Source organism: Bacillus sp. 7705b, assembly GCF_002289525.1.
GTDB lineage: Bacteria > Bacillota > Bacilli > Bacillales > Bacillaceae > Bacillus > Bacillus halotolerans.
Map to the genome: position 1 here is coordinate 57,258 of NZ_NSDH01000015.1, position 226,169 is coordinate 283,426.

Consider the following 226,169-nt stretch of genomic DNA (forward strand, 5'->3'; position numbering starts at 1 on the left):
GAAGCAAAGAGGGGGACTTTGCTTCAGTCAAATTGACTATATTCACCTACGTTTAAGAAACACTCTCTTGGACTTCGATGCTATAGTATGCGACTTTGCATACAGATGCATCCTCTCTTGCCTAAATCGGTAAAATGTTTCAGGAGATCCCAAGGCATGGGTATTCTTCTGTGTTTCGGGCTTTCGTGCAATTAGGATATGCGGATTTCTATTCCGTTGACACTTTTATTTAACTTGGTTATCAAATGTATTCACCAAGTCCTCCATCTCGTGGGTTTTCCCTCTCGCCATTAAGGATTCAACAGCGGTTTCTACCTTTTGTCCATTAAACAGAACTTGATGAAGGGCTTCTGTAATCGGCATTTGCACCTGATATTTTTCTGAAAGCTGGTAAGCCGCTTTTGTCGTGCGCACTCCCTCAACGACCATTCCCATTTCTTCGAGAACGTCCTCAAGCTTGTACCCTTTTCCGAGTAAATTGCCGGCACGCCAGTTTCTGGAGTGAACACTTGTGCACGTAACAATCAGGTCTCCGACACCTGTCAATCCGGAAAACGTTAGCGGATTCCCGCCCATTTTTGTGCCGAGTCTCGCAATTTCAGCAAGACCCCGCGTAATCAAAGCAGCTTTGGCATTATCGCCGTATCCTAAGCCGTCTGTGATGCCAGCAGCAAGGGCGATAATATTTTTCAGAGCGCCTCCGATTTCTACACCGATAACGTCAGGATTTGTGTACACCCGAAAATTGTGGTTTATAAACAGATCCTGCACCTCTTCTGCCGCCTGCATGCTCTTTGAAGAGGAAGTGACGGTTGTCGGATGCCGGAGTCCTACTTCTTCAGCATGGCTCGGCCCGGAGAGCACGACAATGTCCTTTCTGACATCACTCGGGAGCTCAAATTCCATAATTTCAGAAATACGCAGGAGCGAATCCGGCTCTATCCCCTTACTCACATGAACAAAAACTGCTTTTTTCGTCATAAAAGGCACTGCCTGTCTCAACACTTCCCGAATCGCTTTAGTCGGAACAGCAACTATGATGAAATCTGCGTCTGACACAGCTTCTTTCATATTGGTTGTCCCTTTCATAGTTGTAGGCAGCTTAACATTTGGCAAATAGTCTTTATTCTCATGCAGCTCATTGATTTGATGTATTAACTCTGCACGGTGAGCCCAAACGCATACTTCATTTCCGTTATCGGTTAAAACCAAAGCCAGCGCGGTTCCCCAGCTCCCTGCTCCAAGCATTGTTACTTTTTTCATTTTGATTCACACCTTTTTATTTTCTAGCTCTTGCAAATATTTTGATTGGTGTCCCCTCAAAACCGAACGCGTCTCTGATTCGGTTTTCTAAAAATCGTTCGTATGAAAAATGCATCAGTTCCGGATCGTTTACAAACACAACAAAACTCGGCGGCTTCACCGCAACTTGAGTCGCATAATAAATTTTCAAGCGCGACCCGTTATGAGTCGGTGTCGGATTCATTGCCACAGCATCCATAATGATGTCATTTAAGACATTCGTCTGGACACGAAGTGAGTGATTTTCACTTGCTTTAATGATTGCAGGCATGAGCGTATGAATCCGTTTTGTCGTTAATGCTGACATGAACAGAATCGGTGCATAGTCAAGAAATTGAAAGTGGTCGCGGATATTTTGCTCAAATTCTTTCATCGTACTTTCATCTTTGTCAACAGCATCCCATTTATTTACTACGATCACGACAGCCTTGCCTGCTTCATGTGCATAACCCGCGATTCGCTTGTCCTGTTCGATAATGCCTTCCTCACCGTCAAGCACCACCGCAACAACTTCAGAGCGGTCAATGGCTTTCAGCGCCCGCAGCACGCTGTACTTTTCAGTCGTTTCATACACTTTACCTTTTTTTCTCATGCCGGCAGTGTCTACAATGACAAAATCCTGCTGGTTATAAGTAAATGTTGTATCAACGGCATCTCTTGTTGTTCCTGCCACGTTACTCACAATGACACGATCTTCGCCAAGAATCGCGTTTACCAGAGAAGACTTCCCTACATTCGGACGTCCGATCAGGCAAAATTGAACGACTTCATCATCGTATTTTGTCTCAGGGATATTTTTAAAATGCTCCGCTGCGGCATCCAATAAATCACCGAGTCCCAGCCCGTGTGTTCCTGAAACCGGATACGGTTCACCAAAGCCCAGCGAATAAAAATCATAAATATTCGCTCTCATTTCTGTGTTATCCAGTTTATTTACCGCTAAAACAACAGGCTTTTTCGTGCGGTACAAAATTTTCGCTACTTCTTCATCAGCAGCAGTCACACCTTCACGGCCATTCACCATAAAAATAATGACATCCGCTTCATCCATGGCGATTTCGGCCTGCTCGCGTATCTGTGTTAGAAACGGCTCATCACCGATATCAATACCGCCTGTATCAATCAAATTAAAATCATAATTCAGCCATTCAGCCGAGCTGTATATCCGATCCCTTGTCACACCAGGGGTATCTTCTACTATTGAAATTCTTTCACCCGCAATCCGGTTAAAGATTGTGGATTTTCCTACATTCGGTCTCCCGACAATGGCTACGACAGGTTTACCCATAGTACCCTTCCTTTCGATCCAGCCGCTTTCATTTTTACATAAATTCTCAACCGGTTATTTAAATCATCTCATTCACTTTTATGAAAAGAAACCCTTCAGAGGAAGGGCTTAACTCATTTATTATATCAGTTTTTACTGGGATCACAACTATTCTTAAAAATGTTTCACGATCAAATAAACATCTTCCCCAATTCTATGGGCAATTCCGTCAAGGATTGCCTCAAGGTTTTTAGCGAAAAGCTCCATCTCTTTTTGGTCATTACAAAAAAAGATAGGTGTCCCTCCTGAAGCACGGTTCCGGTTTGTCGTGATAACAGACAAAATCACTTTCGTCAGCGATTCACTCATCCTATCACCTTATCCTGTTTTTTGATAAATTCCGTAGGCATTCTGATTGCGTTTTCCAAGGTCGGAACATTACTGATAATCTGAACAGCTGTTTCCGGGTGATGAATTTGCGGCAGGACAAAAACGCCCACTCTTCCGTCATTAAGATCCCTTTTCGCGATTGGCGTCAGGGACGGCTCTCCTGAGTCCCGATATACCCCCAGCACATTGGAGACATCAAATAAAATGGCCTGGCGCTGACCCAGGTTGGCAATGGTTGCAGCTGAATTAAAATTTTTAGGGGTTAAAATAAACCCCATTCCATGCTTTAAAATCAGCTCCTGTTTCTCCGGAAGTCCGATGTTCATCATATAAATATTATCTACAAACAGACCCGGCCCTTCGAAGTGAGGCTCTATGTACTCAATATCCACAATATCTTTCAATACACTGCCGGACATAAATTTCATTGCCAACAAAAAACAAACAACAGCGGTGATGACAGCAGTCCAGATTGAGAAAAACACGTACGCCGATGTTGTCAAAAGAGCAGTAAAAATTACGATATAATTTCTGCTTTCAAACGCAATGGCGATTCCTTCAATATATGTGCTCCCTCTTGAGACAAGTTCGTACGAATCCATTTGTGTCAGCGTATTCCGCTCCATATTTCTGACATCTCTGAATTGAGTGGCTGCAAGTGTCAAAAACGTGATGGCCGTAAACTCCTCCTGTAATAGCGCAGGCATAATAATGGCCCCTAACCCTGCCGCAATAAGCCCAAGTGCAATATGAATGACTTTTCCGTGAATATAGGTCGGATACTGACGGTAATCTGTTTTCAGCATATACAGCCTTGTGGCGACTCCTGCTACGACCCCCGCAATAATCGGATAGATGTAATCACTCATGACATTTTAGTAGCTCCTTTGTTTGATCTTTTGCCTCTCTGGCCAATTTGACTGGCGAGCTGTTCATACTTTGATATGCCAAACAGCAATATCGTTCCTGCAGAGCACGCGTTAAGCCATTGAAAACCTCCGACAGCCGTATGCCCTGCCAATTGTTGAATGACAAAAGAATACACCAGTTCACCTTGGCACATTCCTAGAACATATAAGGCAAGCTGCATCTGAAAATCCCTTTCAACAGAAGCAGTCAAAAGCACACATAATACAACAGCGGTCCACTCAGGTTTTATGATGAACCAAACCGGATCATATAATGCAAAAAGATAAACAAACGCATACCCGGAAACAAGCGTCAGGTGCACCATGATATAGCGAAATCGTTTATACATCCCTAAATATCCGGCATAGACGCACCCGCAAACGAGAAACATCACGTACGCCGCATTCAGAGAAAAATATAAAGTAAAGTGATGTATGCTTAAGATGATATTAGTCAAAATAAATACTGAGACGGCAAAGCGCCTTTTCGTCTTTCCAAGAATAAAGGTTGTCAGCACCCACAAAAACCACATTGACCAATAATAATAAAATTGTTCCATTTCGCTTCCTCCATACTCCCAGTATGGAGTCTAAACACTTTTTTTAAACAAACCGCTTCACGTAAAGGAGAATGATCATGGGAAAAGACAGACAGGAGAAAAAACTCAAGGCTTCGGGCAGAGTGGAATCAGACCGGGACCAATCGATTCACTATGACGGAGCCACCAGCCTTGAACAAAACGGCAAATTTAAAAAGCGTAAATCATAATACAAAAAGCCCAAAACTCACACCGTTTTGGGCTTTTCTTATACAGCTGTCAACGCACATTGTAATTGGAAGTATGAATGCCTCTCTCAGTCAGCCAGTGATGAGTCTCACCTTTTATGACAAGAGGAGCCCTTTGCAAATCAGAAATCGTACTGGTGCCAAGCACAGTCATAATCATTTTTAATTCCTCTAGGATCAGCTGAATCTCTTCAAGCAGCCCTTCTTCGCCTTTTTCAGTCAGCGCTTTTAAGAAGTGCCCTGCCATTCCGGTACAGGAAGCCCCAAGAGCTATCGCCTTCGCGACATCAAGCGCATTTTGAAGGCCGCCGGACGCAATCGTTGTTTTACGGGGAAACTCAGAGCGGATTTCCGCCAGGCTCGCTGCTGTTGAAATCCCCCATGAGTTGAAAAAAGTGATCTTCCGCTGTCTTCGGAGATTTTCTATTTTCGAGAAATTTGTCCCTCCGTAACCGCCGATATCAACAGCTGCCGCACCAGCTTCATACAGCTTTCTTGCTGATTCTTTGCTCATTCCGAAGCCTACTTCTTTTATTATGACAGGCACTTTGACTTCGCTGCAGATCTGTTCAATACGGGAAAGAGCGCCGCTAAAGCTTCTGTCGCCTTCGGGCATGACAATTTCCTGAATCACATTCAGATGAATCTGAAGCGCATCCGCCTCAATCATTTCGACAGCTTCCTTCGCCTGACGAGCTGTCGCCTCACTGCCCAGATTGGCAAAAATCAGCCCATTCGGATTTTCCTTTCGGACGATTTCATACGAATAGCGTTCAGACGGGTCTTTTAACGCCGACATTTGTGAGCCGACAGCGAGAGGAATATCAGCTATACGAGCTGCTCTAGCAAGCGCCTTATTAATTTCATATGTAAGTTGTCCGCCGCCGCCAGTCATTGCATTGATAAAAATCGGCGAACTGCTTGAAAGTTCGCCGATTTTTGTGGAAATATCTACTTGTTCTAATGCAAGATCGGGCAGACTGACATGAACAAACGTAATATCATCAAGACCCGTCTCCCGCTTTTGGCCGGTAGACAGGGCATGATTGATGTGTTCTCTTTTCCGTTCTGCTCGAGTCACGTTTATCACCAATTATTTTAGTTTATTAAGCTTATCTCCGATCAGATCTCCAAGCTGGAAGCCAGTGCTTGTTTCTTCCTTCGCCTGATATTGGCGGTAATCCTCTTGATCGGCTTTAGGAGCTTCTTCAAGCTCACGCATGCTTAATGAAATGCGCTCTTCATTTTCATTCACATCAAGAACCTTCACTTTTACAGTCTGTCCTTCTTCAAGGACTTCATGCGGCGTGCCGATGTGTTTATTAGAAATTTGAGAAATATGAACGAGACCTTCTACGCCAGGAAGAATTTCAACAAACGCACCGAAGCTCACGAGGCGCTGAACCTTTCCTTCAAGCACATCACCCGGCTTGACCTTCTCCCCAATTTGGCTCCAAGGCCCAGGCAGAGTTTCTTTAATAGATAAAGAAATACGCTCATTATCCCGGTCAACCGATAATACTTTCACTTTCACTTCCTGTCCCTCTTCCACAACATCAGACGGCTTTTCAACGTGGGAGTGGGAAAGCTGTGAAATGTGCACAAGCCCGTCGATACCGCCGATATCAACAAACGCGCCAAAGTCAGTCAGGCGCTGCACTTTACCATCGAGCACACTTCCAACTTCTAGAGACTGAAGAAGGTCTTGTTTTTTATTCGCCTGCTCACTTTCAACAACCGCACGGTGTGAAAGGATGACGCGGTTTTTATCACGGTCAAGCTCTACTACGAGCAGAGACAGTGTTTTTCCTTTATAGTCGGTAAAATCTTCTACAAAATGCGCTTCTACAAGTGATGCCGGAATAAAGCCTCGAACGCCGATATCAACGACTAGACCGCCTTTTACGACATCTTTCACTTCAGCTTCAAACACTTCTTTTGTTTCAAATTTTTTCTCAAGGTCTTCCCAAGCGCGGTCTGCATCAACAGCACGTTTAGATAAAATCAAAGCATCGTCTTCCACTTTTGTTACTTTCAGGTCAAGCTCGTCGTCTACTTTTACGACATCCGATGCTTTCTCTACATGAAGACTTGATAATTCACTGATTGGAATAATACCGGACTGTTTGACATTGATAATTTCAACATCCACATGCTTGTCCTCTACCTTTGTCACAATCCCTTTTACTACATCTCCAACCTCTGGTACTTGAACATCAATTTGATTCATTTCCTCTGTCATTTGAATAACCTCCTTGGTCCAAACCTACACAGCTTAATTAAAAACGGTTTGAAAGCTGAACACGTATCATGCATGTCCGCTTTTAGCCGAATATGTATTAAAGAATCATCCAAAAAAGATTTTGAATGATCAATAAAAAGTTTTATTAGTATTAACTTCTAATAAAAGGACAGGTTTGTCAAGCAATAACATTCTTTCTTTGTTGAAAAATTCAAAAAAAGTGGCCTCCGCCGGTATCAGCGGGACTTTTGCTCCACTACATCAAGGATTTTTTCAGCAACTTCCTGAATGGAGAGAGAAGTCGTGTCGATTTCAAGCGCGTCATCTGCTTTTCGAAGCGGAGAAACTTCGCGCTCTGAATCGAGTTTATCTCTTCTTGCAATTTCCTCAATTAATGTTTCGTAGTTGGCATCGTAGCCTTTTTTTACATTTTCTTCATAACGGCGTTTCGCTCTCTCTTCAACAGATGCCAAAAGAAAGATCTTCACTTCAGCATTTGGAAGCACATGAGTTCCGATATCACGTCCGTCCATGACAACGCCGCCTTTTTCTCCGAGCTGCTGCTGGCGTTTCACCATTTCTTCCCTGACGCTTCTGTGCTTGGCAGCAATTGAGACTTGATTGCTGACCTCGTCTTTTCTGATGTCCTCAGTCACATCTGTGCCGTTGACAAGCACCTTTTGTCCTTCTTTTGTTGTAATCAGCTCAATATCGGTTTGCTTTAACAGCTCAGCCAATTTTGCTTCATTTGTCAAATCAACTTTTTCTTGTAAAGCCACATATGTAATGGCCCGATACATCGCTCCCGTATCAATATATATGTACGATTTTTTCTCAGCCACAATTTTGGCAACGGTGCTTTTCCCCGCAGCAGCCGGGCCGTCGATCGCAATCGATAATTTCTTTTCCATAATTCCTCTCCTTGCTCTTTTCTCCTCTATGGATTGTATCATGAACTTTATGAAAAAGGGTGAAAAATTCATGAATAATTAATGTTTGAAGGTTTCTACCCAATCATTAACTTCCATTTTATCCACCCCTTCATATTGAATCACTTTTGAGACATAAGGTTCAATATGCTGATAGTGAAAAAGAAACTGGATACCAATTAAAATCACTGCCTGAATGAACAATAATTTGAGCAGCAGCCGTTCAAAGGTCTTCATCGGCCCACCTCCATCACAAATAGTATGGAAGTGTTTGCCGATGTTTATTCCAATCGTCCCTTTCTTCTCTTGTTTAACTGGCGGCGAAGGCAATACTGAAGAAGGAGCTGCTGATCACTGGCTGAAATCTCCGAATATTCCAAGGTCATTTTACGTTTGCCGAATTTTGAATCATTAAACACACGTCTGACAACCGTGTCAGCCTCTATTTGATGCGTTTTCTCCCCATCCTGAAGGCTGATGAACAGGCGCAGCGTATCCCCATGCTGAAAAGAATAGCCATCTGTCACAATCAAAGCAATACCGCCGGCGCTGATATTGTACGAGAGTGTATGAAACCCGTCTTTTTCATCTGCCGGCTCGACCAGCACATCCAATACCGCGTCAGTTCTTACATATTGCCGGCGCTGAATTCGCTTCATTTTTTCACGGGGAGGCACTTCAAGGCAGATCATTTGAAGCTTATCCTTCACTTTTCCCTTAATTCGGCTTGAGAAGCGGTAAGGCACTTCGTCTTTACCGACAAACTCTACCGTTACTTCAGTATCATGATGTAAAATCACGGTTCTTCCTGTGTTTACATCAACCGGATATGCGATCAGGAGCTCTCCGTTTTCTATACTCACGGCTTTGCTCTTTGCTATTTTTAAATCATTTTCTTCTATGTATTCTAAGTGTACAGTTTCCCCAATCTCTATCATTGACTTCACTCTTTCGCATTCAATATACTCACTTTTTTATTAAATCATGTAATGAAAAAAAGGAAAAGACTTTTAGCCCTTTCCTCCTAGTTTTTATAGGTCTTTATATATAGGTTCAGCATTTTTTAGTTTTTCAACTTTCTCTTCCGTTCCGTCATTAGCATTTATATACATTCTGAATGTATCATTTTCAATCGTACCAAGCATTTCATAGCATAATACTTCCTGTCCTAATTCATTTGTGATCACAGCAAGCCTTGTTTCTCTCACTTCTACACTTTTGTTTAATTTTGCTTTCGCATCTTGTTCAGAGATAGCCGGCTTTGGTATGTCTCTTTTTCTGTGGGATGTTAAGAAATCTCGTGCTGAAAAGCCGACAACCTCGCCGTCATCCAAGGCAACTTTCATACGGATGGCTTCTGGATACATCCGGACATTATTTTCTATTGGAACATATGAGAATACACCGATTTTATCGTATTGCGCACTTTCATCGATTTCCAGATCTTTTGTTTCATATCCGTTTTTCTTTAGAAAAGCAAGGGCTCGATTCGATCCGTCATTCAAGCTGATTTTCTGATCTTTCACTTCTCTGTTTTGGATTAAATAAACCGGGTGTCCGCCTTTTTTTGTAATATCCATATATATCGCTGCTTTATGATCAGGATCTTTCATACTGATACTGTAGACGTCACGGTTTGTTTTTTTTCCGCTCTTTATCACTTTGATTGCATAATTGTCATCAGGTGCAAAGCGTTGGGCAATTTGTTTGGCTTCCTGTGCAGAAATTTCTTTTCCCTTCAGATGGGCAAAACCCTTCTCTTCTTTTTTGGTGCTGGTGAAACTTGGCCCAAGATCTGTTCCTGATGCAAAGGATCCAACATTTTTTTCAACCGTTTTAAAGCTGTTGATGATCGTGTTATCACTCTGTTTTTCATCAGAGGCCAGCGCCATCTCTACATCCATCCAGCGCAAGTTCTTGCTCATGACAAGGTGCTGAACGTGGCGCAGTTCATTTTGTATATCTTCTGATTGCTGATAAAGCTTATTTAACGAAGTATACTCTTTTTCGTCGAGCGGTTTTTGATCCAAATCTCTGATTGACGTTTTATAGCTGAAATCGCCGATCTTGGATAACAGCTCTTCCGTTTTGTTAAACGGCATTAATGTAAGCGGCAGCTGACTGACACTGTTATGGGCTTCTGATGTAATTCTCCAAACATCTATCAATGCGGGGGACAGTGATTTTTTGCTGTTCATGGCAAGCGTTGCACCAATTTTATCATGCAGCTGGTCTACCTGATAGGTGAGCTCATGAAACGCCCGCTGATAGTTATTTTCAGCATGAAGAAGGACAGCGTCTTTTTCCTGGTGCTCTTTGTATCCCCAGTAACTAGTACCGACAATTGCAATACCTAGCACTGCGATTAAAATAGCTCTGATCATTTATCACACCTCATTTTTATGCTTTCTTATGTCCTGCTACTCACAGAAAATGTGTTTACCGATTCTCTTAATCTGCGGGCGCCCCCAAATCCACGCGCTGGTAGCTGTATCCGGATTAAAGTAATACAGCGCTTCCTCGGAAGGGTCCCAGCCATTAATGGCGTCTAATACTGCTTCTCTTGCTGTTTCGTTCGGCTGCATATAAATTTGTCCGTCAGCCACCGCTGTAAAGGCAAGCGGTTCAAAAATAACACCTGCTATTGAATTTGGAAATAACGGACTGTTTAAACGATTCAAGATAACTGCTGCAATAGCAACCTGTCCCTCGTACGGCTCGCCACGCGCTTCCCCGTAAACCGCTTGAGAAAGCAGCCGAATATCATTATTGGAAAAACCGCCCGGCATGTTAGCTGCAACCGCATCCTGTTTTCTGGTTTTTGCAGGCGTGTTGTTGTTTTGCTGTTTATTCGCTTGCGGCTGCTGTGTTATTTTTTCAGCAGGCTGTTTCTGGCGCGTCTCTGCTTGCTGCCTTGCTTTTTGAGTCGCTGTTTTTGACGGTTTCGTTTGGTATTTCAGCGGTATTTTTCCGTAATGCGTGAATTTATTTCCTTTTTGGAGCTGCTCCATGACATATTCACGGTAATATTTAGACTTAGATATCAAGGTCTGTTTGGTTTGGGCTCCGACCAGACCGTCTACCTCTTTTAAGCCGAATTGATCCTGAAAGTTCCGTACTGCCCAGTATGTCCCCCATCCATAAACCCCGTCAATTTTCCCATTATAATATCCGTTATATTGAAGACGCGCCTGCAGCTCGATCACATCGTCCCCTGTTGCCCCTCTTTGAATGACTTGATTAGAAAAGGCTGAAATTGTTTCAGTATTGATAAACGTCGTAATTATAAAGGAAAATAAGATGAGACATGCCATAATCGATCCTTTGGACTTCATCTTTTCAAGCCTCCTACAGCAAATTTTTGAGTGTAATCGTATTTTCTGTAACGAGGTTATTTTTATACACTCTTTCCTTCTTATCCCTCACAGCTTAAAAATTTCAGCAAATCAAAAAGCCGCACTATCGCTGTGCGGCTCTTCTATATCTGCATCATATTGACGGAACGGGCTTTTTTTGCTTTTCGCAAACCAAACCACCATAAAAATAACATAAATGGAAACATGTAATAGATCCAATTACTGAGGGCTGTCAGGATAAAGTCATACGACCCATGTAAAAGTGAAGGTACGGCCAACGAAAGGAAAAGCCATTTTACACGTGCTTTTTCAGCGGAAAAACGCGCTTTCCCTAGGTAAAACCCCATAATCACTCCAATTAAGGCATGGCATGAAACGGGCAACAGCGCTCTGACAAACGCATGCTCCACGCCATGACCGATTAAATAAAGAATATTTTCGAGTGTCGCAAAACCGAGCGATACACTTGCGCCGTATACAATTCCGTCATAATGTTCATCAAAGTGGGCGTGCGGGTAAACACTGATCATTAAAATAAACCATTTTAATGATTCCTCCAAAAAGCCTGAAGACAAAAAAGAAACAAAAAAGCTTCCGCCTCCCACATTCTCTTTTTCAAGCACATACTGGATAAACATGGTGGGAAATACAAGAACAACCCCAAGAAAAAATGACCGAAGCACCATATGTACAGGTTCATTATCATACTGATCTTTTAAATAAAAATAACTTAACAGCGCGATGCCGGGAGCAATTCCTGCAGAGATGATTGCAAACATCAGGCAACCTCTTTCCTTTATATTCCTATGTCTATCCTACCATGTTGTGTATGAATTTACATCTGTCTGCCCTTAAATAAATAAAAAGAGCATACGAATCCTTCATATGCTCTCCTCTTTTCACTTATCTTCTCTTTTTGCGATTTCATTTGCGATGTGGCCGCCGTGAAATCTTCCGTTTTCAATAAATATTTCATTTGCATTGTTTCCGGCAGCGATGACCCCGGCAATAAAAACGCCTTCCACATTGGTTTCCATCGTTTGTTCATTAAAAAACGGACGTCCTGATTCCTCATCGATTTTCACACCGATTTTTTTCAAAAATTGATGATCAGGATGATAACCCGTCATGGCAAATACAAAGTCGTTTTTAATGGTAATCAGTTCCTGCTGGCCGGAGCGGAAAACGACTTTATCTTCAGTGATTTTTTCTACACAAGCGCCAAATTCCATTCGGATTGTACCGTTTCTTACTAAAGATTCGAATTCTGGCAGAATCCATGGCTTAATGCTAGAAGAATATTCATTGCCCCTGTATAAAACGGTGACACGCGCTCCTGATTTTACGAGTTCAAGCGCAGCATCTACACTTGAATTTTTCCCGCCGATAACGACGACGTCTTTATCGAAATACGGATGTCCTTCCTTAAAATAATGGAATACTTTCGGCAAATCCTCACCGGGTACGTTCATATAGTTTGGATGATCATAATAGCCTGTGGCAATAATGCAGTATGGTGTTGAATACGTCTCTTTTGACGTTTCGATAACAAATGAATTGTTTTCTGCTTTTGTCACTTTTTGCACCATTTCAAATGCATTCACACGGATCTTTTTCCGCTTCACGACTTCCCTGTAGTACGACAAAGCCTGAATTCTGACAGGCTTTCTGTTTTCGGTAATAAATGCCACGTCACCGATTTCAAGCTTTTCACTTGAGCTGAAAAAGGTTTGATGCGTCGGATAATTGTAAATACTGTTAACGACATTGCCTTTTTCAATGACGAGGGCATCAATGCCAATTTGTTTTAGGTGAATGGCCGCAGATAACCCGCAAGGACCTCCGCCAATAATTATTGCTTTTTCTTCAATCATTTCCGTCAACTCCTGCGATTGGCATTCGATTCACATTTTTCTATTTCCAAATAAAAAAATCTCCTATTTTATCATAGGAGATTTTTATTTTTTATGCAAATCATCAACTTATATCCAGCCTCTAAAGCGCGAAGCCTCCGCCATTTTACGCACGCCTACCATATAAGCGGCAAGTCTCATGTCGATTCTTCGGTTGTTGGCCATTTCATAAATATTGTTGAATGATTTTACCATCATTTTTTCTAATTTCTCTTCTACTTCTTCCTCGCTCCAGTAGAAGCCTTGGTTATTCTGAACCCATTCAAAATAAGAAACCGTTACGCCTCCCGCGCTTGCCAGTACATCCGGAACAAGCAGAATGTCACGGTCTGAAAGAATTTTTGTTCCTTCAAGCGTAGTTGGGCCGTTTGCTGCTTCAACAACGATTTTCGCCTGAATGTTATGGGCATTTTCTTCTGTAATTTGGTTTTCAATCGCGGCAGGAACTAAAATATCACAATCCAGTTCCAGCAGCTCTTGGTTCGTAATGGTATCGTTGAAAAGCTTTGTCACTGTGCCAAAACTGTCGCGGCGGTCGAGTAAATAATCAATATCCAGGCCTTCAGGGTCATACAGTCCGCCGTATGCATCGGATATGCCGACAACCTTTGCCCCTGCATCATGCATAAATTTCGCCAAATAGCTTCCGGCGTTTCCGAAGCCTTGAACGACAACTCGCGCACCTTTAATATCGATGCCTTTTTTCTTCGCCGCTTCTTTTATGCAGATGGTTACACCTTTTGCTGTCGCTGATTCTCTCCCGTGAGATCCGCCAAGCACAAGCGGTTTGCCTGTAATGAACCCAGGCGAATTAAATTCATCAATTCTTGAATACTCATCCATCATCCAAGCCATGATTTGTGAGTTTGTAAATACATCCGGTGCCGGCACGTCTTTCGTCGGACCGACAATTTGGCTGATAGCTCTGACATAACCCCTGCTTAGACGCTCCAGCTCTCTAAACGACATATCCCTTGGATCACAAACAATTCCGCCTTTACCACCGCCATATGGAAGATCAATGATACCGCATTTTAAACTCATCCAAATGGAAAGTGCCTTCACCTCTTTTTCAGTTACGTTCGGGTGAAAACGTATCCCGCCTTTTGTCGGACCGACAGAGTCATTGTGCTGGGCACGATAACCCGTAAAAATCTTGACTGAACCGTCGTCCATACGAACTGGTATTTTTACCGTTAATAATCTCATCGGCTCTTTTAACAGTTCGTATACTTCTTCAGGATATCCCAATTTTTCCAGAGCCTTATGTATTACGGTTTGGGTTGATTTTAATACATCAAGTTTGTCCTCTTCTGTATGACCGGTGTTTCGATCGGCTGCCATTTGAGTTAACCTCCTAGAATCTTCTGTTTCTCACATGCTCCCTTTCAGAGAATAGTATACACCTTCATATGATCTATGCATAGGATAAACGTTATGTTTTTCCATGTTTTTTAACAAAAAAAACCGCTGTAAAAAACAGCAGTTTTTCTTCCATTCTTATGAAAAATGAGTTTGGATTGTCTCTACAGCATTTCCATCCATAATGAGCTTACCATACTCTTGTAAGCGATAAATCGTTAATGTTGTCGGATTGCCGTATTCAGCCAGGACCGCCACAACACCCTCGGCAGTCTGTGATCCCAAGTCTTCAAGGCTCAGAAAGTACTGTCCTTCATAGTGGTAGACAGTTCCTCCTGTGATACCGATCCGCTGTAAGCTTTCAGAAAGCTGAATGATATCTTCAAAGGAATGGAATTGATATATGATGTCCGCGCTTTCGTCAAGCTTGACTTGCATTTCGATGTAATCATCATCATACTCATCTTCTTCTGAATCCGCTTCTTGGTTCTTTGTTACGATCACAACCATCCCTTGTGCTTGGAGAGAATACACTTCCACTGCAATCGGTCCATTCGCTTCAAAGCCGAGCTCTGTATTTGCTTCATTCATCATATCTTTAAATAACTGGTGGACTTTAAATGAGTCCTTCCAGAGGTCTTCTTTTGTTAATCCACGATCAGTTAAATCATCGAGGGTCAAGAAGATTTTGATCTTATTATAATTCAGACGCTCAAGCCGCATAACGTTCCCTCCTGCCTCTACTTGCACACAAATCATATAACACATTATATGAGATGATGAGTCATAGGTTCTTAATTGTTATCAGTTTACACTGAGTTCACTAGTAAGACAAGCACAATGCAGTTTTTTATTGACACACTCTTTAGGGAAGTCATTCAGGTGCTGCAAGTGTCACGATGTGTGCCTCAGGCTCCGCCCCTAAACGAAGGGGCACTTTTGTTGTGCCGTACCCATTGCTGATGAGGTACGCAGCATTTTTAACAAAACCGGTTGTACCAAGCTCATAAGGGCCAAATTTCCCAAATCGAATCTGCCCGCCATGGGTATGCCCGCTGAATATCACATCAATACCGTCAGTTTCATTGATTTGTTGATGGATCTCAGGGTTATGGCAAACCAGAACGTTCACCTGGTTCCCGTCAATTTCTTTAATCGCTTCTTCATAATCATCCATCTCCATCCTGATGTCATCCACTCCGGCTATGGTGATGGTATGTCCGTTATACGTAAAAGGAACCGATTCATTTCGCAGCGTAATAATACGGTGCGTTTTAAATATAGCATACAGTTCCCGCTGACTGATTTCATAATCATTGTTTCCCCAGACAAACATGACAGGGACTCCCAAACCCGCAAGCCTTCTGACGTTTTCCTCAATTCTCGAGCAGGGCACCCCGCCCTCAGCTAAATCACCGCCGATTATAACCAAATCCGGCTGATGGCCCTGCGCTTCCTCCAAAAGACCGTGATCAACAATACGTTTATGAATGTCAGATATAAAAAAGATCGTAAGAGGCGGCTTCCCCTTCATTTTTGATAACGTAAATGTATGGATTTTTAGGTGATTGCCTTTTGCCACTGAATACATTTTTGCCGTCATTGCCACTGCTGCAATAGCCAATGCACCGGCAATTTTCATTGATCGCTTCATTAAAAACTCTCCATTCTTTTAGAACTTATCAATAAGACGGACAATAAAAAAAAGACGTTTCTATCGTTTGAGAAAACGCCCCATTTTATTTACTTTCAAAATATAGATTAATATCGTATTGGTGCTTCATCAATTGAAAAACAGATTCTCTCGCCTTCCATTTATCAGGCTGCGGCCAAAGATCAGTGCTTTTCTGAATAATTTCACATCTCAGTTTATGGAAATCACCCTCGGCTTTTTCTTCTTTTTTCTTAAAATAATATGAAGTGCAGTATGCAAAAGCAGTTGCCATCATCCAAAATAAATAAAAGGTATGGCTGAGCATTTCTTGAAGAATGAGCTGAGGCGCCGGACTTTTGATCATCATAAAAAGACATAATAAGCCCAGGCAAATGAGTGAGGTCCACCGCCACCTGCGGCATTGCGCAGCATAGTTTTCGTATTTTTGTTTTCGTTTCACCAACGCCTGTAGCATCTGTTTGGTCGGCGCGTCCGTAAATCGGTCCAGCTGGTTCCATAAGGATTCCATACGCTTCACACCTTGTCCCTTTTCATTGCTACAATATATGAGCCTGCGATCAAAAAGATGCCCGCTAATAAGTCAAAGGGATGTCCAAAATTTGCCCGGTATAAACGTCATTTCCGTTCAAATGGTTATAGGCACGGATCTTTTCTTCTCCTGATCTGCTTTTATAATATTTCATGGAAATGCGGTACAGCGTTTCTTTCTTTTGAACGGTGTGCTGAACGATACGTTTTGCCTCCGTATCTTGAACTGGTTCAGACTGCTGCTGTACCTGTTCCTGCTCTTTTTGGACTGTTTTTTCCGGGAAAGGGGAAGCAGCCGCGCTTTTTGCTTCCTGTTTGTTTGCTGTGTTCTCTTTTTCCGCTACAGCAGGCTGCTTCTTATCAGTTGTTGCTTCTGTTTGTTTCTCTGTCTTTTTGCCTTCAGATTTTTTTTTTGACTCTTCGCGCAGAACTGTCTCTGCCGTTTCTTTTTTGGCCTCTGGTTTTTGGACCACCTCGTATTTACTCTGGCTGCTGTTTATAAAAACATCTTCATAATCATCGGGATTTCCCGGATGGCTTTTCATTAGATAAAATAAGGTGACAAAGACGATAACCGGCACAAATACAAACAGTACTGCGAGAGTGGTAAATAACGGCGTTCTTGTTTTGCCTTGCTTTTTTTTCTTCTCTCTTTGATTTTTTACAGATTGTCTTGTCGGAAGGCTTTCTTCATCATCTTCGAAAAGGTCGTCCGCCAATGAGGTTTTATGGTCTTCATAAAGATTCTGGGCTTTTCTTCTCTCTACTCTAGACATGTTCGTCATGTGTATCCCTCCTAACATGTTCAAAACGAATCTGACAGGCAAACACGGCATCAATAATAAAATGCGCCGTTACCGGAACAAATAGATTGCCGGTCCATTCATAAATCAGTCCAAGCAAAAAGCTGATTGCCGTCACCATGATAAATAGCAGCCATTTTGTCAAATACCGAAAATGAAGAACAGCAAATACAAGACTGGCCGCCCATAAACCAATATGGGTCTGCAGCACTCCCCTGAATAACATTTCTTCAGCAAAAGAAATCAGAAGCGTTAAAAATATAATATGAGGGATTGGCCTTTTACTGAATAACTTTTTATTGATTCCGCCGTCATCATATAAATGAGGCGGACACCATTTCATGATTGCCATGTCGGCTAAAATGACAATAACCGCCAAAGAAACACCATACCAAATGATTCTTGTATCTCTAATATGCCAGAGGCTGAAAAAATCACTTATATCCTGAAAAAAGAACAAAACGGCAGCAGCGGACACCATGATGATCAGAAGCTGTGTCATGTATAGCTGCTTCAGTATATCACGGTCAGACAGATGCTGGATCAAATCCTTTTGCTGTTTCAGTTCGGCTCACCTACAGTCTCTAGACTGAATATACGGTGCAATTCCGATCTCCAGCCGTCTAATGGCGCTTTTTGGACGCGCTCCTCTTTTTGTTCATACAGCGAAAGATCAAAACCGCAATGTGAACAGCATGGCATGCTTCCTTTATCGGGCTCGTAGGTTTCATCAAAATAGGCTAACAGCGATTGTCTTAAACAGCCATCGCGATGAAGTAAAGCTGCCACGTGACGCATTTTTTCAAGTTTCAGCTCCATGCGATACGTGATTTCCCGCTTGATCAGATCAATTGATGTTTTCCCCTGCATAAAGAGATGGATGATCATGCGCGACTGCGTCTCTGTGATACCATATTGCATGAATAATTCGCGCAGTTTTCTTTCGTCCTGTTCTTCCGTTTCTTCCAGCACGCGAATAACATTGGCGATTTCTCCATCCGCAAGGCTCTCCATTTGGATAATCTGCTCCTGCAATTCGAAATCTCCAGGCGCTCTGAGCAAAATGCTGACACTCGGTTTTCCGTCACGCCCTGCTCTGCCGATTTCCTGCATAAAAGCTTCAGCCGTCTGCGGGAGATAAAAATGGATGACATATTTGATATCAGATTTATCAACACCCATGCCGAACGCATTTGTACAGCAAATGACATCAAGCTGATTATTGATAAATTGCTGCTGAATTAACATTCTGTCACCAGAATCCATGCCGCCATGGTAATAATCAACCCTGCTGCTTGTTTTATTTTTAATTTCCTCCGCTAATTCCTCTGCCCATTTCCTTGTCGGACAATAGACAATTCCCGGTCCTTGCAGGTTTTCAACCAGCTGAACGACCCTATCTATTTTTTCGGCAGTATCCGCGGTATTTTCAACTTTGAGTGCAATATTCGGCCGGTTAACCGAGTTAAGATGCTGTTCGGCATGCTGCAGATCAAGCAAATTCATGACATCATGCAGCGTATCCTTCGTCGCCGTAGCCGTCAGAGCAAGCACCGGCGGATGCCCAAGTTTTTTTCTCAGCTGTCCAAGCTTTGAATAATCAGGCCTAAAATCATGTCCCCACTCCGATATACAATGCGCTTCATCAATAACAAAAAGACTGATCGGAACGCTCTTTAATTTTTCCAGGACATATGACGACTGCAAAGCTTCGGGCGACAGATACAAAAATTTGTAGCGGTGGATATGCTCCAAAACGAAATGTCTTTCCTGCCTGCCGAGCATGCTATTCAATGCGGCAGCTCGTTTTTCTCCCCGCGCTTTCAGCTGCTGCACCTGGTCCTCCATTAAAGAAAGCAAAGGAGAAACGATTAATATCATACCGTCAAGCATATAACCGGGCAACTGGTAGCAAAGAGACTTTCCTCCCCCTGTCGGAAGCATTGCAATGGTATCCTTTCCGCTGAGTACGCTTCTGATGATGTCCTCCTGCCCTTTTTTAAAGGAATGAAAACCAAAAAACTGATATAACGCTTGCTGTAATTTAGTCATACTGTTTCACCTGCTTTGCCAATGCCAGCCTGATTTGAAAGTAGCTGAACCGCTGCTCTAGGCCTTCTCGAATTTGTTTGATCTTGTTTGTCCGCATGCGTTTGGCGAACTCAGCAATTTGGAGCTGATCTTCAGCCGAAATATATCCATCAATCACAAAAGCCGGCTCATGAAGAGAAATTTCGACGATATGGTCTTCAATTGTGGCGGTTTTCAGCTTTCTGATTTCAGCAATTCGCTGAATCGGAATCCCTTGTCTGACCATCTGCCATGTTTTTCTCGTAGACTCAGTCAGTGCGTTCTCCAAATGCACATCAGAAAGAAGATCCTTTAATATAGAATCTTCACATTGCGGCATGGAATGAATAAAATAATGTACCGCAGCCCAAAACAAGACATAAACGTACCACTCGTCTTCTTTCAGATTGTCAGCAAGCTGCCTGCTCGTATAACCGATCCTATTATATGAAGTTAATGAGTAGACAAAGATAAGAGCTGCTTTCTCGTCAAGCTTTTGCAAATGATTCTCCAGCATATCCTGCAAGCCTCTTGCCAGTTTTTCATGATCCTTTTGCTTGTGCATGTATCGCTTGACCCAGTGAAGCGTCTTATAATCTTTTGTGACGGGAATATACTGTCTGCTGCTGTGCTGCTTATTTGACAATACCTGTACGAGAAGGGAAAGTCTTTTCCAGAGCACGCTTGCGGCCTGCTGAAAATAAGCGCCGTGGCAATGGGCTGGCCAAGGCCGTTCACTCAGCGCCTGCCTCAACATGCTTTCGCCTCTAATAGTCACTCTGTATGTATCTGTTTCTGACATCGGTTCCAGAAATGACTGCTGTTCAAGCTTGCGGAGTGAGGCTGAAATGTCGCTTCTTGAACATTGCGGAGCCATTCCAAAATATCTTGCAGTCTGAAATAAGCCGGCATCTTGAATGGTTTGTGACGATCTTTTTCCTTTGAATAAGTGAAAAACGGCACTTCCTGTCCGTTCCCCGTTTATTTTAGAAAGGCAATCGAGAACCATGATATCAAAGTAATTTAATGACAACCTATCCACCCACATTCTTCCTGACAAAAATCGCTGGTTTGTTCTTTTTATTTTAACAGATTTTAAACAGAAATCGACGTTTAAAGTCATCATTAGGGGGGATGTTATGTAGATAACCCCTTATGTGATAAGCATTCTCAATCATTTTTCTGTTGAAATGTGGCATCAACATCATTACAATAAGTAAGAGGAATAGGTGTTAAATTGATTAAATATAAAGATTGATCCATTTGTTCCACCAAGAACAATCTGGGAGGTTTTATTCATGGCAAAGTACACAATCGTAGACAAAGATACATGCATTGCATGCGGCGCTTGCGGAGCGGCTGCACCAGACATTTACGATTACGATGATGAAGGCATCGCGTTCGTAACGCTTGACGAAAACAAAGGCGTTGTCGAAGTTCCTGAAGTACTGGAAGAAGATATGATTGACGCATTTGAAGGATGCCCTACTGATTCCATCAAAGTGGCGGATGAGCCGTTTGAGGGCGACCCGCTTAAATTTGAATAGAAGTAATCGAAAAAGCTCCCCTGCGGGAGCTTTTTTTATTTAATGAATATGCGCGCTTCTTTGCTGTTCAATCCACGGTTTAAGCTTGATAAAGATAAGTGTGAACACAATCGTAATGACAATGCCTTTTATGACGTTAAATGGCAGGATACCAGCGACTACCGCTGTTTTCAGCGCACTGTCGGATAATGCCGGGGAGTGTAAAAACCATGTGTAGGCCGGAAGAATCAGAACATAATTCAGAATGCTCATCAGCACCGTCATAGCTGCAGTTCCAAGCAGAAGACTTACTGCCAGGCCTTTTGCTGAGTTCAGCTTTTTAAATAAGAAAGCAGTCGGCAAAATAAAGAGTGTTCCGGCAATGAAATTTGCAATTTGTCCTACAGGCACTCCAGCCATGCTCCCCTGAATGATATATTGAAGAACGTTTTTTATCGCTTCAACGGCAATACCCGCTAAAGGTCCGTATATAAGAATCGCAATAATGGCAGGGACATCACTGAAATCAATTTTTAAATAATCAGGAAGCCCCGGAAACGGAAAATTTAACAGCATCAAAACAAATGCGATGCTGCTCAGCATGCTGATCACGACTAATTTTTTTACTTTCAATTTGCTCTCTCCTTTTCGATCACATCTTACTCGAAAAGCGGAAAGGTTCTTTTTCCAGCCAATAAAAAAACCGCTCTATGATATAAAAGCGGGGTTTCAAAAATTTGGCTTGGTAAAGAAACGTTTGAAAACCTTTCTTTCAAAACGCTGCTGAACCTCCATCTTCTCCCATCCAGACTATACTGTCGGCTTCGGAATCGCACCGAATCCTGCTGTCAAAAACAGCTCGCGGGCTTAGAGCCATTGCTCATCACCGCCGGTAGGGAATTTCACCCTGCCCCGAAGATTGATCATATGAATTTGGTTCCATTATAAACGATAAACGGTTGGTTGTATAGATAATTGCTTCAAATTAAATATAACGCCAAAAGTCTCTAAAACTGGTCAATTCCTCACTTTCCTTTTATCCTTTACTGCGTCAATACACATTGACACTCTATTGAGAATATGTTAAATTATCAGATATTTAGTTTGTCAATTTAGGAGGAAATCTTACGATGTTTCGAATATTGGTCTCAGACAAAATGAGCAACGACGGCTTACAACCACTTATTGAATCAGACTTTATTGAAATCGTCCAAAAAAACGTAGCAGATGCAGAGGATGAATTACATACCTTTGATGCTCTATTGGTGCGAAGCGCGACAAAAGTAACAGAAGACCTTTTCCAAAAAATGACTTCTTTAAAAATCGTCGGAAGAGCCGGTGTCGGTGTTGATAATATCGACATTGACGAAGCGACGAAACATGGGGTAATTGTTATTAATGCGCCAAACGGAAACACAATTTCCACAGCTGAGCACACATTCGCGATGATCTCATCTTTAATGAGACACATCCCTCAGGCCAATATCTCTGTAAAATCCAGAGAATGGAACCGCACAGCATATGTCGGTTCGGAACTTTACGGCAAAACACTTGGAATTGTAGGATTAGGCAGAATCGGAAGCGAAATTGCACAGCGTGCGAGAGCCTTCGGTATGACCGTGCACGTTTTTGATCCTTTCTTAACAGAAGAAAGAGCGAAAAAAATCGGTGTAAACAGCCGTACGTTCGAAGAAGTCTTGGAAAGCGCAGATATCATCACTGTGCATACACCGTTAACAAAAGAAACCAAAGGCTTATTAAACAAAGAAACAATTGCAAAAACGAAAAAAGGTGTTCGCTTAATTAACTGTGCACGAGGCGGCATTATCGATGAGGCAGCTCTTCTTGAAGCTTTAGAAAGCGGCCATGTTGCCGGTGCGGCACTTGACGTTTTTGAAGTTGAACCGCCAGTTGATAATAAACTCGTTGACCACCCGTTAGTGATTGCCACTCCTCACCTAGGGGCATCGACAAAAGAAGCGCAGCTGAATGTTGCAGCGCAAGTATCAGAAGAAGTTCTGCAGTTCGCAAAAGGTCTTCCTGTTATGTCAGCCATTAACCTGCCTGCCATGACAAAAGATGAATTCGCTAAGATTAAGCCGTACCACCAAATCGCAGGAAAAATCGGCAGCCTCGTATCACAATGCATGAAAGAGCCGGTACAGGATGTCGCGATTCAATATGAAGGCACAATTGCTAAACTTGAAACATCGTTTATTACAAAAAGCCTTCTGTCAGGCTTCTTAAAACCACGCGTTGACTCAACAGTTAACGAAGTAAATGCGGGCGGTGTCGCAAAAGAACGCGGCATTAGCTTTAGTGAAAAGATTTCCACTTCTGAATCTGGATACGATAATTGCATTAGCGTAAAAGTGACAGGAGACCGCAGCACCTTTACCGTTACAGCTACCTATATCCCTCATTTCGGAGAACGCATTGTCGAAATCAACGGGTTTAATATCGACTTTTATCCAACAGGCCACCTGGTTTACATCCAGCATCAGGATACGACGGGGGTCATCGGCCGAGTGGGACGTATTCTCGGAGATAACGATATTAACATTGCAACCATGCAGGTTGGCCGTAAAGAAAAAGGCGGCGAAGCCATCATGATGCTTTCTTTTGACAGACATTTAGAAGATAAAATTGTGAAAGAACTAACAGATGTTCCTGATATCGTGTCTGTGAAACTTATTGATCTTCCATAATGAAAAAAACTCAAGCTCTACAGCTTGAGTTTTTTTCTGCTTTTTAACGGTTTCCTGTTTATGTATGTTTGTGCAGTACTTCTAACACGCTTCTCAGTTCGGATACAGGTATTTGCCCAGGTGCTGAAGCCTCTTCTCCTGCGCCGAATGTGCAATCTGATCCAAATACCTCACCGCTCAGCCTGCTGACTAATCCCGTTCCCGCCATTGACATTGTGATCATCGGTCGGTCCGCATATTTTGTCTTCATCGTATACGTCGCATCAAGCAAGGTTAAAAGATCTCCTGCATCCTTCGGCATTACGGCTATTTTCGGAATATGCGCTCCTAACTCCTGCATTTTACGAAGCCGAGAAATGATCTCGTCCTTTGCAGGTGTTTTCTGAAAGTCATGATTAGACATAATCACGTAGACACCATTTTCTCCTGCTAAAGATACTAAGGCTTCAACGTTTGCCTCTCCTGAAAATAATTCAATATCGATAAAGTCTATATCTTTTGTGCGGATAGCCGTTTCCAGCAAAGCGATGTAGGAACTTACATCCATTTCTTTGCTCCCGCCTTCTTTAAGCGATCTGAATGTAAATAGAAACAGCTTGTCTCTCAAAGACTCTCGCAGCTTCGAGATCATCTTTATGACTGCTTCATTGTCGTCTGCTTTTTCAAATACATCGGCTCGCCACTCGACAATATCCGGATCCAGTAATTTCACAGCTTCTGCTTCTTTTAAAATTTGCTTTTCTGTTTTCCCCATCAGCGGAACGATGATTTTCGGCATCCCTTCACCGATGGAAACTCCTTTGATTGTTAACACGTTCACTCGTCTCAAATCCTTTCAATCTTTACCTTGTTTTATTATACACGGACAAGTTTTTTTTGAAAATTTCTATTATATGAAAAGCAACGAAAAAAGAGCCTGAAAAAAGGCTCTTTTAATGTAAGGAAATCGGATTTGGAGCAGCAGGAACCGGAATAGCTTCTGATACATCGTATCTGCCGATTTTTTTTGTTCCCGTTTCCGCAAAGGTCACTTCTGTAAAGCCAAACTCCTTTGCTGTTAAAAGAAGTCCCTCCAGCATTAAGATGCCGGCAATAGAATCCTCAACCCCCGAGTGTTTTGAGAAATGGATATATAAGTGATTCTGTTTCTCCGTTACAGATTTGACGGCACCCGCTTGAATAAGAGGTGCAGTATTTGTTTGAGTGCTCGATTCCATTTCCTTAATAGCTTCTTTTACAGTATTAAATGCTCTTTCTGTTGGAACGAGAAAGTCTTGTCCTTGTTCATTTTGGTACAAGGAGTAGGCTCTGTTCGACTGTTTAGGAATAGGAATTTCAGTAAAAGTACCATTTGAGCCAATACTGGCGCCGTCCTTTTTCTGCTCCGATGAAAAAATTTTGATTTTTTCATAAGGACTCCATTTTAAAGATTCTTTCAGCAATTTTTTTAGTATTGCGTCGTCTTTTACAGAAAAAGCCTCAATGGGCTGATCGACTTGTATATTTAATTCCTTATGATTTTGGTTTTCCTTTACTTCCACTTCATCCATGAAGGAGGGAATCGTGATGGCGTGATCAAGGATATCCAATTGATCACTTTCAAACAGCACCTCCTGTATGGTTTGGTTTGATTTCGTTTTTTTAATACTGACGGGTATAATTGTGGATGTTTCGGCATCGGCAATTGCTACAGTCGTATAATTGTTCTGCTCCTTTTTAGGAACAACTAACGATGACTGATACAGGGATAATGCAGCTTTTTTGCTGTCTGCTGTCTCAGTTTTCGTTATAGCGTTTTCTTGGGACGCTTCTTTTTGTTGAGGCTGTGCCTGATCAAAGAAATGAGGAGAAATAATGAAGGCGATATAAACCGCAACTGCAGTGGCACATGCGGGGCCAATCCACCTAACAGCGGACTTTTTTTTGCTTTTTGCCATCGAAAGCCGCTTGTATATGTCTTGCGGAGAACGATGGTCTTTAACTGCCGGCAGTTGACTTAACAACTCCTTTATCTGTTCTTCGTTCCAATCTGACTTCATCATCCATTAGCTCCTCCCTCAAAAGCTCCATATGTTTCCGAAGTACTTTGAGCCCTCTGTGTTGGGTCGTTTTCACTTTGCTTTCCGAGAAGCGCAGAGCATTGGCTGTTTCCTGTATTGAATATCCCTGAATAAACCGTAAGATAATCACAGCTCTTTGATCGATCGTACATTGATCGAGCGCAGCATAAATTTCCCGGACATTTTCATGTTGAACCGCGAGTTCGTCCGGAAGCAATTGCTGATCTCTGACATCCTGTGTGTCCCAATCAAATGTCCCGAGTACACGCTGTCTGATCGTCTGCTGCTTACGGAACCAGTCTATCGCCACATGGCGTGCAATCGACAAAAGCCATGTTTTTTCACTGCTTCTTCCTTCAAACGTATGATATGAATTTAATACACGAATATAAACCTCCTGAAGAAGGTCTTCAGCCTGGCTTTTATCCTTTACCATATAAAATAAAAATTGATATAAATCTTGATGGTAAGTTTTATATAACGCTTGAAAGGTTTCTTCCATAGGAAACCCCTCCGTTCCTTTAGTCGTAATAATAGCTTAAAAGTTACATTACAACTATATTACGAGAAACTGGAATTTGGAAGGGAATTTATATTAACATATCCTTAAATTTTATTAAGAAAAACCTTTTAAAAAACACCCGCTTAGATCAACGGGTGTTTCTTATGGAACAAGATTCTTCGGCAAATTCAGACTCGACTTGATCATTTTGTCGGAATATAAAACGTAAACGTCGTTCCTTTGTCCATCCGGCTGTGCACCGTAATGGTACCGTTGTGAGCTTCCACAATATTTTTAACAATAGCCAGTCCCAGTCCGGTTCCTGCTCTGCCTCTTGTCCTTGCTTTATCTGCTTTATAGAATCGCTCAAAAATAAACGGCAGATCCTCTTCCGGTATCCCGGAGCCAGAATCTTTGACGTCTATTTTTATTCCATCCTTAACCGTATGAACGGAGATGGAGACATTGCCGCCTGATTGAGTATGACGCAACGCGTTATCAATTAAATTGGTAAACACCTGCTCCATCTTATCTTCATCAAACATAAATTCCTCTTCAGTGAGAGAAATGTCCTGATGCAAAGAAATATTTTTTTCTTTGGCAACGCCGGAAAATTTGCGCATGATCTTTTCTATAAATTCATTAAGATTGATTTGTTCATAATGCAATCCAGTATGGCCTGATTCCATTCGCGCTAAATCAAGCAAATCGTTGACAAGGCGGCCCATTCGCAGCGACTCGTCATATATAATTTGAGCAATCTCTTTTCGGTCTTCTTCGGAGCTCGCAATGTCATCGACAATGGCTTCACTGTACCCTTGAAGCATGGAGATCGGCGTTCTTAATTCATGGCTGACATTTGCGATAAAGTCTTCGCGCAATTTATCAAGGCGGCGTTCTTCGGTCATATCTCGAAGAACGGCAACCGCGCCTCTGACATGCGATTCCGCATACAGCGGCGACATCAGCAGCACCCACGATCTGCCCTGCAGCGTCATTTCAATCATTTGTTCTTTTTCTGTGCTGACAGCATTTTGGAACAGTTCTTTTGCTTCTGGCGGAAGATTGTCGCCTTCTTTAATATTCATATTCTGCTCATAATACCAAGCCTGCAGAAAACGTTCGGCCGGCGGGTTTGTCACGAGAATCGTGCCGTCGATATTGATGGTAATCACACCGTCAGCCATACTGCTTAATATGTTTGAAAGCTGTTCTTTTTCTTGGTTGAGCGCATTGATATGAAAGTTAAGCTGCCGTCCCATTTGATTAAAGGCGGTTGCCAGCTCACCGATTTCATCCTGGGTTAAAATCGGGATTTTCGTGTCAAACTTGCCCTTCGCCAAATCCTGTGCGCCCTCTCTCATTTTTCGAAGCGGATACGTGACCCTGCTTGATAAAAAGAAAGCAAAAAATGTGGTCAGCACAATCGCAATGCCTGCGGCAAGGAATATATAACGGGTCGTGTGTTTTGTTGTGTCTTTGACGGCAAGCAGAGATTGAGATAAAAAGACCATGCCTTTTTTTCCGTCTTTTTCATACGGAACACCCACAATCAGGCGTTCATTATCCGTGTCTCTTCCACTCAGGCCCGTGCGTTTACTGACTTTTTTATGGTTGTCCAGAGCCTGATGTAAATCCTTGTCCCGCTGTATTTGCTCAAGCGTGATAGATGAGAGCCGATTTTTATCGTTCGGCGAATACCAGTATTTTTTCTCATCCTGTATGATCGCAATGCTTGTTAAGTTATCAGCGAGCTCCCAGGTGATCGACCTTGCCAGCGCCTGATCCTCGTGTTTTTCTAAGATGACTGCGACTTTATTTGCAAGCTGGGTTAAATCATTTTCGGCTTCTTCCACATGATAATTTTCGATAAACTCGAGTAAAAGCACCGTTAAAATAAATAATACGATCAGGACAAGAGAAAGGATCGTAGCCCACAGCTTGCCTACTACGCTTTTCCAAAATTTCATTCAGCGCCTACCTCGAATTTATAACCGACGCCCCATACGGTGACGATTTTTTTGGCAGCTCCCGGTGATACTTTATTGAGCTTTTCCCGGAGACGTTTGACGTGTGTGTCTACTGTACGCAGATCGCCAAAAAATTCATACTGCCACACTTCCTTGAGAAGCTTTTCCCGATCATACACTTTGTCAGGTGTTTTCGCTAAGAAGTAAAGGAGCTCATACTCTTTCGGTGTTAAGCTCACTTCAGTTCCGTCAGCAGTTACCCGATGGGCATCATGATCGATTGACAGATGAGAAAACACCAATACGTTTTTCGTCGGCGTATTCGCATTGAAATAAGAGTTTTGAGATGCCCTTCTCAGAAGCGCTTTTACCCGCAGCACAACTTCTCTCGGACTAAACGGTTTGACAATGTAATCATCTGTTCCCGATTCAAACCCCTGCACCCGGTTTGCTTCTTCTCCTTTTGCGGTCAGCATGATAATTGGTGTAGCTTTTTTTTCGCGAATTTGGCGGCAGACCTCAATTCCGTCTGTGCCAGGCATCATTAGGTCAAGCAAAATTAAGTCATAATTGGTTTCGAGGCCTTTGGCAATGGCTTCATCACCATTTTCCGCTTCTTCAATCACATAATTTTCACGTTCAAGATACATTTTTAAAAGGCGGCGAATTCTGGCTTCGTCATCAACTACTAATATTTTGGTTTCATTGGATTGGTCCATCGTTTTCCCCCTGCTTTCCTTCTGTTACTTTCATTTTATCAAATCGTGAGAAAGTTTGATAACTGTATCGCTTTGTTCTGGACTATGCATAAGAATGAAGTCCGGCAAGCACAAGATTTACGAATATTAAATTGAACATAATGATGGCAAAACCGATTACGGCCAGCCATGCTGATTTCTCACCGTGCCACCCTCTTGACAGCCTTAAATGCAAATAAGCGGCGTAAAACAAAAACGTGATCAGCGCCCATACTTCCTTCGGGTCCCAGCCCCAAAATCTCGTCCAAGCGAGCTGAGCCCAAATCATTGCAAAGATCAGCGCGCCGAGTGTAAAAATCGGAAAACCGATGGAAACGGCTCTGTAGCCAACCTCATCCACCAGATCAAGATTCACGTTTTTCACCAGAGGATGTAAACAGGCACTGATTCTTTTTCTGACGATCAGGCGAAGCGCTCCGTACAATAGGAGTCCAGCTCCAAACGACCAAATCACTGTGTTTACCTTTCTGCCTGAGAAAAGGGCCGGAAGCTCTGCAATGGGCTGCATTTTCCCCTCGGTGATAAGCTCACCCTCATGCGGACCTACAAGTGCGGGCATTTCATAGACCATCACGCTTTTTTCCTTATTCTTATCCACCCAGTTAAACTCAGCTTCATAGCCGGCAAAACGAAACACAGATGTTATCATAATAAAGGCAACTGCCGTCACCATAATAAACATGATAGCTTCAAGCCAAAAGGTTTTTTTACTTGGTTTTGTCTGGTCAACATGCTTCAAAAGAAAAATGACACCTGCGACAAAACTGATGGCGAGTATAGCTTGCCCCAGCGCGGCCGTGGTTACGTGGATATACAGCCAATTGCTCTGCAATGACGGAATTAAAGGCGAAATGTCCGTCGGAAACATGCTGGCGTATGCAATCAGCAATAAAGCGATCGATAATGTAAACAGACCTAATGAAGGCAATTGATAGATAAAATAAAGGATAATAAAAGCAAGCACAAGCATCATGCCAAAGGCCGTTGTAAATTCAAACATGTTGCTGACAGGCGCATGACCGCTGGCAGCCCACCTTGTAATAAAATAGCCCAGGTGGCAGAGAAAACCGATAATCGAAAGGGTAATCCCGATCGTCGCCCACCGGTTTGCCCTGTCTTTTTTATTTTTCCTTCCGCGTATGGCCCCGCCGAAAATCGGGACCGCAATTAAATACACGAGAAAGGCCGCATAAAGAAAATTTCCGCTCAGCTCCGCCATGACACCACTCCCTTTTCGCCTATTTCTGTGTTTTCATTAATTCTTTTTGGTCTGCTGGTTCAGTCAGCCCCGTATCGGCTAAAACAAATTTTAAATCCTGCTTTAGTCCGTACCAGTTTTTATTGGTATGGCCGGCAACCATGACTGCACCTTCCTGTGTATGCAGCCAGATTCTGCGGTGCTGCCAGTACATTCCTTGAATGACGCCAATCATAAAAATGGCTCCGCCGATGGCAAGCACCCAAAGCGTCAGATCTTTTCTGACTGTCAGACCGGTTATGTTTTTCGTTTCGACATGGTCAAATTTCAACTTGTACTTATTGCTGCCCGACCCTTCAATTGTTTCTTGAATGGCAACAAAACTTTTTTCGCCTTTTGGCTTATCTGGCGTTATGATATTAAAAACAAACGCCGGATTGTTAGGGATTTTTGTTTTTGTGCTCGGCTCTCCGTCCTGATTAAAATAGAAGTCAGGAAGGTAGCTGGCGACCTCAACTTTGTAACCGTTGCCAAGATCATAAACCGAATCTGGATCCAATAGGTTGATCTGTAGGCTCCCAAAGGATTTTTTTGATTTTTTGTCAATCAGCTGAAACACCATCTGATCGAGCTGATTCTCTTTATAATCCACCTGATAAACAGAAAACGAATCAAAGCGCAGCGGCTGATTGACACGAATATCTTCTTCTTTTACTTTTTTCAGCTTCGGCTTCTCTCCGTAGACAATTTTGCCTTCCCGTTTATAGAGAACCGCGTCTGTTTGAAAATTTTTCGCGACCTTTCCGCTTCCGACTCTGTCAATGGCATCAGCGAACACCTTTTTTTCTGTATCGCTGTTATAAGTCTCTACGCTGAATTGATTGTTTTTCAAATAATATCTTCCGTCTGTGCCTGGAATTGCCGCAGTTTCGCCTTCTCTGACCCAGAGCGTTTCATCGACGTACATGCCCGGCACAAATCTCAGCATTGCGCCAATCAGGAAAATGATTAGTCCTATGTGATTGACATACGGACCCCAGCGGGAAAAACGCCCTTTTTCCGCCAGAATGCTGCCCTCTTGTTCTCGTATTCTATAACGCTTTTTCTTTAAGAGAGTCACAATCTTTTCTTTTTCTTCAAGGTTGAGCTCGGTCTCCGTTTCACTGAACAGCCGCTGCCTTTTTAAGAAAACAGCGCTTCTCCTGACCCCCTGATTTTTCAATGCTCTGTACAGGGGAATCACACGGTCAAGGCTGCAGATGACAAGAGAAATGCCGATAGAGGCAATCAGCAGCAAATACCACCAAGATCCATATAAATGATGGAACCCGAGTAAATAATAAAGCTGGCCGAACGTGCCGTATTGTTCTTTATAATATGTATCAGCCTGAGCGCCGGGGGGCAAATAGGCTTCTTGAGGAAAAATAGTCCCGAATGCCGATGCTGCAAGGGTTATGACGATAAGCCATATTCCGACCTTAACCGAAGAAAAGAAGTTCCATATTTTATCAATGGACGTTTTGTTATAGGTTTGTGAACGTCTCGCACTTCCATCGTATCTCATATCAGCAAGCGGGGGCTGCGTTTCCTGAAGCGCCCTGCCGCACGATTCACATAAAACGGTTCCGACCGGGTTGATATGTCCGCATTCACATTTTACCTGCTTCATCCCGAAGTCGCTCCGGGTTTTATCAGATTCATATAGTCATGGATCATGCTTTCTGTCATAGTGCCGGTCACCACCTTGACAACTTTTCCTTCCGGATTGATTAAAAAGGTTGTCGGAAGCGGAGATACGCCATAGGCATCAAGCACCTGACGATCTGTATCCAGGACAACCGGAAAATTCACTCCGTAGGATTTCATAAAATTATGTACTGCTATCTTTGACTCCCCAACATTTACCGCGACAATTTCAACGCCATGGTCTTTAAAATATTTGTATTGGTTCGCCATATAAGGAAATTCTTTTTTGCACGGCTCACACCAGGTGCCCCAGAAATTCAAAAAAACACCTTTTCCTTTTAAGTCACTCAGCTCAATACGTTCCCCATTCGTATCTTCAAGGACAAAATTCGGTGCCTCGGACCCTTCGGATATGCTCTCTTTGTCGGCAAATACAGCATTGTATATTGTATAGCCCAGCGCGCAGATTAAAACGAGAAGGATGCCGGTCCGAATGAATAAACGCCTTTTTTTCTTCATTGTCCACTGCCCCCTTCCCCTATTGCAGATCCATTCAATTATATCATTTCACAATCATTTCACATTTCTAACTTTTTGAAGGTTATGTGAAACTTAGAAAGCGTTTTTACCGTGTTCCGCTAGCGCTCTGAGTCTTTTGACTTCATGCGGCGTAAGCTCTCTTGCGTCTCCCGTATTTAAGCCTCTCAGATTTAAAAATGCGTATTCTTCCCGCTTCAGCTTAATTACTTCATGTCCGATTGCTTCAAACATGCGGCGCACTTGCCTGTTCCGTCCTTCATGGATGGTCAGCTGTATAATGCTTGTTTGTTTTTTCTTATCCAATGAAAGCAGCTTCGCTTTGGCAGGCGCTGTTTTGCCTTCCTCTAGCATAATGCCGCGCTCCAGCTTTCTGATCAGCTCTTTAGACGGTATGCCTTTTACCTTTGCTACATATGTTTTGTTTATTTCATATTTAGGGTGCATCAGCTTGTTGGCAAACTCGCCGTCATTGGTTAAAAGCAAAAGACCGCTTGTATCGTAATCCAGACGTCCGACCGGATAGATGCGCTGCGGCACTTCTCTAAAAAAGTCCGTCACGACTTTGCGCCCTTTATCATCATCCGCTGCGGAGATCACGCCTCTTGGTTTATATAGCAGAAAATAAACAGGCTCTTCACGTTCCACCTTCAAGCCGTTTACTTCAATCTGATCAGAACCGGTGACTTTAACACCAAGCTCTGTTATTACTTTGCCGTTCACCTTTACTTTTCCTTCTTTAATCAGCTCTTCTGCCTTTCTGCGCGATGCAACTCCGGCGTGAGCAATTACTTTTTGCAGTCTTTCCATGTCTTTCACCTCAAGTATTATCTTACTTTTTTCAACCTGAACAAACAAGCTTTTTCAGATTTCGCATGCTTTATCTAAAAAAACGCCATTTTCAGGCGCTCCCAAATAATAACGTAACGATGATGATAGATGCAACTACACCGATTAAATCAGCAAGAAGTCCCACCTTTAACGCATCACCCATTTTTTTAATGCCGACCGCTCCGAAATACACCGTCAGCACATAAAGTGTTGTATCCGTTGATCCCTGCATCACCGATGCCAGCCTGCCAATAAAGGAATCCGGTCCATACACTGCAATTAAATCGGTGGTCATACCCAGAGCAGCCGTACCGGAGATCGGACGGATCAGCGCAAGCGGAACCACCTCAGCCGGTATGCCGATGGCGGAAAAGACCGGCTTTAAAAGATCCATAAAAAAGTCAAGCGCGCCTGATGATCTGAAAACGGTAATCGCAACAAGCATCCCTACTAAGTAGGGGATAATCGAAAATGCGATCTCAATTCCTTCTTTTCCGCCTTCAACAAAGGATTCATATGTCGGCACCTTTTTGATTGTTCCATAAAGTAGAATGCCGGCAATAATGATAGGGATCATGGCTAAAGACAGCCAGTTGATAATTTCCATCGGCTTACCTCCCCTTCTTTTTACGGCGGTAATAAAAATAACGGTCAATAATAATGGCGCCGATTCCAGAAATGAGTGTCGCCAAAATGCTCGGTCCGACGATATCTGTCGGCGTTTTGGAGGAATAGGCCATTCGCACGGCGATAACCGTTGTCGGGATGAGAGTAATGCAGGAAGTATTAACAGCTAAAAAAGTGATCATGGAACGGCTCGCTTCCGAACGGTTTCCATTCAGCTTTTTCATTTGCTCCATTGCTTTAATGCCAAGAGGTGTGGCCGCGTTCCCGAGACCGAAGAAATTCGCCATGAGATTTGATAAAATGTAGCCCATTGCGGGATGATCCGGCGGTATGTCAGGGAACAGCTTAGAAATAAAAGGCCTGCACATACGGCTGAAAATATCCAGCAATCCTGACTGTTCAGCTATTTTCATTAAACCCAGCCAAAAAACAAGCACGCTCATAAGTCCAAATGAGATTGTGACAGCTTCTTTGGCTCCTTTAAACACCGCCTCATTTACATCCTGCAGCGTTCCGTTGCACATCGCAAATACTAGCCCGATCACAGTTAAGCTGACCCAAATTATATTGACCATTTTGCCCCGCCAGCCGCATTCAGAAAAATGGATTGAAACGTTTCAAAAAACTTTTTTTTCGGTTTTTGATTTCGTTCGTTTTCGTAATAGATCGGCACTTTTGCGATGATTTCATCGTTGAACATGACTTTCATATATCCTACAATATCCGGAATTTTTGAGACATCCTTTTCCCAGGCTTTTTTTGGTTTGAGCAGGGTAGTGTTGATTTTGACATCTTCTTTTTCTTCTTCGGTAAGCAAATAGGTGATGTCCCGTTTGATGAAAGCTTTAGACTCATAAAATGTACCTTTGAGCTTCGGAATATCTCCTTTCTTTGCGATTAAATATGTTTGATAATGATCAAATACATAGTTAAACATATTCATATGATCATCCCAATCGTCGGGGTCATTAATGGTAACGGCTATCAGATCTACGCCGTCCTTTGAAGCGGTTGAAACCAGTGTGCGTTTTGCAAGCTTGGTATAGCCTGTTTTCCCCCCTGTGCTGTATGGATACAGCATCGTCAGCAATTTATTTTTGTTTTTCCATACGCTTTCCATTGTTTCTGCTTTGTATATTTTTGTGCCGGAGATGGTTTGATAGTCTTTGAGCTTCATGGCGTATTTCGTTAAAACAGCCATGTCATAAGCTGTTGAGTAGTGATTTTCATGGTCGTCCAATCCGTGCGGGTTTTGAAAACGGGTATTCTCCATACCGATTTGTTCTGCTTTTTGGTTCATCATATAGACAAATCCATCGAGGCTTCCCCCGACATACTCAGCAATCGCAACAGCAGCATCGTTCCCGGATCTCAGCATCAGGCCATACACAAGATCCTTTAATTTTACTTTTTGCCCTTCGGTTAAATAAATGGCCGAGCCCTCTGTTCTGACCGCATTTGCAGAAACAGTCACGGTTTCTTCCATTTTTCCGGATTCAATGGCGAGAACAGCGGTCATGATCTTTGTAATACTGGCAATCCGCCTTTTTTCATGCTCGTCCTTGGCAAATAACACTCTTCCTGATGTGCCGTCAATGACAATGGCGCTCTTCGCACTGACATTTATAGCTGCATGTGCTGTGTTCACATTTACATTTGCAAATAGAAAAGAAATGATGACTATTAATACAGCTTTTTTAAAAATGCGCATGTTTGTTCACGTCCTTGTGGTGGTTTGTACAAGTTTATGCGCATGTCCATCAGTTATGAATAACAATTGTGTCTTGGCCTGCAAACATAAAAAAACTCTCCCATAAAGGGAGAGTAAGTGTTATCTGATTGATGCCATGCTAGATCCGGACGCTTCGTAATGAGCCAGTTCTTCCCTCATCTTCAGAAACGCTGCGCTCAGCGGCAATAATAATTGCTCCAGAGACTGCGGAACAGCATGGTAGAACTCAATTGCGCTGACTCCGGTATATGACGCCCGGCTGTTTTCACACCAGGTGTCTTTCTTTGGCATAAAGAACTCTTCAATGCATTGATGATACACATTGTAAAGTGTTTTTTCCGCTCTGGTTTCCTGAAATGGCTCTTGCATAAGGAGACGGCGGCATGCTTCAGCGCCTCCTTCACAAAATACTGTCATTCTTCTCAGCGTGCTCAGCACATCACAGCAGTATGCCTCTTCAACAGGCAATTCAGCCTGCATAGACGCCAGTGTGGTTTGATTTAAATAATCATTAACGGTATTGACAACCATTGATAAGAATTCGCCTGTTTTTTGAGTCTGCACTCGCACAATCGAATGTCCCATTTCGTTTGGTATCTTCCCCTCATGTCTTTGTCTCTCACATTTTGCTTCTTTCATGATAGCTACTTCTTCCTTATATCTTATGTTGATGAAAAAGCGCGATTCATTAAATCTCTATTTTATGTCTTCAAAGGTTTGGTTAAAGTTTTCAAAGAATAAATCCGCTTCTTCTTGAAGAACGTCATCTTCCGCATTTTCAGGCAGCGGCGGAAGCTCGTCCAGCGTTTTTAAGCCGAATTGCTCAAGAAAAGTCGGCGTCGTGCCGTATAAAATGGCCCGTCCCGGACCGTCAGCGCGTCCGACTTCACACAGCAGCGCCTTGGCGACAAGGCTGTGTAAAATTCTTTCTGATTTCACGCCTCTGATATCTTCAATTTCCGCTCTCGTAATCGGCTGTTTATATGAAACAATCGCCAGCACCTCCAAAGATGCCTGGGAAAGGCCTTTCGACGGTACTTCGATCAGTTTTTTCAAGTACGGCGCAAAGTCCTTTTTGGTGGAAAGCATGTACGTATCTGCATATTCAATAAGTTCAATGCCTCTTGTATCATGACGGTAATCGTCTGCGACATCCGCCATAATGGTGTTCAGTTCAGGCTCTTCTATTTCAAGCACTGTTAACAGCTGTTTTTTGGTCAGTCCTTCATCGCCTGCCGCATATAGAAGGGCTTCCACTATAGCTTTCCAATTCACGATATCAAGCCCCATGAATGGATTCACTCCCCATAATGTAAATATCTGAAAAATTTTGCTCCTGCTCAATCAAAATCAGCTGATTTTTCATCAGTTCTAGAACCGCCAGGAAGGTGACAACCAAATGTTCTTTTTGCTCATATGAAAAAAGATCCATAAAATTGATTCTTTTCCCTTTTGATTTCAGGCTGTGCACGATTTCATTCATTCTGTCTTCGATTGGTATTTCCTGTCTTGTAATTGTTGTTTCCATCGGCCTTGTTATTTTTTTTCGCTTCAGCACTTTTTGAAAAGCGCCAATCATATCGTAGACTGTGACTGACAGCTTTTGCTCCGACTGTTTCACTTCTTTTGCATATTCGCTCAAGTCACTCGGCGGTTTCGTGAATGATTTTTGTCTTTCTTCTTCCCGTTCCTTTAATTCCTTCGCCGCGTCTTTATATTTTCTATACTCAATCAGCTTTTCAATCAGTTCCTCCCGCGGGTCTTCTTCCTCAAGCAATTCATCCTCAAACAGCTCTTCCTCTTGCTTCGGGAGCAGCATTCTGCTTTTAATACTGAGCAGTGTGGCAGCCATCACCAAATACTCGCTGGCGATATCAAGCTCAAGCACACGCATCGTATGTACATATAATAAATATTGTTCAGTAATCTTCGCCACAGGTATATCATATATGTCAATTTCAAGACGATTGATTAAATGAAGCAGCAGGTCCAATGGGCCTTCAAACGTATCAATTTTTACTTGATATTCTTCCATCATCTCACCATTTTCAAGTATCACTCTCATTGCCGGATAAACTGGCTACCCTTTAGTATAAGCCACCAAAAAGCTCTCGTCCAATACTATTTCATTTCCTGCATTTCAAGAGATTTGTGCTGAATATTCAAATAACAAGATATCCGCCTACACAAAAAAGGGCAGGTGTACATAGGATGCTCGCGTAGACCATAACAAAGGAGGCTGAATGTTCATGGGAGAAAAGTGCTTCAGCGGCGGTTTCGCTTTAATTGTCGTTTTGTTTATTCTGCTGATTATCGTAGGTGCCGCTTGGATTTGCTAGAACTAAAAATGAGCAGGTCCAATGCGCTGTTTTTTCCTTTTATCTGTCCTGTGTTACACTAAAGGCGGATTAAAAGGAGGAAGCATCTTGTACCCGAAAGCTTATATCGATTATCTCGTTGAATTTCACGCAACACGGGATTATTTTGAATGCCATGAAATACTAGAAGAATATTGGAAGGAAGATCCTCCGAACAAACGAAAAATACTTTGGGTCGGCTTTATCCAGCTTGCTGTTGCTTTGTATCATCACAGAAGACAGAATACAGCCGGGGCCAAAAGATTGCTGGCAAACAGCATACGGATTCTTCAAGCGAAAAAACAAGCGGTGGAAGATTTGGGGCTTGATCATACCCGTTTACTAAAGCTTATGCAGTCGGTTTACGAACAAATTGAACTGGGATCTTCCTATAAAAGCATCATGCTGCCAATTAAAGATGAGAGGCTGAAGGAAGCATGCCGCATTGAATGCAAGCGAAAAGCTTACACGTGGGGACAGCCCAGCACACTCACTGATAGATTTCTAATTCATAAACATCGTTTGCGGGATCGGACTGATGTCATCCGCGAACGCGAGAAAGAAATTGAACGAAGAAAAAAAAGCAGAGGCTGATAACAGCCTCTGCTTAATTATTGTATGAAATGTCTTGATCCTGCTGACCTTGACAGCGTTCGAAAAAGCTCTGCGTTAATTCATTCGGAACCAGTACCTGCGTTTTGAATAAATGCTTTAAAGCATCCATCATCTGTTTTCCGATTCCTTGATGGCGATGAGAAGGATTCACACTGATATGCCGGATTTCAACCTCGGAATCCTTTTTTTCAACTCCGATTGCTCCGACGATATCCTCGGCCTCTTTCCAAAGAAAGAGCTGGCGGTCTGTATCCGTTTCGTAGTCCTTAATTGTCTGCTGAAGCTGCTTAAGATCTTTTTCATTTGGCATAAATGAAAGAAGTCCCATCGCAATCTTTTCAAACGATTTTTTATAACGAATTAACATAAAAACCCCTCTATATCCTAAATGTCCAGTTCTATCAAACGGATAAGTATAGGTGATCCGTTTTCTCACATTATATCATTTTCGCCATATTTTTAAACTGTTTTCAGCAAATTATTCAAATGAACGGTTTAAATTTGCCATTTCTATGGCAGAAACAGCACAATCTACGCCCTTATTGCCCGCTTTTGTTCCAGCCCGTTCAATGGCCTGCTCAATGTTTTCCGTAGTGACAATTCCAAAGATCACAGGTACGCCTGTTGTGTTCGCTGCTTGCGCGATGCCTTTTGCAGCTTCGTTGCAGACGTAATCGTAATGAGTCGTCGCGCCTCTGATGACAGTGCCGAGTGTAATAACGGCGTCATATTTTTTTGTTTCCGCCATTTTTTTAGCAGCGAAAGGAATTTCAAATGCGCCCGGAACCCAAGCCACATCAATATCGTTTGTATCCACGCCGTGTCTGAGCAAAGCATCTTCTGCCCCGCTCAGCAGCTTGCTTGTAATAAAATCATTAAATCTTCCTACTACGATTCCGATTTTAAGACCTGTACCAACTAAATTTCCTTGTATGATATTCATATGATTCCCATCCTTTTTTGTGATTTTTGTTATTAGAAATGAAGTAAATGACCTAGTTTATTCATCTTTGTTTGCAAATATTTTTTGTTGTGCTCTTTGGCCTCCATTTGAAGTGGCACTCTTTCTGTAATGCTGAGACCATACCCTTCAAGTCCAGCAATTTTCCGCGGATTATTCGTCAAGAGCTTCATATTCCGCACGCCGAGATCGCGTAAAATTTGAGCACCAATGCCGTAATTGCGCAAATCAGGCAAAAAACCGAGCGCTTCATTAGCTTCTACGGTGTCATACCCTTCTTCCTGAAGCTTATAAGCTTTTAACTTATTGATCAGACCGATGCCCCGGCCTTCTTGGCGGAGATACAAAAGCACTCCCCGGCCTTCTGCGGCAATTTGCGTCAGTGCGGCGTGAAGCTGCGGGCCGCAGTCACAGCGATGAGACCCAAACACATCACCTGTGAGACACTCTGAATGAACCCGGACCAATACTGGTTCTTCATTAAACGGCACATCTCCCATCACAAATGCGACATGCTCTTTTCCGTCGATCTCATTTGTGTATCCGTACACCTTAAATGTTCCAAAATCAGTCGGCAAGGTAATATCGACTTCCCGCTCTACAAGTGTTGTCAAGTTGTAGCGGTACTCAATTAAATCTTTAATGGTGATCATTTTTAATTGATGCTTTTTCGCAATTTCTATCAGCTCAGGTACTCTTGCCATCGTTCCGTCTTCATTCATAATTTCGCAAATGACGCCTGCTCCCTGAGAACCGCAAGCTTCAGCAAGATCGACTGCCGCTTCTGTATGGCCCGCTCTTTTCAGAACACCTCCCTTTTTCGCAATCAGGGGAAAAATGTGCCCCGGACGCTGAAAATCTGCCGGCGCTGAACCGCTGTCCAGCAAAGCTTTGACAGTAAATGATCTTTCCTGTGCGCTGATTCCCGTTTTTGTCTTACGGTGGTCAATGCTTACTGTAAAAGCAGTGTGGTGGGAATCTGTATTGTGCTCAACCATAGGATGAAGATCGAGCCTGTCAGCGATTTCCTCACTGAGAGGCGTGCAAATCAGCCCTCTTCCGTGCGTCGCCATAAAGTTAATCACTTCAGGAGTCGCATGCTCCGCAAGAGCCACAAAGTCTCCTTCGTTTTCTCTGTCTTCATCATCCACAACAATGATGACTTCGCCTTTTTTTAAAGCGTCTAATGCCTCTTCTATCGGATGAAACATGCAAATCTTCCTCTCTAAAAGCCGTTTTCGCTTAAGAAGGCTTTTGTTATGGTTTGTTGGTTCTTATTTTCATTGGCTTTATGCAAAAATCGATACATATATTTTCCGATCATATCGCATTCGATATTCACTTTAGAGCCGATTGTTTTTTCTGAAAAAATCGTTTCGCTGATGGTGTGAGGGATTAAAGAAATCGTCACGGTATCATCTGTCAGCCCGAAGATGGTTAAACTGACGCCGTCCACGGTAATAGATCCCTTTAAAACCAACGTTTTTGTTAATGACGAATCCATTTTCAAATCATAGTAAACTGCGTTGCTTTTTTCTTCAATACGCGTGATTTCTGCGGTTCCGTCGACATGGCCTGAAACGAAATGGCCTCCAAAACGCCCGTTTGCCGCCATGGCTCTTTCCAGATTCACTTTGCTGCCTTTTGATAAATCGTTCAGCGACGTTGCTTTGACTGTTTCAGGCATGACATCAACTGTGAAGTGACTTTTCGTGAAATCAGTAACAGTCAGACAAATGCCATTTACTGCAATGCTGTCGCCCAAATGAACATCCTCTAATATTTTTGAGCATTTAATTGTTAAGGCCATAGAGGGGCCAGCTTTTTTCATGGATTCGATTGTGCCTGTTTCTTCTATAATTCCTGTAAACATGGTCACCATCCTACTCGTTTTTCGGTTTTGCCGTCAGTCTGATATCACGGCCAATTTGGGTTATATCTGTGAATTGTAATAAGGGGACATCTTTCATTGATTGAAAACCTTCACCGGAGATTAAGCTGGGAGCAAGCGTTCCTCCGATTAATTTAGGGGCAAAATAGTAGATGATCTCTTGAAAACAGCCTGCTTTGACGAAGCTTCCGTGAACAGCTGATCCGCCTTCCACATACACCGACATGATGCCTTCTTCCGCAAGGATTTTCAGTACATCGGAAATTGGTATACGATCTGTTTCCAGAGTAAATATTTTCACGCCAAAAGCAGAAAACCGTTTTTTCTTCTCCTCATCAGCACGTGTTGTTGTAAAAATCCAAGTCGGCGCTGCCTGATCGCAAATCACATTGGCGTCATCGGGAATCGAAAGTTCGGTATCAAGTATCACCCTGACCGGCTGTTTTGAAACATTCGGGAGCCTGCAGGTTAAGCTTGGATTGTCAGCCTTCACAGTGCCTGCTCCGACCAAAATGCTTTGATGTGATTTCCTGTATTGCTGAGCATCCTGTCTTGCAGCTTCTGATGTGATCCATTTGCTGTCACCTGTACTGGTCGCTGTTTTTCCGTCTAGGCTTGCGGCAGCTTTTAATGTGACGTAAGGGAGGCCTGTCCTCATGAAATGCAGAAATTTTTCATTCAGCTGTTCCGCCTGATCTGCCAGAATGCCTTCCTTTACTTCGATGCCGGCTTCTTCTATCATGCTGATTCCCCGTCCGGCCACAAGCGGGTTAGGATCTCTCATTGCGACAAATACTCTCTTTATCCCGGACTTGATAATCAGTTCGGCACAAGGCGGTGTTTTTCCGTAATGGCTGCATGGTTCAAGGGTGACATAAATATCAGCGTCTTTCACATGTGCGCCTGCCATATGAATAGCATGGACTTCCGCGTGAGCTTCACCGTATTTTAAATGGGCGCCCATCCCGACAATCTGTCCGTCCTTCACCACAACAGCGCCTACGAGCGGATTCGATTCGGTCTGTCCTTCACCCTGCTTCGCAAGACCCAACGCCAGTTTCATATAATACTCTTCCATCTGTTTTCCCCTCCCTTCTTTATTCATTTACCGTCAAAAAAGCCCCGAATTTAAGAAAAATTCGGGGCTTTAGGTATTTTACGCAATAGGAAATAACACTATGCATGTTGATACATTTTGCATAGCGGTTCTTCATCCTTCTCCCATCCAGACTTTCACTGTCGGCTTCAGCTTAAACTGAATCCACCGCGTACATATGTGCACACGGGTCACGGGCTCTAAAGCGCATGTCGCTTTACTACCGCCGGTCGGGATTTCCACCCTGCCCCGAAGGATACAATCTTTATTCATTTGTCCTTAATGGCTATTATAGCGATCCTTTCTTAAGTACGCAATGAAATAAACTTACAATTTGAGAAATCAAAAAAACACCCATCGTTCCGAAAGGTGTTTTTTCACTTAATCATTTACTTTTGCAACCTTGATTAAACCGTCGATCCGCTTTGATTTGCTGAAGTACGCCTTAATCTTATCGCCTTCTTTTATATCAGACAAATCTTGATTTAACTTTTTTCCGTTGAAGATGATCTTCGTGCCGTTTTCTGCTTCTCCATGATATTCGGTGCCGTCAATTTTTGTCACTTGATATTCCTCGATTGTATACTCTTCTTCTTCGGAGGACAAGGTTTGTCCAATCGCTGTCGGAACGTCTTTCAGTTCAACATCATTTATGTACATATACCCCCCTGCAAGTAAAACCAGTAGCACTAACAGAATGGTAATCTTGGTTTTTATTCTTCCCATTTTAAAAAACCTCCAGCCAATATGAATCTATTCATTCATATGAGTTATTCCTTTTTTTCATGAATAAAAAACCGTAAATTCTCGTAAATTATTAATATAACGATGCATAACGGGAATATGTTTCGCATTTCTGCAAAAATTTCTTTTCTATAGATATACGAATTTATGTTCTGGTTTTAGGGGATGCATGAGAAAAAGAATAAAAAAGCAGCTCCTTTTCAGGAAACTGCTTATACCTAGTTGGTTTTACGAATGTCGTTAAATGGGAAGAAAACAAACTTTGACGTACCCGCAATTTGTTTTTTCGTAAAGAGTCCAAGCCCGTTTCTGCTGTCCATTGAGTATCGGCGGTTATCACCCATAACAAAATATTTGTTATCAGGCACTTTGATCGGGCCGAAATCATCAGTTAGATGGTCATATCCATCTTCTTTTGCTTGCTTTTTATTTGCCTTCAAATAAGGCTCATCCACTTTTTTTCCATTGATATAAAGCTGGTCGTTTTTCATTTCGACTGTGTCTCCCGGCAAGCCGATCAGCCGCTTGACATAGTGGACATCATCCCCGTTTAGCACGATGATATCCCCTCTCTTAAACTCGCCTATGTACTTAACTGTCATATTGACAAATACCCTTTCATGGTCATGAAGGGTAGGCTCCATGGACTCACCGTCAACGACATACGGCGCAAAAATAAAATTGCGGATGAGTAATGCCAGAACAACTGCGATAATAATCGCTTTGGCCCATTCAAATATTGATTTTTTCTTAGAAACGGTTTCCGCTTTCAACTGAGTTCCTCCAATAAACAACGGTCTTCAATTTATGTTATCACGAATCGATAAGAAATCCCATTAGGACCATTGAAGAAAATTTTCACATCTATTTATTCTTCTGCCAGAATCAATTTGTTCCATTTCCTAATGAAATCGGGAGAAGAATCAATCAGCCTCCAAAGAACAAATCCAATATATTGCCGGCAGTTGAAGTTTCTTTATTATAAAACTCCGAATATCCGCATTTCTTACAGTAGACGACGAGAAAACGGTTATGCTGCACATCAAACAACTTTGACAATCCGGTTCCAGTTGTGGCAATTTCTTTTTGGCCAGCTTCAGTGCTTCCGCATTTTATACAGCCCTTGTTGTTCATCAAACGCAGCCCCTTTTCAAAAAAATGACATTGATATTATTTCATTTTACTACAAATGCCGTTTGGGATGAAGCATGTCAGCTTTAAAATTTGTTTAATTTTTCCCCGATGGGTGTATCTGACTTTAAGCTATTTCATACGGTCTCTAATATGTATGAAGATGAGAAGAGATAGGGATGATTTTCCCATTACGATGAATCATATTGAAGGGAACAGCGTAGGCAATGCATTTTCTATAAGCCCGCTGAACGTATCAAAAATCAGTGTTTTGGTTCCGTCGGATTGAATACAATTGTGATTGAACACTTATGATTTGAAACATAGCTATAGGATTTAACTCAAATCTCTCTATGCCTCCTCGTTCTACCTTAAAAACGTCTGTTTGTTAACTGTCACAACCAGATCAGGCTGTGAGCGAAAAGAAAAAGCTCCCTCATATCGGGGAGCTTTCTGCCTGCCTATTAGCCTTCTACGCGAACTTCTTTCATCACGTCACCGTTAGACATGTTTTTCGCGAATTCTAGACCGCTTGTTACTTTGCCAAATACAGTGTGAACACCGTTTAAATGAGGCTGCGGCTCATGGACGATGAAAAATTGGCTGCCGCCAGTATCTTTTCCTGCGTGTGCCATAGAGAGCGCGCCCGCTTCATGTGTGTGCGGGTTTCCTTCTGTTTCACATTTGATTGTGTATCCGGGACCGCCTGTGCCAGTACCGTGCGGGCATCCGCCTTGGCTGACGAAGCCTGGAATTACTCGGTGGAATGTAAGTCCGTCGTAAAATCCTTCGTTTGCAAGCTTTTCAAAGTTTGCAACTGTACCCGGTGCTGCTTCCGGATAAAGTTCAAATTCAATTTTGTTGCCGTCTTCTAATAAAAAGTAACCTGTTTTCAATTGTATGCCCACTTTCTTTATTTTAATTTTCAAAGGAGAAATTTATGTATCATCATTATGGCTTGTCTCTCCTTGTCGCGGCTATTATACCACACCTTTTTGGGGAAAACGACTCTCCCGGCTTTTCTCCAAAATAAAAATGAAACCTGAACCTCTCTATCTCCGTCTAACCTATCGGAACTGTATTTTTCATCATGATTCAGGTCCTCGCAAAGCAGCTTTAACTGCTGCTTGTGAAATGAAGGAGGTCAACTGCTTTGAAAAAAATATGGATTGGAATGCTGGCAGCGGCCGTTTTGCTGCTGACGATTCCGAAAGTCAGTCTCGCGGATGCCGCAGTCGGAGATGTCATCGTGACACTTGGTGCAAATTTGTCAGAATCAGATAAGCAAAAAGTGCTTGATGAAATGAATGTCCCTGATAATGCCACAACCGTGACCGTTACCAATAAGGAAGAACACGAATATTTAGGAAAATATATACCAAGCGCGCAAATTGGCTCAAGAGCGATTTCATCATCGTCTATTACCATTGCCAAAAAAGGCTCCGGATTAAATGTTGAGACACATAATATTAGCGGCATTACGGATGAAATGTATCTCAATGCCTTGATGACAGCCGGCGTTAAGGACGCGAAGGTTTATGTTACCGCTCCGTTTGAAGTGTCCGGTACTGCGGCTTTGACAGGCTTGATCAAAGCATATGAAGTTTCTTCTGACGAAGCGATTTCTGAAGACGTTAAGCAAGTCGCCAACCAAGAGCTTGTGACGACCTCAGAGCTTGGTGACAAAATCGGTGACGAAAATGCGGCTGCGCTGATTGCAAAAATAAAAGAAGAGTTTGCTAAAAACGGTGTGCCTGACAATAAAGCCGATATTGAGAAAAAAGTGGATGATGCGGCTTCCGATTTAAACGTCACACTGACAGACAGCCAAAAGGATCAGCTTGTATCCTTGTTCAATAAGATGAAAAATGTTGATATCGACTGGGGACAGGTCGGTGACCAGCTTGATAAAGCGAAAGATAAGATTAGTAAATTTTTAGACTCAGATGAAGGCAAGAACTTTATCCAGAAAGTCATTGATTTCTTCGTTTCCATCTGGAACGCGATTGTTTCTATATTCAAATAAAAAAGCGCCGAATTCCCGGCGCTTTTTTCATTGCTTCACACTCGTTTTAAATGGCAGATCCAGTTTTACAATATCCTCGTACGTTTCTCTTTTTACGACTAAATGAGCCTCTCCGTTTTCTACAAATACAACAGCAGGTCTTGGAATTCTATTATAATTATTGGCCATGCTGTAGCCATAAGCGCCTGTACAGAAAACAGCAAGCAGATCTCCTTCTTTTACTTCCGGCAGGTCAATATCCCAAATGAGCATATCTCCGCTTTCACAGCACTTGCCGGCAATCGATACCGTTTTATCGTGCGCTTCTCCGATACGGTTAGCTGTAGCGGCTTCATATTTTGCCTGATAGAGAGCCGGACGGATATTGTCGTTCATTCCTCCGTCAACAGCTACATACTGCCGGACACCCGGCACTTCTTTTTGGGAGCCGACTGTATAAAGTGTTGTGCCTGCGTCTCCTACAAGCGAGCGGCCCGGTTCGATCCAAATTTCAGGTATGTCAAATCCATAGCGGGCTGCATTTGTTTTTACAGCTTCGATAATTTTTTCTACATATTCAGTGGCATGAAGCGGTTCATCTTCTTCCGTATAACGAATGCCAAAACCGCCTCCAAGGTTCAGCACCTTTGAAACAAATGAGTAAGCTTCTCTCCATTCGTCAAGTTTTTTGAAGATTTTTTCTGCCGCTAGCACGAAACCGGCTGTATCAAAAATTTGCGAACCGATATGGCAATGAACACCCAGCAGCTGAATGTGTTCTGATTGTAAAACCTGTTCAATCGCCTGTTCAGTTTGTCCGTTATGAAGGTCAAAACCAAACTTTGAATCTTCCTGTCCCGTTGTAATGTAGTCATGTGTATGCGCCTCTACTCCGGGGGTAATCCGCAGGAGAACATCAATTGAGTGCCCAGTTTCTTTGCACAGGTCTTCAAGAATCGAGATTTCATAGAAATTATCAACCACAATGCAGCCGATACGGTGTTCAAGCGCCATTCGCAGCTCTTCCCTGCTTTTGTTATTTCCGTGAAAGTGAATGCGCTCCGCCGGAAATCCTGCTGCAACAGCTGTGTAAAGTTCTCCTCCAGACACGACATCTAAGGAAAGCCCTTCTTCCTCGGCAAGCTGAATCATCGCAACAGAAGAGAATGCCTTGCTCGCATAAGCGACCTGCGCTGTCAGCCCTGCAGTTATAAATGCCTGCTTAAAGCTTTTAGCACGCTCACGTATTAAAGCCACATCATATACGTAAAGAGGCGTGCCGTATGTTTCAGCTAAATAGAGAGCGTCCACACCTCCGATTTCCAAATGCCCATGTTGATTTTGTCTGCTAGTGCCGTGTAAGAACAATGTCATTCCCTCTTTCTCCGCTTATGGGTGAAAAGGACAGTTTTATGGACTGTCCTTTCATAATTAAGACATACATTATCATACTCTTCAGTCAGTTTCAATGCGATTATGAATTGGTAGGCTGTCTTAAGCGATTTCTTGGGTGAACAATGCTTGGTCTTACATTCGCACCAGGTTTCGCCGTGCGAATCAGCACCTGCCACAGCGCCTTTCCGTTAAACGGAATGAGTGGCCATAGGTATGGGGTTTGAAGGGATTTTATGCTGGCCATGGCAATAATCAGAACAGTAAATCCTATAACGAGCCCTTTTACATGAAAGAGTGCTACTAATATCATAAGTGTAAGACGGGCCATTTTATTTGCCAGGCTTAATTCATAGCTTGGCGTCGTAAAGGTTCCAATAGCGGCAAGCGAGACATACAGTATGACTTCAGGAGAGAACAGCCCCACATCAATGGCAATTTGCCCGATTAGAACCGCGGCAATTAATCCCATTGCGGTAGATAAAGCGGTCGGTGTGTGAATAGCCGCCATTCTGAGAAACTCAATTCCTAAATCAGCTAAGAAAATCTGCAGAATGATCGGGATGTGCATATCTTTATTCAACCCGATAAATTTTAGATTCTCTGGCAGCAGTTCCGGTTGAAGAACAAAGAGAAACCAGATGGGGAGAAATAAAGTAGAAGCAAGAATGCCGAAAAATCGTACCCATCTTAAAAAAGTTCCCACAGAAGGAGCCTGTCTGTATTCTTCAGCATGCTGAACATGATGGAATAAGGTTGTCGGCGTTATGATCACACTTGGCGATGTATCAACCATAATCACGACATGGCCTTCAAGTACGTGATTGGCCGCCACATCGGGCCTTTCTGTATAACGGACGAGCGGAAACGGATTGTAGCTTTGTTTGATAATAAACTCTTCGACTGTTTTGTCTGCCATTGTTAATCCGTCGACATCAATGGCAGCAATTTCTTTTTCCACGATGTCAACCAGATCCGGATCTGCAATGTCTTCGATATAACAAATGCTCAGATCCGTTTTTGAACGCTCGCCGACCTTTGTCATCTTGACGCGAAGGCGTTCGTCCCTGATCCGTCTTCTGAGAAGCGCGGTATTGACGACGATATTTTCAACAAATCCGTCTCTGGCGCCTCTGACCACCTTTTCCGTATCCGGTTCTTCCGGATTTCTTCCCGGATAGCTTCTGACATCAATGATAAAAGCAAATCCTGCATCTTCGACAATAACTGCAACTAACCCGGACAGCACCTGGTCGGTGGTTTCATCCAGCGTTTTTACTTTTTCGACCTGAGCGTTGAGCAGCCTGTTTTCAACGATATCGACCAGCTCTTCAGGGTCCTCTTTTCCTGTCCGGTTGTTAATCGCAACAAGCTCTCTCATTAAGTGAATGATAAAGGCAGTGTCACATAATCCATTCAAATAGTATAGCTGAACTTCTCTGTCTAAAATGGTAAGCTTGCGAACACCTACATCGTAGCTGATTCCCATTCCGACGCGATTTTTAAAATAAGCTTCATTTTTGTCTGGATTCCGATAAACCCGGATTTTCTCTTCCTGTTTGTCCGGCATGATACCCGCTCCTTTCTAAAATAAACTCGACCGCTTTCATGGTGATTGGCGACCCTTTCGATATATCGTCTTTCCTGCCCATTTTGCCGATATCCCCGATACCAACGATAAGCGGCAGATCAAGTTTATCAAGGCAATAGACCGTATCCCCGTTCATTCTGTGTTCATCGAATTCCCTCTCTCCGATTTTATCCACGCCGTATTCTGTTATCTCTCCATTGCGGTCAATGCTTACGTCAACCCTGGTCCATTCAGCCTGATGGGTTTTCGACGCTACCGCAATCACACCGAGCACTTCAATTGCCGGATGAGTGGCCACATAGGTCAGAGCGGTTTCTCCCGGTCCCTCTCCTTGAAGGCCGGAGTCGTCAAACATGACAAATACAGGGTCATATGGTGCTGATGTAATCAGCCTGACAAGCTCGGCGCCGCTGCGGGTGGAGGGATTTCCTTTTGATTGAGAAATACATCTCCCTCCAACTCTTCTTGCAGCGTATTCAATTGTTTTAGCAGCATACACATCTCCGTCTGTTACCAGTATGACCTTGCGTTTTGTCGTCATCTCGGCATTATCCTTTCGGTTTAAAAATAACAGCGACGATAAAGGCGAATAGAATGGCGGCTGAGATACCGGCAGATGTCAGCTCGAATATCCCCATACCGATTCCGATAAATCCGTGTATATGCGCTTGATGCATGGCACCGTGCAGAAGGCTGTGGCCAAAGCTGACAATCGGAACCGTGGCGCCTCCTCCAGCAAACTCAATAAATTTATCGTAAATGCCAAAACCATCTAAAATCGCCCCGATGACGACAAAGGATGTCATGACGTGGGCAGGCGTCAATTTAAATATGTCCAGCAGCAGCTGCCCGACAATACAAATGGCGCCTCCGCAAACAAAAGCCAAAAGATAGTCCACTTAAGATGCACCTCCTGCACGTTCAAATACAACCCCGTGTGCGATGGTCGGAATGGTTTGTTTTTGCTGGATCATAGTCGGGCTTAACAGCGCCCCGGTTGCTACTACAAACACACGGTTTAATTTTCCTTCTTTCAGCTGCTTGAAAATATGTGAGTAGGTTACAACCGCAGAACAAGCACAGCCGCTTCCTCCGGCAAATACCTGCTGATCCGGGGTGTAAATCAGAAGCCCGCAATCATCATGTTTTGTGCCGACCGGATATCCCTCTTCTTTCAAGATATCTTTGACAATAGGAGATCCGACGCCGGAAAGGTCTCCCGTCAGGATCAGATCGTAGTCGTCTGCTGTGCGGTTCATGTCTTGAAAGTGCTGTTTAATGGTATCAGCAGCAGCAGGAGCCATGGCTGATCCCATATCAAACGGGTCGGTAATTCCTAAGTCAGCCACCTTCCCTATAGTTGCACTTGTAATTTGAATATCACTCGGTGTCTGACTGATAACAACCGCACCGCTCCCAGTTACAGTAGATGTCGCAGTATCCGGTTTTTGCCCGCCGTATTCCGTCGGATAGCGGAACTGTCTTTCGGCCGTGGCATTGTGACTGCTTGTAGCAGCAATCGCCCGATTTGCAAATCCGCCGTCGACTAAGGCAGATGCAACAGCAACTGTTTCCATTGATGTTGAGCATGCGCCAAACATGCAAAGAAACGGGATTTTCAGATGCCTTGCCACATAGTTGGCTGTGACATTTTGATTCAACAGATCGCCTGCAAGCAAAAGATCAATATCATCTTTTTTCAAATTGTTTTTTTGCAGCACGGTATTGATGGCATCCTCCATTAGCTGCCTTTCAGCCATTTCCCAGCTTTTTTGATTACAGTGCATGTCGTCATAGGTTTTATCATATAAAGACCCGAGCGGACCGTCTTTTTCCTTAGGCCCTACTGCTGTTCCCGCTGCATTGACAAATAAGGGATGCTCAAACACCCAGGTTTGCTTTCCTGTTAATTTCATTTCTTTCTCCTCCTATGACATCAGTTTCTCAAAAGCAAACCGAATCATTCCGACGATGTAAGCAGCCACAACACCGAATACGATGACGTTTCCCGCCAGTTTAAACATGTTTGTCGCTACTCCCAATACTAAACCTTCGCTTTTATACTCAAGAGCCGCGCTTGCCATACTGTTGGCAAAGCCAGTGACAGGTACAGCTGATCCTGCGCCTGCAAACTGACCGATTCTGTCATAAATGCCGAATCCGGTGAGCAACGCTGACAATAGGATCAGCGTTGCCGCCGTAGGGTTTCCTGCTGTTTTTTCGTTAAAATCAAAAAAATGGATATAAAAATTCTGCAGACCTTGTCCGATCATGCAGATCAAACCGCCTACAAGAAAGGCTTTTACACAGTTCCATACGTAAGGCGGCTTTGGCTGATATGTTTTTACTTTTGATTTGTAGTTTTCTTTTATGTTTGTCATATTAAAACCTCCTTATGAATGATGAATAAAATACAGCCAATGAAATAAAGATCCCGCGATTTTTCCAATGACAATGGCCATTAATAAAATAATGATTTTACTTCTGAGGCCGATTCGTTTAGCCAAGATCGGCAGGACATTTAACACTTCTGTCAGCGCGGCTGCAAGCATCCCGACAAATACTCCGGCCAACAGCCCGACCGGCACGGCAATCCACTTTGATAAAAAGAGATGGTGCATATGAAGTGTTTCCCAGCCCCCGCAAACCGCACCGAGAATAACAGCCGCTTCATAAGCTTGAACAAATCTCATCGTTTTGGTGAGCTGCATCAGACGCGGAATGATTCCCATCACGGTTAAAAAAGCCACGAAACCTGCCCCGACTGTGATGCCTCCGCCGAGCCCGACAAAAATGATGAACAATACACTAACGATCATGCAGGTCCTTTATTGTTTCTTCATTTTCATGCATGGCCACATATTGATCGAGATCAAGCTGATAGTTAAACATTTCAACCTCCAGCGGGCTGGGCTCTTCATTAAGGCGCTTTTTAAAAATGTGGTTAAAAAACACAATCATCCCCAGTCCCAAACCGATGCTGTAAGGGATTTGAAGTAAATATGGATAGTCATTCCGCTCTCCGGTTATGATTTCATATAGCGCAATATGAACATCCCCCATGCTGACATCCTCATGGAAGTTCATGATGGCGAGGCACGATCCGATAAACAGCAGCAGCCAGACACCAATAAAAAGAACGGTTGATATGTGCCGTTTCTGATACTGAATTTCAACAATGGTTTCAGCTCCGCCCACAGTTTGAACATCAAGTGTGGGATCCTGCTGATAAATGGCTTTGAGCACTTTTATGATATCCAGAATTACGATATTTTTATCTTTTTCGCTCACCTGATACAGCGGCATAGCCGACAGTTTCTTTTTCAGCTGATGCTGCCCTTCTATTTGCGCGGCATCCCCGACCGTTATGATATCCCCCGGATGTGCCAAAACGCGGTGGCGAAGCCTGATAAATAGTCGTCGTTCCATCATTGATCACCATCTTTCGGTGGTTATATATGTAGTATGTGGTTCGATTTTGTTCTCATTCATCCGCTTGAAAAGACCATAAATTACCACACTTTTGCAAAACAAAAAGCCAGCCTGCAGTGACAGACTAGCTTTCCGTATGATCCATTTGAACCTTGATCTGTTTTAATATTTTCTTTTCAAGCCTGGATACCTGCACCTGAGATATCCCCAGTCGCTCAGCAACTTCTGACTGCGTCTGATCTTTATAATACCGAAGATAGACGATTAATTTTTCCCTTTCTTCTAAATCGCTTATGGCTTCTTTCAGCGCAATTTTATCAAACCATTTCTCTTCTGAGTTATCGGCGATTTGGTCAAGCAGGGTAATCGGATCTCCGTCATTTTCATAAACTGTCTCATGAATCGAAGACGGGGCTCTTACTGCCTCTTGGGCAAGCACGACATCCTCAGCTTCAATTTCCAAGTGTTCGGCGATTTCCTGTACGGTCGGCACCCTGCCCAGTGTTTTTGAAAGTTCATCTTTCGCTCGGCGGATTTTGTTGCCAAGCTCTTTTAATGATCTTGACACCTTGACAGTTCCGTCATCACGGATAAAACGCTGGATTTCGCCGATAATCATCGGCACTGCATATGTCGAGAAGCGCACATCATAGGTTAAATCAAATTTATCAACAGATTTTAACAGCCCGATGCAGCCAATCTGAAAGAGGTCATCAGGCTCATATCCTCTGTTTAAAAACCGCTGTACGACAGACCAAACAAGACGCATGTTTTTTTCTATGAGGAGGTCTCTTGCCTGCTGGTCGCCATCTTGGCTCTGTTTGATTAATTCTTTTACTTCATGGTCCTTCAGCTGAGCGTTCTTACCGTTTTTCTTAACCTCCACATCCATAACAAATCTCCTTAATTACAAAGCGCTTTGCTTTTTGATAAGTGCTTTGTTAAGCGAATCGTCGTTCCCATTTCGGGTGATGAATCGATACTGACATCATCCATGAAATTTTCCATAATGGTAAAGCCCATTCCAGAACGCTCCAGCTCAGGCTTTGTCGTGAATAAAGGCTGCCGGGCTTCTTCCAGATCTGTAATGCCGAGCCCTTCATCACGGATGGTCATATATACGACATGATCTTCCAGCGTCACCGAGATATATACTTTTCCGTCGCCATTTTCTTCGTACCCATGGATGATGGCATTCGTCACAGCTTCTGACACCACGGTTTTGATCTCGGTGAGTTCATCCATGGTCGGGTCAAGCTGTGCAATAAATGAAGCAACCGTCACACGCGCAAACGATTCATTTTGGCTGAGAGCGGAAAATTCAAGGTGCATTTCATTTTTCATGATGCCACCCCCAGCGTGAGCAGTGCCTGCTGCTCAGATTGTTCAAAACGAATAATTTTAAACAGGCCAGACATATCAAACAGCCGTTTCACTGCCGGAGAGATGGCGCAAACGACCATTTCCCCGCCAATTTGCTTAATTTGTTTGTATCTGCCTAAAATAACGCCAAGCCCCGAGCTGTCCATAAAGGAAAGGTCCTCCAGATTCAGCACGATATGACGAATATCATCCTTTTCCAATGATTCCGTTACTTTTTGTTTCAGCGTTTCAGCCGTATGGTGATCGAGTTCGCCTGTTAATCGAATACAAAGCACTGATTCTTTGACATGCATGTCAATTCCAAGGCTCATGCTCATTCCTCCTTGATATGATCGGATAATGAGTGTTTCGATTTCGCAGGAATGAATTCCTTCACCGTGACAAAACTAGTGATCATTCGGCATAATTACTTAAATTTTGTCCAATCTCCCATTGCCCTCTTTAAAAACGTTAAATATCCGGCTTTTTCCATATCATCTTTGGCGACGACAGGACTTTCAGCAAGCACTTTTCCGTCCTTTTTCAGCACCAGCGTGCCAAGCTCTTGGCCCTTTTGAACCGGAGCGCTTACATTGTTGTTCATTTTAATTTCTTTTTTCACATGTTTCATATCCTCGCCTTTTTTCGTCAATACAGAAATCTGCTCAGAAGTGGTGAGTTCTATCACTTTTTGTTTGCCTTTTTTGACCTTTGCTTTTGCTACCGTTTCATTTCGTTTGTATAAAGGATGTGTCTCATATTGGCTGAAAGCATAATCAAGCATCTTTGTGACTTGCGCATTTCTTTCCTTAGGTGTGCTTGCCCCGAACACAACGGCAATCGCCCGCATGTTCCCTTTTTTAGCCGAAGCGGTCAGGCAGTATTTCGCTTCTCCTGTATAGCCTGTTTTGACGCCGTCTACACCGGGATAAAATTTGATAAGCCTATTTGTATTCACTAACCAAAACTTTTTATCTGTGTTTTCACGTAAATAATCCTCATACGTACCTGTAAACTTGGTGATTGATTCATATTTCAATAATTCCTTAGCCATAATTGCCATGTCATAAGCCGAGCTGTAATGCCCTTCCTCAGTCAAGCCGGTCGGGTTTTTAAAGGATGTATCTTTTAAACCCAGCTCTTTCGCTTTTTTGTTCATTTTTTTCACAAATTCATCCTCGGAGCCTGAAATAAATTCAGCCATCGCTACGGATGCGTCATTTCCTGATGCAATCGCAATGCCCTTCAGCATTTCTGTAACTGTCATTTCCTCCCCGGGCTCAAGGAAAATCTGTGATCCGCCCATTGAAGCAGCATGTTCGCTCGTACGGACCTTATCACTCATCTTGATTTTTCCTTCGTCTAAGGCTTCCATGATTAAAAGCATCGTCATAATTTTTGTCATGCTTGCAGGCGCCAGTCTCTCACTGCTGTTCTTGTTGTAAAGCACTTTTCCAGTATCACGTTCAATCAGCACCGCAGACTTGGCTTCATGAGCAAGCTCCGATGTATGTTTTCCGTCTTGTTTTGCAAATGCGGACGGTGCAAATGTAAGCAGCATCATACCAATCAACAAAGTGGATAAAAGACGTTTCATCTCAAAAGCCCTCCATTTCATAATCCTTTTTATTTTTTCCAAGCTGAATGGTTTTATACACCACTGTTGGAAAATGTTTCGGGACTTTTTCGACATAAAAAAAGACAGCTGTTTCGATTAGAAACAGCTGTCTTCTTATTTTTTCTGAATTCCATTTTTATTCGTACTTAGCAACTACCGCTTTCACAAGCTGCAAGAATCCGGCTTTCACCTTTTCTGTCACTTCCATGACCTCATCGTGAGATAAAGGCTGATCCAAAATTCCGGCTGCTGCGTTCGAAATGCAGGAAATGCCGAGTACGCGGAGACCCGCATGGTTTGCCACAATCACTTCCGGTACGGTAGACATGCCGACTGCATCAGAACCCATTGTTCTTAAAAAGCGCACTTCCGCCGGTGTTTCGTAGGAAGGACCTGTCACAGCGGTATACACACCTTTTTGAATTGGAATGTTAAGGTCTTTCGCCATTTTTTCAGCCAGGCTGGAAAGATCTTTATCATAGGCTGAAGACATATCAGGAAATCTGGCGCCGAAATCTGCTTCGTTTGGCCCGATTAATGGGTTTGTCCCCATAAAGTTAATGTGATCTGTAATGATCATTAAGTCTCCCGCACGGAATTCAGTGTTTACGCCCCCTGCCGCATTTGTCACGATCAAAGCCTCGACTCCGAGCGCTTTCATGACGCGAACAGGAAAAGTGACTTTTTCCATTGAATAGCCTTCATAGAAATGAAAGCGGCCCTGCATGGCGATGACGGTAACTCCCTCAAGTGTGCCAAGCACAAGCTGTCCGGCGTGTCCCTCAACCGTTGATACCGGGAATTCCGGGATATCCTCATATTTCAGCTTAACAGGATTTTCGATTTCATCAGCCAAAATACCAAGACCTGAGCCTAAAATAAGGCCGATCTTTGGTGATTCAGGCAAGTTTTGTTGAATAAAAGCGGCTGCGCGTTCGATTCTGTCTTTCAAGAAACAATCCCCCTATTGTAATAAAGATAAAAAGCTTTTACCGTATTTCGGTTTTTTTGTTTGGAAGTTATCGGCGATGGTTGCGCCGATATCGGCAAATGTATCTGCGAGCGGCAGCATTTGCGCTTTCTCATGTTTTTTGCTGTATGCAAGAATCGGCACATACTCACGTGTATGGTCTGTTCCATGATGAATCGGATCATTGCCGTGATCGGCTGTAATGATTAACAGATCATCTTCTTTCATTTGTTCGAATACTTCCGGAAGACGAGCATCAAATTCTTCAAGCGCGCGTCCGTAGCCCTCCGGATCACGGCGATGGCCGTATAAGGCGTCAAAATCAACAAGGTTTGCAAAGCTCAGACCCGTAAAGTCTTCTCCGAGCGTGTCAACCACCTTGTCCATTCCATCCATATTGGATACCGTTCTGCGGGAAGACGTAATTCCTTCTCCATCATAAATATCAGAAATTTTTCCGATTGAAATGACATCTAAGCCACTGTCTTTCAATTCATTCATCACAGTGCGGTCAAACGGCTTAAGCGCATAGTCGTGGCGGTTTGGCGTCCGTTTGAAATGTCCCGGTTCGCCGACGAACGGCCGTGCGATAATACGGCCTACCATATATTTCGGATCAAGCGTCAGCTCTCTCGCCGTTTCACAAATGCGGTACAGTTCTTCAAGCGGAACAACTTCTTCGTGAGCGGCAATTTGCAGAACAGAGTCAGCTGAAGTGTACACAATTAAAGCGCCTGTCTCCATATGCTCTTTGCCGAGTTCATCCAAAATAGCTGTGCCAGAAGCCGGCTTGTTTCCAATAATTTTGCGGCCCGATCTTTTCTCAAGCTCCTGAAGCAGTTCATCAGGAAAGCCTTCAGGGAACACTTTAAACGGTTTATCAATGTATAAGCCCATGATCTCCCAATGGCCTGTCATTGTATCTTTGCCGTTTGACGCTTCTTGCATTTTTCCAAAGTACGCGAGCGGCTGTTCTGTTTTTTCAACGCCCTTGATATCACCAATAAGGCCAAGGCCGAGTTTTGCCATATTCGGCATATGTAATCCGTTCATGTGCTCGGCAATATGCCCGAGCGTATTGGCGCCTACGTCATTAAAGTCGGCGGCATCAGGCGCTTCGCCAATTCCGACTGAATCCATTACGATTAAAAACACGCGATTATATTTGTATGCAGGCATCATAAAAGCCTCCTTTTTTTCTATACGTCTATTGTATCGCCTAGAGGTCTGACAACTCAAGTATAAACCGTTTTCATTCCTGTTGACAATGCATTTGAAAATAATGAGAAACTTCATTATTTTCTGTCTGGCCTAAAGAAAAAAGCCGCAGGCTGCGGCTAGGCACGCGGATGGTACTGCTTGTACACATCCTTCAGCCTTGTTTTCGTCACATGCGTATAGATTTGCGTCGTAGATATATCCGCATGGCCGAGCATTTCCTGCACCGCTCTTAAATCAGCCCCGTTTTCAAGCAGATGCGTTGCAAAGGAATGCCTGAGTGTATGCGGGGTGAGCTCTTTTTTGATTCCGGCTTCGAGCGCGATTTTCTTCAGATTTTTCCAAAACCCCTGGCGGCTGATCTGCTTGCCGTGATGATTTAAAAAGAGTGCGTCAGACACTTTGTTCTTCAGCAGTTTCCCCCTGGCTTTCATCATATATTCTTCAATAGCAGAAGCAGCGGTTTCACCGATCGGCACAATCCGCTCTTTCCTTCCTTTTCCGAAGCAGCGGACAAATCCCATTGACAAATGGACATCTGTCGTTTTCAATTCAATCATTTCACTGACTCGGATACCTGTGGCATAGAGCAGCTCCAGCATCGCTTTATCCCGATAGCCAAAAGGACTCGTAAGCTTAGGCGTGTCCAACAGCCGCTCAACCTCGTTCAGCGCCAGCACCTTCGGAAGCGTCCGTTCTGTTTTTTGTGTTTCGATATGTACGGAAGGGTCTTTGTCCGTCACCTTTTCCCTAAGCAGAAATTGATGAAAAGAGCGAATCGATGCCAAATGCCGCGCTGATGTCTTTCCGGATTTCCCCGAGTCCTTCAAGTGCTTCAAATATTGGATAATATGTATACGGGTCACATCGTTCCAATTGTTGATATGAAGGGTTTCTGTTAAGTAAAGAGAATAGCTTTTCAAGTCACGCTCATAGGAGACCACCGTATTTTGAGAAAGCCCTCTCTCTACCATGACATAGTGGATGAAATCCTTTATTTGATCTTTCACTCTAGATCTACTCCCCATTTTGGTAAAAAAAGATTAACCGGTCAAACCATCCGCCTTTTTCTTCCGCATCCATTTCAACAACTTTTACGGCAGAGCCTTCCGGTTTATCGTACCGATGATAGTTTTCATACTCTTGATTTACCCATATCATAGCATAATAGAAGAGAGCGGTAAAACCTGTGAACAGAATAAAAACCTTCAATGTATCAACAGCCGTTTTCAGGAATCTTCCCATGTCCCAATCGATCCTTTCTCTATGGTTCCAGTTATTTAAACCATATGCCAAATCAGAAAGGAATTATACGTCGAAACAGCAAAAAACCCTTTCCCCAAGAGAAAAGGTTCGAGCCCGGCATCGTCTATTCAGTTTCTTTTCCGTTACAGCGGTGGCAAATGCCGTGAAACGTCAATCTATGATCTTTGATCTTAAATTTCCAATCACGTTCAATGACTTCTTCTACGTCTTCAAGCAAATCTTCTTCAATTTCATCAACGGCTCCGCACTCCATGCACACCAAGTGGTGATGAAAGTGAGCTGCCCCCTCCTTACGAAGATCGTAACGGGACACGCCGTCTCCAAAGTTAATTTTATCAACGACTTTTAATTCAGTTAGTAATTCAAGCGTACGGTATACTGTTGCGAGACCGATCTCAGGAGATTTCTCTTTTACGAGGAGGTATACATCTTCTGCGCTTAAATGGTCTTCTTCGTTTTCAAGCAGCACTCTTACTGTCGCTTCACGCTGAGGCGTAAGTTTGTAGCTGGATGAGTGCAGCTGTTTCTTAATTCGATCAATACGGTTTTCCATGTCTTTCCCTCCTACGCCGCATTCCATGACTCATTATAACAAAATAAGCGCGGAGTTCCAACTATAATTATTATAAACTGATAAATAAAATGATTTTCTTTTAATAATATTTTTAAAAAAGTCGCGATGTCAGCTTTTCCATCAAAACAGGCGACATGTATGCTTCAAAGAGAGACGAGATCAGCGCTAAAAATAAAATGATCAGGAGAACAACAGCATATCGCCCGAACCACTGGATCGGCGCATCATGCAGACTTCGTTTGACGAACAGCTGCCTGATCAGCTTTAAAGAAAATGCAATCGCACACGTGCCCATAATGAGGTAAGCCGGAATAAGCAGCACATTTTGCGGCAAAACCGAGACAAAGGATAAGAAAAAACCGCTGATTCCCATCTGGTTGACGAGAAATCCCACAGTAAATCCGACAACAATTCCTTTTAGAAAAATCATAATGAAAATGATCGGCATACCAATCACAGAAATGCCTAAAATCCACATCAGCCCTAAATACTTTACATTATGAAAAATGCTTTGCCAAAACATATCGGATGAGCTGGCCTGCTTTCCGTCTGATAGCTGTCCGAAAAATTGGCTTAAATAATAATATAAATCTTCTTTCTGACTGATCGTCATGCTGTTGACAATAATAGCGCCAAAAATCACACCCATGAAAAACAGGACAGACACAAATATATAAAGAGAGAGATGATCCTTTACATGCCCGAGAAACATGTCCTTATAAGAAATTTTCCGCATATCGTTTCCTCCCGCCCGCTCTATTGATTTGATTTAATAGATTGTATGAAAGAAACGAAAAAACATGCTCTTTTTCAAAAAGAAACGATAGAGATTGCTAGGCGGCTGTTTCGGGCATAAAAAAATCCCTATCATCAAAGGCATTATAATCATAAGGATTTTTGTGTATATGCTTTCTTTTATTCAATATGTCTTTTTTGCTTTTTGTCATTCTTTCATGGGTGCTGAAGGATGGAGAACTGCCTCTTGATAATAAGGCGTCCCGTCCGCTGTTTCTAAGCAGATGCTCCCGTTTTCTTTTCGCTCGGCTTTTTGCCATGCTGATCACTCCTTGTTTCATTTTGATTCATGATAGCAAATGGAACTTGTTATTAAAATGTTTTGAACCCGTCAGAAAAACCAGCACCTGTCGTGCCAGGTGCTGGTTTCATTTTAATGTTTGACCGCTGTAAGAGCTGCGCGTTCAACGGCGGCTGTCACTTCGTGATGGACCTTTGAATCCAGCGGCTGCGGAACCACATCGCCTGGCTTTGTGCAGGCTGCAATGGCCTCTGCTGCCGCCACAAGCATATCGTGATTGATCTCCTTGCTTTTGGCATTCAGTGCTCCTCTGAATATACCCGGGAAGCCAAGCACATTATTCACAGACCGCCCGTCAGCTGCATACGCTGCGCCGGCCTGCAAAGCAGCCTCAGGCTCAATTTCCGGCTTCGGATTGGATAATGCCAATATGACCTGGCCAGATCGTACGAATTCAGGTTTAATTAAACCAGGAACTCCTGTTGTGGCAATGACAATATCACATGTTCCCATTAACTCTTCGATGCTGTCAGCTGTCTGTCCGCCGTATTGCTCAAGACGACTCATCGCCGCCTCTGATTTGTCTGTACCGCATACAGCTTTGACGCCGTAAGCCATAAACATCCGGCAGATGGCTACGCCCGCTGCGCCGAGGCCGATCTGCCCCACTTTTGCTTCTTTCAAGTCAACGCCCGCGCTTTCACATGCCGAAATGGCAGCTGCCAGCGTGACGACAGCTGTCCCATGCTGATCATCGTGCATGACAGGGATATTGAGCTCCTCTTTTAGGCGATCTTCAATTTCGAAGCAATGCGGTGACCCGATATCCTCAAGCAGGATGCCGTTAAATCCTGGTGAAATATGTTTTACTGTATTGATGATTTCTTCAGGATCACTTGTATCCAGCAAAATCGGGATACCGCTGATCCCTGCCAGCTGATCAAACAACGCTGCCTTTCCTTCCATAACAGGCATTCCCGCCACAGAGCCGATGTTACCAAGGCCGAGAATCGCTGTTCCATCGGTTACAATTGCGACCGAGTTGCTGATTGTTGTGTAGATATCAGCCTTCTGAGGTTCTTTCTCGATCAGTCTGCAGACGTCTGCTACACCTGGGGTATAGACACGCCCGAGCTCTGCCAGCGAACGGATTGGCATTTTGCTTTTCATTTGGATTTTTCCGCCTTCATGAGCAGACAGGACTTCATCAGATACCGTGTGAAGCCTGATCCCTTCGCCAAGAGCCTGAACAGCCATGATCACTTCCTGAAGCTGTTCTTCATTTTCCACTTGTACAGTAATATTGCGCATCGTGTAATTGGGTCCGACTTTTACCGTCTCCACATCACCAATGTCTCCGCCCAGAAGGCCGATTGCTGTAGCCACTCTTCCGAGATTTCCGGGAACCGAAGGCGTTTCTATCATCAGTGTCCGAATCATGTGTTTCGCTATCATTCAGTGATCCTCCCCTTAGCCTAGTTTTTCAGCTTGAGCTGTATCGTTTTTCGTATACCATATACATTTTCCTGTATAACCATAGATAATGGCAAGACCTATTGCGACAAAACTGAGCCACATAAATGGCAGATAGGAGAAGGTAGAAACTCCTAAAATCCCGGCCATGTAAATGCCGTTATCAGACCAAGGGACCATACCTGAAGTCAAAGTTCCCCCGACCTCTGAATTACGGGATAGAACTCTTCTGTCCAGATGCAAACGGTCATAGCTGTCTTCCATAATCTTCGGTGTCAAAATAAGAGATACATACATGGCACACCCGAAGATGTTCGCCAAAAATGCTACAATCAGCGTAGATAATGTCACATTGCCTGCTGATGTTAATTTCTTTTCAAAAGTAGAGACAATCACTTTTAATACACCGAGTTTTTCAAGCAATCCGCCAAAGCCGAGACCAAAGATAATCACGACGAGAGAGTCAAGCATACCGACGATGCCTCCGCGGTTTAAGAGGCCGTTTAAAAACTCAACATCTGTTTTAATAGAGAAGCCGTTGTACGCAGTTGCAATCGCATCGGCGATATTCATGCCTTGGAAAATAGCAGCCCAAGCAGCCCCAAGCAATGCACCAATTACGATAACCGGCATAGAGGGCTTTTTCATCGCTAATAAGACGATTACGACAACAGCCGGAATCAGCATCCAAATATGAATGTCAAATGTATTCTGCAATGAAGATTTCAAAAATTCAACTTTGTCGAGATCAATATTTTTCCCGCCGTACATAAATCCAACAGCTGTAAAGAGAATAGCCGTAATCACATATGCTGGTATTGATAAATAAAGCATCGCTCTGACGTGAGCCAATACATCCACTTTTGATAATGAAGAAGCCAGGACTGTACTGTCAGACAGAGGAGACAGCTTGTCCCCGAAGTAAGCTCCGGAAAGAATGGCTCCAGCTACAAGAGGAAGCGGGATTCCGAGGCCTTCACCAATTGCGATCATGGCGATGCCGGCTGTTCCTACTGTTCCCCATGACGTTCCTGTTGCCACAGACATAATAGAACAAATAATTAATGTTGCGAGTAAAAAGATACTAGGATGAATAAATTCTAATCCATAATAAATCAAGGTCGGCACGACGCCTCCGGCAATCCATGTTCCAATGAGCGCTCCGACTGAAACGAGAATCAGAACAGCTTCAAGACCATTAGATATCCCATGAACAATCGCGTTTTGCAGATCTTTATATGAATAACCCAGTCTGATTCCGAGAATCATTGCAATAAACCAAGAAACAAAAAGCGCTAGCTGTATTGGCAAGTCTAAAAAGACTGTAAACGACAGAACAAGTGCTAAAAATGCTCCTAGTACGATAATAATTTCAAATAGTGTTGGCAATCTTACATCCTTCAAAAGAAGTCCCCCTTAATGAAAAAGCTAAAACGCTTTCAATAAATAGTGCAACACGTATACTATACTTCCTCATCCCTATGCTTGTAAACAGCTTATTCACCGGCTATCCAGAGGTGAATAAGCTGTATTTTGTTTAAATTTTATTTTTCTAATAGCTCTTTTCCAGCAATCCCTGGCTTTGTCATCTCGTATGGATTTAAAATGATATCCAATTCTTCTTCTGTCAGCACATCATGCTGAAGGCAAAGATCACGGACGGATTGGCCTGTCATAATCGCTTCCCTGGCGATTCGGGCAGCCGCTTCATAACCAAGATGCGGATTCACAGCGGTAATAACGCCAGCGCTTTTTTCTACGTATTGTTTCAAGCGTTTTTCATTAGCTTCGATGCCTTTTAAGCAATAGTCAGTGAAGGAACGGAAACCATTGTTCATAATGCTGATTGATTGCAGCAGATTAAAGACGAGCACTGGCTCCATAACGTTTAACTCAAGCTGACCTGCTTCTGAAGCTAGGCAGATGGTATTATCGTTTCCAATCACCTGGAACGCAATTTGGTTAATGAGCTCCGCCATAACCGGATTGACTTTACCCGGCATGATGGAAGATCCCGGCTGGCGGGCAGGCAGAGAAATCTCCGCAAGTCCGGCGCGCGGTCCCGATGCCATTAAACGAAGGTCGTTTGCGATCTTCGACATGTTCATCATGCAGACTTTTAATGATGCAGAAACTTCTGTGTAAGCGTCTGTATTTTGCGTTGCATCAACAAGATGGTCAGCGCCGACAAGAGGCAGTCCGCTAATATCAGCAAGGTGTTTAACGACTTGTTTGATATATTCCGGATCGGCGTTCAGGCCAGTGCCGACTGCTGTAGCGCCCATGTTGACTTCATACAGGTGCTGCCGGGATTGTTTAATGCGTTTAATGTCACGCTCAAGAACACGGCTGTATGCTTCAAATTCCTGGCCGAGACGAATCGGAACAGCGTCTTGAAGGTGAGTCCGTCCCATTTTAATGACAGAATCAAATTCCTGTGCTTTTTGTTTAAACACACCATGCATGTCTTCCATCGTCTTAAGCAGTTTTTCCAGCAGATTCAGTGTGGAAATATGAATGGCTGTCGGAAATACATCGTTTGTTGACTGAGACATATTAACGTGTGTGTTAGGACTTAAGTGGATGTATTCTCCCTTTTTATGACCCATGATTTCGAGCGCGCGGTTTCCGATGACCTCGTTCGCATTCATGTTCATGGATGTACCAGCGCCGCCTTGAATCGGATCGACGATAAACTGGTCGTGCCACTTGCCTTCCAGAATCTCGTCAGCGGCTTGTACGATAGCTTGGCCAATTCCTTCATACAGCCGTTTTACATCCATGTTTGCAAGAGCGGCAGCTTTTTTTACAATCGCCAGCGCGTTAATCATTTCTTCATGGATTTTATATCCCGTAATCGGAAAGTTTTCTGAAGCACGCAGCGTTTGGATGCCGTAATAGACATCTGCTTCAATTTGTTTTTCTCCAAGGAAATCTTTTTCCACGCGGTATTCTTTTTGGCCGTTTAACATAATCTTTAACCTACTTTCTCTATAATGGTTATAGTTTTAGCTTTTTTACAGGACAACGTCATCGGCAATCGGTGTTTCCATAATTCTTTTTACGACCGGCAGATCTGAGGATTGGCCGAGTGCCCACATTAATTTAGGAACGATTGCTTCAGTGTTCATGTTTCTTGAGCGGATAATCAAGTCCTGATTGACTCTGCGGCCGACTTCGTAAATACTCATATCTTCGCCTTCTTCCAAGCATTGAGTCGTAATGACGACAACGATGCCGCTTTCAATCAGCTCATTTACTTTGGACAAAATGTCTCTGCCTTCAAACGGAACGCCTCCGCTGCCATAACTTTCGATGACAATTCCTTTGTACATGCTTTTCAGAGCGTCCAGCATTTCCGGCTTTAAGCCCGGATGCAGCTTAAGCAGACAAACATCTGTGCATAGTGAAGTGTCAACCGTGAAGGAGTCGTTCTCAGGTTCCGTTACTTGTTTGTTGTATTCAATCCCGTCTTCTGTAATAAAAGCGATATATGGATAATTGATGCTTTCAAACGCGTCATAGCTTTTCGTTCTTAACTTGATCGCACGTGTTCCTTGAATGACTCTGCCGTCAAACACAACATAAACCCCACCTACGCCTTCACAGGCAAAGCGAATGGCATCTGTAATATTTTTTTTGGCATCTGTCTTTTGAAAGGTAATCGGAATTTGCGAGCCTGTAATCACAATCGGCTTTTTAGCATGCTGCAGCATATAAGATAATGCGGCAGATGTATAGGCCATTGTATCTGTACCATGGGTAATAACAAACCCGTCATAGGCATCATAATTTTCCTTAACGGCTTCCGCTATCTCTACCCAGTATTCAGGCTGCATATTGGTGCTGTCTATATTCATAAGCGATTGGGTTTCCATCGTGTAATCGTTATCAAGTTTTGATACGTAACTTAACAACTCGTCAGCCTTCACCCCCGGGGCAAGCCCGTTTTCCCCTTCAACTGAAGCGATCGTTCCCCCAGTTGTCAACATCAATAATTTTTTCATACCATACACCTCTTCACTATATCTAAAGATGGGTTTGCGAGAAGGCATTCGCTTTTCGCATACTTTTAATGCAATTATAGACACGGAAAATAAAATACGCAAGACATTATTATTCAATTCGCGTACACTTCCGAATACCTATATGATATAATCAGCTCAAGTTGAAAAAGGAGCGGAAGTCCATGAATTTAGATCGTTTAACTGAATTGAGAAAAAAGAAAAATTGGTCGCTTCAATATACGGCTGACCTCCTGGGCATTGCAAAAAGCACATACGCGGGATACGAGTCCGGCTACCGCCGCCCTTCACTTGAGGCGCTGGCAATGCTGGCAGACCTTTTTGACACAACCTGCGATGACCTCTTAGGCCGCCCAAAGCAAAAGCAGACTGCTCCTCAGACCATTGAATTGACCACGTGGAGCAGCCTTGACATTGATATTGCTGTTGACGGCAAGCCGCTGTCTGAAGACGAAATTATACAGTTGATCACCTTTATCCGGACAAAGAGAAAAGTCCAGGAGGAACTGAGTTAATTTTCACTCACGACTTAACTTTCCCGTAGGTTCCTCCTCCTCCGGCTTTCAGTTCAAGCTTTCCTGATCTCGCTTTCACAATAAGAGCGGCGGTTTTCGGCGGAACAACCCGCGCCAGATCCTCCTCTGAAGTCTCATGGAGAACAGCCATTTCTGTGCCAAAGGCAGTCTTCAGCTTGTCAAGGGTTTTCGGTCCGACACCCGGAACAAATTGCAGCGGTATCTGATGGACATATCTAGGACGCGTTATGCCTTTTCCAGACTGATCACTCAGTTCGCGCAGTCTCTCGCTGACACCCTTTGTCAATCTGGCACTTCCGCATTCCGCGCACGCCGTTGCCCCGCTCACTGTACGCTCCCCGCATACTTCACAAGCCGTTTGATAATACTTCCCCAACAGCGGATCTAATCCGTAATTTGCAGTAATTTTCCTGTTGTCCTGCCCCTTTAATGCAAGAGCAAACTCAGAAAAATCAGCTGACTGCACATATATTTCATTATATTCTCTGCCAATCTTCCCTAAGGAATGCGCATCAGAATTTGTTAAAAATGAATATTTATTTAATTCGGAAACCCGTGAAGCCATAGGTGTGTCACAGCTTAAACCAAGCTCGACCGCATCTATCATAGAAGAATCAAAAACTTCAGTTAAACTTGACTTAACCCCTTTTCCGTACAAGCTTTTGTGGGGCGTGAAAATATGGGCGGGGATAAACAATCCGCCCATTTCCTTTACTTTTTTTTGAAGGTTCAAGCCTGTTTCGTATATCCGCTGCGAGCTTAAGTGAATATTTTTCATCCGCGCTGAAAGCCAGGCTGAAAATTGTTTCATATCAGCGAGTGTCGGCATAAAAGCGAGCACATGAATCGGCCCGCTGCAGGCTTCATCGTAAATCTCCAGCTCGCTTCCCAATAAAAGAGTTGTGCTGCGATAACGGATTCCGCCGCCCTCAAGCTCGTGATACCTGCCTGAAGCAATGCCTTCCTCAAGCTCTATTATGACTTCCGGGGAATGGCAGTCAATAATCCCGAGAAGTTCAATCCCTTTATATTCACTGGCCTCAACCAAAATCCGGTCCAGCGTCAGGGTTTTTGCACCTGTTATTTTGACAGCCCTTCCTGTATAGGTCCGGCCGATATGAATGTGTAAATCCGCGTAAATCTTTTTCATTTTTATGCTTGCAGCGCTTCTTTCAGCTGAAGATATTGAATCGCATAGGCTGTTTTTGCATCATATACCTCACGCGACTCAACCAGCTTCAGTGCGTCTTCAAGCGTCACCTCCATCACTTCAACAAACTCGTCCTCATCAAGCTCCCGTTTTTCTTCAAGCACAGACAGCTCTTCCGCAAGAAAAACGTGGACAATTTCATCGGCAAAACCGGGCGATGTATAGAATGCTGTGATTTTAGTCAGCTTTTTCGCTGTGTAGCCTGTTTCTTCTTCCAGCTCCCGAAGCGCCGTATACTCCGGCTCTTCTCCTTTTTCCAGCTTTCCGGCCGGTATTTCAACGATCGTCCGCTCCAGCGGCTTCCGGAATTGTTTCACCATTATGATTTTCCCTTCGTCTGTGACAGCCAGCACCGCTACCGCACCCGGGTGTTTTACAATTTCGCGTTTACTCGTTTTTCCGTTTGGGAGCTCGACGTCCTCTACATAAAGATCAATAACTTTACCCGAAAAAATCTGTTCTTTAGCAATTGTTTTTTCTTCTAAGTGTTTCATTTCTTCATCTCCCGTTCTGTCTCTATATCATGCCCCATACATTTTATCATACTAGAGAAAAGGGGGCTTCTTTATGAAAGTGTACCGTATGCAAAAGGGCGTCGTTTTAGTGGGAAAAGCGTGGGAGGTGCGGGCGAAGCTCAAGGAATACGGGCGCACATTCCGGTATGTGAAAGATTGGATTTCCGAGCCGTAAAAGTTGAAAACTCCGCTCCTTTATATTACGGTCATTACAAAGCCTAAAAAAGGAGTGTGCACATGAAAAAGCGCAAACTAGGTTCATCTGATATAGAAATAAGCGAAGTCGGACTTGGCTGTATGTCCCTTGGAACCGAAAAAAATAAAGCGCTGTCGATCCTTGATGAAGCCATTGAGCTTGGCATCAACTATCTGGACACAGCTGATTTGTATGACCGCGGCCGCAATGAAGAAATCGTCGGCGAAGCGATTCAAAACAGACGCCAGGATATTATTTTGGCCACAAAAGCCGGAAACCGCTGGAGTGACGAAAGTGAAGGCTGGTATTGGGACCCTTCAAAAGCTTACATAAAAGAAGCTGTGAAAAAGAGCTTGACACGTCTGAAAACGGATTATATCGACCTGTATCAGCTTCACGGCGGCACAATAGAAGATAACATTGATGAAACGATTGAAGCATTTGAAGAATTAAAACAAGAAGGTGTCATTCGTTATTATGGAATTTCTTCTATTCGCCCGAACGTCATTAAAGAATATGTGAAAAAGTCAAACATCGTCAGCATTATGATGCAATTCAGCCTGTTTGACAGACGGCCGGAGGAATGGCTCCCGCTTTTAGAGGAACATCAGATCAGTGTCGTTGCCAGGGGCCCGGTCGCTAAAGGGCTGTTGACTGAGAAACCACTTGAACAATCGGCTGACAGTATCAAACAAAACGGGTACTTATCCTATTCGTTCGAGACACTGACAAATGCCCGCAAAGCGATGGAGAATGTCGCGCCAGATCTGTCTATGACAGAAAAGTCGCTGCAGTATCTGTTAGCACAGCCTGCTGTCGCCTCAGTGATTACAGGCGCCAGTAAGATTGAGCAGTTACGGGAAAACGTTCATGCTGCAAACGCACGGCGTTTAAGTGAAGAGGAAATCAAAGCGCTCCAATCTCACACGAAACAAGACGTTTACGAAGCGCACCGTTCATAAAGAAAACCAGCACCTGACCGGGTGCTGGTTTATTTATATTGATGCCAATCGAGCTGGCTTTCATCGAGGAGCTGTTCAAAGCTTTTGTTTTTTTCGATCTCCTTTTTCTTTCTGATCTGTTCCGCTTTTTCTCTTTTCTGTCTCTCCTGATCCTCTTCCTTCAATTGGCTTTTCATCTGCATCAGCTTTTCTTTTATATCGGATTGAAGATCGTCTTTTAACTGGTGTTTGTCAGCGGATCTTTGTTTTTTCATGCTCGCTTCCCCCGTGTTTTGTTTTGAAGCCAGTTTATCATGGAGATTCAGGCTGAACAAGCAGACTCTCTTCTGAAAAACGCTGTCATATTTTTCTGCCGGCTCAGCAGCGTTTAGGTATAATGGTTTTAGAAGGTTATCCATAATAGAGTTGAAAGGTGCTGTGTCTTTTGAAAAGATTCCTTTTAGCCGTCGGCGCTGTCTTGGCAGCTGTAGCTGCTATCGGTATTTGTTTCACAAATATCATTATGTTCATAAAGAAAAAAACCGACGAAGAGATTATGAAAAGAGAAACAGATGACGGGCATGATGTATTTGAATCGTTTGAACGCATGGAGAAAACGACTTTTGTGATTCCATCGGCTTACGGATATGATATAAAAGGCTACTATGCTGCACCGCACGATACATCAAATACAATGATCATCTGCCACGGTGTGACTGTAAATGTATTGAATTCTCTCAAATATATGGATTTATTTCTTGATCTCGGCTGGAATGTACTGATTTACGATCATCGCCGGCACGGACAAAGCGGCGGAAAGACTACAAGCTATGGTTTTTATGAAAAGGATGATTTAAACGAGGTCGTCAAATGGGTCAAAGACAAAACCTGCAACCGCGGATTGGTCGGAATTCATGGTGAATCAATGGGAGCAGTGACTGCTCTGCTGTATGCAGGCGCACATCCTGACGATGGCGCTGATTTTTATATTGCCGATTGCCCGTTTGCAAGCTTCGAGGAACAGCTTGCGTATCGTCTGAAAGCGGAATACCGGCTGCCTTCCTGGCCGATTCTTCCCATTGCCGACTCCTTTTTGCGGTTCAGGGACGGCTACCGCGCACGCGATGTATCTCCGCTTGCCGTCATCGAAACGATCGAAAAGCCGGTCCTCTTTATTCACAGCAGGCACGATGATTATATTCCTGTTTCTGCAACCGAGCGGCTTTATAAAAAAAAGCCCGGTCCAAAGGAACTCTATATTGCTGAAGCTGGAGAACACGCCATGTCGTATACAAAAAATCGGGACACGTATCGAAAAACCGTGCAAGCCTTTTTAGACAAAATAACGTAAAAAGCGAAAGGCCCCTTTCGGCCTTTCGCTTTTCCATCATAAAACGTCGGTGATGCCATCCATATTTTCACTGATCCATTCAATCGCAAGGTCTATCGTAGTAAACTCCTGCGCTTCAAATGTCATTTCATCCTGCAAAAGCCAAACATCCTTCTCGACGGATTGCGCTCCTCCGATTGACCAATGCAGCAGGGTGTAGGGATGGTTTTTGTTCAGAAAGGATACCCACGTTTTATTCTGTACTGTATTCTTAATTGACTTCAGCTTTTGTTCCACGTTTCGTGTCTCCCTACTTTACTAATATGCTCATTCTTGGACTGAGCATTTGAGCCGGACTTTTCAGCGCCAGCGTTTTGGCTTTTTCATTGTAATCGATTGTCATTTGATCGTCAAAAAACACTTTTTGCGACGACTGGATATATAGCGGAATGCCGTTCGTTTCCAGCTGCTCACACTGTCCCGCTAATTCCTCTGTCACCCAGATGGTCGGTACACCGCTTACTGTGCAGCCGCATCCTTCAGCGTCATAACGGAGCTGTGCCTTTTTTCCCGGGTTGGCGTCAAGCGCCTGCTGCAGTGCCTGTTTTGCTGCATCTGTCACATGAATGTTCATAAGGTGAAACCCCCGTTTTTTTCATTTTCGCTATTGTAGCACACCACGCGTCCGTTCGCATTGTTTCTGCCTTTTTTCCACCGCTTCGCTTTTTCTTCTGCAGCCTTGATCCAATCGGTTTTTCCCTGTATGTACGGCTTGATATTGTCCGGGTACTGGGCCGCCAGCTGTTTTTTGAGCGCGGCGTATTCATTCGCTATTTCCGGATGAGCTGTGAGATAATCTCTGAACACCAAATGCCTTTCAATAGCAGGATGCCCTCCCTCATAAATATGGACATGATGGGTACGCTTATTTCCGCCCTTTTGAAAATAGCGTCTGCCAATCATGCCGTTTTCTCCTTTCGGCATATAGCCGAGCTCCGCCATTTTCGAATCATATTGGTTCACGGCCGCGATATCCTTTACTGCAATCAGGATATCAATGACCGGCTTTGCCGCCATATTTGGTATCGATGTGCTTCCGACATGATGCACGTCAATGATCTCCGGGCCGAGCACAAGCTTCAGACGATCTTTTTCCTCACTGAACAGCCTTACCCATTCTTCATTGTAGTGAACGACTTCAACCTTTCTTTTCGGATAGAGATGAAAGACTGACAGCAAAAGCCCCTCTGACGCTTTGACGGTTTTCGTCTTTACAAATCCTGCCTGCGTATACAGCGATACGGCAGGGTTGTTTTTCTCGGCTGTTACTACCTCGATTTTCTCAGCGTCTTCGTTCTGATCAATAACAAATTGCACGAGTGCTCGTCCGATGCCTTTTCTGAAACCGTCGGGATGCACAACAAGCCTGCAAATGGTCAGCTCATGCATAAACTTCTCGTATGAAATGACACCGAGCAGTTTCCCGTCTTCCCGGTATCCCGCAAATCGCTCCTGAGAGGCTCTGATATCCTCAGCTTTTTCGTGTAAAGCAGGGATTCCGTCAAAACCGATAAGCTCCGCTTCTTTTACATAAGCTGGCTTTTGAACGTCAATAATCTCACGCGATACATCCTCTTCCTTATGCTGAAGAAATGCAATCATTTGTTTTCTCCTGAAAACAGCCGCTGCTTCTCGACTTTGGCGACGCGGACCGCATACGATTCATACCATACGCTTTTTCCTTTTTCTTTCGCTGCCTGGTGTTCGGTGTGATGCTTCCAATGATTGATTGCGTTCATACTCTCCCAATAGGAAACTGTGATGCCAGTTCCATCCGCTTCGCGAACGCTTTCCACACCTAAAAATCCGGGCTGGCTCGCCGCAAGCGAAACCATCCGCTCTGCTGTTTCTCCATATGCTTCGTCATTTTCACTTTTGACAGAAGAAAAGATAACAGCATAATAAGGAGGCTCAGGTGTTTTTGACAAAAAATCCATAGCGGTTCCTCCTCATATGTTTTTCACAAAAAGAACCCTGTCCTGGCCCGTTCCATCGTAATTTGCAAATACTGAGATGCCATTCACTGTTTTGCTGCCTTTTTCAATTTCAAAACCCAGTCTTGTATGATACGCGATTGACACCTTATTTACCGGGGACGTGACGCACTTTACCCGGGTGCATCCCCTCTTCTTAACTGCTTCAATAAACACATCGTATAATTGTTTTCCAATTTGCATTTTTCTGAAATCCGGATGCACACCGGAAAAATGGATGTATGCCGTTACAGGATCTGATTGCGATTGAAATCCGATTAAAAATCCAGTCATGCTGTTATGTTCATGTGTGATAAAGCTGGTGTCCTGAAAATGTTCAAAAAATAATCGCGGGAGCTTTTCTTTCAGCTGCCTGCCGCCCCACCATTCATTCATTACAGACGTTACCATTTCATAATCTGAAGACGTGATTGTTCGAATATCCATTACGATTTGATCTCCCTCCGTCTGGCAAAACGAATGTCTCTTTTTTCTCACAATATAAAAATTATATTTTGCCTGACTGGAATTGTAAATGCCTTCTTTTCTGTATCATACGTTTCCAGACTGCTGACGGAACAATGTTTGCTATTTTCACATCTAGTTCTCCCCCTCCAGGAGGGGGAACATTTACAGAAAAATATCAAGCACCTGATCAAGTCTCAGCTTACAGAGCTTGCCGGCGTCCCCTTTTATCCACACTGTTTTTTCAAATTCTTCATAGCGGCAGATTTTCCCGCTGCAGGTGACAATTTCGCCATCTTGAAAGCAGCTGACAGTAATATCCTGAGCAAATTCCATTGCCATGCAAAACGTTTGGTTCATCTCCTCCAGCTTATCCGAATCAAGGATTGGCCTTTGCAGCTTCTGTTTATGGTGTTTTCTCTCAAGCAGGCTTTGTTTATGTTCAGGCAGAAACATTCGGCTTCCTTCCCACAGCAGATTGCCTCTTTTTAAATGCTCATTCATTTATAATGCCCTCCTATTTTAGCCGCTCGTTCAAACGCCTGGCCTGCCGCTGTCAGTGAGGCCGCCCTGATGATCGCCGTGTCGCCGAACCGGTTTTTAATCCCGTCCATCACATAGCCGAGGCTCATCTTCTTTGCATAATCCTGAAATAAATTAAGCTGCCATACTTCATCAGATGAGAGCTGAGAGAGATTGACCCCGAGGCGGCGGACAGGCTTCCCGTCCCAAAACTTGAGAAACAGTCTGCATACAGCCTGGTACACATCCTGCGTAGAATTGGTCGGTTCCGCCAGCTTCACTTGCCGGTTGAAGCCGGTCGGCAAATCAAAGTCAGCCCCCCTGCAGCTCACCGAAACCGTCTGCCCCATCATCCCGGCGTTTCGGCTTCGCCTGCATACCTCTTCACTCAGCTCCAGCAGAACGACCTTTATTTCTTTGTCAAAGTGTTCATAGTCTTTCGGGAGTGTCATTCCGTGGCCAATCGCTTTTTGTCCGTCCAGCGATGCCGTTGACACAGGAGAATAGTCGATTCCGTTCGCCGTCATCCACAGCACGTGTCCGTTAATGCCCCATTTCTTTTTTAAAAGCTCGAGCGGAAAAACCGCAAGCCCGCCGATCGTGCTGATGCCCATTCGATTTAAATGATGTTTCATCCGGCTCCCGACGCCAAACATACTCCCCACCGGAAGCGGCCACATCTCGGTTTTCATATTTTCTTTCGTTAACGTGAAAATACCGTTCTTATTCTTTTTGGCAAAATTGTCACACGCAATTTTGGCAAGCGCTTTATTAGGGCCGATTCCGACCCGGGCATAAATGCCGACCTCCCGCATGATTCTGTCCTGAATGCTTTTAGCAATCTCCTCGGGCGCCCCAAACAGCTTCTGGCTGCCTGTGATATCCATGAACTGCTCGTCAATGGAATAGGGTTCCACAAGATCTGTATATTCCTCTAAAATGGCGGTGATTTGCAGCGATACATCAATATACCGCTGCATACGAGGCCGGAGCACAACAGCTTCAGGGCACTTTTCCTGCGCTTCCCACAGGCGTGAGGCATTGGCTACCCCTTTTCGTTTCGCCAGCGGGCATGCAGCCAATACGACTCCGCCCCGCCTTTCCGGATCACCCGAAACAATCACCGGCTGATTTTTTAAATGTGGATTTTCCGCTTTCTCTACAGATGCATAAAACGATTGCATGTCAACGAGAAAAATCACTTTTTCTTTCATCATACACACCTCTAAAAAGAACTTATGTTCGCTTTCACTATTATATGCGAAAATATGTTCGATTTATACTGGTAAATGATTCTTGTCTGACAGAAAATATGATGCAAGGGTTTGAGAGAAGGAAAACATTTAGTAGAATGAAAGCGAACCATAAAGATAGGAGAGTCAAAATGGAGAAATTTGTCGAAAAAATGCTGGGACAGGCATTGCGCCAATACGGCCGAAATGTTGCCATTGATCCGTTAAGCCCGTATGAAAAACAAAGCCTGAAAGCTGCTTTAGAGGAAAGACAAAATGAAGATCCAGACGAGGACCTGCATGCGCATATAGAGGATATCATTTATGACTACGTCACAAACCAAGGGCTGTTTTCTTAGTGACATGCACCTTCATTGTTGGAGAAATTTCGTATATCTGTTTTCGTATGGCCAGAAGGGACGCGGCTGATATCGACGGGAAGCGCCCCTTCTCATATACGGGCGCTCAAGCCCGTCAGCATAAACTTTAATCTGATGCCCGGTCTCACTCAGCATTTCAGGAACCCCGCCGATATGATCTACAGCCTGATGGGTCAACGTCTTCGAACGGAAATCCGTTTGCTTCTCCCGCCTTCCTAATGTCTTTAAACTGACCGGGCATTTCCTGCTCAATGAGAATTGCACTTTCATGATATAAGCGCCGAACAAAAATCCGTGTACTTCACCCTCCACTTCAACGGCGTAAACGCCATCGTCAACGTGAAACATGAACCATTCAAAAAACAAAGGTCATCCTGCGCACACATAGTGTAATACAATCCCATATAAACCAGTAAGTAAAAAAATTTAATCCCCCGTTGGATAAGGAAATTTTTTCATGTATGATAGAAAAAGATCTTACTAACAGGAGAGAACAATAGATGAAGACATGGAAAGATATCCACCCAATCAGCTGGACAATTATTATCGGAACCATTTTTGGCAGGATGGCAACATCGATGAGCATTCCGTTTTTAGCGATTTATTTAACAGCTGTCCAAGGCGCATCAGCGTCCTACGCGGGGCTTGTCATTGCGGCGAGCTCATCAGTCGGTATCATTGCAAGCTTTTATGGCGGATATATCTCGGACAAATTCGGCAGAAAGAACATGATGCTTGTATCCATTTTCGGCTGGATGCTGGTGTTTGCAGGGTTTGCAGCCGCTTCTCACCTCTGGGTATTTTTTGTGGTAAATGCGTTAAACGGACTTTGTAAATCACTGTTTGAACCTGCTTCAAAAGCTTTGCTGTCAGATATGACAGAAGAAAAAACAAGATTGCTGGTTTTTAATTTACGGTATGCAGCCATTAATATCGGCGTTGTCTTCGGCCCTGTGCTCGGTCTGTACTTTGGTTCATCACAATCTACCGCTCCTTTTTTGGTGCCCGCGGTGATTTATGGGATGTACGGTGTCATCCTTGCCATCCAATTTAAAAAGCATCCACCCGCGACATTAGAACAATCCAGAAATCTGAACGTTCGGGAAGCGTTTATGGTAACGCAAAAGGATCGTCTTTTTACAGTTGCTCTTATCGGCATTACACTATGCAGCTTCGGCTATTCACAGTTCAGCTCTACATTCCCGCAATATATGGCGCAAAATCCTTTTATCGAAAATGGGACAAAATTGTACGGCTTGATGCTGACATTAAACGCAATTGTTGTTTTGGCAACACAGTTTCCCATCGTCCACCTTGGTAAACGGTTTTCGCCGCTTTGCTCCCTGATGCTCGGCAATATCATGATCAGCGCCAGCATGATGATTCTTACCATGTCACACGGGGTTTCTTCACTTGTTATCATTGTGATTGCATTTACAATTGGAGAAGTGCTCTTATTCTGTATGATGGATTTGTTTGTAGACCAGATTGCAAAACCCGGATTAAAAGGAACGTATTTCGGAGCGATCGGCTTTTCGCAGTTTGGGAATGTGATTGGCCCTTGGGCCGGCGGCTTATGTATAGATGCATTTGGTGCCGGGCATCCAAGTTCCATTTTTTCTGTCCTTAGCGGCATCACCCTGCTTGGCCTGCCGTTTTTAGTGTTTGCCTATCGGAGGATGAAAGCGGGAATCACTGAGCAGCAACCCGGACTGGGGAAGCCGCTTTAACACAAGAAGACGGGAGAGAATCGCTCTCTCCCGCAAAAACGAGGTGATGAAATATGAATATAGGTGATATCATGTTTCAGCTGATCGTATTTTTTATGTTTGCCGCTGTTATCTCGGCGGCTGTGATCGGCTCTACATATGCGAAAAACCGTAAAGCACAGCTGGACCGAATCGAAAAAAAGCTTAACAGCATGTCCGAAGACCAAAACGATTAACCGCTTGGGGCAACGAGCTCTACCTTAATCCGGTCAGGGTCCTCACAATAGACTGCATAATGCCCGTCTCCTCCGGCAAAAGGATGCCGGTCTCGGTACAGCACACGATAGCCTTTCGCCATCAATTTTTCAGTCATCAGGTCGACTTGAAGCTTGGATTCAGCATGAAACGCGAGATGATTCAGCCCGACACGGCACCTGTGATATTTCGGCTCTAGACATTCTTCTTTTGCCTGAACAATCACAAGGTAAAAGTGATCTTTCTTCCAGCTGATGCCGGAACTCCATTTTTGACACTCTTTATAGCCAATTTCTGCTAAAAACCATCCCCAAAACCGCTTAGACGCTTCCAAATCGGAGACATACAGTTCAATATGATGCACAATGGTCACACCCTTCTGACTAACACTTCTTCTACCTTATGCCGGTCTCCCTTTCGCAATATTAAATCTGACCTGAATTTAGTCGGCAAAATATTTTCATATAAATTAGGGCGGTTGACACTCTCCCAAATCGAGGTTGCCATCTCGTCAGCCTCCTGGTCAGACAGGTCTTTAAACTTATGAAAATACGAGTCCGGATTTTGAAAGGCTGTTTCCCGAAGAAGGCGGAAACGCTCTAAATACCAGGTAAGAATCCGGCTTTCGTCCGCATCGACGTAAATTGAAAAATCAAAGAAATCGGAAACAAAGATGCGGGGATTTTCCCGGTCATCCTCCAAGGTCGGCGATTGAAGAACATTAATCCCTTCGATGATCACGATATCAGCCTGTTCTACAACCTCGAACACACCTTCCTCGCGGTCATAGGTTAAATGAGAATATACAGGGGCCTTCACTCTTTCTTTTCCTGACTTTACGTCATTCAAAAATTCAAGGAGCGCTTTCACATCATAGCTTTCAGGAAATCCTTTTCTTGACAGCAAGTTTTTCTTCTTCAGCTCAGCTGTAGGAAATAAAAAACCGTCTGTCGTGATCAGGCTGACCTTGGGGCGATCCGGCAAACGCGAAAGCAGCTTCTGCAAAATCCGCGCTGTCGTGCTTTTCCCGACTGCGACACTGCCGGCAATGCCGATGATAAACGGAATTTTGGCTGAATGAGGGTGCTTCAAAAAAACATTCACATGCTTATTTCGTTCGGCAGCCGACTTGACATGCAAATGAAGCAGGCGAACAAGCGGAATATAGATCGTCTCCACTTCCTCTACGGATAGATGATCATTAAGCCCTTCAACAGCTTTTGCCTCTTCTTCAGAAACAGCAATCGACAAATGGCCCCCAAATCCTGACCAAGACTGCCGGCTGTGCTGTGTATATAAAGTATGTAAATTAAGCTCTTTATTTTTCACTGTTTACACCTGACTCTCTGTAGCTTTAAACAAACGCTTACAAAGATTGTAACGGAAAACATTCCTACTGTCTGCTTATTTTTTCAATTTACCTTTTTAACAAGTCAGCACCGATTCGGTTATATGCAGCCATTTCTTCTTTCGGAACCATACTGCCTCCCGTTCCCCAGACAACATGTACGGCATTTTTCATGCTGTGACGCAGATCATTTTCAGACATGTCGTGTTTCCCGGTATCCGATAAAAACAGCTGAACAGGCCCGAACATGCCGGCAAGCGCAGACGGCTCTAAATGCTTATTTTCAGATAAAGCCAGCAAATGAAGCAATGTATACAGCGTTTCGTCTTCAATTGTATAACAGCCGCTCAGCAAAGGTTCTATCAGATTGCCGACAAATCCTGACGGACGCCCTACGGCAAGCCCGTCAGCAGCCGTTATATTATCCAAGCCGATATCCTGCACAGAGATCTGGTCATGCAAGCCGGAATATAGACCTAAGAGCATAGACGGTGAATGGGTAGGCTCCCCGAAAAATACATGGACATGGTTTCCGTACAATAGCTTCAGTCCAAATGCCACACCGCCCGGCCCTCCGCCGACTCCGCAAGGCAAATACACAAACAGCGGTGTTTCAGGACCAGGCTCGATATCCATAAAGCTGAGCTGTGTTTTTAAACGACTGGCCGCTACCGCATATCCTAGGAACAGCTGGCGGGAATGTTCATCATCAATAAAATAACAGAATGGATCTTGTTCCGCCTGCCGCCGTCCTTCTTTAACCGCTTCACTGTAATCTGATTCGTACTCGATTACGGTGACACCCTTTTTGCGAAGTAAATCCTTCTTCCACTGTTTAGCGTCGGAGGACATATGCACCGTCACTAGAAAACCTAGTTTGGCGCCAATGATGCCGATGCTTAAACCAAGATTGCCTGTTGAGCCGACAGCAATGGAATAGCGTGAAAAAAATGAAGTGAACCGCTCTTCGTGCAAGATGCTGTAATCATCTGTTTCCTTAAGCATTCCTTCTTGAAGCGCAAGCTCCTCCGCATGTTTCAGCACTTCATAAATACCGCCGCGTGCTTTAATCGATCCCGAAATCGGAAGCTCATGATCGCACTTTAAAAGCCATCTCCCCGGAAACGTTTCGCCATACACTTCCTCCAGCTTCTTTTTCATATGGCGTATTTCAAAAAGCGGCGATTCAATCATCCCTTCGGCAGCTTTTGTTTCCGGAAACGCCTCGGCAATATAAGGAGCAAACCGCCGAAGTCTTTTGTCCGCCTCGGCTATCTCGCTTTCCCACTCAGCCGCTTGTAATACCATCCCCTCTTTCTTGCCGGGATTAGCCCAGAATACCGGTCGTGCATCAATCAATTTCTGAATAAATGGATCTTTTATCAGATTACGCAAAGTTTCTTGATTTATCGACATCAGCCATTTCTCCTTCCTTTAACAAATGTATATCTTTATAAAAAACTGCCTGCAAACACACCAAAAGGCGCCTCACACAGGCAGTTCCATGCTTATTTTTTCATGAACACCCGTCCAGCCAGCTTTTCCACAAGGGCTGGAAACAGCTGATATAGCTTTGTGCCGGCATTCATCAAACGAGGAAGGTTGATTTCACGTTTGTTCGTCATAATGGCAGACGCGATTTGTGCTGCCACATCATCTGGGTCAAGCATCCAGCGTTCGACATTTTTGGCATAGTCTCCGCCTTTATCAGCAATAGAAAAAAAGTCAGTCTGAATCGGCCCTGGATTGACTGTCGTCACATAGACGCCTGTGCCCGCCAGCTCCATACGCAAAGCGTTTGAATAGCCGAGCACAGCGTGTTTTGTCGCTGAATAAAGGCTGGATTTCGGTGTGGCAATTTTCCCTGCTTGAGAGGCAATATTGATGATATGGCCGCTTTTTTGCTCAAGCATATGCGGAAGAACAGCTTTTGTACAGGCAATCAGACCGAAAACATTGACATCAAACATTGATTTCATCTCATCAAGTGTAGAGTCTAAAACCGTTTCAAAAATACCGAAACCTGCATTATTGATCAGCACATCAACCGGACCGATCTGATCACGGACGAGGGTGATATCTTCAAGACGGGAGACATCCAGAGGGAAAATATCACATTGTCCGCTCCATTCCTCGGTCATTTTTCTTTTGATTTCCTTCAAACGATCCTCACGTCTTGCCGACAGCAAAACATGGGCTCCTTCAGCCGCACATAAATAAGCGATTCTTTCACCAAGCCCTCCTGAAGCACCTGTAATCCAAATACGCTTGCCAGCTATATTTTTCAACCTGTTCACCTCTCTATTGCTCTAAAGTATGCGGTATTTCCATCCCAATATGACGTGATGCCTGCTTCGGCTGCCAATATATCAAGATGCCCAACCGTTTCTGACATCGTTAAAAACAACTCTTTTTCATAAACGGCAGGAAAGAGCTGCTGACAGACCTGAAAAGCGGTAAGCGGTTTTTCCGACAGCATATGACGCACATCCTCGGTTCGGCTGCTCTGCTTGTCAAACCGCTTCTTGATCAGTGCTCGTACATTGCCAATCGTCTCGCCATGACCGGGAAACACTGTGTTCGGGGCAAGTTCAGACAGCCTCCGCAACGACCGCTGATAATCCAGTAAAGGCTCCGATCTTTTTTCTCCCGTTTTTGGCGCTTCAAGAATCGGGTTAGACGAGCTGTTCGCCAGCAGCAAATCACCGCCAAGCATTCTTCCGGTCTTTTCATGAAAGAGAACAATATGCGACTCTGCATGTCCGGGCATTTCCAGAACAGTCCAGTCACCCATCCCGTCAATTTTCATCCCTTCCGTAACCGTTTGGGTCAAGGATCTTGTACAGGAAAATGCGTACGCCGACCGGATGAGCCTTTCTGCTTTCACATCATCAAATGGAACGCCTAACTCAGGCAGCAGCTTTTGAAAAAAATGTTTTTGCCACTCCATAAATGCCTTGTCTCTGCTGATATATGGTTCGTTAAACGGATGTCCAATCACTTTAATATCATCAGAAAAAACATCAAGCAACCCCGCATGATCCGCGTGATGGTGAGTCAGCACGATCTGCTCAATATCTGACATTTCTATATGTATACTAGCAAGCTGCTCTTTTAGGACTTCAGCTGCTTCTTTAGTGTTCGGTCCGGCATCGATCAGTGTCAGCGCGTCACCTTTCACTAAGTAAACGATGACATCACCGACGGCAAACGGTGTCGGGACGCGAATCGGAATGATATCTGCAGTTGTCATTCTTTTGCTCCTTGTCTTCATTCATTACTCATATTTTAGCTTTTTCTCGGTCCTGTGTCATTATTGCCGTATGAGAATGTCCCTTTTTGAAAAAGCTATTGACATTAGCTTATCCCCCATTGCATAATGAACAACAACTAAAATGAGAACCATTGGAACGCTATGACGAGGAATAGTATACAGGCAATGGCCAGAGAGAGCGATATCCCCAGGCTGAAAGGTATCGCGGCCCGCTTGTTTGTAGAACCTGCCCTCAAGTCGCGGTTAGGAAAACCTAAACGTTTCCCGCGTTACGGGATTTGAGCTGAGCACAAGTTGTGCTAATGAGGGTGGTACCGCGAACCTTTTCGTCCTTTACGTGATGAAAAGGTTTTTTGTTGTTCTGATAGAAGGAGGATATCCATGAAAAAGATAGGATTTGTCGGCGCCGGGTCCATGGCTGAAGCAATGATCAACGGCTTTTTGCAAAGCGGCATTACAAAACCTGAAAATATTTATATCACAAACAGGTCAAACGAAGAGAGACTCAATGAATTAAAGGAAATGTACGGCGTGCGTCCATGCAGGGATAAGAGCGAGTTTTTCACACAAACAGATATCGTCGTTCTCGCTTTTAAGCCTAAGGATGCGGCAGAGAGCATTGACAGCATTCGTTCTTATATGAAGGATCAGCTTGTCATTTCTGTGCTTGCAGGCCTTACCATCGAAACCATTCAGCATTATTTCGGCAGAAAGCTTGCTGTCATACGGGTGATGCCGAATACTTCAGCTGCCATCAGAAAATCAGCAACCGGATTTTCCGTAAGCGCTGAAGCAAGCCAAGACGATATCACGGCGGCTACAGCATTGCTAGAAACAATCGGAGACGCCACATTGGTTGAGGAGCAGCACCTTGATGCCGTTACCGCGATAGCAGGCAGCGGTCCCGCTTACCTGTATCGCTATATCGAAGCGATGGAAAAAGCGGCGCAAAAGGTCGGTTTAGAGGAGGAAACGGCTAAAAAATTGATCCTGCAGACAATGGCCGGCGCTACAGACATGCTTCGTCAAAGCGGAAAACAGCCCGCACAGCTGCGCAGGGAGATTACGAGCCCAGGGGGAACAACAGAGGCAGGCCTTCGCGCTTTAACGGAAGCCCGCTTTGAAGAAGCGATCATTCATTGTATTGAAGAAACAGCCAAACGAAGCGCTGAAATCAAAGAGCAATTTGCCGGAGCCGCCTTAGAGAAGCATTTATAGAAAAAAACACAAGACAGAAGGCAAAGCGCTTTCTGTCTTCTTTTATCTTAAGGCTGGCTGGCAGCTTCTGATTGTTTTAATAATGCAGAGATTGTAAAGGACAGCAAGTCGGGAAGCACCTCAAAGGAATAAGGCACATACAGTCTTTCTGTCCATTTGTGCGGGTCTTTTCCAGCCGGGCCGACATTTAATACCGGGACATACAGCGCCTTGTCTTTACTGCTGGGAAGTGAATATCCTCTGTTAAAGAGCGGCATATTGCTTGTGTATGCACCAACCTCCTGTTTTTCCAGCTGAAGATAGCTCAAATCCGAGAGTCCTGGAAAATACTGAACCTCCCGTAAAGCAATGCCGTACCTGTCAGCTGCATATTGAATGAGCTTGCCAGCAGTATTCTTGATTACCTGATCGTTCTTTGATGACACTGCCGGATAAAATGGAGGGCTGTAAAAGAGAACAATGAGCGGCGCATCTTCCTTACACAGCGCTGCGAGCTCAGATACAATTCTAGTCGAAAAATCCCTGTCTCCAAGATCTCCCCTGTTTGCATAAGTGAAATTCAGCACCCGTTCTGTTTCTGAGCTTCCGACACGCCTTTTCGCACGTGCAAGCAGCTCATCAAATGTAAAAACAGAGACAGTTCGTTCAATTGGATGAAATGGCTCAAACTTCTGGAAATCACGTGTTTTTTGCTGAATATGGTTTGAAATCTTCTCTGCCGCCTGCTCTGCGGTTCTCCGCAGCATGTTATGCAGCTCACTCGCAGAGCGCTTCATTGTCAGTACATTAAATAACGTAACGGCCGTATGCGGTGTTTGGACGGAATATGACTCCTTCAAGTCCTTTTGCATTAAGTTTACCGGCGGCGGGGTGACTTCCCCGTCAGCCATTTCGCAGTAATTCACGTTCAGTTCCAGCAGACGGTTGATCTCAGAAACCATTAAATTTGCATTTAAACCGGAAAACGGCTCTCCGACATGCGTCTCTATCCCTTTGCAGAAAAACCCTGCGAGAACCTTGCCAATGCTTCCTGTATACACATATTGCCGCTGGTCACCCGGAAACTTTTCAAACATCGGTTCGCTATTCAAACAAGCAGTGTATGTAAGATGAAATTTATGCTCGATTTCCTTCAGAGCAGGAACGGCTTCGATCATTCCTCTTGAATTCACTTCCTCGTCAGGAACCGTAATCAAAAGCACATTCCCATCAAAACGACCATTCATTGCCCGCTCAAGCATCGACAGCTGAACAGCCAGCCCCGCTTTCATATCCATCGTGCCTCTCCCGAACAGCCAGTCGCCGCTTTCCGCGTCTGTTCTCACACGTTCAGGAAGCAACTCTTTTTTCTCCAAAAAGGAGTTTAAAAGCTCAGCCGGCTTACAGGCCATATGCTTGAATTCGCCGTAGTCCTCTATGTCCACGACATCAAAATGGCTCAGCAATAGCACTGTCTGTTTTACATCTTTCTTTTTGACAAGCGCTGTCAGAAACGTTCTGCCATCTTCCATTGGATGGAGTGTGACATGATCAGGGTTATTTTGAAAATAAGGCTTGTCCTTTAAAAGATAATAAAGATATTCCGCAAGTGCGGCTTCCCCTTTCGAACCAGTGACACTTTCGTACTGGACAAGCGAAGTTAAAAGGGTAAGCAAATTACTCTTGGTCTGCCAATTCATCATTTCCGCCCTCCTATGTATAAAAACGCTTCGATTCTAAAAAATAACATGACTCCCTGTCTATTATACAGAAATGTTTGACAAAATCGGATCGTTTGAGCAGTTTATATGACGGGAAAGAAATGACTTGTTATAATCAACCTCTAAAAACCTTACGGGAGGCGAAAGAAATGGCCAGAAAATTATTCACACCTATGACGATTAAAGATGTAACGTTAAAAAACCGCATTGTGATGTCACCAATGTGCATGTACTCTTCTCACGAAAAGGACGGAAAGTTACAGCCGTTCCACATGGCTCACTACATAACACGCGCAGTCGGCCAGGTTGGGTTAATTATTGTGGAAGCATCAGCGGTTAATCCTCAGGGACGCATCACAGACCAAGATTTAGGGATATGGAGCGACGAGCATATCGAAGGTTTCGCAAAGCTGACTGAGCAGGTAAAAGCGCAAGGCTCAAAAATCGGAATTCAGCTTGCCCACGCAGGACGTAAAGCAGAGCTTGAAGGAGATATTTTCGCTCCGTCTGCGATCGCGTTTGACGAGCAATCAAGCACGCCGGTTGAAATGACAACTGAAAAAGTGAAAGAAACCGTGCAGGAGTTCAAACAAGCGGCTGCCCGTGCAAAAGAAGCAGGCTTTGATGTGATTGAGATTCATGCGGCACACGGATACTTAATTCATGAATTTTTATCTCCGCTTTCTAACCATCGCACAGATGAATACGGCGGCTCACCAGAAAACCGCTACCGTTTCTTAAGAGAAATCATTGATGAAGTCAAACAAGTGTGGGACGGTCCTTTATTTGTCCGTGTATCGGCTTCTGACTATACAGACAAAGGCTTAGACATCGCTGATCATATCGGTTTTGCAAAATGGATGAAGGAGCAGGGCGTTGACTTAATTGACTGCAGCTCAGGTGCCCTTGTTCAGGCAGACATTAACGTATTCCCTGGCTATCAGGTCAGCTTCGCCGAGAAAATCCGCGAACAGGCTGACATGGCGACTGGAGCTGTCGGAATGATTACAAATGGTTCAATGGCTGAAGAAATTCTTCAAAATAACCGTGCAGACCTCATCTTTATCGGCAGAGAGCTATTACGCGATCCTTACTTTGCAAGAACTGCCGCAAAACAGCTGAATACAGACATTCAAGCCCCTGTTCAATACGAAAGAGGCTGGTAATCTTGATCCGAGATATCCGCGGCTCCGCCGCCGGATATCTCTTTTTTTATTTTTGGAGAAACGATCAGCTGACGTTCTCCGTCTCCCTAGTAGAACCAATTAGAGGAGATGACTCCAATGAATGCAGCATGGATCGAAAGGACCTATACGGTTGACGGTTGTGAATTTCATACAAAACACCGAAAAGGATTTAGCGGTGTAACCATTGTCTTTGAAGCCGGCTATGGCACTTCTTCAGAGACGTGGAAACCACTAACAGCGGACATTGATGACGAATTTGGCATATTCACATATGATAGAGCGGGCATTGGGAAAAGCGGACAAAGCAAGGCAGAACGAACAGCCGACCAAAAGGTGAGAGAATTAGAAAGCTTGCTTAAGGCAGCAGGTATAAGACCGCCTTATCTGGCTGTTTCACATTCATACGGATCGGTTATCAGCAGTTTATGGGCCTGTAAAAACCGACAGGATATTATCGGCATGGTGCTCCTTGATCCCGCTTTAGGAGATTACGGCAATGGCGGCTTTACATTTATTCCTGAAGAAATGCATACAGCATACAGAAAGCAGATGATGCTCGAGGAGACACATGCAGACTTTTCGAAAAGTCTGCGGCAGTTCAAACAGCAGCAAGTCCATTTAGGGAACATGCCGCTTATTGTCCTGTCATCAGGTGAACGCACTGAGAAATTCGCCTCCGGTGAAGAGGACTGGAGAAACCTGCATAGCAGCATTTTGTCTCTATCCGATCAAAGCGGCTGGATACAAGCTAAAAACAGCTCACATAACATTCATCATGATGAACCTCATATCGTCCATCTGGCGATTTATGATGTTTGGTGCGCGGCCTGCAAGCAGGCCGCCCCGATATACCAGGCAGTCAATTAAACAAAAACCCCGGCTAAAGCAGCCGGGGGTTTTATTATTTTGTTTCGCGATGAAGGGTATATTTCTTTAACCGCGGTGAGTATTTTTTCAGCTCTAAACGATCAGGATTTGTGCGTTTATTTTTGGTTGTGATGTAGTTTCTGTCCCCTGTTTCAGTGCAAGCCAAAGTAACATTTACTCTCATGTAAACATCTCCTCATAAAACGTAATGGTTACGTTTTATTATACAGCTTAACAACAGATTGTCAAACACCATCTCTTTCTCAGCCTCTCGGAACTTGAACCTCTAAGAAATCATACGCTGTGATGCTGTTCGGAAAAACGGCTGCCGCTTCTTTCTGAAGCTCCAGAGAGGCCTCTCCCTGATATCTTGCGCTGATATGAGTTAAGATGAGCTGCTTCGCCCCAGCTTCTTTTGCTGTTACAGCTGCTTGTTCTGTTGTACTGTGAAAATAATCAAAAGCAAGCTTCACATCATCCTTAGCAAAGGTGGCTTCATGCACAAGCACATCACAGTCCCGCGCAAGCTCTTTTATCTTATCGCTCACTCTCGTATCCCCGGAAAACACGACAGCTCTCCCCTTTTTAGGAGGCTCCAAAAAATCCTCCCCATTTATGGTGCGTCCGTCTTCAAGCGTCACGATTTCACCTTTTTTTATTTTCGAATATACAGGTCCAGGCGGAATATTCATTTCCTTTAATAACGCCGCCTTTAAAGAACCAGGCACATCTTTTTCTTGTACGCGGTACCCAAAGGCCTCTACACCATGAATCGCGGATGCAGCTGTGACGATAAACTGGTCGTCCTCAAATACGGCTCCCTCTTCAATCTCTTGTATCACAAGCGGATATGTTAGGTGAGTTTTCGTGACGGCAAGACTTGTTTCAATAAAGGCCTTGATGCCTTTCGGTCCGTAAACCGTCAGCTCGTCCTCACCGCCCTGAAAAGAACGGCTGCCAAGAAGCCCCGGAAGACCGTATACATGATCGCCGTGCATGTGAGTAATGAAGATTTTTTCTATTTTTCGAGGTTTAATTGATGTATGTAAAATTTGATGCTGTGTGGCTTCCCCGCAGTCAAACAGCCATACAGATCGCCTTTCTTCAAGCAGCTTTAATGCGATCGACGTCACGTTTCTAGACTTAGCGGGAATTCCGGCTCCCGTCCCTAAAAAAAGTAATTCCACATTTCCTTCCTCCTACTAGAACTAGTTACCTACAAGAATACAGGATCAGGCGTAAAATGTGAATCTCGCCTCTGATTCGGGCAAACCTTTCGTTCTAGAAATATTTTTGAGCCATTCTGTAAAAAAGGGGCTTAAATGTTTGCTTTCGTTGAATTTTAGATTTAAAATGAAGGAAATATACGGGGTACTAAAATAAAGCTTCGAATAAAGTGAGGTACTTTTAGTGAAAACAAACCAACAACCAAAAGCAGTAATTGTCATATTCGGTGCAACGGGAGATTTAGCAAAACGAAAACTCTATCCGTCCATTCACCGTTTATATAAAAACGGGCAAATCGGAGAAGAGTTTGCAGTTGTAGGAGTCGGAAGAAGACCTTGGTCCAATGAGGATCTTCGCCAAACCGTCAAAACATCTATTTCCTCAGCTGCTGATAAACATATAGATGATTTCACGTCTCATTTCTATTATCACCCGTTTGACGTGACAAACCCTGGTTCTTATCAAGAGCTTAACGTACTGCTCAACCAGCTGGAAGATACATATCAAATCCCGAACAACAGAATGTTCTACTTGGCAATGGCCCCAGAATTCTTTGGGACAATTGCAAAGACATTAAAATCAGAAGGTGTTACAGCAACTACAGGCTGGTCCCGCCTTGTGATTGAAAAGCCGTTCGGCCATGACTTGCCGAGCGCGCAAGCATTAAATCAAGAAATTCGCGAAGCATTTACAGAAGATCAAATTTACAGAATCGATCACTATTTAGGAAAACAAATGGTGCAGAATATTGAGGTCATTCGATTTGCCAATGCGATTTTCGAACCGCTATGGACAAACCGCTACATCTCAAATATCCAGATCACATCAAGCGAATCACTTGGTGTTGAAGACCGTGCTAGATATTACGAAAAATCAGGCGCCCTTCGCGACATGGTGCAAAACCATATTATGCAAATGGTTGCGCTTCTCGCAATGGAGCCGCCGATTAAACTGAACACAGAAGAAATCCGCAGCGAAAAAGTGAAGGTGCTGAGAGCCCTCCGCCCTATTGCAAAAGACGAAGTGGATGAGTATTTTGTGCGCGGACAATATCAAGCCGGTGAAATTGACGGTTTGCCAGTCCCTGCTTATACAGATGAAGATAACGTCGCTCCTGACTCAAATACAGAAACCTTTGTTTCTGGAAAGCTTCTGATCGACAACTTCAGATGGGCTGGTGTTCCATTCTACATTCGTACCGGAAAACGAATGAAAGAAAAGTCTACAAAAATTGTCGTTCAATTTAAGGACATTCCGATGAACCTGTACTACGGCAATGAAAACAACATGAATCCGAACTTACTCGTCATTCATATTCAGCCTGACGAAGGCATTACACTTTACTTAAACGCTAAAAAACTCGGAGGAGCAGCACACGCGCAGCCAATCAAACTGGATTACTGCAGCAATTGCAATGACGAGCTGAACACTCCTGAAGCATATGAAAAATTGATTCACGACTGTCTTCTCGGCGATGCGACGAACTTCGCACACTGGGATGAAGTTGCCCTTTCTTGGAGCTTTGTCGATTCCATTTCTGAAACATGGGCAGCCAACAAAACCCTATCGCCAAACTACGAAGCAGGTTCTATGGGTCCAAAAGAATCAGATGATCTTTTGGCGAAAGACGGCTTGCATTGGTGGAATATATAAAGAAAAAGGCTGAAAGTGCTTATAAAGCATTTTCAGCCTTTTATTTATGTTGTATATCAAGCTTTCTGCCTCTAAGCGGCTCAAAAAGACGATTGATTCTCTCTCTGTCGTAATCTAATATCCAACTGTTATATGTTTCATACATATCCTGTATTGTTTCAGCTGCAGCAGCTAAAATATCGCAGCCTCGATCATCATAAAGATAAAAAATGGTTCTCTTTTTTATATTGATAAAGTAAATTTTTTGAGAAATGCTTGGTTTTATCCCCATATCTTGATTACATATTGCTCTCAGCATTGGGATATATCTTATATCACCAGCTTTGCATCTAAGAAAAAATCTATGCGTTTTATCATCATAATCATCAGAACAAGTATAAGGAACAGCAATGTGCTGCAGTTTTTTCAACACAGCTTTTTCTCGAATGTACCGTGAGAAAATATGCAATTTGCTCTTATATCCCCTTCTCCCTTCAAAACCAACAGCATCAGCTATAACAAATATATCATCATCTTCGGCATGTAGAGATTTAAATAAAGTGACAGCTCTCTTATATGCGTTATCTACATAAGGGCTGTGCAGATAGGCATCGTTCACATTATACCCTACACCTATTTCAAACCGGATTCCGATCTGCCAGTTATAAAACAAAGGAGGCATAAGTCGTAAACCAGGAAAATTTTCAAGTAGATACTCATTTACAGGCAAAATATACATCCTTTCGTCGGCACTCTATTTCAAAAAAATCCCGCAGCTGTCAGGCTGCGGGATTTCCACATCATTATTTCATCCATTCAGTATGGAAGACACCGTCTTTGTCTGTGCGCTCATAAGTATGGGCGCCGAAGTAGTCACGCTGCGCTTGGATTAAGTTTGCAGGCAGCACGGCTGTGCGATAGCTGTCATAATAAGCTAGTGCGCTTGAGAATGAAGGTACCGGCACACCTTGGGCAACTGCAAGTGAAATCACTTGGCGAAGCGCTCCTTGGTAGCTTTCTGCAATGTTCTTGAAGTGGCTGTCAAGCAGCAGGTTATCAAGCTCAGGATCGCGGTCGTAAGCTTCTTTGATTTTCTGCAGGAATGCCGCACGGATGATGCAGCCGCCGCGGAAGATCATAGCGATTTCACCGTAATTGAGATCCCAGTTGTATTCTTCAGAAGCTGCTTTCATTTGGGCAAATCCTTGGGCGTAAGAACAGATTTTGCTCATGAATAGCGCTTTTCTGACTGCTTCGATCAGCTCTTCTTTATTTTCTGTAACAGGCTTCACTTCAGGCCCTGAAAGAAGGCCGCTTGCTTTCACACGCTCATCCTTCATCGCTGAAATAAAACGTGCGAATACAGATTCAGTGATAATCGGAAGCGGAACACCTAAGTCAAGTGCACTTTGGCTTGTCCATTTTCCTGTTCCTTTTTGACCCGCTTTATCAAGAATTACATCAACAAGCGGTTTACCTGTTTCTTCATCTTTTTTCGTGAAGATATCAGCAGTAATCTCGATCAGATAGCTGTCAAGCTCGCCTTTATTCCATTCAGCAAATACTTCATGAAGCTCATCAGCTGAAAGACCGAGTACCTGCTTCAGGATGAAATAAGATTCAGAGATCAGCTGCATATCCCCGTATTCAATACCGTTGTGCACCATTTTTACATAATGGCCGGCACCGTCCGGACCGATATATGTCGTACACGCTTCACCGTCAACTTTTGCAGAAATTGCTTCAAGAATTGGCTTCACAAGTTCATGAGCTTCTTTTTGTCCGCCAGGCATGATAGAAGGCCCTTTAAGCGCTCCTTCTTCTCCGCCTGAAACGCCTGTGCCGATAAAATGAATGCCGCTTTCAGCAAGCTCTTTGTTTCGGCGCTGTGTATCTTTATAATATGTATTTCCGCCGTCAATTAAAATATCGTCCTTCTCTAAGTGAGGAAGAAGAGATTGAATTGTCGCATCTGTAGCAGTTCCCGCTTTAACCATTAACAAAATTTTGCGCGGTGTTTCCAAGGATTGAACAAATTCTTCAATGCTGTAGGTGCCGACAACGTTTTTGCCTTCAGCCTCCTGCAAAAATTCCTCGGTTTTGCTGCTTGATCTGTTGTAAACAGAAACAGAAAATCCTCGGCTTTCAATATTTAAAGCCAGATTTTTACCCATTACCGCAAGTCCGATAACTCCGATTTGTTGTTTTGACATATTCTAACGTCCCTTCTGAAAACGTTTAACCATTTTAAAATTTACATTAAAATAAAATGATATTTATACTATTGAAATTACCATACTTCACCCCCTTATTTCAAGACATTCAGCTTTTCTTTTCATCTTGAAAAAAATCTTTATTAAAGCTTGTCCCGCTTGTTTTGCTCTCGTCTTTTTTAACCTTTGCACCTTTTCTGATCGGCTTGGAGCCGTACTTTTCATTCAGTTTTTCCATCATCTGCTGAATCGGTTCATCCTTCGCATCCTCTGTAAAGCTGAACAAATCGAGCTGCTTATAGGCCTGCTCTTTTTCTACCAAATCCGTTCCGGTAATGCCGAGCAGCCTGATGGGGTTTTTGTTCCAATGCTTAAAGAAGAGATGTTCTGCTTCATTATATATTTCGTTTTTTTGATCTATCGGATTCTTCAGTGTGATGCTTCTCGTAATGGTTTTCCAGTCCGCATATCTGATCATAATAAACAGCTTTGAAGCCATTACTTCCTTACGCTGCAAACGGTCGCTAACTGATGCGGACAGTTTGCGAAAAACAGCTAACAGCTCATCCTCATCGGCAGAATCATGAGAAAGTGTGGATGAATTGCCTACGCTTTTAAATTCATAAATGCGCTCCGGATCAACAGGAGCATGGTGAATGCCGTTCGCTTTATTTTTTAGACGGGGCCCGTTGATGCCGAGCAGCCGTTTTAGCGAGTGTTCGTCAGCGGCTGCTAAATCTCCAATCGTATCAATACTGAGCCCGTTCAGTTTTTCCGCCGTCTTTTTACCTACGCCATGCATTTCTCCAACTGGGAGAGGCCAAAGGATATCAGGCACTTCTCTTTTTCTCAGGATGGTGATCCCAAGCGGTTTTTTCATATCGGATGCCATTTTAGCGAGAAATTTATTAGGGGCAATTCCGATGCTTGACGGAAGCAGCAGCTCTTTCTGCAGTCTGCTTTGTATTTCTTTTGCCGTCTCATAGGCATTGCGGCTGTATGGTGTATCCGTCATATCCATATAGCCTTCGTCGATGGATACAGGCTCCACCAAATCTGTATATTCACGGAGGATGCTAAACATCGCTCTTGAAGAGCTTCTGTAGCGGTCGAAGTTCGGCGGAAGGACGATGAGCTCAGGACAGTTACGCTTTGCTTCCCAAACCGGCATGGTTGTTTTCACGCCGTGCGCCCTTGCTTCGTAGCTGCATGTGACAACGATGCCTTTGCGTTCTTTGACGTTTCCGGCAACTGCAACCGGCTTTCCTCGGAGAGCCGGGTCATATGCCATTTCCACCGATGCATAGAAACTGTTCATATCAATATGGAAAATAATTCGGCCCTTCCCCGGCATAAACTTATCTCCTTTCCGTTCATTAGACAACGGCTTGTACATATAGTAAAATGAAGGTATTGAATGGATGTGATGACAATGTTTGTGGAATCGATAAATGACGTTTTATTCTTAGTCGATTTTTTCACAATTATTCTTCCGGCTCTGACCGCCATCGGGATTGCTTTTCTCTTGCGAGAGTGCCGTGCCGGCGAGCAGTGGAAATCAAAACGAACAGATGAACATCAGACGGTCTTTCGAATAAACCGAACAGACTTTCTTATTATTATATATCATCGCATTACAACTTGGATACGTAAAGTCTTCCGCATGAATTCACCTGTGAATGATGATGAAGACGTCAGTTCCCTTCTTTTATAAACCGCATTTATAAAAAGGAGGAGAACAAATTGTTAAAAACATATCAGAAACTTTTGGCTTTAGGGGCCTTTTTGATCGTATTATGCTCGGGCAACGCAGCTTTTGCTGCAACAAATCAGGTGGGAGGTCTCGGTAACGTCGGTTTTTTCCACGACTATTTAATTGAGCCGTTTTCCTCGCTGCTGAAAGGCGTTGCCGGACTGTTTCACGGAGAGTACGGGTTGTCTATCATTCTTGTAACCGTTATTGTGCGCGTTGTGGTACTGCCTTTGTTTGTCAATCAGTTTAAAAAACAGCGTGTGTTCCAAGAGAAAATGGCAGTCATTAAACCGCAAGTAGACAGCATTCAAGCCAAAATCAAAAAGACAAAGGACCCGGAAAAGCAGAAAGAACTTCAAATGGAAATGATGAAGCTGTATCAGGAGCATAATATCAACCCGCTTGCGATGGGCTGTCTTCCAATGCTGATTCAGTTTCCGATTATGATTGGGTTTTATTACGCAATTCGTTCAACACCTGAAATTTCGTCGCACTCGTTTCTATGGTTCAGTTTAGGACAATCTGATATTCTCGTGTCCCTTAGTGCAGGGATTATGTATTTTGTCCAAGCCTATGTTGCTCAAAAGCTGAGTGCGAAATATTCTGCTGTCCCGCAAAATCCGGCAGCGCAGCAATCTGCAAAGCTAATGGTGTTTATCTTCCCTGTGATGATGACGATTTTCTCGCTTAATGTACCTGCGGCCCTTCCGCTGTACTGGTTCACCAGCGGCCTGTTCTTGACAGTGCAAAACGTCGTACTTCAGTTGACACACCATAAACATAAAAAAACAGCCGCTCTTACAGAGCCGGTGAAATAAAAAAACAACTCCGGCTTTTGTTCGGAGTTGTTTTTTTATTTCCATCACTTTTTAGAACCTGCATCCGTTTAAAAAGAAGAAAATCGGGAATACCTTTACTCACATCCAAATGAAAGGAGCTGGTGTCGTGACGGAACAGTCTCAACAAAAAAATATTTCTGTGCCTGAGGGAATTTGGATCATGAAACAAACATGGAATGATGTCTTATTTGCTCATTGGCCGGTTGATTACTCTACCCTTCGAGCTAAGATTCCGCCGATATTGGACATAGATACATATAACGGACAAGCTTGGGTCAGCGTGCTTCCCTTTATGCTCACAAACCTTCGCGCGCGTTTTCTCCCTCCTATTCCCGGAGCCCAGTCCTTTCCAGAGCTTAACCTGCGCACTTATGTCACCTATAAAGGCAAGCCGGGCATTTATTTCTTCAGCTTAGATGCTGATCATCGGCTGGCAGTTCAAGGTGCACGGACTTTCTTTCATTTGCCTTATTTTTACGCCGATATGAAAGCCGAAAAAAATGGGGCTGATATGGAATATAGAAGCAAACGGAGAGACGCCGGAAAAGCAGAATTCGGCGCCAAGTACCGGCCGCTCTCTGCGCCTTTTACAGCGCAAGAGGGTTCGCTTGATTGCTGGCTGACGGAGCGCTACAGACTCTACACCACCCATCGTGACAAGCTCTATTATGAGGACATTCACCATCATCCTTGGCTTCTTCAAAGAGCCGAGGCCCAGTTTTCAATCAATACAGTGGCTGATGCTCACGAAATCACTTTACCAGACTCAGAACCGCTGCTTCATTTTGCCAAAAAACAAGACGTGTTATTTTGGCCGCTTCGACAATGGCACTGACTGTCAGAAAAAAACCCGAATGCCAGATCCGCACTCGGGTTTTTCTTCATTATTTTGCTGCTTCTTCAATAATGGCAACAACCATTTCTGCTGTTTTCACCAGCTCTTGAATCGGCATTTTTTCGTTCTTCGTATGAATTTGCTCATACCCGACAGCAAGATTGACCGTTGGGATGCCATGGCCTGCGATTACGTTTGCGTCGCTTCCGCCGCCGCTCGTTTGCAGCTCGCTTGTGCGTCCGATTTTCGCAGCTGCTTTTTTCGCGATTTCAACGACTTGGTCGCCATCTTGATATTTAAACCCTGGATACATGACTTCGATTTCAACTTCTGCACGTCCGCCCATATCAGCTGCCGCCTCTTCAAAAGCAGCTTTCATTTTTTGAACCTGCGCTTCCATTTTTTCAGGAACTAAAGAACGGGCTTCAGCGAGAATATGCACTTCATCGCACACAATGTTCGTTTGTGTGCCGCCTTCAAACCGGCCGATGTTTGCAGTTGTTTCTTCATCGATGCGGCCCAATGGCATTTTTGAAATCGCCTTGCTTGCGATTGTAATCGCTGATATACCTTTTTCTGGTTCAACTCCGGCGTGTGCAGTTTTACCGTAAATCGCCGCTCTTACCTTCGCCTGAGTCGGTGCCGCAACAATGATATTGCCGACTTTTCCGTCTGAATCAAGAGCATAACCGTAGGATGCTGTCATCATGGAACGGTCAAGCGCCTTTGCCCCGATAAGACCTGATTCTTCACCTACAGTGATGATGAATTCAATCGTGCCATGCTCAATGTTTTCTTCTTTGAGCACTTTAATTGCTTCAAACATGGCAGCCAATCCGGCTTTGTCATCGGCGCCTAAAATCGTTGTGCCGTCTGTTTTGACATATCCGTCCTCAACAACCGGTTTTACGCCGTTTCCGGGTACGACTGTGTCCATATGAGATGTAAAATAAATTGCATCTGTCTTTTTCGTTCCTTTTAATGTGCAGATTAGGTTTCCTGCTCCGTGGCCAGTGATACCCATCGTATCGTCTTCTTTTACATCTACACCTAAATCAGAAAATTTTTGTTTCAGCACTTTGCAGATTTCAGCTTCGTGCTTCGTTTCTGAATCGATTTGAACAAGCTCTAAAAATTCTTCCAGCAGGCGTTTTTCATTCACCATTTGTAAGTCCCCTCCATGTTAAAGCGGTATGTTACCGTGCTTTTTTTTCGGTCTCTCTTCTGTCTTATGTGCAAGCATGTGAAAAGCTTGGATGAGTCTTTTCCTTGATTCTTCCGGCAAAATGATGTCATCGACCATTCCGCATGCCGCCGCTTTGTAAGGGCTGGCGTTTTGTTTTTTGTATTCAGCTGTTTTTTCGCGTTTTGTTTTTTGCGGGTCAGCTGACGCTTCAATATCCTTATCATACAAAATAGATGCAGCACCTTCAGCACCCATCACTGCGATTTCGGCATTTGGCCAAGCAAACACGAGATCCGCTCCGATGGATTTGCTGTTCATGGCGACATACGACCCGCCATACGCTTTTCTGATGATGAGCGTTACTTTGGGAACCGTCGCTTCTGCATAAGCAAACAGCAATTTGGCTCCGTGTCTGATAATGCCGTTATGCTCCTGCTGAATGCCGGGCAAAAACCCCGGAACATCTTCGACAGTTAACAGCGGGATGTCAAAGGCGTCACAAAACCGGATAAATCTCGCTGCTTTATCAGCCGCGTCAATCGTCAGGCTTCCTGCTAAATGTTTCGGCTGGTTTGCCACAATTCCGATCGTTTTTTGGCCAAGCTTTGCAAATCCGATGACTATATTTTTCGCAAAATACGGCTGAATCTCAAAAAAAGACTGCGGATCAGCCAATTCCTGAATCACCGCCCGAACATCATACGGCTTTGTGCTGTCAGCCGGCACGAGGCGGTTTATTAACGAGCTGGAGGCCTCATCCACAGATGAAGGTAGTAGTGATATCTGTTTGTCGAGCGGCAAATAAGACAGCAGCTTCTTCACTCCTGCCAGAACCTCCTCTTCCGTTTTTCCGGAAAAGTGGGCATTTCCGCTGACGGCATTATGTATTCCCGCTCCTCCTAAGCTCTCCGCATCAACCTGTTCTCCTGTTACTTTTTCAATGACCTTCGGACCGGTAATAAACATTCGGCCCGTCTGTTCTGCCATAAAGATAAAATCAGTAAGTGCCGGTGAGTACACAGCGCCTCCAGCGCACGGTCCTAATATAACCGAGATTTGCGGAATGACTCCGGAATATAAGACGTTTCGGTAAAATATGTGACCGTATCCATCTAATGATACCACACCCTCTTGAATTCTCGCACCACCTGAGTCGTTCAGCCCGATAATCGGGGCTTTATTTTTTGCTGCAAGATCCATAAGAGATGTAATCTTTTTCGCATGGGTTTCGCCAAGCGCCCCGCCGAATACGGTAAAATCCTGCGCAAACACATATACAGAGCGGCCGTCAATCGTACCGTAACCCGTCACGACTCCATCTCCCAATATACGCTGCTCCCTCGTTAAGCTTCGGCTCTCCATGAAGGGATATAATTCGATAAAACTATCCTCATCCAAGAGATAGGCGATCCTTTCCCGCGCTGTGAGCTTTCCCTTTTTCCGCTGTTCAGCCTGCTTTGCATGTCCCCCGCCTTCTTCCGCCTGCCTGCGCCTGTTGTATAGATGACCGATATGCTCATTCATGTTCAATGTCTTGATCTCCTTTCGGTTCACAGAGCTCGACAAGCACGCCGTTTGTTTCCCGCGGAGAAATAAACGCGATCTGTTTCCCGTTTGCTCCCTGTCTCGGCTGCCTGTCTATTACATCAATTTGCCGGTTTGATAATGCTTGAAGCTGATCTGTTAAGCCGCTGCATAGAAACGCAACATGGTGCAGCCCCTCTCCTTTTTTATCTAAAAATGTACGGACAGGGCTGTCAGGCGTTAACGGCTCGATCAGCTCCAAATAAACGCCTCCCGCTTGGAAAAGAGCAATGGTCACCTTTTGCTCTTCAACCGTTTCTTGATGAAGAAACGTTAATCCCAATACATCTTCATAAAAAGCTCTGGCCTTGTTTATGGAATAAACGGCAATCCCAATATGGTCAAGTCCGGTCATTTTCATCCCTGCTTTCCGGCAATAGATATCGCTTGTCCGCCCATACAAAACACGATAAAATATAATCAGATTGTCTAAGGAGTGAAACCATGTCTCAAAAACTGATGAAAAGCGTTTTAATCGTGATTTTGGGAGTTTTTATTCTTTCAACAGTACTCTCAGGAATCGTTATGTTTTTATAATGATAAAAAAGCAGGCGGCCTATTGAACAGGAACAACCTGCTTTTTTATCAGGGCTTTATACTCAATGGCAATCTCCTCAAAAGACCGGGAGTCTTTCGTGATCAGCACTCTCGTCCCCACCGGAATCTCTTGAAACAGATGGACAACTTCATCGTTATGCATACGTATACAGCCGTTAGATACAAATTGACCGATAGATTCTTCCCGGTTTGTCCCGTGAATTCCGTAGATCCGGCCGTCTGTCCCTCTCGCATCAAACCCAATCCATCTTGCCCCAAGCGGATTCTCAGAAGCTCCGCCTTCAATATTTTTCTTTCTGTAATAAGGATTCGCCGCTTTTACTGTAATCGAAAATTCTCCCTCAGGCGTCAGATCATCCGACTTTCCGGTTGCCACACGATAAACGCCTTCAATTTTGTTGTCGATGATGACAGCAAGCTCATTTGTTTTCTTGTTGACGATGACATACGGGTCACCCGGAAGAGGATTTTCACCAAGCGGCCATATCGGAGAAATAATCATCAATATTGAACATAAGAAAAAACGCATAAGCTCCTCCTTTTCCATTAGGTTGACCAATGTAGGATGAGCTCATGCGAGTTAAGCGAGCGATTTTTCTGCTTTGATTCCTTTGAAATAACTTTTGATCACTAAATATTGCTCCATTTCCCCAAGAAGATGAAAGAGTGCGGCTCTCGCTTCAAATTCTTCTCTTGTCGCAGGAAGCGGCATCTCTTCGAATTCTTTTCTCATGTCAGCAAGTCTTTTCAAAAATTTGTAGGCTGTATTCCCCGGGTGAATTGCTTCCCGCAGATCACGAAGAAATTCAGCAATCATTTTTCCCTGATCCACCGTAATGGAAATCGATGTCACTTTAGGGAGAAGGCGCTCGATGATTTCAAATTGTTTTTCTCTCATTTTAAAATAATGATAGTGCTGATTTTCGTGGCGCAGAATGTGGTTTTGTACATCTCGGTACGCCAGGTTTTTGGCTTCAGTGATTAACTGGTGTGTTTCCGGAATTTCTTTTCCTGTCCAATCTTGCTCACCAGTTAACAAATACCGTTCGATTTCTGCGAAAATGACAGCAAAATTGTCCTCTATCTTTTTTCGATACGCGATTAGCTTCCGGTCAAGGCTCGGCATATACAGATTCATTAAAAGAGCAACTCCGATTCCGACCGTAATTAACTGGACTTCATTCCAGATGAATTGGGGCGTAATGCCGCCGGACATATACAGATGAAGAATAATAACTGAGCTGGTGACGATTCCTTCGTTTATTTTTAAAACAACAGTTGTCGGGATGAAAATCAGCAAAAGCAATCCAATGACAAACGGATCATAACCAATCAGTTCGAAAAAGAGATAGGAAAAGAGAATTGCCAGACAGCATGCTGCAAATCGGGCCCATGACGCTTGAAGCGACCGTTTTTGTGTGATTTGTATGCACAAAATGGTGATAATTCCTGCTGATGCGAAGTTTTGCAGATGTAAAAGCTGGCTTATATAAATAGCCAAAGCTGTTCCAAGTGCGGTCTTTATTGTGCGGTAACCAATTTTAAACATGTCGGACTCCATTCTATTTGTTTCTTCAACAAAAAAGAAGAAGCACAAGCCTTCTCCTTTTTCCCTATATTCTATAATATTTTTTCTAAAAAGTCCTGCGCTCTTTTGGATTTTGGCGAAAGAAAAAATTCTTTCGGGTTGCCGTCCTCGACAATCATTCCTTCATCCATAAATAACACGCGGTCGGCCACTTCTTTTGCAAAGCCCATTTCGTGTGTAACGATTACCATGGTCATACCGGTTTCGACCAGTTCTTTCATGACCTGGAGCACTTCTTTGACCATTTCAGGGTCAAGCGCGGACGTTGGCTCGTCGAACAGCATGATTTCAGGATTCATTGCCAAAGCACGAGCGATGGCGACACGCTGCTTTTGTCCGCCTGATAAACGGTTTGGATAGTCATTTCGCTTTTCAAACAATCCGACTTTGCGCAGCAGCTCTTCGGCTTTTCCCTGTGCAGTCTGCTTGGATTCTTTTTTGACATTTACAGGTGCGTACATGATATTTTCGAGAACCGTTTTGTGCGGAAAAAGATGAAAATGCTGAAATACCATTCCGATGTTTTCCCGTACCTTTAATGTATTGGTTTTCGGCTGCGTAATCTCTTTGTCTTTAATTGTGATGGTTCCGCCGTTAGGTTTCTCCAAGAGATTCAAACAGCGAAGAAATGTTGATTTGCCTGAGCCTGAAGGGCCGATGACGGCAACAACCTCACCTTCAGCGATGTTTGTTGAAATGTTTTTTAATACTTCATGTTTCCCAAATGATTTTGACAGCTTTTCAACCTTAATCATTGGATTTCAGCTTCCTTTCTACAGCCTTGCCGATAAACGTTAAAATAAGGACAAGCACATAATAAATCAATCCGGCGATAATCAGCGGCTCAAGGTAATTGTAAGTGGCGGCGCCAGCTTGATATGCGCGTCTCATGACATCGCCAAGACCAATAACTGTAACGATCGCCGATTCTTTTGTTAACGTAATTAATTCATTTACAATGGCAGGTGATATATTTTTGAAGGCCTGCGGCAAAAGCAGATCCTTCATCATTTTGCCGTACGGAACACCCAGTGCGACAGCAGCCTCTTTTTGCCCTTTATCAATTGCGTTGATTCCCGCTCTGATAATTTCCGATACATAAGCAGCGGAATTCAGTGACAATGCGACAACCGCCGCCCAAAACTGGTCAATTTGAAAGCCGAGCAGCTGCGGGAGCCCGAAATAAACAATCATAAGCTGCAGCACTAAAGGCGTGCCGCGAAATACTGATGTGTAAAAATCAGCAATCCAGATCAGCGGGCGGAATGTGCTGATCTTGCATAAGCTTAGCACAATCCCTAATATAAGTCCGATAATAGCAGATACAACAACAATTTTTAATGTGATTGCTAAGCCTTCTAATATAAAAGGAATTTGGGGGATCGTTGCTGAAAAATCCAAATTCATAGCCTTTGTCTCCTTTTCTTACAGGAAAAAAGATTTCCTATTCAATAAAAAGGCTCAACGAAAAAGTTGAGCCGCTTTTTTTACTTCTCGCCAGTGAACCATTTTTTCTTCAATTTATCGAGCTCTCCGTTATCTTGCATTTCTTTGAGCGCTTTATTGAATTTGTCCGTCAGTTCACTGTCTTTTCTGAAAGCAATCGCAGAACCGGCTTCTTCCGCTTTCGCATCAGGAATCACGAAGCCCTGCAGGTCATCATTTGATTTGAAATACCCTTCTGCCACCATGTCTTCAATAATCGCAGCATCAAAACGGTCAGATTTGATTTCCTGCACCAAATCAGAAATTCTGTTGCGGTCTTCAGTTTTAAAATCATATTCCGGAGAAAGCTCTTTCCCCTTCTCTTCCTGAATGGAGCCAAGCTGAACGCCGACTGTTTTTCCTTTGAGATCTTTTAAAGACTTAATGCCGCTGTCTTTTTTGCTGACAATCATATGATTCGCTGTGTAATATACATCGGAAAAATCAACTTGTTTTTTACGATCAGGCGTCGGTGTCATTCCTGACAAAACCAAATCAACTTGTTTTGATTTCAGTGCTGTAATTAAGCTGTTAAAGTCCATATCCTGCACTTCAATTTCGTAGCCGGTTTTCTTCGCAAGGGCCTTTGCCAAATCTACATCAAAACCGACAATGTTATCGCCATCTTTATATTCAAACGGTTTGTAGTCCGCCGAAGTTCCCATAACTAATTTTTTCTTGCCGCTTTCTGAACCTGAACTGCTTGAGCCGCAAGCAGATAATGCAAAGGTGATGCACGCAGCTATCAGTAATAAGAGCCATTTTTTCATGATCCATTTCCCCCATATTCATTACTTTTATCATATTTGAATATTTATTCGTTAATTTGTATTTTAAACACTTTCTTATTTTTATGCAATACTATTTTTAAAAATTATCTCAAAGCTTATTTTTCCAGCAATCTCTTTTCATATTACTAGATAAAAGGACATCTTCTGTAGCGTAGCCATTGAATAAACTCTAATATTTATTCATTATAACTTGGAATTTTATGCACAAAAAAACCCCGTGCCGCTCGGGCTTCCGGGGTTTTATCTTATACTTCTTCGCAATATTCTTCGAAGGCTTCCTGCAGTTTTGAGACAACTGCCATCGGCTCATGGCCTTCAATTTCATGACGCTCCACCATTTTCATGATTTTCCCGTCTTTTAGAATAGCAAATGACGGAGAAGATGGCGGATATCCTTCGAAATATTCGCGCGCTTTTGCCGTCGCTTCTTTATCCTGTCCCGCAAACACAGTCACGAGCTGGTCAGGTCTTTTGTCATAATGAACGGAATGGTATGCAGCCGGTCTTGCGATCCCGCCCGCGCATCCGCAGACAGAGTTGACCATGACAAGCGTCGTTCCTTTTTTCGTAAGTGCCTCGTCCACCTCTTCAGCTGTTTTCAGTTCGGTATATCCGGCAGCTGTAATTTCTTGTCTCGCTTGGCGGACAACATCATTCATAAATAAATTAAAGTCCATGTTCAATGAAGACCTCTCCTTTTTCATCATCTGTTCTTATGATAGCAAGGAAACCGCCTTATCGGCAAATGCTACCGCTTATATCGGAGGATTTTTTGCTTTCCGTTTACTCCTTACAAGATAAGGGAATTATATAATCAGATGTATAAATAAAGGAGCAGTTTTGTATGAGCCACCGGAAAGCTTTACTTATTCATAACGGAAACGCCGGCAACAAAAATATAGAAAAAGCATTAGGAGCTGTTGTGCCGGTTTTATCACAATCGTTAGATGAGGTGATCATTAAACAGACAAAGAAAAAAGACGATGCCTATCATTTTTGCCGTTCAATAGATGATTCTATCGAGACTGTCTTTATTCTCGGCGGCGACGGTACAGTCCATCAATGCATCAATGGCATCAGTACTTTAGAAAGAAGGCCAGCTGTCGGTATTTTGCCCGGCGGAACGTGCAATGACTTTTCAAGAGTGCTGGGCATTCCTCAACATCTTGCAAAGGCAGCCGAAGCACTCGTGTCAGGAAAAAAAACCAAGGTTGATGTATGCCAGATGAACGATCGTTATTTTTTGAATTTCTGGGGGATCGGCCTGATCGCAGAAACATCGAATCAAATCAACGAAACGGAAAAAGCGCTATTAGGAAAAATCAGCTATTTTAGAAGCGCGTTACGGACCGTCTCATCTGCTGAATCCTTTCATATTTCATTGACAATCGATGGGCAAGAGATAAAAGATGAAGCCGTTATGCTGCTTGTCATGAACGGACAGTACATCGGAACGAATCGAATTCCCCTGCCGGATGCCAGTATATGTGACGGATTACTTGATATCCTCATTTGCCGCAGCACCAATCTCTCCGCTTTGCGCGAGCTGATGAATATGGAACAGGGCACAATAGAGCGGTTCACCGGTGAGCTGTCCTATGTTCAGGCCTCTCGCGTCGAAATTGAAACGGATACCGTCAAAAAGGCTGATACAGATGGAGAAGTGTACACACATACACCCGCTGTGATTCAAGTCCTTCCGCAGCACATTGACATGCTTATTCCCCGCAATGAATAACTGTCCGCTGGTAAAGGACGTTTATAAAGAGCGAACAGCTTCATAGAAAGAAATCCGTTGACTCTCCCCTAAGAGGAGGTCTTACAGTATAAGGGATACACTTTCGTAAAAAGGGGAAGTCACATGAAGAAACAGAACATCACATTAGCTATATTATTAACCAATTTATTCATTGCCTTTTTAGGGATCGGGCTTGTGATTCCGGTAACGCCCGCGATTATGAATGAATTGCATTTATCCGGTACCGCGGTCGGCTATATGGTTGCATGCTTCGCTGTTACGCAGCTTATTGTGTCACCAATCGCCGGACGCTGGGTTGACCGCTTCGGACGCAAAATTATGATCGTGATTGGCCTGTTGTTTTTTAGTGTTTCAGAGTTTTTATTCGGCATCGGAAAAACAGTTGACATTTTATTTATATCCCGTATGCTTGGCGGTATCAGTGCTGCTTTCATTATGCCCGGGGTCACGGCTTTTATCGCCGATATCACTACTGTTAAAACACGGCCGAAAGCGCTCGGCTATATGTCAGCCGCTATTTCAACAGGTTTTATTATCGGTCCCGGCATTGGCGGATTTTTAGCGGAAATCCATTCCCGTCTGCCTTTCTTCTTTGCGGCAGCCTTTGCGTTAATAGCAGCCATTTTATCGATGCTAACGCTTCGGGAACCGGAGCGAAATCCTGAGAATGAGAAAATAGAGGGCCAAAAGACAGGATTCAAGCGGATTTTTGCACCTATGTATTTCATTGCTTTTCTCATCATTTTAATATCGTCTTTTGGATTAGCATCGTTTGAATCTTTATTTGCGTTATTCGTTGATCATAAATTCGGATTTACGGCCAGTGACATTGCCATTTTGATAACTGGGGGAGCAATTGTCGGAGCCATCACGCAAGTCGTCTTATTCGACCGCTTCACAAGGTGGTTTGGGGAAATCCGTTTAATCCGCTACAGCTTACTTCTCTCAACTAGTCTTGTGTTTTTGCTGACCATCGTAAATTCATATGCTGCGATTTTATTAGTTACCTTCACCGTATTTGTCGGATTCGATCTTATGCGGCCGGCCGTAACAACCTATCTGTCAAAAATTGCGGGAAATGAACAGGGGTTTGCCGGCGGGATGAATTCAATGTTTACGAGTATCGGCAATGTGTTCGGCCCTATTATCGGGGGAATGCTATTCGATATTGACTTAAACTATCCATTCTATTTTGCAACAGTAGCATTAGCCATAGGCATTGCGCTGACCATTGCCTGGAAAGCCCCTGCCCATATAAAAGCCAGCATGTAAAAAAAGCGTATTCTTTGTGTACTGCAAAGGATGCGCTTTTTCATTATACTGATCATAAGGGGGGATGGCATGAAGGACTCGTTTTACTCAATTGGAGAAGTTTCAAAACTGGCAAATGTGTCGATTAAAGCGCTTCGTTACTACGATAAGATTGATTTATTCAAACCCGCCTACGTCGACCCGGATACGAACTACCGCTATTATACTGACTCCCAGCTCTATCATCTTGATTTGATCAAATCATTAAAATATATTGGCACACCTTTAGAAGAGATGAAAAAGGCACAGGAATTAGAGATGGAGGAACTGTTTGCTTTTTATACAGAGCAGGAAAAGCAAATCAGGGAGAAATTAGATTTTTTATCAACATTGGAGCAGACCATTTCTCTGGTGAAAAAGCGAATGAAACGGCAGATGGAATATCCTGCGCTCGGTGAGGTGTTTGTTCTAGATGAGGAAGAAACACGGATTATACAGACAGAGGCAGAGGGAATCGGGCCTGAAAACGTGCTCAACGCCTCATACAGCAAACTAAAAACATTTATCGAATCAGCTGATGGTTTTTCGAACAATAGCTACGGTGCTACTTTCTCGTTTCAGTCGTACAACAACATTGATGAAATGACTTACCGTCATATTTTTACGCCTGTCTTAACGAATAAACAAATTTCTGCGATTACGCCGGATATGGAAATCACAACAATACCAAAAGGCAAATATGTTTGTATCGCTTATAATTTCTCGCCAGAGCATTATTTTCTCAACTTACAAAAGCTGATCAAGTATATCACGGACCGTCAATTAACGGTTATCAGTGATGTTTACGAGTTAATCATACCGATTCATTATTCTCCGAAAAAACAAGAAGAATATCGGGTTGAAATGAAAATCCGAATCGCAGAATAATGGTACATAGAAAAAGAGCATTTTTCGAAGTTATCGTTCAAAAAATGCTCTTTCTGTTTGTTTAGTAGACAGAGGTCTTCTCATCTATCGATTCTAAAATTTCTTTGACACGTGCCAGGAATCTTCCGCACACGAGGCCATCAAGCACTCTGTGATCTAAAGACAGGCACAGATTGACCATATCTCTGACCGCAATCATGCCATGATCCATGACAACCGGGCGTTTGACGATCGATTCCACTTGAAGAATCGCAGCCTGAGGATAATTGATGATTCCCATCGACTGAACAGATCCGAATGAACCTGTATTGTTGACGGTAAACGTTCCTCCCTGCATATCGTCTGCTGACAGTTTTCCGTCTCTTACCTTTTTGGCAAGGTCGGTAATTTCTCTCGCAATGCCTTTAATCGTTTTTTCATCAGCGTTTTTGATCACCGGAACAAATAAAGAATCTTCCGTGGCAACCGCGATTGAAATGTTGATATCTTTTTTCTGAATGATTTTGTCCCCCGCCCACATGCTGTTCATTTGCGGGAATTCCTTTAACGCCTGAGCGACCGCTTTTACGAAAAAGGCGAAAAAAGTTAAATTAAAGCCTTCTGTTTTCTTGAAGGAATCTTTTATACTGTTTCGGTATGCCACCATGTTTGTGACATCGACTTCCATCATCGTCCAAGCGTGAGGAATTTCTGTTTTGCTTCGTTTCATATTTGAAGCGATCGCTTTTCTAACAGCTGTGACAGGAATTTCTTTATCTCCGGCTGCTGCAGCAGGATGAGAAACGTTTTCTTTCGTCTCCTGTTTTTGCGCTGGTGCAGGAGCTGCTGCTTTTGGCTCTTCAGTCTGTTCTGAAACGCCGCCTGAATCAATGATACGCTGAATATCTTTTCTCGTGATCCTTCCGCCGGCGCCCGTTCCTTTCACTTGCTCAAGGTCAATGCCATGCTCTCCGGCCAAACGAAGTACGGCTGGAGAAAAACGTTTCTTATTGGCCTGACTGGCTGCTTCAGTGCGGCTTTCAGGAGCAGCTTGCCCGGCAGTTGGCGCTTCCGCCTGATCTTGTTTTTGTTCAGCCGGCTTTGCGCCTTCTGTTTCGATTTTGCAAATCACTTCTCCGACTTGCAGGGTCTGGCCTTCTTCTCCCACAAGCTCTGTTATTGTACCGGTATAAGAGGACGGAACCTCCGCGTTTACCTTATCTGTCATAACTTCCGCAATCGGATCGTATTTGTTCACCTTATCTCCAGGGGCGACAAGCCATTTACTGATCGTGCCCTCCGTTACGCTTTCGCCAAGCTGCGGCATCGTCATTTGTTCTATTGCCATGATCGTATCCTCCTTACGTCTTTAAAACTCCGCTAATTCTCTCATCGCCGCTTCTACTTTATCAGGGTTGAGCATAAAGTATTTTTCCATTGTCGGCGCATAAGGCATAGCCGGAATATCAGGACCTGCAAGCCGTTTGATCGGCGCGTCTAAGTCGAACAGACAATGCTCGGATATAATGGCAGCCACCTCACTCATGATACTGCCCTCTTTTGTATCTTCTGTGACCAAAAGGACCTTTCCGGTTTTGGATGCCGCTTCGATGATCGCTTCTTGATCAAGCGGGTATACCGTTCTTAAATCCACCACATGTACAGAAATGCCGTCTTTTTCGAGACGTTCTGCAGCCTGTAAAGCAAAGTGGACACAAAGCCCGTATGTGATCACCGTGATGTCATCGCCTTCCCTTTTTACATCAGCCTTGCCGATAGGAAGTACATAATCATCTGCCGGAACCTCTCCTTTGATCAGACGATACGCGCGCTTGTGCTCAAAAAACAGCACCGGGTCTTCATCACGAACTGCTGCTTTTAAGAGTCCTTTCGCGTCATATGGCGTTGAAGGCATCACAATTTTCAGTCCGGGCTGATTGGCGAAAATCGCTTCGACTGATTGAGAATGATAAAGCGCTCCGTGCACGCCGCCACCGTACGGCGCTCTGACAACGATCGGGCAGCTCCAGTCATTGTTGCTGCGGTAGCGGATTTTAGCAGCCTCAGAAATAATCTGGTTTACCGCCGGCATAATAAAATCAGCAAACTGCATTTCGGCAATCGGCCTCATGCCGTACATAGCCGCTCCGATACCGACTCCGGCGATCGCTGATTCAGCAAGCGGCGTATCCATGACACGCTCTTCTCCAAATTGTTCGTACAGACCGGCTGTGGCTTTAAATACCCCGCCTTTTTTTCCTACATCTTCCCCAAGAACGAAGACACGTGAATCTCGTTCCATTTCTTCTTTCATTGCCAAATTGATCGCATCAATATATGACATTACTGACATTTGTACTTCCTCCCTACTTCGCATACACATAATCGAGCGCTGACTCAGGAGCTGCATAAGGAGCGTTCTCCGCTTCATCTGTCGCCTCGTTTATGATTGCCATGATTTCGTCCAGCATGGTTTGTTCTATCTCTTCGGTCAGCAGGCCTATTTCCTTTAAGTAGGCTTGATAAGTAAATAGGGGATCACTTTTTTTCGCTTCCTCTACTTCTTCACGGCCTCTGTAGCTGCTGTCGTCGTCATCGCTGGAATGCGGTGTCAGGCGGTAAGAAATCGTCTCAATTAAGGTAGGGCCTTCTCCTCTTCGCGCCCGTTCACGCGCTTCTTTCACCGCTTGATAAACTTCGAGCGGATCGTTTCCATTCACCGTTACGCCAGGCATTCCATAGCCTACGGCACGATCTGAAATATTTTCACATGCTACTTGCTTATCGTAAGGGACCGAAATCGCGTATTTGTTGTTTTCACACATAAAAATAACCGGAAGCTTATGAACAGCGGCAAAGTTTGCCCCTTCATGGAAATCGCCTTGGTTTGAAGATCCTTCTCCAAATGTGACAAAAGCCGCAATGTCTTTTTTCTCCATGCGTCCAGCCAGCGCAATGCCGACCGCATGCGGCACTTGCGTTGTTACCGGAGACGACCCCGTCACGATCCGGTTTTCCTTTTGACCGAAATGCCCCGGCATTTGGCGGCCTCCTGAGTTTGGATCTGCTGCTTTGGCAAACCCGGACATCATTAAGTCCTTCGCAGTCATGCCAAACGCGAGCACGACACCCATGTCTCTATAGTAAGGCAGCACATAATCTGTTTCACGGTCAAGGGCGAAAGCTGCTCCTACTTGTGCTGCTTCCTGTCCTTGACAAGAGATAACAAACGGGATTTTACCAGAGCGGTTTAACAGCCACATTCTTTCATCGATTTTTCTAGCTAACAGCATCGTTCTATACATATCAACGGCTTCCTGATCAGTCAGCCCTAATGCTTGATGTCGGTTTGTACTCATTCGAGCGCCTCCTTTATGCTTTTAAAAATGAATGGCTTTGCCATCTGCAGCAAGCGCTGCTTCTCCAATCGCTTCAGACAGCGTCGGGTGCGGGTGGATCGTTTGTCCGACCTCCCATGGCGTCGCATCCAGCACTTTTGCAAGACCTGCCTCTGATATCATGTCAGTGACATGCGGGCCTATCATATGCACGCCGAGAATATCATCCGTTTCACGGTCCGCCACGATTTTTACAAATCCGTCGCTTTCTCCATATACAAGCGCTTTTCCAATTGCCATAAATGGGAACTTGCCGATCTTGACATTATGCCTATTCGCTTTTGCCTCATCTTCTGTTAAGCCGACACTGGCAGCTTCAGGGCTTGAGTAAATGCACTTCGGTACAAGTGTCGGATCAAGCGGATGCGGATTGAGACCCGCAAAATGCTCAACGGCAATGATTCCTTCATGCGATGCAACATGAGCTAACTGAAGGCCACCGATTACGTCTCCGATTGCATAAATATGAGATTCCTTCGTTTGGCAGCTTTCATTTACTGAAATGACGCCGTTTTCAGTGACGATATCGGTGTTTTCTATACCGATTCCTTCGATATTTGCCTGTCTGCCGATGGAAACGAGCATTTTTTCAGCAGAGTAGGTAACGGTTTCTCCGTCTTTTTCCGCTTGTATGCTGATTTCGCCTGACGATTTTTTCAACGTATCAGGCAGCACTTTAGCTCCTGTGACAAACTGAATTCCTTTTTTCTTAAGAAGGCTTTGCATTTCTTTTGAAATGTCCTGGTCTTCAGTCGGCAATATCCGGTCCGCATATTCGATAACCGTTACGTTTACGCCAAAGTCATGAAGCATGGATGCCCATTCGATTCCAATGACCCCTCCGCCGACGATGATCATTGATTTTGGAAGCTCCTCCATTTGGAGCGCTTCATCCGAGGTCAAAACAAACTCTCCGTCCGCTTCCAGACCCGGAAGCATTCTCGGCCTTGAACCTGTAGCTATAATGACCTGCTTCGGGATCAGCATGTCATTTTCTTCGCCATTTCCCCGTTCAACAGAAATCGTTCCCGGCAGCGGAGAGAAAATAGACGGTCCGAGGATGCGCCCATATCCGTCATACACGTCAATTTTTCCTTTTTTCATTAAATGATTGACGCCTGCTGCAAGCTTATCAACAACAGCCTGCTTACGGTGCTGTACCTTTTCAAAGTTGAGGGAAACGCCGGACGTTTCGACTCCGAATTGATCGGCTTCACGGGCTGTCCGGTACACTTCCGCGCTTCTAAGCAGCGCTTTACTCGGAATACAGCCTTTATGCAGGCATGTTCCGCCGAGCTTTTCTTTTTCTACAACGGCTGTTTTTAAGCCGCGCTGCGCCGCTCTGATCGCCGCGACATAACCGCCTGTACCGCCGCCCAGAATGACTACATCATACTCAGTTGCCATCTGACTCACTCCTGTCTGTCTATTCAATGCGATATTGTTTGGATTGCTCTTCGCCCTGCAATACCCTGAGCGCTCCTTGGGCCAGAGATTGCAGTTCGTTTTCTCCCGGATATACTAATACGTCCGAAATCCAATCTATGTATGATCTGATGCTGGAAACAAAGCTTTTGCCGTAAGCCAGACCTCCTGTCAGAACAATGGCCTCGACTTCGCCTTTTAAAACGGCGCTTGCTGCTCCGATTTCCTTCGCTACCTGATACGCCATGGCGTCAAAAATTAAGCGGGCTTTTTCATCGCCCTCCTGAATCATTTGTTCTACTTTCACAGCGTCATTTGTACCGAGATAACCGGAGAGCCCGCCGGTTCCCACCAGTTTTTTCATCATTTCTTCTTTTGTATATTCTCCTGAAAAGCATAAATCGACGAGATCCCCCGCAGGCACTGTTCCTGCGCGTTCAGGACTGAACGGTCCCTCTCCGTGAAGGCCGTTGTTGACGTCCACCACCCGGCCTCGGTCATGTACACCTATTGTAATGCCGCCGCCCAAATGAGTAATGATCATTTTCATATTCTCATATCGTTTGCCAAGAGAGGCTGCCGCCTTACGGGCGACAGCTTTTTGGTTTAAAGCATGAAAAATGCTTTTCCGTTCAATTTCCGGCATGCCTGATATTTTAGCGAGCTCTGACATTTCGTCAACTACAACAGGGTCTACAATATAAGATGGAATGTTGAGGCCGTCAGCAATTTCTCTTGCGATAATGCCTCCTAAATTGGAGGCATGCTGTCCTGCATAACCGCTTTTCAAGTCCTCAATCATGTCGTCATTCACTTCATATGTCCCGCCTTCTATCGGACGGAGAAGACCGCCTCTGGCACAGACAGCATCAAATTTTGAAATATTGATGCCCTGTTCATGAAGCGTTTCGAGGATATGCTTTTTTCGAAACTCATACTGGTCAATAATATGGTCGAACTGCTGCAGCTCTTCTATGTTGTGTCTCAGTGTTTTTTCAAAAATACTGCGTTCATTATGAAAAACACCGATTTTCGTTGAAGTTGAGCCTGGATTAATGGTGAGAATGCGTTTTTCATCATGTAGCATTTCAAAACCTCCAGATCAATTTCTTAGCGTCTGCTTAATATATGGTGGCCGTTTTGCAAAAACTGGCTTCTTGAGCGGCGATTGCGTTCAATTCGTTCTTCAGCCAAGCGGTCAGCCGCTAAATACGTCGGAATGCCGTCACGCTGGGAAATGTCAAGGACACGTTCAATGTTAGCGTAAATGCCCTCAACCTTTTTCAGTGCACGTTCCGCATTATAGCCATAAAGCTCATCCGCAACGTTGATAACGCCGCCCGCGTTGATGACGTAGTCCGGTGCGTAAACAATGCCCATTTCGTGAATTTGATCGCCGTGGCGAGTTTCTTTCAGCTGATTGTTAGCCGCGCCTGCAATCACTTTAGCTTTCAGCTGCTTAATAGTATCGTCATTGATGGTTGCACCAAGAGCACACGGCGCATAAATATCGCAGTTCTGAGAATAAATATCTTCTGGATCAACCGCACGAGCGCCAAAATCTTGTACCGCACGTTCAACTGATTGCTTGTTGATATCCGTAACGATTAAGCTTGCTCCTTCTTCATGAAGGTGGCGGCATAGATTGTAAGCCACGTTGCCAACACCCTGTACAGCGATGGTTTTCCCTTCAAGAGAGTCCGTGCCGAATGCAGCTTTAGCGGCAGCCTTCATGCCTTTATACACCCCGTAAGCAGTAACAGGAGACGGATTTCCTGAAGAGCCGAATGCTGGGGAAATACCTGTGACAAAATCTGTTTCATCATGAATGATATCCATATCCTCAACCGTTGTGCCGACATCCTCAGCCGTAATATATCTGCCGTTAAGCCCTTGAATATAACGGCCGAACGCGCGGAACATTTCTTCATTTTTATCCTTGCGCGGATCGCCGATGATAACCGTTTTTCCGCCACCCAGGTTTAAGCCTGCCGCCGCGTTTTTATAGGTCATGCCTCTTGCAAGTCTCAGTGCGTCTTCAATCGCAGCTTCTTCATTTTCATACGTCCACATTCTCGTTCCGCCGAGCGCTGGTCCCAGTGTTGTATCATGAATTGCGATAATTGCCTTTAATCCTGATTGTTCGTCTTGGCAGAAAACCAATTGCTCATAATCGTATTGCTCCATATATTTAAAAAGTTCCATATCAGTTCCTCCTAAAGTGTGTATTCTTCAGATGCGCATAATGCCAGCGCGATCGAATACAGTTTGTTTTCAGCGGAATCCGCTCTGCTCGTTAATGCAATCGGCGCTTTGGCCCCCGTAATGACAGCCGCCACGTGGGCTTTCGCAAAATAAATCAGTGATTTATATAAAATATTTCCCGCTTCAATCGAAGGGACAAGAAGGATATCGGCGCTGCCCGCTACGTCTCCCGAAATCTTTTTCTGAGCCGCGGCAATTTGCGATACTGCGTTATCCAAGGCAAGCGGTCCATCTACAATGCACCCTTTAATCTGCCCTCTTTTGCACATTTGGGCGAGAGCAGCTGCATTGACCGTCGCTTCCATCTTCGGATTTACCGTTTCTACCGCTGCAAGGGCAGCCGCTTTTGGCATATTGTTCCCTACTGCACGCGCGACATGAACAGCATTTTGAAGAATCTGCTGAAGCTCCTCCAGCGAAGGGGCAATATTCATAGCCGAATCTGTCACAAACATCAGTCTCTCAAAGTCAGGAATATCAAACACGGCCACATGAGAAAGGACACGGGATTTCCGCAGCCCTTCCTGTTTGTTTAATACCGCTTTAAGCAAAACAGAAGTCGGCACATTCCCTTTCATTAAGACGTCTGCTTTTTTTTGATGAACAGCGCGAACCGCTAGCTTCGCCGATTCCTCCGGCGTATTGGCATGAATGATTTCCACTTGATGCCCTTGCATGGAGGATGTCAGGTCGTTCAGTTTTTTGCTGTCGCCCACTAATAAAAAACGGACGGACAAATGCTCGGCTGCCAGTTTCACAGCCCGGATCACTTCCTCATCCTCAGCATGAGCAACCGCAATGGTCTTGTTTTTGTACATCGACGCTTTGCCGATCAAATCTTTCAGCTTCATCAGTTACCACCTTTCTTGTCTCGACTCCGCTTTTTATTATGCAAGTTCTATGCCAGCTCGGTGCGATGCTGTCATGATGGATGCGAAGAAAGATTCGTGCAGACGTTTGCGCTTATTCTGCAAATTATTGCATGCCTTCATTTGCAAGGCCGTATTTATCCATTTTGTAATATAAATTTCGAATGCTGACGCCGAGGGCTTTCGCTGTTTTCGTACGGTTAAAATGATGCTTTTCCAGCGTTTGCTGAATCAAGTGCGCTTCAAATTTTTCAACGGCCTTAGACAGCTTTTCGCCTTCGATGTCAGGAAAATCAAAACCGGCTCCCTGTTCTGCGCTGTTTTCTTTTTGTTCTATTTCAAATACAGGCAAATGCTCTTTTTCAATCCATTCCATGTGCGGCTTCAGAAAAATCATTGCTCGTCCAAGGACATTTTCCAGCTCGCGGACATTCCCCGGCCAATGGTAAGCCGACAATGCCCGCAAAGCCTGCTGGGTCAGTCCCTTTACATTCCGGCCGTAATCGCGGTTAATTTTTTGAATGAGCCTTTCACTGAGCGCTTCAATGTCTTCAATCCGCTGACGCAAAGGGGGGATAGAGATGGGATAGCGATTGATGCGGTAATACAGATCTTCACGGAACGTCCCATCCGCCATTGCTTTTTCGATATTTACATTTGTGGCTGCAATAATTCTCACATTAACAGGGATTGCCTTCGTGCCTCCCACTCTGACGATCTCTTTTTCTTGAAGGACGCGCAGCAGTTTCGCCTGCATATTTTGCGTCAGCTCGCCGATTTCGTCTAAGAAAATGCTGCCGTTATTGGCTTCTTCAAATAAGCCCTTCTTGCCGCCGCGCTTCGCTCCCGAAAACGCGCCTTCCTCGTAGCCAAACAGTTCTGATTCCAGAAGATTTTCTGAAAGAGCGGCGCAATTTACGCGGATGAATTTATTGTATTTCCTGTCGCTTTCGTTATGGATGGCATGGGCAAACAGCTCTTTGCCCGTGCCCGATTCTCCGCGCAGCAAAATCGTTGCCGGCGTTTTCGCTCCAAGCTTCGCCTGCTCAAGCGCAACCAGCATTTGCTCACTTTTGCCGATAATATCGTCAAAGGTATATTTCGCTTCGAGCGTGCGGATAATCTGCCTGGCCCTGTTAAGCTCCGCGGTCAGCATTTTAATTTCTGACACGTCATGGATCACGCCGACACTGCCTTTTAAAATGCCATCCACAATCACCGGCGCTACATTGACGATAACCTCTTTTTCATTCGGGCCGACCTTCATTCTGACGCCGCGCACTGGGCGTCTTGTCTCAAGCACCTTTAAATGCATGCTTTCCCCTTCAGAAATATCAGTGTTCGCCGGCTTGCCGATGACTTCTTTTTCAGAAAGCCCAGTCATTTTTGTGTATGCTTTATTGATCAACAGGCCAATGCCGTTTTCATCAACGACAGAAATCGCCTCGTCGGAGGATTGTATAATCGCCTCCAGCATCGTGCGCACCTGTTTTAAATTTGTCACTTCCTCCGCCAGCTCGACTGCATCTGTAATATCCTTAAATACACTGAGTGCTCCGAGCAGACGTCCGCCTTCATCAATGATCGGCAGCCTTGTTGTTACAATTTGCAAATTTTCACCCAAGAGCTGTTTTTGATTGTATTCAGGCTCTCTCGTTTTTAAAATCCGAGGCATCTTTGTGCTCGGGATGACTTCTTTGATCGGGCGTCCAATGACTTCCTCACGTTGTTTTCCCACCATATTTTCAGCCATATGATTAAACAGAATGATCTCTTCATTGATATCAATAAAAATCATTCCGTCGTGGGTGGAATTAAAGATTCGGTCATGTTTGTATGTTTGTTCTTTTAGCATTTGAATCAGCTGCTGTTTTTCTTCCATAAGCTGAAACACAATGTAAGCCATCTTTCCCGGCATAACAATGGTCTGCTCATGTTTTTCCTGAAGGAGTTCGTCAAGTACAGCTTGATCACCCGTTGTATGAATGACGATATCCGGCTTTTGTTGTATGTATGGTTTCCAATCAGATGAAACGGCAATTCCATAATGTTTTGCTTCTTTTAATCCCGGCGCTTCGGGGTTTTTGTCAACCACGGCAATAATGTCTATGATGGCTGTTTTAATGAGAATTTGTAATAACGCCGTTCCCCTTTTACCGGCACCTACGATCAGTACCTTCTGCATCCCGATACCCCTTTGTATGAAAAAATTTGCATACCTGTTTTTTCCGTTGCAATAATTTGCACAACCCTATGTTACCACGTTTTCTTCTCTTGACAAAATATTTTTTCCGCTGGACAATAAAGGAAATGAAAAATAAAGGGGTTTTCTGAACATGAGCCGACTTCTTGCGCTTTTGATTTTAGTGCTCCCCGGCGCCATTTCTGCTTTAGGCATTAAACTGATGAGAGATATGCTTTTCGGCCATACGGTAAAGCCATTTTCTTCTCTTTGGCTCCAAGGTTTATCAGGATTAATCTTTTTCGTTTTCGGCCTGTATGTGCTGGCCGGGTTCATCTTGTACAGAGACAGAAAACGCAATCAAGTCAGTCCGCGATTCAGAAAACAAAAGATGTAAAAAAGCCGGAGAATGCTCCGGCTTTTTTGTTCGCATTATTTATCAGGCAAGACGGTCTTGGCAATCGTTTTGTCCAGCGCTTCATAATCATAATAAGAAATCGTTTCATACAGCTCCTTACGCGTCTGCATATCATCAAGCCCTTCTTTTTGCGATCCGCGCTCCCTTATCAAGCTAAACATCCGTTCATAAGCCTTTGCCGCAGCTCTGAGCGAGGTGACCGGATAGATCACCATCTGAAACCCCATAGCAGCAAATTCATCTGCATGATAATAAGGCGTTTTCCCAAACTCAGTCATATTGGCAAGAAGCGGGACAGGGATCTGTTCAGCAAACTGGCGAAATTCGTTTTCCGTTTGAAGCGCTTCAGGGAAAATTGCGTCCGCTCCCGCCTCAATGTATGCCAAAGCCCGTTTTATTGCGGATTCAAGTCCTTCCTGCGCTCTTGCATCTGTACGGGCGACAATCACAAGTGATGGTGCCGCTTGTTTAATGGCTTTTATTTTTTGCGCCAATTCCTGAGCCGGGACAAGCTGTTTGCCATTCAAATGCCCGCATTTTTTCGGAAGCTGCTGGTCCTCTATTTGCACAGCTGCCACCCTTGCTTCCAGCATCTCGCGGGCGGTGCGGGCAGCGTTTAATACCCCGCCAAAGCCCGTATCGATATCAACGAGCAAAGGCAGGTCTGCTGCGCGGACAAGATCTTTTGCCCGTTCGGCCATTTCTGCCGACGTAACAATTCCGAGATCAGGCAGCCCCCTGCTGGCCGTATAAGCCGCACCCGATAAGTATAAGGCAGAAAAACCGGCCTCCTTCGCAAGCAAGGCGGCCATCCCGTCATGAACGCCGGGAATTTGCAATATTTCCGGCGCACACATCAGCTTGCGGAAGCGTTCAGCAAGCTCTTCTTGTGACGATTGCTTATTGACGATCCAAGACATGATACAAATCCTCCTTTTACATACAGAACATATCGACAAAATCGTTTACGCGCATCGTTTGTAATGTTTCAGAGCTGGTGCAGTGCTTGTAAATATATTTTTGCTGTTTCTCAGAAAAATGGGTTTTGAGATTCGCAGAAAACTTTTCTAACAATTTTGGCACAGCCTCGTCTCTTCGAAAACGATGCCCCAGCGGAAATTCACATTCAACCATCTCTGTACTCGTTCCGTCTTTAAAATGAATCTGAACGGCATTTGAAATGGAGCGTTTATCTGGTTTGAGATAATCTTCCGTATATGCTTTGTTTTCAGTCACTTCCATTTTTTCTCGAAGTTTATCTATTCTTGGATCACTTGCCGTATCAGCCTCATAATGCTGTGCAGTGATATCACCGAATATTAAACCAATCGCTGTGATGTATTGCAGACAATGATCGCGATCCGCGGGATTATGCAGCGGACCTTTTTTATCAATGATGCGAATAGCTGATTCATGCGTTTTGATAACAACACGGTCAATTTCATCGATACGGTCTTTGACATGCGGATGAAGAATGACGGCACACTCTGCCGCTGTCTGGGCGTGGAATTCCGCAGGATAAGAGACTTTGAACAACACATGTTCCATGACATAAGCGTCAAGCGGGCGGGCGATCTTGATCTCTTTCTTGTTGAATAATACGTCTTGAAAGCCCCAGCCCAGAGCTGTCAAAGCTGTCGGGTAACCCATTTCCCCTTTTAATGCCATCAGTGCGAGATGAACGCCCCTGCTGGTCGCATCTCCTGCGGCCCACGATTTGCGCGAGCCTGTATTAGGCGCATGCCGGTATGTCCTCAAGGCTGCATTGTCAATCCAAGCATTCGAAAGCGCATGATTGATTTCTTCCCTTCCGCCACCCAGCAGCTTTGCGGCTACAGCCGTCGTTGCCACCTTGACAAACAACACATGATCAAGCCCGACTCGGTTTAAGCTGTTTTCTAAAGCCAGCACACCTTGAATTTCGTGAGCCTTGATCATCGCTTCAAGGACGTCGCGAACCGTTAATGGCTCTTTTCCTTCAGACAGCCTCACTCTTGATACATAATCAGCCGCCGCAAGAATGCCCCCCAAGTTATCTGACGGATGCCCCCACTCCGCCGCAAGCCACGTATCGTTGTAATCAAGCCAGCGGATCATACACCCTATGTTAAATGCCGCCCGTACAGGATCAAGAACATATGACGTTCCCGGCACTCTGCTTCCGTTTGGCACAATGGTTCCGGGGACAATCGGGCCGAGCAGCTTGGTGCATTCGGGATAGCGGAGCGCTAAAATCCCGCAGCCGAGTGTATCCAGCAAAACGTGACCTGCCGTTGTAAACGCTTCTGAACTCGTAATCTCTTTCTCAAGCACATAGTCTGTTATTTCTTCAATGACATGATCCGTTTTCAGCATTCGACCCATTCCTTTCATGATTTGGATGTGTTCTCATATCGCGGGCCGGTATAGCGGACACGCGGGCGGAACAAGCGGTTATTGGTATGCTGTTCAATCACATGTGCGCATAAGCCTGCCGTTCTCGCACTGAAAAAGACAGGTGTATACAACGGAATTGGTATACCAAGCATCCAATACACCGGGGCGGCGTAATAATCCAAATTCGGATAAAGCCCTTTTTCCCGCTCCATCAGCTGCTCCCCTGCTTCACACATTTCGTATAAACGGTGATCTCCGGCTTGATTGCATAACTGCTGAAGCGCTTCTTTCATCATAAGCGCTCTAGGGTCCATTTTTTTCATGTACACCCGGTGGCCGAAGCCCATGATTTTTTCTTTTTTTCTCAGTTTTGATAACAGGATTTGTTCAAAATCAGCCTTTGTTTTTGCCTCCAAAAGCATATACATGACCGCTTCGTTTGCGCCTCCATGAAGATTCCCCTTCAAAGAAGCTACAGCTCCTGTCAATGCGCCATAAAGATCCGATTGTGTTGAAGCAATCACCCTGGCCGTAAAGGTTGAATTCGGCATCTCATGCTCACTGTACAGAATGAGTGAACGGTCAAAGATCCGCTCTTCCAATGCAGACGGTATTTTGCCTGTCATCATGTATAAGAAATTCGCGCTGTAGGAAAGGTGCTGAAGCGGGGGAATCGGTTTTCCTTTATTTATCTTTCTATAGCTGCTTGCTGTGAGCGCAGGCATTTTCCCTAAAAGCTGATAGGCGCGTTCCTTGTTTGCAGAAGGCGACCGATCGTCAATTTGGCGGTCGTAGCCGGCAAGAGCCGATACCCCGGTTCGCAGACAATCCATCGGATGAGTATGTTCAGGCAGCAGCTCAAGAAGACGGACAATGTCAGCCGTCAGGTTTGAAGCGCTGTTGACCTTCCTTTTGACCGTTTCCGTTTCATTTTCATCCGGCAGCCTCCCCTCCAGCAATAGATGTACCAGTTCTAGATAGCTTTTGGTTTTTGAAAGATCAATTAAATCATAGCCTCGAATCAATATCTGGCTGTACTGTGTGTCAAGATAAGAAATATCCGTTTCTGCCGCGACGACCCCGTCCAGACCTGGAGAAAAATGCTGTTTACCATCCATATTCTCAACCTCCGTTTTGCGTTATTATCTGTCAGATTGCGCCAAGCAGGTGCTTGGAAATAATGAGTCTTTGAATTTCATTTGTACCTTCATAAATTTGTGTTACCTTTGCATCCCTAAGCAGCCGTTCGACCGGATAATCCTTCATATAACCATATCCTCCATAAATCTGGACTGCCTCAAGGGCAGCCTTCACCGCTGAATCGGAAGCAAATTGTTTAGCCATGGACGCTTCCTTTCCGCAGGCCAGGCCGCGGTTATGGAGATCTGCCGCATGATAGACAAGGTGCCTTGCCGCCTCTGCTCTTGTCGCCATATCGGCGAGCTTAAACGATATGCCTTGATTGGCTGCAATAGGCCTGTTGAATTGGACACGCTGTTTCGCGTAAGCAACCGCATATTCTAGGGCAGCCTCTGCGATTCCCAGCGCTTGTGCTGCAATGCCGATGCGCCCCACATTCAGATTCGCCATCGCAATTTTAAATCCATCGCCCTCTTCGCCCAGCAAATTCTCTTCCGGCACTTCCGCATTTTCAAATATCAGCTCTGTTGTATTGGACCCGTGAAGCCCCAGCTTTCTTTCTTTTTTGCCGACTGTAAAACCCGGTGTGTTCTTTTCAACGATAAAAGCCGAAATCCCGCTCCTGTTTTGGCCCGGAGCAGTTAAAGCAAACGTAATATAGAGGTCAGCGGCACCGCCGTTTGTTATGAAAATTTTCGATCCGTTTAAAATATATTTGCCGTTCTTTTTGATTGCTGTGGTGCGAAGGCTCCCGGCATCCGATCCAGAGTAAGGCTCAGTCAGCGCAAATGCACCCAAGTAGTTGCCTGAGGCGAGTTTCGGTATATATTTCACTTTTTGCTCTTCGTTTCCGAAGTACAAAATCGGATTTGTGCCCACTGAGGAATGAACCGAAAGAATGACACCGACCGCCGCGCTGATTTTAGAAATCTCATGAATGGCCAAAATATAAGAAACAACGTCCGCTCCAGCGCCGCCATACTGTTCCGGCACTGGTATTCCCATCAAGCCGTGTTCACCCATTTTCTTCATTAGCTGAAATGGAAATTCATCTGTTTTCTCCATGACCTCCGCAGCAGGAGCAATTTCTTTTCGGGCAAAATCACGCACCATCTTTCGCATCATGACTTGCTCTTGGGTTAAATGCAACTCGGCCACCCCCGGATTGGAATTGACTTCAGGTATTCTTCTCCTCGCCGTAATGATAAAAGCCGCGTCCGCTCTTTTTGCCGAGCCACCCTGCTTTGACGTACTTACGAAGCAGCGGGCAAGGACGGTACTTGGAGTCTCCAAGCCCGGAGTGAAGGACTTCCATTATCGACAAACACGTGTCCAGCCCGATAAAATCAGCTAATTTAAGCGGACCCATCGGGTGATTCATGCCAAGTTTCATGACCTGGTCTATTGCGTTTGGCTCAGCTACCCCCTCATAAAGACAATAGATGGCTTCATTAATCATTGGGAGAAGCACACGGTTGGAGACAAATCCGGGAAAATCATTGACTTTGACCGGCGTTTTCCCCATTTTTTCCGCTAATGCAATAATGGCTGACGCAGTTTCATCTGATGTCGCCAGGCCGCGAATGACTTCAACCAGTTTCATCACAGGAACGGGGTTCATAAAATGCATGCCAATGACATGTTCAGGACGGTTTGTGACAGCTGCAATTTCTGTTATAGGCAAGGAGGATGTATTGCTGGCCAAAAGCGTATGAGCCGGGCAAATATGATCAAGGTTTTTGAACAATTTAGTTTTTGCCGTCATGCTTTCTGCAATTGCTTCAATCACAACATCCGCATGCTGCGCCTCCTCCAGCGCCGGGGAAAGCGAAATACGGCTGATAACAGCCTTCACTTCTGCTTCCGTCTTTCTTCCTTTTTCAGCATCGCGGGTCAAATGCTTTTTTATGTGCTGAAACCCCGTTTCCGCTGCCTCAGGATTTAAATCATACAGCCGCACATAAAAGCCGGCTTCAGCCGCTGTTTGGGCAATTCCGCTTCCCATCTGTCCGGCGCCGGCTACCATGATATGTTTGATTTCCATGCAAATCCCCTTCTCCGTCAATGTTTTAATGAACTTGAACCAACACAGCGTCTCCCTGAGCCGCCCCGCTGCAAATAGCAGCAATACCCAGTCCGCCTCCCCGGCGCTTTAATTCGTACACAAGTGTCATCAAAATTCTCGCACCGCTAGCGCCGATCGGATGGCCCAGCGCAATTGCTCCGCCATTTACGTTTACTTTTTCAAGATCAAACCCGACGATTTTTTCACATGTTAATACAACAGATGCAAATGCTTCATTGACTTCAAAAAGATCAATATCCTGTAATGTAAAACCGGTCTTTTTCAGCAGCTTGTTTATTGCATATCCCGGAGCAGCCGCAAGCTCATGCGCTTGCATTCCGGCTGTTGAAAAACCAAGAATGGTTGCAAGAGGACGCTTTCCAAGTTCAGCGGCTTTTTCCTCAGACATTAATACAAATGCTCCCGCTCCGTCGTTGACTCCCGGCGCATTGCCGGCTGTAATGGATCCGTCACTCGAGTATATCGGAGATAGTTTCGCAAGCTGATCGAGAGTGGTATCGCGGCGAATCGCTTCATCTTTGTCAACAATGTTTGTTTTTCCTTTCCGGTCAAACCAGCTGACAGGAACAATTTCTTCATCAAACTTTCCTTCATCAGCCGCCTCGGCCGACCGCTTATGACTTCGAAGGGCCCATTCATCCTGCTCTTTACGTGAAATTCCATATTCCTTGGCCGCCGTATTTCCGTGAACGGCCATGTGCACTTCATCAAAGGCGCACATTAATCCGTCATAAACCATTAAATCCCTTAGCTCACCGTTACCCATCCGCGCGCCCCAGCGGCCAGCGGGAACAGCATACGGAATATTGCTCATGCTCTCCATACCTCCGGCAACAAGAATGTCCGCATCATGCGCCCGAATCATTTGGTCACATAGAGTGACAGCGCGAAGGCCGGAGGCGCAAACTTTATTCAGCGTTTCCGATGGCACACTCCAAGGCAGTCCGGCTATACGGGCAGCTTGCCGGGAAGGTATCTGGCCCGCACCGGCTTGGACAACCATACCCATGACCGCGCCTTCCGCCTGATCTCCAGAGACTCCGGCACGCTTTAACGCCTCTTTCATAGCAGCGCCCCCGAGTTCAGCAGCTTTTACTTCTTTTAATGCCCCGCCAAATTTACCAAACGGGGTTCTCGCAGCACTTACAATAACTGTTTTCCTCATAGTGTCACCTCAAATCAGAAGATAGACAGCGCTTACATTTCTTGATGTCTTCTATGAATGTATGCTTTGAAACAGGTATGAATGAATGAAAAAAGAAGGCTGCTCCGGCAGCCTTCTTGAAAACTAATTTCTTCTATTCAATTTCTTAGCGATGGCAGCAGCTCGCTCAGGAAAATCTGTGAAAATGCCGTCTGCTCCCATTTTCATCAAATGCTCCATATCGTCTGGCCGATTGACTGTAAAAGGCCTTACCTTAATCGAACTGTTCCGCATTTGCTCCAGCATTTCATCCGTTACCGCCGGACTATGCAGCTTTGGGTGGTAGCCGGCTGCCGGAATAGACTTTACATATTGATCAGCCTGATAAAGCACATCTGAGGTTAGTACCGCCCGCTCAATATGGGGTGCCAGCCGGCCGCATAACGCTAAGCTTTCATGATTAAATGCGGACAGAATCGTTCTTTCTTCTATTTTAAATCGCTTTACTGCCTCAAGCACTTTTTCTTCCATTCCTTCATAGCGGATCACGCTGTTTTTCAATTCAATGTTAATCAGAAAATCCTTTTTTTCAGCCCACGAGAGCACGTCTTCAAGCAGCGGCACCCTTACATCGCCGACTGTTTGATGATGACCGGCAGCCGCATCCGCGGATTTCAAGACATCGTACACCGTGTCCTTTACGAAACCTTTTAAGGATGTCGTCCGGTCGAGCCTTTCATCATGAATAACGACAATACGTCCTTCTTTTGTCAGCTGAACATCAAGCTCTATTCCGTCTGCTCCGTCTTCAATCCCTTTTTCAAATGCAATCATTGTATTTTCGGGATAATGACCTGATGCCCCCCGATGGGCAAAAATCTTTGTCATTGTTTCACCTCAAGCCTAAAGTTGCCCGTTTTCTTCATTATACTGATTTTGGCCTTGTCACTCTAGAATTAAGGTTTCTTGTACTCAGACTATTGTGCGTAATAAGAATCGATCCCCGCGACAATCGCGTCTGCAGCTTTTTCCTGATATACTTCACTCCCAAGCTTGTCCGCATCAGAGCTGTTTGTAATAAATCCAAGCTCAGCCAGCACGCTCGGCATTTGTGAATATGTAATGACATAAAAATCTGATTCTTTCACACCCCTGTCTCTTGTTTGCAAGGATGATACCAGCTCTGACTGAATATCCGATGCCAGCCGCTGACTGTTTTCCGCTTCATAATCAGACTGAAAGTACGTTTCCGTGCCTGAAGCGGAGGAAACGCCCGAATTCACATGAATACTGACAAAAAGATCGGCATGGTTTGCACTTGCTTTTGCCACTCTTTCCTCCAAGGTCAGAAAATGATCATCTGTCCTTGTAGCGATAGGATTCGCTCCTTCCGCTTTCAGCTTGTCCACAACATGACGGGAGACAGCCAAATTAATATTTTTCTCTAAGAGCCCGTTTCCGACTGCCCCGCTGTCTTTGCCGCCATGGCCGGCATCAATATATACCGTCTTCCCTGCTACCGGCTCTGCCGCTTGCGCACAGGGTGCGAGCATAAAAGCCAATCCGCATATCGCTAAACTCCTCCATAACATTCTCAACGTTTCTCCCTCCGGTCTGTCATTACGAATTCTTTTGCTGAATATCTTCCAGCTGTAAGGTTCCGTTCTCTTTTTTTATATATTTCACCTGGACATTTGTGTGATCTGGCAGATCCTCACAATCATCGCGCTTGTCTCTTGGAACTTGTATCATGGTTTCTTCTCCGTTAAGGGAAACAGCGATTGTATGAGGATCGGCCGAGCCGATGTATTTGCCCTCTTCTGTAAACCTCGGGGCTGATTCATCCGCGCTTGCAATACTGCATCCGGAAAGCAGCAGTACAGTAAACAGAAATAGACCAGCTTGTTTCACATGATCACCTCTTCCTGATGTTTGGCTTTTATCTTTGACCAGAATGGCGGATTTGTAAAGCTTGCACAAAAGCCGGCACAACGTTTCCATGATTTTCAAAAGGGCTATCTGACCTGCTGATTTCCTGTTGTTAGAAAGAAAGCAAGCGGATCTGTCTATGAGGATGTCTCTAAAAGAGCAGCATTTTAGAAAAAATTAGCTGAAAGAAGCAACTTTATATTCATTTTTAAAAAAATTGATGAATACGGTGAGCAGATGGTTTGACGGAAGGGTTGGGCAGGCGTAAGCTTTTAAAGAATATTTACTTTACAGAAAGAAGTTACAGCTCATGAAAAAATTCGTTCTGCTGCTAGCCGCGGCGGTCATCACTTGCTCCATTGGCCATCAAATCAAAGGCGGCTACAAAAGCCCCGAAAAAGAGCGAAGAAAACCACATTCGGCACTCAAGATATTCAGCCGGTGAAGCAGATTGATTGCATCAAATTTTACATATAGGCTAGAATATGTGCGAATCCAAACGAAAGAAGATGATCTTATGAATCCAAAGTACAAACCGCTCTTTGAATCATTTACATTTCGAAGCGGCGTTACGATTGACAACCGGATCGCGGTTGCTCCAATGACCCATTATTCTTCCAATGAGGACGGCACGATTTCTGAAGCGGAGCTGGACTATATCATCCCCCGTTCAAAAGAAATGGGAATGGTGATTACAGCATGCGCAAACGTCACGCCTGATGGAAAAGCGTTTTCCGGACAGCCAGCCATCCATGACGACTCACATATTGCCGGGCTAAAAAGATTAGCCCAAGCCATTCAAGCACAAGGGTCAAAAGCGATTGTGCAAATTCATCACGGCGGAATTGAATGCCCTGCTGAGCTCGTTCCGAATCAGAACGTTGTCGCGCCAAGCGATGTGTCTGATAACGGCAAACAAATGGCCCGCGCCTTGACAGAAGCAGAGGTTGAAAACATTGTGAAGGCTTTTGGAGAAGCGACAAGACGCGCCATTGAAGCCGGATTTGACGGTGTCGAAATTCACGGTGCAAACGGCTACTTAATTCAGCAGTTTTATTCCCCAAAAACAAATCAGCGCACAGACCGCTGGGGAGGAAGCGATGAGAAACGATTAGCCTTCCCGCTTGCTATTGTGGATGAGGTGAAACAAGCAATTGCCGATCACGCGAAAGATGAATTTTTAGTCGGCTACCGCCTGTCTCCGGAAGAGCCAGATACACCGGGACTGACAATGACAGAAACCTTCACGCTTGTTGATGCCTTAGTAGAAAAAGAACTGGATTACCTCCATATTTCATTGATGGACGTCAACTCCAAAGCGCGCCGCGGGGCAGACCCGACACGTACGCGCATGGACTTATTGAATGAACGTGTCGGACACAAGGTGCCTCTGATTGCTGTTGGTTCCATCCATTCTGCTGATGACGCGCTTGCTGTGATTGAAAACGGTATTCCGCTAGTGGCGATGGGGCGTGAAATTTTAGTTGATCCTGATTGGGCTGTAAAAGTAAAAGAAGGACGCGAAAAACAAATTGAAACTGTGATAAAAGGGACAGACAAAGAAAAATATCACTTGCCTGAGCCGCTATGGCAAGCGATTGTGAACACACCTGGATGGGTTCCTTATAAAGATTAATTTGATGTGACTGCCGGAATGTTTCGGCAGTCTTTTTTCTCTGCCCAAAACAAAAAAGACTCTTGTAATAGAGTCTTTAACTTAGTCAGATATGTTATATCAAAATTTAAGCAGAATATTAAAGCAAAACTAAACTCGGTACAGCATACCTCAGAATGTCACTTTACCTCTTACTGCTTACAAGACCATATATGAGAAATCTAGAAAACTTAAAAAATGGACAAAAAGACATCAAGTCTAAATAAAGACATTACCTATCACCATTTTCTGTATTTTGTACAGAAAGTAATTCAACAGCTTCCGTTAGTTGTTTTAATTGTGTTCTCAGGTCTACAATTTCTTGTTTTAGACTGGTCTGCTTGTCAAATTTAACGGGGTTACCATTACCATCTTCCAGGTACACATTTTTAAGATTAACACCTTCTAGAAGAGCAGCTCGACTACCATCCTTTCGATAAGCTGTCACATTTTTACTATCATCAGATATCATTGCTGAAGCAACCTCAATTTTTTCATCTCCCATTATGAGAAACAACAATAGGACCACTCCTTATATAACGTCTTTTGCGTCAGTCTTTGAGTCTGGAGAATTATCGACAATCCCTCCGACTGTCCAACTACCGCGGCAGTCATTACCATACCGTATAACTTCACTAACCGAACTTGTAATATAAATTCCGGCTCGTCCAATAGTCGTACCCGTTGGGATTGGTCGGCACATATTGCCCGCAAGTAAAATCCGCTTTGATCCGTTAGCAATCCGGATTGCTTCATATACTCCGTGTTCTGTCTGACCAGCACCCGTAATGAGATTCCCGGTGATAACTGCAAAATGAACTTGAGATTGTTCTATACCGTAACGTTGGGGTTCACGGATAAGGTTCCCATTAATCAATAAATCAGAACACTTTCCAAACGCTGCTATGGCATCTCGCCCGACAAAGTTAATTTGATTTCCACTTGAAACATTGATGCCTGTACAGTCATTTAGCCTTACTCCATCTCCTGATGTATCTGATATTTGGTTGGTAGCTATAACGCCTCCGGAAACTGCATCGAGCCTTATACCCGCTTGGTTTGATCCACCTACCGTGTTTATTATATTTCCAGAGATAACTACATTATGAACAATACCTTCATTATTGAAAAAACCTCGTATATAAATTGCTTCGTTCTCAACTGTATTATAGATTCGATTATTTTGAATCGTTACATCTCTGTAATCCTGAGACTTTGATAACTGTTCAAAATTATCATTAAGAGTATGGCCCGGATTCGTAGGATCGATAGCGCTCATGGTAATCCCATAATGACAGTTTCGCAGAGTGTTTCCAGAAATATTTGTCGTATTCCAGTTATATCCTCGTATAGCCCATCCTGTGGTTCCGTCAAACGTATTGTCGTAAACCGAAATATTTTCATGCCAATATCCGATGGTCGATGAGTGAGAACCAACACCCCGAGGCCACGCTTGCGTTCCTGGAGTTCCTGATGCTCCAAAATAGCATCCTGTGATTGCACCGTCTTTACAAACAGTAAAATCATATCTTCCAAATGGACCAAATACCCCTGGACGTTGCGCTAAGTCTATCTGAATGGCCTCTGAAAATGAGCGTGTACCGTCCGGATCAAAGAACCCTAGAAAATTACAGTGGAAAGCTCCGAATCTATGGCAAGAGTTAAATTCAATTCCATGGTAGCTTCGGATATCTTTAATCGTAACATTCTTAACGTAAATATCTCTCCCATGTCCGAAAGAAAAGCAATTTGATCCTCTCTCGATTTGTAAGCCCCGGCAATCCCACGTCCCCCCGTCTATAATTATATTTCCGTTTCCTTCATAACCACTATATTGTACTGTACCATCTCCATTTACACCCATATGATCACCGAAATAGTTAAGAAGGGTTGCATCTTTTGCAATAACTAGCGTATTCTCCCAAAAGACAAGAGGCGCCGCTAATTTAAAAGTACAGCCTTTCGGTATATAAACGCGAACACCCTCACCATTCTTAGCAAGATCCAAAGCAGCCTGAATAGCAGATGTAGCATCAGTCTTTCCTGTCGGATCTGCACCGAAATCCAAAACATTAACTTCTGGTAATAATTCTAATCGTTTATACAACCGCTTAAAATCGTAATCCACACGGTCCTTTGCAGTTGAGTGTGTTGTTGCATCCAAAGCCACGCGAAGATCTACAACTTCTTTCACATCAGTTCCATCATGATTTACAATTAAATTGGTGAATCGTGTATCTAGGTTGTCGATACGATTACCTACATCAAATACTCCGTGAGATATCTGTCTGGAATCGTGTGATTTCAATGAGCTCTTATGTGCGTTAAGTTCTTTCGTCACATCTAAAAAGCCGCGCTCAATCTCATCGAAATTTTCGTTGAGATTGTTACGAAAGATTCGATCAAATACAGCTCCGACCCGTTTTAAAAGTACGTTAGCCATATGGTTCTCCCTCTTTTCAATTAATATTTAATTTTTCGTATTGTGCGAACTCTATAAGTGGTTTAGGCACAGTTTCAAATCACACTATTATTTATGCTACAGCAAAGATAAGCACCTATCTATTGACAATAAATGAAAAAAGTTGAAAACGCATACTGTTTTTAAGCTCGTCCATACTTATAAAAATTGCGCCCAGTAATTTTAATATGACACTGAGGCCCAAGTTATACGTTACTCGTCAATTAACTATTTTATTTTTGGTGCTGAAAATTTTACGGAACAACAACAATACATGAATTAATAACTCGTTTAATACACTATAAGCTGAACGATTGCTTATTTCATAAAGATATATACAATGAGGTTTATTTGGAGATCTCAAAAAAGAGTAGTCCGCAGTTCACTAGAAACCTTTAATGATCTGCAGATTTGTCTTACTCAAAGTAGTTTCCCATAAATGATAACGTCTCCTTCACTCCTAATTGCAGACACCAGCAAAGAAGACGTAAGATGAAAAGATATGGCAAAATGTTCGGTTTTGGTGGACAATTAATTTTATTCCTAATAGGAAATAAAACCAAATAGTTAGCTAGCTTTATGTTCTAGCCTCAGCTTATCCGCAACCATCGCAATGAACTCTGAATTTGTAGGTTTTGCCTTCGTCATGCTGACTGTATAGCCGAACAATGAGGAAATGGAATCAATATTCCCTCTGCTCCATGCCACTTCAATCGCGTGGCGGATCGCTCTTTCTACACGGCTAGCGGTTGTGTTGAATTTTTTGGCGATGTCCGGATAGAGGACTTTTGTAATACTGCCGAGCAGTTCGATGTCGTTGTACACCATTGAGATCGCTTCACGCAGATAGAGATAGCCTTTAATATGTGCAGGGACGCCGATTTCATGGATAATGCTTGTGATGCTCGCGTCGAGATTTTTCCTTTTTGGTTCAGGCTGGCTGCTGCGTATAATGCTGCTTTGTGATGACGGCGCGCGATGCGTCACACTGCTGGCATTTCCGCTGACCTGGCGAATATGGCCGACAAGGTTTTCCATATCAAACGGTTTGAGAATAAAGTAGGACGCTCCTAAATCGACGGCCTTTTTCGTGACATCTTCCTGCCCGAAGGCTGTCAGCATGATGACGTTTGGCTGTTTTTTCAGATCGGATTCTCTCAGTCGCTCTAAAACAGCAAGTCCGTCCAAATGCGGCATAATAATATCCAAGACGAGCACATCCGGATCTTTTTCTTTAAATAGCGACAGGCATTCCTGTCCGTTATACGCAACTCCGATGACTTCCATGTCTTCCTGTCCTTCTATATATTCACTCAACAGGCTTACCAGCTCTCGATTATCGTCGGCAACACAAACTTTAATTTTCTCCACGTTTCTTCCTCCCCAAATGTAGTTAACAGGATTCCACCTTGCTACATGTTTACATTCGACAAAACCGCTATATACCCTCTAAAAAAAATCATAACTAACAATAATAGTGGCATATCTTCGTTATTCTATGTTTTTCTCTATTTTTCGACTAAAAATGAAATTTGACAAATAAGGAAACGTGAATTTGTCGAAAAATCTTCTTTTGTTCATTTTAACGTATGTATGATGAGAAGTGAAGAGGGAGAAAAGCAAAAAAACTGCCGGAGATCCGGCAGTCAGCTTGCTTTTTCTTTTCCGTAAATATCGATTCCTGCTTCAGACAGCATCCATTCAATATGCACACCGTAACCGCTTGTCGGGTCGTTGACAAACACATGGGTGACAGCGCCGACGACCTTTCCATTTTGAATGATTGGGCTCCCGCTCATGCCTTGTACAATGCCGCCTGTTTCCTTCAGCAGTCTCGGATCGGTAATTTTTAAGACCATTCCTTTTGTAGCCGGAAATTTTTGCGGTGTCGTGCTGACGATTTCGATATCAAATTTTTCTACTTTATCATCATCAATGACCGTTAAGATTTCCGCAGGCCCTTTTTTCACTTCATTTGAAAAGGCAACCGGCAGCGCCTTATCTGATATTTTGTTTTTAATCGGCTGATGTAACGTGCCGAAGATTCCAAATGGGCTGTTTCTGTTAATGTCCCCGATCGTTTTGCGTTCAGAGGAAAATCGCGCCAGTTTTTCTCCAGGATTTCCGCCTGTCCCTTTTTCAATTGATGTCACAGTCGATTTGACAATTTCTCCATCTTCCACGACGATTGGTTTTTTCGTATCCATATCGGAGATCACGTGGCCAAGCGCTCCGTATTTTTTTGTTTTCGGCTCATAAAAAGTCATCGTGCCGATGCCCGCGGCAGAATCCCTGATATATAAACCGATTCGGTATTTGCCTTCAGCTTCATCCTTTTGAGGAATCAGCTTTGTTTTGATCTTCTGTTTATCACGTTTGATCAGCAAATCAAGTGACTCTCCGGTGTTTCCCGCCTTTTGAATAAACGGGGCAACATCATTCATTTTTTCAATTTTCTGTCCATTCATCTCGATAATAATGTCGCCTGCTGTAATACCTGCCGATTCACCAGGGGATTTTTTCCCTTCGCTTGTGTTAATTTGATGAAATCCGACGACAAGGACTCCCACGGAATGAAGTTTGACACCGATGGATTGCCCGCCCGGTATGACTTTTAAATCCGGAAGAACTTGCACTTTTGTTTTTTTGATTGGAAATCCGGCAAGATCATATACTAATTCTGACTGGCCTGATTTTTTGCCTGTGACTTTGATTTCATGCGGGTCTTTCTCAACTGTAAACGCTTCTGATGATTTTTCCTGGGCGTTTACCGATAAACTCGTTTCAATGGCTTGTGTTTGGGTTTCAAATACTCTCATTTGCGTTGGAATCAGTAAATACTCTTTTAATGGTTTGCATAAACCTACACTTAATAACGAAACAAGGAGAATTAAACCTATTGCTTTTCTGATGTTATCCGGCATTCACTACTTCACTCTCCTCGCTCCTACCCCACACCTTCTTTATGAATTGCTGCTACATCATTACTTTTGCCTTCTCAGCCCTTATTTATAACTGTCTTATAAAGAAAAACATTGGATATACTGATGAACGAATGGATGTGTATATAAAAAAATAAGCTGCGCATATCGCGCAGCTTACCCAGTTGTTTTGACTTGATCGGCTTGTTTTAACAGCTCTTTCGCATGGCGTTTCGTCAAGTCTGTGACTTCGACTCCTGCTATCATGCGTCCGATTTCCGTCACCTTCTCTTGTTTAGTCAGCGGCTTTACACGCGTCGTCGTTCTTCCGTCTTTTAATTCTTTCGCAATGTAAAGATGGGTATCGGCCATGGCTGCTACCTGAGGCAGGTGCGTAATGCATAGCACTTGTGATCCCATCGATACTTTGTGAATTTTTTCAGCAATAGCCTGAGCGACCCTGCCGCTTACGCCTGTATCTACCTCGTCAAATATAATCGAGGTAACGTCCTGCTGTGAGGAAAAAATGCTTTTAATGGCAAGCATGACCCTCGACAGCTCTCCGCCGGAAGCGACTTTAGAAAGAGATTTCAGCGGCTCGCCCGTATTGGTGGAAATTAAAAACTTCACCAGATCAATCCCTTGTTCAGTGAGCTGAACAGGCTGTCCGTTTACGACCGGCGCTTCCTCATCGCGGGTCGCCGTTCTGACCTTAAACTCCGTATCGAAAGTCGACTTTTCCATATATAAGCTTTTCAGTTCACGATGGATTTCCTCAGCCAGCTTTTTCGCCCACGTTTTTCGGATTTGGGAAACGTTTGCCGCTTCTACTGCAACATCTTTACCAACCGAATCCAGCTCCTGCTTCAGGCTTTGCAGATGGCTGTCTCTGTTTTCAATTTGATCAATCTCTTCTTCAATTTTAGAAGCATATTCTAAAATATCCTCAACGGTTGCCCCGTATTTCCGCTTCAGCTGCTTGATCTCATTAAGACGCGTCTCAATAAAATTCAAGCGCTCGGGGTCATATTCAAGCTCATCCAGCATATTTCTCATCTGAAATGTAGCGTCCTCTAAAAGGTAGTAGGAGTTCGAAACACTCTCAGAAAGTTTTTGCAGCGGTTCGTTAATATCGGATAAATCTTCAAGCTGAGACGACGCCATTCCGACCCAGTCCAGCCCGCCCTGCTCGCTGCGCAGCGCGTTATAAGCATTTTGCAGTGATTCAAATATTTTCTCGAAATTTGAAATTTGCTGGCGCTCTTCTTGCAGCTGCTCATCTTCGTTCAGTTCAAGCTTTGATGATTCGATTTCTTCCAGCTGAAATTGAATCAGATCAAGCCGGTGTGCCATTTCCTGCTCACTTTCAGAAAGCTGCTTCAACTTTTTAAGCAGCTTCATATATCGCTGATAGCCTTCCTGATACGCTTGAAGTGCGCTTTCCACTTCGGCTCCCGCAAACTTGTCCAAAAGCTGAAGATGGTTTTCGTCCTCCATTAACAGCTGGTTATCGTGCTGCCCGTGAATATCTAATAAAAGCCTGCCGATTTCTCTAAGCGACGCAATCGTTACTAGTTTGCCATTAACCCGGCATACGCTTTTTCCGTTCGTGCTGATATCCCTTCTCATGACGATCATTTCATCTGAAACGTCAATCCCCTGTTCAGCACAAACGTCAAAAACGGGATGACCGCTATCTAACAGAAACAGCCCTTCAAGCTCGGCTTTTGTTTCTCCATATCTGACAAATTCAGATGAACCGCGGCCACCGACCAAAAGTGAAATGGCATCTATGATGATGGATTTGCCGGCTCCGGTTTCTCCTGTTAAAACCGTAAGCCCGCGTTCAAAAGAAACCGTCAGTTCCTCAATAATGGCAAAGTTTTTAATCGATAATTCAGCTAACAAACAGCATTACACCTCTTATCTTTGTTAGATTTCCTTTACAGCAGCTCTAGGAGCCGGCTTTTTACGCCGTCGGTATCTTCAGGAGTCCGGCAAATAATTAAAATGGTGTCATCTCCGCAAATGGTCCCCATAATTTCGTCCCAGTCCAGATTGTCCATAAGCGCTCCGATTGCCTGAGCATTGCCCGGCATGGTTTTCAGCACAATCATATGGCTTGCTGAGTCTATTTTCACAAAAGCATCCATCAGTGACCGTTTCAGCTTAGACAGCGGATTGAAACGCTGGTCCGCCGGTAGGCTGTATTTATATGAGCCGTTATTTGTCGGCACCTTCACAAGGTGAAGCTCTTTAATATCACGTGAAACCGTGGCTTGTGTCACCTTGTATCCATCCTGCTTCAGCATGTCGACCAATTCATCTTGGGTTTCGATTTCATTGCTTGTAATGATTTCTCTGATTTTGATATGCCTCTGGCCTTTGTTCATGTAAGCACCTCTATTTCCAGCTTATCTGTTCTTATATGGTATATGATTCTCCGCAAAAAGTACATGAATGCAGAAAAAAGGAATAATAGCGCCCTATTATTCCGGTACATCTGCTTTTTTTTCTTTTAACGTCTTATGTGCTTCTTCCACTATACGGCTGATTTCCTCCTCAGACAAACCTGCACCTTCTTGACCTTCTCCCAGCCAGTGCAAATGAAGGAGAAATTCAATATTTCCGTCTCCTCCCGTAATTGGAGAAAATGACAGGCCTTTGCAGATATAGCCCTCGCCAGCCGAAAAACTGATCATACGCCGCAGAACATCCGCATGCACCTTCGGATCTCTGACAATGCCTTTTTTGCCGACAGATTCCCGGCCTGCTTCAAACTGAGGCTTGACAAGCGCAATACAATCGCTGCCCGGTACAAGCAATGTTTTTAAAACGGGCAGGATCAGCCGAAGTGAAATAAAGGATACATCAATCGTAGCAAACTCCGGCATGCCTTTTGTGAAGTCTGCCGGAGTCGCATAACGGAAATTCGTGCGTTCCATCACGACGACGCGTTCGTCCTGTCTTAGCTTCCACGCAAGCTGATTATAGCCTACATCCACCGCGTACGACTGTTTTGCGCCGTTTTGCAGAGCACAGTCTGTAAAGCCGCCGGTGGAGGAACCGATATCAATCATAATTTTGTCCTGAACAGAGACAGGAAATTCTTTCAGCGCTTTTTCAAGCTTTAAGCCGCCTCTGCTCACATATTTCAGCGGGTTTCCTTTGATGGTCAACGGAAGCTCGCGGTCAATTTTTTCTCCAGGCTTGTCCAAGCGGTTTTCATTCGAATACACGATCCCTGCCATAATGGCCCGTTTCGCTTTTTCCCGCGTTTCCGCAAGCCCTCTTTCCACTAGTAATACATCTAATCGTTCTTTCTTAGCCGTCATGATCCAATTCCTTTATGTGTCTTCGGCGGTGCCAGCAATCGAATTCGGTCTGCCACCTGCTGTTTCGTTAATCCTATTTCTTCAAGAAGCGCCGTTACGCTACCATGTTCTATAAATCGATCCGGTATGCCCATTCTGTCGATCGGCGTATGATACATTCCCTGATCATGAGCGAATTCTAAAACCGCGCTTCCGAATCCGCCTTCTAAGACCGCTTCTTCAATCGTTAGAATCGGCAAGCCTTCATTTAGTATATCCTTCATCATCTTTTCATCAATCGGCTTAATGAATCGCGCGTTGACGACGCGTACGGAAAGGCCTTCTTTTTGCAGCTCTTCAGCAGCTTCAAGCGCCATTTCAATTGTTGTTCCAAATGTTAAGATGACCGCGTCGCTACCCGGACGCAGCACCTCCCACGTGCCGATTGGGATCGTTTTAAGCTGTTCATCCATTTTGACGCCGAGGCCGTTTCCGCGCGGAAAACGCATGGCGATCGGACCGTCGTCATAGCTGAGCGCTGTATGAACCATATGCTGCCCTTCATTTTCATCCTTTGGCATCATTAAGACCATATTTGGAATGTGGCGCATAAATGCGATATCAAATACGCCTTGATGCGTCTCGCCATCTGCACCGACTAATCCGGCACGGTCAATTCCAATAAACACATTGGCGTTTTGACGGCAGATGTCATGAACAACCTGGTCATATGCACGCTGCAGGAACGTTGAATAGATAGCCAGAAACGGCTTCATCCCTTGTAATGCCATAGCGGCGGCCATTGTAGCGGCATGCTGCTCTGCAATTCCGACATCGAACATTCGGTCAGGAAATTCCTGCGCAAAGCCTTCAAGCTTCGAACCGACAGGCATTGCCGGTGTTATCGCCACGATTCGCCCGTCCTCACGTGCCATTCGCTGTACTGTGCCGCTGACAAGGCTGCTCCATGCAGGCGCTGCGGCTTTTGGTTTTACAAAGTCACCTGTATTAATTTTATATGGGCCGGTTCCGTGCCACGTACCGGTCGTATCGGTTTCAGCAGGTTTGTACCCTTTTCCTTTTTTGGTGATCACATGCAGAAGGACAGGGCCTTTTGTTTTTTTAGCGTATTGAAGATTCTCAATCAGCTCATGATAAGAGTGTCCGTCCACAGGGCCTAAATAAGTAAATCCGAGTTCCTCGAAAAACATGCCTGAGACAAGCATATACTTCAGGCTGTCTTTGACACGTTCTGCCGTGGCGGCAAGCTTGCCCCCAACAGCCGGAATCTTCTTAAACAGGTATTCAAGCTCATCTTTCACCCATTGGTATTTCCCGGCTGTTCGCAGCCGTCCGAGCATGGAATGAATAGCACCGACATTCGGAGCGATACTCATTTCATTATCATTGAGGATAACAATCATGTCTTTTTTCTCGTCACCGATATGGTTCAGCGCTTCAAGCGCCATTCCGCCGGTCAGCGCACCATCACCGATAATCGGAATGATAAACTCATCCGTTCCTTTAATATCGCGAGCGGCCGCCATCCCCATCGCACCTGACAAGGAAGTTGAGCTGTGACCGGTTTCCCATACGTCATGTTCGCTTTCGCTCCGCTTCGGGAATCCGCAAAGCCCTTTATACTGACGAAGGGTCTCAAATTCTTTTCCCCGGCCCGTCAGCAGCTTATGGACATAAGACTGATGGCCTACATCCCACAAAAACTTGTCTTTCGGGCTGTTAAATTCCTTATGCAATGCAACGGTAAGCTCAACGACACCCAAATTAGGGCCAATGTGACCGCCAGAAGCCGATAAAGTCGTAATCAGAAACTGACGGATTTCATCACTTAATTTCTCTAATTCATCAATGGACATGTTTTTTAAAAACGACGGGTCCTGTATTGATAAAAGATCCAAAGCGGATCAACTCACTTTCAGCATGAATTTCTGCATTGATATATGTCTTAAATGCCGAGCTGAACTCAGATCATTTCTCAGGCATAAAAAAAGACAAACGCGCTCTTCCTTTTGATTTTCATCGAAACTGCTTACATTTTACCATATGTCGTGCAGCCGCTTCAAATAAGGATCGTTTTAGTGGTCTCTTGCCGCAATTAAATCACAAAGCTCATGCAAAAGGTCTTTTTGAAGGGAGAGCCCGTCGATCAAGCGCTTTGCTTCTTTTATGTGACCGTCCAATTTCTTTTTGGCCCCTTCCAGTGACAGAAGTGACGGATAAGTCGATTTGTCGTTCGTTGTATCCGAGCCGACACGTTTGCCGATTTTCTCTTCACTGCCTTCTACATCTAAAATGTCGTCTCGGATTTGAAAACCGATTCCAATGTGGCTGCTGAAGACGCGCAATGTTTCAATTTCTTCCTCAGGCGCATCCGCCAAAATAGCGCCGGCGATGACGCCAAAACCGAGCAGTTTGGCTGTTTTCCGTTCATGAATGGATTCAAGTTCTTCAAGCGTGACCTGACGGTTTTCTGCTTCCATATCGGCGATCTGCCCCCCGACCATGCCCTCGGTTCCCGCTGCTGAAATCAGTTCATTCACAAGACGAAGCCGCTTTTCTGCGGATACTTCGTCTGACACATGGGATGTAATCAGCTTAAAGCTTTCCGTAAGCAGCCCGTCTCCCGCTAAAACAGCCGTGGCTTCACCAAATACTTTATGGTTTGTCGGCTTTCCGCGGCGCAGATCATCATCATCCATGCAAGGCAGATCATCATGAATTAATGAATACGTGTGAATCATTTCAACAGCGCACCCGACTGGGATACCGTCTTTTTCACTTTTTCCGTACGCATTCAAAACCGCCAGCACGATGAGAGGCCGCAGCCGTTTCCCTCCGGCCTCAAGGGAATACAGCATAGATTTTTTTAATGAATCCGGGATATTAAGGTTTTCTGTATATACAAAGAGCTGTTTTTCAACCGCTTTTTTACGCTCCGCCAGAAAGCTAGCTAATTTATTTGTCACCTTCGTCTTCCTCCTGAACACTAAAAGGTGCCAGTTCGCCGTCTTCTTTTAAAATGAAGTCCATTTGCTTTTCTACTTTTTGAAGCTTTTCATGGCACATTTTTGAAAGAGCCATTCCTTCTTGAAAGTAGTTAATTGCTTGCTCCAGAGGCACATCGCCTTCTTCAAGCTTTGATACAATGCTTTCTAAGCCTTTCATCGCTTCTTCAAACGTCATGCTTTCATTTTTTTTCATGTCTGTCATTTTTCTTCCCCTCTCTTATTTAATACTTCACAGGTCAGCACGCCATCCTTCAGCTTTACCTCAAGCTGGTCTTTCTCTTCGATCTGACTGACGCTTTTTATGAGTTCATCTTCTTTATAAGCCAAGCTGTATCCTCTTTCCATAATTTGAAGGGGACTTAGCGCGTTCAGCTTGCCCAAAACGGTTTGAAACTGAGAATGCAGCTGCTTCATTTGGATATTCATATTTTTTTTCAGCTGATTCGTCTGATCCTCATACCGTTTTCTCGCCTGTTTCAGCTGTTCATGGGGATGCCGCGCCTCTAATCTGTATGTTTCGCGCTCAAGCTGTCTGCTTTTCCGGTCCAACAGCGCGGTAAGCTGAGCTTGAAACTGCTGGTATGCAAGGTCAAACTGCTGCTCTTTTTGCTCAAACAGCCGCTTAGGAAAGCGAAATGCATATGAGGATTGAAGTGTTTGAACCCGTTCTTTTTTTTGGATGAGATGCTGCTGCATCGCTCTTGTCATTCTGACTTCCGCCGTTTTCGTCCGTTCAATTAAATCAGTGGTATGGGGCACTGCAATCTCAGCTGCTCCTGTAGGTGTCGCCGCTCTGATATCCGCAACAAAATCACTGATGGTAAAATCCGTCTCATGCCCGACTGCCGAAATGATCGGTATGTTGGAAGCAAAGATCGCACGCGCTACGATTTCTTCGTTAAACGCCCACAGTTCCTCAATCGATCCGCCGCCTCTTCCGACAATTAATACGTCGCACGCCTGTTTTTCATTCGCCTCTTCAATGCGCCTAACGATTGATCTGCTCGCATTTTCACCCTGAACGAGCGCTGGAAGAACAATGACTTTTACAAGGGGATATCTTCTTTTTAGAGTTGTAATGACATCTCTGACAGCAGCACCTGTGGGTGATGTCACAACCCCGATTGTGGCTGGAAATGCGGGGATTTGTTTTTTGTAGCGTTCGTCAAATAAACCTTCTCCGGCTAGCTTCTTTTTTAATTCTTCATACGCTAAATAAAGCGCTCCGACCCCGTCAGGCTGCATTTCTTTTGCATATAATTGATAGTTTCCGCTCGGTTCGTATACGGAAATTCCGCCTCTCACCAGCACTTTCATACCGTTTTCAGGTTTAAAAGGAAGACGCTCGCTCTGTCTGGCGAACATGACCGACTGCATCCGGGCGTTTTCGTCTTTTAACGTGAAGTAAATATGGCCTCTCGTGTGTATCTTTACATTCGATAATTCGCCTTTAATCCAAATATTTTCAAGGTGAGGATCTACATCGAATTTTCGTTTTATATACTTTGTCAGCGCCGAGACAGTAACATACGCTGTTTCACCCATGTCTCAAACTCCTCTCGTAAGCATTCCTTCACCATAACTAAAGAAAACCCGCTCTGGCTTAAGGAGCCTGAAGAAGCGGGTATCGTGCTCATTATCCAGAGGCAGGGTTTTAGCCTGTCTCTGAATATCTCCAAAGATCTATGATAACGTACGTTTCGCAGATTTAACAGTATTATGCGCAAGCATCGTGATGGTCATAGGACCGACTCCGCCCGGAACAGGTGTAATAAAGGATGCTTTTTCCTTCGCACCTTCAAACTCAACGTCTCCGCAAAGCTTTCCGCTTTCCAAACGGTTAACGCCGACGTCAATAACGATGGCGCCTTCTTTCATCTGGTCAGCAGTGATGAAGTTGGCTTTACCGACCGCCACCACCAGGATGTCCGCTTTTTTCGTATGTTCAGATATATCTTTTGTTCTTGAATGACAGTATGTCACTGTCGCGTTTTCATTTAATAAAAGCTGGCCGACAGGTTTACCGACAATATTGCTTCGGCCGACTACAACAACCTCTTTACCGGAAAGGTCAATATTGGTTTTCTTCAAAAGCTCAACAATTCCGTGCGGCGTGCAAGGAAGAAATGTATCTTCGCCAAGCAGCATTTTCCCTACATTTAACGGATGAAAACCGTCTACATCCTTATCAGGAGAAATACGTTCAATCACCGCTTTTTCAGAAATATGGTCTGGAAGCGGAAGCTGAACGAGAATTCCGTGAAACTCAGGGTCTTCATTGTATTTGTCAATAATCGAAAGCAGTTCAGCTTCTGTGAGGCTGCTGTCGAATTGATCAAGCTTAAAATTCATGCCCATTGTTTCTGCTGCTTTTTTCTTTCCCCGCACGTAAGAATGAGAAGCTGGGTCATCTCCAATCAAAATAACCGCCAGGCCGGGAGTGACGCCTTGCTTTTTAAGCTCTTCTACCTCTTTTGCCAATTGTTCGCGTTTTTCTTTTGCCGTTTCTTTTCCGTCGATGATTGTTGCAGTCATTTTCTTTCCTCCTATGATTGTTCAATATCAGATTTAATGTTAGAAAGAACCCCGTTTACAAATTTTGTCGCTTTGTCATCACCAAACCGTTTCGCCAGCTCAATCGCTTCGTTCATGGAGACATTTACCGGAATGTCTTCGGCATATGCCATTTCGTATGCTGCCAGACGCAAAATAGCACGGTCAACATTGGCAATCCGGTCAAGCTTCCAATTCACCAGATGTTTCGAAATCATTTCATCCAGCTGAACCTGGTGTTCAAGTACACCGTATACAAGCTTTTCAAAGAAAGGATCTGTCTTTTCTTCATCTAATGCGTGTTCAATGGCTTCATTCACTGCAATATCGCTGACATCAATTTGAAATAGTGCCTGCAAAGCTTTTTCTCTTGCTGTTCTTCTTTTCATTTTCTTTCTCCTTTGATCCTCTTTATCCGCTTGTCGTTAAGCCATAAAGAGATCATAACATATTTTTTTCGTATCCGCATATTGAAATCAAGGTTTTTCGACCCTATTACCGAATATTTTTACACACCTTCATATGATCATTCGGATTTCACGATCATGAAGAAACTCGGCTGCCTCGAGCCGGCTTTCTTCATGCTTTGAAATAAAGGGTAACGTGTAAAAAAACCAAAGGGCCGCCCTCCCCTTGGTTTTCTGTTAAGCCATTTACATTTCTTCGTCGATTTCGACTTCCTGGGCTTTTGTGTCAAATTGAATGCCGACGATGTGAATATTGATCTCGTTAATTGAAAGAGACGTCATATTTAATAAGGTTTGACGAATGTTTTCCTGAACGGCCGCTGCGACTTTCGGAATGGAAACGCCGAATGCGACAACACAGTAGACATCGATCGTAATTCCGTCATCCGCCAAGTCGACTTTTACGCCTTTGCCGTGGTTTACTTTGCCGAAGCGCTCGACGACGCCTGTCGCAAAGTTCCCGCGCATTTCAGCAATGCCGTCAACTTCTGAAGCTGCGATACCGGCAATCACCTCAATGACTTCCGGCGCGATCTCAACCTTACCTAAATGCGTGTCTTCATGATCCATTTTAAGCAAGCTGTTGTCTTTCATTCAATTCACCTCCGTAAAAATTATGAGCCCATTACATCATATGTTTCTAAAAACTTCGTATTAAACTCTCCGCTGACAAATGTTTCGTGTTCAAGCAGTTTGATGTGGAACGGGATTGTTGTTTCTATGCCTTCGATGACGAATTCGCTTAATGCGCGCTTCATGCGGGCAACCGCTTCATCTCTCGTTTTTCCGTATGTGATTACTTTCGCAATCATGCTGTCGTAGTACGGAGGGATGGTATAGCCCGGATACGCGGCTGAATCTACACGGACACCTAAACCGCCCGGCGGCAGATACATTTTTATTTCACCAGGTGACGGCATGAAATTTTTGCTTGGGTTTTCCGCATTAATTCGGCATTCGATGGCCCAGCCTTCAAATAGAACATCTTCTTGTTTGAGGCTGAGTTCCATTCCTGATGCGACTCTGATTTGTTCCTTAATCAGGTCTGTTCCTGTCACCATTTCTGTGACCGGATGCTCTACTTGAATTCTTGTGTTCATTTCCATGAAGTAGTAGCGCTGTTCTCTGTAGTCATAAATAAATTCAACTGTGCCCGCGCCTGTGTAGCCAACTGCTTTTGCAGCCTTAACCGCTGCTTCACCCATCTGCTCTCTGATTTCTGAATCAAGCGCAGGAGATGGTGATTCTTCCAAAAGCTTTTGAAGGCGTCTTTGAATCGAGCAGTCGCGTTCGCCCAAATGAATGGTATTTCCATAATTATCGGCAAGCACTTGGATCTCAACATGACGAAAATCCTCTATGTATTTTTCGATGTAAACTCCAGGATTTCCAAATGCAGTTGCAGCTTCCTGCTGAGTAATCTTAATGCCGTTAATCAATTCCTCTTCGGTGCGCGCAACCCTGATTCCTTTTCCGCCTCCGCCTGCGGTGGCTTTTATAATTACAGGATACCCAATTTCATTAGCCAGCGAAACCGCTTCTTCCACATTTTCTATAATTCCTTGTGAACCTGGAACGATCGGCACGCCCGCCTGTTTCATCGTCTCCCGCGCAACGTCTTTTGTTCCCATTTTTGAAATGGCCTCAGCGCTAGGTCCGACAAACGTGACATTCACTTCTTCACATAATTCCGCGAAGTCGGCGTTTTCAGCTAAAAATCCGTATCCCGGATGGATAGCATCTGTGCCGGTAAGCTTGGCGACACTTACGATATTTGTAACGTTTAGATAGCTGTCTTTTGATGCTTTCGGTCCGATACAAAAAGCCTCATCAGCCATTTGCACATGCAGGGCATCTTTATCAGCTTCTGAATAAACAGCGACAGTCTCAATGCCGAGCTCTTTGCAGGCTCTGATGATTCTGACAGCAATTTCTCCTCTGTTGGCGATCAATAGCTTTTTTATCATGTTAAGTCTCCTTACTCTGCTTTTACAAGAAATAGAGGTTGTCCATACTCAACCAGCTGGCCGTTTTCAACTAATACTTCAACGATTTCGCCTTTTACTTCCGCTTCGATTTCGTTGAATAGCTTCATTGCTTCCACAATGCAGACAACTGTGTTTTCATTTACTTTAGAGCCTGCAGTTACATAAGGACCGGCTTCCGGTGATGAAGAAGCATAAAATGTTCCCACCATCGGCGATTTGATTTGATGCAGGTTTTCATCTTGTTTCGGCGCCTCTTGTGCAGGTGCCGGCGCTGCTTGCTGCGCTTGAGGCTGTGCCGTTTGCGGAGCCGCTGCTTGTACAGGTGCTGCCGGTGCTTGCTGCATCACTTGCACAGTACCCGCTTCGTGTTTTTTCAGTTTTAGGGAAACACCTTCATTTTCATATACGAATTCATCAATTGAAGATTCGTCAATTGTTTTAATCAGCTCATGGATTTCTTTAATGTTTAACATTCCATCGCACTCCTATGTATTGAAATTTCTTTTTTATAGGTTACTACTAAAAGTACATACTATGTTTATCTTACAGGAGCGGACTTTTGAATTCAACTCTAATATGATTGGCATGCAAAAAGCCCGCGTTTCGGCGGGCGGTTGTTCATTAACTATTTGGAAGGCTCAAATGTGACAGCAACGTCTTTCATCGTTTTAATTTCTTTGGCAACAAGGTCTATGATGGCTGTAGCTTTAGATTTGGAGTGTTTGTCAGACTTGACCGTGATGTTGATTTTGTCTCCTTCCGCATTTACGAGGGCATCTTCATAGCCTTGTGTTTTAATCAGTGTTTCAAGCTGTTTTTCTGTTCCTTCCGCTTCACTAAGGGCTGTCATTTTATCATATGCTTCGCTCTTTTCCTTTGCTGTTGCATCGTCGCTGGATACGATCGCATTCAGTTCTTCCCTTTCCTTGCTTCTGGCATCCTCTAAATCAAGGCGGTACGTTGTGAAGAGATCATCATCGGCGGTTTCGGTCACAACCGTTCCTTTTTCACTCGCTTCAGCGGAAGTTTCTTTGTCTGATGAAGAATCTTTCGTACCCTTTGTTCCGTCTTCTTTCTCTGTTTCAGCACCGTTTTTTTCCTTTGTGTCTTCCTTGGCAGGTGTTTTTTCAGTTGCTACCTCACCGCTGTCTGACGGGCTTTTTTCACTTTGCATCTGCACCGCGTTTTTACTTTCCGGCGACATGATATAATAAACACTTAACACCACAACAAGACTGAGCATTGTTAACAGCCAAACGGTTTGTTTTTTGAGCATTTATGAATCCTCCTTTATTTTTTTAGGGGCAACCGCAACCCGGTGGCTTGGAACATCCAGGACCCGTGTCACCGCTTCAATAATGGTTTGTTTTATTTGAACGTTGTCCACTCCTTGAGCAACAACGAGTACACCGCGTATATCAGGTTTTTTCGTTTGAACGACAACAGGGGTTTCTTTATCCCCATTCCTGATCATGACGATTTCTTCCTCTGATGTTTGATCCGTCACACTTCTAGTTCCGCCTTCTTTGTCTGTTTCCTCAGTTGTTGTATTTTTGCTTGATTTGTTTTTTTCATAAACCTTCAGTGACGTTGCGTCTACATTGACCACAACCGAGACATCCTCCACGCCGATAATGGTTTCAAGAATTTCCTTCAGCTGGTTTTCATATTCTTTTTCATAATCGCCAATAAAGTTTTTAGGATCATCAGATTTAGAGGCTTTAAACACTTCAGCTGTTTTCTCTTTGCTGTCCGCCGAATCAGCTGATGCCGGTGCTGTTATGGTCTGGGCGTTTTCCGTTTTCTCCGGTGAAGAAAAGAGCTGGCTGACAAGCATAAAAGAGACGCCGAGAACAAAAACGAACAGAAAGTAATGATATTTGGTCAGCTTCGGTTTTTCGCCGTCCTTCGATTGCCCCGGAAGAAACTGCTTTTTCAATACGTTCCATAATCCGTTTTTATTCATTGCCGATCCTCTCCCCGCCTTCCATATGAACCGTAATTTTCTCACTGCCGATTTCCCAAATGTCCGCAAGCTTTGTCTCAATCTGTTTAGCTTCTTTTTGTTCCGCTTTTTCTTTCGTGACGTATGCATGATCCGTATTAATGTCGATCGGCGCGACCGTTTGGACCGTTTTTTCAGAAGACGGGGCCATATACACGCTGATTGTTTTGATATCCTCTTCTGAATCTACTTTTTCTCCTGCCGTGATCTTGATTTGGTCTACTTTATATTCGTCATGACTGAACATCTCCTCCGCTTTCTTTTTTAGTTGGACAGCCATTTCTTCTAAAATATATGCGCGCTGGGAAGCTTGTATTTCTATTTTTTTTGAATTGATCTGATTTTTTATTTCGGCAGATTCCGATTGCCCGTTTTTTGTGAGGTATTCAAAGATGACTTCGGGGTCTGTTTTGAAAAGCTTAAAGATTGGAGTAAGCATGACGACGATCAGCAGCAGGCTGACTACCATTTTTGCGTACTTTTGCATGCTGGAGCTCGGCAGCAGCATATCAATAACGATTGCAAATAGGATAAATAAGACGATGCTGGTAAGCCATTCAGTTAAAAAACTCATCCGTCAGCCTCCTTTATTTCATCATCATCGTGAGGTTTCCGGCAGTAATAATGACGGTAAGGCTTAAAAAAAACATGAGAGACACAATAGCGAGAGCCGCAAAAATATAAATGACGCTTTTGCTGATGACATCGAGACAGGTAATGACCGGACCGCCGCCGAGCGGCTGGAGAATCGCGGCTGCCAGCTTGTAAATAAAAGCGAGAGAAAGCACTTTGATTGCCGGGAAAGCCGCAATACAAATCAAAATGGCGACACCTAGGATTCCTACCGTATTTTTCAGCAATAAGGAAGCGCTGATCACCGTATCCGTTGCGTCAGTAAACATTCTTCCAAGAACAGGAATGAAGTTGCCGGTAATAAACTTAGCCGTCCTGAGCGTAATGCCGTCTGTCACTGCCGCCGAGGCACCCTGCACAGAAATGACGCCGAGAAACACAGTGAGAAAGACTGCCAGCGCTCCGATGGCAATATTTCTGAGAAGATTGGACAGCTGCGTTACTTTGTATTGTTCAGTCATTGTACTGACGATGCTCAGAATTGCTGATAAGAAAATCAGCGGCATGACGATATTTTGAATCAGCAGACCGCTCGTATTCATTAGAAAGAGAATAACAGGATGAAAGAAGGCCGCAGATACAGCTCCTCCAGAGGAAGCCAAAAGCGCCAGCAGGAGAGGAATGAGAGCCAAAATAAAACTGGTCATCGTCTGAATCGCCTCTGTCGCATAATTGATCGCTACATGAAAGCTGTTCAGTGCAAGGATAATCAGCACCATATAAACAATTGCGTAGGCAACCTTGCTGACTGTGCTTTGCTGAAATGCATTTTGCAGAAGCTGAAGAATGACGCAAAAAATCGTTAGCAAAATCAACGTGCCGAGAAGCTTTCCATTGGCAAGCACTTCATGAAACAAATAAGAAAAGAGAGCCTTCAGCCATTCTTGCGGTGAAAAAGATTTATCGCCGTTTATAAACTCAAGCAAACTTCCTTTTTGACTTTCCGGCAGAAGCCCGCCGTACTCCGTCATTATGTCATTCCAAAATTCACCGATCTTGTCTGTTTCAAGCGACTCTGCCGTTTTTTCAGCCAATTGCTCCGGTGTTTCGGTATGTTCTTCTGTTTGGACCGAGTCGTCTGCTGCTTGTACAATTTCTGTGCAGCCGAATACGAGCAGCACCGCAAGAACCAACGCCCATCGAAAACGCTTCAATCTGCCGCCTCCTTTCGGTTATGACATGGAAGGTATAAGTCCGAGAATCGTTTCAATAATCACGGTTAAAATAGGAACAGCCATAACGAGAATCAGAATTTTCCCCGCCAATTCTATTTTCGAGGCGATGGCCCCTTGACCGGCATCCTTGGTGAGCTGCGCCCCGAATTCAGCAATATAGGCGATTCCGATAATCTTTAAAATCGTTTCAACATATACCATGTTGACATTGGCGTTAACGGCTATTTTTTCAATCATTCTGATAATGTCGTAGATTTGATCTACCAAATAGAGAAAAATAACACATCCGGCAAATACGACAATTAAAAAGGCAAATGTCGGCTTTTGTTCTTTTACGATCAAAGAAAGGAAGGTGGCGATCAGCCCTAAACCTACAATTTGAACAATGTCAATCTGTAAGCCCCCCTATCCTTGAAATAAAAACACAGCTTTTATCTTTTTAAAGAGGTCATCCACAATGGTGGCGACCATAAATAAAATATAGATAAAACCTAACAGCGTCACCCACTGGGCGTATTCTTTTTTTCCCATCTGATCCAAAATCGTGTGTAAAAAAGCGACCACGATTCCCACTCCGGCGATTTGAAAAATGACATTAACGTCTACTCCCATTTTATTTTTGCTCCCCTCACGTTTACATCAATAGAAGAATGAGTAACAAGCCCGCTAAAAAGCCTAAACTTTTTATCATCTTTTCATTTTTCGCTTGTGCCTGCTCAGCATCCGCTTCTGATGCCTCTAAGTGTGTAAGTGCCAGCTTGATATGTTTTTGCTGTGAGATTCGATCGTGAATCCCAAGCGTCTCGCCGAACTGCTTCAGCACATCATATTCGGCTTTTTTCAGTGACATGTTGTCCCACACTTTTTTTAAGCTTTGCTCCCATGCCGTTTTAGCGGAATCACTGCCTTTCTCCAGCTGTTCGCTAAAACTGAGAAACAGAGCCGAAACAGGCTGTGCAAGCTGTTTTGCGATCTGCTGCGAAGCGGTGTGAAGCGGTGTATGGCCGTACATAATTTCTGCCTCAAGGGATTGGAGCGCCGCGCGCAGCTGACGAATTTGCCTTGGCCGTTCTGTATAAATTTTCGCCGTCTCGAAACCTGTCCATGTTGTCGCAGCTACAATGAATACAGCGCCTAACAGCTTCAGCATGTTTTCACGTCCCTCGTTCCAGAAAGCACGTTTCCGTCTTTGTCATAAATACGGCTTACCGTGCCCGGCCCCTTCGTTCTGGATAATTCCAAATAGCGGTCAAAGGCTTTTTCTTCCCACAGACGCTTTAATGAAGGCCGCTTCATCAGATCAGAAATACTCCAGCCATGCGCGGATACGATGACCGAAACACCGGCATGCAGCGCCTCGAGAAGTGCTTCTGTATCCTCCGTTCTTCCGATTTCATCAACAATTATCACCTCGGGACTCATTGACCGGATCATCATCATCAGCCCTTCTGCCTTCGGACAGGCATCTAACACGTCAATTCTCTGTCCGAATTGATGCTGCGGAATGCCGCGCAGGCACCCGGCAATTTCCGACCGTTCATCGACAATGCCTGTCTTTACGGGCGAAATGCGGTTCTTGCCGCTGCTCGCAAGTCTGGCAATATCACGAAGCAGCGTTGTTTTGCCGGTTTGCGGCGGACCGATAATCAATGTATTCAGCCAGCCGTTTTGATGCAGATAAGGCAGCAGCGGTTCTGCAATTCCAAGCTTTTGCCGGGCAATTCGTATATTAAAAGACGCAATGTCACGGAGGCCCTTCACCCCTCCGTTTTCTGTAATGACTCTGCCTGCAAGTCCGACTCTGTGGCCGCCCCTGATGGTGACATACCCTTTCTTCAGCTCTTCTTCGAGCGTATACATACTATAATTGCTCAGCCGGCTGAGGATCAGGTGGGCATCCTCGGCCGTGCCCGCATAGGACAAAAAAAGAGGTTGTCCTTTTCGTATCAGTTCAACAGGGCGGTTAACCCGAATTCTGATTTCTTCGATTTCCAGCCATTGATGTTCCGGTATTTCAGAAAGGGCGTTTTTCATGGATTCAGGGAGAACGTCAGCAATTTCATTCAACAGAGTCTCCTCCTTTCTACCGATCGGCTTCTTTAAAATGTATGATGTGAGGCAGACTTTATGACAAGCCTCTCTTTATTTGTGGACACCCGCTAAAATCAACACGACACCCGTAAAAATCAAGATCAGTTTTGCATATGACAGCTGCCCGGCAATTTGGTAGATTCCCACAGTCATGGTGATGATAAAAATCAGCGGACCGACAATAGCAAGAATGCTGTTGACCACAACCGCTTTGCGGACATCATTTGTCACAAGCATCACAATCGCGGCCGTCAGCTCAATCATGGAGGATAAAACTCGCAATCCGGCCATTGTCAAAACAGTAGAATTGATATTTCCAAGAAAAAATTTCATAGCACTCTCCCAACCTCCCATTTTTTTATATGATATGCTCTAGCTGTCGGAAGTAGTCTAGCCATTTTCGTATAAAAGAAAGATTCTGTTTTTGCGCACAAAAAAAGCCTGCTCCCAATTGGGAACAGGCCTTTTTTTTCTCCTTACGCTCTTGAAACGTAAGAACCATCTGATGTGTTGACTACAAGAGTGTCGCCTTCATTGACAAAGAACGGCACGTTTACAACAAGACCAGTTTCGGTTTTCGCAGGTTTTGTACCGCCTGATGCCGTATCACCTTTAATACCAGGTTCAGTCTCTACCACTTTCAGCTCAACCGTGTTCGGAAGTTCGATACCGAGTGTTTCATCTTGGTACATCATGATGTGTACAGACATATTTTCAAGCAGATATTTTAATTCCTCTTCAATTTGAGTTTCACTCAGTTCAAGCTGTTCATAAGAACTTGTATCCATGAATACGTGCTGGTCTCCGTTTGCATATAAGTATTGCATTGTTTTTGTTTCGATTTGCGCTTTTGCCACTTTTTCACCAGCACGGAATGTTTTTTCCTGAATCGCGCCAGTACGCAGGTTGCGAAGTTTAGAACGGACAAATGCCGCACCTTTACCCGGTTTTACGTGCTGGAAGTCAACGACGCGCCAAATGCCGCCATCCACTTCGATTGTTAATCCTGTACGGAAATCGTTTACTGAAATCATGTTTAATGTCCTCCTATATTCCAATCACAAAATAATGAGTTCTTTTGGGGAATGGGTAATTGTCCGGTTGCCGTTTTCTGTCATCACGATGTCATCTTCAATTCGGACACCGCCTGTTTCTGGTATGTAAATGCCCGGCTCCACTGTAACCACCATGCCCGGTTCAAGAATAGCTGAAGATCTGACTGACAGCCCCGGCGACTCATGAACTTCCATGCCGAGCCCATGCCCGGTTGAATGGCCGAAGTACTCGCCGTAGCCTTTTGCAGCGATATGATCCCTAGTCAGGGCGTCAGCCTCTTTGCCTGTCATGCCCGGCTTAATATGTTCGACGCCGAGTGCCTGAGCATCAAATACGACCTGATAAATTTCTTTCAATTGATCACTAGGCTGGCCTACAGCGACCGTTCGGGTAATGTCAGAACAATATCCTTTATAGTAAGCGCCAAAATCCAGCGTAACAAGATCCCCGCTTTCAATCAGTTTGTCACTTGCCACTCCATGGGGAAGGCTTGACCGAAGGCCCGAGGCGACAATCATATCAAAAGAAGAGCTGTCCGCTCCTTGGCTTCTCATATAAAACTCCAATTCATTGGCAACAGCTATTTCAGAAATGCCGGGTTTCATAAACGTCAAGATATGGCTGAAAGCATCATCTGCAATCTTCGCAGCTTCCTCTAATATCTTAATCTCTTCATTAGACTTAATCAAGCGCAACTTTTCCACGGATTCAGCCACAGGCACTAATTCAGCCTCACTGACAACCGCGTTGTAGGACGCGTATGTGCCGTAGGTCATACTGTTTTGTTCAAAACCGAGGCGTTTGATGCCGAACTTTTCAATTGTGTCGGCAGTGGTTTGAATCAGGCTGCCGCCGTGCTCAATGATTTCAAAGCCCTTTACCTGAACCTTCGCCTGCTCCGTATAACGGAAATCTGTAATAAACGCAGCCCTGTCTCCGGATATGACAGCTAAGCCCGCTGACCCTGTAAAACCGGTCATATATTGCAAATTGATGCTGCTTGTAATCAGCATTCCGTCTATCCCCAGCTGTTCGAACAAGTTTCTTAATTTCTCAAGTTTCATCTTTATTCTCCCCCTTGCCGGCTTAATAAATAGCGAACAGCAAGCTTGTAGCCTTCAGATCCGAGGCCGACAATCTGCCCTTTCGCAACAGGAGCGATCACTGACTGATGCCTGAATTCTTCTCTGGCGTATAAATTTGATAAATGCACCTCAACCACAGGAGGGCTGATGCTTGAAACAGCATCCCTGATTGCATAGCTGTAATGGCTCAGCGCGCCCGGATTCAAAACAATTCCGTCATATTGTTCCTCAGCCTCGTGTATGGCGTCTATCAAATCGCCTTCATGATTAGACTGGAAAAAAGTAAGCTGAATATGTAAGGCTTCAGCAAATTGAAAAAGATCTGTTTCAATATCTGTCAGTGTGTGACGCCCAAATACATCCGGCTCACGCTTCCCCAGCCGATTGACATTCGGGCCGTTCAAAATCAAAAAATGAGGCACATGGCTCTCTCCTTTTCGCGAGGGTTTCTCATGTAAAAAATGTTCACTTCTCGTGAACATTTTATCATAACAAAAAAGGATAATACACTATTCTCTCTGTGTTCCCAGCGCACGTGCCAGCTTTTCCGAGTTCAGCTCATTATATTCAAATGAAATTGAATATCCGACAAACAGCCCGTAAAGCAGATAGATGCAAATTGTTGTAATAATCGTATCTGATTTCAATTCAGTTACAGCGCGCACATCCTGGAAAATCGGATTAAACACAAAAAACACGAGCAGCCAAAGCAGCAAGCCGTATAACATACCAGGCCACATCGTTTTCAAGCGTTTCAAGAGAAGATAATAAAGAAACGCCCCGCCAATCGAAATGATGCCAATCACAATGATGCTGATAATCGTTCCTAAACCATGTTTCTTCCACTCTCCGAGTACAAACGGCTGCAATATCATATTGGGGCTGATTTCGGAAAAATGAAATAAGTAGGCGATATAACCGACGAAACTCCATAATACGCCTCCGCAAAAACCCGTCGCCGCTACCCTGGCGCCCATTGGCACAGGCGGTCCCTGATCCTCTTTTGTTTGTTCGTTTTGATCTGTATTTTTTTCACTTGTCATAACGGCCACCTCCTTGTTAAAGTGTGCCCAAAAAATGAAATGTCAATAAAAAAGCTCACACATTTTGACAGCAGCGAGTAAAATTTGAAAATAACGGGTATACTGCATGTAGAAAAAGCAAGGCTCTGGCAAATTTTCAGCCCGTCAATCTAGAGGTTTCGCGCTGTTTCCTGTACAATAGAGTGAAAGGAAATAGTTAGCAATCCTAAAGAAATAGGCAGGTTGATGAATATGTCAAAACATAAAATTCCGCCCGCTTACGGCGGGCAGGCGGTTGTGGAAGGCGTTATGTTTGGCGGAAAACACAATTACGTTACGGCCATACGAAGAACAGACGGAAGCATTGATTTCTTCAAGCTTCCCCGGAAACACAATCCGAAGCTGAACAGGGTAAAAAAAATACCATTTATAAGAGGGATCGCGGCTATTATTGAAGCGAGCGCTAACGGCACAAAGCATTTGAATTTCTCGAGTGAACGCTACGGACTTGATCCGTCTGAGGACGAGACGCTTAAGGAAGAAAAAAAAGCCTCGGGGCTGTCAATGTATCTCAGCCTTGCAGTGATCGGCGTCTTATCATTTTTGTTCAGTAAATTCGTATTTACATTGGTTCCTGTTTTCTTAGCTGAACTGACAAGACCGGTTTTTCCATCGGACACAGCGCAAATCGCAGTTGAAAGTCTATTCAAATTGATTTTGCTGCTCGGTTATATTTATTTTTTATCCATGACACCGCTGATTAAAAGAGTGTTTCAATATCATGGAGCCGAACATAAGGTCATAAACTGTTATGAACAGAATTTGCCAATTACTGTAGAGAACGTTCAAAATCAATCACGGCTTCATTACCGCTGCGGGTCCAGCTTTATTTTATTTACCATTATTGTCGGTATGTTTGTATACTTGCTTGTTCCAACAGATCCGCTTTGGTTGCGTGTTATAGATCGTGTCGCTCTCATACCGGTTGTACTTGGGATTTCCTTTGAAGTGCTGCAGCTGACAAATAAAGTGCGTGATATTCCCGGTTTGAAATGTCTCGGGTACCCGGGCCTCTGGCTTCAGCTGTTAACGACTAAAGAACCTAAGGATGACCAAGTTGAAGTTGCAATCGAAAGCTTTAACGAGCTTCTCAGACTCGAAGAAAGATCTGAACAAAAAGAGCAGCCTTCTCACAACGTCATCTAATATCCGTTGCCCTGCTATTACTTTCGGAGGTGGACAGTTATGAATCATCGTGTACAACCTATTATTGCTGTATTAATTGCGCTGGGAGCGTTCGGTTTCCTCTATGTGCTGGTAACCAATCCCGGAGAAATGGCAAAAATGGCGATAACCGTCATCTTGGCAGGTATCATTATTTATTTTATTGTGAAATATGTAATGAAGCGAAATACTGGCAGTGAAGGAGCGGCTTTTAAAAAAGCGGCCAAACAATCGCGGCGCCGGCTGAAAGAACAAAAAGCAAAGCACCGCGCCGGGCATAAAGGACGGGTGAGCCATCTGCGAAGCGTTCCGAGCGCCAGCAAACCTAAGCCGATGATTCTCAAGAAAAAAAGCCAGACGCAGCTGACTGTCATAGAAGGGAAAAAAAATAAAAAGAAAAACAGAGCGCTTTTTTAATAGGTCCACTGCTTTAAAAACTGCTCTGTCCGACTTTTACCTAGCTCAATCAGAGCTAGTTTTTTTTGTTGTGTTAAATGAAATTCGGTCGCCATCACGTTGTCAACCGGAAGAAAAATGATATTTTGCTCATAGCGTGACGCAATATGTCTTGCGTCATGCGCATCCTTCATCGTTTCAAACAGAGCGCCAAACAGTTCGAAAGCGTTTCCGATATTTTTTTTCGGCCGCTCCCTTTCATTCGGCGCAAGCGTCACCCCGATAACAGGTCGTTTTCTTTCTTTAGAAAACAGCCATATGGGAAAATTGCTTAAAACGCCCCCATCCACTACGGTGGCAGTTCCTGTATCTGTTTTTAATTTTATTGGTTCAAAAAAATAGGGAATGCTGCAGCTCATTCTTACCGCTCTGGCAACCGGAAACATATCCGGATTTAACCCGTAGCGGACCAAGTCGTCCGGCAGCACGATCATTGTACCGTTTGTCAGATCCGAAGCGATGAGCCGCAAAGAGCCTTTTTTCAAATCGCCAAAGACGCGTACGCCTTTCGCTCTTAAAAGGTCGGCGATCCACTTTTCTAATGTGTCTCCTTTAAACAAGCCCAAACGCCAGTAAATGGACACCCATTGGAGCATTTTTAAGGGGAGAAATGAGTATCGCTGGTCCAGCAGCCTCTCTCCGTCCACTTCTTCAATCAAAGCGTGAATTTCCTTGCTTGAATAACCTGATGCAATAAAAGCGGCAATAACGGCGCCGGCGCTTGTGCCGGCAAGCCGTGCAAAGCGGAAGCCTTTTTCCTCAAGCGCTTCATAAGCGCCGGCAAGCGCCACGCCTTTTACCCCTCCGCCAGAAAACACACCGTCAATATACATCCCATACCCTCCCCCTCCATCCAATGGCTTACTATCATTTTAAGAAAAAACGCGAAGAAATAGACCAATGAATGAAGCAGGGCGCATTTCATCAAAAAAAGGCGGCCTCCTTTGAGACCCGCCTTTTTACTGATTATGATGTTCTGTTTTCTTTTGGATTGATTTCAGCTCTTTTTTACGCGCATCGTCTTCTTCAAAATATTGAACAAGATCACCGATGCGATCAATGCTGTTCCAGCTTAAATGATGCTCGATTCCTTCGACATCGTTATATATTTTCTCTTCATCAACACCAATGATTCTTAAAAACTGCTCAAGCAATTCATGTCTGTATACTAGCCGTTTGCCTATTTTCTTTCCTTTAGACGTTAGCACGAGACCGCGATATTTTTCATAAATTAAATATTCGTCTTTATCTAGTTTTTGAACCATTTTTGTTACAGAGGAGGGGTGGACTGCCAATGCTTCCGCGATATCAGAAACCCTTGCATATCCTTTTTCTTCAATCAGCATATAAATCTGTTCAATATAATCTTCCATACTTGGTGTCGTCATCGAAACCCTCCCAAAAAGCACCTTAACTTTATAAATCATTACAAGTTTACACTAATGAACTTGAAAAAACAAGGATGCTCTTCAGGCCAAAAAGCCCTTTTTACCGCTTATAATTCCATTCATCAGAAGCATATTTTGTTTCTGCCAAGTCCTGAACAAAATTAAGCTCTTCCTGGGATAATTCGTACGGCTCCAAGTGAATATTCAAGCCGGTTTCAAATCCGGATTTAAAAGCCTTGCGTGCATCGTCCATCGTCACCGGGTGATCGGTGAGTTCATTAATCGCAACCGCTTTATTTTTAAAATTGCGCTGCATCCGCTCTCTGACTCTTTCACTCGGATACAAAAACAGATCAAACAGCTTGTCCTCATCCAAATCAAGCAGAATGGAGCCGTGCTGAAGGATGACGCCTTTTTGTCTCGTTTGCGCGCTTCCCGCCACCTTGCGCCCCTCCACAACAAGCTCATACCAGGACGGCGCGTCAAAACAAACGGATGACCGCGGGTTCTTTAAGCTTTCTTTTTCTTTTTCGGTTCTCGGAATGGCAAAATAAGCGTCCAGACCAAGATTTCTAAAGCCTTGAAGTATGCCTTCTGAAATAACCCGATATGCCTCGGTTACAGTCGCCGGCATTTCCGGATGATCCTCAGAAACGATTACGCTGTATGTCAATTCCTGATCGTGGAGCACCCCTCTTCCTCCGGTCGGGCGTCTGACAAATCCAAGATTATACTTATGTACTGCTTCAAAATTGATTTCCTTTTTAATATTTTGAAAATAACCTACAGAAAGCGTCGCCGGATTCCAGCCGTAAAAACGGATGACCGGAGGAATTTTCTTTTCACTGTGCCAATATAAAAGCGCTTCATCAAGCGCCATATTGAAAGCCGGGCTTGCATTTCCTGAGTCTATAAACCGCCAAGTTTCTTTTTCCATTTTGAGACCTTCCTTACCGTTTTAATAGAATCAGTTTAACAAACTGCCGGGAAAATGAAAAATATTTTAGTTCCATTATGGATGACAATCACGCCGTGCTTTACTATAATAGTATTTGTCGAAAACGTCTCTATGCCCTTGTTTAAAGAAGCAGGGTTTTGATTTTATACGTTAAAGGAGTAGAATCACATTGTCTAATATGATCGTTTTAATTATTTTTGCTGCGTTTATCGTCTATATGATTGCTTCATATGTCTATCAGCAGCGAATTATGAAAACACTTTCGGAAGAAGAATTCCGCGCTGGTTACCGCAAAGCGCAGCTTATCGACGTTCGTGAACCGAATGAATTTGATGGCGGACATATTTTAGGCGCCCGCAACATTCCGCTTTCTCAGCTGAAACAGAGAAAAAATGAAATCCGGCCGGACAAGCCTGTCTATCTGTACTGCCAGAACAGTGTCCGCAGCGGACGCGCGGCACAAACCCTGCGCAAAAACGGCTGCACTGAGATTTATAACCTTAAGGGCGGCTTTAAAAAATGGGGCGGAAAAATCAAAGCCAAAAAATAAAAAAACAGCTGTCTGATATCAGACAGCTGTTTTTTTATTTTACAAGTTCGCTGCTTACGTTTTTCTCGTATCTAAGTACAGGCTGTCTGGCTGCTTTTGTTTCATCCATTCTTTTGACGATTGTTGTATGCGGAGCCTCCTGTACGAGCTCCGGAGTTTCCTCTGCTTCTTTCGCAATTTGGATCATAGCATCAATAAATGCATCCAGTGTTTCCTTGGATTCTGTCTCTGTCGGCTCAATCATGATGCACTCCTCAACATTAAGCGGAAAATAAATTGTAGGCGGATGATAGCCGAAATCGAGCAGCCGTTTTGCAATATCCAGCGTACGCACCCCAAGCTTTTTCTGGCGTTTCCCTGACAATACAAATTCGTGCTTGCAATGGCGGTCAAACGGCAGATCGTAATAAGGGGCAAGCTTTCTCATCATATAGTTGGCGTTCAGCACCGCGTTTTCAGTAACGGCCTTTAACCCGTCCGGGCCCATAGAGCGGATATACGTATATGCTCTGACATTGATGCCGAAGTTGCCGTAATAAGGCTTAACACGGCCGATCGCGTGAGGGCGGTCATAGTCAAAAGTAAATCGACCTTCTTTTTTGATTAAAACGGGTTTTGGCAGATAAGGAATCAGATCTTCTTTTACGCCAACCGGACCTGAACCCGGACCGCCTCCGCCGTGAGGCCCTGTGAAGGTTTTATGCAAATTAAGATGCACCACATCAAATCCCATATCACCGGGTCTCGCTTTACTTAACACGGCATTTAAATTAGCGCCGTCATAATACAGCTTTCCTCCGGCTTGGTGAACGATTTCCGCCATCTCGGTGATCTGTTCCTCAAATAATCCGAGTGTATTCGGATTCGTCAGCATAAGAGCTGCGGTTTCTTCATTCACCGCTCTTTTTAAATCCTCTAAATCAACAAGCCCGTTTTCATTCGATTTCACCGTCACCGTTTCAAAACCGGCAACTGTTGCAGACGCAGGATTTGTCCCATGAGCTGAATCGGGGACAATGACCTTTGTCCGTTTCATATCTCCGCGCGCCTCATGATAAGCGCGGATCATCATCAGTCCCGTCCATTCGCCATGCGCCCCCGCCGCGGGCTGAAGCGTGACCTCATCCATTCCCGTAATTTCTTCGAGATGCTTGCTTAAGTCATATAAAAGCTCCAAAGCGCCTTGCACTGTGTCTTCGTCCTGAAGAGGATGAATCGCGGCAAAACCGGGAATCCGCGCGATTTTTTCATTCAATTTCGGATTGTATTTCATTGTACAGGAACCGAGCGGGTAAAAGCCCGAATCAACCCCGTGGTTCCGTCTGGACAATGCTGTGTAATGCCGCATAATATCCAGCTCAGAAACCTCCGGCAGCTCTGCGTCCTCATCACGGATATAGCTGTCTGACAAGAGGTCCTCCACTTCCATTTCCGGTATGTCAAGCTCCGGCAGACTGTAGCCGACACGGCCTTCTCTTGAAAGCTCAAAAATAAGTGCCTGATCCTGATTATTCATGGCGATCCCCCAATTCCTGAATGAGTGCGTCAATTTCTTCTTTTGTTCTCAGCTCTGTTACGGCAATAAGCATATGGCGGTCAAGCTCCGGGTACGTCAGACCCAAATCGTAGCCGCCGATGATTCCATTTGTCAGCAATCTTTTGTTTACCGATTTCACAGGTTCATCTAGTTTGATAACGAATTCGTTAAACATCGGCCCGTCAAACATTACGGTGAGCCCCGCTTTTTTCGCTTCTTGCTTAGCATAATTGGCTTTTAAGAGATTTTGGCGGGCGATTTCTTTTACGCCGTTTTTCCCGAGAGCCGTCATGGCGACGGAAGCGGCCAGTGCGTTTAAAGCCTGGTTCGAGCAGATGTTTGACGTCGCCTTATCCCTGCGAATATGCTGCTCTCTGGCTTGCAAGGTAAGCACAAAACCTCTTTTTCCGTTTTCATCCTCCGTTTGTCCAACGAGGCGGCCCGGCACCTTTCTCATTAATTTTTTCGTGACGGCAAAAAATCCGCAATGGGGTCCGCCGTATGCGGAAGGAATCCCGAATGGCTGTGCGTCGCCAACCACAATATCGGCCTGAAAAGCGCCCGGCGGGGTCAGAAGTCCCAATGCAAGCGGATTGGCTGAGACAATAAACATGGATTTTCCCTGATGAGCGATCGGCTCAATATCCTTCAATGGCTCAACCAGACCAAAAAAGTTCGGGTACTGCACAATGACTGCCGCCGTATCGTCACAAACGGTTTCGCGCAAAGCATCAAGATCAGTCACTCCATTTGCGGCAGGGACTTCAACAACTTCAATATACTGTCCTTTTGCATATGTTTTCAGCACTTCTCTCGATTCAGGGTGCACGGTTGTTGACACCACAATTTTTTTCTTTTTCGTATGTCCGGAGGCAAGCATCGCAGCTTCCGCCAAGGCTGTTCCGCCATCATACATAGAAGAGTTGCTGATATCCATGCCAGTTAATTCACAAATCATCGTTTGAAACTCGAAAATCGCCTGAAGCTCCCCTTGAGAAATTTCCGGCTGATATGGTGTATAAGCTGTATAAAACTCAGACCTTGAAATGACATGATCCACAATAACCGGCTGATAATGATCATATACACCGGCGCCTAAGAAAGATGCGTATTGAACGGTATCACAGTTTTTAGACGCCAGCTTTGTCAGTTCTTTTGTTAATTCTGTTTCTGATTTTGCCTTTTTGAATTGATACTCTTTTTTGAATCTGACGTTCTCAGGTATATCGGCGAATAAATCATCGATCGTGTTTGCGCCGATGGCATCAAGCATTTCCTGTTTATCCTTTTCTGTCGCGGGCAAATAGCGGTGCTTCATGTGTTGACCCCTCTCCAAAGAAAAATTTTTAGCGTTTATAAAATGGTGTTTTAACTACCTTTGCTTTCACTAATTTTTTGCGAATCTCCACTTCTACAACAGTTCCGATCTCACTCGCTCCAGCATCAACTAAGGCAAGGCCCACGTTTTTCCCCAATGTCGGTGACTGGGTGCCTGTTGTCACCTTTCCGACGGACTTGCCGCTTTGAAACACTTCATATCCGTGTCTCGGTATTCCTTTTTCAATCATTTCAAGACCGACGAGCTTTCGTTTCGCCCCGTTTTCTTTCTGTTCACTCAATACAGACTTCCCGAAAAAATCAGATTCTTTCTTGTGTTTTACGGCAAATCCTATACCTGCTTCAACCGGCGTGATATCCCGAGTCAGCTCCTGGCCATAGAGCGGGAGCTTCGCTTCAAATCTGAGTGTATCACGCGCCCCTAGCCCGCATGGCATAAGCCCGTGTTCTTCACCCGCTTCAATGATTTGTTTCCAAATTCGGACGGCGTCATCAGCACGGCAGTAAATTTCGAACCCGTCTTCACCCGTATAGCCGGTGCGCGAAATGAGTGCTTTGCAGCCGCTGATATTAGCTTCATCAATAAATGCAAATGGTTTTAAAGCAGACACATCTGAAGCTGTCAGATGTTTTAAGATTGTTTCTGCTTTCGGGCCCTGCACGGCCAAAAGCGCAATCTGATCTGACAAATTGTCAATCTGGACATCTCCTGTTGCGTGTTCTTTGAGCCAAGCAAGATCTTTATCTATATTTGAAGCATTTATGACAAGCAAATAGCGGTTTTCAGCTTTTTGATAGATGAGTAAATCATCAACGGTGCCGCCATCCGGATAGCACATCGCGGTATATTGCGCACGGCCGGTTTTTAACGCGGATACATCATTTGTCATCAGCTTTTGTAAAAAAGACAGACTGTCATCCCCCGTGATTTCGACTTCCCCCATATGAGATACATCAAACAACCCGGCTGCTGTTCGGACAGCTTCATGCTCTTTTTTGATTGAAGAAAATTGAACAGGAAGCTCCCAGCCTCCGAAATCAATCGTTTTCCCTCCATATTCCTTATACAATTCAAATAACGGTGTTCTTTTCAGCATCAAATTCCTCCCCTTTTTCAACGGCGCAGCTAAAAAACATACAAAAAAGGACAGAGAAACACCTCATATTAAATGAAGGTTCTCTGTCCTGGCACCTGAAAGTTTACTTTGCAATAGCAAAGACGTCCCCTTTGGTGGCTTGCGCATTTCACACAAACACTCTCCAGAGTTGCGTCGAGCAAGAGTTCTTTTGCCTGAGAGATTCACTCCGCAGTTTGCTCCTTCGGCGCCTGTATCCCGGTTTTCTCGGTCAGGTCTCTCCCCTTGCTGTCATTCGCTCATATTTTCATGCTGTTATGGACATACTATAGCAATATCTTACATCAAATACATACTCATATCCTACCATCATCACTATATGCGGGGCAACAGCAATTTGGGCGGATTTTTCTTATATTGTTCATTTAAAAAATTGAAGAATATGAAAGGCGGTTTCACAGCAATGAATGCAGAAATCACATATGACACAAAATGGCCCGAAGAATTTGCCGAAAGACTGAAAAACGACGGTCCGTGGTCAAACTGGGAGCTGTACAAGCTTTCATCAGAAATCCAGGAAACATTGGCGATTCCTGAATTTGAAGGCTTGCGGGCCCCATTATATCTCCCTTCCTTCACGCCGCTTCCCCATCAGCTTGAGGTTGCGCAGAAGGTTGTTGAAAAAATGAACGGAAAAGCGATTTTAGCAGATGAAGTGGGGCTCGGCAAAACTGTTGAAGCCGGACTGATTCTAAAAGAATATATGATTCGCGGGTTAGCCAAAAAAATTCTGATCCTTGTGCCAGCTTCTCTTGTTTCGCAGTGGGTGAAAGAGCTTCAGGAAAAATTTTTGATTCCGGCTGTTGAACAAAAGAAAAGCTATGTGTGGGAGCAGTGCGATATCGTCGTGTCCTCCATCGATACCGCAAAGCGCTCGCCCCACCGGGAAATTGTGCTGTCAATCCCATATGATCTCGTCATTATTGATGAGGCCCACAAGCTGAAAAATAGCAAAACAAAGAACTATGAATTTGTCCGGAATCTTGTGAAAAAATACTGCCTGCTGCTGACTGCGACGCCAATCCAAAACCGGGTTGAAGAAATATTCAATTTGGTTTCCTTATTAAAGCCTGGTCATTTAGGCAATCAAAATCACTTTCAAGAAATGTTTTCCAAAAAGAAATCCAGCTTAGAAGCACATGATCATTTAAAAGATCTAGTGAATAAAGTCATGATTCGAAACAGGCGGCATGACACCGGGCTGAATTGGAAGCAGCGCCGCGTCGAAACAGTGCCGATTGAATTTTCTCCATCAGAGCAGGCGCTTTACGATGAGATTTCCCGCCTGAAAGAAAGCATTAACAAACCGGCCAGCATGTTCTCCATTATGACACTCCAAAGAGAATGCTGTTCAAGCAGGGAAGCTGTGTACATGACACTGAAAAAAATGCTCGACCAAAAAGAAAAACAGGCACCAGCCATTGATGAACACACCATTTCTATATTAATGGACCGCATCAATCAAGTGACGCAAAATTCTAAAGCGAATCAAGTCGTCGATCTGATTAAAAAGATAGACGATAAAGTCATTATTTTTACAGAATACCGTGCCACTCAAATTTATCTGCAGTGGTTTCTTCAGCAACACGGCATCAGCTCTGTGCCGTTCAGAGGCGGATTTAAACGCGGAAAAAAAGACTGGATGAAGGACCTTTTCCGCGGGAAGGTTCAAGTGCTGATTGCAACTGAAGCAGGCGGCGAAGGGATCAACCTGCAGTTTTGCAATCACATGATTAACTATGATTTGCCATGGAATCCGATGCGGCTTGAACAAAGAATCGGAAGAATCCACAGGCTCGGGCAGGAGCGTGACGTCCATATTTATAACATGGCTACCAAACATACAGTGGAAGAGCATATTTTAAAGCTTTTATATGAAAAAATTCATTTATTTGAAAAAGTGGTCGGCGAGCTTGATGACATTTTAACAAAAATTCAAGTCAACAATTTTGAAGAGCACCTGCACGATATTTTGTACCATTCGGCAACCGAAGAAGAAATGAAAATTAAAATGGACAACTTAACCTCATTTTTGTCTTATAAAAAACAGCAGCCCGCTGAAAAAAGAGGTTCTTAGCCGCAAGGAGGTTTTACAAGTGAGACAGCAAGAGGTTCACCAATTTCTGCTTCGTTTTTTCCAGGCAAACAGCTGTCCGATCATCGACCAAGGACCCGGTTACATGACGGTTCAGCTTACAGTTGAAATGGACAAACAGATCATGAATCGGCCTTTTTACTGGCACTGGCGCGAGAAGACCGGCGGCGACCCGAATCCGATGAAAATGACGTTCATTACAGATAAGGAATCTGCTCCAAAAGACCTAGATGGCGAATTTATTTATTTCGGGGCGCCACGCCTTTTTCAAATATTTAAAGCAGTTAAACAAAATGGGAGATTTACCAGAATGTATGAGAAAATTGAATCAGCCGGAGCGAAAATTCCGCTTCAGCCTTGGCTTGGTATAAATGTCATGATTTCATACCAGTCCGACATGAAAAAGGATAAGCTATTGTCACTAGGTCTTCACCTTGTCTCTGGAACCATGATTGAAGATTTTCAAAGTAAGCTCGTACAGCTTTCATTGACATCACAAATATGTGACTATTGTTTCACCATATCGCCTATGATTAAACCTGAAAGCGGTCTTAAGCGGATGGAGAGCTACATTACTCAAGCCGCTATGCAAGAACCGTCAGACTGGGCAGAGCAGGCGGTAAACAGGTGGCAAAATGATATGAAATTGCTTGATCAGTTTTATGAGCATACAGAAGAAAAACCAGAAGAGTACCACCTTGAAAAACAGGCGTTAAAAGCCTTGTATCAACCAAAGATATCAGTTCAGATCGAGAATGGCGGATTATTTTTTCTGCAAAATAATATTTCGAGCTAACTTTTTTCAGATTCGACATCGTTCTCGTTTTTTTTGGAAAAATGCTATTATAATAAAGGTATATTGGAAAAAAATTCTGGCTATTCAATTGGCAAATGACTTCCAGAGACCACAGAAGGCGTACAATGGTCATGGCCGGACTGGCTGAAATACATAAACAAGTATTTTAGGAGGAGAAACTGCATGAAAAATGCAAAACAAGAGCACTTCGAATTAGATCAAGAATGGGTTAAATTAATGATGGAAGCCAGAGAAGCAAATATCAGCCCTGAGGAAATACGCAAATATTTACTTTTAAACAAAAAGTCTGCTCATCCTGGTCCGGCAGCCAGAAGTCATACCATAAATCCTTTCTGAATGTGCTATAATATCACAAGGAAGGTGATGACATTGATTGGCCAGCGTATTAAACAATACCGTAAAGAAAAAGGCTACTCACTATCAGAACTAGCAGAAAAAGCTGGGGTAGCGAAGTCTTATTTAAGCTCAATAGAACGAAATCTACAAACGAACCCCTCCATTCAATTTCTCGAAAAAGTCTCCGCTGTTCTGGACGTCTCGGTTCATACTTTGCTTGATGAAAAACATGAAACCGAATACGATGGTCAATTAGATAGTGAATGGGAGAAATTGGTTCGCGATGCGATGACTTCTGGGGTATCGAAAAAACAATTTCGTGAATTTTTAGATTATCAAAAATGGAGAAAATCCCAAAAAGAGGAGTAGTGCCTGAGCAGAGGCACTTACTCCTCTTTTGTCAATGAACATAAGAATGGCTCAGTACGCATGTACTGAGCCACCTCTTTTTTCTATTTTCTATTAATGTTTATCCTCGCTATGCGCTTTTTCATTTTCTTTAATGTAACCGTCTTTATCAGTATGTTCCTTTTTGATTGTCAAGCCATTCCACTGTGTTGCTTCGAATGAGAATTGAAGCTGTAATGAGTTGCCTTGATATTTATTTTGAACCATTTGTCCCTTTTCATCTTTTGTTTTATCGTCTTTAAATTGAATTTCCATTTTAACCTGGTCAAAATCAGTCGGTGTTTTTGGAACGCCGTCATATTCAGGAGCGGTTTTACCGTCAATTGTCGCTATATTGACTTTTCCGCTTGCGTTTAAGAATTTAGGATCAATTCGTTTTTTAATTTTTTCAGTCGCCGCAGCATCATTCTTAGAGGACATTAAATATAAGTCTTTGAGGTTGGCATCATCTAAAATGATGTTTTTCGGATAGCCATTGCCTCCCTCTTTGCCGACTGTCAATAATGTAACCTCAAACTGGCTGAGAAAATCTTCTGGGGATGTATTACTTCCGCCGTTTGCTTTAAATTCTCCATAATTCAGCGCCATTAATACCTCTTTGATCGCAAGTGAGCCGTTATTTTCGAATTGGAAATCTTTCGTCAATTTATCTCCCGGCTTTAGATTTGATAAGTTGACACTGGCTGAATTTTCTTTCGCTGCTAAATCAAGCGTACCTGATGCAAAAGTAGCATCCGTTGATTTAATGTCGTTAAATGCTGCCCATGTTCCTCCTCCTACTAAAGCTAACCCTAGTGCTGCTGATGCAACTCCTAAACTCAATTTCTTTTTCATACCCATGGTAAACTCCCCTTTTATTGAATGATTATATTATCGAAACCTGTTGCCAGGTTTACAACTGATGTTAAGTGGACATCGTATTGTCCTTTGTCTCTGTTTCCAAGGCTTTCGTCTTTCTTTCAATCTCCCTGATCGCACTGCTGATTGTCACAAAGGAGTAGATCAGCAGCATAACGCCGGGAACAATCAGTAAAATAGCAGTGCCGATCGGCTGACTGGCAAAATGAAGCATGTAGCCGGCATAAGGAAGCTGAAAACCTGTATATTGCGCGCGGACATTTTCATCCGACACAGGCGCAGAATCAGCTGCGGCGTTATTATCCCCTTTTGTTTGGAATAACAAATGATCGCCTTGCTTTTTCATATCAATAATTCTATGGGTCACCGCTGTGTCTGCATCCTGCATAAATGTGATCACGTCGCCCTTTTGGAGCTCTTTCACATCTGTGATTTCTTTAACGAGAATTAATGAGCCTGTTTTAAATTCAGGGTCCATTGAGCCAGACAGTACTGATTTCAGCGTGTATCCGAACACTGCCGGCTCTCCCCCGGATGAACGTGTTGATATGACAACTAGCGTTAACACAATAATCAGAGTAAAGATGATTACGTAAAGGATATTACTGATCAGCTTTAATGCTTTCTTCATCCTCTTCCCCGCTTTCCTTCTGAACTGGTTGATTTTCTTTGTCTTCAGTTACGGCTTTGTCAGCTGTTTTTTCTTTATCTGTTTTGTCTTTTCTGTCACTGTCTGCTTGATTGTGCTGATTTTTCACAGCCGGCTGACTTTCCTTTTTCGGTGCTGTCGGTTTTTCGTCACACTTCGCTATTGTCATTGGTTCCGACCACTCAGACTTGCTGCCGTCCGCCGGATAGCCGGCCGGTTTATATACTTTAAACACATAAATGCCGGATTTCACTTTTTTATTTGTTTCAATTTTGTAAAGTGATTTGCCTATTTGGGTGGGAACGTATCCTTTATCTATTACGTTCCCGTCTTTTAGCGGTTTGCGGGTGTTTGCCAGTTTATGAAGCTCCCACTTCCATTTCGATTTCTTAAGTTTCTCGCCTCTGTTTTCCAGCTCGGCAAATAGACGAACAGGGGAACAGACAGTACCTTTTGTATCTGTTTGATTCACCACGTGTAAATCACTTTGGTCCCACCGTTTATCGTAATGACAGTTTTTATCTGTATGCTGAAAGTTCTCACACGTTTGAAGCGAAACATCAAAGTTTTCAATATCATAAAAAGCAGCGCTTGTATCTCCGGTAAATTGTAAGCATATGGCGGCTGTCAGACTGAATATGGCTGAAAGCTGAAAAACAAGCAGCACTCTTAATTTTGTCTTAGCCTTATGCTGATTGCGGAACAATCGAAACATACCTTACCCCCTGTAAAACACTGTAACTTGATGTGACAAATCGTTCTCTTTTAAGAACCACACAAACTGAGTATAATCAACGATTGAAGGATTTAAAAACACCAAAATCCGCCATTTTGTTCGTTTAAAAGAATGTTTTCATCATATTGCATAGCCTTACTCAATATTGCTCACCTTTTTAAGTTTTTAGAATTTTTTGGGATTGTTATGTGAGAAATTAAACGCATATCCGGTTAACATTTGGCAATAATAAACAACAAAGAAAGGGTGACGGCTTATGATCAAACAATGTGTGATTTGTCTGTCTCTTCTCGGTTTCGGCACCAGTGCCGCTCAAGCAGAAGAAGGGCCGCTTGTAACCGCCCGCCACATGTCAAAATGGGAAGAGCTTGCTGTAAAAGAAGCAAAAAAAAGGTACCCGCTCGCACAAGTACTGGTTAAACAAAAAGTTTGGGACCGCAAAAGAAAAGACGAAGCTGTGAAGCAATATCATTTAACCCTGAGAGAAGGCTCAAAGGAATTCGGCGTGTTTGTCACAATTTCTTTCGATCCTCATAGTCAAAAGGTGAATAAAATTGCAATTTTAGAAGAATATCAATAAGGTCCTCCATGTGAAGGACCTTATTAGTTATATTGGTACAATTTATTTTTTTCTTTTCAGCCATAGCCTAAAACCATAAGGTAAAATACCGAACCAATGCTGAGAAGCAGGAGTTTTTGTTTCTTTTCGAACCTCTTTTCGTTCTTTTCGCTCATCTTTCGGAGTGTCTATATATTTCACAAATTGCTGAGTCATATATTTGACATAATCATTCGTTTTCACGTGATCACCTCATCATTCAGTTATTATGAAGTGTTGGCTCACACGACTTTTTTTATACACATACCGCTGGTTTATTCTGTCCAGCTCAGCAGTTTTTTCTGATTTTGATCGAACAGCAGCTGAGCGCTTTTTTCTGTTCCCGACCCTGTGATAGCTTTAAGAGTGATTTCTTGCTGTTCTTTTATGGTTTTTTTGCGAATGTCATAAGATACATGTCCATATTGAAACTGCTGTGAACCCTTTCGGCCTGGTCTGTGCTCAAGTATATGCCTGATGGATAGAAGCGCGCCATTTTGCAGCAGATTTTCTCCTGTGTAATACTCTTTTGTTTCCTTCTCAAACATATGGCGTGAAACAAATTGAGGAGCGGTGAAATTCACAATCAGCATCACAAGGGCAAATGTAAAAAGAACGGCCGGATAGATAAACCCTTTTGAGTAGTACATTCACCCACCTCCTAACGACGTATATACCGGAAAAGCGGTTTGATACTCTTTATCATTCTCATTCTTGACTTTCAGCCAAAGCATCCCGTTTTTAACCCCGGCTTTCATTGTTTTAATATGATCAAGAATCGGAACATGTCCTTTTCCGTCTACTCTTTTTCTGATCATTGAATGGTAGATTTCAAAACGGACCTCTTGCCCTGACAGATTTCTGCAGATTAAGACGCTGCCATGCTCATCTGTCTGCACTGTCTGCGACTGCTTGCACTCATTCATGATCTGCTCTACCGAAATGACCCATTCCCGCTGCATGAAGCCCTCATTCTCCTGTTGACGTGACAAAAATAGATGAAAGAATATCGCTAACGATCCTGATATGAGCAAATAAGCAGAGAGCGAAAATAATACATTAAGAAGCGTATAGCCAGTCTGTCCGCAAAATGCTGAGGCAAAATGGCTTGTCTTTATAGGCGTCTGATGTGATGCATACGTTTTGATACTCTCCCTCCTCCTCCCATGTCATCGAGTATTTGCTATTGTTCATCGAAACAGTTTGCGACGAATTTCCTTTTCCTGTAAGCATATATTTGCCTATGCTTTCATTGACAAGCTGATAACCCATTTCTCTCGACTCCGCTATATGTTCATCAGCTATCAGCTTGTTCCACAACGGCACGATCGTCAGAAGCATAAAGAGCCATATGCTGAGGGCAGCCATTGTTTCAATTGTAGAAAAGCCTTTATTTTCTCTCCACATTCACTCTTCCGCTCCCTAAATAAACTGTTATGTCATAGGCGGCACGCCCTTTTATACGGATTTTCCCGCCTATATTCGGGTGCCCTTTCTCGTTAAATTCCAAGCGGTCTTTTAATGTCAGTAACTCTGCCGAAAGCCCGTTATGATAAGTACGGTCTATAACAGTGTCACCTATGATTAATTGATATTTTTTCTCTTGAAAAAGAATTTTTGTTCTTTGATGATTGGAAATTGCGGTCTGCTGTGAAAGTAAAATATCGTTTTTCAGCTGGGATACTGTCTGTCGTAATGCTGTATTTTCATAAATAGGAGGAAGCGTGGTAAACACCGCAATCAGCATAATAGAGGCGAGGCTTAAAACAAGCAGGCTTTCTAAAAGGGTGAATCCAGCTTCCCCTTTTAATTTAATGTTCAACCTTAACCTCCCCGCCGGTAATGATAATTTGCTTTCCATTTGGACAAACCGCATCTTTTTTCACATAACCTTCTGCCTGTAAATCGCCGAGGCTTGGTGTCTTCCCGTCATGATCGAGTTCATATGCTGTTACCTGCGCCTTTATCATGTTTTGCAGGCCTTCACAGCCCTTTTTCTGAATGGTTTGATTATGTTTTGTTACATTCGGTATGGTGATCAATAGCAAAATAGAAATAATAAAGAGCACGATCAGCATTTCCACAAGTGTAAACCCTTTCTCATTCATCCGCCTCTTCCTTTCACATTTGATTCATCATCTGATACATAGGCAGGAGCATCGATAGATAAACAATTAAAATCATCCCTGCGACAAATCCGTAAATAATGGGCTGAAGAATGCCTGTCCATTTTTGTGACTTGTCCTCAAGCCGCTGCAATATAAACTGGCTGTATGTGAAGAGTTCCCGATCCAAGCGGCCGCTTAGCTGGCCATGAGATATCACTTTTGAAAAATCATTTTCGTAAAAAGGCCGTTTGTATAAAGCAGCTTCAATGGTTTCACCGGCTTTTAACCGTTCAATCATTTGTTCAGCTTCATGGCGGTAAAAAGGGAGAAACGTTTGATGCCTAAATGCTTTCAAACTGTCATAAATAGAAAGACCTGATGCTAGCAGACTGCTCAGCTGTAAAGAAAAAAAGTAGCTGTTAAACAGCCTGACCAGCTTTCCAAACAAAGGAATGCTTACGCAAATGAGCATTTGATGGTCAGGGGATTTTTTCTTGAACACAAACCAATAATAAAGACCTATTCCTGCAGCCAAAATGGCCATTAATATGGACACAGCATCAAGGTGCTGAAAAAACGCAAAAATGATGTCTGTTGTGCGTGACGTTTCTACATTCATCGATTGATAAATACCGGAAAACTGAGGGATGATGATGTTTTGCAGCATATAAAGCATGACAACAACGGTAAAGATGAGGAAAAGAGGATATCGCAACACCCTTTTTATCTGTTCTGCCTGGCTTGCTTTTCGTTCCAGCAGCTCTCCGCTCTGAATCATGGAAGCCGGCAATTCCCCATGTGTTTCAGCAAAATAACAACTACCGACGGCTTCCTTATGAAATGACAAGCTTTTTAATACATGGTAAAACGATTCCCCTTCTCTCAACCGGCTTATTGCGTTAGCCAAGTCCGCCAGCTGCCTTTTATTCATTTGCAGCTGCATCAGGCGCAATCCGTCTAAAAGACTGTATCCGCCCGCTGTCATTTCACCCAGCCTTTTCAGTAAATAGGCTTGATCCTTTAACGGCCAAACTCTTCTAATCTGTTTCATGATAAACCCACCGGTCATAGTTGTTTGTCGTTAAATAGCCGAGCGCAATCCCTTTTCTTATAATTTGACGCAGCGTTTGATATTGGTAATTTGCATTGTCCCCTTTCGCTTCCTGGATACACTGCTGAAGGTTTTTCCCATAAAGCAGCTCGTATACGCTTGCTCTCCTGACATTTCGTGACAGGCGGCAATACACTGATGAACATCCGTCTTCACAAAACGGGCAAGCCAAATCAACTAAACGCTGAGCCGCTATCGCAATAACCGTTTGCTCGATTTCATTCATATTAATGCCAAATTCAAGCAGCCTGTAAATCGCGCCCTTCGCATCTCTCGTATGAAGGCTCGTCAGCACTAAATGACCAGTCATCGCTGCCCGCACCGCAATTTGGGCTGTTTCAGCGTCTCTAATCTCACCTAAGATGATCATATCGGGGTCATGGCGCAAAATAGCCTTCAGCCCTGTGGAATATGTGACACCGGCTTTTTCATTCACCTGCACTTGAAGAACATCTTCATCCCTCGTTTCCACTGGATCTTCAAGTGTGACAATGTTTCGATTAAAATGTTTTTTTGCATATTGGATCAGAGAATATAATGTTGTTGTTTTCCCAGAGCCTGTTGGTCCGGTAAAAATCAGCATGCCGTGGGAGTGTTTTAAAAATGAAAGCAAGGTGGCTCCTGTCTTTGGGAATAAAGACAGTTTGTCAATCGAAGGGATATTATACTGAGGCATCACTCTGATGACGAGGCTTTCTTCGTTAATTGTCGGGAGCGTTGACATCCTTAAGTGAACGTCACCCTCTTTTAATTTTAGAGTAAGAGATCCATTTTGCGGCTTTCTTCTTTCCCCTATGTCCATAGCTGAGAGAAACTTAAAATGAGAAATGAGTCTTACACACTCTTCTTTTTTCATGTTTCGCTTTTTCAGCAATGCATGGTCAACCCGAAAATGAATGATTGCGTCCCGTTCCCTCGGCACAATGTGAATGTCAGAGGCCTTCGTCCTATATGCCTCTTCAATTAAAGTTTTGCTTATTTTTTCTATCGAATCCAATTTGATTCCCTCTCCTTTCAAAGCGTATTGTAGAAAAAGAAGACATGGTAATCAAACAAAGAAAATGTGTTTTTCTGATGTATTTACAACCTAAAAAAACATTTCGCTCCTACCAAAAATAGAAATTCAGCTATATGTATCACATCATTTTCAATTTTAATAAGGATTTGAAAAGAGATTGATGGACAGATGTACGCAGTCCGGCTCTGGCACCCAAAGAGGGATTTATAAATCGGAGTTTGATGCTTTCTAAAATTGGCGAATCAGTTTATTGTATACAAAATAAAAAGGAAGAGGCAGTTACCTCTTCCAAACTGTTTGTTATGCTGATTTAGAAATTTCACTTAATGCTTTTCCGGCTTTCTGGTCTGTGTCTTTCTTAACGGAAAGGTCGCCTAACGCAACAATACCCGTTAAACGTTCATTTTCAAGAATCGGTAAACGGCGGATTTGATGCTCTGCCATGAGCTGACTCGCTTCATCAGCAGACATATCAGGATGACCGGAAACGATTTCGGTGCTCATGATATCACTTGCTTTCGCTTCTATTTGATCTTCAGCTAAGCTTCTGGTGACAATGTCCCGATCAGAAACGATGCCTTGAAGTCTGCCGCTTCCACAAATTGGAATAGAACCGACATTGGAGTCTTTCATCTTTTTGGCTAGTTCAGTGACTGATGCGGTTGGCTCACAGCATTCTACATTCGCAGTCATGATATCTCTTATTTTCATTTCAATTCCTCCTTTACCGTGTTCTATTTATTCTTTATCCGCTGCACAAAAAATGAAACATTCTACAGTATCCGCCGTTTTCGAGATTTCTTTTTATCCTTCCGTTCCTGCAGCATATCTCCCGTCCAGCCTTTCTTCTTCAAATATAGGTAGATTAAGACTGTAGAAGTGATAATCAATAAGAGAGAAAAGACATAACCGTATTTCCAATTCAGCTCAGGCATCACGGAAAAGTTCATCCCCCAGAGGGCACCGAGTGCTGTAACCGGCGTAAAAAGCGTCGTGAAAATGGTCAGCGCTTTGAATATTTCATTTCCCCTGTGAGAGGTAATGACTTCCTCTGAATGCAACAGACTATTAAGCTCCCCTTCAAATTCGCTGATGTATGTAAACCCCCTGTCAATTTTGAGTTGTATCCGCTGATAAACCTTTTTACTATCATTTTGGAGCAAAAAGGTTTCTTTCAATGCCATTTCAATTTTTTTAGCGCTTAGGATTAAGTTTTTCCAGACCATCAGCTCATGGTGCAGGAGATGAACACGGTTTAAAATGCTTTTGCTATTGTCGTCTTTGATTTGCCATCTGAGTTTTCTCAGCTTTACTTCAAATTCATCTACACCGATTAAATACGCATTCATTAACTCGCCGAGAAGGATCAAAAATCCCTCCATGGTACTATCCGCTCTCTCCATTTGCTGGACAACTTGTTTTCCCTTAATCCCCTCCAAAATCGCAAAATCAAAGTTAATTGTGAAAAAATATTGCCTAGTAATATAGAAATGAAAAACGGTATGGTCTTTTTCCTCGCCAAGCCCCTGATCATATACGATCGAGCCAAATACCGCTTCATTCTCAGCTTCTGTTGTATCCACGCGCAAAAAGTTAATATGATGATTATTTTCAAACCACTTTTCACATTGCGGCCAATGAGAAAAATGGATCAGATCTCTTGCCTTATCTCTTTCCTGAGGCCCCATTTGGTACCAAAACCAATCCCCACCTGTATGTACTTTCATGTTACGATCCTCCAGACTTTTATTCTTTTGTTCTTTAATTGCCCAAGGAGAAGCATTCCTAAACCATTTAGGCACTTCATCACATGTTTTGTGAGCTTTTGCCGGTGGTATGGAATGTAGAAAGACATCGGAAAGGGAGGTGCATGCCTTCCTTGGAGAAGGCAGTTTATTTTGGAATTTATCAATTTATTAGCAGTCGCGTTTTTAATTTTGTTAACGGGATTTTTTGTCGCCGTAGAATTTTCGATCGTAAAAGTCCGACGATCCAGAATTGATCAGCTTGTCGCAAAAGGCAAAAAAGGCGCTAAAGCGGCAAAACATGTGGTCACTCATCTTGACGAATATTTATCAGCCTGCCAGCTGGGCATCACGGTCGCAGCTTTAGGACTCGGCTGGCTGGGTGAACCGACTGTACAGACTCTGCTTCGTCCGCTCTTTCATAAGGCAGGTTTAAACGAGTCGCTTACCCATCTTCTTTCCCTTATTATCGCCTTTTTAGTGGTCACGTATTTAAATGTCGTCATCGGGGAACTGGCACCGAAGAGCTTCGCGATTCAAAAAGCAGAAAGCATTACGCTGATGCTCGCGAAACCATTAATCTGGTTTTATAAAATCATGTTTCCGTTCATTTGGCTCCTTAACCAGTCTGCCAGAATGATCACAGGACTTTTTGGGCTGAAGCCGGCATCAGAGCATGAACTGGCTTATACGGAGGAAGAGCTTAGAGTACTGTTGACCGAAAGCTATAAAAGCGGAGAAATCAGAAAAAGCGAATTAAAATATATGAATAATATATTTACATTTGATAAACGAATGGCAAAGGAGATCATGGTCCCGCGAAACGAAATGGTCAGTTTGTCTATTGAGGATGACTCGATTCCAAGCATGCGGGAAACGGTTAAGCAGACCAAATATACCCGTTACCCGGTTGTAAAAGAAGATAAAGATAACGTCATCGGCGTGATCAATATGAAAGAAGTGCTGTTTTCATTGCTGACGAAAGATTTTTCTTTTCAGAAGCACAAAATTGAACCCTTCATACAGCCCGTCATTCATGTCATTGAGACCATTCCGATTTACAAATTACTCATCAAAATGCAAAAGGAACGCACTCATATGGCGATTCTTATTGATGAGTATGGCGGAACTTCAGGATTGATCACCGGCGAGGATATTATTGAAGAAATTGTAGGAGAAATACGTGATGAATTCGATGCAGATGAAGTGCCTCATGTTCGAGAGCTGGGAAAAGATCATTATTTATTAAATGCGAAGTTATTAATCAGTGACGTGAATAACCTGCTTGGAACTGATTTATCAGATGCTGAAGTCGATACGCTCGGAGGCTGGTTTCTCACACAAAACATAGACGCCGAGCCTGAAAGTGTCATTGAATATGACGGCTACTCATTCAAGGTAAAAGACATCGACAGTCACCATATTTTGTTTATCGAAGTAAAAAAAGCTGAATAGCCCTAGCACAGGCTGTTCAGCTGTTGCTTCTCTTCATTGTTGAACGTACTTCAAAAAAAATACATCCCTTAAGGGACATCTTAAGATTCTTCTATCTTAAATCCTTTGTTGGCTAAAGCTTTAGCAAGACTTTGCTCTGTTTTCACATTCGAAAAATCTAATCCGAGCTTCACAACAGTCTGGGCGATTTCAGGCCTGATTCCTGAAATAATCGTCTCAATGCCCAGCAGTTTGGTGCTGTCAATCACTTTAAAGATTTGATAGGCAACCATCGTATCGACGATGGGAACACCGGATATATCTAAAAATAAATATGAAAGCTTTAACGCCGAGCATTGGGCCAAAACGGATTCCAAAATGGTTCTCGCTCTGTACGTGTCAATTTCACCAACAAGGGGAAGAATCCCAATCTCTTTAGAAATCGGCATAATCGGTGCGCTCAATTCATTGATCATTTCTTTTTGCGCATTTAATTGGATCACCGTGACCTGATGATATTCTTCTGTAAATACCTCGATAATCTCATCAATCGTTTGATTCAAAATCTTGCTCCACTCAAATATCTCCTGAATGCCGATTTCTTGGGAAGAAGCGGCTTCGCTGAAGTCTTGAATCCATTGCCACATGATGTGCCTGAAAGCGTTAAACTGACTGACACTTTCCGTCACGGTCACTTCATGAACAGCACGGTCTCTGGCACATTGAAGTGACCATTGGTTAAGCTGATCCTTCACCTCTTCTTTTCTAATGGATTTTGCTACAATGGCTACCAATGATTCATGCTGCTCTTTTAATTTTCGTTCTAATTTTTGCTGATCTTTTGCAGAATACAGCAAACTTCCTTTTAACGTGCATGTTTCCAGCCATTGGAGTGTAATGTCTTCTTTGTGCTCTGTTAAATACTGTTCTAGAGCTTTCATTTCAATCGGTTACCTCCTGTGAAGTTTATCTTTCAAAAAGTGTATGATTGATATGTATAACTTGTCTCACGTTACACATACTATTTTTATATTCAATGGGCTATAGCCAAGCGGTAAGGCAATGGACTTTGACTCCGTGATCGTTGGTTCGAATCCAGCTAGCCCAGTTTCTGAACCGTGAAAAACCGAAGATAAGCTGATTCAAGCAAATCAGCGGATCTTCGGTTTTTCATCATGCAGATTGATGAACCGTTTTCTTTTTCGATAACTTTAACAGTTCTCCCGGATTGTATCCGATAACAAGCTTCCTGTTGTCCACGAGAATCGGACGGCGCAAAAGCTTCGGTTTCTCAATTAAAAGTTCCAGCACTTCGTTTACAGTCATATCTTCAATGTTTAAATTTAAATTTTTGAAGGTTTGGCTTCTTGTTGCTAAAATTTCGTCAATTCCTTCTGTCGTTAAAGATAAAATATACTTTAATTCATCCATCGTTGGAGTTTCTCTGAATAAGTGCCGTTCGTTAAATTCAATCTGGTGCGCTTTGAGCCAATGTTTTGTTTTTCGGCATGACGTGCAGCTTGGGTATGAGTAAAAAGTTAATTGTTCCATTATGTTTTTTCCTCCTCCAGTTAACGATCTCTTTGTAGAATAACTACCCGTAACAATTTTTCTTTAAACCATTTATCGAACTTTTTTTCGGTTTATTTCTAAAAAACCGCACATATAATAGAAAACGCAATCAAAGGGTTAAATACCATTTTTCATATTAATAATGAAAATGTTTACATTTTTGTCCGTAATCTATTATAATAACAGTCAGAGGGACTCTCGGGAGGGGATAAAAAATGAATCGCATGTTCCGGGTGTTAGGATTTTGGACGGGAATATTTGCAGTCATGTTTTATTTAGGTGATATGAAAGATGCTTCCCTTTTATTTTTTGGACAGACGATCTTATTTGTGTTTCTATCGTATTTGAATTTAACAGAACGGATGTACATTTATATCTTTGGCGCTTATTTAACCATCTTCTTTGCCGGCTTCACATACTATTCCATTTTTATTATGGTACCAGGCGGCGGAGGACATTAAAGGCAAAAAGAGACAAACCTCATCGGTTTGTCTCTTTTTCTATAATGAAAAACCATTTAAAAACGGATTTTGATCCTGCTCAGTCTGCACGTCAGTTTCAGGGCCATGTCCGCTTAACACCAATGTGTGCTCCGGCAGCGTAAGCAATTTTTCATGGATAGACGTCAGCAGCGTTTCTTGGTCGCCTCCATGTAAATCTGTACGGCCTATCCCGCCTTGAAACAGGACATCACCGGAAATCACCAGGTCGGCATCCTTCACGTAATATGAAACGCTTCCCGGGGAATGTCCCGGTGTAAATAGCGTCTCCAGATGGAAAGGCCCAATATTCAGCTCACCGTCCCCTTCAATCAAATGATCTGCCGGCTTAGCTGTCACTTCTATCCCTCTCAGCATTCCTGAGCCGTTTAATGAGGCATCTGTAAGCCAATTCTTTTCATTTTGATGCAGATAGACAGGAATATCCCATCTGTCTCTCACGTCATCCAGCGCCCCAATATGGTCAAAATGGGCGTGTGTCAGTAAAATGGCTAAAGGCGTTAATCCTTTTTCTTTTATGTATTGGTTGATTTTATCTCCTTCGCCGCCCGGATCAAAAATCAGGCATTGATCATCACTGATTAAAAAATATGCATTCGCTTGAATCGGTCCTACAGGCATTCTTCTCCATTTCACTTTTCTCACCTCTTTCCTTTTTATGCTCCTATTATGAGGGTTTTTGAAAAAAGATTCAAACAATCGCTATGAAAACGCTATCGACAAACACACTGAAAACGGGTAGAATAAAAATGGAAAGAATTGCAGGTTTTTCAATGTAAAGGGGGCTGCGTAATGTTACTTGTCGTGATTTTCGGCCTTGTCGCTCTTTTCGCTTTATGGGGAGTCTTGCGTTCTGTGAAAAACAAAAACATACTTGGATTTTTATTAGCCGGAGCCACCTTGTGTGTGTTTGGCTGGTTTACAGTGATGACGGTGATAAACAGCGGTTATCCTACTGCACATTAAAACCTGTATCCAATGGGATACAGGTTTATTTTTTATTGCTGTAAATGTTTATTCACGCTTTCTATTTTACTTTCAAGCGTCGTTTTTTTGTCCCGTCTGTCATCGATGCGAATGTTGGTCGCCACTCTGTGAAGCCCTTTTTGGAACGGCGCTTCGTGAATCGCCTGAATCACAGTAAAAAGGTCGCTGAGTTCGCCTTCAATCAGTGTGTTCATTGGTGTCAGCTGATATTTGATTTTCCCTTCTGCCTTGTAGCCCTCTAAAATTTTCTGCACATCCGCCACGTAGGCGCTCACACTAGGTGTTTCTGTTCCGATTGGGATAATGGTTACATCTGCGATAGCCATTAATTATTCCATCTCCTTTTTATCAATGATGATTGGCTTCATTTCATGTGATATTAATGAAATTATGCGCTCAAAATGAAAACCGTACAACGCATATTTTCCATTCGGGGATACTTGGATCGGCTTCATTTCAGGCAAGGTAAGAAGATCCTGCGCCTTTCCCGATTTCATATCGATCGCTGACAGCTTATATGCGTCCCCGCTTTCTTTAAACGTGTAAAACAGACCGCCAGCCTCATCAAAATCATACTCCATCGGAGCCAGACTTGTATATTTGGTTTGGAGCGGCCATTCTGCTGTAACTGCTTCACCATTCAATTGCGGTGATGTAAATTTATACAAGCCGTTCTCTCCGGAATCTGCTTTGACGGTAAAGTTCATATTATGAAAAGAATCAAAGTAAAGGACATCCTCCTCCAGCTTTTTCTCCTCTTCAGAAGCAATATCATACGTATACAAAGGGCCTTCTTTATCGTTTCTTCCCTCTTTTAGATAGTCAAATGTGTCTTTTGAGGTCCAATGGACAAACGGTACCTGTATTCGACTTAAAGCAGACTTGTCTTTTTTGGCATCCACGTGATATGTATTGAAGTCCCAGTTTTCAGTGAATACCGTGACCATCATTTGATACGGATCATACTGATTCCATGCTGCCTCCAGCTCGTACGTTTCGTATTCTTTCTGGTACAGCTTCTCCCCTTTTTGATTCAGCAAAACTACTGCTGTCTGTTGGCTATGCGTGATCTGCAGCAGAATCATCTGTTTCTTGGGATTGATTTGAACATCAACGATTTGACCATCCGTCTGATAGAGCTTTTTCGTTTTGCCATTAAAGATTTGATATGCAAGAAGCTCTGTTTTTGTCGGATCTGAGGCTGTATACAGAATGGTGTTGTTATTGAGCCAGCCTTCCGCTCCGTCCGCTTTTCCTGCTGGCAGCGGAACAATCTCTTTTTCCTCACTTTTTGCCGTCGCTGCCTGTTTTTGCTGCTGATGAGATGGTTCGCATGCCGATAAACAAACTAGCAATGCTGACAGCAGAATCAAACAAACTGATCTCATCAGCCTCCCCCTCCGATCATATTTATTGTCCCATATTTGATACGGCACGAAAAAGAAAAAGTTTCAGTTATTCAGGAAAAAATAACGACCTCCATAAGATCCCGCTTGTCGCCTTGTAAATATGTGAAAACTGCTCAAACGGCAAGGGATTTTGACCTTTTCCAAGCTCCACCGTATAACCTTCCTTAAAATAGTGATGAATAAACCAGTCGCGGAATCCCGCATAGCTGTCAATATCCTTGACTCCTTTATAAATGTTTCCGCTTATCGTCTCAAAATCCTTTATTACTGCAGCCGATTCTTCGGGCTCAAGGCCTTTATATCCCCAATAGATTTCTTCTCCTTGAGTGTGAAGGGCCACCAGCCTGTCAGGCGGATCCGCTGTTATCAGCTGCTGCATCGCAATGGATTCCGGCTCCGTGAGCGGAGAAGTTCCGGGAAAATCTCGGTAGCTGGGCGTTTTTGGTTTGCGGTACTTTTCAATTTCCCATAAAGACGGGAATTGTTTATTTAAATCAACTCCGTTAATATTTGCTTTCCATTCATTAAAATTCGGACGATGGCAGTTTAGTCTATCAAGTTCATCTCTCCTGTCTCCCATGCCCGCTGATCCGTGTAAGACAAGATCAACGCCATCCGGATTCACAAGAGGAACAAGAGACAGAGAGGTTCGGCTGAACAGCTCCAAAGGAGTAAAACCAAAGAAATTCGTATTATGACATAAAGAAAGGCAATATTCCTTCAGCCACTTCAGCAGTACAGACGTGGTAATCCACTCATTTGCATGAAACGATGCATTCATGTGAACTTTTTTGGAGGTATGCTCTCCCCCAACTGCCAGCTCCCAGATCGGCCTGCCTAAAACGGAACGTCCGATTTCCCGGCATGAAACAAACGGAAACACATTGATTATTTTTTTAATTTCCTCTTCGGCAGCAAGAAAGTCATAGATTTTTTCTTGCTCCAGCCAGTCATCAGCAGGCTGCAGCTGCAGCGGGTGTAAAAAGCGCTTTACTTCCTGAATGGATTGAAGCTCCTTATCAGTGCTTTCTTCAATCTTATAACCCGGACAGTACAATTGATGTTTCTGTGCTGTTTGATTGGCACTTCTAAGCAATGTCTCATCTATCTTCAGTTCTCTTGCCAATAAAGTGTAATTGTATTTGATCTCAGGTTTTATCGTAATAAACGCCATCATCATCCCCCTTTTTGTTACTATATGACGGCGTTTTTTAAAAAAGAAAGCCTCCCGCATTTTTTGATACGGGAGACTTTGTGATCATGAGGCCTGATCAAGAATTTGTTTTTCTTTTCGTTTTGACGAATTGTCCAATCTTTCCTGATCATAAAATCGTAACAAATCTCCGTAAATGATTTCATCGGAAAGTGAAAGCTCCTGCTTCGCTTTATCTGCAAATGTTTCACATTGTTTTGCCTCTTTCAAAGGCTTTCCAGTCGCTTTGTCATAACATAGACCGTCAGTATACACGATCTGGTCTGTGATAAAGCTTCCGTCCCGCAGCACTGTAAAGTCCAATTTGTCGTCAGAAAGCAGATCGTTGCCGAATTGAATGAAGTTCTTTGTATCAATACCTAACAGATTCATCAGCGTCGGCCGGATATCGATTTGTCCGCCTACCTTATCAATCGTTTTCGGCTTCTTGTCTGTAATTCCAGGAATATGAACGACAAACGGCACTTTTTGGAGCTGCACTTCTTCAAATGGTGTAATTTCTTTCCCTAAAAACTGCCCCATCGCTTCATTATGGTTTTCCGATATCCCGTAATGGTCACCGTATAAAACAATAATGGAGTTATCATATAACCCGTCTTCCTTCAGCTTTTCGATAAATCGTTTCAGCGCCTCATCCTGATAGCGAACAGTTGGGAAATACTTGTTTAACGTTTGGCTGCTTGAATCATATTCCTCAATCAATTTGTCCTCTTCATCAAGGTCAAACGGAAAGTGGTTCGTGAGTGTGATCAGCCTGGAGTAAAACGGCTGAGGCAGGTTTTTCATCAGCTCTGAAGACTGTTCAAAAAATTCTTTATCCTTTAGCCCCCAGCCGACTGAATTATCGTCATTGACATCATACGATTCAATATCAAAAAATGAATCATACCCAAATGAATCGTACATTAAGTCGCGATTCCAAAAGCTTTTATTATTAGCATGGAGCACCGCTGAATAATATCCGTTATTTTTGAGTATCTCCGGGGCGGCCATGTATTGATTGCCCGCATTTGTAAAGAACACAGCGCCTCGTCCAAGCGGATAAAGTGAATTGTCAACGATAAATTCAGAATCAGAGGTTTTCCCCTGCCCGGTTTGGTGGTAAACATTACTAAAGTTATAGCTTTCTTTTATAAAATCATTCAAAAACGGGGTGATTTCTTTTCCGTTCACCTTTTCATTGATCACAAAGCTTTGTGTCGACTCCAGAGATACGAGTATGACGTTTCTGCCTTTTGCGGCGCCAAATAAGTTCTTATTGGCATCTTTCGCATTGGCTGTGACATAGTTTTCAATTTCCGTCAGGCTGTTGCTGTCAGCCAGCGCTCTTTGTGCGGATTGCTTCGACTGAAGTACTCCGTCATAAATATGAAAATTAAAAAGGCTGATATTTTTAACGAGCATTTCTCTGTCAAATGAGCGTGTCAATAACTGCGGCCGTTCTGCCTCAGACAGACCTAAGTTGAAGAAATAAACGGAAGCCACAAACAAAAAATATGCCGCCCGTTCATTTTTCGTGGAGGGGATGTCTGATTGAAAGGCTTTTTGACGCATATAAAGCCATATTAAAATCACGATATCTACAGCCAATAGGAGGTCTGTCGGCTCAAGAAGCGTTCCGATGCTGCTTCCCAGATCGCCCATATTGCTTGTTTGAAAAAGAACCGGAATCGTTAGGAAATCATTGTAAAAACGATAAAAAACCATATTCGCCAGCAAAACAAATGTGACCATACAACTCATGGCAATAATGTAACGATTTCTGTTTCTTCCCTTTAAAAACAGGCTGAAGCCAAAAATAAGCAGCAAAAAGCTCAATGGGTTGATAAACAGAATAAATTCCTGCGTAAGATTGTCAATTTTAATATGAAAACTGGTTTTGTAAACAACATACGTTTTCAGCCACATCATTAAAATGGCAATCAGCATAAATGAAATCATCGAAAAAAACGTTTTTCGCATTTCAACCTCCTATGCAAGCACGCTCAAAAAAATCAGTCTATTCACAACATTCTCATTAACACATCAAATTAAATCTTAACCTGAACATAACAAAAAATCAATTTCATTTTCACAAATTTAACAATTTTGGTGTTTCAGCCATTCATTCTTAGCAATCCAAGCCCCTCCGATAACGCCCGCATCATTTCCAAGCGCCGCAATAGATATATCAGCCGCTTCCGCAGCGCGCGGAAAGGCACATATACGGAATGTTTTCTCGACTTTGGATCTCAGCAATTCTCCGGCTCTTGAAACGCCGCCGCCGAGAACAATTTTTGACGGATTAAGCGAGCTGGCCAGATTGCCAAGCACCAGGCCGAGATGCTTAGCTACATAATCGACAACTTCAAGAGCTAATTCATCATTTTCATTTGCTGCTTCAAATACATCTCGTGCCGTTAAATGATCAGATGCTTTTAATTGAGTCGGCTTTTTAGCTTTTGCAATTTTCTCTTTTGCAATTCTAACAATGCCAGTTGCTGACGCGATGGTTTCAATACAGCCTGTTTTACCGCAGTTGCACGGCGCCCCGCCTTCAGGGATGCTGCAAATATGGCCGATTTCTCCACCAGCGCCATTTATCCCGTGCACAATCTCCCCATTCACAATAATACCGCCGCCAACTCCTGTGCCTAGAGTAACGAGAATGACGTCTTTTGCGCCATCACCCGCACCCTTCCACATTTCTCCGAGCGCGGCAATATTCGCATCATTTTCTATAACCGCTGGGATGCCTGTTTCCGTTTCCAGATGATTTTTTAAAGCATAGTTTTTCCAGCCCAGATTTACCGTTTCATAAACGACCCCAGTTGCCATATCTACTGGCCCCGGTGCGCCCATTCCTATATATTTGACGATGTGCTTCGGTTTATGAAGCTCATCCAGCTTGCTGTCAATCGCTTTTGCTATTGTCACGGTAATGGTGTCACCGGACTTATCGGTCGGCACTTCCCATTTATGCTGAATCTCTCCATATTGATTAATAAATGCGAGTTTTATCGTCGTTCCTCCAAGATCGATTCCCGCAAACCATATCTCGTCCATTTTTATCACCTTAACCTTTACGTAAATCTCTTTCGTTTTTTTGTTTGTTCCAGCTCTTTATGAAGGACAGCTGCCGCTTTAGCCCACTGCTCCTTCTCAATCATATGATTTATATATAGTTCCTTTAATTCATCAAGCATAAACTCAATTTCAAGCTCTCTGTCACCAAAGTAAACAATGTGTCCAAATGTTTTTAACAGCTGCTGTACATCATAAAATGTATTCATATTCCTCACCATTCTTGATCTTAACTATAAATAGCGTAGTCATAAAGAACCGGCCAGTCAAGAAGAAAACGCTGACAAAAATACCCGGGATTCATTCCTTGGCAAATTCAACGTTTTCTCATCCAGTCATTTATTCTTTATTATTTTCAATTTGCTGCTGCAGTTCTATGTAACGCTTCTCCTTCGGCTTCAGCTTTACAGCGGTCCTGATTGCCTGATCAGCTTGACCAAGTTCATTTTTTTCCGCATACAGCAATGCCAAATTGTAATAGGACGCATGGTCTTTAGGCTCTTTTTGCACTGCTCTTTCCAAAAGAGAAATCGCCTGATCATATTCGCCGATTTGAATATCAGAAACTGCCAGGACTTTCAGAAGATCAGCTGAAGCGTCTTTCTGCTCTGCTTCACCGTTCAGCAATTCGGTTACTTCTTTATATTTTCCTTCCTGGTAAAGCTCATTTGCCTGCCGGATCAGCGCTGTCTCCTGATGGGACGGTGAATGCAATCCGTAATAGAGAAACCCGCCGGCCAGGGCAGCCAGCAGAATCGCTGACACCAGTTTTTTGCCCCAGTCTTTTGCTTTTGGCAAACCAAGTGCTGCCGCAGCAAGAAAACCGCCGGCCAAGCCGCCAATATGCCCCGAATTATCAATATTTGAGACCGCAAAGCCAAAACCCAGATTTATCAGGATAATAACAATAATATTTGTGCCTATCGTTTTTAGAAACATTTTTCGGTTTGACACAGCTACATACAGCAATGCGCCTAAGCATCCGAATATGGCGCCTGAAGCACCGGCTGACGGATACGGACTGAACACGAAGCTGGCGATCGATCCCGTGATACCCGCCGCCAAATAAATCAGCAAAAATCTGCCTGATCCATACATGCGCTCAACAGCGGTTCCAACCGACCATAAAGCCAGCGTGTTAAAGGCTAAATGCGCAAGGCCGATGTGAAGCACAATCGGCGTCAGCAGGCGCCACCATTCTCCGGCTGCAATCAGGCCGTTTTCCTTAGCACCGAAAGCAACAAGCGTCTCCGTATTGGTGCTGCCTCCGTTTATTTCGAGCAGGAAAAACATCACGAGCTGCAACGCGATGAACAAATATGTAAAGATCGGTTTTCCGTTCTGGAAAAACGCCGCTTCTTTTTTTCGCTGTTCCTCTTGTTTCTGCACTAGTGAAAAAAAGCGTTCTTTCGCCATTTGCGCGTGTTCCAATGAGTCTCGGTCTTCCGTCCATTCAACAGCATCAAGTGAGGGAAAAACTGCCTGCAGATCTTCATGAAGCGAAGTGCCAGTCACAAGTGCAGTTTCAACGGATACCTGTCCCTTTTCAAAAGGCTTTTCAGCGATTTCCTCCCAGTCATCGACAGGGGCTTCCGCTGAAATCAGCACATTCAGCAGCTTCAAATGCCGCTGGCCGATAGACTTTCTGACATGCTCTACTCGCTCCGCCTGCACTTCTATGTCCCTTGCAATTTCTTGGCGAAAATCAATATTCTGTTTTAAGAGGCGAATCAGATCATGAGAGGATTTGTCCGGTGCTTCCAGCCATATTTCATCAGATTCACCGGATTGTATGACGCCATACCCTCTTCTTACTAAATGCGCCGCGACCTTCCAATATGTATACTCCAACAAATACATGTTTACCGCTCCAATGGTTTTTTTTCATTATAACAGCTGGTGCTCTTGACGCCTACTAAAAGCAAAAAATCCCGTGAAAACGGGATTTTTAAAAAGCTTGCTGTATAAACTTATTGCGGATAAACGGGATTCTTAAAAAAAGATGAATAAAGGACCGTCTGATCCCGGGCTGGCTGAGCACGGTATTCATGAGACGGTAACGGTTTTGGTAAAACATCACGGCAGAAACAGCACAAATGGCATAGATCATAAATTTTTTCATTATATCCCTCCTGCCATTAGGGTTTGTTATTCTTTCTTATTTATTCTTGACGGAGGGACGAGAAAGCTATGAAAAGCAAGAAATGATTCGTTCCTCAGTAACCAGCATTTGAACCGGGATATCATGTGACAGATGCGGCACGTGATCATACAGCTGGCATTCTAAAAGCAAAGAAACTGTGTTCCCTTTATAATCACTTAAATAACGATCATAATAACCGCCGCCAAAGCCAATCCTATAGCCGTTGGCATCGAAACATACGCCAGGCACGATCATCAAATCAATCTGTGATTGGATCACTTCATTCGTTTTCTCAATCATCGGCTCCTGAAGTCCGGCGTAAACCGTTTCCAGCTGATCATCCGCTTGGAATGTGCGGAACTGCATTCTTTTCGTGTCGGGATCACACTTGGGAATACAAACTTCTTTCCCTTCGCCCCAGGCTTTTTCGATGATCGGCCGTGTCGGTACCTCCAGCCCTCTTGAAATGGTGACGGCTATGGTGCTGGCATTTTGCCACTCTTGGAGTGAAAATAAATGCTTGTTGATACGCGCAGTTTTCTTAGACAGTTCTTCACTCGATATCGCTGATAACGTTTCTATTGTTTTTTTTCTTAATTGTGCTTTCATTTCCATCCCCCTCGGAATAGAAAAAAGCCAGAACCTTTTTCAAAGCTCTGGCTTTTTTCTTACACCTCAAACAGCTATGCTGTTATTTTGTTTCACGGTGTAACGTAGATTTTTTATCACGTGGGCAATATTTTTTAAATTCAACGCGGTCTGGATTGTTGCGTTTGTTCTTTTTAGAAATATAGTTACGCTCACCACATTCTGTGCAAGCCAAAGTAATATTAACGCGCATTGTTTTCCCTCCAAACTAAATATCATTTACTTATTCAGACTTATATATAATACCACTATAATGCACGGAATGCTAGGATGTTTTTCAATGAAATGATGAATTATTGGATAGACGCTGATAAAGCTGCAAATATGATGCTGTGATGATCCGTGGATGATGCAGTTTCATCACCTGTTCTCTGCCCGCTTCTTTTATCCGGCGGGCCTTTTCTTCATCTATTAATATGTTGTGAAGCCTATCGGCTGCCTCCCGTTCTTGCGAAAAATCAGCAGCAATTGCAGTTTTGTCATGAACGGCAAAGTCACAAAAACCGCCCGACTGTGAAACAGCTGTCAGCACGCCTTGTTCCATGCTTTCTTGTGCAGCGAGCCCAAAGGGTTCATAAAAGCTTGGGAAAACAGCCATTTCACATTGAGACAGTAACGTCACGATCTCTCTTCTATTTAAAAAAGGATAAAACATTACACTTTCCTTTATGCTCAATTGCTCAGCCAGTTTCTTATAGGCAGCCAGAAACGGCCCTTGTCCAGCTAGCACCAACTGAAGGTCAGGCCGGCATTTGTTCAGAATAGAAAATACCTTCAACAGCTGTGAAAACCCTTTTTCCGGAACAAACCTTCCAAACGAAAACAAGTATCTTTTATGAATGATCCTTTCAGCTAGGCCGCTTTTTGCCTGCAGAGACAGAGGGCTTGGGATGACGGTTATTTTTTCACGAAACGGATACGCCTTATTCATCGATCTCTTCATAAAACTGCTTAACACAATCAGTTCGTCGGAAATTTCAAGGAGGAGCCTCTCCGTCAGCAGCCTGTACGGATGAGGCGTTTCTTTGCATGCACGCTTCCTTCTGCTTTCAAGCCCGTGGATCGTTGCAGCAAGCGGAATGCCAAGCTGCTTTTTCAAATAATGAGCGGCAGGAGCCGTCATGTCATCATGGGCATGAATCAGATCAAAGCGATCATTGCATGACAACACTTGTTGAACCATTCTGACATTGACATCAGCTATAAAGTCTTCAACATTCGCATTGGAACATAGCTTACCGCTTGGAACGCATACCGTTATTTTGATATGCGGATTTAAATAAGAAATAAGACGGCTCGAATGAAAGCATAAGGATGTTCATTTCCCTTTTCCCTCAGTGCGATAGCAGGTATAAGCAGAAAATTGCTCCTCCCACCTGGTATGTATTTCTGCATTGCGGAAACTGTTTATGTCGCTGACACCGTTTTCTGCAAGAAAGATGTCCTCTGTTTCAGCTAGTTTGAGAGAAACATTCATTGAATTCAGTATTCTGCATTCTGCGCGATATAAAGCATGACCAGGCACCTGAACAATGATCCATTTCCCTTTGCCCCGTTTTATGCGTTTCGTCCTGACAGCTTCTATACCGTTTCTTTTCACGAAAATACGGATTTCTTTTATCATGTCCGGCGCTTTTTCGAAAAGCACGGTTTCCGCCAGTTTCATCGTCTCAACTGAAAGATTCCATCGGACTGTCAATGTGTGAGAGTTTTGGATGTTCATGTCGAATATGTCCCTAAAAAAAGGAATCCCGCTTCGAATGTTATGGGGAAATGAGTGTTTGTCCATAGGCTTCTCACATTCTCCTTTCCTTCCATTGGCTCGGTGATCCTATTAAACCATTACCCATAAAGGAAGAAAAGAAAGATTTCTCGACAAAAACTCGTTTTTTTCGCGAATTCCTTTAGAATCCACTTGTTTTATGGTATAAAAAAGAAGGATAAAAAAAGAATAGAAGGTGATGAAACGTGGAAATTGCTATTATTGCGTTGTTTATCGTCAGTATAGCGCTAATTGCATTCTCATATTCTCAACGAGATCCGATGAAAGATGTCGAGCAGGAGCTTGAAACATTGCAGCTTTCTGCTATGCAGGAAATTTATAAGCTCAAAAAGAAAATGACAGTGCTTGAGGAAGAATTACTTGAAACAAACCTTGTGATCCATAAAGCAAAGAACAGCGGCATCAATCAAAAGATCGCCAAACAAATACTTTCTAAATATAATAACGGCATGTCAGCTGAAGCAATTGCTAAAGCTGAGCATGTATCAGTAGAAGACGTGAATACGATTATAAAAGATAATGAGAAGGTGCTCGTATGACAAAACGAGGCATTCAGGCATTTGCCGGCGGTATCATATTAGCGACAGCCGTTCTCGCAAGTGTTTTTTATCTGACAGATGAAGATCAAGCCGCTGCTGTAAAAGAACAAAAAACAGTAACCGAGCAGGACGTGAACAATTATCTCGATTCTAAAAAAATGGTTTCTGTTAACCGTGATGAATATCAAAAGCTTCTCGACTCAAAAGAGAAATCTCTGAGCGATGACAGCAGCTCAGACTCGAAAAACAAAGTAAAAACGTACAAGCTCATCATTAAAGACGGCATGAGCACCGCAGATGTATCAGCTATTCTTGAAAAAGAAGGCATTATTTCTTCAGCTAAGGACTTTAATGACTACGTGATCGACGCTGGGTATCACAAGGAGATTCGTGCCGGAGAATTTAAAGTTAAATCAGATATGAGCTTCAAAAAGATCGTTAAAACATTAACACGATAAAAAAAACAGGCTATGTAACAGCCTGTTTTTTTTATCCGAATTTCCCTGTAATATAATCGAGTGTTCTTTGATCTCTCGGCTGAGAGAACATTTTATTTGTATTGTCGCATTCAACAAGCTCACCCATGTAGAAAAATGCAGTTTGATCAGAAACCCTCGCTGCCTGCTGCATGTTGTGCGTCACGATAACGATGGTGTATTTATTTTTCAGCTGAAGAATGAGCTCTTCAATTTTTCTAGTCGAAATTGGATCTAGCGCAGATGTCGGCTCATCCATCAGCAAAATATCAGGATTTGTCGCAAGAGCTCTGGCGATACAGAGACGCTGCTGCTGGCCGCCTGATAATGAGAGTGCAGATGAATGCAAACGATCCTTCACCTCATCCCACAGCGCCACGTCTTTTAATGACTTTTCTACAATGTCTTGCAGCTTCTTTTTATTTTTGATGCCGTGAACTCTCGGTCCGTAAGCAACATTATCAAAAATTGATTGCGGAAACGGGTTTCCTTTCTGAAATACCATGCCGATATTTTTGCGTAGATCTACGATATCGACTTTATCCTTTAAAATGTTGCTGCCATTATAGTTCAGCTCACCCGCAAGCTTTACATTCGGCGTCATTTGAATCATTAAATTCAATGTTTTAATAAATGTCGATTTGCCGCATCCTGACGGCCCGATAATCGCCGTGACTTCGTTTTGATTAATGCTCAAATTGATATTTTTCAAAGCATGGTTTTCCCCATACCATAAATTCATTCCGTTGACTTGATATACTTCCTGTTTCTTTACAGCTTCGGTAGCAATACTCATTGCCAGCCTCCTATCCGAATTTCCCGTTAATGTAATCCTCTGTTTTTTGCTGCTTCGGACTTGTGAAAATTTGTTCGGTCTGTCCGTATTCAACGATCTCGCCGTTTAAAAAGAAAGCCGTCCGGTCAGACACCCGCAGAGCCTGCTGCATATTGTGAGTGACAATAATAATTGAGTATTCGCTTTTCAATTCCGTAATCAATTCTTCTATTTTCGCATTTGAAATCGGATCTAGCGCTGAAGCAGGTTCATCAAGAAGCAGAACGGCCGGCTTCATCGCGAGCGTTCTGGCAATACATAAACGCTGCTGCTGACCGCCTGATAACGAAAGTGCGGATGAATGCAAACGGTCCTTTACTTCATCCCAGAGCGCCGCTTTTGTTAAGCTTTCTTCCACGATGTCGTCGAGCACTGATTTGTTCCGCTCTCCCGCATATTTTAATGCATGCGTGATATTATGGTAGATCGATTTTGGAAATGGATTCGGCTTTTGGAAGACCATGCCGATTTCTCTTCTTAAGCTGACAACGTTAATATTGCTTCCCAGTATATTTAATCCTTCATACAAAATTTCACCTTCGCTTCTTGCAGAAGGAATTAAGTCATTCATGCGGTTAATATTTCTAAGAAAAGTAGATTTGCCGCATCCTGACGGCCCGATCAAAGCGGTCACCGCATTTTTTTCAATCTCCATATTCACGTGACGAACGGCCTGTTTGTTTCCGTAGAAAATAGACAGATCCTTCATCTCGAGCACATGGTGCTGCTGAGGAATTATAACCGCGCTCTCAGGCTTTTCTTTTAGCATTTGTTCAGACATTGTTTTCGCCTCTTTCCGGTCTAATTTGCCGTAAGCTTTTTATAGATTATTGTTCCAAGCCATCTCGCCGCGAGATTGAAGACTAGGACTGAAATCACCAGCACTGCAGAACCGCCGTTGGCAATCGCTTCAGCATCCGGAATCATCCCTTGCGTATTTACGTTCCAAATGTGGACCGCAAGTGTTTCAGCGGGTCTGAAAATATTAAGCGGCGATGTTTCAGAAAACGGATTCCACTCTGCAAAATTGAGGCGCGGCGTTGTAAGCCCTGCTGTAAATAATAAAGCCGCCGCTTCCCCGAACACCCTTCCTGACGCTAAAATGGCACCTGTGATGATGGAAGGGATCGCACTTGGTATTAAAACGGTTTTTACGGTATGCCATCGAGAAACACCTAAAGCGAGCGATGCTTCCTTCAAATCTTTAGGGACTGAACGGACCGCGTCTTCTGTCACACGCACCATAACAGGAAGATTAAAGACCGTTAATGCCAGCGCCCCGCCTATGATCGTATATCCCCAGCCTGTCAGGTTAACAAACATCAGTAAGCCGAACATTCCAATGACAATTGATGGAAGAGATGAAAGGACCTCAATACACGTTCTGATAAAATCTGTCACTTTGTTGTTAGGCGCGTATTCCGCCATGAACACTCCGCCGCCCACTCCGAGCGGGATGGTAATCAGCATCGTGATAAACAGAATATAAAAGGAGTTAAACAGCTGGTCTCGTATCCCGCCTCCTGCGGCAATGGCACTTGATTTTGTCGTAATAAAATCAAAGCTGAGCTGAGAAACACCGTTAATAATAATATAGGAAAACAGACCGACTAGAATCGCGGCGATAATGGCTGCGCATAAACCGAACATTCCAGTCGCCAGTTTATCTGTTAATTTGCGGTTCATTACACTTTCCTCCTAGATGACAAGTAGCGAATAAGCAGGATGAACAAGAATGACATCACCAGCAACACAAGTCCCATTGACCACAGCGTATTATTTTCAACGCTTCCGTATGTGGTATGGCCCATATTCAGCGTAATAATGGTTGTCAATGTTCCTGCGGTGTCAAACAGACTTTCAGGCAATACTCTTGTATTTCCAATGACCATTTGGACAGCAAGAGCCTCACCAAACGCACGGGCCATACCTAGGACAACGGCAGTCATTAATGTCGGAAAAGCTGCAGGGATGAGCACTTTTCTAATGGTCTGCCATCTTGTCGCACCGAGAGCGTAAGAACCTTCTCTTAAGCTTTTCGGAAGTGATGCCATCGCATCGGCTGAGATAGATGTAATCGTCGGCAGAATCATAATAGAAAGCACAATCGTTCCCGCCAATAAACTGTGTCCTGTTCCGCTCGTTTTGAACTGAGCAATAAAAGGCACCAATACTGTAAGACCTATGAATCCATAAACAACAGATGGGATGCCGACCAATAATTCGATCACCGGCTGCAGCACTTTCTTCCCCCAATTCGGCGCAATTTCTGTCATAAAGATCGCACCTGCTATGCCGAGCGGCGCAGCAATGAGAGCGGAGAGAATCGTTACTGCAAATGAGCCAAAGATAAAAGGCAGCACTCCGTATTTCGGATCAGAATCTGTAGGGTTCCAATTCAGACTCGTTAAGAATTCAATTGGGCTTACACCATTTACAAGAAAAGATTGCAGCCCCTTAATGCCGAGGAAAATGGTGATCGCCACAGATGCCGCTATCATTATAAGCGCGCAGGCTGTCACGATCATTCTTCCCCGAACTTCATCCAATTGCCTATTTTGCCTTGAGCTGATTAAACGTTCGCTCACAGACATATTTTCTCTATTGTTTATCATTGTTTTACACTCCTATGAATGTGTTAAGAGGAGAAACGGAAGTCTCCGCACTCCTCTTTTTATTTAGATCAGCTTTGCTTCCCTTTGGCATCGCGAGTCACTTTCATATCAGTCACCGGAATGTACCCTTGGTCAGTTACAATGCTTTTTTGAATGTCTTCACTCTTTAGATAATCAAGAAATTCTTTCGCTAGATCTTTCGCTTCGCCTTTTGTATAAGAATGCTGATAAGCCCAGATTGGATATTCTCCAGTTGTAACGTTTTTCGCTTCGGGCTTCACACCGTCAATAGATAAAGCTGTTACTTTGTCATCTGTTAAATATGAGAATGCAAGATATCCAATTGCTCCCGGAGTATCAGCAATGATTTTTTTCACAGTGTTGGAAGAATCCTCAGTAATGCCTTCTGCCGGTTCTTCTCCGTCAAGCGCATATTTTACAAATGTCGCACGTGTACCTGAAGAATCAGGACGGTTTACAAGCGTAATTTTTTGGTCCTTTCCGCCAAGCTCTTTCCAGTTTTTGATTTTGCCAGTGAAGATTTTTTTCAATTCATCTTTTGAGATATCTTTTACACCTGTGTCAGGGTTTACAGCCGCTGCCATACCGACTACTGCAACTTGATGGTCTACAAGCGCTTTTGCGTCGATACCTTCTTTTTCTTCAGCGAAAACATCTGAATTTCCGATTTGAACAGCTCCTTCAGATACTTGAGAAAGCCCTGTTCCAGACCCCCCTGCTTGTACCTGTATATCAGCATCAGGGTTTTCTTCCATAAATTTTTCTGCAGCTGCAAGTACTAATGGCTGCATGGCCGATGAACCAGAAATGGTTAAAGAACCTGATGCCTTTTCTTCTCCTTTTGCAGAGCCGCTATTTGTTTTTTCACTTTCTCCTGCGTTTCCGCATGCAGCTGCAATCATCATAAAAGCAGCCATCAGAAGCATAAGCACCAATTTGTTTTTTTTCATTTCCTGAATTCCCCCTGCGTATAATGTGTAATTTGTCCTACACGTATAGAGTAAAGGTTCTATGTAAAATAGGTTTAAATCGAATGTTAAGGTTTTGTAAATCCGTGCATTTTTTTGTATAAAAAAACGCCCACATGATGTGGGCGTTTCTGTTTAGTTATCAGAAGACGTTGTGTTTTCTGCTTTTTCTTCAATTTTGTCTTTATTTTTTTGCTGAGTATCTTCTTTGTCCTGCTTCGATTTCAGCTCAAAATATTTATCCAATACTTCTCTGCCGATTTCGTTCGTAATGGTATATTTAGCGCTGTAATCTACATAAGCCCAAGGAACTACAACAGAGATGGCAACCTCAGGGTTATCAGCAGGCGCATAAGCAACAAGTGTTGTATTATAAGTACTTTCACCTGTTTTTGATTTATTTGGTCCGTCATAGAACGATTGTGCTGTTCCTGTTTTAGCAGCAGGTTTATAAGATGCTGAAGCAAATTGACTTGCCGCAGTTCCTTTAGTCGCGACTCGTCTAAACCCGGCTTGAACCTCTTTAATATAATCGCTTTTCATGTCCACTTTATTCAGCACTTCAGGCTGAACAGATTGTACGACCGCCCCGATTCCTTTTTCTGCATCAGGTTCCCTTACTTCTTTTACAAGCTGAGGTTTCAAGCGGTAGCCACCATTTGCGATTGTTGATACATATTGTGCTAGTTCGAGCGGTGTATACGTATCATATTGGCCGATAGCATAGTCAAGCAAGAATCCCGTCAATCTGCTTGTTCCTTTATAGCCTGTCATTTCATTTGGAAGGTCAATCCCAGTTTTTACACCAAGTCCAAATTGACTGAAATAATTCCGGAACGTATCAAAAGCCGTCGTATCAATCGGTAAAGCTTGATGCGGTTTATATTCACCTTTTCCAAGTGCGATTGCAGTTTTAAACATGAATACGTTTGAAGACTGCTCTAAGGCTCTTTGAATATTAACAGGTCCCAAAGTAGTCCACGATTTTTTGCCGTTTTTATCCTGGCCAATATATAATGGTTCATCCTGAAAAACTGTATTCAGATTGATGGCACCAGTTTGAAGACCTGTCAGTACAGTTGCGCCTTTGACAGCTGATCCCATAGCATAAGATGACGTCATATTCCCTAGTGCGTAATCATCAATTTTATATTTCCCGTTTTCTGTTTTAATCTGCTTACCCGCCATCGTCAGCACTTCGCCGTTTCTCGGGTCCATCATGACGACAAATGCCCGGTCTAACAATTCAGTACTTGGTCTTGCTTTAGCAGACTTGAGGTTTTTCTCAATGATTTTTTCAACTGATTTTTGCAAGTCAATGTCAATCGTAAGCACGAGATCTTTACCGGCTTTCCCTTCAGAAACGGTCTTTGTTCCCGTTACATTGCCATTTGAATCTGTGATATTTTCCACCTTAGCTTTTTGGCCTTGCAAAAGGCTTTCGTATTGATATTCTAAGTAGCTTTTTCCGACCCTGTCATTTCGGCTGTAGCCAAGCGACAGATAATGGTCGAGCAAGTTGGATGGCAATCCTTCATCAGAGCTTGATACACTTCCGAGCACTGAGCGGAGAAGATTTTTATACGGATATTCACGTTCCCAGTCTGACGTGACATCAACACCCGGGAGTTCATCTAAATGTTCACTTACAACTGCCATTTCTTTCGCTGATACATCTTCATTTTTGATGTATTGCGGTGTTAATGCATATCCGGAGTCCATCTGTCTTTTAATGGCGAGAATCTGCATGTCTTTATCAGTCAATTCATTCAGCTGCTTATCGGTAATCCGTTTTAGCTGGAGCTGGTATAAATCATCATCTGATAATTTTTTATTTTCCACTTGCTGTCTTTCCTTAGAAGTAATCAGCTTTTTCGCTTCTTTTGGTCTAGTCAAAATCCAATAATCTTTTTTATCCCGTTCTGTTACTTTTTTTGTATCGACTTTAATCATATCTGCCAGCTTTTTTGCGATTTTCAAACGCTGTTCTTGCGTTGTAGATTTAGATCTGGTGTATGTAATCGCATTTAAAGCCTTATTTGTTACAATGGCATTAAAATTCCGATCATAAATTTTCCCGCGCGGCACCGCCGAGCTGACTTCACTTTGTTCCTGCTGATTGGCTTGATTTTTGTAATCATCGCCTTGAACGATCTGCTTAATGCCAAGCTCCACAATAATCCAGGTGAATATAACAAAAGCGGCCAAAAATAAAATATTCAGCCGGATCGGAAGCGACTTCTTTTTCTCTTTATGATTTTGCTTTTTTTGTTTATTTCTCCTCATAACATCACCTTTTTCTATTTACAGAAAGAAAAGACACTCACGTAAGAGTGCCATTTTTCATTTTAAAGGTTTTTTCGACTTTTTTCTACAGATAACCCCTTATTGCCAAAAAATTATCTTTCGCCTTTTAAAAGGTTCGGTTCAGTCACCCGTTTGTGGCCGTCTTCTTCCATAGTTTCATTTTCCTCTTCTTTCTCTTTAAAACGAATATCCTTGACAAAGTAATAAATGAGCGGATGCCCGATGCCCAAGATGGCAAGCGACAACGGTATACCCATATCTTCTTTAAAAAGGGCCACGATAAGGAGAAAGCATAAAATCGAAACAATTCTGCCGGCGTTTAAAAACATTTCTCTCAGCACGATATATTCAATTCTCGCTTTTCTGGCATGTCTGGCCCGTCCTATGACATCATATGTAAGCGATACATAAGGCACGAGCAAAAGAGGATAGCCGATCGCAATAAACACGCCGTACGTCAATAATGTCGTAAAGCTCATATGAAAGAGTATCAAAAACAGCGCGCCATAGAGAATAAGGCCGCCCAGCAAAATTGATTTTTTACGGGCCTTCTTCTTGATCAGCCTTGAAGCAAAATAATAGGCAAAAAAGGAAACAGCAGAGTTGACGAGACCAAAGGTTCCGAGGGCCAGTTCGCTGTTTGTTTCAATAAACACAAAAACACTGATTAAAAAGACGAAAATCCCTTCTCTCAAGCCCTGAAAAAAATGCGCATTTGTAATTCGCCGCCAGTTCATATTAGTGTGGCGTTCTCCAAATACCTTACTCAGCATAAATTGGCCCTTTGATTCTCTCCGTTTTAGGAAGAAGCTCATCACGACAGCCAGTGCAAATAAACTGAGGGAGAGACTGAAAATGACAGTGTAACCCGTATTATTTTCAAGCCTTGAGATGACAAATCCTGCAACAATCGGACCAATCATTCCTGCAGATGAGGACAGGATGCCCATAAAGCCGTTGAAAAAATCCCGCGTATCAGGCTCTGTTATTTCAAAGGTGAGCACATTAAACGCGAGCCAGTAAAATCCATAGCCTACTCCGAGCACCGCTCCGATGAGAACAAGACGTGATGCAGCAGTTTCTCCAGCCAGCAGCACACTTAAATAAAATGCTGCTAAAAAAATCACTCCAAATCTAAGAATGAAAACCCGGTCTATTTTTTTGGCTAAACGGCCAGCTAAATAAAATGTTATCGGCTGCATCGTCACAATCGATAAGTTGTATATCGCCAAATCAATAAATTTTCCTGACTGCTTCCAGAGATACACATTCACAAATGTATTGGAAAGCGCAATTCCTAACGAGTAAAGACCGCCAACGGTCAGCAGAAGAAGTAATCCTTTATTTACATTTACATCTCCAATTACCTTTTTTAGTTTGCTCATTACTGACTCCCCTTTACTACCCCTTAGTCTGTCTCACTGAAACCGAGATATGTAAAGAGAAGACATAAAAAAACAAGGCCCTTTTATGAGGGCCTTGTTTTGCGTTATTATTTTGCTGCGCTGTAAAGACGAGCAACTTCGTCCCAGTTTACCACATTCCAGAAAGCTGAAATGTAATCAGGACGGCGGTTTTGATAGTTAAGGTAGTAAGCATGCTCCCAAACATCAAGACCTAGGATAGGCGTTTTGCCTTCAGAAAGCGGAGAATCTTGGTTTGGCGTGCTTGTGATTTCAAGTTTGCCGTTGTTTACAACAAGCCATGCCCAGCCTGAACCGAAACGTCCAGCTGCTGCTGCAGCGAATTGTTCTTTGAATTTGTCCAAGCTTCCAAATACACTGTTGATCTCTTCAGCAAGCTCGCCAGTTGGCTCGCCACCGCCGTTTGGAGATAAAAGTGTCCAGAATAATTTGTGGTTCGCGTGTCCGCCGCCATTGTTGCGGACTGCTGTGCGGATGTTTTCAGGAACAGAATCTAGATCTGCAACAAGCTCTTCAACTGATTTGTTTGCAAGAGCAGTGTTTCCTTCAACCGCTTTGTTTAAATTTGTAACGTATGTGTTATGGTGCTTCGTATGGTGAATATTCATAGTTTCCTTGTCGATATGCGGTTCTAAAGCATCGTACGCATAAGGTAATTCTGGAAGTTCGTAAGCCATGATAATTCCTCCTTAATATATATGTACTGAAATGCCGCTTCACAGCGAGCCTTTCTTCATTCAATGTAACAAAAGAACGCCGTGTAATCAATGAAAAAGCTCACAATTTGGCTATTTCAGCAGACATATTTCACTTTAACCGTTAGATTGCCCCCTTAAACCTCCTGACAGCAATTCTTACAGGACAGTCCATAAAAAATATCCGATCATTAAAAGCTGAATAATTCCCTTTGCAATGACCCCCGTTAAAAAGCCGATCAATGAGCCTAGCCCAATTTTAAACGCTGATTTTACATCTTTTTGATGTACGATAAGCTCTGCGCAAACAGCTCCGATAAACGGCCCTAAAATAATCCCCGCAACCGGAATCACAAAGGGACCGATCAACAACCCGATCGTACTCCCCCAAATAGCAGCTTTGCTTCCGCCGAACCTCTTTACACCAAGCAGATTGGAAACGTAATCTGCGGCGAATAATACTGCGGCGAATACAGCTTCAACCAGCCAGAACATATAGGAATACGGACTGAAAGAAAACAAAAATCCATATAATACAAAACCGGCAACGATAAATACAACACTTGGAATAACAGGATACACAAGCCCGATAAAAGCGATGATAAATAGTGCCGCGATCAACAGCCAATACAAAATATCCATAGAATCCATCCTCCTCATTATGCTTACATCTCTTATCTTACACTTCTGCCAATGCAGGTCTTCCTTGTATTCATACGCAGGCAACGATACAATAAGCAACATATATTGTATAGCTAGGAAGTGAAGACAGTGAATGTATTTCAGCTTTTCATCAAAAGTACATACTCTCCACGGGATATTGCAAAAACAAGATTTCAAGGAATCGGAAAAGCGATTCTTTATGTATTTTTGCTTTCTGTCCTTTTTGCGATCCCCACTGCTTATTATGTAAGCTCAGGGACCGTCCAATCTATGAACGGCTTTAAATCCGTTTTAAACAAAGATTTCCCTGATTTCACAATTTCAAACGGCAAACTTCAGACGGATGAAAAAAAAGCTACAGAATCAAAGGCAAACGGCTTTGTCATTGTGTTTGATCCGACGGATGCATATGGCACTGAACAAATCGAAGCAAAGCAAAACGCAATAGGTATACTTCAGGATAAGTTTGTTTTGGCCATTGACGGACAGGCCCAAGAGATGGCTTACTCAATGATGCCGTCAGATTTAACCAAAAAAGATGTCACTGCAGGGTTAAACCAAAATAAAACAATGATCGTGACTGTTCTCTCGGTACTCATTTTTCTCGTGACAGCGGCGGGAAAATTTATTGAGGTATCATTCTTGGCGCTTATCGGGCTAATCATAAAGAACGCTCAGCAAAAGCAGCTGTCCTACCAGCAGCTATGGAAGCTTTCTGCTTACTCCATTACCCTTTCAACAATATTTTTTACGATTATGCGTGCGTTAGAAACAACGGTGCCAAGTGAATTTTTAGTCAACTGGTTTGTTAACTTTGTCATCCTGTTTCTCGTATTAAAAGAGCTCCCGTCCAAAAAAGCTGTTGCTTAATTCAGAGACTGCCTTCGCAGTCTCTTTTCTTTTGTCATGAATCAACATGGACAAGCATACAATGTTATAAAAATTTTGTATGCGGGAGGCAAAATCAATGAAACGTCTCACTTTTGTATTCAGCATTCTCTTTATCCTTTTTATTATTTTTTATGATCTTAAAATTGGAACGATCCCCATTCAGAACCTCCCTGTCTATAAAGCATCGGCAAAAACAGCTGTACAGGAAACAGCGTATAAAACGGTGACGGTAAAACCGGGTGACACGGTCATGTCAATTGTCGGGTCTGCAAGTTCCCCTGACGATATTGTAAAGGATTTTGAAACGCTTAATCCAAGTGTAAAAGCCAATACGATTCAAGCAGGAACAGCATACAAATTCCCGGTCTACCCATAATTAACGTTAATTTCTTGTCAGTTCGGCGAATACACTGTTACAATATAATTTGTAAAATACATTGACATACACCATACTAGGTTTATTCTATCTAGAAGCGGCAACTACAATTAAGGAGCGATTGACAAGTGAGTGAAATCACCCATCGTACAAAAACGCGTCCCGTTAAAGTGGGACCTTTAACAATAGGCGGTAACAATGAAGTCGTTATCCAAAGCATGACAACAACCAAAACACATGATGTAGAAGCAACGGTTGCGGAAATTAACCGGCTGGCTGAAGCCGGATGCCAAATCGTGCGGGTGGCTTGTCCGGATGAACGGGCGGCAAACGCCATTGCGGATATTAAGAAACGCATCTCCATTCCGCTCGTCGTTGACATTCATTTTGATTATAAGCTTGCGTTAAAAGCCATTGAAGGCGGCGCAGATAAAATACGAATCAACCCAGGCAACATCGGCCGCCGTGAAAAAGTCGAAGCGGTCGTTAAAGCGGCAAAAGAAAAAGGGATTCCAATCCGAATTGGTGTAAACGCAGGTTCATTGGAAAAACGGATTTTAGAAAAATACGGATATCCGACAGCAGACGGCATGGTAGAAAGCGCTCTTCATCACATTAAGATTCTTGAAGATCTAGATTTTCACGATATTATCGTCAGCATGAAGGCTTCTGACGTAAACCTTGCCATCGAGGCTTACGAAAAAGCGTCAAAAGCATTTGATTACCCGCTTCACCTCGGAATCACCGAGTCAGGAACGCTGTTTGCCGGTACAGTAAAAAGCGCAGCAGGACTTGGCGCGATTTTAAGCAAGGGCATCGGTAACACCCTGCGTATCTCATTAAGCGCAGACCCGGTTGAAGAGGTTAAAGTAGCGAGAGAGCTATTGAAATCCTTTGGTTTGGCCTCTAATGCTGCAACCCTCATCTCATGCCCGACTTGCGGCCGTATCGAGATTGATTTGATCAGTATCGCCAACGAAGTGGAAGAATATATTTCTAAAGTGAAAGCGCCGATTAAAGTCGCCGTTCTCGGATGTGCGGTAAACGGCCCGGGTGAAGCAAGAGAAGCTGATATCGGCATCGCTGGAGCACGCGGTGAAGGCCTTCTGTTCCGAAAAGGTAAAATTGTCCGTAAGGTTCCAGAAGAAACAATGGTTGAAGAACTGAAAAAAGAAATCGACATACTTGCTGAAGAGCACTACGCAAAACTTGAGGCTGAAAAAGCGAAATTAGATGAAGAAACACAAAAAGCTTGACGGAAACCCGTCAAGCTTTTTTGTATTAGAAAAATGGAATAATAAATATTCCAAGCACTAATGAAACAACACCAATCCCCATAGCCCATGCACCCAGGCTTTGGGCTCCTCTTCTTCTTGCGATATAGCCGACAATAATACCGGCAGCTCCCAACAAAACAGGAAGAACAAACAATGAAATAATGGACAAGGCTAAAGCGATATACCCTATCCCCCGTCCTTCATTGACATTTCCGCCGCTGCGGTCATTCTCTTGGTCACCGCTGCGGTCAGAAGCACGGAAAGGCTCTGCAATTTCAGCAGCCGTTTCCTCAAAAAAACCATCATTGTCGCGGGTAATATTTGTTCCTTCAGAACCATGATCTACATAGTAACTGTTGTTATCACGTTTTTCGTAATCGTTTGCCACCTTCAATTCCCCCTTCTGTTTTATTAAAGGAGCTTTTATAGTTTGATCCATTTTTGCTGATTCATGTTTGCTAAACTTTTCTGGTAATGTTAATTGTTTATGTTACACTTGAAAGGATGAAACTGAAGGAGTGTGGGCATGTTACGGTTAGGAATAGATATTGACGGCACAATCACGGCTCAGGATACATTCGTCCCTTATTTAAACCGCTCGTTTAATCTTTCCATTTCATTAAACGATATGACGGATTATGATTTAACAAAACTGTTACATATTACACAGGAAGAATTTTGGGATTGGATGAATCAAAATGAAGCAATCATATATAAAGAAGCACTTCTTGCGCAGCATGCAAAACAGTCCCTTGACCTCCTCAAAGAGGAGCACCGGCTGATTTATATTACGGCGAGAAGGACTCATTTAAGCGATGTTACGTTCGAATGGTTTGACAGACAAAACATCCATTATGACCACATAGAGCTCGTGGGCGGGCATCATAAAGTCGAAGCGGTCAAAAAACATGACATCGACTTGTTTTTTGAGGATCATCACGGAAACGCAATGATGATTGCAAAAGAAGCCGGAATACCGGTGATTTTATTCAATTCTCCTTATAACCAGCTTCCGATCGATTCAAACATCATTAGAGTTAACAACTGGCTCGAAGCGGTTCAATGGATAAATGAAAATAAACATTATTTCATACGTGTGAAAAATTAAAAAAGGAGCCTGATCAGGCTCCTTTTTCTCTATCCTTAACTCTTACGCAGAAGGTTGATCTTGCTTTTCCTGTTCACAGCTTGGACATGTCCCGTAAATCTCAAATTTATGCCCGCTGATCTGATAGCCATCTAGGTCATCATAGAGCTTATCCATCGGACAAGACTCAATTTCCTTTGTTTTGCCGCAAGCCAGGCAAATAAAGTGATGGTGATGATGAGTAAATGAGCATTTAAATCGGAACAGCTTTTCACCGGAGAGCTCAGTCGTTTCCAAAATACCTAGCTCTTCATATAAAGAAAGGTTTCTGTAAATCGTATCAAAGCTTAAACCGGGATAATCATCATTTAGTGCAGACAGTACATTTTTAGCGGTCAGATACCTGTCCGAATCAGCAAAAAGCTGAAGCATATCTTCCCGTTTGCTTGTATATTTATATCCGTTTTCTTTCAGTAAGTTCAGCGCTTCTTGTACGTTCATGAAGGGCCCCCTTTTCGCTTTGCTTAAGAACGAACGTATCTTATATATCAAAAAGAAAATGGCAGCTGTCTGACCAGCAAGCCATTTTCTTTACTACTGATAAAATTATACCCATAAAATGAATAAAAGTAAATGAAAGCCTAGTGGATTGCGGTTTTGAATTTACCGCCTCTTGTTTCATGAGTATTCATAATTGTAATAAATGCATTATCGTCGACTTCAAACACAATGGATTTGAGCTTGGTCACTTCCAGCCTTGTGACAACTGCATAAATCACATCTTTTTCCTCGTCTGTATAGCCGCCTTTTCCCTTCAGCTTCGTTGTTCCGCGTCCGAGACGGTGTAATATTGCGTCGGAAATCTCATCATACTGGTCCGAGACAATAATCACAGCTTTTGTTTCATCCAGCCCTTGGATGACCGCATCAATGGTTTTCATGGCAATGTAGTAAGTCATGAAAGAATACATAGCTTGCTCAGGACCGAACACAAAACCGGCCCAAATAAAGATAAATACATTGATGAGCATCACAAACTCACCAACTGAAAACGGCAGTTTTTTCGTTAGAAGGATACCGAGAATTTCTGTGCCGTCCATTGAACCACCGTTTCGAATCACCAGCCCGACACCAAAGCCGAGCAAAAGACCTCCGAATACTGTAGCCAGAATAGGCTGTGTCGTAATGGCTTCTACGTGGTGAAGCGAGGATTCGATTAAGGCAAGGCCGACAATCCCGATAACAGTAGAAACGAGGAAGGTCTTACCGATATATTTATATCCGAAGATCATAAAAGGAATGTTTAAGATGACAACGAATACAGCGAAATTCAGAAAGGGGTTTGACATAAAGAGGTGGTCTAAAATAAGTGATACACCGATAATGCCTCCATCAATAAAATCATTGGGGACTAAAAATAATTCAATACTTACCGCCGCAGACGCAGCTCCAATCAGAATCATGATGACCCTGAATATAAAATGGGTAAATGATTCTCTTTTGTGTTGTTTTGTTGGGGTCATAAAATCTCCTTTCCTGCAATAACTATTTTAAATAGACTATGACTCTATTTTACCATGAAATGCTGACACATTTTACTGATTTGCCCATACATTATGTCTGAGAGGTGGAATGTTCGATGATATTATTTCAAAGAATTATTTTGCAGAGGCTCAATCAAGCCACTGCTGAAGATTTATTGAAGTACTCTAAGCAATACGGAATCAGTCTGTCAAAACCGCAGGCAGTTGAAGTAGCAAACCTGTTATACGGGAAAAACGTGAATATTTTTAATGAGCAGGAACGTACGCGGCTGCTGAAACAAGTAGAATCCATTACTTCAAAAGAAACAGCTCAAACCGTTCATGAACTTTTCAAACAGTTCACAAGCTGAAAAAAGGGGGGAATTCAATCCCCCCCCTTTTTTTATTGCTGTAAAATCTTTTCGAGTAATGTGTTGTCAAATTGCTTTTCTTTCAGCATTTGAATCTCAAAACGGTACGGCGGTTTTTTGTTCTTTTTATCTTCACCGACATACGGCGTTTCAAGGATTTTCGGAATGTCTTTTAACTGCTCATGATGAACGACATATTGCAATGCGTCAAACCCGATTTCCCCGAAGCCAATATTTTCATGACGGTCTTTTCTCGCGCCTTTGATATTTTTGCTGTCATTGATATGGAGCACTTTGATTCTGTCAATACCGACAATTTTATCGAACTCATTCAGCACTCCGTCAAAATCTTCGACAATATTGTAGCCGGCATCATGTGTATGGCATGTGTCAAAGCATACAGACAAATGCTCATTGTGTGTCACGCCATCAATAATTTGCGCAAGCTCTTCAAAGCTTCTGCCGCATTCAGATCCTTTGCCTGCCATTGTTTCTAATGCAATCTGCACATTTTGATTCGGATCAATGACTTCATTTAAACCTTCAATAATTTTTTTAATGCCTTCTTCGGCTCCCGCGCCAACATGAGCACCCGGGTGAAGGACGATTTGCTTCGCGCCGATAGCAGCTGTCCGCTCAATTTCAGAACGGAGAAAATCAACACCAAGCTCAAAAGTAGCCGGATTGGTCGTATTGCCAATATTAATAATATAAGGTGCGTGTACGATAATCTCGTCGATCCCGTTTTCCTGCATGTGAGCGCGGCCGGCTTCTATATTTAAGTCTTCAATTTTTTTTCGGCGCGTATTTTGCGGCGCACCTGTATAAATCATAAACGTGTTCGCCCCGTAAGAGACTGCTTCCTGACTCGCAGCCAGAAGCATATGTTTTCCGCTCATAGAGACGTGTGAACCTATTCTCAACAACCGGTTCCCCTACTTTCTTTTTTTAGATTGATTTCTTCGCTGTTTTTTCTTAATTTTCTCCATCTCGTAGCTCATTTTCTTTTTATATCCCGGCTTAACCTTCTTCGGCTTTTTCACGAGACGATGGGCGATTTCATCTGCTTCGTTCGGCGTCTTTTTACGCTTTTGGCGGCGCTGGCGGTCATCGCCTTTTTTCCATTCGCCTTTTTCAATCTCCAGGTAATCAAACTCAATACCCATTTTCTCAAGCTTCACCAATGCATCCTCATCAGAAAGCTCATAAATTGTCATGGCCTGTCCTGAAGAACCCGCGCGCGCTGTTCTGCCCACACGGTGAACATAGAAATCAAGATCATCCGGCAGCTCATAGTTGATGACATGGCTGACACCTTTAATATCAATACCTCTTGCGGCGAGGTCAGTTGCAATTACATAAGTGAATTCTAAATCATTAATCTGCTTCATGACTTTTTTCCGCTCACGAGGCGTTAAGCCGCCGTGCAGAAGTCCGATTTTCATACCTTTGCCCATCAAATATTTGGCAATATGGTCGGCAGTGTTTTTCGTATTGGCAAACACAATGCCTAAGTATGGGTTCAGATTAGACATGATATCGAAAAGGAGCTTGTCCTTATCACGGTGCTTTGAAGGAATAAGAATATGCTCAATTTTTGCAGCAGTGACCTGTTTCGGCTCCACATGGGCATATTTCGGATTTTCCATATATTTTTTCAAAAACGGTTTCAGCTTTTCCGGAATAGTTGCAGAGAACACAAGCATCTGCAGATTCTCCGGCATGCGTGAACCAATGTAATCAACGTCTGCAAGGAACCCCATATCCAGCATTAAATCCGCTTCATCAATAACAAGAGACTCAGCTTTATGAACACTTAATGCCTGTTCTTTGATTAAATCCGCAATCCGTCCCGGCGTTCCGACGACTAGATGCGGCTGCGTTTTCAGTTTATCAATGGCTTTCTGCTTATCTGTTCCTCCGATAAAACATTTCGAACGGATCGAATCGCCTTCTGCACCCTGCGTGATTTTCAGCGCTTCCTGATAAATTTGGTTGGCAAGCTCGCGCGTCGGAGCCGTGATGACCACCTGAACGACATCCTTAGCAGGATCAATTTTATTTAACAAAGGAAGTAAGTAAGCGTGAGTCTTTCCGGTTCCCGTCTGAGACTGTCCGATGACGCTTTCTTTTTTTAATACAGCAGGAATCAGCCTTTTTTGAATATCAGTCGGTTCATAAAAACCAAGGCGATGTACTGCATCTATAATAAACGGTTTCAATTCATACACATCAAATTTAGTTTCTTTCATTTTTCCCAGCTCCTTAAAGCGGCACATTATGTGTCCATCATCACATTATACCCGATTTACGTTAAAAACACCACGTTTGGAAGGCGTTTGTTTATTCAGATAAGGAAAGCAAATACCGAAACCCATGCATATTGTAATAGCAGAGAGAGCTGAAAGGAGGTACAAGTATGTTTTCACAGCAGCAGCCAATGAGAAACTATCCGCAGCCCGGTCCGCCCCGCCCTATGCAAAACCAGCGCATGATGGGAAGAACAGCGCCTGAAATGCGAAGACCTTCATTTGGTCCGCCGCAGCAAGGTTTCCAGCAATCAGGGCAGCAATTTCTTCCTCAGCCAAACGCTGGAGCAAGAAATGGGGCGGGCACAGGCTTAAAAGGGATGCTGTCCAAATTTTTGCCCGGCGCAGGAGGCACAGGGGCCCCCGGAGCAGCCGCAGGCGGAGGAGCAGGTCTGCAAGGCATTCAAAATCTCGCCAATCCGGCATCGTTATCCAGTATGCTCAACAATGTGCAAAAAGTGCTCGGCATGGCGCAGCAAGTCACCCCAATGATCCAGCAGTACGGACCCTTAGTCCGCAATCTGCCGGCAATGATAAAGCTTTACAGTCAATTAAGCAAAAACGATGATACAGAGGGCACTGAAGAAGAAACGAAGACAGAATCGGAAGATAATACAGAAACAGAAGATAATACAGAAACAGAAAAGAAAGCTGCGGCAAACGAATCTGGTGAAAAGGAAAAATCAATAGCAAGCAGACCATCATCTGCAAAAAAAACAGCAGCACCGGACTTAAAGGAACAAAAATCAAAAACATCTGTCTCACAGAAAAAGGAAACGCCCTCTCCTTCCTCGAAAAAAACATCAGGCAGTTCAAAGCCGAGATTATATATTTAACATTCTTTGATATCTGGAGTGAGTTTGGCTATAATGGAGATCAGAAGAATGCAAGATTAGAGCCGTTTGATTACGGCTTTTTATATTGCCTTTACTCACTTCTGTATTGGAGGACAACCGAAAATGGACGTAATTAAAATTTCGCCGCGCGGCTATTGCTATGGTGTTGTTGACGCTATGGTAATCGCTAAAAACGCGGCACTGGATAAAAGCTTGCCAAGACCCATTTATATACTCGGGATGATTGTTCATAATAAACACGTCACTGATGCGTTTGAGGAAGATGGCATTTATACATTGGACGGCGCTAATCGACTGGACATCCTGAAGCAGGTTGACAAAGGAACTGTCATTTTCACAGCGCACGGCGTTTCTCCCGAGGTTAGACGAATCGCCGAAGAAAAAGGATTAGTCGCAATAGATGCTACATGTCCGGATGTAACGAAAACCCACAATTTAATCTTAGAAATGAAAGAAAAAGGATACCACGTAATCTATATCGGCAAAAAAGGCCATCCGGAGCCGGAAGGAGCGGTTGGCGTTGCGCCTGATATCGTTCACTTGGTTGAAACGCCGGAAGATGTCAAAAATCTCGATACCCAAGCTGAAAAATTGATCGTAACAAACCAAACGACAATGTCTCAATGGGATGTTCACGATATTATGGAGCTTGTGAAGGAAAAATATCCTCACGTTGAATATCACCAAGAGATTTGCCTGGCTACTCAGGTACGGCAGGAAGCTGTATCGGAACAGGCGAAAAAAGCGGACTTAACGATCGTTGTCGGCGACCCGAAAAGCAACAATTCAAACCGGCTCGCTCAAGTGTCAGAGGAAATAGCCGGAACAAAAGCGTACCGAATCGGCGATCTAAGCGAATTAAAATTGGAATGGCTTAAAGGCGTAAATACCGTTGCCGTTACTGCCGGAGCTTCAACACCGACACCGATCACCAAAGAAGTGATTCGCTTTTTAGAACAGTTCGATCATGAAGACCCATCAACTTGGACAATTGAACACAATGTTCCGCTCAAAAAAATCCTTCCGAAAGTGAAAGCAAAAAACTGAGGCCCTCACAGCCTCAGTTTTTTTTATAGAAAAGTAAATGGATTTGTATCCGTTTCAGAAATAAAGATATTGACGTCTACTTTTTTATCCTTACACATTGACGTCAGTTTTTTTGTGACGCCTTCTTTCATGATTTTTTCAGCGTAATGGCCTGGATCAATGACATTCAGACCAAGCATCATCGCATCATGGGCAACATGGAAATATAGATCACCTGTAACGTAAACATCTGCGCCTTTTCGTTTTGCCTGGTGGATATACTTGTTCCCGTCTCCTCCGAGAACAGCTACTTTCTTCACCATGCTGTCAGCCTGTCCCACCATTCTGACGCCGTTCACTTGAAGCTTGTCTTTCACAAACAAAGCGAATTCCTGAAGCGTCATTTCATTTTTAAGTGTTCCGACACGGCCTAGCCCTTTTTCAGCTGGTGACTGTTCGACAGGATAAACATCATAAGCCACTTCTTCATATGGATGGCTTTTTATCATTGCGTTTATAACGGCTTTTTCTATGCTTTTAGGAAACACAGTCTCCAGTCTGACTTCATGAACGAGCTCAAGCTCTCCTACCTCTCCGATAAAAGGCTGTGCGCCGTCCAGTGGCTTAAAGCTGCCAATGCCCTCAGACGAAAACGCACAATGGCTGTACTCACCGATATGGCCTGCCCCCGCATTTCCCAGCGCTCCTCTGACCTGCTCCTCATATTCTTTCGGCACGTATACGACCAGCTTTTTAAGAGGATCGGTATAAGTAGGGGCCAATACTTCAGTTTCACTCAGCTCCAAGGCCTCAGCAAGCAGATCATTTACGCCGCCATCAGCAACATCTAAGTTAGTATGAGCCGCATAGACAGCAATATCATGCTTCAAACACTTTTCAATCAGCCTTCCGCCGGGCTGATCAGTTGAAATATGCTTTAGCGGCCGGAAAATAGGAGGATGGTGCGCAATGATTAAATCAACATCTTTTTCAATCGCTTCATCGACAACGCTTTCCAATACATCCAGCGTAACCATCACATTTTTAACCGGTTTATTTAAACTGCCGATTTGCAGACCGATTTTATCGCCCTCAACTGCATAGGCTTTCGGAGAAAATTGTTCAAACAGCTGGATGACTTGCTGTCCGTTTACCGTTTTAGCCATGATCGATAACCTCCTTTAATAGCTTCATTCGATCGGTTAGTTCCTTCAATTTCTGTTTGTTATCTTCAGATGTTGCAGCACGGCTGATCTGTTCATATATGTTTTGAGTATGCTGAAGCTCTTGTGTCCATTTTTTCAAAAATACAGCATTCTTTTCTTTTGCCAAAAATGGGCCTACGAGCATTCCGGCCGGCAAAGAAATTCCTGCATAAGCTGCATCTCTGTTTCCGGATTCGGCGACAAGTACCTCATAGCACTTTCCGTCTTCCTCAAGAATCACTTCATCAATAAGTGCGTATCCTTCTTTATACAGCCACTCTCTAATATGAACGGCATGAATATTCGGCTGTAAAATAAGCCGTTCTTTACCTGTCAGTTTTTCTTTGCCTGCTTCTAAAATATGAGCGATCAGTGACCCGCCCATTCCGGCAATTGTTATGGCGTCAGCCTCACCTTTCTGAAGCACTTCCAGGCCGTCTCCTTGCCTTACCGTTATGTGTGCGCTTAAACCCGATTTTTCGACCTGCCGTTTGGCAGACAAGAATGGACCGTCTGTTATTTCTCCAGCAATAGCTTTGCTGGCTTTATGATTCAGCACCGCATAACAGGGAAGGTAAGCATGGTCAGAACCAATATCCGCTACTACGGCTCCATCCGGTATGTACTCCGCTACTGTTTGTAATCGTTTTGATAATTTTAATTCGTTCACTAGTCATCACAACTTTTCTCAATCATTTTTTCCTTTTCTATCATATAAAAAATCAGCCCGGAATCCAAGCTGAGCGAATGATTTTCAGTTTATTTCTTTGCAGGAACAACATCAAGTCGGGATGACGGACAAAAATAAAAGGCTGTCGAGAACATCTCGGCGGCCTGAGAACGTATAAGGAGAAAGATACATCCTTTATTTAATTTTAGACACCCATTCTGCCATGTCATCAAGCTTATCAGCCGGAACAAGACCGGAAGGCATTCCATTACCGCCTTTTTCAATCTTTGTTTTGATTTCAGCGACATCCTTCTTATCCCCTACACCTTTTAAACTCGGACCCGAAACCCCTTCATAATTTTCCCCGTGACACGCGATACAATTCGCCTTGTAAATATCTTCCGGTGAAGCGTTTGCATCATCTTTTTCAGCAGACTTGCTTTCTCCACCGCTCGCAATCTCGCGAGAGTCATCAAGCCCCTTTACTGATAAAAAGAAAGTCAGACCAATTCCTAAAACAGCGATTAGTAAAAATGGAATAAGCGGATTCCATTTCATTTCCCTTCCCCCTTTATGATCCTTCCCCCTATGTAAACACTTCTAATTCTAACTTATTTTTACAAAAAGTAAATGGATTGGCATACAAAAGTTTTTTATTCACACTTTATACAAAATTGAATCAAAACATGCCTATTTCTCTAACATTCCTTTTATTCTATTGTATAATGTATTGTATACGCTTACAATAGAAAATATGGATTGGTATATTGAAATTTTTCATTACAATGTTCATTTGCAAATGACATCATTTTTCAGTAAAATAAAGGCATATTATCCATATATCTTTTTAAAAAAAGAAGAACGGATCTGCAAGACCCGTTCCATCTTATTCTAGAAAATCTTTCAAACGTTTACTTCTGCTAGGATGTCTTAGTTTCCGCAGCGCTTTCGCTTCGATTTGTCGAATACGCTCTCTCGTAACTCCAAATACCTTGCCGACCTCTTCCAATGTTCTTGTACGTCCGTCATCAAGACCGAATCGAAGCCGCAATACATTTTCTTCACGATCTGTTAACGTATCAAGCACGTCTTCAAGCTGCTCTTTCAATAGCTCGTATGCCGCGTGATCTGAAGGTGAAGTAGCCTCTTGATCTTCGATGAAATCACCAAGATGGGAATCATCCTCTTCACCGATCGGTGTTTCAAGGGACACTGGCTCTTGTGCTATTTTTAAGATTTCACGTACTTTTTCAGGTGTTAAATCCATGTCTTCCGCAATTTCTTCAGGTGTTGGCTCTCTGCCTAAGTCTTGCAATAGCTGACGCTGTACGCGGATTAATTTATTAATGGTTTCAACCATATGAACGGGGATCCGGATCGTTCTCGCCTGATCGGCAATGGCGCGTGTAATCGCCTGTCTGATCCACCACGTAGCATACGTACTGAATTTATAACCCTTACGGTAATCAAATTTCTCAACGGCTTTCATCAGACCCATGTTACCTTCTTGGATCAGGTCAAGGAACAGCATTCCGCGTCCGACGTACCGTTTGGCGATGCTGACAACAAGCCGCAGGTTCGCTTCAGCCAATCTGCGTTTGGATTCTTCATCACCTTCTTCAATTTTTTGTGCATAGGCGATTTCTTCCTTTGCAGAAAGAAGGTTAACCCGGCCGATTTCCTTTAAATACATACGAACTGGGTCATTGATTTTGACACCAGGCGGTACACTTAGGTCATTAAGGTCAAATTCTTCTTCGGCTTTGGCAAGCTGCTGAATATTAGGATCTTCTGTTTCTTCATTCTCACTAATTAATTCAACACCTTGTTCACCTAAAAATTCATAATACTCATCCATTTGGTCTGATTCAATCTCAAAGCTGGACATACGCTCAGCAATTTCTTCATATGTCAAAACGCCACGTTTTTTACCAGACTCGGTTAATTGTTCTTTCACTTGGTCGAATGTTAATTCAGTTTCGTGGGTTTGTTTATCAGCCATTATGGATCCCTCCTTCCAAAGCTTGCAACGAATTCTAAAAGCGGTATGATTCTTATTCGGTCCATTCAGGCGTTTTCTATGTGAACTGCCTTTAACAATGTGCGAATAATGAAATGACAATTCATGATGAGGTCAAGCGATCTATTTGCTCCTCCGCAAGGAATCATTGCCAATGAAAGCTCCTCATCAGTTGTCCCGGTTATTTTAAAGATCGGTTCAAAGTAACGATTTCTTGAGCCAGAGATGCCGCTCTCAAAAAATCTTTTTGCCTTTCGGCTTCGGCTCTTTCCGCCTCTTTTTCTTTTATCATTGACCATTTTCTGTGATTCAACACTTTTTTCACATAATCTGATAACTCGGCCTCGCTGAGTTCTTGATTAATCTGAAGCATTAAAATATCAGACAGTACCTGGCTTATATGATCATCCGTTACCCTGGCCATAAGATGCTGAGGCGTCAGCTCGGCACCCTCTTCATAAAAAGCGTACAGATAGGCTGCCAAAGCGCGGTGTTCATCAATATTAAACTCAAACCCGACCCGGTCAATGACTTTTTTTATGACGCCCCTGTCACGAAGCATATGCGCCAGTAAAAGCCTTTCTGCATTTTCATACGCCGGGCGCAGCCGTTTTTGCCTTGCCTTAGTTGTCAAATGCGCTCTTCTTGTTTTCGTTTCACTGCTGCTGTCAGCAGGTTTGTTTTGCCTGCCGAATACAGTCAGCTGCTCAGTTAATGAATCCTGGGAAATCGAAAATTCGGAAGCAAGCTGTTTCACATAGACTTCCTGTTCAAGTGATCCTGACAGCGCGCTGATTTCTTTAAGCACTTCTTTAATGTAGGCTAATCGATCGCCTTCATCGGACAGGTTCTTTCCTTTCCGGAAATATTGCATTTTAAACGCCATTACCGTAACGCTTGCATCGACAATGTCGTTTTTGAATTTTTCTCCGCCGTACTGTTTAATGTAATCGTCAGGGTCCAATCCGTCAGGGATCATTGCGACTCTGACTTTACAATCTTTTTTCTGAAGAAGCTCTGCAGCTTTCAAGGTGGCTTCATATCCGGCTTTATCAGAGTCATAGCAAAGAATAATCTCCTCCACGTTTCTTCTCAGAATCTTTACATGATCATCTGTCAGAGACGTGCCCATCGTCGCTATACTCTCTTTTACGCCTGAGTTTACCGCTGATATGACATCAGCGAATCCCTCGAATAAGACAGCTCTTTCCTGCTTTCTGATATGAAGCCGGGCCTTGTGAAAATGATAAAGCAGCTTGCTTTTATGAAAAAGCGGCGTTTCCGGACTGTTCATATATTTTGGCTGCTGGCTGCCAAGCGCTCGGCCTGAGAAAGCCACAACAGCTCCATGATGGTCATGGATCGGAAACATGATCCGGTTTCTGAAACGGTCAAAATATCCGCTTCCGTCTTCGCGTCTGATTAGCAGACCCGCTTTTTCCATTTGCGTTTCACTGAAGCCCCGCTTGACGAGAAATTTTGTTATGAAATCCCAAGAATCAAGAGCATAGCCGATCTGAAATTCATCAATCAGCTCTTTTGTAAACCCTCTTGCAAGCAAATAATCCAGCGCTTCTTGACCTTCTTTTGTATTTATTAACAAATGATGGTAAAATTTCTTCAGAAGCTCATGAGCCTCCGCCATTTTTTGTTCTCCGGAGGATTCTGGCCGGACTGCGGTGTGAACCGTTATATCATCTGGAAAATCAATGTGGTATTTGTCCGCAAGGTGGGAAACTGACTCAGCAAACGAATAGCCCTCCATCTGCCTCAAAAAGGAGAAAACATTGCCGCCCGCTCCACAGCCGAAGCAATGAAAAATCTGTTTGTCTGGCGATACGGAAAACGAAGGTGTGCTTTCTCCGTGAAAAGGACAGAGTCCAAAGTAGTTTCGGCCTTGCTTCTTTAATTGAACATAATCACCTATGACTTCAACGATATCTGCCGACTTTTGCACCTTGTCTACAATTTCATCTGGTATCCGATTTCCCATCTTATAACACTCCGTCGTACATTATTCGATGTTTTAGTGCAAAATCCCTTCATCGTTCGACAGGATTTTTTGCAGCAGTGTAACAAATCGTTCTCGATCTTCATGATTCAATTTTTTAGGCCCTTTGGCATATATGCCTTTTCTCCTTTGTTTGCCGGAAACATGACGGCCTTCAAGGGCAAAATCAATCGTATCTTCCTTGTAAAGACGCCCTCTCTCCGACATGACGGTGACATTCCTGTTCACAAGCAGGGATGCTAAACCAATATCCTGCGTCACCACGACATCTCCCGGTTTTACATGATTTGCGATATATAAATCAGCAGCTTCTTTATGAGGATCAACATACTTCCATTTTTCTTCCTGACTTCTTGAAAGCTGGTAATGTTCAAATGAAGCGACAAAAAGAACTTGAACTTCATAATCGGATGCTGTTTGTAAAATTTCGTCTTTTACGGGACAAGCATCAGCATCGACAAAAATCGTCTTTTCTTTTTCATTAAGAAGAGTAATTCTCCATCCCTCCATTAAACTCCTGCATAAAAGCAAGCAAAATCGCACACCCTGCAAAAATGCGGGTGTATATGAATTTGTCGAAAAATTTCCGGGAGAAATTCTTGACATCTTACCCATAATAGTTTATTCGTATCACACTAACCTTAAACCTAAAATTAATCATTTTATCACAATTTTTTATTATAATACAAACTTCACAAAGATGCTATTGTTTTTCATTATTCCCTTTTGGCAAAGTCAAAAACCCAGGATAGAGCGTCCTGAGTTACATGTTTTTCGTTTTGAGATGATGGATAATATTTGCTGTTTCTTCTACTGCTTTATTTGAAACATCTACAACCTGGCAGCCGATTCGATCCACGATCTTTTCGAAATATTCCAGTTCCTCTTTAATTCTGTTGATATTTGCATAGATGGCCTTGTCATTGAGGCCAAGCGATTTTAACCGTTCTTTTCTGATATGATTCAGTTTATCCGGACTAATCTTCAGGCCGATGCATTTTTTCGGGTCAACATTAAAGAGCTCTTCCGGCGGGTCAACCTCCGGAACAATCGGAACATTGGCAACCTTCAGCCGCTTGTGGGCAAGATATTGAGATAACGGTGTTTTAGAGGTTCTCGATACACCGATCAAAACGATATCAGCTTTTAAAATGCCTCGTGGGTCACGCCCATCATCGTATTTAACAGCAAATTCAATCGCTTCGACCTTTTTGAAATAATCTTCATCAAGCTGGCGGACCCGTCCCGGTTCATATTTCGCCGTTAAACCGTAGGCTGTTTCCATTTTATCAATTAACGGGCCGATAATATCATAATATAAAACATTTGCTTTTTCCGCTTCGGCAATCAAATATTCTCTTATTTCCGGCACCACAAGTGTAAAACAGATAATGCCTCCATCTGCTTTTGCAAGTGAAATCACTTCATTGATAGTGCCAATGTCTTCAACATAAGGAATTCTTCTTACATGTGTATCATCCGCTGAGCCGTTAAATTGGCTTAATGCAGCTTTGACTACCAATTCGGCCGTTTCACCGACGGAATCCGATACAACATAGATGATGCGGTTATTCATATTATCCCCCCGTTAGTCTGCGCTCTTATAGGATTTCATTTTCTGATAAACTGACAAGTATTTTGGTCATATTCGTTTTCGTCACTCTGCCGATCACTTCATATCCTTTATCGGTATCTTTGATGACAGGCAGCGCATCGATTTGTTTTTCAATTAAGTGCTTTGCAATGTCCATCACATAATCCTCGCGTCTGCACACTGTAATATTCGGCATTCTAGTCATAATAATGTGCACAGGGACAGAAGTAAGCTCCTGCTGGCCGATGCTGGCTCGTAGTAAATCCTTTCGTGAAAGCACTCCGACTAAAACAGCATCACGGTCCACTACAAACAGAGTACCTACATCTTCTAAAAACATGGTGCAAATCGCATCATATACAGAAACGTTCTCGTGAATAACGACGGGGATAGATTGAAAGTCTTTCACCTGAAGCTTTTTCAGTTTATCTGCCAAAAGCTGCGTGCCGGTTTTTCCAGTATAGAAATAACCGACTCTCGGGCGCGCCTCAAGGAAACCTGACATGGTGAGTATGGCTAAATCCGGACGCAGTGTTGCTCTTGTTAAATTCAGCTGTTCGGCAATATGCTCCCCTGTAATCGGTCCGTTTTCTTTTACAATCTGCAAAATATGTTCTTGCCGTTTATTTAGTTCGATCGTACTCACCACCTTTTCACTTCGTATCTATGTAAAGAAATAATAAACCATATTATAACGTAAATGCTTTGTAATCAAACAAAAAAACTTTCAAATGGGGAAAAGACGATTACCGATCACACAGCAACCGCCTTTTCTTTCTTTATTTTACAATAAGGGCATTCATATTAGCAAAGGACTTGATCTGATCCGCCAAGCTTACCATTTGCGCTAATCGGTTTGCCTTTAATGTCTCGTTATCAGCAATAACCATCGTATGGTCGAAATAAGCATCAATCGGTTCCTTCAAGGCCGCAAGGGAAGTAAGTGCCGCCTCATAATCCTTTTTGCTGAAGCTTCCCTGCAGATTTTGTTTAGCAGTTTGATAAGCTTCGTACAGCTTCGCTTCGTATTCATTTTCGAATAAATCAGGCTGAATTTCCGCGCGAACTCCTTTTTTGCTGATAGAAATCACTCGGCCTAAAGCTTCTGCTGTTTCCTTAAAGCCTGGCGCACCCAGTTTTTGTTCCAGCACTTGCGCTTTGTGGAGCGCCGAATATGGCTCAAGCTCAGAGCTTTCCAGCACGGCATCTATTACATCATGTCTGATCTGCTCCGCATTTAAGACGTATTTTAGACGCTGAGTGAAGAAATCTAACAGTTCGGTTTCTTTTTCGGTTTGTACGAAAGTCAGCAGCTCTTCAAACGAAATGCCCCAGTTCCGGTCAAGCAGAATAGCGACAATACCGCTCGCTTGGCGGCGCAAGCCGTAAGGATCCTGTGAACCAGTCGGAATGACGCCAATAGAGAAGAAGGATGCGATTGTATCCAGCTTATCCGCCATGGCAACTACCGCCCCAGTGAAAGTGGAAGGCGTTTCTCCGCCTGCAGATCTAGGCATATAGTGTTCGTTGACAGCTGCGGCTACAGCATCATGTTCGCCAAGCATTTTCGCATACTTTTCACCCATAATTCCTTGAAGCTCAGGGAACTCATATATCATGTGTGTCACAAGGTCGAATTTAGAAATTTCAGCAGCACGTTTCACATGTTTTAATGTATCTTCATCAGCTTGAAGACGGACAGCAAGCTTCTCTGCGATCGCTGTTACTCTTCTTACCTTATCAGCGAGAGAGCCAAGCTCTTCATGGAACACAATGTTTTCAAGCTTCTTCACATTTTCATCAATGTTCAGTTTCTGGTCTTCCTTGTAGAAGAAGGCAGCATCTGATAAACGCGCACGCAGCACTTTTTCATTGCCTCGCGCGACATTTTCGATCGCGTGGCTGTTTCCGTTACGGACTGTGATAAAGTAAGGCAGCAAATCTCCGTTTTTGTCTTTAACAGGGAAATAGCGCTGATGCTCTTTCATTGTCGTTACAAGCACTTCCTCAGGAATGGACAGAAACTCAGATTCAAATGACCCGTAAAGAGCCGTCGGATATTCTACTAAATGATTGACCTCATCAAGGAGGTCCTCGTCAACCGGAATACTCCAATTGTTTTCTTCGGCCATTGCTTCCAGCTGCGATTGAATCATCTGTTTGCGAACATTTGGATCAGCAATAACATGCTGCTGTTTCAGCTGTTCTTCATAACTTGAAGGCGATTCAATAGACACTTCATGCCCCAGGAACCGGTGCCCCTGTGTCGTCCGGCCTGACTCAACATTTGTGATTGCAAACGGAATGACATCCTGGCCAAATAAAGCGACAATCCATTTAATCGGACGGATATAACGGAGATCTTCATTTCCCCATCTCATGTTTTTCGGGAAATGGAGGCTTGTAATTAAGCTGTTCAGTTCAGGCAGAAGCGTTTTGGTTTCTTGTCCTGCTTGGAATTTTTGCACAAAAACATATTCCGTGCCTTTTATTTCTTTCATGTACAAGTCTTCCACGCTGGCACCTTGGCCTTTTGAAAACCCAATCGCCGCTTTTGTCCAGTTGCCGTCAGCATCAAGGGCGATTTTTTTTGCAGGCCCTTTTGCTTCTTCTTTTATATCATCCTGCTTTTCTGCTACACCCTTTACTAAAACAGCAAGGCGTCTCGGTGTATTAAAAAGCTTCACTTCACCGTGTGCAATATTTTTTTCTGCAAGCCAGCCTGTCAGCTTTTCACCAAGCTGAACCATGCTTTCATTCAAAAAGCGCGCCGGCATTTCCTCTAATCCGATCTCTAAAAGTAAATCCTGTTTACTCATGAGAAGAACCCTCCCCTTTAAGCATTGGGAACCCTAGTTTTTCTCGTTCCTCATAATAGGTTTTTGCGACTTTTCTTGCTAAATTCCGCACTCTTCCGATATAGCCTGTCCGCTCTGTAACAGAGATTGCCCCTTTGGCGTCAAGAAGGTTGAATGTGTGCGAGCATTTAAGCACGTAGTCATATGCGGGATGCACAAGACCGTTATCCATTTGCTTGATCGCTTCTTTTTCATACGTGCTGAATAATTGGAACAGCATATCAACATCAGATGTTTCAAATGTATAAACGGAATGCTCGTACTCAGCCATCATAAATAAATCTTTCACAGTAAACCCTGACGTCCACTCAAGATCAAATACATTTTCTTTATCCTGTATATAAGAGGCCAGACGCTCAATTCCATATGTAATTTCCACGGAAACAGGCTTACACTCAAGTCCCCCAACCTGCTGGAAATACGTGAATTGTGTAATTTCCATCCCGTCAAGCCATACTTCCCAGCCAAGACCCGCACAGCCTAAAGACGGATTCTCCCAGTTGTCCTCAACAAAACGGATGTCATGCTCAAGCGGATCAATTCCGAGAGCGCGCAAAGAGTCTAAATACAGCTCTTGAATGTTATCAGGTGATGGTTTAATGATGACCTGAAATTGATGATGCTGATAGAGTCTGTTCGGGTTTTCTCCGTATCGGCCGTCAGCTGGGCGTCTTGACGGCTCAACGTAAGCCACTTTCCACGGCTCAGGACCGATACTGCGCAAAAATGTATACGGGCTCATCGTGCCGGCCCCTTTTTCTACATCGTATGCCTGCATGAGCACACAGCCTTCATTAGACCAATGCTTCTGCAGGGTTAGAATCATGTCTTGAATATTCATTTCAAGCACCTCCACTTTTCTTTCCATAAAATTGCTGCGGCAGCAACCAAAAAACTCCCGTCTCTATGCTTGCCAGCCGCAAACATAGGGACGAGAGTTCTCCCGCGGTTCCACCCTAGTTGCTGAGAACAAAATCCCAGCCTCTTTTTTAAAATTGCTCAAGAATGCCTTTCGTTGCGCGCTCATCCTTAGCTTACACCGTCCTAAGGTCGCTTTTATGAGGTAAACGCAAGTACTTCTTTCTCTCACTGCAACATATTTTATAATAAATGATCATATAAAAAGATGGGCCATATGTCAACTTTTGTTTTCACCCATAAGATGTTTCATGCTCTCCATTTGATCTAAAAAACGCTTCGATTTCAGATAAACCCCTGAATATTCTTCGTAGTACAAGTCAATAACTTGCTTTAATTCTTTTTTCGTTTCCTGCTTTAAAGACACATTGCCAATCCTTGAAAGATCGAAGTAATAAAACAGTCTCAAAAGCCTTGCCGTTTGCGGTTTAATCGGCACCTTGTAAGGGTCTTTGTCAAAGCAGCGGTGGCAAATAAAACCGTTATCGCGAACAGAAAAATGGAATGTCCCATCCTGGCTTTTACAATGCACACAGTGATTAAGCTCAGGATACAGTCCCATCACAGCAAGCATCTTCATTTGAACAATGAAAGTAATAACATCCGGGTCTGTTCCTTCGTCAAGCTGTTTAAAGGATTCTAAAATAAATTCAAACAAATAGGGATTTGGTTTTTTTTCTTCTGTGCCTTTGTCAACGAGCTCAGCAATAAAAGCTGCATATGCAGTTAAAAACAAATCCTCTCTGATGCCTCTCATGCTGAGGATCATTTCACCCTGCTGAAGGGTTCCGAGGCCTGTTGTTTTCTGCATTAAGAATGAACCATACAAAAAGGGCTGGCTGACTGCTGATAAACGGCTGTTCGGTTTTTTGGCTCCTCTGGCCATAACACCTATTTTTCCGTGTTCTCTTGTCAGTAAAGTAACAATTTTATTCGTCTCTCCGTAATCATTGGTACGAAGAACGATTCCTTCACATTTTGTCAGCATTTCCGCACCTTCCTAAAACAGGAGCGGTCAAGAGGTCTATAAAATTGGAAAATCAAATCGGGCTAGCTCATCTTCTAGTTCTTCGGGTCTTTCCATGTTCTCTTTTTCCAGTTCTTTAAAAAGAAGATACGTATCAACATTTCCTGTTTGAGAAAATACGTTCCAGGTAAAATTCAACACAAGAAACCCACCTTTCTGTAGTTAAACTAGCTTACCTAAACTCCAAATTCTTACCTTTATCTTGACCAGATGTCCTCCATTTCATGTTAAACAAAATTTGCTAATGTATCCCTGTTCATGTGAGATAATGACACAGCAAGTGATTAATATTCATCCTCTTTAAAGCCGAAGTCGCGAAGCTGGGACATTTTGTTACGCCAGTCTTTCTGCACTTTTACCCACAATTCTAGATAGACGCGGGAACCTAAGAGGGCCTCGATATCCGCTCTCGCTCTTTTTCCGACTTCTTTCAGCAGGCTGCCTTTTTTCCCGATGACAATGCCTTTTTGAGAATCCCGTTCGACCACAATTGTTGCCGCCACGTGCACGGATCCGTTGTCTTGCCCTTTAATCGATTCGATGCTTACCGCAATGCTGTGCGGGATCTCTTCCCTTGTCAGATGCAGCACCTTTTCCCTGATCAGCTCAGAAATGATAAAGCGCTCCGGATGATCGGTCACCTGATCACTCGGATAAAACTGCGGACCTTCAGGCAAATATGCTTCAATCTGCGCCAGCAATGTTTCAATGTTATTTCCCTCTAATGCAGAGATCGGAACAATTTCCTTAAAAGGATATCGCTTGCGGTATTCGTCAATTAGCAGAAGCAATTGATCAGGATGGATCTTGTCAATTTTGTTTACGATTAAGAAAACAGGTGTCGAGGTATTCTGTAATTTCTCAATAATGAACTCGTCGCCCTTACCATAGCCTTCCTCAGCATTGATCATAAATAAGATCAAATCGACTTCTTTTAATGTATTTTGCGCCACTTTCATCATAAAGTCCCCAAGCTTATGCTTAGGCTTATGAATTCCTGGTGTGTCAATAAAAATCGTTTGTGATGTGCCTGTCGTTAATACCCCTTGCACCTTATTTCTTGTTGTTTGGGGTTTATCACTCATGATCGCGATTTTTTGGCCGATCACTCTGTTCAAAAAAGTAGACTTTCCTACGTTTGGTCTTCCGATAATGGATACAAATCCTGATTTAAAGCTTTCGTTCGTCATGTAAATCCTCCGATGAAAATGCGCCTGGCAATAATTCTTCTGCAGTCATTTCTTGTATTTGTCCTTGTAAATTGGTCAGCACGATAATAACGTCCTTTGTGCAGAGCTCAGAAATCACCTGCCGGCAGGCTCCGCACGGTGATACTGGTCCCGGGGTGTCAGCAGCTACTGCCAGCATCTGAAACTCAGTATCGCCTTCAGAAACAGCTTTAAATAAAGCGGTACGCTCAGCGCAGTTGCACATGCTGTATGCCGCATTCTCTATATTGCAGCCTCTGTACACTTTTCCATCTTTGGTAAGAAGAGCGGCTCCTACTTTAAACTTGGAATACGGTGCATATGCCATGTCACGCGCTTTTAAAGCTTCTGTTATCAATTTCTGTCTGTTCATGTGTACATGTTCCTCTCTTACCTATAATGGTACCGCTATCACTTTATATTTTACATAATGGCGCTCCTTTTTTCACGCCCATTTCTAAAAATGTAAAATAAATGTAAGAATTTTCAGCCAGACAGCTTTGGCAAAAAAATAAGTAAACCAATAATACACGAAATCACGGCAAAAACGCAAACAGCCCCGGCAGCAGCGTCCTTAGCCGCCTTAGCAAGCGGGTGATGTTTATCTGTTACTAAATCAACCGTGTGTTCAATAGCTGTATTTAAAAGCTCCAGTGAAAGCATTCCGCCAATCAAAAGAAAAATAATAGCCCACTCTGTCAGGCTAAGATTAACGAGAAAACCGCAAATGATAACGGCGCAGGCAGCCGCGGCATGAAATTGAAAATTCCGCTCCGTCCGCGCCGTTCTCCATATGCCCCGCCCTGCGTGCACGAAGCTCATTAGGAATCGCTTCAGCTCATTTCTATGATCTCTTGAGTCCATAGGCGTCCAGCAAATCCTTTTGCTTAGTAAACATCTCCTCTTCTTCCTCTTTCGTCATATGGTCATATCCTAAAAGATGCAGGAATCCATGTACCGCTAGAAAGCCAAGCTCTCTCTTGAAAGAATGGTTATATTCTTCAGCCTGCTCTCTTGTACGATCTGCACTGATGATAATGTCACCTAGAACCGGCGGCATTTCAGCACCGACAATTTCAACTTCGTCTTCTCCCTCTTCTTCAAGAGCAAAAGAGATGACGTCTGTCGGCGTATCCTTTCCCCGATACTCTTTATTGATCTGCTGAATGTCTTCATTGGTAACGATCGTGACAGAAACCTCAGCCTGGTCCTGAACTCCTTCGCGCTCAGCGGCAAATTGAAGCAGATTTTCTACTTCTTTAAGCATCTCTTCAGAGACACTTCCGGTTTCATCTACGATATCAATCAATAAACTCATCTATTTCACCTTCTTAGTAGCCTCCGGATATTCAATCCGGGAGTGGAAAATTCCTTTTAATGTTGCACAAAGCGTTTTTGCGATTGTATCAAGCTCTTTAAATGTCAAATCGCATTCACTAAACTGTCCGTCCTGAAGCTTATCGGATATAATGCCCCGGACAAGCTTTTCAATTCGTTCAGGATTTGGATTATGCATCGATCTGACAGCCGCTTCGACACTGTCTGCCACTGATATAATCGCGGCTTCTTTTGACTGCGGCTTCGGTCCCGGGTAACGGAATTCTTCCTCTGTAATCTGATCGCCTTTTTCTTTCGCTTTATAATAAAAGAATTTCAAAAGAGAGGTCCCGTGGTGCTGCTCAGCAATATCCACAAGCTCCTTTGGAAATTTATAGCTCCTCAGCATATTCGCCCCGTCAGTGGTATGCGAAATAATGATATTTTTACTGAGTTGCGGAGAAAGCTTATCATGCGGATTGTCAATATTCATTTGATTTTCAATAAAATATTGCGGCCGCTTTGTTTTTCCGAGGTCGTGATAATACGCACCGACTCTTGCAAGCAAACCATTTGCCCCTACCGCCTCGCAGGCGGCCTCTGACAAATTGGCTACCATGACGCTATGGTGATATGTACCTGGTGTTTCTGTCAGTATTTTTCGAAGCAGCGGATGGTTAGGGTTGGACAGCTCGATCAGCCTCATTGTGGACAAAATGCCGAAACCTGTCTCAAAAAACGGCATAAGCCCGATAATTAATACGGAGGAAGCAAATCCCGACACAACCCCCATCAGCATGAGCGTCCCGATTTCCAAGCCTGACAGCGCGGTGTTTTGAATCAATAATAGAGATAGAACCACAATCATATTGATAAACGCCACAAAAAGCCCGGTCTGCAAAATTTTTGATCTGCCATTGTGTTTTCCTAAAAACAAAACACCGGAAATACCGCTGATCAAATAATAAATACCAATGACATAATTAAATGTTCCTGTCACACCTTGATTAAACATCATACTTCCGCAAATCGCAAGAATGATACTTCCTAAAATAGCGATCCGTTCATTCATCAGCAGCTTGATTAAGATTGCACCGGCCGCAATAGGAACAAGATAGCCAATATTGTTATATTCCATCTTTTGAAATAAACTGACAACCTCCATAATAACAAGCAAAAGCGTTGTAATAATGGAGAATAATAGGATCGACTGGTTTTTGAATTTCAGATTTTGATTCTGTTTTTCGAAATAGTAAACGAGTGTAGCAATGAAAAGCCCGATCATAATCAAAAGGCCGCTAATCGGCTTGAACAAATTGGAGTTATTTAACAATCCGGTCAGCTCAAGTTTTCTGTACACTTCCCGATCAATGAGGTCATTTTCTTCCACGAGCACCTGCCCCTGTTTGATCTGAACCTGCTGAACATTGTCTGACGCTTCCTGGCGTTTTGCCTCTGTTGCTTTTGGATCGAAGACGTAATTCGGAATAATGGCGTAACGCCCGATTTCCGTGGCGGCTCCCAAATATTTAGACGGGATAGAATTACTCTTCAGTTCTTTTTGCACTTTATCTTTTGCTTCAGATAATTTATCCGACGGGATTTCACTGCTCATCACTGAGTTTACT

At 43.6% G+C, this 226,169-nt stretch carries 256 protein-coding genes, 1 tRNA gene, 3 pseudogenes, 3 riboswitches and 1 other annotated feature (1 of these 264 only partly in view); of the genes and pseudogenes, 48 read left to right on the top strand and 212 right to left on the bottom strand.

Features of this window, described 5'->3' with window-relative positions; genetic code table 11:
* Positions 1-225: 225 nt before the first annotated feature.
* The 5 genes from CJU60_RS05470 to CJU60_RS05490 all read right to left on the bottom strand — a co-directional run bounded on the left by CJU60_RS05470 (position 226) and on the right by CJU60_RS05490 (position 4,427).
* On the bottom strand, positions 226-1,263 hold the full coding sequence (locus tag CJU60_RS05470) for an NAD(P)H-dependent glycerol-3-phosphate dehydrogenase (RefSeq protein WP_095713189.1): 1,038 nt from the start codon (positions 1,261-1,263) through the stop codon (positions 226-228).
* Between the two features lie 16 nt (positions 1,264-1,279).
* Complete coding sequence (gene der, locus CJU60_RS05475) at positions 1,280-2,590, bottom strand: ribosome biogenesis GTPase Der (RefSeq protein WP_010334750.1); 1,311 nt, start codon at positions 2,588-2,590, stop codon at positions 1,280-1,282.
* A gap of 153 nt (positions 2,591-2,743) precedes the next feature.
* Entirely contained in the window at positions 2,744-2,938 is a 195-nt protein-coding gene (locus tag CJU60_RS05480) for a capping complex subunit for YIEGIA (RefSeq protein ID WP_024121875.1), read from the bottom strand.
* Positions 2,935-3,828 carry a YIEGIA family protein gene (locus CJU60_RS05485; protein WP_095713190.1) on the bottom strand — a complete coding sequence of 298 codons (894 nt, stop codon included), beginning with the start codon at positions 3,826-3,828 and terminating at the stop codon, positions 2,935-2,937. Before CJU60_RS05485 ends, CJU60_RS05480 begins: the two co-directional genes overlap by 4 nt.
* Positions 3,825-4,427 carry a YphA family membrane protein gene (locus tag CJU60_RS05490; RefSeq protein ID WP_059336631.1) on the bottom strand — a complete coding sequence of 201 codons (603 nt, stop codon included), beginning with the start codon at positions 4,425-4,427 and terminating at the stop codon, positions 3,825-3,827. The genes CJU60_RS05485 and CJU60_RS05490 overlap by 4 nt, the downstream gene beginning before the upstream one ends.
* A gap of 77 nt (positions 4,428-4,504) precedes the next feature.
* Here CJU60_RS05490 and CJU60_RS05495 point away from each other — a divergent pair, with 77 nt between their 5' ends.
* Entirely contained in the window at positions 4,505-4,636 is a 132-nt protein-coding gene (locus CJU60_RS05495) for a YpzI family protein (RefSeq protein WP_010334754.1), read from the top strand.
* Between the two features lie 49 nt (positions 4,637-4,685).
* Here CJU60_RS05495 and fni read toward each other — a convergent pair whose 3' ends face one another.
* The 17 genes from fni to CJU60_RS05580 form a co-directional block, all read right to left on the bottom strand.
* The gene (fni, locus tag CJU60_RS05500) at positions 4,686-5,735 is read right to left on the bottom strand and encodes a type 2 isopentenyl-diphosphate Delta-isomerase (RefSeq protein ID WP_024121878.1); all 1,050 of its coding nucleotides are present in this window, start codon (positions 5,733-5,735) and stop codon (positions 4,686-4,688) included.
* Positions 5,736-5,747: 12 nt separating this feature from the next.
* Positions 5,748-6,896: a 30S ribosomal protein S1 gene (gene rpsA / locus CJU60_RS05505; protein ID WP_024121879.1), complete on the bottom strand. Its 1,149-nt coding sequence runs from the start codon at positions 6,894-6,896 to the stop codon at positions 5,748-5,750.
* Between the two features lie 236 nt (positions 6,897-7,132).
* The gene (cmk, locus tag CJU60_RS05510) at positions 7,133-7,807 is read right to left on the bottom strand and encodes a (d)CMP kinase (RefSeq protein WP_095713191.1); all 675 of its coding nucleotides are present in this window, start codon (positions 7,805-7,807) and stop codon (positions 7,133-7,135) included.
* A gap of 78 nt (positions 7,808-7,885) precedes the next feature.
* A complete protein-coding gene (locus tag CJU60_RS05515) occupies positions 7,886-8,062 on the bottom strand; it encodes a YpfB family protein (protein ID WP_095713192.1) in 177 nt (58 codons plus the stop codon).
* A 44-nt stretch (positions 8,063-8,106) separates the two neighbouring features.
* Positions 8,107-8,763, bottom strand: coding sequence for a cyclic di-GMP receptor DgrA (locus tag CJU60_RS05520; protein ID WP_095713193.1), 657 nt, complete (start codon positions 8,761-8,763; stop codon positions 8,107-8,109).
* A gap of 93 nt (positions 8,764-8,856) precedes the next feature.
* A complete protein-coding gene (ypeB, locus tag CJU60_RS05525) occupies positions 8,857-10,209 on the bottom strand; it encodes a germination protein YpeB (protein WP_024121883.1) in 1,353 nt (450 codons plus the stop codon).
* 36 nt (positions 10,210-10,245) lie between these two features.
* Positions 10,246-11,160 carry a spore cortex-lytic enzyme gene (gene sleB, locus CJU60_RS05530; protein ID WP_024121884.1) on the bottom strand — a complete coding sequence of 305 codons (915 nt, stop codon included), beginning with the start codon at positions 11,158-11,160 and terminating at the stop codon, positions 10,246-10,248.
* A 143-nt stretch (positions 11,161-11,303) separates the two neighbouring features.
* A complete protein-coding gene (prsW, locus tag CJU60_RS05535) occupies positions 11,304-11,960 on the bottom strand; it encodes a glutamic-type intramembrane protease PrsW (RefSeq protein WP_024121885.1) in 657 nt (218 codons plus the stop codon).
* Between the two features lie 120 nt (positions 11,961-12,080).
* Positions 12,081-13,055 carry a YpdA family putative bacillithiol disulfide reductase gene (locus tag CJU60_RS05540; RefSeq protein ID WP_095713194.1) on the bottom strand — a complete coding sequence of 325 codons (975 nt, stop codon included), beginning with the start codon at positions 13,053-13,055 and terminating at the stop codon, positions 12,081-12,083.
* A 108-nt stretch (positions 13,056-13,163) separates the two neighbouring features.
* Positions 13,164-14,438, bottom strand: coding sequence for an NAD-specific glutamate dehydrogenase (gene gudB / locus CJU60_RS05545; protein WP_024121887.1), 1,275 nt, complete (start codon positions 14,436-14,438; stop codon positions 13,164-13,166).
* A gap of 156 nt (positions 14,439-14,594) precedes the next feature.
* Positions 14,595-15,179, bottom strand: a complete 585-nt coding sequence (locus CJU60_RS05550; RefSeq protein WP_010334765.1) for a genetic competence negative regulator — start codon at positions 15,177-15,179, stop codon at positions 14,595-14,597.
* 151 nt (positions 15,180-15,330) lie between these two features.
* Positions 15,331-16,110: a metallophosphoesterase gene (locus CJU60_RS05555; RefSeq protein ID WP_024121888.1), complete on the bottom strand. Its 780-nt coding sequence runs from the start codon at positions 16,108-16,110 to the stop codon at positions 15,331-15,333.
* An 85-nt stretch (positions 16,111-16,195) separates the two neighbouring features.
* Positions 16,196-16,639 carry a YpbF family protein gene (locus tag CJU60_RS05560; RefSeq protein ID WP_095713195.1) on the bottom strand — a complete coding sequence of 148 codons (444 nt, stop codon included), beginning with the start codon at positions 16,637-16,639 and terminating at the stop codon, positions 16,196-16,198.
* A 64-nt stretch (positions 16,640-16,703) separates the two neighbouring features.
* The gene (locus CJU60_RS05565) at positions 16,704-17,444 is read right to left on the bottom strand and encodes a LysM peptidoglycan-binding domain-containing protein (protein WP_095713196.1); all 741 of its coding nucleotides are present in this window, start codon (positions 17,442-17,444) and stop codon (positions 16,704-16,706) included.
* Positions 17,428-18,009: a CPBP family intramembrane glutamic endopeptidase gene (locus tag CJU60_RS05570; protein ID WP_283912421.1), complete on the bottom strand. Its 582-nt coding sequence runs from the start codon at positions 18,007-18,009 to the stop codon at positions 17,428-17,430. Before CJU60_RS05570 ends, CJU60_RS05565 begins: the two co-directional genes overlap by 17 nt.
* A 14-nt stretch (positions 18,010-18,023) precedes the next feature.
* Entirely contained in the window at positions 18,024-19,514 is a 1,491-nt protein-coding gene (locus CJU60_RS05575) for a RecQ family ATP-dependent DNA helicase (protein WP_095713197.1), read from the bottom strand.
* Positions 19,507-20,565, bottom strand: coding sequence for a YpbB family protein (locus tag CJU60_RS05580; RefSeq protein ID WP_095713198.1), 1,059 nt, complete (start codon positions 20,563-20,565; stop codon positions 19,507-19,509). The genes CJU60_RS05575 and CJU60_RS05580 overlap by 8 nt, the downstream gene beginning before the upstream one ends.
* A 265-nt stretch (positions 20,566-20,830) precedes the next feature.
* On the opposite strand from CJU60_RS05580, the gene CJU60_RS05585 reads away from it, so the two are divergent.
* Complete coding sequence (locus CJU60_RS05585) at positions 20,831-21,079, top strand: ferredoxin (RefSeq protein WP_003225461.1); 249 nt, start codon at positions 20,831-20,833, stop codon at positions 21,077-21,079.
* Between the two features lie 39 nt (positions 21,080-21,118).
* Here the strand turns inward: CJU60_RS05585 and fmnP are convergent, their stop codons facing one another.
* Positions 21,119-21,691 (bottom strand): riboflavin transporter FmnP, encoded by a 573-nt coding sequence (gene fmnP / locus CJU60_RS05590; RefSeq protein ID WP_024121894.1) that lies wholly within the window; start codon positions 21,689-21,691, stop codon positions 21,119-21,121.
* A 156-nt stretch (positions 21,692-21,847) separates the two neighbouring features.
* Positions 21,848-21,982: riboswitch (FMN riboswitch) on the bottom strand.
* 206 nt (positions 21,983-22,188) lie between these two features.
* Here fmnP and serA point away from each other — a divergent pair.
* The gene (gene serA, locus CJU60_RS05595; protein ID WP_095713199.1) at positions 22,189-23,766 is read left to right on the top strand and encodes a phosphoglycerate dehydrogenase; all 1,578 of its coding nucleotides are present in this window, start codon (positions 22,189-22,191) and stop codon (positions 23,764-23,766) included.
* 58 nt (positions 23,767-23,824) lie between these two features.
* On the opposite strand, the gene aroD is transcribed toward serA, so the two are convergent.
* From aroD to scpA, 15 genes are all read right to left on the bottom strand, one after another.
* Positions 23,825-24,586, bottom strand: a complete 762-nt coding sequence (gene aroD, locus CJU60_RS05600) for a type I 3-dehydroquinate dehydratase (RefSeq protein WP_095713200.1) — start codon at positions 24,584-24,586, stop codon at positions 23,825-23,827.
* 112 nt (positions 24,587-24,698) lie between these two features.
* Positions 24,699-25,808 carry a sigma-X negative effector gene (locus tag CJU60_RS05605; protein ID WP_095713201.1) on the bottom strand — a complete coding sequence of 370 codons (1,110 nt, stop codon included), beginning with the start codon at positions 25,806-25,808 and terminating at the stop codon, positions 24,699-24,701.
* The gene (gene sigX, locus CJU60_RS05610) at positions 25,744-26,328 is read right to left on the bottom strand and encodes an RNA polymerase sigma factor SigX (protein WP_024121898.1); all 585 of its coding nucleotides are present in this window, start codon (positions 26,326-26,328) and stop codon (positions 25,744-25,746) included. Before sigX ends, CJU60_RS05605 begins: the two co-directional genes overlap by 65 nt.
* Positions 26,329-26,531: 203 nt before the next feature.
* Positions 26,532-28,298: a sensor histidine kinase ResE gene (gene resE, locus CJU60_RS05615; RefSeq protein WP_024121899.1), complete on the bottom strand. Its 1,767-nt coding sequence runs from the start codon at positions 28,296-28,298 to the stop codon at positions 26,532-26,534.
* Positions 28,295-29,017 (bottom strand): DNA-binding response regulator ResD, encoded by a 723-nt coding sequence (resD, locus tag CJU60_RS05620; protein WP_095713202.1) that lies wholly within the window; start codon positions 29,015-29,017, stop codon positions 28,295-28,297. Before resD ends, resE begins: the two co-directional genes overlap by 4 nt.
* Before the next feature lie 82 nt (positions 29,018-29,099).
* Positions 29,100-30,275: a c-type cytochrome biogenesis protein CcsB gene (gene ccsB / locus CJU60_RS05625; protein WP_095713203.1), complete on the bottom strand. Its 1,176-nt coding sequence runs from the start codon at positions 30,273-30,275 to the stop codon at positions 29,100-29,102.
* Positions 30,276-30,294: 19 nt separating this feature from the next.
* Positions 30,295-31,923 carry a cytochrome c biogenesis protein ResB gene (resB, locus tag CJU60_RS05630; protein ID WP_095713204.1) on the bottom strand — a complete coding sequence of 543 codons (1,629 nt, stop codon included), beginning with the start codon at positions 31,921-31,923 and terminating at the stop codon, positions 30,295-30,297.
* Positions 31,920-32,459, bottom strand: a complete 540-nt coding sequence (resA, locus tag CJU60_RS05635) for a thiol-disulfide oxidoreductase ResA (protein WP_095713205.1) — start codon at positions 32,457-32,459, stop codon at positions 31,920-31,922. The genes resB and resA overlap by 4 nt, the downstream gene beginning before the upstream one ends.
* A 93-nt stretch (positions 32,460-32,552) precedes the next feature.
* A complete protein-coding gene (gene rluB, locus CJU60_RS05640; RefSeq protein ID WP_024121903.1) occupies positions 32,553-33,287 on the bottom strand; it encodes a 23S rRNA pseudouridine(2605) synthase RluB in 735 nt (244 codons plus the stop codon).
* A gap of 91 nt (positions 33,288-33,378) precedes the next feature.
* Entirely contained in the window at positions 33,379-33,915 is a 537-nt protein-coding gene (gene spmB / locus CJU60_RS05645) for a spore maturation protein SpmB (protein ID WP_095713206.1), read from the bottom strand.
* A 4-nt stretch (positions 33,916-33,919) separates the two neighbouring features.
* Positions 33,920-34,510, bottom strand: a complete 591-nt coding sequence (gene spmA, locus CJU60_RS05650; protein WP_024121904.1) for a spore maturation protein SpmA — start codon at positions 34,508-34,510, stop codon at positions 33,920-33,922.
* Entirely contained in the window at positions 34,498-35,646 is a 1,149-nt protein-coding gene (locus CJU60_RS05655) for a D-alanyl-D-alanine carboxypeptidase family protein (RefSeq protein WP_095713207.1), read from the bottom strand. Before CJU60_RS05655 ends, spmA begins: the two co-directional genes overlap by 13 nt.
* A gap of 120 nt (positions 35,647-35,766) precedes the next feature.
* A complete protein-coding gene (locus CJU60_RS05660) occupies positions 35,767-36,306 on the bottom strand; it encodes a YpuI family protein (RefSeq protein WP_038954213.1) in 540 nt (179 codons plus the stop codon).
* Between the two features lie 57 nt (positions 36,307-36,363).
* On the bottom strand, positions 36,364-36,957 hold the full coding sequence (scpB, locus tag CJU60_RS05665) for an SMC-Scp complex subunit ScpB (protein WP_044154877.1): 594 nt from the start codon (positions 36,955-36,957) through the stop codon (positions 36,364-36,366).
* The gene (scpA, locus tag CJU60_RS05670; RefSeq protein WP_024121908.1) at positions 36,947-37,702 is read right to left on the bottom strand and encodes a segregation/condensation protein A; all 756 of its coding nucleotides are present in this window, start codon (positions 37,700-37,702) and stop codon (positions 36,947-36,949) included. The genes scpB and scpA overlap by 11 nt, the downstream gene beginning before the upstream one ends.
* A gap of 214 nt (positions 37,703-37,916) precedes the next feature.
* Here scpA and CJU60_RS05675 point away from each other — a divergent pair, with 214 nt between their 5' ends.
* Both CJU60_RS05675 and CJU60_RS05680 read left to right on the top strand, forming a co-directional pair.
* On the top strand, positions 37,917-38,006 hold the full coding sequence (locus CJU60_RS05675; protein WP_024121909.1) for a YjcZ family sporulation protein: 90 nt from the start codon (positions 37,917-37,919) through the stop codon (positions 38,004-38,006).
* An 87-nt stretch (positions 38,007-38,093) separates the two neighbouring features.
* Entirely contained in the window at positions 38,094-38,618 is a 525-nt protein-coding gene (locus tag CJU60_RS05680) for a DUF309 domain-containing protein (protein WP_095713208.1), read from the top strand.
* A 13-nt stretch (positions 38,619-38,631) separates the two neighbouring features.
* Here CJU60_RS05680 and ribT read toward each other — a convergent pair whose 3' ends face one another.
* The 9 genes from ribT to CJU60_RS05725 all read right to left on the bottom strand — a co-directional run bounded on the left by ribT (position 38,632) and on the right by CJU60_RS05725 (position 45,358).
* A complete protein-coding gene (ribT, locus tag CJU60_RS05685; RefSeq protein WP_095713209.1) occupies positions 38,632-39,006 on the bottom strand; it encodes a GNAT family N-acetyltransferase RibT in 375 nt (124 codons plus the stop codon).
* A gap of 111 nt (positions 39,007-39,117) precedes the next feature.
* Positions 39,118-39,582 (bottom strand): 6,7-dimethyl-8-ribityllumazine synthase, encoded by a 465-nt coding sequence (gene ribH / locus CJU60_RS05690; protein ID WP_024121911.1) that lies wholly within the window; start codon positions 39,580-39,582, stop codon positions 39,118-39,120.
* 32 nt (positions 39,583-39,614) lie between these two features.
* Entirely contained in the window at positions 39,615-40,811 is a 1,197-nt protein-coding gene (locus tag CJU60_RS05695) for a bifunctional 3,4-dihydroxy-2-butanone-4-phosphate synthase/GTP cyclohydrolase II (RefSeq protein ID WP_095713210.1), read from the bottom strand.
* 14 nt (positions 40,812-40,825) lie between these two features.
* Positions 40,826-41,473 carry a riboflavin synthase subunit alpha gene (gene ribE, locus CJU60_RS05700; protein WP_024121913.1) on the bottom strand — a complete coding sequence of 216 codons (648 nt, stop codon included), beginning with the start codon at positions 41,471-41,473 and terminating at the stop codon, positions 40,826-40,828.
* A gap of 10 nt (positions 41,474-41,483) precedes the next feature.
* The gene (ribD, locus tag CJU60_RS05705) at positions 41,484-42,569 is read right to left on the bottom strand and encodes a bifunctional diaminohydroxyphosphoribosylaminopyrimidine deaminase/5-amino-6-(5-phosphoribosylamino)uracil reductase RibD (protein WP_095713211.1); all 1,086 of its coding nucleotides are present in this window, start codon (positions 42,567-42,569) and stop codon (positions 41,484-41,486) included.
* A 131-nt stretch (positions 42,570-42,700) separates the two neighbouring features.
* Positions 42,701-42,848, bottom strand: a riboswitch (FMN riboswitch).
* Positions 42,849-42,968: 120 nt separating this feature from the next.
* On the bottom strand, positions 42,969-43,313 hold the full coding sequence (locus CJU60_RS05710) for a hypothetical protein (protein ID WP_024121915.1): 345 nt from the start codon (positions 43,311-43,313) through the stop codon (positions 42,969-42,971).
* Between the two features lie 236 nt (positions 43,314-43,549).
* On the bottom strand, positions 43,550-44,104 hold the full coding sequence (gene sipS / locus CJU60_RS05715) for a signal peptidase I sipS (RefSeq protein WP_095713212.1): 555 nt from the start codon (positions 44,102-44,104) through the stop codon (positions 43,550-43,552).
* Positions 44,105-44,258: 154 nt separating this feature from the next.
* Positions 44,259-44,465 carry a zinc ribbon domain-containing protein gene (locus CJU60_RS05720; protein WP_010334793.1) on the bottom strand — a complete coding sequence of 69 codons (207 nt, stop codon included), beginning with the start codon at positions 44,463-44,465 and terminating at the stop codon, positions 44,259-44,261.
* Positions 44,466-44,926: 461 nt separating this feature from the next.
* A complete protein-coding gene (locus CJU60_RS05725) occupies positions 44,927-45,358 on the bottom strand; it encodes a peptidylprolyl isomerase (protein ID WP_003223931.1) in 432 nt (143 codons plus the stop codon).
* A 257-nt stretch (positions 45,359-45,615) separates the two neighbouring features.
* On the opposite strand from CJU60_RS05725, the gene CJU60_RS05730 reads away from it, so the two are divergent.
* Positions 45,616-46,488, top strand: a complete 873-nt coding sequence (locus CJU60_RS05730; protein WP_059336647.1) for a DUF1002 domain-containing protein — start codon at positions 45,616-45,618, stop codon at positions 46,486-46,488.
* 27 nt (positions 46,489-46,515) lie between these two features.
* Here the strand turns inward: CJU60_RS05730 and lysA are convergent, their stop codons facing one another.
* The 23 genes from lysA to ansA all read right to left on the bottom strand — a co-directional run bounded on the left by lysA (position 46,516) and on the right by ansA (position 66,406).
* A complete protein-coding gene (gene lysA, locus CJU60_RS05735) occupies positions 46,516-47,835 on the bottom strand; it encodes a diaminopimelate decarboxylase (RefSeq protein ID WP_095713303.1) in 1,320 nt (439 codons plus the stop codon).
* A 106-nt stretch (positions 47,836-47,941) separates the two neighbouring features.
* Positions 47,942-49,429: a spore germination protein SpoVAF gene (spoVAF, locus tag CJU60_RS05740; RefSeq protein WP_024121919.1), complete on the bottom strand. Its 1,488-nt coding sequence runs from the start codon at positions 49,427-49,429 to the stop codon at positions 47,942-47,944.
* Positions 49,374-49,991: a stage V sporulation protein SpoVABEA gene (gene spoVAEA, locus CJU60_RS05745; RefSeq protein ID WP_095713213.1), complete on the bottom strand. Its 618-nt coding sequence runs from the start codon at positions 49,989-49,991 to the stop codon at positions 49,374-49,376. Before spoVAEA ends, spoVAF begins: the two co-directional genes overlap by 56 nt.
* A 7-nt stretch (positions 49,992-49,998) precedes the next feature.
* Entirely contained in the window at positions 49,999-50,349 is a 351-nt protein-coding gene (gene spoVAE / locus CJU60_RS05750) for a stage V sporulation protein AE (protein ID WP_003230467.1), read from the bottom strand.
* Positions 50,350-51,366 (bottom strand): stage V sporulation protein AD, encoded by a 1,017-nt coding sequence (gene spoVAD, locus CJU60_RS05755; protein ID WP_024121921.1) that lies wholly within the window; start codon positions 51,364-51,366, stop codon positions 50,350-50,352.
* 12 nt (positions 51,367-51,378) lie between these two features.
* Entirely contained in the window at positions 51,379-51,831 is a 453-nt protein-coding gene (gene spoVAC, locus CJU60_RS05760) for a stage V sporulation protein AC (RefSeq protein ID WP_024121922.1), read from the bottom strand.
* Positions 51,832-51,843: 12 nt separating this feature from the next.
* Positions 51,844-52,269, bottom strand: coding sequence for a stage V sporulation protein SpoVAB (gene spoVAB, locus CJU60_RS05765; RefSeq protein WP_024121923.1), 426 nt, complete (start codon positions 52,267-52,269; stop codon positions 51,844-51,846).
* Positions 52,259-52,879 (bottom strand): stage V sporulation protein SpoVAA, encoded by a 621-nt coding sequence (gene spoVAA / locus CJU60_RS05770; protein WP_044154790.1) that lies wholly within the window; start codon positions 52,877-52,879, stop codon positions 52,259-52,261. Before spoVAA ends, spoVAB begins: the two co-directional genes overlap by 11 nt.
* A 127-nt stretch (positions 52,880-53,006) precedes the next feature.
* Positions 53,007-53,774, bottom strand: coding sequence for an RNA polymerase sporulation sigma factor SigF (sigF, locus tag CJU60_RS05775; protein WP_024121925.1), 768 nt, complete (start codon positions 53,772-53,774; stop codon positions 53,007-53,009).
* 11 nt (positions 53,775-53,785) lie between these two features.
* Complete coding sequence (spoIIAB, locus tag CJU60_RS05780) at positions 53,786-54,226, bottom strand: anti-sigma F factor (RefSeq protein WP_010334803.1); 441 nt, start codon at positions 54,224-54,226, stop codon at positions 53,786-53,788.
* Positions 54,223-54,576 carry an anti-sigma F factor antagonist gene (gene spoIIAA, locus CJU60_RS05785; RefSeq protein WP_010334804.1) on the bottom strand — a complete coding sequence of 118 codons (354 nt, stop codon included), beginning with the start codon at positions 54,574-54,576 and terminating at the stop codon, positions 54,223-54,225. The genes spoIIAB and spoIIAA overlap by 4 nt, the downstream gene beginning before the upstream one ends.
* 95 nt (positions 54,577-54,671) lie before the next feature.
* Positions 54,672-55,841, bottom strand: a complete 1,170-nt coding sequence (locus tag CJU60_RS05790) for a D-alanyl-D-alanine carboxypeptidase family protein (protein ID WP_095713214.1) — start codon at positions 55,839-55,841, stop codon at positions 54,672-54,674.
* Between the two features lie 157 nt (positions 55,842-55,998).
* Positions 55,999-56,814 (bottom strand): purine nucleoside phosphorylase I, inosine and guanosine-specific, encoded by an 816-nt coding sequence (locus CJU60_RS05795; RefSeq protein ID WP_024121928.1) that lies wholly within the window; start codon positions 56,812-56,814, stop codon positions 55,999-56,001.
* 12 nt (positions 56,815-56,826) lie between these two features.
* On the bottom strand, positions 56,827-58,011 hold the full coding sequence (gene deoB / locus CJU60_RS05800; protein WP_024121929.1) for a phosphopentomutase: 1,185 nt from the start codon (positions 58,009-58,011) through the stop codon (positions 56,827-56,829).
* 158 nt (positions 58,012-58,169) lie between these two features.
* Positions 58,170-59,060 carry a site-specific tyrosine recombinase XerD gene (gene xerD, locus CJU60_RS05805; protein ID WP_095713215.1) on the bottom strand — a complete coding sequence of 297 codons (891 nt, stop codon included), beginning with the start codon at positions 59,058-59,060 and terminating at the stop codon, positions 58,170-58,172.
* Between the two features lie 7 nt (positions 59,061-59,067).
* Complete coding sequence (locus CJU60_RS05810; protein WP_010334808.1) at positions 59,068-59,295, bottom strand: YqzK family protein; 228 nt, start codon at positions 59,293-59,295, stop codon at positions 59,068-59,070.
* Positions 59,296-59,419: 124 nt separating this feature from the next.
* Entirely contained in the window at positions 59,420-59,869 is a 450-nt protein-coding gene (fur, locus tag CJU60_RS05815) for a ferric iron uptake transcriptional regulator (protein ID WP_024121932.1), read from the bottom strand.
* A 112-nt stretch (positions 59,870-59,981) separates the two neighbouring features.
* Positions 59,982-60,626 (bottom strand): stage II sporulation protein M, encoded by a 645-nt coding sequence (gene spoIIM, locus CJU60_RS05820; protein ID WP_024121933.1) that lies wholly within the window; start codon positions 60,624-60,626, stop codon positions 59,982-59,984.
* A 97-nt stretch (positions 60,627-60,723) separates the two neighbouring features.
* Complete coding sequence (locus tag CJU60_RS05825) at positions 60,724-60,945, bottom strand: hypothetical protein (RefSeq protein ID WP_095713216.1); 222 nt, start codon at positions 60,943-60,945, stop codon at positions 60,724-60,726.
* Positions 60,946-61,058: 113 nt separating this feature from the next.
* Positions 61,059-62,381, bottom strand: coding sequence for an NAD-dependent malic enzyme (locus CJU60_RS05830; RefSeq protein ID WP_095713217.1), 1,323 nt, complete (start codon positions 62,379-62,381; stop codon positions 61,059-61,061).
* A 15-nt stretch (positions 62,382-62,396) separates the two neighbouring features.
* Complete coding sequence (gene mleN, locus CJU60_RS05835) at positions 62,397-63,803, bottom strand: malate-H+/Na+-lactate antiporter MleN (RefSeq protein WP_024121936.1); 1,407 nt, start codon at positions 63,801-63,803, stop codon at positions 62,397-62,399.
* Between the two features lie 140 nt (positions 63,804-63,943).
* Positions 63,944-65,371 (bottom strand): aspartate ammonia-lyase, encoded by a 1,428-nt coding sequence (gene aspA / locus CJU60_RS05840; RefSeq protein WP_010334814.1) that lies wholly within the window; start codon positions 65,369-65,371, stop codon positions 63,944-63,946.
* Between the two features lie 45 nt (positions 65,372-65,416).
* Positions 65,417-66,406: an asparaginase gene (gene ansA, locus CJU60_RS05845; RefSeq protein WP_024121938.1), complete on the bottom strand. Its 990-nt coding sequence runs from the start codon at positions 66,404-66,406 to the stop codon at positions 65,417-65,419.
* A 182-nt stretch (positions 66,407-66,588) separates the two neighbouring features.
* On the opposite strand from ansA, the gene CJU60_RS05850 reads away from it, so the two are divergent.
* Positions 66,589-66,939 (top strand): helix-turn-helix domain-containing protein, encoded by a 351-nt coding sequence (locus CJU60_RS05850; protein WP_024121939.1) that lies wholly within the window; start codon positions 66,589-66,591, stop codon positions 66,937-66,939.
* 7 nt (positions 66,940-66,946) lie between these two features.
* Here the strand turns inward: CJU60_RS05850 and CJU60_RS05855 are convergent, their stop codons facing one another.
* Both CJU60_RS05855 and nudF read right to left on the bottom strand, forming a co-directional pair.
* Positions 66,947-68,110, bottom strand: coding sequence for a TIGR00375 family protein (locus CJU60_RS05855; protein WP_095713218.1), 1,164 nt, complete (start codon positions 68,108-68,110; stop codon positions 66,947-66,949).
* 2 nt (positions 68,111-68,112) lie between these two features.
* Entirely contained in the window at positions 68,113-68,664 is a 552-nt protein-coding gene (gene nudF / locus CJU60_RS05860) for an ADP-ribose pyrophosphatase (RefSeq protein ID WP_044154761.1), read from the bottom strand.
* A gap of 73 nt (positions 68,665-68,737) precedes the next feature.
* On the opposite strand from nudF, the gene mciZ reads away from it, so the two are divergent.
* Together mciZ and CJU60_RS05870 are read left to right on the top strand one after the other, a co-directional pair.
* Positions 68,738-68,860 carry a Z-ring formation inhibitor MciZ gene (gene mciZ / locus CJU60_RS05865; RefSeq protein ID WP_010334819.1) on the top strand — a complete coding sequence of 41 codons (123 nt, stop codon included), beginning with the start codon at positions 68,738-68,740 and terminating at the stop codon, positions 68,858-68,860.
* Positions 68,861-68,922: 62 nt separating this feature from the next.
* Positions 68,923-69,843 (top strand): aldo/keto reductase, encoded by a 921-nt coding sequence (locus CJU60_RS05870; protein WP_095713219.1) that lies wholly within the window; start codon positions 68,923-68,925, stop codon positions 69,841-69,843.
* Between the two features lie 29 nt (positions 69,844-69,872).
* Here the strand turns inward: CJU60_RS05870 and CJU60_RS05875 are convergent, their stop codons facing one another.
* Entirely contained in the window at positions 69,873-70,097 is a 225-nt protein-coding gene (locus CJU60_RS05875) for a YqkE family protein (protein WP_095713304.1), read from the bottom strand.
* Between the two features lie 170 nt (positions 70,098-70,267).
* On the opposite strand from CJU60_RS05875, the gene CJU60_RS05880 reads away from it, so the two are divergent.
* On the top strand, positions 70,268-71,173 hold the full coding sequence (locus tag CJU60_RS05880; RefSeq protein WP_095713220.1) for an alpha/beta hydrolase: 906 nt from the start codon (positions 70,268-70,270) through the stop codon (positions 71,171-71,173).
* A gap of 36 nt (positions 71,174-71,209) precedes the next feature.
* Here the strand turns inward: CJU60_RS05880 and CJU60_RS05885 are convergent, their stop codons facing one another.
* From CJU60_RS05885 to CJU60_RS05915, 7 genes and pseudogenes are all read right to left on the bottom strand, one after another.
* Complete coding sequence (locus CJU60_RS05885) at positions 71,210-71,449, bottom strand: DUF2552 family protein (RefSeq protein WP_095713221.1); 240 nt, start codon at positions 71,447-71,449, stop codon at positions 71,210-71,212.
* 13 nt (positions 71,450-71,462) lie between these two features.
* Positions 71,463-71,786, bottom strand: coding sequence for an iron-sulfur cluster biosynthesis family protein (locus CJU60_RS05890; protein WP_095713222.1), 324 nt, complete (start codon positions 71,784-71,786; stop codon positions 71,463-71,465).
* Positions 71,783-72,814, bottom strand: a complete 1,032-nt coding sequence (locus tag CJU60_RS05895) for a bifunctional GNAT family N-acetyltransferase/GrpB family protein (protein WP_095713223.1) — start codon at positions 72,812-72,814, stop codon at positions 71,783-71,785. Before CJU60_RS05895 ends, CJU60_RS05890 begins: the two co-directional genes overlap by 4 nt.
* A pseudogene (locus CJU60_RS05900) lies at positions 72,792-73,149 on the bottom strand (antibiotic biosynthesis monooxygenase family protein). The gene CJU60_RS05895 and the pseudogene CJU60_RS05900 overlap by 23 nt, the downstream one beginning before the upstream one ends.
* Before the next feature lie 12 nt (positions 73,150-73,161).
* Positions 73,162-73,632 carry a GNAT family N-acetyltransferase gene (locus CJU60_RS05905; RefSeq protein ID WP_095713224.1) on the bottom strand — a complete coding sequence of 157 codons (471 nt, stop codon included), beginning with the start codon at positions 73,630-73,632 and terminating at the stop codon, positions 73,162-73,164.
* A gap of 183 nt (positions 73,633-73,815) precedes the next feature.
* Positions 73,816-74,154 carry a YolD-like family protein gene (locus CJU60_RS05910; protein WP_095713225.1) on the bottom strand — a complete coding sequence of 113 codons (339 nt, stop codon included), beginning with the start codon at positions 74,152-74,154 and terminating at the stop codon, positions 73,816-73,818.
* Positions 74,151-75,389 (bottom strand): DNA polymerase IV, encoded by a 1,239-nt coding sequence (locus CJU60_RS05915; RefSeq protein WP_095713226.1) that lies wholly within the window; start codon positions 75,387-75,389, stop codon positions 74,151-74,153. Before CJU60_RS05915 ends, CJU60_RS05910 begins: the two co-directional genes overlap by 4 nt.
* 167 nt (positions 75,390-75,556) lie before the next feature.
* On the opposite strand from CJU60_RS05915, the gene CJU60_RS05920 reads away from it, so the two are divergent.
* Positions 75,557-75,763 (top strand): YqzH family protein, encoded by a 207-nt coding sequence (locus CJU60_RS05920; RefSeq protein WP_010334838.1) that lies wholly within the window; start codon positions 75,557-75,559, stop codon positions 75,761-75,763.
* A 12-nt stretch (positions 75,764-75,775) separates the two neighbouring features.
* Here the strand turns inward: CJU60_RS05920 and CJU60_RS05925 are convergent, their stop codons facing one another.
* Positions 75,776-76,150, bottom strand: a complete 375-nt coding sequence (locus CJU60_RS05925; RefSeq protein WP_095713227.1) for an MBL fold metallo-hydrolase — start codon at positions 76,148-76,150, stop codon at positions 75,776-75,778.
* A 134-nt stretch (positions 76,151-76,284) separates the two neighbouring features.
* On the opposite strand from CJU60_RS05925, the gene CJU60_RS05930 reads away from it, so the two are divergent.
* Both CJU60_RS05930 and CJU60_RS21520 read left to right on the top strand, forming a co-directional pair.
* Positions 76,285-77,514 (top strand): MDR family MFS transporter, encoded by a 1,230-nt coding sequence (locus CJU60_RS05930; RefSeq protein ID WP_044154746.1) that lies wholly within the window; start codon positions 76,285-76,287, stop codon positions 77,512-77,514.
* 53 nt (positions 77,515-77,567) lie between these two features.
* Positions 77,568-77,729: a hypothetical protein gene (locus CJU60_RS21520; protein WP_024121954.1), complete on the top strand. Its 162-nt coding sequence runs from the start codon at positions 77,568-77,570 to the stop codon at positions 77,727-77,729.
* Here the strand turns inward: CJU60_RS21520 and CJU60_RS05940 are convergent.
* From CJU60_RS05940 to CJU60_RS05960, 5 genes are all read right to left on the bottom strand, one after another.
* A complete protein-coding gene (locus CJU60_RS05940) occupies positions 77,726-78,112 on the bottom strand; it encodes a VOC family protein (RefSeq protein WP_095713228.1) in 387 nt (128 codons plus the stop codon). The genes CJU60_RS21520 and CJU60_RS05940 overlap by 4 nt on opposite strands.
* Before the next feature lie 5 nt (positions 78,113-78,117).
* Positions 78,118-79,077 (bottom strand): type I pantothenate kinase, encoded by a 960-nt coding sequence (gene coaA, locus CJU60_RS05945; RefSeq protein WP_024121956.1) that lies wholly within the window; start codon positions 79,075-79,077, stop codon positions 78,118-78,120.
* Positions 79,078-79,165: 88 nt separating this feature from the next.
* Complete coding sequence (gene dsdA, locus CJU60_RS05950) at positions 79,166-80,512, bottom strand: D-serine ammonia-lyase (RefSeq protein WP_095713229.1); 1,347 nt, start codon at positions 80,510-80,512, stop codon at positions 79,166-79,168.
* 92 nt (positions 80,513-80,604) lie between these two features.
* A complete protein-coding gene (locus CJU60_RS05955; RefSeq protein ID WP_059336663.1) occupies positions 80,605-81,384 on the bottom strand; it encodes an SDR family NAD(P)-dependent oxidoreductase in 780 nt (259 codons plus the stop codon).
* 5 nt (positions 81,385-81,389) lie between these two features.
* Complete coding sequence (locus CJU60_RS05960) at positions 81,390-82,349, bottom strand: MBL fold metallo-hydrolase (RefSeq protein WP_024121959.1); 960 nt, start codon at positions 82,347-82,349, stop codon at positions 81,390-81,392.
* Between the two features lie 402 nt (positions 82,350-82,751).
* Here CJU60_RS05960 and proC point away from each other — a divergent pair, with 402 nt between their 5' ends.
* Positions 82,752-83,588 (top strand): pyrroline-5-carboxylate reductase, encoded by an 837-nt coding sequence (gene proC / locus CJU60_RS05965; protein WP_095713230.1) that lies wholly within the window; start codon positions 82,752-82,754, stop codon positions 83,586-83,588.
* A 47-nt stretch (positions 83,589-83,635) separates the two neighbouring features.
* On the opposite strand, the gene CJU60_RS05970 is transcribed toward proC, so the two are convergent.
* A complete protein-coding gene (locus CJU60_RS05970) occupies positions 83,636-85,267 on the bottom strand; it encodes a M20/M25/M40 family metallo-hydrolase (protein WP_095713305.1) in 1,632 nt (543 codons plus the stop codon).
* 170 nt (positions 85,268-85,437) lie between these two features.
* Here CJU60_RS05970 and namA point away from each other — a divergent pair, with 170 nt between their 5' ends.
* Positions 85,438-86,454, top strand: coding sequence for an NADPH dehydrogenase NamA (gene namA / locus CJU60_RS05975; protein WP_095713231.1), 1,017 nt, complete (start codon positions 85,438-85,440; stop codon positions 86,452-86,454).
* A 117-nt stretch (positions 86,455-86,571) separates the two neighbouring features.
* Positions 86,572-87,342 carry an alpha/beta fold hydrolase gene (locus tag CJU60_RS05980; RefSeq protein WP_024121963.1) on the top strand — a complete coding sequence of 257 codons (771 nt, stop codon included), beginning with the start codon at positions 86,572-86,574 and terminating at the stop codon, positions 87,340-87,342.
* Positions 87,343-87,376: 34 nt separating this feature from the next.
* Here the strand turns inward: CJU60_RS05980 and rpmG (CJU60_RS05985) are convergent, their stop codons facing one another.
* Both rpmG (CJU60_RS05985) and rnz read right to left on the bottom strand, forming a co-directional pair.
* Positions 87,377-87,526, bottom strand: a complete 150-nt coding sequence (rpmG, locus tag CJU60_RS05985; protein WP_003226511.1) for a 50S ribosomal protein L33 — start codon at positions 87,524-87,526, stop codon at positions 87,377-87,379.
* Positions 87,527-87,605: 79 nt separating this feature from the next.
* Complete coding sequence (gene rnz / locus CJU60_RS05990; protein WP_095713232.1) at positions 87,606-88,529, bottom strand: ribonuclease Z; 924 nt, start codon at positions 88,527-88,529, stop codon at positions 87,606-87,608.
* Positions 88,530-88,752: 223 nt separating this feature from the next.
* Between rnz and zwf the strand changes: the two genes are divergently transcribed.
* Positions 88,753-90,222, top strand: a complete 1,470-nt coding sequence (gene zwf / locus CJU60_RS05995) for a glucose-6-phosphate dehydrogenase (RefSeq protein ID WP_010334843.1) — start codon at positions 88,753-88,755, stop codon at positions 90,220-90,222.
* A 40-nt stretch (positions 90,223-90,262) separates the two neighbouring features.
* On the opposite strand, the gene CJU60_RS06000 is transcribed toward zwf, so the two are convergent.
* The 3 genes from CJU60_RS06000 to CJU60_RS06010 form a co-directional block, all read right to left on the bottom strand.
* On the bottom strand, positions 90,263-90,940 hold the full coding sequence (locus CJU60_RS06000; RefSeq protein WP_095713233.1) for a DUF3885 domain-containing protein: 678 nt from the start codon (positions 90,938-90,940) through the stop codon (positions 90,263-90,265).
* 64 nt (positions 90,941-91,004) lie between these two features.
* Positions 91,005-92,414 (bottom strand): NADP-dependent phosphogluconate dehydrogenase, encoded by a 1,410-nt coding sequence (gene gndA, locus CJU60_RS06005; RefSeq protein ID WP_024121966.1) that lies wholly within the window; start codon positions 92,412-92,414, stop codon positions 91,005-91,007.
* A 109-nt stretch (positions 92,415-92,523) separates the two neighbouring features.
* Positions 92,524-93,768, bottom strand: a complete 1,245-nt coding sequence (locus CJU60_RS06010) for a DNA polymerase IV (protein WP_095713234.1) — start codon at positions 93,766-93,768, stop codon at positions 92,524-92,526.
* Positions 93,769-93,840: 72 nt separating this feature from the next.
* Here CJU60_RS06010 and mifM point away from each other — a divergent pair, with 72 nt between their 5' ends.
* From mifM to CJU60_RS06025, 3 genes are all read left to right on the top strand, one after another.
* Entirely contained in the window at positions 93,841-94,128 is a 288-nt protein-coding gene (mifM, locus tag CJU60_RS06015) for a membrane protein insertion/folding monitor MifM (protein WP_081638334.1), read from the top strand.
* A gap of 29 nt (positions 94,129-94,157) precedes the next feature.
* The gene (locus CJU60_RS06020; RefSeq protein ID WP_095713235.1) at positions 94,158-94,985 is read left to right on the top strand and encodes a membrane protein insertase YidC; all 828 of its coding nucleotides are present in this window, start codon (positions 94,158-94,160) and stop codon (positions 94,983-94,985) included.
* A gap of 127 nt (positions 94,986-95,112) precedes the next feature.
* Positions 95,113-95,841 (top strand): YqjF family protein, encoded by a 729-nt coding sequence (locus CJU60_RS06025; RefSeq protein ID WP_095713236.1) that lies wholly within the window; start codon positions 95,113-95,115, stop codon positions 95,839-95,841.
* Between the two features lie 49 nt (positions 95,842-95,890).
* On the opposite strand, the gene CJU60_RS06030 is transcribed toward CJU60_RS06025, so the two are convergent.
* From CJU60_RS06030 to mce, 3 genes are read right to left on the bottom strand one after another with little or no spacing between them, the layout of a single operon-like run.
* Positions 95,891-97,006: a tripeptidase T gene (locus tag CJU60_RS06030; RefSeq protein ID WP_095713237.1), complete on the bottom strand. Its 1,116-nt coding sequence runs from the start codon at positions 97,004-97,006 to the stop codon at positions 95,891-95,893.
* An 18-nt stretch (positions 97,007-97,024) separates the two neighbouring features.
* The gene (locus CJU60_RS06035) at positions 97,025-98,551 is read right to left on the bottom strand and encodes an acyl-CoA carboxylase subunit beta (RefSeq protein WP_095713306.1); all 1,527 of its coding nucleotides are present in this window, start codon (positions 98,549-98,551) and stop codon (positions 97,025-97,027) included.
* Positions 98,544-98,966, bottom strand: coding sequence for a methylmalonyl-CoA epimerase (mce, locus tag CJU60_RS06040; RefSeq protein ID WP_095713238.1), 423 nt, complete (start codon positions 98,964-98,966; stop codon positions 98,544-98,546). The genes CJU60_RS06035 and mce overlap by 8 nt, the downstream gene beginning before the upstream one ends.
* Positions 98,967-99,055: 89 nt before the next feature.
* Between mce and prli42 the strand changes: the two genes are divergently transcribed.
* A complete protein-coding gene (prli42, locus tag CJU60_RS21525; protein ID WP_003226489.1) occupies positions 99,056-99,148 on the top strand; it encodes a stressosome-associated protein Prli42 in 93 nt (30 codons plus the stop codon).
* A 19-nt stretch (positions 99,149-99,167) separates the two neighbouring features.
* Here the strand turns inward: prli42 and CJU60_RS06045 are convergent, their stop codons facing one another.
* From CJU60_RS06045 to brxB, 6 genes are all read right to left on the bottom strand, one after another.
* Positions 99,168-99,698, bottom strand: coding sequence for a L,D-transpeptidase (locus CJU60_RS06045; RefSeq protein ID WP_095713239.1), 531 nt, complete (start codon positions 99,696-99,698; stop codon positions 99,168-99,170).
* 51 nt (positions 99,699-99,749) lie between these two features.
* On the bottom strand, positions 99,750-100,718 hold the full coding sequence (locus CJU60_RS06050) for an aromatic acid exporter family protein (protein ID WP_095713307.1): 969 nt from the start codon (positions 100,716-100,718) through the stop codon (positions 99,750-99,752).
* A gap of 71 nt (positions 100,719-100,789) precedes the next feature.
* Complete coding sequence (gene artM, locus CJU60_RS06055; RefSeq protein WP_024121976.1) at positions 100,790-101,512, bottom strand: arginine ABC transporter ATP-binding protein ArtM; 723 nt, start codon at positions 101,510-101,512, stop codon at positions 100,790-100,792.
* A complete protein-coding gene (gene artQ / locus CJU60_RS06060; RefSeq protein ID WP_014664528.1) occupies positions 101,505-102,164 on the bottom strand; it encodes an arginine ABC transporter permease ArtQ in 660 nt (219 codons plus the stop codon). The genes artM and artQ overlap by 8 nt, the downstream gene beginning before the upstream one ends.
* An 80-nt stretch (positions 102,165-102,244) precedes the next feature.
* Complete coding sequence (gene artP / locus CJU60_RS06065; RefSeq protein ID WP_095713240.1) at positions 102,245-103,012, bottom strand: arginine ABC transporter substrate-binding protein ArtP; 768 nt, start codon at positions 103,010-103,012, stop codon at positions 102,245-102,247.
* Positions 103,013-103,278: 266 nt separating this feature from the next.
* Positions 103,279-103,716 (bottom strand): bacilliredoxin BrxB, encoded by a 438-nt coding sequence (gene brxB, locus CJU60_RS06070; protein ID WP_095713241.1) that lies wholly within the window; start codon positions 103,714-103,716, stop codon positions 103,279-103,281.
* A 161-nt stretch (positions 103,717-103,877) separates the two neighbouring features.
* Between brxB and CJU60_RS06075 the strand changes: the two genes are divergently transcribed.
* From CJU60_RS06075 to CJU60_RS06085, 3 genes are all read left to right on the top strand, one after another.
* The gene (locus CJU60_RS06075) at positions 103,878-104,771 is read left to right on the top strand and encodes a YegS/Rv2252/BmrU family lipid kinase (RefSeq protein WP_095713242.1); all 894 of its coding nucleotides are present in this window, start codon (positions 103,878-103,880) and stop codon (positions 104,769-104,771) included.
* Positions 104,772-104,894: 123 nt separating this feature from the next.
* Positions 104,895-106,064: a multidrug efflux MFS transporter Bmr gene (bmr, locus tag CJU60_RS06080; protein ID WP_095713243.1), complete on the top strand. Its 1,170-nt coding sequence runs from the start codon at positions 104,895-104,897 to the stop codon at positions 106,062-106,064.
* A gap of 69 nt (positions 106,065-106,133) precedes the next feature.
* Entirely contained in the window at positions 106,134-106,970 is an 837-nt protein-coding gene (locus tag CJU60_RS06085; RefSeq protein ID WP_095713244.1) for a MerR family transcriptional regulator, read from the top strand.
* A 61-nt stretch (positions 106,971-107,031) separates the two neighbouring features.
* Here the strand turns inward: CJU60_RS06085 and CJU60_RS06090 are convergent, their stop codons facing one another.
* From CJU60_RS06090 to CJU60_RS06125, 8 genes are all read right to left on the bottom strand, one after another.
* On the bottom strand, positions 107,032-108,297 hold the full coding sequence (locus tag CJU60_RS06090) for a dihydrolipoamide acetyltransferase family protein (RefSeq protein ID WP_095713245.1): 1,266 nt from the start codon (positions 108,295-108,297) through the stop codon (positions 107,032-107,034).
* Positions 108,298-108,318: 21 nt separating this feature from the next.
* Positions 108,319-109,302 carry a 3-methyl-2-oxobutanoate dehydrogenase subunit beta gene (gene bfmBAB / locus CJU60_RS06095; protein ID WP_024121983.1) on the bottom strand — a complete coding sequence of 328 codons (984 nt, stop codon included), beginning with the start codon at positions 109,300-109,302 and terminating at the stop codon, positions 108,319-108,321.
* A gap of 13 nt (positions 109,303-109,315) precedes the next feature.
* Positions 109,316-110,308 carry a 3-methyl-2-oxobutanoate dehydrogenase subunit alpha gene (gene bfmBAA / locus CJU60_RS06100; protein WP_024121984.1) on the bottom strand — a complete coding sequence of 331 codons (993 nt, stop codon included), beginning with the start codon at positions 110,306-110,308 and terminating at the stop codon, positions 109,316-109,318.
* A gap of 21 nt (positions 110,309-110,329) precedes the next feature.
* On the bottom strand, positions 110,330-111,754 hold the full coding sequence (gene lpdA / locus CJU60_RS06105) for a dihydrolipoyl dehydrogenase (protein WP_095713246.1): 1,425 nt from the start codon (positions 111,752-111,754) through the stop codon (positions 110,330-110,332).
* Between the two features lie 19 nt (positions 111,755-111,773).
* Entirely contained in the window at positions 111,774-112,859 is a 1,086-nt protein-coding gene (buk, locus tag CJU60_RS06110) for a butyrate kinase (RefSeq protein ID WP_095713247.1), read from the bottom strand.
* A 23-nt stretch (positions 112,860-112,882) separates the two neighbouring features.
* Positions 112,883-113,977, bottom strand: coding sequence for a branched-chain amino acid dehydrogenase (gene bcd, locus CJU60_RS06115; RefSeq protein WP_024121987.1), 1,095 nt, complete (start codon positions 113,975-113,977; stop codon positions 112,883-112,885).
* A gap of 11 nt (positions 113,978-113,988) precedes the next feature.
* Positions 113,989-114,888, bottom strand: coding sequence for a phosphate butyryltransferase (yqiS, locus tag CJU60_RS06120; protein WP_059293634.1), 900 nt, complete (start codon positions 114,886-114,888; stop codon positions 113,989-113,991).
* A 124-nt stretch (positions 114,889-115,012) separates the two neighbouring features.
* A complete protein-coding gene (locus CJU60_RS06125) occupies positions 115,013-117,091 on the bottom strand; it encodes a sigma-54 interaction domain-containing protein (protein ID WP_095713248.1) in 2,079 nt (692 codons plus the stop codon).
* A gap of 151 nt (positions 117,092-117,242) precedes the next feature.
* On the opposite strand from CJU60_RS06125, the gene CJU60_RS06130 reads away from it, so the two are divergent.
* Complete coding sequence (locus CJU60_RS06130; RefSeq protein ID WP_024121990.1) at positions 117,243-117,485, top strand: DUF2627 domain-containing protein; 243 nt, start codon at positions 117,243-117,245, stop codon at positions 117,483-117,485.
* 35 nt (positions 117,486-117,520) lie between these two features.
* Here the strand turns inward: CJU60_RS06130 and prpB are convergent, their stop codons facing one another.
* The 9 genes from prpB to CJU60_RS06175 form a co-directional block, all read right to left on the bottom strand.
* Positions 117,521-118,426 carry a methylisocitrate lyase gene (gene prpB, locus CJU60_RS06135; protein WP_095713249.1) on the bottom strand — a complete coding sequence of 302 codons (906 nt, stop codon included), beginning with the start codon at positions 118,424-118,426 and terminating at the stop codon, positions 117,521-117,523.
* A gap of 16 nt (positions 118,427-118,442) precedes the next feature.
* Positions 118,443-119,861, bottom strand: a complete 1,419-nt coding sequence (locus CJU60_RS06140; RefSeq protein WP_095713250.1) for a bifunctional 2-methylcitrate dehydratase/aconitate hydratase — start codon at positions 119,859-119,861, stop codon at positions 118,443-118,445.
* 14 nt (positions 119,862-119,875) lie between these two features.
* Positions 119,876-121,000, bottom strand: coding sequence for a citrate synthase (mmgD, locus tag CJU60_RS06145; protein WP_095713251.1), 1,125 nt, complete (start codon positions 120,998-121,000; stop codon positions 119,876-119,878).
* Positions 121,001-121,031: 31 nt separating this feature from the next.
* Positions 121,032-122,171, bottom strand: coding sequence for an acyl-CoA dehydrogenase (locus CJU60_RS06150; protein WP_024121994.1), 1,140 nt, complete (start codon positions 122,169-122,171; stop codon positions 121,032-121,034).
* 28 nt (positions 122,172-122,199) lie between these two features.
* Positions 122,200-123,066 carry a 3-hydroxybutyryl-CoA dehydrogenase gene (locus CJU60_RS06155; RefSeq protein WP_095713252.1) on the bottom strand — a complete coding sequence of 289 codons (867 nt, stop codon included), beginning with the start codon at positions 123,064-123,066 and terminating at the stop codon, positions 122,200-122,202.
* 25 nt (positions 123,067-123,091) lie between these two features.
* A complete protein-coding gene (locus CJU60_RS06160; protein ID WP_095713253.1) occupies positions 123,092-124,273 on the bottom strand; it encodes an acetyl-CoA C-acetyltransferase in 1,182 nt (393 codons plus the stop codon).
* A 123-nt stretch (positions 124,274-124,396) separates the two neighbouring features.
* The gene (locus CJU60_RS06165) at positions 124,397-125,140 is read right to left on the bottom strand and encodes a glycerophosphodiester phosphodiesterase (protein WP_095713254.1); all 744 of its coding nucleotides are present in this window, start codon (positions 125,138-125,140) and stop codon (positions 124,397-124,399) included.
* Positions 125,141-125,229: 89 nt separating this feature from the next.
* Positions 125,230-125,850: an N-acetylmuramoyl-L-alanine amidase family protein gene (locus CJU60_RS06170; protein WP_095713255.1), complete on the bottom strand. Its 621-nt coding sequence runs from the start codon at positions 125,848-125,850 to the stop codon at positions 125,230-125,232.
* Positions 125,851-125,872: 22 nt separating this feature from the next.
* Positions 125,873-126,163 (bottom strand): hypothetical protein, encoded by a 291-nt coding sequence (locus CJU60_RS06175; RefSeq protein ID WP_024121999.1) that lies wholly within the window; start codon positions 126,161-126,163, stop codon positions 125,873-125,875.
* 328 nt (positions 126,164-126,491) lie between these two features.
* On the opposite strand from CJU60_RS06175, the gene CJU60_RS21315 reads away from it, so the two are divergent.
* Both CJU60_RS21315 and CJU60_RS06180 read left to right on the top strand, forming a co-directional pair.
* Complete coding sequence (locus tag CJU60_RS21315; RefSeq protein ID WP_024122000.1) at positions 126,492-126,626, top strand: hypothetical protein; 135 nt, start codon at positions 126,492-126,494, stop codon at positions 126,624-126,626.
* A 72-nt stretch (positions 126,627-126,698) separates the two neighbouring features.
* Positions 126,699-127,817, top strand: coding sequence for an NADH-dependent flavin oxidoreductase (locus CJU60_RS06180; protein WP_095713256.1), 1,119 nt, complete (start codon positions 126,699-126,701; stop codon positions 127,815-127,817).
* A 250-nt stretch (positions 127,818-128,067) separates the two neighbouring features.
* Here CJU60_RS06180 and CJU60_RS06185 read toward each other — a convergent pair whose 3' ends face one another.
* From CJU60_RS06185 to CJU60_RS06325, 29 genes are all read right to left on the bottom strand, one after another.
* Positions 128,068-128,355 carry a hypothetical protein gene (locus CJU60_RS06185; protein WP_255238317.1) on the bottom strand — a complete coding sequence of 96 codons (288 nt, stop codon included), beginning with the start codon at positions 128,353-128,355 and terminating at the stop codon, positions 128,068-128,070.
* 12 nt (positions 128,356-128,367) lie between these two features.
* On the bottom strand, positions 128,368-130,278 hold the full coding sequence (locus tag CJU60_RS06190) for a glycosyl hydrolase family 28-related protein (RefSeq protein ID WP_095713257.1): 1,911 nt from the start codon (positions 130,276-130,278) through the stop codon (positions 128,368-128,370).
* A 585-nt stretch (positions 130,279-130,863) separates the two neighbouring features.
* Positions 130,864-131,667 (bottom strand): sporulation transcription factor Spo0A, encoded by an 804-nt coding sequence (gene spo0A, locus CJU60_RS06195; RefSeq protein ID WP_010334880.1) that lies wholly within the window; start codon positions 131,665-131,667, stop codon positions 130,864-130,866.
* Positions 131,668-131,942: 275 nt separating this feature from the next.
* Entirely contained in the window at positions 131,943-133,220 is a 1,278-nt protein-coding gene (spoIVB, locus tag CJU60_RS06200; protein WP_024122004.1) for a SpoIVB peptidase, read from the bottom strand.
* 174 nt (positions 133,221-133,394) lie between these two features.
* Positions 133,395-135,125, bottom strand: coding sequence for a DNA repair protein RecN (gene recN / locus CJU60_RS06205; protein ID WP_024122005.1), 1,731 nt, complete (start codon positions 135,123-135,125; stop codon positions 133,395-133,397).
* A gap of 35 nt (positions 135,126-135,160) precedes the next feature.
* Positions 135,161-135,610, bottom strand: coding sequence for an arginine repressor ArgR (gene argR, locus CJU60_RS06210; protein WP_010334883.1), 450 nt, complete (start codon positions 135,608-135,610; stop codon positions 135,161-135,163).
* Positions 135,611-135,706: 96 nt separating this feature from the next.
* Positions 135,707-136,552: a TlyA family RNA methyltransferase gene (locus CJU60_RS06215; protein ID WP_095713258.1), complete on the bottom strand. Its 846-nt coding sequence runs from the start codon at positions 136,550-136,552 to the stop codon at positions 135,707-135,709.
* On the bottom strand, positions 136,549-138,450 hold the full coding sequence (gene dxs, locus CJU60_RS06220; protein WP_024122007.1) for a 1-deoxy-D-xylulose-5-phosphate synthase: 1,902 nt from the start codon (positions 138,448-138,450) through the stop codon (positions 136,549-136,551). The genes CJU60_RS06215 and dxs overlap by 4 nt, the downstream gene beginning before the upstream one ends.
* A gap of 177 nt (positions 138,451-138,627) precedes the next feature.
* Entirely contained in the window at positions 138,628-139,518 is an 891-nt protein-coding gene (locus tag CJU60_RS06225) for a polyprenyl synthetase family protein (RefSeq protein WP_095713259.1), read from the bottom strand.
* Positions 139,508-139,762, bottom strand: coding sequence for an exodeoxyribonuclease VII small subunit (locus CJU60_RS06230; protein WP_024122010.1), 255 nt, complete (start codon positions 139,760-139,762; stop codon positions 139,508-139,510). Before CJU60_RS06230 ends, CJU60_RS06225 begins: the two co-directional genes overlap by 11 nt.
* On the bottom strand, positions 139,759-141,105 hold the full coding sequence (gene xseA / locus CJU60_RS06235; RefSeq protein ID WP_095713260.1) for an exodeoxyribonuclease VII large subunit: 1,347 nt from the start codon (positions 141,103-141,105) through the stop codon (positions 139,759-139,761). Before xseA ends, CJU60_RS06230 begins: the two co-directional genes overlap by 4 nt.
* 138 nt (positions 141,106-141,243) lie before the next feature.
* The gene (folD, locus tag CJU60_RS06240; RefSeq protein ID WP_024122012.1) at positions 141,244-142,095 is read right to left on the bottom strand and encodes a bifunctional methylenetetrahydrofolate dehydrogenase/methenyltetrahydrofolate cyclohydrolase FolD; all 852 of its coding nucleotides are present in this window, start codon (positions 142,093-142,095) and stop codon (positions 141,244-141,246) included.
* 11 nt (positions 142,096-142,106) lie between these two features.
* Positions 142,107-142,502, bottom strand: coding sequence for a transcription antitermination factor NusB (gene nusB, locus CJU60_RS06245; RefSeq protein ID WP_024122013.1), 396 nt, complete (start codon positions 142,500-142,502; stop codon positions 142,107-142,109).
* 264 nt (positions 142,503-142,766) lie between these two features.
* Positions 142,767-143,174 (bottom strand): fatty acid biosynthesis protein YqhY, encoded by a 408-nt coding sequence (yqhY, locus tag CJU60_RS06250; protein WP_024122014.1) that lies wholly within the window; start codon positions 143,172-143,174, stop codon positions 142,767-142,769.
* A gap of 20 nt (positions 143,175-143,194) precedes the next feature.
* On the bottom strand, positions 143,195-144,547 hold the full coding sequence (accC, locus tag CJU60_RS06255; RefSeq protein WP_044154640.1) for an acetyl-CoA carboxylase biotin carboxylase subunit: 1,353 nt from the start codon (positions 144,545-144,547) through the stop codon (positions 143,195-143,197).
* An 11-nt stretch (positions 144,548-144,558) separates the two neighbouring features.
* Positions 144,559-145,041, bottom strand: coding sequence for an acetyl-CoA carboxylase biotin carboxyl carrier protein (accB, locus tag CJU60_RS06260; RefSeq protein ID WP_024122015.1), 483 nt, complete (start codon positions 145,039-145,041; stop codon positions 144,559-144,561).
* 152 nt (positions 145,042-145,193) lie between these two features.
* The gene (gene spoIIIAH / locus CJU60_RS06265; protein ID WP_024122016.1) at positions 145,194-145,844 is read right to left on the bottom strand and encodes a stage III sporulation ratchet engulfment protein SpoIIIAH; all 651 of its coding nucleotides are present in this window, start codon (positions 145,842-145,844) and stop codon (positions 145,194-145,196) included.
* The gene (spoIIIAG, locus tag CJU60_RS06270; RefSeq protein ID WP_095713261.1) at positions 145,845-146,534 is read right to left on the bottom strand and encodes a stage III sporulation protein AG; all 690 of its coding nucleotides are present in this window, start codon (positions 146,532-146,534) and stop codon (positions 145,845-145,847) included.
* On the bottom strand, positions 146,527-147,147 hold the full coding sequence (gene spoIIIAF / locus CJU60_RS06275) for a stage III sporulation protein AF (protein WP_044154638.1): 621 nt from the start codon (positions 147,145-147,147) through the stop codon (positions 146,527-146,529). Before spoIIIAF ends, spoIIIAG begins: the two co-directional genes overlap by 8 nt.
* Positions 147,148-147,160: 13 nt before the next feature.
* Entirely contained in the window at positions 147,161-148,360 is a 1,200-nt protein-coding gene (gene spoIIIAE, locus CJU60_RS06280) for a stage III sporulation protein AE (protein WP_069487194.1), read from the bottom strand.
* A gap of 18 nt (positions 148,361-148,378) precedes the next feature.
* The gene (gene spoIIIAD / locus CJU60_RS06285; RefSeq protein ID WP_081638335.1) at positions 148,379-148,774 is read right to left on the bottom strand and encodes a stage III sporulation protein AD; all 396 of its coding nucleotides are present in this window, start codon (positions 148,772-148,774) and stop codon (positions 148,379-148,381) included.
* A gap of 12 nt (positions 148,775-148,786) precedes the next feature.
* Complete coding sequence (gene spoIIIAC, locus CJU60_RS06290; RefSeq protein WP_003153142.1) at positions 148,787-148,993, bottom strand: stage III sporulation protein AC; 207 nt, start codon at positions 148,991-148,993, stop codon at positions 148,787-148,789.
* Positions 148,994-149,015: 22 nt separating this feature from the next.
* Entirely contained in the window at positions 149,016-149,531 is a 516-nt protein-coding gene (gene spoIIIAB / locus CJU60_RS06295) for a stage III sporulation protein SpoIIIAB (RefSeq protein ID WP_024122020.1), read from the bottom strand.
* Positions 149,525-150,448: a stage III sporulation protein AA gene (gene spoIIIAA, locus CJU60_RS06300; RefSeq protein WP_095713262.1), complete on the bottom strand. Its 924-nt coding sequence runs from the start codon at positions 150,446-150,448 to the stop codon at positions 149,525-149,527. Before spoIIIAA ends, spoIIIAB begins: the two co-directional genes overlap by 7 nt.
* Positions 150,449-150,523: 75 nt before the next feature.
* On the bottom strand, positions 150,524-150,805 hold the full coding sequence (locus CJU60_RS06305; protein WP_010334901.1) for a YqhV family protein: 282 nt from the start codon (positions 150,803-150,805) through the stop codon (positions 150,524-150,526).
* Positions 150,806-150,948: 143 nt separating this feature from the next.
* A complete protein-coding gene (gene efp / locus CJU60_RS06310; protein ID WP_024122022.1) occupies positions 150,949-151,506 on the bottom strand; it encodes an elongation factor P in 558 nt (185 codons plus the stop codon).
* Positions 151,507-151,530: 24 nt separating this feature from the next.
* Positions 151,531-152,592, bottom strand: coding sequence for an aminopeptidase PapA (gene papA / locus CJU60_RS06315; RefSeq protein ID WP_095713263.1), 1,062 nt, complete (start codon positions 152,590-152,592; stop codon positions 151,531-151,533).
* A 2-nt stretch (positions 152,593-152,594) separates the two neighbouring features.
* Positions 152,595-153,035 (bottom strand): type II 3-dehydroquinate dehydratase, encoded by a 441-nt coding sequence (gene aroQ / locus CJU60_RS06320; RefSeq protein WP_024122024.1) that lies wholly within the window; start codon positions 153,033-153,035, stop codon positions 152,595-152,597.
* An 87-nt stretch (positions 153,036-153,122) separates the two neighbouring features.
* On the bottom strand, positions 153,123-153,656 hold the full coding sequence (locus CJU60_RS06325) for a YqhR family membrane protein (protein ID WP_024122025.1): 534 nt from the start codon (positions 153,654-153,656) through the stop codon (positions 153,123-153,125).
* Positions 153,657-153,887: 231 nt separating this feature from the next.
* Here CJU60_RS06325 and CJU60_RS06330 point away from each other — a divergent pair, with 231 nt between their 5' ends.
* Together CJU60_RS06330 and CJU60_RS06335 are read left to right on the top strand one after the other, a co-directional pair.
* Entirely contained in the window at positions 153,888-154,841 is a 954-nt protein-coding gene (locus tag CJU60_RS06330; RefSeq protein ID WP_095713264.1) for a DUF1385 domain-containing protein, read from the top strand.
* Positions 154,842-154,880: 39 nt separating this feature from the next.
* Positions 154,881-155,276: an SA1362 family protein gene (locus CJU60_RS06335; protein WP_044154629.1), complete on the top strand. Its 396-nt coding sequence runs from the start codon at positions 154,881-154,883 to the stop codon at positions 155,274-155,276.
* Here the strand turns inward: CJU60_RS06335 and CJU60_RS06340 are convergent.
* The 3 genes from CJU60_RS06340 to lipM form a co-directional block, all read right to left on the bottom strand.
* Complete coding sequence (locus CJU60_RS06340; RefSeq protein WP_024122028.1) at positions 155,273-156,148, bottom strand: patatin-like phospholipase family protein; 876 nt, start codon at positions 156,146-156,148, stop codon at positions 155,273-155,275. The two genes, CJU60_RS06335 and CJU60_RS06340, sit on opposite strands and share 4 nt — an antisense overlap.
* A gap of 126 nt (positions 156,149-156,274) precedes the next feature.
* A complete protein-coding gene (gene mntR, locus CJU60_RS06345) occupies positions 156,275-156,703 on the bottom strand; it encodes a transcriptional regulator MntR (protein WP_010334908.1) in 429 nt (142 codons plus the stop codon).
* 100 nt (positions 156,704-156,803) lie between these two features.
* On the bottom strand, positions 156,804-157,640 hold the full coding sequence (gene lipM / locus CJU60_RS06350) for an octanoyltransferase LipM (protein ID WP_024122029.1): 837 nt from the start codon (positions 157,638-157,640) through the stop codon (positions 156,804-156,806).
* A 190-nt stretch (positions 157,641-157,830) separates the two neighbouring features.
* Here lipM and CJU60_RS06355 point away from each other — a divergent pair, with 190 nt between their 5' ends.
* A complete protein-coding gene (locus tag CJU60_RS06355) occupies positions 157,831-158,211 on the top strand; it encodes a rhodanese-like domain-containing protein (protein ID WP_095713265.1) in 381 nt (126 codons plus the stop codon).
* Between the two features lie 34 nt (positions 158,212-158,245).
* Here CJU60_RS06355 and gcvPB read toward each other — a convergent pair whose 3' ends face one another.
* From gcvPB to gcvT, 3 genes are read right to left on the bottom strand one after another with little or no spacing between them, the layout of a single operon-like run.
* Positions 158,246-159,727, bottom strand: a complete 1,482-nt coding sequence (gene gcvPB, locus CJU60_RS06360) for an aminomethyl-transferring glycine dehydrogenase subunit GcvPB (RefSeq protein ID WP_095713266.1) — start codon at positions 159,725-159,727, stop codon at positions 158,246-158,248.
* On the bottom strand, positions 159,720-161,066 hold the full coding sequence (gcvPA, locus tag CJU60_RS06365) for an aminomethyl-transferring glycine dehydrogenase subunit GcvPA (RefSeq protein WP_095713267.1): 1,347 nt from the start codon (positions 161,064-161,066) through the stop codon (positions 159,720-159,722). Before gcvPA ends, gcvPB begins: the two co-directional genes overlap by 8 nt.
* A 28-nt stretch (positions 161,067-161,094) precedes the next feature.
* Positions 161,095-162,183, bottom strand: coding sequence for a glycine cleavage system aminomethyltransferase GcvT (gene gcvT / locus CJU60_RS06370; RefSeq protein ID WP_095713268.1), 1,089 nt, complete (start codon positions 162,181-162,183; stop codon positions 161,095-161,097).
* 172 nt (positions 162,184-162,355) lie between these two features.
* Positions 162,356-162,457: riboswitch (glycine riboswitch) on the bottom strand.
* 168 nt (positions 162,458-162,625) lie between these two features.
* On the opposite strand from gcvT, the gene CJU60_RS06375 reads away from it, so the two are divergent.
* The 4 genes from CJU60_RS06375 to sinR all read left to right on the top strand — a co-directional run bounded on the left by CJU60_RS06375 (position 162,626) and on the right by sinR (position 165,839).
* Entirely contained in the window at positions 162,626-164,299 is a 1,674-nt protein-coding gene (locus tag CJU60_RS06375) for a DEAD/DEAH box helicase (protein WP_059293610.1), read from the top strand.
* A 19-nt stretch (positions 164,300-164,318) separates the two neighbouring features.
* A complete protein-coding gene (locus CJU60_RS06380) occupies positions 164,319-165,113 on the top strand; it encodes a YqhG family protein (protein ID WP_024122035.1) in 795 nt (264 codons plus the stop codon).
* 183 nt (positions 165,114-165,296) lie between these two features.
* Positions 165,297-165,470, top strand: coding sequence for an anti-repressor SinI (gene sinI / locus CJU60_RS06385; RefSeq protein WP_095713269.1), 174 nt, complete (start codon positions 165,297-165,299; stop codon positions 165,468-165,470).
* Between the two features lie 33 nt (positions 165,471-165,503).
* A complete protein-coding gene (sinR, locus tag CJU60_RS06390; protein WP_003226345.1) occupies positions 165,504-165,839 on the top strand; it encodes a transcriptional regulator SinR in 336 nt (111 codons plus the stop codon).
* A 93-nt stretch (positions 165,840-165,932) separates the two neighbouring features.
* Here sinR and tasA read toward each other — a convergent pair whose 3' ends face one another.
* The 3 genes from tasA to tapA all read right to left on the bottom strand — a co-directional run bounded on the left by tasA (position 165,933) and on the right by tapA (position 168,100).
* Entirely contained in the window at positions 165,933-166,718 is a 786-nt protein-coding gene (gene tasA / locus CJU60_RS06395) for a biofilm matrix protein TasA (RefSeq protein WP_095713270.1), read from the bottom strand.
* Between the two features lie 64 nt (positions 166,719-166,782).
* Entirely contained in the window at positions 166,783-167,367 is a 585-nt protein-coding gene (sipW, locus tag CJU60_RS06400; RefSeq protein WP_059293608.1) for a signal peptidase I SipW, read from the bottom strand.
* Entirely contained in the window at positions 167,339-168,100 is a 762-nt protein-coding gene (gene tapA, locus CJU60_RS06405) for an amyloid fiber anchoring/assembly protein TapA (protein ID WP_095713271.1), read from the bottom strand. The genes sipW and tapA overlap by 29 nt, the downstream gene beginning before the upstream one ends.
* A 277-nt stretch (positions 168,101-168,377) precedes the next feature.
* On the opposite strand from tapA, the gene CJU60_RS06410 reads away from it, so the two are divergent.
* Positions 168,378-168,701, top strand: a complete 324-nt coding sequence (locus CJU60_RS06410) for a YqzG/YhdC family protein (RefSeq protein WP_024122040.1) — start codon at positions 168,378-168,380, stop codon at positions 168,699-168,701.
* A gap of 42 nt (positions 168,702-168,743) precedes the next feature.
* Here CJU60_RS06410 and CJU60_RS06415 read toward each other — a convergent pair whose 3' ends face one another.
* From CJU60_RS06415 to CJU60_RS06460, 10 genes are all read right to left on the bottom strand, one after another.
* Positions 168,744-168,923, bottom strand: coding sequence for a YqzE family protein (locus tag CJU60_RS06415; RefSeq protein WP_003236949.1), 180 nt, complete (start codon positions 168,921-168,923; stop codon positions 168,744-168,746).
* Between the two features lie 71 nt (positions 168,924-168,994).
* Complete coding sequence (comGG, locus tag CJU60_RS06420) at positions 168,995-169,369, bottom strand: competence type IV pilus minor pilin ComGG (protein ID WP_095713272.1); 375 nt, start codon at positions 169,367-169,369, stop codon at positions 168,995-168,997.
* Positions 169,370-169,753 (bottom strand): competence type IV pilus minor pilin ComGF, encoded by a 384-nt coding sequence (gene comGF / locus CJU60_RS06425; RefSeq protein ID WP_038954226.1) that lies wholly within the window; start codon positions 169,751-169,753, stop codon positions 169,370-169,372.
* 25 nt (positions 169,754-169,778) lie between these two features.
* On the bottom strand, positions 169,779-170,126 hold the full coding sequence (comGE, locus tag CJU60_RS06430; protein WP_095713273.1) for a competence type IV pilus minor pilin ComGE: 348 nt from the start codon (positions 170,124-170,126) through the stop codon (positions 169,779-169,781).
* The gene (comGD, locus tag CJU60_RS06435) at positions 170,110-170,541 is read right to left on the bottom strand and encodes a competence type IV pilus minor pilin ComGD (protein WP_024122044.1); all 432 of its coding nucleotides are present in this window, start codon (positions 170,539-170,541) and stop codon (positions 170,110-170,112) included. Before comGD ends, comGE begins: the two co-directional genes overlap by 17 nt.
* On the bottom strand, positions 170,531-170,827 hold the full coding sequence (gene comGC, locus CJU60_RS06440; RefSeq protein WP_010334925.1) for a competence type IV pilus major pilin ComGC: 297 nt from the start codon (positions 170,825-170,827) through the stop codon (positions 170,531-170,533). Before comGC ends, comGD begins: the two co-directional genes overlap by 11 nt.
* Before the next feature lie 13 nt (positions 170,828-170,840).
* Positions 170,841-171,878 (bottom strand): competence type IV pilus assembly protein ComGB, encoded by a 1,038-nt coding sequence (comGB, locus tag CJU60_RS06445; protein ID WP_095713274.1) that lies wholly within the window; start codon positions 171,876-171,878, stop codon positions 170,841-170,843.
* The gene (comGA, locus tag CJU60_RS06450) at positions 171,865-172,935 is read right to left on the bottom strand and encodes a competence protein ComGA (RefSeq protein WP_095713275.1); all 1,071 of its coding nucleotides are present in this window, start codon (positions 172,933-172,935) and stop codon (positions 171,865-171,867) included. The genes comGB and comGA overlap by 14 nt, the downstream gene beginning before the upstream one ends.
* Before the next feature lie 321 nt (positions 172,936-173,256).
* Complete coding sequence (locus CJU60_RS06455; RefSeq protein WP_095713276.1) at positions 173,257-173,667, bottom strand: CBS domain-containing protein; 411 nt, start codon at positions 173,665-173,667, stop codon at positions 173,257-173,259.
* A gap of 62 nt (positions 173,668-173,729) precedes the next feature.
* Complete coding sequence (locus tag CJU60_RS06460; RefSeq protein WP_095713277.1) at positions 173,730-174,683, bottom strand: magnesium transporter CorA family protein; 954 nt, start codon at positions 174,681-174,683, stop codon at positions 173,730-173,732.
* Between the two features lie 143 nt (positions 174,684-174,826).
* On the opposite strand from CJU60_RS06460, the pseudogene CJU60_RS06465 reads away from it, so the two are divergent.
* Positions 174,827-176,156: pseudogene (locus tag CJU60_RS06465) on the top strand (hemolysin family protein).
* Positions 176,157-176,236: 80 nt separating this feature from the next.
* On the opposite strand, the gene CJU60_RS06470 reads toward CJU60_RS06465, so the two are convergent.
* Complete coding sequence (locus tag CJU60_RS06470; RefSeq protein ID WP_024122051.1) at positions 176,237-177,076, bottom strand: STAS domain-containing protein; 840 nt, start codon at positions 177,074-177,076, stop codon at positions 176,237-176,239.
* Positions 177,077-177,172: 96 nt separating this feature from the next.
* Here CJU60_RS06470 and CJU60_RS06475 point away from each other — a divergent pair.
* Positions 177,173-177,243: transfer RNA gene (locus tag CJU60_RS06475), tRNA-Gln, on the top strand.
* Between the two features lie 65 nt (positions 177,244-177,308).
* On the opposite strand, the gene mgsR is transcribed toward CJU60_RS06475, so the two are convergent.
* Entirely contained in the window at positions 177,309-177,689 is a 381-nt protein-coding gene (gene mgsR, locus CJU60_RS06480; protein ID WP_026014741.1) for a transcriptional regulator MgsR, read from the bottom strand.
* Positions 177,690-177,922: 233 nt separating this feature from the next.
* On the opposite strand from mgsR, the gene CJU60_RS06485 reads away from it, so the two are divergent.
* Positions 177,923-178,168 carry a DUF2626 domain-containing protein gene (locus CJU60_RS06485; protein WP_003226300.1) on the top strand — a complete coding sequence of 82 codons (246 nt, stop codon included), beginning with the start codon at positions 177,923-177,925 and terminating at the stop codon, positions 178,166-178,168.
* 39 nt (positions 178,169-178,207) lie between these two features.
* On the opposite strand, the gene CJU60_RS06490 is transcribed toward CJU60_RS06485, so the two are convergent.
* Entirely contained in the window at positions 178,208-178,843 is a 636-nt protein-coding gene (locus tag CJU60_RS06490; RefSeq protein ID WP_024122052.1) for an MBL fold metallo-hydrolase, read from the bottom strand.
* Between the two features lie 156 nt (positions 178,844-178,999).
* Between CJU60_RS06490 and CJU60_RS06495 the strand changes: the two genes are divergently transcribed.
* Positions 179,000-179,173 carry a DUF2759 domain-containing protein gene (locus CJU60_RS06495; protein ID WP_010334935.1) on the top strand — a complete coding sequence of 58 codons (174 nt, stop codon included), beginning with the start codon at positions 179,000-179,002 and terminating at the stop codon, positions 179,171-179,173.
* 32 nt (positions 179,174-179,205) lie between these two features.
* Here CJU60_RS06495 and CJU60_RS06500 read toward each other — a convergent pair whose 3' ends face one another.
* The 12 genes and pseudogenes from CJU60_RS06500 to CJU60_RS06555 all read right to left on the bottom strand — a co-directional run bounded on the left by CJU60_RS06500 (position 179,206) and on the right by CJU60_RS06555 (position 189,459).
* Positions 179,206-179,520, bottom strand: a complete 315-nt coding sequence (locus CJU60_RS06500; RefSeq protein ID WP_010334936.1) for an MTH1187 family thiamine-binding protein — start codon at positions 179,518-179,520, stop codon at positions 179,206-179,208.
* A 3-nt stretch (positions 179,521-179,523) separates the two neighbouring features.
* Complete coding sequence (locus CJU60_RS06505; RefSeq protein WP_095713279.1) at positions 179,524-180,582, bottom strand: YqgU-like beta propeller domain-containing protein; 1,059 nt, start codon at positions 180,580-180,582, stop codon at positions 179,524-179,526.
* A 67-nt stretch (positions 180,583-180,649) separates the two neighbouring features.
* Positions 180,650-181,780 (bottom strand): M14 family metallopeptidase, encoded by a 1,131-nt coding sequence (locus CJU60_RS06510; protein ID WP_095713309.1) that lies wholly within the window; start codon positions 181,778-181,780, stop codon positions 180,650-180,652.
* An 81-nt stretch (positions 181,781-181,861) separates the two neighbouring features.
* Positions 181,862-183,778 carry an LTA synthase family protein gene (locus tag CJU60_RS06515; protein ID WP_095713280.1) on the bottom strand — a complete coding sequence of 639 codons (1,917 nt, stop codon included), beginning with the start codon at positions 183,776-183,778 and terminating at the stop codon, positions 181,862-181,864.
* Positions 183,779-183,895: 117 nt separating this feature from the next.
* Positions 183,896-184,861: a glucose kinase GlcK gene (gene glcK / locus CJU60_RS06520; protein WP_044154564.1), complete on the bottom strand. Its 966-nt coding sequence runs from the start codon at positions 184,859-184,861 to the stop codon at positions 183,896-183,898.
* A 10-nt stretch (positions 184,862-184,871) separates the two neighbouring features.
* A pseudogene (locus CJU60_RS06525) lies at positions 184,872-185,088 on the bottom strand (YqgQ family protein).
* 130 nt (positions 185,089-185,218) lie between these two features.
* Entirely contained in the window at positions 185,219-186,739 is a 1,521-nt protein-coding gene (yqgP, locus tag CJU60_RS06530; protein WP_095713281.1) for a rhomboid protease YqgP, read from the bottom strand.
* An 88-nt stretch (positions 186,740-186,827) separates the two neighbouring features.
* Positions 186,828-187,001, bottom strand: coding sequence for a hypothetical protein (locus tag CJU60_RS06535; protein ID WP_024122059.1), 174 nt, complete (start codon positions 186,999-187,001; stop codon positions 186,828-186,830).
* A 66-nt stretch (positions 187,002-187,067) separates the two neighbouring features.
* The gene (locus tag CJU60_RS06540) at positions 187,068-187,631 is read right to left on the bottom strand and encodes a 5-formyltetrahydrofolate cyclo-ligase (RefSeq protein WP_095713282.1); all 564 of its coding nucleotides are present in this window, start codon (positions 187,629-187,631) and stop codon (positions 187,068-187,070) included.
* 82 nt (positions 187,632-187,713) lie between these two features.
* Positions 187,714-187,863 carry a 50S ribosomal protein L33 gene (rpmG, locus tag CJU60_RS06545; protein ID WP_003153056.1) on the bottom strand — a complete coding sequence of 50 codons (150 nt, stop codon included), beginning with the start codon at positions 187,861-187,863 and terminating at the stop codon, positions 187,714-187,716.
* An 84-nt stretch (positions 187,864-187,947) separates the two neighbouring features.
* Complete coding sequence (locus tag CJU60_RS06550) at positions 187,948-188,853, bottom strand: glycosyltransferase family 4 protein (RefSeq protein ID WP_255238325.1); 906 nt, start codon at positions 188,851-188,853, stop codon at positions 187,948-187,950.
* Positions 188,854-188,988: 135 nt separating this feature from the next.
* On the bottom strand, positions 188,989-189,459 hold the full coding sequence (locus tag CJU60_RS06555) for a hypothetical protein (protein WP_223203881.1): 471 nt from the start codon (positions 189,457-189,459) through the stop codon (positions 188,989-188,991).
* 179 nt (positions 189,460-189,638) lie between these two features.
* On the opposite strand from CJU60_RS06555, the gene CJU60_RS06560 reads away from it, so the two are divergent.
* Together CJU60_RS06560 and CJU60_RS06565 are read left to right on the top strand one after the other, a co-directional pair.
* Entirely contained in the window at positions 189,639-189,992 is a 354-nt protein-coding gene (locus CJU60_RS06560) for a hypothetical protein (protein ID WP_095713285.1), read from the top strand.
* Positions 189,989-190,450, top strand: a complete 462-nt coding sequence (locus CJU60_RS06565; RefSeq protein WP_024122063.1) for an endolytic transglycosylase MltG — start codon at positions 189,989-189,991, stop codon at positions 190,448-190,450. Before CJU60_RS06560 ends, CJU60_RS06565 begins: the two co-directional genes overlap by 4 nt.
* A 31-nt stretch (positions 190,451-190,481) precedes the next feature.
* On the opposite strand, the gene pstB (CJU60_RS06570) is transcribed toward CJU60_RS06565, so the two are convergent.
* The 9 genes from pstB (CJU60_RS06570) to CJU60_RS06610 all read right to left on the bottom strand — a co-directional run bounded on the left by pstB (CJU60_RS06570) (position 190,482) and on the right by CJU60_RS06610 (position 199,975).
* Positions 190,482-191,264, bottom strand: a complete 783-nt coding sequence (gene pstB, locus CJU60_RS06570; RefSeq protein WP_024122064.1) for a phosphate ABC transporter ATP-binding protein PstB — start codon at positions 191,262-191,264, stop codon at positions 190,482-190,484.
* A gap of 10 nt (positions 191,265-191,274) precedes the next feature.
* A complete protein-coding gene (pstB, locus tag CJU60_RS06575; RefSeq protein ID WP_024122065.1) occupies positions 191,275-192,084 on the bottom strand; it encodes a phosphate ABC transporter ATP-binding protein PstB in 810 nt (269 codons plus the stop codon).
* A 20-nt stretch (positions 192,085-192,104) separates the two neighbouring features.
* Positions 192,105-192,989 carry a phosphate ABC transporter permease PstA gene (pstA, locus tag CJU60_RS06580; protein ID WP_024122066.1) on the bottom strand — a complete coding sequence of 295 codons (885 nt, stop codon included), beginning with the start codon at positions 192,987-192,989 and terminating at the stop codon, positions 192,105-192,107.
* Positions 192,989-193,918: a phosphate ABC transporter permease subunit PstC gene (gene pstC / locus CJU60_RS06585; RefSeq protein ID WP_024122067.1), complete on the bottom strand. Its 930-nt coding sequence runs from the start codon at positions 193,916-193,918 to the stop codon at positions 192,989-192,991. The genes pstA and pstC overlap by 1 nt, the downstream gene beginning before the upstream one ends.
* Positions 193,919-193,986: 68 nt before the next feature.
* Positions 193,987-194,889: a phosphate ABC transporter substrate-binding protein gene (locus tag CJU60_RS06590; protein ID WP_024122068.1), complete on the bottom strand. Its 903-nt coding sequence runs from the start codon at positions 194,887-194,889 to the stop codon at positions 193,987-193,989.
* Between the two features lie 153 nt (positions 194,890-195,042).
* On the bottom strand, positions 195,043-197,193 hold the full coding sequence (pbpA, locus tag CJU60_RS06595) for a penicillin-binding protein 2A (RefSeq protein WP_095713286.1): 2,151 nt from the start codon (positions 197,191-197,193) through the stop codon (positions 195,043-195,045).
* Between the two features lie 113 nt (positions 197,194-197,306).
* A complete protein-coding gene (locus CJU60_RS06600; protein WP_024122070.1) occupies positions 197,307-198,599 on the bottom strand; it encodes an MFS transporter in 1,293 nt (430 codons plus the stop codon).
* Between the two features lie 107 nt (positions 198,600-198,706).
* Positions 198,707-199,315 (bottom strand): superoxide dismutase SodA, encoded by a 609-nt coding sequence (gene sodA, locus CJU60_RS06605; RefSeq protein ID WP_024122071.1) that lies wholly within the window; start codon positions 199,313-199,315, stop codon positions 198,707-198,709.
* Between the two features lie 177 nt (positions 199,316-199,492).
* A complete protein-coding gene (locus CJU60_RS06610) occupies positions 199,493-199,975 on the bottom strand; it encodes a DUF456 domain-containing protein (protein WP_010334953.1) in 483 nt (160 codons plus the stop codon).
* A gap of 129 nt (positions 199,976-200,104) precedes the next feature.
* Here CJU60_RS06610 and CJU60_RS06615 point away from each other — a divergent pair, with 129 nt between their 5' ends.
* From CJU60_RS06615 to ispG, 3 genes are all read left to right on the top strand, one after another.
* Positions 200,105-200,866: a DUF1189 domain-containing protein gene (locus CJU60_RS06615; protein WP_095713287.1), complete on the top strand. Its 762-nt coding sequence runs from the start codon at positions 200,105-200,107 to the stop codon at positions 200,864-200,866.
* 97 nt (positions 200,867-200,963) lie between these two features.
* Positions 200,964-201,263, top strand: a complete 300-nt coding sequence (locus CJU60_RS06620; RefSeq protein ID WP_095713288.1) for a LysM peptidoglycan-binding domain-containing protein — start codon at positions 200,964-200,966, stop codon at positions 201,261-201,263.
* A 137-nt stretch (positions 201,264-201,400) separates the two neighbouring features.
* The gene (gene ispG, locus CJU60_RS06625) at positions 201,401-202,519 is read left to right on the top strand and encodes a flavodoxin-dependent (E)-4-hydroxy-3-methylbut-2-enyl-diphosphate synthase (RefSeq protein ID WP_173400513.1); all 1,119 of its coding nucleotides are present in this window, start codon (positions 201,401-201,403) and stop codon (positions 202,517-202,519) included.
* A 25-nt stretch (positions 202,520-202,544) separates the two neighbouring features.
* On the opposite strand, the gene CJU60_RS06630 is transcribed toward ispG, so the two are convergent.
* Positions 202,545-202,934 carry a DUF308 domain-containing protein gene (locus tag CJU60_RS06630; protein WP_082687864.1) on the bottom strand — a complete coding sequence of 130 codons (390 nt, stop codon included), beginning with the start codon at positions 202,932-202,934 and terminating at the stop codon, positions 202,545-202,547.
* A gap of 132 nt (positions 202,935-203,066) precedes the next feature.
* Between CJU60_RS06630 and CJU60_RS06635 the strand changes: the two genes are divergently transcribed.
* Positions 203,067-203,648: a nucleotidase gene (locus CJU60_RS06635; protein WP_024122075.1), complete on the top strand. Its 582-nt coding sequence runs from the start codon at positions 203,067-203,069 to the stop codon at positions 203,646-203,648.
* 42 nt (positions 203,649-203,690) lie between these two features.
* On the opposite strand, the gene zur is transcribed toward CJU60_RS06635, so the two are convergent.
* Positions 203,691-204,128: a zinc uptake transcriptional repressor Zur gene (zur, locus tag CJU60_RS06640; RefSeq protein WP_010334964.1), complete on the bottom strand. Its 438-nt coding sequence runs from the start codon at positions 204,126-204,128 to the stop codon at positions 203,691-203,693.
* A 140-nt stretch (positions 204,129-204,268) separates the two neighbouring features.
* Positions 204,269-205,150: a YitT family protein gene (locus CJU60_RS06645; RefSeq protein ID WP_010334965.1), complete on the bottom strand. Its 882-nt coding sequence runs from the start codon at positions 205,148-205,150 to the stop codon at positions 204,269-204,271.
* A gap of 116 nt (positions 205,151-205,266) precedes the next feature.
* Between CJU60_RS06645 and CJU60_RS06650 the strand changes: the two genes are divergently transcribed.
* On the top strand, positions 205,267-205,521 hold the full coding sequence (locus CJU60_RS06650; RefSeq protein ID WP_024122076.1) for a DUF2624 domain-containing protein: 255 nt from the start codon (positions 205,267-205,269) through the stop codon (positions 205,519-205,521).
* Between the two features lie 32 nt (positions 205,522-205,553).
* Here CJU60_RS06650 and CJU60_RS06655 read toward each other — a convergent pair whose 3' ends face one another.
* Both CJU60_RS06655 and cshB read right to left on the bottom strand, forming a co-directional pair.
* A complete protein-coding gene (locus CJU60_RS06655; protein WP_095713289.1) occupies positions 205,554-206,447 on the bottom strand; it encodes a deoxyribonuclease IV in 894 nt (297 codons plus the stop codon).
* A gap of 9 nt (positions 206,448-206,456) precedes the next feature.
* On the bottom strand, positions 206,457-207,773 hold the full coding sequence (gene cshB / locus CJU60_RS06660) for a DEAD-box ATP-dependent RNA helicase CshB (RefSeq protein ID WP_024122078.1): 1,317 nt from the start codon (positions 207,771-207,773) through the stop codon (positions 206,457-206,459).
* A gap of 167 nt (positions 207,774-207,940) precedes the next feature.
* On the opposite strand from cshB, the gene vrrA reads away from it, so the two are divergent.
* Positions 207,941-208,666: a VrrA/YqfQ family protein gene (vrrA, locus tag CJU60_RS06665; protein WP_095713290.1), complete on the top strand. Its 726-nt coding sequence runs from the start codon at positions 207,941-207,943 to the stop codon at positions 208,664-208,666.
* A gap of 123 nt (positions 208,667-208,789) precedes the next feature.
* Positions 208,790-209,734 (top strand): 4-hydroxy-3-methylbut-2-enyl diphosphate reductase, encoded by a 945-nt coding sequence (locus CJU60_RS06670; protein WP_024122079.1) that lies wholly within the window; start codon positions 208,790-208,792, stop codon positions 209,732-209,734.
* Between the two features lie 23 nt (positions 209,735-209,757).
* Here CJU60_RS06670 and CJU60_RS06675 read toward each other — a convergent pair whose 3' ends face one another.
* The 17 genes from CJU60_RS06675 to pgpH all read right to left on the bottom strand — a co-directional run.
* Complete coding sequence (locus CJU60_RS06675; protein WP_024122080.1) at positions 209,758-210,879, bottom strand: Nif3-like dinuclear metal center hexameric protein; 1,122 nt, start codon at positions 210,877-210,879, stop codon at positions 209,758-209,760.
* Positions 210,872-211,540: a tRNA (adenine(22)-N(1))-methyltransferase TrmK gene (trmK, locus tag CJU60_RS06680; protein WP_255238327.1), complete on the bottom strand. Its 669-nt coding sequence runs from the start codon at positions 211,538-211,540 to the stop codon at positions 210,872-210,874. Before trmK ends, CJU60_RS06675 begins: the two co-directional genes overlap by 8 nt.
* A gap of 243 nt (positions 211,541-211,783) precedes the next feature.
* On the bottom strand, positions 211,784-212,146 hold the full coding sequence (gene cccA / locus CJU60_RS06685; RefSeq protein ID WP_003237051.1) for a cytochrome c550: 363 nt from the start codon (positions 212,144-212,146) through the stop codon (positions 211,784-211,786).
* Between the two features lie 328 nt (positions 212,147-212,474).
* Complete coding sequence (rpoD, locus tag CJU60_RS06690; protein ID WP_003226225.1) at positions 212,475-213,590, bottom strand: RNA polymerase sigma factor RpoD; 1,116 nt, start codon at positions 213,588-213,590, stop codon at positions 212,475-212,477.
* A 199-nt stretch (positions 213,591-213,789) separates the two neighbouring features.
* A complete protein-coding gene (gene dnaG, locus CJU60_RS06695) occupies positions 213,790-215,601 on the bottom strand; it encodes a DNA primase (protein ID WP_095713292.1) in 1,812 nt (603 codons plus the stop codon).
* Between the two features lie 33 nt (positions 215,602-215,634).
* A complete protein-coding gene (locus CJU60_RS06700; protein WP_024122083.1) occupies positions 215,635-216,129 on the bottom strand; it encodes a YaiI/YqxD family protein in 495 nt (164 codons plus the stop codon).
* A gap of 253 nt (positions 216,130-216,382) precedes the next feature.
* Positions 216,383-217,195 (bottom strand): pyruvate, water dikinase regulatory protein, encoded by an 813-nt coding sequence (locus CJU60_RS06705; RefSeq protein WP_003237056.1) that lies wholly within the window; start codon positions 217,193-217,195, stop codon positions 216,383-216,385.
* A 25-nt stretch (positions 217,196-217,220) separates the two neighbouring features.
* Positions 217,221-217,859, bottom strand: coding sequence for a transcriptional regulator CcpN (ccpN, locus tag CJU60_RS06710; RefSeq protein WP_024122084.1), 639 nt, complete (start codon positions 217,857-217,859; stop codon positions 217,221-217,223).
* Positions 217,860-217,992: 133 nt separating this feature from the next.
* Entirely contained in the window at positions 217,993-220,032 is a 2,040-nt protein-coding gene (glyS, locus tag CJU60_RS06715) for a glycine--tRNA ligase subunit beta (RefSeq protein WP_095713293.1), read from the bottom strand.
* The gene (glyQ, locus tag CJU60_RS06720; RefSeq protein WP_010334976.1) at positions 220,025-220,912 is read right to left on the bottom strand and encodes a glycine--tRNA ligase subunit alpha; all 888 of its coding nucleotides are present in this window, start codon (positions 220,910-220,912) and stop codon (positions 220,025-220,027) included. Before glyQ ends, glyS begins: the two co-directional genes overlap by 8 nt.
* Positions 220,913-220,995: 83 nt before the next feature.
* Positions 220,996-221,170, bottom strand: a binding site (T-box leader).
* Positions 221,171-221,209: 39 nt separating this feature from the next.
* On the bottom strand, positions 221,210-221,977 hold the full coding sequence (gene recO / locus CJU60_RS06725; RefSeq protein WP_095713294.1) for a DNA repair protein RecO: 768 nt from the start codon (positions 221,975-221,977) through the stop codon (positions 221,210-221,212).
* Between the two features lie 36 nt (positions 221,978-222,013).
* Positions 222,014-222,157 carry a YqzL family protein gene (locus CJU60_RS06730; RefSeq protein ID WP_024122087.1) on the bottom strand — a complete coding sequence of 48 codons (144 nt, stop codon included), beginning with the start codon at positions 222,155-222,157 and terminating at the stop codon, positions 222,014-222,016.
* Between the two features lie 143 nt (positions 222,158-222,300).
* Positions 222,301-223,206, bottom strand: a complete 906-nt coding sequence (era, locus tag CJU60_RS06735) for a GTPase Era (RefSeq protein WP_044154513.1) — start codon at positions 223,204-223,206, stop codon at positions 222,301-222,303.
* On the bottom strand, positions 223,187-223,597 hold the full coding sequence (gene cdd / locus CJU60_RS06740) for a cytidine deaminase (protein WP_024122088.1): 411 nt from the start codon (positions 223,595-223,597) through the stop codon (positions 223,187-223,189). Before cdd ends, era begins: the two co-directional genes overlap by 20 nt.
* 113 nt (positions 223,598-223,710) lie before the next feature.
* The gene (locus CJU60_RS06745) at positions 223,711-224,088 is read right to left on the bottom strand and encodes a diacylglycerol kinase family protein (protein ID WP_024122089.1); all 378 of its coding nucleotides are present in this window, start codon (positions 224,086-224,088) and stop codon (positions 223,711-223,713) included.
* On the bottom strand, positions 224,069-224,542 hold the full coding sequence (gene ybeY, locus CJU60_RS06750; protein ID WP_010334982.1) for an rRNA maturation RNase YbeY: 474 nt from the start codon (positions 224,540-224,542) through the stop codon (positions 224,069-224,071). Before ybeY ends, CJU60_RS06745 begins: the two co-directional genes overlap by 20 nt.
* Positions 224,543-226,169: the 3' portion of a cyclic-di-AMP phosphodiesterase PgpH gene (gene pgpH / locus CJU60_RS06755; protein WP_095713295.1), read on the bottom strand. Its footprint extends 509 nt past the window's final position; the window shows 1,627 of its 2,136 coding nt (coding positions 510-2,136); its start codon lies off the right edge, out of view; it ends in the stop codon at positions 224,543-224,545.

Excerpts from the sequence above, each read along its gene's own strand:
- CJU60_RS05470 (WP_095713189.1), bottom strand. The coding sequence starts at position 1,263 with ATGAAAAAAGTAACAATGCTTGGAGCAGGGAGCTGGGGAACCGCGCTG.
- der (WP_010334750.1), bottom strand. The coding sequence starts at position 2,590 with ATGGGTAAACCTGTCGTAGCCATTGTCGGGAGACCGAATGTAGGAAAA.
- CJU60_RS05480 (WP_024121875.1), bottom strand. The coding sequence starts at position 2,938 with ATGAGTGAATCGCTGACGAAAGTGATTTTGTCTGTTATCACGACAAAC.
- CJU60_RS05485 (WP_095713190.1), bottom strand. The coding sequence starts at position 3,828 with ATGAGTGATTACATCTATCCGATTATTGCGGGGGTCGTAGCAGGAGTC.
- CJU60_RS05490 (WP_059336631.1), bottom strand. The coding sequence starts at position 4,427 with ATGGAACAATTTTATTATTATTGGTCAATGTGGTTTTTGTGGGTGCTG.
- CJU60_RS05495 (WP_010334754.1), top strand. The coding sequence starts at position 4,505 with ATGGGAAAAGACAGACAGGAGAAAAAACTCAAGGCTTCGGGCAGAGTG.
- rpsA (WP_024121879.1), bottom strand. The coding sequence starts at position 6,896 with ATGACAGAGGAAATGAATCAAATTGATGTTCAAGTACCAGAGGTTGGA.
- cmk (WP_095713191.1), bottom strand. The coding sequence starts at position 7,807 with ATGGAAAAGAAATTATCGATTGCGATCGACGGCCCGGCTGCTGCGGGG.
- CJU60_RS05515 (WP_095713192.1), bottom strand. The coding sequence starts at position 8,062 with ATGAAGACCTTTGAACGGCTGCTGCTCAAATTATTGTTCATTCAGGCA.
- CJU60_RS05520 (WP_095713193.1), bottom strand. The coding sequence starts at position 8,763 with ATGATAGAGATTGGGGAAACTGTACACTTAGAATACATAGAAGAAAAT.
- ypeB (WP_024121883.1), bottom strand. The coding sequence starts at position 10,209 with ATGATCAGAGCTATTTTAATCGCAGTGCTAGGTATTGCAATTGTCGGT.
- sleB (WP_024121884.1), bottom strand. The coding sequence starts at position 11,160 with ATGAAGTCCAAAGGATCGATTATGGCATGTCTCATCTTATTTTCCTTT.
- prsW (WP_024121885.1), bottom strand. The coding sequence starts at position 11,960 with ATGTTTGCAATCATCTCTGCAGGAATTGCTCCCGGCATCGCGCTGTTA.
- CJU60_RS05540 (WP_095713194.1), bottom strand. The coding sequence starts at position 13,055 with ATGATTGAAGAAAAAGCAATAATTATTGGCGGAGGTCCTTGCGGGTTA.
- gudB (WP_024121887.1), bottom strand. The coding sequence starts at position 14,438 with ATGGCAGCCGATCGAAACACCGGTCATACAGAAGAGGACAAACTTGAT.
- CJU60_RS05550 (WP_010334765.1), bottom strand. The coding sequence starts at position 15,179 with ATGCGGCTTGAGCGTCTGAATTATAATAAGATCAAAATCTTCTTGACC.
- CJU60_RS05555 (WP_024121888.1), bottom strand. The coding sequence starts at position 16,110 with ATGAAGCGATCAATGAAAATTGCCGGTGCATTGGCTATTGCAGCAGTG.
- CJU60_RS05560 (WP_095713195.1), bottom strand. The coding sequence starts at position 16,639 with ATGGAATCCTTATGGAACCAGCTGGACCGATTTACGGACGCGCCGACC.
- CJU60_RS05565 (WP_095713196.1), bottom strand. The coding sequence starts at position 17,444 with ATGACGAACATGTCTAGAGTAGAGAGAAGAAAAGCCCAGAATCTTTAT.
- CJU60_RS05575 (WP_095713197.1), bottom strand. The coding sequence starts at position 19,514 with ATGACTAAATTACAGCAAGCGTTATATCAGTTTTTTGGTTTTCATTCC.
- CJU60_RS05585 (WP_003225461.1), top strand. The coding sequence starts at position 20,831 with ATGGCAAAGTACACAATCGTAGACAAAGATACATGCATTGCATGCGGC.
- serA (WP_095713199.1), top strand. The coding sequence starts at position 22,189 with ATGTTTCGAATATTGGTCTCAGACAAAATGAGCAACGACGGCTTACAA.
- CJU60_RS05605 (WP_095713201.1), bottom strand. The coding sequence starts at position 25,808 with ATGATGAAGTCAGATTGGAACGAAGAACAGATAAAGGAGTTGTTAAGT.
- sigX (WP_024121898.1), bottom strand. The coding sequence starts at position 26,328 with ATGGAAGAAACCTTTCAAGCGTTATATAAAACTTACCATCAAGATTTA.
- resE (WP_024121899.1), bottom strand. The coding sequence starts at position 28,298 with ATGAAATTTTGGAAAAGCGTAGTAGGCAAGCTGTGGGCTACGATCCTT.
- resD (WP_095713202.1), bottom strand. The coding sequence starts at position 29,017 with ATGGACCAATCCAATGAAACCAAAATATTAGTAGTTGATGACGAAGCC.
- ccsB (WP_095713203.1), bottom strand. The coding sequence starts at position 30,275 with ATGGCGGAGCTGAGCGGAAATTTTCTTTATGCGGCCTTTCTCGTGTAT.
- resB (WP_095713204.1), bottom strand. The coding sequence starts at position 31,923 with ATGAAGCAGGTAAAATGTGAATGCGGACATATCAACCCGGTCGGAACC.
- resA (WP_095713205.1), bottom strand. The coding sequence starts at position 32,459 with ATGAAGAAAAAAAGGCGTTTATTCATTCGGACCGGCATCCTTCTCGTT.
- rluB (WP_024121903.1), bottom strand. The coding sequence starts at position 33,287 with ATGGAAAGACTGCAAAAAGTAATTGCTCACGCCGGAGTTGCATCGCGC.
- spmB (WP_095713206.1), bottom strand. The coding sequence starts at position 33,915 with ATGGAAATTATCAACTGGCTGTCTTTAGCCATGATCCCTATCATTATT.
- spmA (WP_024121904.1), bottom strand. The coding sequence starts at position 34,510 with ATGGTCAATATAATTTGGGTCAGCTTAACTGTGATCGGGCTAGTATTT.
- CJU60_RS05655 (WP_095713207.1), bottom strand. The coding sequence starts at position 35,646 with ATGCGCATTTTTAAAAAAGCTGTATTAATAGTCATCATTTCTTTTCTA.
- CJU60_RS05660 (WP_038954213.1), bottom strand. The coding sequence starts at position 36,306 with ATGAAAGAAGCAAAATGTGAGAGACAAAGACATGAGGGGAAGATACCA.
- scpB (WP_044154877.1), bottom strand. The coding sequence starts at position 36,957 with ATGGGGCTTGATATCGTGAATTGGAAAGCTATAGTGGAAGCCCTTCTA.
- scpA (WP_024121908.1), bottom strand. The coding sequence starts at position 37,702 with ATGGAAGAATATCAAGTAAAAATTGATACGTTTGAAGGCCCATTGGAC.
- CJU60_RS05675 (WP_024121909.1), top strand. The coding sequence starts at position 37,917 with ATGGGAGAAAAGTGCTTCAGCGGCGGTTTCGCTTTAATTGTCGTTTTG.
- ribT (WP_095713209.1), bottom strand. The coding sequence starts at position 39,006 with ATGTTAATTCGTTATAAAAAATCGTTTGAAAAGATTGCGATGGGACTT.
- ribH (WP_024121911.1), bottom strand. The coding sequence starts at position 39,582 with ATGAATATCATACAAGGAAATTTAGTTGGTACAGGTCTTAAAATCGGA.
- CJU60_RS05695 (WP_095713210.1), bottom strand. The coding sequence starts at position 40,811 with ATGTTTCATCCGATAGAAGAGGCATTAGACGCTTTAAAAAAAGGCGAA.
- ribE (WP_024121913.1), bottom strand. The coding sequence starts at position 41,473 with ATGTTTACAGGAATTATAGAAGAAACAGGCACAATCGAATCCATGAAA.
- ribD (WP_095713211.1), bottom strand. The coding sequence starts at position 42,569 with ATGGAAGAGTATTATATGAAACTGGCGTTGGGTCTTGCGAAGCAGGGT.
- CJU60_RS05710 (WP_024121915.1), bottom strand. The coding sequence starts at position 43,313 with ATGGGAAGAATAAAAACCAAGATTACCATTCTGTTAGTGCTACTGGTT.
- CJU60_RS05720 (WP_010334793.1), bottom strand. The coding sequence starts at position 44,465 with ATGAACAACAAGGGCTGTATAAAATGCGGAAGCACTGAAGCTGGCCAA.
- spoVAF (WP_024121919.1), bottom strand. The coding sequence starts at position 49,429 with ATGCCGGACAAACAGGAAGAGAAAATCCGGGTTTATCGGAATCCAGAC.
- spoVAEA (WP_095713213.1), bottom strand. The coding sequence starts at position 49,991 with ATGACGACAAAACGCAAGGTCATACTGGTAACAGACGGAGATGTGTAT.
- spoVAD (WP_024121921.1), bottom strand. The coding sequence starts at position 51,366 with ATGAAATTAACAGGAAAGCAAACCTGGGTGTTTGAGCATCCCTTATTT.
- spoVAC (WP_024121922.1), bottom strand. The coding sequence starts at position 51,831 with ATGACAAACATAAAAGAAAACTACAAATCAAAAGTAAAAACATATCAG.
- spoVAB (WP_024121923.1), bottom strand. The coding sequence starts at position 52,269 with ATGATCGTTAGTGTATTGTTCATCATTTTTGTCGGGCTCGGCGGAGGC.
- spoVAA (WP_044154790.1), bottom strand. The coding sequence starts at position 52,879 with ATGGAACGACGACTATTTATCAGGCTTCGCCACCGCGTTTTGGCACAT.
- sigF (WP_024121925.1), bottom strand. The coding sequence starts at position 53,774 with ATGGATGTGGAGGTTAAGAAAAACGGTAAGAACGCTCAGCTGAAGGAC.
- spoIIAB (WP_010334803.1), bottom strand. The coding sequence starts at position 54,226 with ATGAAAAATGAAATGCACCTTGAATTTTCCGCTCTCAGCCAAAATGAA.
- spoIIAA (WP_010334804.1), bottom strand. The coding sequence starts at position 54,576 with ATGAGCCTTGGAATTGACATGCATGTCAAAGAATCAGTGCTTTGTATT.
- CJU60_RS05790 (WP_095713214.1), bottom strand. The coding sequence starts at position 55,841 with ATGAAACGTCTTTTATCCACTTTGTTGATTGGTATGATGCTGCTTACA.
- deoB (WP_024121929.1), bottom strand. The coding sequence starts at position 58,011 with ATGCCTGCATACAAATATAATCGCGTGTTTTTAATCGTAATGGATTCA.
- CJU60_RS05810 (WP_010334808.1), bottom strand. The coding sequence starts at position 59,295 with ATGGGAAGATTCCTGAAAACGGCTGTTGATACATTGAAGGTTTTTATT.
- fur (WP_024121932.1), bottom strand. The coding sequence starts at position 59,869 with ATGGAAAACCGTATTGATCGAATTAAGAAACAGCTGCACTCATCCAGC.
- spoIIM (WP_024121933.1), bottom strand. The coding sequence starts at position 60,626 with ATGCGGAAAATTTCTTATAAGGACATGTTTCTCGGGCATGTAAAGGAT.
- CJU60_RS05825 (WP_095713216.1), bottom strand. The coding sequence starts at position 60,945 with ATGGCAAAAAGCCGAGCGAAAAGAAAACGGGAGCATCTGCTTAGAAAC.
- CJU60_RS05830 (WP_095713217.1), bottom strand. The coding sequence starts at position 62,381 with ATGATAGCGAAACACATGATTCGGACACTGATGATAGAAACGCCTTCG.
- aspA (WP_010334814.1), bottom strand. The coding sequence starts at position 65,371 with ATGTTAAACGGCCAAAAAGAATACCGCGTGGAAAAAGATTTCCTTGGA.
- ansA (WP_024121938.1), bottom strand. The coding sequence starts at position 66,406 with ATGAAAAAATTATTGATGTTGACAACTGGGGGAACGATCGCTTCAGTT.
- CJU60_RS05850 (WP_024121939.1), top strand. The coding sequence starts at position 66,589 with ATGAATTTAGATCGTTTAACTGAATTGAGAAAAAAGAAAAATTGGTCG.
- CJU60_RS05855 (WP_095713218.1), bottom strand. The coding sequence starts at position 68,110 with ATGAAAAAGATTTACGCGGATTTACACATTCATATCGGCCGGACCTAT.
- nudF (WP_044154761.1), bottom strand. The coding sequence starts at position 68,664 with ATGAAACACTTAGAAGAAAAAACAATTGCTAAAGAACAGATTTTTTCG.
- mciZ (WP_010334819.1), top strand. The coding sequence starts at position 68,738 with ATGAAAGTGTACCGTATGCAAAAGGGCGTCGTTTTAGTGGGAAAAGCG.
- CJU60_RS05870 (WP_095713219.1), top strand. The coding sequence starts at position 68,923 with ATGAAAAAGCGCAAACTAGGTTCATCTGATATAGAAATAAGCGAAGTC.
- CJU60_RS05875 (WP_095713304.1), bottom strand. The coding sequence starts at position 70,097 with ATGAAAAAACAAAGATCCGCTGACAAACACCAGTTAAAAGACGATCTT.
- CJU60_RS05890 (WP_095713222.1), bottom strand. The coding sequence starts at position 71,786 with ATGAACATTCATGTGACAGATGCAGCAAAACAGGCACTGCAGCAGGCG.
- CJU60_RS05895 (WP_095713223.1), bottom strand. The coding sequence starts at position 72,814 with ATGATTGCATTTCTTCAGCATAAGGAAGAGGATGTATCGCGTGAGATT.
- CJU60_RS05905 (WP_095713224.1), bottom strand. The coding sequence starts at position 73,632 with ATGGATATTCGAACAATCACGTCTTCAGATTATGAAATGGTAACGTCT.
- CJU60_RS05910 (WP_095713225.1), bottom strand. The coding sequence starts at position 74,154 with ATGAATGAGCATTTAAAAAGAGGCAATCTGCTGTGGGAAGGAAGCCGA.
- CJU60_RS05915 (WP_095713226.1), bottom strand. The coding sequence starts at position 75,389 with ATGATGAAAGAAAAAGTGATTTTTCTCGTTGACATGCAATCGTTTTAT.
- CJU60_RS05920 (WP_010334838.1), top strand. The coding sequence starts at position 75,557 with ATGGAGAAATTTGTCGAAAAAATGCTGGGACAGGCATTGCGCCAATAC.
- CJU60_RS05930 (WP_044154746.1), top strand. The coding sequence starts at position 76,285 with ATGAAGACATGGAAAGATATCCACCCAATCAGCTGGACAATTATTATC.
- CJU60_RS21520 (WP_024121954.1), top strand. The coding sequence starts at position 77,568 with ATGAATATAGGTGATATCATGTTTCAGCTGATCGTATTTTTTATGTTT.
- dsdA (WP_095713229.1), bottom strand. The coding sequence starts at position 80,512 with ATGTCGATAAATCAAGAAACTTTGCGTAATCTGATAAAAGATCCATTT.
- CJU60_RS05960 (WP_024121959.1), bottom strand. The coding sequence starts at position 82,349 with ATGACAACTGCAGATATCATTCCGATTCGCGTCCCGACACCGTTTGCC.
- proC (WP_095713230.1), top strand. The coding sequence starts at position 82,752 with ATGAAAAAGATAGGATTTGTCGGCGCCGGGTCCATGGCTGAAGCAATG.
- CJU60_RS05970 (WP_095713305.1), bottom strand. The coding sequence starts at position 85,267 with ATGAATTGGCAGACCAAGAGTAATTTGCTTACCCTTTTAACTTCGCTT.
- namA (WP_095713231.1), top strand. The coding sequence starts at position 85,438 with ATGGCCAGAAAATTATTCACACCTATGACGATTAAAGATGTAACGTTA.
- CJU60_RS05980 (WP_024121963.1), top strand. The coding sequence starts at position 86,572 with ATGAATGCAGCATGGATCGAAAGGACCTATACGGTTGACGGTTGTGAA.
- rpmG (WP_003226511.1), bottom strand. The coding sequence starts at position 87,526 with ATGAGAGTAAATGTTACTTTGGCTTGCACTGAAACAGGGGACAGAAAC.
- CJU60_RS06000 (WP_095713233.1), bottom strand. The coding sequence starts at position 90,940 with ATGTATATTTTGCCTGTAAATGAGTATCTACTTGAAAATTTTCCTGGT.
- gndA (WP_024121966.1), bottom strand. The coding sequence starts at position 92,414 with ATGTCAAAACAACAAATCGGAGTTATCGGACTTGCGGTAATGGGTAAA.
- CJU60_RS06010 (WP_095713234.1), bottom strand. The coding sequence starts at position 93,768 with ATGCCGGGGAAGGGCCGAATTATTTTCCATATTGATATGAACAGTTTC.
- mifM (WP_081638334.1), top strand. The coding sequence starts at position 93,841 with ATGACAATGTTTGTGGAATCGATAAATGACGTTTTATTCTTAGTCGAT.
- CJU60_RS06030 (WP_095713237.1), bottom strand. The coding sequence starts at position 97,006 with ATGGTGAATGAAAAACGCCTGCTGGAAGAATTTTTAGAGCTTGTTCAA.
- CJU60_RS06035 (WP_095713306.1), bottom strand. The coding sequence starts at position 98,551 with ATGAATGAGCATATCGGTCATCTATACAACAGGCGCAGGCAGGCGGAA.
- mce (WP_095713238.1), bottom strand. The coding sequence starts at position 98,966 with ATGACCGGACTTGACCATATTGGGATTGCCGTTTATTCCATAAACAAG.
- prli42 (WP_003226489.1), top strand. The coding sequence starts at position 99,056 with ATGTCTCAAAAACTGATGAAAAGCGTTTTAATCGTGATTTTGGGAGTT.
- CJU60_RS06045 (WP_095713239.1), bottom strand. The coding sequence starts at position 99,698 with ATGCGTTTTTTCTTATGTTCAATATTGATGATTATTTCTCCGATATGG.
- CJU60_RS06050 (WP_095713307.1), bottom strand. The coding sequence starts at position 100,718 with ATGTTTAAAATTGGTTACCGCACAATAAAGACCGCACTTGGAACAGCT.
- artM (WP_024121976.1), bottom strand. The coding sequence starts at position 101,512 with ATGATTAAGGTTGAAAAGCTGTCAAAATCATTTGGGAAACATGAAGTA.
- artQ (WP_014664528.1), bottom strand. The coding sequence starts at position 102,164 with ATGAATTTGGATTTTTCAGCAACGATCCCCCAAATTCCTTTTATATTA.
- artP (WP_095713240.1), bottom strand. The coding sequence starts at position 103,012 with ATGAAAAAATGGCTCTTATTACTGATAGCTGCGTGCATCACCTTTGCA.
- CJU60_RS06075 (WP_095713242.1), top strand. The coding sequence starts at position 103,878 with ATGAGCCACCGGAAAGCTTTACTTATTCATAACGGAAACGCCGGCAAC.
- bmr (WP_095713243.1), top strand. The coding sequence starts at position 104,895 with ATGAAGAAACAGAACATCACATTAGCTATATTATTAACCAATTTATTC.
- CJU60_RS06085 (WP_095713244.1), top strand. The coding sequence starts at position 106,134 with ATGAAGGACTCGTTTTACTCAATTGGAGAAGTTTCAAAACTGGCAAAT.
- CJU60_RS06090 (WP_095713245.1), bottom strand. The coding sequence starts at position 108,297 with ATGGCAATAGAACAAATGACGATGCCGCAGCTTGGCGAAAGCGTAACG.
- bfmBAB (WP_024121983.1), bottom strand. The coding sequence starts at position 109,302 with ATGTCAGTAATGTCATATATTGATGCGATCAATTTGGCAATGAAAGAA.
- bfmBAA (WP_024121984.1), bottom strand. The coding sequence starts at position 110,308 with ATGAGTACAAACCGACATCAAGCATTAGGGCTGACTGATCAGGAAGCC.
- lpdA (WP_095713246.1), bottom strand. The coding sequence starts at position 111,754 with ATGGCAACTGAGTATGATGTAGTCATTCTGGGCGGCGGTACAGGCGGT.
- buk (WP_095713247.1), bottom strand. The coding sequence starts at position 112,859 with ATGCTACATGATGAAAAACGCATTCTCACCATTAATCCAGGCTCAACT.
- bcd (WP_024121987.1), bottom strand. The coding sequence starts at position 113,977 with ATGGAACTTTTTAAATATATGGAGCAATACGATTATGAGCAATTGGTT.
- yqiS (WP_059293634.1), bottom strand. The coding sequence starts at position 114,888 with ATGAAGCTGAAAGATTTGATCGGCAAAGCGTCGATGTACAAAAACAAG.
- CJU60_RS06125 (WP_095713248.1), bottom strand. The coding sequence starts at position 117,091 with ATGCAGAAGGTACTGATCGTAGGTGCCGGTAAAAGGGGAACGGCGTTA.
- CJU60_RS06130 (WP_024121990.1), top strand. The coding sequence starts at position 117,243 with ATGAGCCGACTTCTTGCGCTTTTGATTTTAGTGCTCCCCGGCGCCATT.
- prpB (WP_095713249.1), bottom strand. The coding sequence starts at position 118,426 with ATGTCTTGGATCGTCAATAAGCAATCGTCACAAGAAGAGCTTGCTGAA.
- CJU60_RS06140 (WP_095713250.1), bottom strand. The coding sequence starts at position 119,861 with ATGCTGAAAACGGATCATGTCATTGAAGAAATAACAGACTATGTGCTT.
- mmgD (WP_095713251.1), bottom strand. The coding sequence starts at position 121,000 with ATGGATGGTAAACAGCATTTTTCTCCAGGTCTGGACGGGGTCGTCGCG.
- CJU60_RS06155 (WP_095713252.1), bottom strand. The coding sequence starts at position 123,066 with ATGGAAATCAAACATATCATGGTAGCCGGCGCCGGACAGATGGGAAGC.
- CJU60_RS06160 (WP_095713253.1), bottom strand. The coding sequence starts at position 124,273 with ATGAGGAAAACAGTTATTGTAAGTGCTGCGAGAACCCCGTTTGGTAAA.
- CJU60_RS06165 (WP_095713254.1), bottom strand. The coding sequence starts at position 125,140 with ATGACAAAGATTTTTGCCCATCGGGGGGCATCAGGTCATTATCCCGAA.
- CJU60_RS21315 (WP_024122000.1), top strand. The coding sequence starts at position 126,492 with ATGAAAAAATTCGTTCTGCTGCTAGCCGCGGCGGTCATCACTTGCTCC.
- CJU60_RS06180 (WP_095713256.1), top strand. The coding sequence starts at position 126,699 with ATGAATCCAAAGTACAAACCGCTCTTTGAATCATTTACATTTCGAAGC.
- CJU60_RS06190 (WP_095713257.1), bottom strand. The coding sequence starts at position 130,278 with ATGGCTAACGTACTTTTAAAACGGGTCGGAGCTGTATTTGATCGAATC.
- spoIVB (WP_024122004.1), bottom strand. The coding sequence starts at position 133,220 with ATGCCGGATAACATCAGAAAAGCAATAGGTTTAATTCTCCTTGTTTCG.
- argR (WP_010334883.1), bottom strand. The coding sequence starts at position 135,610 with ATGAACAAAGGCCAGAGGCATATCAAAATCAGAGAAATCATTACAAGC.
- CJU60_RS06215 (WP_095713258.1), bottom strand. The coding sequence starts at position 136,552 with ATGACGGCTAAGAAAGAACGATTAGATGTATTACTAGTGGAAAGAGGG.
- CJU60_RS06230 (WP_024122010.1), bottom strand. The coding sequence starts at position 139,762 with ATGACAGACATGAAAAAAAATGAAAGCATGACGTTTGAAGAAGCGATG.
- xseA (WP_095713260.1), bottom strand. The coding sequence starts at position 141,105 with ATGGGTGAAACAGCGTATGTTACTGTCTCGGCGCTGACAAAGTATATA.
- folD (WP_024122012.1), bottom strand. The coding sequence starts at position 142,095 with ATGACTGCAACAATCATCGACGGAAAAGAAACGGCAAAAGAAAAACGC.
- nusB (WP_024122013.1), bottom strand. The coding sequence starts at position 142,502 with ATGAAAAGAAGAACAGCAAGAGAAAAAGCTTTGCAGGCACTATTTCAA.
- yqhY (WP_024122014.1), bottom strand. The coding sequence starts at position 143,174 with ATGAAAGACAACAGCTTGCTTAAAATGGATCATGAAGACACGCATTTA.
- accC (WP_044154640.1), bottom strand. The coding sequence starts at position 144,547 with ATGATAAAAAAGCTATTGATCGCCAACAGAGGAGAAATTGCTGTCAGA.
- accB (WP_024122015.1), bottom strand. The coding sequence starts at position 145,041 with ATGTTAAACATTAAAGAAATCCATGAGCTGATTAAAACAATTGACGAA.
- spoIIIAH (WP_024122016.1), bottom strand. The coding sequence starts at position 145,844 with ATGCTCAAAAAACAAACCGTTTGGCTGTTAACAATGCTCAGTCTTGTT.
- spoIIIAG (WP_095713261.1), bottom strand. The coding sequence starts at position 146,534 with ATGAATAAAAACGGATTATGGAACGTATTGAAAAAGCAGTTTCTTCCG.
- spoIIIAF (WP_044154638.1), bottom strand. The coding sequence starts at position 147,147 with ATGAGTTTTTTAACTGAATGGCTTACCAGCATCGTCTTATTTATCCTA.
- spoIIIAC (WP_003153142.1), bottom strand. The coding sequence starts at position 148,993 with ATGGGAGTAGACGTTAATGTCATTTTTCAAATCGCCGGAGTGGGAATC.
- spoIIIAB (WP_024122020.1), bottom strand. The coding sequence starts at position 149,531 with ATGCTGAAGCTGTTAGGCGCTGTATTCATTGTAGCTGCGACAACATGG.
- CJU60_RS06305 (WP_010334901.1), bottom strand. The coding sequence starts at position 150,805 with ATGAAATTTTTTCTTGGAAATATCAATTCTACTGTTTTGACAATGGCC.
- efp (WP_024122022.1), bottom strand. The coding sequence starts at position 151,506 with ATGATTTCAGTAAACGATTTCCGTACAGGATTAACAATCGAAGTGGAT.
- papA (WP_095713263.1), bottom strand. The coding sequence starts at position 152,592 with ATGAAACTTGAGAAATTAAGAAACTTGTTCGAACAGCTGGGGATAGAC.
- CJU60_RS06325 (WP_024122025.1), bottom strand. The coding sequence starts at position 153,656 with ATGACAAGTGAAAAAAATACAGATCAAAACGAACAAACAAAAGAGGAT.
- CJU60_RS06330 (WP_095713264.1), top strand. The coding sequence starts at position 153,888 with ATGTCAAAACATAAAATTCCGCCCGCTTACGGCGGGCAGGCGGTTGTG.
- CJU60_RS06335 (WP_044154629.1), top strand. The coding sequence starts at position 154,881 with ATGAATCATCGTGTACAACCTATTATTGCTGTATTAATTGCGCTGGGA.
- CJU60_RS06340 (WP_024122028.1), bottom strand. The coding sequence starts at position 156,148 with ATGTATATTGACGGTGTGTTTTCTGGCGGAGGGGTAAAAGGCGTGGCG.
- mntR (WP_010334908.1), bottom strand. The coding sequence starts at position 156,703 with ATGACGACACCAAGTATGGAAGATTATATTGAACAGATTTATATGCTG.
- lipM (WP_024122029.1), bottom strand. The coding sequence starts at position 157,640 with ATGGAAAAAGAAACTTGGCGGTTTATAGACTCAGGAAATGCAAGCCCG.
- gcvPB (WP_095713266.1), bottom strand. The coding sequence starts at position 159,727 with ATGAATAATCAGGATCAGGCACTTATTTTTGAGCTTTCAAGAGAAGGC.
- gcvPA (WP_095713267.1), bottom strand. The coding sequence starts at position 161,066 with ATGAAGCACCGCTATTTGCCCGCGACAGAAAAGGATAAACAGGAAATG.
- gcvT (WP_095713268.1), bottom strand. The coding sequence starts at position 162,183 with ATGCTGAAAAGAACACCGTTATTTGAATTGTATAAGGAATATGGAGGG.
- CJU60_RS06375 (WP_059293610.1), top strand. The coding sequence starts at position 162,626 with ATGAATGCAGAAATCACATATGACACAAAATGGCCCGAAGAATTTGCC.
- sinI (WP_095713269.1), top strand. The coding sequence starts at position 165,297 with ATGAAAAATGCAAAACAAGAGCACTTCGAATTAGATCAAGAATGGGTT.
- tasA (WP_095713270.1), bottom strand. The coding sequence starts at position 166,718 with ATGGGTATGAAAAAGAAATTGAGTTTAGGAGTTGCATCAGCAGCACTA.
- sipW (WP_059293608.1), bottom strand. The coding sequence starts at position 167,367 with ATGAAGAAAGCATTAAAGCTGATCAGTAATATCCTTTACGTAATCATC.
- tapA (WP_095713271.1), bottom strand. The coding sequence starts at position 168,100 with ATGTTTCGATTGTTCCGCAATCAGCATAAGGCTAAGACAAAATTAAGA.
- CJU60_RS06410 (WP_024122040.1), top strand. The coding sequence starts at position 168,378 with ATGATCAAACAATGTGTGATTTGTCTGTCTCTTCTCGGTTTCGGCACC.
- comGG (WP_095713272.1), bottom strand. The coding sequence starts at position 169,369 with ATGTACTACTCAAAAGGGTTTATCTATCCGGCCGTTCTTTTTACATTT.
- comGE (WP_095713273.1), bottom strand. The coding sequence starts at position 170,126 with ATGTGGAGAGAAAATAAAGGCTTTTCTACAATTGAAACAATGGCTGCC.
- comGC (WP_010334925.1), bottom strand. The coding sequence starts at position 170,827 with ATGAATGAGAAAGGGTTTACACTTGTGGAAATGCTGATCGTGCTCTTT.
- comGB (WP_095713274.1), bottom strand. The coding sequence starts at position 171,878 with ATGAAACAGATTAGAAGAGTTTGGCCGTTAAAGGATCAAGCCTATTTA.
- CJU60_RS06455 (WP_095713276.1), bottom strand. The coding sequence starts at position 173,667 with ATGAAAATAAGAGATATCATGACTGCGAATGTAGAATGCTGTGAGCCA.
- CJU60_RS06460 (WP_095713277.1), bottom strand. The coding sequence starts at position 174,683 with ATGAAAGTACATACAGGTGGGGATTGGTTTTGGTACCAAATGGGGCCT.
- CJU60_RS06470 (WP_024122051.1), bottom strand. The coding sequence starts at position 177,076 with ATGAAAGCTCTAGAACAGTATTTAACAGAGCACAAAGAAGACATTACA.
- CJU60_RS06485 (WP_003226300.1), top strand. The coding sequence starts at position 177,923 with ATGAATCGCATGTTCCGGGTGTTAGGATTTTGGACGGGAATATTTGCA.
- CJU60_RS06495 (WP_010334935.1), top strand. The coding sequence starts at position 179,000 with ATGTTACTTGTCGTGATTTTCGGCCTTGTCGCTCTTTTCGCTTTATGG.
- CJU60_RS06500 (WP_010334936.1), bottom strand. The coding sequence starts at position 179,520 with ATGGCTATCGCAGATGTAACCATTATCCCAATCGGAACAGAAACACCT.
- CJU60_RS06505 (WP_095713279.1), bottom strand. The coding sequence starts at position 180,582 with ATGAGATCAGTTTGTTTGATTCTGCTGTCAGCATTGCTAGTTTGTTTA.
- CJU60_RS06510 (WP_095713309.1), bottom strand. The coding sequence starts at position 181,780 with ATGATGGCGTTTATTACGATAAAACCTGAGATCAAATACAATTACACT.
- CJU60_RS06515 (WP_095713280.1), bottom strand. The coding sequence starts at position 183,778 with ATGCGAAAAACGTTTTTTTCGATGATTTCATTTATGCTGATTGCCATT.
- glcK (WP_044154564.1), bottom strand. The coding sequence starts at position 184,861 with ATGGACGAGATATGGTTTGCGGGAATCGATCTTGGAGGAACGACGATA.
- yqgP (WP_095713281.1), bottom strand. The coding sequence starts at position 186,739 with ATGTATTTGTTGGAGTATACATATTGGAAGGTCGCGGCGCATTTAGTA.
- CJU60_RS06535 (WP_024122059.1), bottom strand. The coding sequence starts at position 187,001 with ATGAAAAAATTTATGATCTATGCCATTTGTGCTGTTTCTGCCGTGATG.
- CJU60_RS06540 (WP_095713282.1), bottom strand. The coding sequence starts at position 187,631 with ATGAAAGCACAATTAAGAAAAAAAACAATAGAAACGTTATCAGCGATA.
- rpmG (WP_003153056.1), bottom strand. The coding sequence starts at position 187,863 with ATGCGCGTTAATATTACTTTGGCTTGCACAGAATGTGGTGAGCGTAAC.
- CJU60_RS06550 (WP_255238325.1), bottom strand. The coding sequence starts at position 188,853 with ATGGTTCAACAAGTGTTGTCATGCAATGATCGCTTTGATCTGATTCAT.
- CJU60_RS06555 (WP_223203881.1), bottom strand. The coding sequence starts at position 189,459 with ATGGACAAACACTCATTTCCCCATAACATTCGAAGCGGGATTCCTTTT.
- CJU60_RS06565 (WP_024122063.1), top strand. The coding sequence starts at position 189,989 with ATGACAAAACGAGGCATTCAGGCATTTGCCGGCGGTATCATATTAGCG.
- pstB (WP_024122064.1), bottom strand. The coding sequence starts at position 191,264 with ATGAGTATTGCTACCGAAGCTGTAAAGAAACAGGAAGTATATCAAGTC.
- pstB (WP_024122065.1), bottom strand. The coding sequence starts at position 192,084 with ATGTCTGAACAAATGCTAAAAGAAAAGCCTGAGAGCGCGGTTATAATT.
- pstA (WP_024122066.1), bottom strand. The coding sequence starts at position 192,989 with ATGAACCGCAAATTAACAGATAAACTGGCGACTGGAATGTTCGGTTTA.
- pstC (WP_024122067.1), bottom strand. The coding sequence starts at position 193,918 with ATGATAAACAATAGAGAAAATATGTCTGTGAGCGAACGTTTAATCAGC.
- CJU60_RS06590 (WP_024122068.1), bottom strand. The coding sequence starts at position 194,889 with ATGAAAAAAAACAAATTGGTGCTTATGCTTCTGATGGCTGCTTTTATG.
- pbpA (WP_095713286.1), bottom strand. The coding sequence starts at position 197,193 with ATGAGGAGAAATAAACAAAAAAAGCAAAATCATAAAGAGAAAAAGAAG.
- CJU60_RS06600 (WP_024122070.1), bottom strand. The coding sequence starts at position 198,599 with ATGAGCAAACTAAAAAAGGTAATTGGAGATGTAAATGTAAATAAAGGA.
- sodA (WP_024122071.1), bottom strand. The coding sequence starts at position 199,315 with ATGGCTTACGAACTTCCAGAATTACCTTATGCGTACGATGCTTTAGAA.
- CJU60_RS06610 (WP_010334953.1), bottom strand. The coding sequence starts at position 199,975 with ATGGATATTTTGTATTGGCTGTTGATCGCGGCACTATTTATCATCGCT.
- CJU60_RS06620 (WP_095713288.1), top strand. The coding sequence starts at position 200,964 with ATGAAACGTCTCACTTTTGTATTCAGCATTCTCTTTATCCTTTTTATT.
- CJU60_RS06635 (WP_024122075.1), top strand. The coding sequence starts at position 203,067 with ATGTTACGGTTAGGAATAGATATTGACGGCACAATCACGGCTCAGGAT.
- zur (WP_010334964.1), bottom strand. The coding sequence starts at position 204,128 with ATGAACGTACAAGAAGCGCTGAACTTACTGAAAGAAAACGGATATAAA.
- CJU60_RS06645 (WP_010334965.1), bottom strand. The coding sequence starts at position 205,150 with ATGACCCCAACAAAACAACACAAAAGAGAATCATTTACCCATTTTATA.
- CJU60_RS06650 (WP_024122076.1), top strand. The coding sequence starts at position 205,267 with ATGATATTATTTCAAAGAATTATTTTGCAGAGGCTCAATCAAGCCACT.
- cshB (WP_024122078.1), bottom strand. The coding sequence starts at position 207,773 with ATGAAAGAAACTAAATTTGATGTGTATGAATTGAAACCGTTTATTATA.
- vrrA (WP_095713290.1), top strand. The coding sequence starts at position 207,941 with ATGTTTTCACAGCAGCAGCCAATGAGAAACTATCCGCAGCCCGGTCCG.
- CJU60_RS06670 (WP_024122079.1), top strand. The coding sequence starts at position 208,790 with ATGGACGTAATTAAAATTTCGCCGCGCGGCTATTGCTATGGTGTTGTT.
- CJU60_RS06675 (WP_024122080.1), bottom strand. The coding sequence starts at position 210,879 with ATGGCTAAAACGGTAAACGGACAGCAAGTCATCCAGCTGTTTGAACAA.
- cccA (WP_003237051.1), bottom strand. The coding sequence starts at position 212,146 with ATGAAATGGAATCCGCTTATTCCATTTTTACTAATCGCTGTTTTAGGA.
- rpoD (WP_003226225.1), bottom strand. The coding sequence starts at position 213,590 with ATGGCTGATAAACAAACCCACGAAACTGAATTAACATTCGACCAAGTG.
- dnaG (WP_095713292.1), bottom strand. The coding sequence starts at position 215,601 with ATGGGAAATCGGATACCAGATGAAATTGTAGACAAGGTGCAAAAGTCG.
- CJU60_RS06700 (WP_024122083.1), bottom strand. The coding sequence starts at position 216,129 with ATGGAGGGATGGAGAATTACTCTTCTTAATGAAAAAGAAAAGACGATT.
- CJU60_RS06705 (WP_003237056.1), bottom strand. The coding sequence starts at position 217,195 with ATGAATAACCGCATCATCTATGTTGTATCGGATTCCGTCGGTGAAACG.
- glyS (WP_095713293.1), bottom strand. The coding sequence starts at position 220,032 with ATGAGTAAACAGGATTTACTTTTAGAGATCGGATTAGAGGAAATGCCG.
- glyQ (WP_010334976.1), bottom strand. The coding sequence starts at position 220,912 with ATGAATATTCAAGACATGATTCTAACCCTGCAGAAGCATTGGTCTAAT.
- recO (WP_095713294.1), bottom strand. The coding sequence starts at position 221,977 with ATGCTGACAAAATGTGAAGGAATCGTTCTTCGTACCAATGATTACGGA.
- era (WP_044154513.1), bottom strand. The coding sequence starts at position 223,206 with ATGACGAACGAAAGCTTTAAATCAGGATTTGTATCCATTATCGGAAGA.
- cdd (WP_024122088.1), bottom strand. The coding sequence starts at position 223,597 with ATGAACAGACAGAAATTGATAACAGAAGCTTTAAAAGCGCGTGACATG.
- CJU60_RS06745 (WP_024122089.1), bottom strand. The coding sequence starts at position 224,088 with ATGGACTCAAGAGATCATAGAAATGAGCTGAAGCGATTCCTAATGAGC.
- ybeY (WP_010334982.1), bottom strand. The coding sequence starts at position 224,542 with ATGAGTTTATTGATTGATATCGTAGATGAAACCGGAAGTGTCTCTGAA.